Raw genomic sequence first — 225,411 nt, 5'->3', positions numbered from 1 at the left:
CCAGTTCGCGCAGGTAGAAGGCGACCTGGTGCGGGCCGAGTTCGGCCTGGGCGCGCTGCAGCACTTCCGGATAGGCGGCCAGCTTCGACAGCAGGCTGGCTTCGTGCGGCGTGGTCAAGGCGGCCAGGTCGACGTTCGCCAGCGCCGCTTCGTCGCCGCCCCAGTTGGCCAGCGCCGAGCAGATGCGCGCATGGGCGTACTGCACGTAATAGACGGGGTTTTCGTCCGAGGTTTTCAGGGCGACGTCGACGTCGAACACGAACTCGGTGTCGGCCTTGCGCGAGATGAGGAAGAAGCGCACCGCATCGCGGCCACGGGTGATGTCGCCATTGCCCGACCATTCGATCAGGTCGCGCACCGTCACGTAGGAACCGGCGCGCTTGGAGATTTTGACTTCTTCGCCGTCCTTCATGACGGTGACCATCTTGTGCAGCACATAGTCGGGATAGCCCTGCGGGATGCCGATGTTGACCGCCTGCAGGCCAGCGCGCACGCGCGCGATCGTCCCGTGGTGGTCGCTGCCCTGGATGTTGATGGCCTGGTCGAAGCCGCGGCGGAATTTTTGAACGTGGTAGGCCACGTCCGGCACGAAATACGTATAGGTGCCGTCGGACTTGCGCATCACGCGGTCCTTGTCGTCGCCGTAATCGGTGGTCTTCAGCCACAGCGCGCCGTCCTGCTCGTAGGTGACGCCGGCGTCGACCAGGGCTTGCACGGCCTGTTCGACCTTGCCGTCGGCGTACAGCGAAGACTCGAGATAGTAATTGTCGAACTTGACGCCGAACGCCTGCAAATCCTGGTCCTGCTCGTTGCGCAGGTAGGCGACCGCGAAGCGGCGGATCGATTCGATGTCGTCGGCGTTGCCGCTGGCGGTGGCCGGTTCGCCGTCGCTGGCGGACACGGTTTGTCCGGCCAGGAAGTCGGCGGCGATGTCGGCGATGTAGTCGCCGTTGTAGGCCGACTCGGGCCATTCTGCGTCGCCCGGCTTGAAGCCGCGTGCGCGCGCCTGCACCGAGTTGGCCAGCGTGGCGATCTGCACGCCGGCGTCGTTGTAGTAGAACTCGCGCGTGACTTCATGGCCCTGCGCTTCGAACAGCGACGACAAGGCGTCGCCCAGCGCCGCCTGGCGCCCGTGGCCGACGTGCAGCGGGCCGGTCGGGTTGGCCGAGACGAATTCGATGATCGCGTGGTGGCCCTTGCCGGATTCGCCGCGTCCGAACGCCGCGCCCTGTTGCAGGATGGTGCGCACCACCGATTGCTTGGCGCCGGCGGCGACGCGCAGGTTGATGAAGCCGGGACCGGCGACGTCGGCCGCTTCGACCAGGCCCGCCGCGTTCGGGTCGGCCAGCAGGGCCGCGACCAGGCGCGTGGCCAGTTCGCGCGGATTGGTCTTCAAGGGCTTGGCCAGTTGCATGGCGATATTGCAGGCGACGTCGCCGTGGCTCGGATCGCGCGGACGCTCCAGGACGATATTCGGCTTTTGCTGCGTCGGCGTCAGATCGGTACCGGCGACGATCGGCGCAAGGGCGGCCTGGAAGAGGGCGACGATCTCTTGTTTTTGTTGGGCGAGCATAGTGTAGGCGGTCAATGAGTTCGGTGAGGCGGTGGCACGGCCACGGCATATCAGAGGTTCATTATACTGGTTTGCCGCAACGCCGAATACCGCATGGCGGTTCGGCAGAGGCGCTGTTTAAGCTCGACCAAAGACAGAGTCGGTACAATGCGCTCTTTCTCCGTACCGACCCGCCATCATGACCGACAAGCGCCGCACGCTCTCCATCAAGCCCAAGGCCGCCAGCGCCCAGGCGCCCAAACCCGCGGTCCGGCCCGCCGGCAATCCAGCCGCCCAGTACGCGCGGCCGCAGGCAGCCGGGCAGCCGGCGCCGAAGCCGGCGCCGAAACCTGTAGCGAAGCCGGCGCCAAGGCCGGCCCCGGCGGCGCGCCCGGCCTACGAAGTCAAGCCCCAGTTCCAGCAAGACTTCCGCCCGGACCTGCCGGCCGACTCGCTGGCGCTGGCCATGCTGGGCGCGGCCAGCGCCGTCGCCCAGGTACGCGCCGGCACCGCGCTGCCGCAGGCGCTGGCGCAGGTGTTCGCCGCGTATGGCGTTACGCCGCAGGGCCGCGGTGCGATCCAGGATCTGGCCTACCGCACGATGCGCGGACTCGGGCGCGCCGAAACGCTGCTCGGCCTGATGACGACCAAGGCGCCGGACGTGCCGATGCTGGTCGGCCTGATCGAGTGCGCGCTGGTGCTGCTCGATCCGCCCGAAGGCGAAAGGGCGGCCTATGAACCGTTCACGGTCGTCGACCAGGCGGTCACGGCGGCGGCACACCACCCCGATTTCGCCCACGCCAAGGCGATGGTGAACGCGGTGCTGCGCCGCTTCCTGCGCGAACGCGACACGCTGGTGGCGACGGCGCTGCAGCAGCCGCTGGCGCAATGGAACTATCCGCAATGGTGGATCGACGCCACCAAAGCGGCCTACCCGCGCGACTGGGAAGCCATCCTCGCGGCCGGCAACCGCCAGCCGCCGCTGACGCTGCGCGTGAATACCCGCAAGACTTCGCTCGAGGATTACCTGCGCCTGCTGGACGAGGCCGGCATGGCGGCCGACGTGGTCGGCCCGCAAGCGCTGCGCCTGAAGCAGGCGACCAACGTGGCGCAGATCCCCGGTTTCCACGACGGCCTGGTGTCGGTGCAGGATGCCGGCGCCCAGCTGGCGGCGCCCCTGCTGGATCTGCACGACGGTCAGCGCGTGCTCGACGCCTGCGCCGCGCCGGGCGGCAAGAGCGGCCACATCCTCGAGGTGGCGCAGGTCGAGCTGACCTCGGTCGACGCCGACCCGCAGCGCCTGGCGCGCGTGGGCGACAACCTCGGCCGGCTCGGCTTCGAAGCCACCCTGGTGGCGGCCGAAGCGCAGACGCAAGGCTGGTGGGATGGCCGTCAATACGACCGCATCCTGGCCGACGTGCCGTGCACGGCCTCGGGCATCGTACGGCGCCATCCGGACATTCGCTGGCTGCGCCGCAAGACCGACACGCGCCAACTTACAACACTTTCCGGGGGGATACTCGACAATCTTTGGCAGATGCTGCGGGCCGATGGTAAATTGCTGTTTGTGACATGTTCGCTCTGGCCCCAGGAATCGGAGGCACAAGCGGCCGCGTTCGCGGCGCGCCACGATGACGCCATCCGCCTTGATGCGCCGGGGCAGCTGCTTCCCTCGAGCGGCGCCGGGCTCGATCACGACGGCCTGTTCTACGCCCTGTTCCAGAAGAGAGCGTAGACGTCCCGTACAGTGTCGTTCCCGCACAATTCGCGCAACGCATCATCGCTCAATTTACTTAGGTTCCGGCCCCTTGTGACTTCACGATTTTTCCGCCTCCTCGCCTGCCAGCTGCTGCTGGTCTTCGCGTGCGCAACGGTGCAGGCGGCCGACGGGATCGACATCACGCTGGCGCGAATCGAGGCAAGCGACGAAGGCTACCGGCTCGGCGCCAATTATTCGTTCGACCTGAACCGCGACCTGGAAGAAGCCCTGCAGCACGGCGTCAAGCTCTACTTCACGACCGAAATCGAACTGACGCGGCCACGCTGGTACTGGCGCGACGACCGCGCCGTGTCTTCCAAGCGCACGGTCAGCATCTCCTACGACGTGCTGCTGCGCCAGTACTATGTCTCGACCGGCGGCAGCGTCCAGCAAACCTTCCAGACTTTGGATGAGGCGATGTTCCAGATCCGGCGCCCGGGGCGCTGGGTGATCGCTCCGAAAAGCGCATTGAAATCCGGCGAAAGCTATGAAGTTACCCTGCGCATGTACATGAACCGCGACCTGCTGCAAAAGCCGCTGCAGGTCAATGCGCTCAGCAACTCGGACTGGAACCTCGCGTCCAACAGAAAGACCTTCACCTACCGTGCGGAGTAAGGCGTGAACCAGGCCATACGCTATGCGCTGGTCGTCGGCGGCGCGGTCGTTTCGATCCTGTTGTTCCTGCTTGCCTCGGCATCCGACAGCTCCGGCTTCCTCGGACCCTATTACACCTGGCTGCTCAACCTGAACGTGACGATCGCGTTCCTGCTGCTGGTGCTGGTCGTGGTCGCCCTCGGGCGCCTGTATTCGCGCTATAAGGCCAGGCGCTTCGGCTCGCGCCTGATGGCCAGACTGGTGCTGCTGTTCGCCGGCATCGGCATCCTGCCGGGCCTGGTCATCTTCATGGTGTCGGTGCAGTTCGCCTCGCATTCGATCGAATCCTGGTTCGACGTGAAAATCGAATCGGCCCTGCAATCGGGCCTGAACCTCGGCCACGCCGCGCTCGACGAGTCGCTGGCCGAACTGTCGGCAAAGAGCCAGACGGTGGCCGCGACCCTGTCCGGCCAGGACGACGCCGGCGCCCAGCTGGCGCTGTCGCAGCTGGTGGCGAACACCGACGGCATGCAAAGCGCGCTCCTGCTCGACGCCGGCGGCAAGCTGGTGGCCAGCGCCAGCGAAGACCGGCGCGCCGACCTGACCGCCGACCTGCCGAACCCGCAGATGGTGCGCCAGGCCGCGATGCCCGGCGGTTATGCGCGCGCCGAGGGCGGCATCGAACTCGACTTCCGCGAAAACACAGGAAACGGCACGGGTAACGGCGCCAGCTCCACCGCGCTCGACGCCGCCACCGGCCTGCGCCTGCGCGTGGTGATGGCCGTGCCCGAGCCGCCCGGCGTGGCGCCGCGCTACCTGCAACTGATGCAGACGGTGCCGGTCAACCTGGCCACGAATGCCGAGGTGCTGCGCAGCGCCTTCAGCGAATACCAGCAGCGCTCGGTGGCGCGCGAGGGCCTGAAGCGGATGTATATCGGCACCCTGATCCTGACCCTGCTGCTGGCGATCTTCGGCGCCATCGGCAGCGCAGTCCTGATCGCCGGGAACCTGGCCCAGCCGCTGCTGGTGCTGGCCGAAGGCACGCAGGCGGTGGCCGAGGGCGACCTGTCGCCGCGCCCGATCGTCGAGACCACCGACGAACTGGGCACGCTGACGCAGTCCTTCAATGCCATGACCGGCCAACTGTTCGAAGCGAGGAGCGCGGTCGAACGCAACCGCGCCGCGCTGCAAAGCGCCAAGGCCCACCTCGAATCGGTGCTGGCCAACATGTCGGCCGGCGTGCTGGTGCTGGACGCCGACGGTACCGTCGTCAATTCGAACGAGGCCGCCTGCCGCATCCTGCAGATGGAGCAGTGCAACCTGAACGGGCCGCTGTCGAAAATCGAGGGCCTGGAGAATTTCGCCGCCACCGTCACGCGCGCGTTCTCGACCCAGAGCGCGCAGTCGGCCGCCGGTACCGCGCGCCAGCGCACCCACTGGCAGCAGGAAATCGAGATCCCGCGCCGCGATCCCGGAGAGGACCACGACACCACCTTGCTGGCGCGCGGCTCGCGCCTGCCGGTAGGCGTGGGCAGCGGCTTCATCGTCGTGTTCGACGATATCTCCGACGTGATCTCGGCGCAGCGCTCGGTGGCCTGGGGCGAAGTCGCGCGGCGCCTGGCGCACGAAATCAAGAACCCGCTCACGCCGATCCAGCTGTCGGCCGAACGCCTGCAGATGAAGCTGGAAGGCAAACTGGAAGCGCTCGATGCGGCGCTGCTGGCGCGCGCCACCACCACCATCGTCAACCAGGTCGACGCCATGAAGCGCATGGTCGACGACTTCCGCGACTATGCGCGCACGCCGCCGGCGGTACTCGAACCGCTCGACCTGAACGGCCTGATCGAGGAAATCCTCACCTTGTACCTGGCCGAGGACGCCTCCGACATCATCCATGCGACGCTGGCGCCGAACCTGCCGCGCGTGATGGGCGACCCGACGCAATTGCGCCAGGTGATCCACAACCTGCTGCAGAACGCCCAGGACGCCTTGAGCGACCACGGTCCGGGCGCACAGGCGCCGCGCATCGACGTCGCCACCGAGATCATCCGCTACACCGGCGCCGACGGCACCGCGGGCGAGGCCGTGCGCCTGGCGATCCTCGACAACGGCCCCGGTTTCGCGCCCAAGATCCTGGCGCGCGCGTTCGAACCCTACGTGACCTCGAAGGCGCGCGGCACCGGCCTCGGCCTGCCGATGGTGAAAAAGATCATCGATGAACACGGTGGCCGCATCGACGTTCAGAACCGTCCGGACGGAAGTGGCGCGTCGGTATTCATTTTGCTGTTAAAGTTAGCACAAGAGGCGAACTTGGCCGAAGTGTAAAAGAGGCATAGAATCATGGCTCGATTACAACTGAAACGCACTGTTTAACGCGGGTGGAGACGGAAGGCAACGATGGCAAACATACTCGTAGTTGATGATGAAATGGGCATCCGCGAGCTGCTCTCGGAAATTCTGGGAGACGAAGGCCACGCAATCACACTGGCCGAGAACGCGCAGCAGGCACGCGAAGCACGTGCCGCCGGCGCACCCGACCTGGTCCTGCTCGATATCTGGATGCCCGATACCGACGGCGTCACCCTGCTCAAGGAGTGGCAACGCGATGGCCTGCTCACCATGCCGGTCATCATGATGTCGGGCCACGCCACCATCGATACCGCCGTCGAGGCGACCCGCATCGGCGCCCTGAATTTCCTCGAAAAGCCGATCGCCCTGCAAAAGCTGCTCAAAGCCGTGCAGCAGGGCCTGACCCGCGCCCAGGAAGTGGCGCGCGCGCCGGTGCCGCCGCCGCGTCCGCCCATGCCGGCGCCGGTGGTCGAAGCGCCGCCCGTGAGCAACCCGATGTATGCGGCCCAACCCGTGCCGGCGCCGTTGAACGGCGCGCGCGTGGGCGTGATCGGCCATGGCGAAACGCAAGGCTATACGCTCTCGTTCGACCTGCCGCTGCGCGAAGCGCGCGATGCCTTCGAACGCATGTACTTCGAACACCATCTCGGCCGCGAAGGCGGCAGCATGACGCGCGTGGCCGAAAAGACCGGCCTCGAGCGCACCCACCTGTACCGCAAACTGAAGCAGCTCGGCGTCGAGCCGGGCAAGCTCGGCAAGCGGGGCGGATGAAGGGCAGATGAGCGGTAGCGATCCGGCGGCCCGCAGGCCGGCGGACCCTGCTGGCACCTTCGCATCCGGCTCCTCTTTGCGTCATCCGATTCCTACGGTGCTTGTCACCGGACCCACTGCAACAGCGCGCGAAGCGGCCATCGCCGCCGCCATCAAGCACCCCGCTACGCCCCGTAGCGATGGGGCTGCCGTCATCCTGGAGGGCCTCCCGGACGGCAATATCATGCTGGAAGCATCCGACCAACTCGTGATTTCGCGCATCGCGCCCGGTTGCCTGTGCTGCGCAGGAAATCTGGTGATGCGTGTTACATTGAATCGTCTGCTACGTCAGCGTCCGGCCCGTCTCTTCATCGGGATTGCCGACACGACGCACCTGGACCAGTTGCGATCATGGTTGAGCAGTGCACCATACGATCAGCTGTTGGCTTTGCTGCCCGACCTGCACTCTTGAAATTGGTCGCGCGAGCCCCACCTCTTCACTAAGTTAAAGCCTGTTGCCCGCCGCCGCGCGACAGGCAATCACTCTGATTGAGAGAAGGAGTCACCATGAACATGATCTACAACAGCGAACAGTACAGCGTGGTCGAATTTGGCGTCGATCGCGACCTCGAAGCCCTGCGCTTCGGCGGTTACGAGATCGTCGACAAAGCCGGCCGCCGCGAAGCGTTCATCGGCGGCAAACTGGCGCAATCGTTCCGCCGCGACGTCAACAACCTCATTGCCAGCGAGCCCACCATGGAAGAAATCGACGACTTCCTTGGCTCCTACGACACGATGATGAACCAGCCGGTGGTGCTGCATTAAGCTCGCCCAATACGCTGGAGGATCACCTATAGACGGCCAGGGACATAACGGGATGCAGGCGCCGCACTAGCCGGCGCCGCGTCCGCCCTGGGTCTGCCCCATCCCGCGCTACACTCCGGCAACATGGTAAGCTCTTCGCCATGTGCCAACTCCTCGCAATGAACTGCAATGTCCCCACCGACATTGTGTTTTCCTTTACCGGCTTCGCCCACCGCGGCGGCCGCACCGATACCCATCACGACGGCTGGGGCATCGCCTTTTTCGAAGGCGCCGGCGTGCGCCATTTCGTCGACCACCAGGCCGCGATCGCTTCGCCGATCGCCGAACTGATCAAGCGCTATCCGATCAAGTCGACCAACGTCATCGCCCATATCCGCAAGGCCACGCAAGGGCAGGTTGCGCTCGAAAACTGTCATCCCTTCGTGCGCGAACTGTGGGGCCGCTACTGGGTCTTCGCCCATAACGGCGACCTCAAGGAATTCACGCCGCATCTCGACGGCGCCTTCCGCCCGGTCGGCACCACCGACAGCGAACAGGCCTTTTGCTTCCTGCTGCAGGAATTGCGGCGCCGTTTCGGCGACACGGCGCCGAAGCTGCCCGCCTTGCGCGCCGCGCTGGGCGAACTGGTGCGCGCGGTGTCCGCCTACGGTACCTTCAACATGCTGCTCTCCGACGGCACGGCCCTGTTCGCGCACTGCTCAACCAAGCTCAGCTACATCGTGCGCCAGCATCCGTTCGTTACCGCGCGCCTGTCCGACGAAGACTTGTCGGTCGATTTTTCGCAGGTCACCACACCCAAGGACCGGGTTGCCATCATCGTCACCGAACCGTTGACGACGGATGAGACCTGGACCACCTTCGCGCCCGGGGAGATGCTGGTATTCCTGGACGGCGCACCGATTCCGGCTGATTTGTAGCCTACGGGCATCTTTTTAACCATAAAACGATGCCCCAAAGCCACTAGTTGCCGAGAATGGAGTAGAGTGGGCGGCTTGAATCCGACTCCGCGACCGCGATGACCGATACCGCCAGCCTCGACCAGCCATCCCAGCCTTTGCAACTGCGTAATTTCTATCTGGCGCGCCAGCCGATGCTGGACCGCAACCAGGCCCTGTTCGGTTACGAACTGCTGTTCCGGCACACGGCGGACAACAGCGCCGAGATCGATTCGGACATGGCGGCCACGGCCGCCGTACTGGCCCATACGGTCCAGCTCGGCTTGCCGCGCGCGGTGGGCGACGCCGTCGCTTTCCTGAACGTCGATACCGAAGTGCTGATGAGCGATATCTTCGCCTTCCTGCCGCGCGAGCACACTGTGCTCGAACTCGTGGGTTCGGTGGAGGCGACGGAACCGGTGCTGTGGCGCCTGGCCGAACTCTCGGGCCACGGTTTCAAGTTCGCCGCCGAGGCCAGCGCCCACGGCAGCCGCCTGGGGCGCCTGCTGCCGCTGCTCGACTACGTGAAGGTCAACCTGCGCGCGATGCCGCTGGTGACGATGCTGTCGCTGGTGCCGCGCCTGCGTGGGACCGGTAAACGCCTGGTCGCCGAAAAGGTGGAGAGTCAGACCGAATACAAAACCTGCCTCGACCTCGGCTTCGACTACTTCCAGGGCTTTTATTTCGCGCGCCCGTCGGTCATCGCGGGCCGAAAACTCTCGCCCTCGCAACTGGCCATCGTCGACCTGATGAACCTGGTGACGTCGGACACCGACAACAGCGAGATCGAACGCGCGATCAAGCGCGACGTGACCCTGTCGCTGAACCTGCTGCGCATGGTGAACACACCGGCCGCCGGCCTGCGCCAGCGCATCGATTCACTGGCGCAAGCGCTGATCGTGGTAGGACGCCGCCAGCTGCAGCGCTGGCTGCAGATCATGCTGTATGCGGAGCCGGGCAACCGCGGCCATACGCAAACGCCGCTGCTGATGCTGGCCAGTACCCGTGCACGCCTGATGGAACTGCTGGCCGCACGCCTGCGCCCGGGCCAGCGTCACCTGGCCGACATGGCCTTCACGGTGGGCATCATGTCGCTGATGGATACGCTGTTCTGCGTGCCGATGGCCGACCTGGTCGAGCAGATCCCGGTGAGCGACGAAGTATCGGGCGCGCTGCTGCGCCGCAGCGGCTTCTTCGGCGACTTGCTGCGCCTGGCCGAATCGTTCGAACAGATGGAAGAGGGCGACGCCATGCTGCCGACCCTGGGCGCACTGGCCGAGGGCGGCGACGACCTGGTGGAACTGGAACTGGCCGCCTTCGAGTGGAGCGGCCAGGTTGTGCGCAGCGCGTTGTAACTAAATTTATAACTAAACGCCGGCCCACTGCTGGTGCAGGTCGGGATCGGTACGCAATTCCCAAATACCGAGCGCGACCGTGGCCAGGCCGACCACGAGCATGCTGGCGCTCATGGCCCGGTCGTGCATGACGTCGACCAGCCAGGGCGAAAAGACGACCCAGGCGCCGACGATGATGTTGAGGAACACGGCCCAGGCGAAGGTTTTGTAGAGGTCGAAAATGGCCAGCACCGCCATGATGCCGCCGGCGATGAAAGCATTGATGGCGGGCGGCGAATCGCTCGGGTAAGCCATTGCCCAGGGCGACACGATCAGCCAGATGGCGAGCAGCAGGATGACCTGGTCCTGCCAGCGCCGGGTCGAGAGATGCATTGCCATGGCTCGCTCCTGAAATACGGGAAAAGTTCTTCGTCATGATTTAGACAGCACCACAGTTTCAAGGTTCAAAGCGGCTTAGCCGCCAATCTACTTGGAGGTGTCATGGACGTGTTGTTGGAAGCATCCAATCTGGCGAAATCGTATGGCGCACGGCGCGCCGTCGACGGCGTCTCGTTCCAGGTGCGGGCCGGGCAGACGCTCGGCCTGATCGGGCCGAACGGGGCCGGCAAGTCGACCACGGTCGGCATGCTCTGCGGCCTGCTGGCGCCGGACGCGGGCAGCGTGCGCGTGCGCGGCCAGGAGGTAGGGCCAGGGGCGAACGAGGCCAAGCGCCGCATCGGCCTGGTGCCGCAAGACCTGGCGCTCTACGAGGACTTGCCGGCGTTCGAGAACCTGATGCTGTTCGGCGCCCTGTACGGCGTGCCGCGCGCCACCCGCCGCGAACGCGCCACGCGCGTGCTCGAACAGGTGAACCTGAGCGACCGCGCGCGCGACCGGCCCTCCACCTTCTCGGGCGGGATGAAGCGGCGCCTGAACATCGGCGCCGCGCTGATGCATGCGCCCGAACTGCTGGTGCTCGACGAACCCACCGTCGGCGTCGACCCGCAAAGCCGCAACGCCATCTTCGACATCCTCGAGCGTTTGAAGGGCGAAGGCTGCGCGCTGGTCTACACCAGCCACTACATGGAAGAAGTCGAGCGCCTGGCCGATCACATCGTCGTCATCGACGGCGGCAAGGTATTGGCCGACGACACTCCGCTCGGGTTGCAGCGGCGCCTGCCTTCGCAGGCCGCGCTGCAGGTCGAACTGGCCGCTGCGCCGGAGCCGTCCATGCTCGACGGCCTGCGCGCGATGGCGGGTGTGACCGCAGTGCGCCACGACGGCCTGACACTCGAGATCGGCCTGGCCCATGCGGCCGATGCCATGCCCGTGATGGGCTGGCTGGAGCGCTCGGGCTGCGCGGCGGTCGGCTTCGCCACCGCCCGTACCCGCCTCGAAGACATCTTCCTCCACCTGACCGGGCGCAGCCTGCGCGACTGACATGACCGCCTTTCTTGCCCTGGTCCGCAAGGACCTGATCCTGTTCCTGCACGACCGCCGCGCGCTCCTCATGAGCCTGGCGCTGCCGATCGTCATCGCCTCCTTCTTCGGCTTCCTGTTCGGCGGCGGCGGAGAAAAGCAGGGCAGCGCGATCGAGGTCGCGCTGGTGCTGAACGATACCAGCAAGGCTGCCAGCGACATCGCGGCCGGCCTGCAGGCCGATGCGAGCCTGGCGGTTGCGCGCATGAGCATCGACGAGGCGCGCGCAGCGGTCCGCAGCGGCAAGCGCAAGGCGGCGATCGTGCTGCCCGCCGGCTTCGGCGACGCGGCCGGCAACGCGCTGTTCGGCGCCGGTTCCAAGCCGGAGATCGGCCTGCTCTACGACCCGTCGCAGCCGGCCGTGCTGTCGATGGTGAAGGGGATGCTGACCCAGCAGGTGATGCAGGTGGTGTCGAACCAGATGTTCAACGGCGTCGAAGGACGCGCACTCAACGAACGCAACCTGCGCGCACTGGAAGCACGGCCGCAGGATGCGGAGACCGCGGCCCTGCGCACCATGCTGGAAAGCGTCGTCAAGTACCAGGCGCTGCCGGCCAAGGCGGACCAGGCCGGCGCAGCTGGTGCCGCCAAGCCGGGACTGACGATGCCGTTCAGCACCCGCGACGAAGCGCTCGCCGCCGGCAAGGCCGATGGGCCGCAGGGCTACAACCCGTTCGCGCATGCCTTTGCCGGCATGGGCGTGCAGTTCCTGCTCTTCATGGGCATCGAGATGGGCACGGCGCTGCTCCACGCCCGCAACAGCGGCGTCTGGAACCGCCTGCTGGCCGCGCCGGTCGCGCTCTCGACCCTGCTGCTGGCGCGCGCCGCATCGAGCGCCCTGATCGCCTTTGCCATCCTGTGCGTGATCTTCCTGTTCTCGGTCATCGTGTTCCAGGTTCATATTTCGAGCCTGGCCGGCTTTGCCGGCGTCGCCGTGTGCTTCGCGCTGGTCACGGCCAGCTTCGGCGTGCTGATCGCCGCCTTCGGCAAGACGCCCGAGGTGGCGCGCAAGATGGCGATGTTCGCCACGCTGCTGATGGTGATGATCGGCGGCGCCTGGGTGCCGTCCTTCATGTTCCCGGCCTGGCTGCAGCAAGCCTCGCTGGCCATGCCGACGCGCTGGGCGGTGGAAGGTTTCGATGCCATCACCTGGCGTGGGATGGATTTACATGCCGTGCTGCCGGCAATGGGCGCGCAGCTGGGGTTTGCGCTGCTGTTTGCGGCGCTGGCGGTATGGCGGTTCAGGAAGATGGAAGGGTAGCGTCGACGTAGGGTGGACGGGTCTCCCGTCCACCCTACGATTACGACAGATTCGGCGCCAGGTGGCGTTCCACCTCGGCCTTGTCCATCCCGCGGCGCGCGGCCATGTCGACTACCTGGTCATCGCCGATCTTGCCGACCACGAAATACTTCGAGTCGGGGTGGGCAAGATAAAAGCCGGACACCGCCGCGCCCGGATACATGGCGTAGGATTCGGTCAGCTGCATGCCGATCTCCTCGGCCTGCAGCGTCTCGAACAGTTCCTTCTTGACCGTGTGCTCGGGGCAGGCCGGGTAGCCCGGCGCCGGACGGATACCGGCGTATTCCTCGGCGATCAACTGGGGGTTGCTCAGGTTCTCGCCTGCGGCATAGCCCCACAAATCGGTACGCACGCGCTCGTGCAGGTATTCGGCAAAGGCTTCGGCCAGGCGGTCGGCCAGGGCTTTCAACATGATCGACGAATAGTCGTCGTGCGCATCCTCGAAGCGCTGCTCGTATTTTTCGATGCCGAGGCCCGCCGTGACGGCGAACATGCCGATGTAGTCGGCCACGCCGGATTCCTTCGGTGCGATGAAGTCGGACAGGCACTGGTTCGGGCGCTGCACGCCGTCGACCACGGGTTTCACGCCCTGCTGGCGCAGGCCGTGCCAGGTAAAGGCCACTTTCTCGCGCGTCTCGTCGGTATAGATCTCGATGTCGTCGTCGTGCACGCTGTTGGCCGGCAGCAGGGCGATCGCACCGTTCGCCGTCAGCCAGCGCCCGTCGATGATTTTCTTGAGCATGGCCTGGCCTTCCTCGTACACCTTCGAGGCCGCTTCGCCCACCACCTCGTCGGTCAGGATGGCGGGGAAGGGGCCGGCCAGGTCCCAGGTCTGAAAGAACGGACCCCAGTCGATGTAACGCGCCAGCGTGCCGAGTTCCACGTTTTTAAAGACGCGGCGTCCGATGAACTTCGGTTTCACCGGCGCGAATGCCAGTTTGGCCTTGTTGGCGCGCGCGTCCGCCAGCGACAGCATCGGCAGCGCCTTCTTGTTGGCGTGCTGTTCGCGGATGCGCTCGTAATCGGCCTTGATCTCGGCCATGTAGGCGTGGCGCGATTCCTCGGTCAGCAGCGACTGGCCGACCGAAACCGAGCGCGAAGCGTCCGGCACGTACACCACCGGGCCGTCGTAGTGCGGCGCGATTTTCACCGCCGTGTGGGCGCGGCTGGTGGTGGCGCCGCCGATCAGGAGCGGAATGCCGCGCTCGCGGAACCAGGGGTCGCGCTGCATCTCGCGCGCCACATGCGCCATCTCTTCCAGCGAGGGCGTGATCAGGCCCGACAGGCCGACGATGTCCGCGTTCTCCGCCTTGGCTTTGGCCAGGATGTCGGAGCAGGGCACCATCACGCCCATGTTCACGATCTCGAAGTTATTACATTGCAGGACCACCGAGACGATGTTCTTGCCGATGTCGTGCACGTCGCCTTTCACGGTGGCGATGACGATCTTGCCCTTCGGTTTGGCGACGATGCCGGTGCGTTGTTCTTCGCGCGCCTTTTCTTCTTCGATGAACGGAATCAGGTGGGCCACGGCCTGCTTCATGACGCGCGCCGATTTCACCACCTGCGGCAGGAACATCTTGCCCTGTCCGAACAGGTCGCCGACGATGTTCATGCCATCCATCAGCGGGCCTTCGATCACGTGGATCGGGCGGCCATTGGCAGCGGCCACGGCCTGGCGCGCTTCCTCGGTGTCTTCGACGATCCACTGCGTGATGCCATGTACCAGCGCGTGCGCCAGGCGTTTTTCAACAGGGCCGTTACGCCATTCCAGATTCTGTTCCTGCTTGCCGCCGCCGGCTTTCAAGGAGCCGGCGATCTCGATCATGCGCTCGGTCGCGTCGTCGCGGCGGTTCAGCACCACGTCTTCGACGCGCTCGCGCAGTTCAGCGGGCAGGTCGTCGTAGACGCCGACCATGCCGGCATTCACGATCCCCATCGTCATGCCGGCCTGGATCGCGTGGTACAGGAATACGGTGTGGATCGCCTCGCGTGCCGGGTCGTTGCCGCGGAAGGAGAACGAGACGTTGGAGACGCCACCCGACACCTTCGCATGCGGCAGGTTGTCGCGGATCCAGCGCGTGGCGTTGATGAAGTCGACCGCGTAGTTGTTGTGCTCTTCGATGCCGGTGGCGATCGCGAAAATGTTCGGATCGAAGATGATGTCTTCCGGCGGGAAGCCGACCTGCTCGGTCAGCACTTTATAGGCGCGGCCACAGATCTCGGTCTTGCGCTCGAAGGTGTCGGCCTGGCCCTGCTCGTCGAAGGCCATCACGATCACGGCGGCGCCGTAGCGGCGGCACAGGCGCGCCTGGCGCAGGAACTCTTCCTCGCCTTCCTTCATCGAGATCGAATTGACGATGGCTTTACCCTGCACGCACTTCAGGCCGGCCTCGATCACCGACCACTTGGAGGAGTCGATCATGATCGGCACGCGCGAGATGTCGGGTTCCGAGGCGATCAGGTTCAGGAAGCGCGTCATCGCCGCCTGCGAGTCGAGCATCGCCTCGTCCATGTTGATGTCGATGACCTGGGCGCCGTTCTCGACCTGCTGGCGCGCGACGGACAATGCCTCGTCGAACTGCTCGTTCAGGATCATGCGCGCGAATGCCTTGGAGCCGGTGACGTTGGTGCGCTCGCCGACGTTGACGAACAGCGAACTCTCGTCGACCGTGAACGGCTCCAGGCCGGACAGGCGCAGCGCGGTCGGGATCTCCGGCAGGGCGCGCGGCTTGGCGGTCGAGAGCAGTTCGGAGATCGCCGCGATGTGTTCGGGCGTGGTGCCGCAGCAGCCGCCGGCGATGTTGACGAAACCGGCGTCGGCGAATTCGCGCAGCAGGGCCGAGGTATCGGCCGGCAGCTCGTCGAAGCCGGTGTCGCTCATCGGGTTGGGCAGGCCGGCGTTCGGGTAGATGCACACGAAGGTATCGGCGATCTGCGACAGCTCTTCGGCGTAGGGGCGCATCAGCGCCGCGCCCAGCGCGCAGTTCAGGCCGATGGTGAGCGGCTTCGCGTGGCGTACCGAATTCCAGAAGGCGGGCACGGTCTGGCCCGACAGGATGCGCCCCGAGGCGTCGGTGACGGTGCCCGAGATCATGATCGGTTTGCGTACCTGGTCCGGGTGCTCATCGAAATACAGGTCGATCGCGAACAGCGCCGCCTTGCAGTTCAGGGTATCGAAAATGGTCTCGACCAGCAGCACGTCGACGCCGCCCTCGACCAGGCCGGCGACCTGTTCGTGGTAGCTCGCAACGAGCTGGTCGAAGGTGACGTTGCGCGCCGCCGGATCGTTGACGTCCGGCGAGATCGAGGCGGTCTTCGGGGTCGGGCCGAGGGCGCCGGCGACGAAACGGGGCTTGTCCGCGCTGCTGTACTTGTCGCAAGCGGCGCGCGCCAGTTTGGCCGCTTCGACGTTCATCTCGTAGGCCAGGTGGCCCATGTGGTAGTCGTCCTGGGCGACGCTGGTAGCGCCGAAGGTATTCGTTTCGATCAGGTCGGCGCCGGCCGCAAGGTAGCGCTCGTGGATTTCCTGGATGATCTGCGGCTGGGTCAGCGTCAGCAGTTCGTTATTGCCCTTGACGAAAAGTTCGCGCGCGCCAGCGTCAAGCGGCGCGGCAAAGTCGGCGAAGCGGCCCACAGGTCCGCCGCGGTAGGCGGCTTCATCGAGTTTGTATTGCTGGATGATGGTGCCCATGGCGCCATCCAGGATCATGATGCGGTTCGCCAGGATGGCGCGCAGCTGGGTTTCGATCGGGGATGGGGAGGAGGTCGGGGCAGTCATCGGTTGCTTTCTAGAGGCGTGCAGTGTGCGTAAGGAAAACGCAAGCACGATTGGGGCGGTCTGAAATTATACGTCAATGCCGCGTCTCCCCGCCCGGAGCGGACAAGGCCGGCGCAGATTGTATCGTTATGTGTTTATGCAGCGACTTGTTACAGAATGTTACAAAACCCGGCCGTTTCGCAATTTTACGGATACATACAGCGGTGACAATAAATGGGTTGGCCACGAGAACGTGGCATGGTTTAACACGGGATGGATAGCATGAACAAAGAGTACGAACCTGATTGGGACCAGCCTTCGCTGCACAGCCACATCGCGGCAGCCGAGCCAAAAGCAGCGCCATCGGGCGCGAAGCAGATCGTGACGATCCGCCTGGACGTCGACATGCTGGACTGGTTCAAAGGTGCCGGCCCGGGATATCAGACCCGCATCAACCAGGTCTTGCGCGAGCATATGGATGCCCAGCGCGCGGCGGAACTGGACGGTAATTAAGTAATTGATAGCGCGCCCGATGGGCGCGTTTTTCGTTGACCGTGTTATCGTCGAACGCATACCGGTAGGGTGGGCGGCTCTACCTGGGTCTGTGCGCCGCTGTAGCCGTATTGCCGCCCACGCGTTCAACGGCAGGACGATCTGCTGCGACGGATTTACATCTGGTTGAACGCGTGGGCGACGCACGAGCTGCGTGAATGTTCACGAACGGATGGAGCCGCCCACCCTACGTCGCCCAGCCGCCACGCCGCGATTACTCGAACGTCAGTCCCTGCAGCGGAAAACTCTTCAGGAACTCGCCCGCCGCCAGGCGCTTGCCGCCCGGCTTCTGCAATTGCAACAAACGCAGGGCGCCCGTACCGCAGGCCACCACGATGCCGCCGGCATCGGCCGCCAGCACTTGCCCGGGCTGGCCATGACCTTCAGCCAGCTCCGCACCCCAGATCTTGACCGCCGTCCCGTTCACCGTACCTTGCGCACCGGGGAAGGGATTAAAAGCACGCACCTTGCGCCACAGGTCGACGGCGGGCAGGGCGAAATCGAGCTTCGCTTCGTCCTTGCTGATCTTGGCCGCATAGGTCACGCCTTGCTCGGGCTGGGGCGTGGCCGGCAGCGTACCCTGTTCCAGGCGGCGCAGGGCGTCGACGATCATCGACGCACCGAGCGCGGCCAGTTTGTCGTGCAGGCTGCCGGTGGTGTCGGCGTCCTCGATGGCCACGCGTTCGATCAGCATCATCGGGCCGGTATCGAGTCCTTCTTCCATGCCCATGATGGTCACGCCGGTCTCGCTGTCTCCGCTTTCGATCGCGCGGTGGATCGGCGCGGCGCCGCGCCAGCGCGGCAGCAGGGAACCGTGGATGTTGATGCAGGGCGCGATGTCGAGCGTGCTGCGCGGCAGGATCAGGCCATAGGCCGCCACCACCATCACGTCGTAGTCGAGCTCCAGCAGGCGTGCATGCGCGGCCTGCGCTTCGAGCGCGCGTTGCGGATCCTTGCTGTCGGTGCGCAGCGACAACGGCTGCAATACCTCGATGCCGTGCTCCAGCGCCACCTGCTTCACGCTTGATGCTTGCAGCTGCATGCCGCGTCCGGCCGGGCGGTCGGGCTGGGTCAGCACCAGCGGAATGGTGAAGCCGGCATCGACCAGGGCGCGCAGCGCGCAGGCGGCAAACTCCGGCGTGCCGGCAAAAACGACTCGCATCGTCACCTTAGTAGCGGCGGCCGGCGGCCTTGAGGGCCGCTTCGCGCTCCAGGCCGCGCTCTTCCTTCTGCAGCTTGGCCTTAATGCGGTTGCGTTTCAAAGGCGACAGATATTCGACGAAGACCTTGCCCATCAGGTGGTCCATCTCGTGCTGGATGCACACCGCCAGCAAGCCTTCGCAGTCGAGCTCGAACGTCTCGCCCTTGGCATCCTGAGCGCGCACTTTTACGCGGGCCGGACGCTCGACGCCGTCGTAAATGCCCGGTACCGACAGGCAGCCTTCGTCGTAGACCTGCTTTTCGTCGCTGGCCCAGATGATTTCCGGGTTGACGAATACGAGCAGCTCGTCGTGCGTCTCGGAAGTGTCGATCACGACCACGCGCTCGTGCACGTCGACCTGGGTCGCGGCCAGGCCGACGCCCGGTGCGTCGTACATGGTCTCGGCCATGTCGGCCGCCAGCGTGGCCAGGCGCTCGCCAAATTCGGTGACTGGCACCGCCACCTTGTGCAGGCGGGGGTCGGGATAGCGCAGGATCTTCAGGAGGGCCATATCAGGTGTTCAATAGTAGTTATGTAAGGTTTTTGGCAGACGGTCCATATATCGGGGCGCACGAGCAGGAATGCAACACATCGCCCTGCCGGCAGGACGCGGTTTGTCTTGCTAGTTCAAGGATTTGTGTGCAGAATTTGATTCAGTTGGGCAACTCTTCCTGGCCGCTGTTGCGGTCCCGGGTACAAGCCTGCTGACTCTTCGCTGTCTTTTTGCGCCGCGGCTGGCCGGGGTGATGGAGGGCAGCCAGCAATTCCGATGTCAATGCCGCATTTTACGGACGTCTTCAATGAAAAATTTTAGCACAGTCGCGACCCGCGCTGCAGTCGCGGCGCTCGTCGCGTGTGTTGTGGCTGGCCCGGTCCAGGCCGCCGAATGCAGCTTCAAGCCAAATGCCCCGGACCAGCATCGCGTTGTCAAGGGCGATACCTTATGGGATATTTCCGGCGCCTTCCTCGCGCACCCCTGGTGCTGGCCCCAGGTGTGGGGCATGAACCGCGAGGAAATCCGCAGCCCGCACTGGATCTACCCGGGCCAGATCGTCTACTTCGACCGCGCGCGCGGCCGCCTGTCGCTGACGAAGCCCGGCAGCGGCGACGGCAGCGATGCACCAGTGCTGCGGCTGTCGCCGCAGGTGCGCAGCGAAGGCCTCGAACGCGGCGCCATCGATGCGATTCCGGCCGGCGTGATCGAGCCTTACCTGACCCAGCCGCTCGTGGTGGAAAAGGATGCACTCGCGGGCGCGCCGCGCATCGCCGCGTCCGAAGAAAATCGCCTGTACCTCGGTAGCGGCGACCGCATCTATGTGCGCGGCAACCTGGCGGGTGCGACCGAGTTCCAGGTATTCCGTCCGGGCGGTGCCTTGACAGATCCGCAGACCGGCGCCGTGCTGGCGCATGAAGCGACCTATGTCGGCACCGTCAAGCTGGTCAAGGCGGCCACGCCCGGCGTCGACGTGCACACCATGGTCGTGTCGAGCTCGGTCAGCGAGATGGGTGTCGGCGACCGCCTGATTCCGGCGCCGCCACCGGCCGTGCGCAACTATGTGCCGCATGCGCCGGCAGTGAACGTCGATGCGCGCGTGATGTCGATTTATTCCGGCGTGACCTATGCCGGCCAGAGCCAGGTCGTCACTGTCAACCGTGGTTCGATTGACGGACTCGATGTCGGCGCGGTGCTGCAGCTCTATCATTTCGGGAAGACGGTGGCCGATCCGGAAGGGCAGAAAGGCTGGTTCGGATTGCGGCGCCCGACGATGAAGCTTCCCGATGAACAATATGGCAGCCTGTTCATCTTCCGAGTGTTCGGGCGCGTGTCCTATGGCCTGATCATGCAAGTGACGGCGCCGGTGGAAGTCGGCGACGTGGCGAAATCACCGGAGTAAATCCACCGTGCAGGACACGGACCCCATCTCTGCCGACCGGCGCATTGGCCACCTTACCGACTGGCTGCGCCTGGAAGGTACGCGCGGGGTCGGGTTGCGCACCGCGCACCTGCTGCTGGCCGCCTTCGGATCGCCGCAGGCCATCTTCCAGGCCGGCCATGCGGCACTCGCCGCCCATGTCGGCCCCGCGCTGGCGCGCGCATTATGCGCGCCGCTTTCCACGGCGACCCGCACCCTGATCGACACCACGCTCGCATGGCTGCGCACGCCGTCGCACCACGTGCTGGCGCTGGGCGACGCGGCCTATCCGCAAGCGCTCGCCACCATCCCCGATCCACCCTTGCTGCTCTATATAAGAGGACGCATCGACCTGCTCGCGCGGCCGGCGCTGGCGATCGTCGGCAGCCGCAATGCCACGCTGCAGGGCAAGACGAATGCCGGCGCCTTTGCCACGGCCCTGTCGGACGCGGGCGTGTGCGTGGTGTCGGGCCTGGCACTTGGCATCGATGCGGCCGCGCACGAAGGCGCCTTGCGTGGGGCCGGGTCGACGATCGCCGTGGTCGGCACCGGCGCCGACTTGTTCTATCCCGCACGTAATCGCGCACTGGCACAGCGCATCGCCAGCGAAGGCTGCATCGTCAGCGAATACGCACTCGGCACACCGCCCACCAGTGGCAATTTTCCGCGTCGCAATCGCATCATCAGTGGCTTGTCGAGTGGCGTGCTGGTGGTCGAGGCGGCGGCGCAATCGGGCTCGCTGATTACCGCGCGCATGGCCGCCGAACAGGGGCGGGAAGTGTTCGCCTTGCCCGGTTCGATCCACGCGCCGCTGGCCAAGGGCTGTCACCAGTTGATACGCGATGGCGCGCGGCTGGTGGAAACGGTCAGTGAAGTGTTGGAGGCAATGCAGGTGGCGCCGCGCCTGTGCACACCGGCGGCAGCCATGACTTCCGCGCAGGCCTTGCCGACCGAGACCGACTGTACCGATTTGCTGGCGCGGCTCGGGCACGAACCGCGCGCTGTCGACGATCTGCTGGAACTAACCGGCGCCGATATTGGTCAATTGAGCATGGGATTATTGGCACTCGAAATGGCAGGGATGATCGAGCGTTTACCGGGCGGAAAAGTGCAGCGTGTATTCGGTTAATGCGCGTGTAATGCAGCGCTTAATGCAGCATGAATACGATATTAAAAAGAGGCATCATATCGATAATTACCGACAAGCCTGTATGAACCGATAAGGCCGAAAAACGACGAATTTCGTTCGCCGTATGTGCGCGCGCGCAGCAAGCTTGTACCTGTACGAGCTTAGCTGCTACAGTAGCGTCACTATGTTCGACATCCTAGTCTACCTCTACGAGACGTACTACCGTCCCGAAGCCTGCCCCGAGCCGGCTGCCCTGGCACGCAAACTCTCCGCCGTCGGCTTCGACGACTTCGAGATCTGCGAGGCCATCGATTGGCTCACCGGTCTGACCGAGATGGCCGGCGAGGAGCTGGCCGACGTGGTCGCTTCCACCGGCACGCGGTATTACGTGGACGAGGAATATAACGAGCTCGGCAGCGCTGCAATCGGCTTCATCCAGTTCCTCGAAAGCGCCAAGCTGCTTACGCCCTTGCAGCGCGAAATCGTCATCGAGCGTGCACTCGCCGTCGACGAATCGCCGGTCACCCTGAGCAAGCTGAAGATCATTGTGCTGATGATGATGTGGAGCCAGAACAAGGAACCGGACGCGCTGATTTTCGACGACCTGTTCGGCTCGGACGACGAACAAATTCCGCGTCAATTGCACTAAATAATTTAACTGATCGCACTGCGACCAGGACCACGTTAAAACTGCCGCACTGCGGCAGTTTTTGTTTTCGCACTATTGCCTGATGCGGGCCGGCGAAGTGAGACAGTCTGTTTCACTTCCACCCCACTGCAACCAGTGTCCCCAAGGGCCGGCTGCAGTGGTGGTCTGAATCACTCAACGCTGCGGATCGCGGTCGGTGCCTGCAGACCCTGAACCGTAGTCCGAAGCAGGCTGTTCCGGATGTCCGCGGCCACCGGCGCCCGCGTTGGCCGACTGTTGCGAACGTGGCGCCAACGCAGACTCTTTCGAGCCGGCATGCTGCTTCTCTTCGAGTCCACCGGCACCTGATTGCTGCGAAGCCCCGAGCCGGTCGGCCTCGGCCGCTGCCTGCATGCGCTGTCCCTGCTGGCGCGCGCTGCGTCCACCGGTCTGCGTGCCCGGTCCGCCGCGGGTACCGGCGCCGGTAGCCTGCATGTTGCCGGCGCCCGATCCTGCGCCCGACTGGCGGTTGCCTGGACCTGCACCCGGCGCCCGGCCTTGCTGGCTGCCTTCCGCCACCGGCACCATCTTTTCGCGGCGGACACTGCGCCCGTGCTCGTTCACCATGCCTTTGTGTTTGTCGCTCATGGTCGATCCTCCCGAAAACGGCGCGCGCGGGCGCCAACGGGCCGATCATGCGCGCACCACAGTCCCGCTCCTATCGGAATGTCGATGGCGATTATGTAGGAAAGCGCCCACCATCTGTGAGTCGTTGCGAGCGCGCCACGATGGAGCAAATGGGGGCAATCCGATGACGCGCTGCACAAGGAAGGTGCAGAGGCTACTTGCGAACAGCGCGATAACGCGCTTATCATTGGCCGCTCATTCAGGACTGTTACTACTAAGACATGAGTCCACTGCCGGTCCCGGCCTTGCAGCCAAAGCATGTATGATGCGCAGGCCAAACATCTAATATATAAGCACGACGAGAAACCCTATGACCAAAACCCTCATCATCGCCGAGAAGCCGTCTGTCGCGAACGACATCGCGAAGACGCTGGGCGGCTTCACCAAGCACGATGAGTATTTCGAAAACGACGAATACGTCCTTTCGTCCGCCGTCGGCCACCTGCTGGAAATTGCGGTGCCCGAGGAATACGACGTCAAGCGCGGCAAGTGGAGCTTTACCCACCTGCCGATGATTCCGCCCCATTTCGCGCTGAACCCGATCGCGAAGACCGAGTCGCGCCTGAAGGTGCTGAACAAGCTCATCAAACGCAAGGACGTCACCACCCTCATCAACGCATGTGACGCGGGCCGCGAAGGAGAATTGATCTTCCGCCTGATCGCGCAGCATGCGAAAGCCAAGCAGCCTGTCAAACGCCTGTGGCTGCAGTCGATGACGGCGAATGCCATCCGCGAAGGCTTCAAGCAACTGCGCAGCGACGAAGAAATGCTGCCGCTGGCCGACGCCGCGCGTTGCCGCTCTGAAGCGGACTGGCTGATCGGCATCAACGGCACCCGCGCCATGACCGCCTTCAACTCGAAAGAGGGTGGCTTCTACCTGACGACCGTGGGCCGCGTGCAGACGCCGACCCTGTCGATCGTGGTCGAGCGCGAAGAAAAAATCAAGAAATTCGTGCCGCGCGACTACTGGGAAGTGCGCGCCGAGTTCGTCTGCGCCGCCGGTGTCTACGAAGGGCGCTGGCTCGACCAGAAGTTCAAGAAGGACGAGAACGATCCGGAAAAGCGCGCCGAGCGCCTGTGGAGCAAGGCCGCCGCCGACTCGATCGCCGCCGCCTGCCGCGGCAAGCAGGGCAATGTTACCGAGGAATCGAAGCCGACCACCTCGATGGCGCCGGCCCTGTTCGACCTGACCAGCCTGCAGCGCGAAGCCAATGGCCGCTTCGGCTTCTCGGCCAAGAACACACTCGGCCTGGCCCAGGCGCTGTACGAAAAGCACAAGGTGCTGACCTACCCGCGTACCGATTCGCGCCACCTGCCGGAAGACTATATCGCCACCGTCAAGTCGACGATGGACGCGCTCGCCGACACCAATAACTACAACCAGTTCGCGAAACAGGTCACGAAAAACGGCTGGGTCAAGCCGAACAAGCGCATCTTCGATAACACCAAGATCTCGGATCACTTCGCGATCATCCCGACCGGCGTCGCCCCCAAGAACCTGACCGAGCCGGAACAAAAGCTGTATGACCTGGTGACGCGCCGCTTCCTGGCCGTCTTCTTCCCGCCGGCCGAGTTCCTGGTCACGACCCGCTTCACCGAAGTCTCGGGCCACCAGTTCAAGACCGAAGGCAAGGTCATGACCAACCCGGGCTGGCTGGCCGTCTACGGCAAGGACAGTACCGGCGACGACAAGGATGGCGCGACGCTGGTTCCGGTCGCCAAAGGTGAAAAAGTCCTCACCGACAAGATCACCGCCAACGGCCTGGTCACGAAACCGCCTGCGCGCTACAGCGAGGCGACCCTGCTGTCGGCCATGGAAGGCGCCGGCAAGCTGGTCGACTCGGACGAATTGCGCGACGCGATGGCGGGCAAGGGCCTCGGCACGCCGGCCACGCGCGCAGCCATCATCGAGGGCTTGCTGACGGAAAAATACCTGATCCGCGAAGGGCGCGAGCTGATCCCGACCGCCAAGGCATCGCAGCTGATGACCCTGCTGCGCGGCCTCGGCGTGAACGAACTCACTGCGCCGGAACTGACCGGCGAATGGGAATACAAGCTGTCGCAGATGGAGAAGGGCAAGATTTCGCGCGAAGAGTTCATGCGTGAAATCGCCCAGATGACGCAAATCATCGTCAAGCGCGCCAAGGAATACAACAACGACACGATTCCGGGCGAGTACGCGACATTGCAGGCGCCGTGCCCGAACTGCGCCGGCGTGGTCAAGGAAAACTACCGCCGCTTTGCCTGCACCAAGTGCGACTTCTCGATGAGCAAGACGCCGGGCAGCCGCCAGTTCGAGATCGCCGAGGTCGAAGAGTTGCTGGAAAAGCGCACCATCGGTCCGCTGCAGGGCTTCCGCTCGAAGATGGGGCGTCCGTTTGCCGCCATCCTGCGCATCGTGCGCGACGAAGAGATCAACAACTTCAAGCTCGAATTCGATTTCGGCCAGGACCAGGAAGGCGGCGAGGACGGCGAGGGCGTCGATTTCAGCGGCCAGACCGCGCTCGGACCCTGCCCGAAATGCTTCGGCGGCGTCTACGAGATGCCGCTGGCCTACGTCTGCGAAAAGAGCGTGGCCAAGCCGAAGACCTGCGATTTCCGCAGCGGCCGCATCATCCTGCAGCAGGAAATCCTGCCCGAACAGATGGCGAAACTGCTCAACGACGGCAAGACCGACCTGCTGCCGGGGTTTGTTTCGCAGCGCACGCGCCGCTCGTTCAAGGCCTTCCTGACGCGCGCCAAGGATGGCAAGATCAGCTTCGAGTTCGAAGAGCGCAAGGCCAAGGCGCCGGCCAAGGGCAAGGCGGCAGCGGCTGACGCGGCGGCCGAGGGCGACGATGGCGGCGCAGCCGTCACGGCCGTGGCGAAGAAGCCGGCCGCGAAAAAGGCGGCCGCCAAGCCGGCAGCGAAGAAGCCGGCCGCCAAGCCGGCAGCGAAGAAGCCGGCCGCCAAGCGCGCCACCGCGAAGAAGTAAGAACAGGGGAGCGCGCCCCCAACGAAAAAACCGCGGCCCTCGGGTCGCGGTTTTTTATTAGCCTGAACGGTCTATTCGGTTTACCCCGTTACCCGCTGCGGGTAGCGGCGAGCGCAGTTCACTCCTGCCAGTCCTGCACCGCGCGGATCGCCGCTTCGCCGTTGCGGATCGCCTTTACGCGGCGCACGACTTCGTCGCGCCAGGCCTCGTCGGCATCGGCATCGGCCAGGCCATCGATGTCTTGCAGCAGGACGCGCAGCACCTCATGCCGTTCCTCGTTATTGAGGAGCTGAATCTTTTCGCAAACTTCGGCAAGCATGGGGGACATCGATCAACCTCTATGGAAATGGTGGCTCGATCATAGCGTGAGTTTCACTGGCTGTCGACTACAACCATGTTATCCGTTGGCTTCTTGTCCATCAGCTTGTAGTCGGGGTCGATGCCGGCGCGCGCGGGCCGGCCGGCGACAAGGAAGGTGAGCTTCTGCGCGCCGCCCGTTACCCGCCGCCGTTCGCGCACCAGGGGATTGCCGGCGTCGTCGTCGACGCCGAACTCGATGTAGTCGGCCAGCGGCAGGTCCTGTTCGCCCTTGGCGCCGGCGCGTATCTTGGCGGCGCTGGCGCGCAGCACGACCTCGTACTTGCCGTCCGGGCGCAGGCGCGCGCTGGCGCTGTCGGCGCGGTTTTCGTACAGCACGACGTCGTCGAACAGGTCGCGCACCAGGTAAGCCTTGTCGGGCGGCGCGACCGCGCGCAGGGCCGCCGCCAGCGCCGCCATGGCGGCCGCATCGCTGCCGGCGCGCTCCTGCGCTACGCTGCGCAGAACGGCATTCACGCGCTCCTCTCCCAGCAGGTCCTGCAACAGGTAGAGGGCCAGCGCGCCCTTGCGCTGGCGTAGCCAGGGTGCGTCCTGGTTGTTCACCAACGGCTGTTCGCGTCCGGTCGCCACGGCACGGCCGATCAGGTAGGCGCGCTGGTTTTCGCGCAGGTAGCGCCGCACGGCGGGCGTGCCGCCGCCACCACGCAGGGCCATCAACGCGCTGTATTCGGCGAGGGTATCGGCCAGGCGGGCTCCGCCCGGCTGCCGTTGCCACCACCCGTGCGCGGTGGCCCAGGCGCCCATGTAAAAGGGGTAGTCGATGGCGCCGCGGGCGCCGCGGGTGCCATCGAAGCGGGCGATGAAGGCGTCGTCTTCGGGTACGGCCAGCATGCCGGAAAAGGCGCGCGCCGCGCCGGCGCCGCGCGGCGTCTCGACCAGGCGCAGGTCGTGCTGGCCGTAAGGGCCGAACTGGCGCGCGCCGTAGTCGAGAAAGGCGCCGGCGCCGCGCAGCAGGCGCTGGGCATTCTCGGCATGGTCAGGTTCGAAATAGGCGTCGATGGCGACGTCCTGCCAGCGCTCGTTGCGCACCGCATAGCGCGCCGAGGCGATCGCGTAGTCGCCCGGCATGGGGCCCTCGGAGCGGTAATGGAAGTGGCGCCGCTCGTTGGCGATCCACTCGCGTTCGAGCGTGCCCGGGGCCACGGCCACCTGGTCGGGCACGGTGCTGACGATGGCGCTGAAGGCAATGGGGGCAAATGCGGACGTCTCCGTGCCCGCGGCACGCGCCGGGAGGCCATGGCGGCGCCGGTCGCGCGCATCGCCCAGTTCGACCTGGGGTTGATAGCCGATGCGCGGCAGCGTCTCGTTCGTAAAATAGCTGCCGTTGGCGGCCACCGGCGTGTCGCTGCCGATGCCGAGCAGGCCGCCCGGCGCGGCGCTGAGCTCAAAAGAGAGCACGGCTTTTTCGCCTGGCGCCAGCGGTGTGTTCAGCCGGTAGTGGAAGAAGCCGCGTTCGCGGTCGGCGGTGACCAGCTGTGCCGGTGTTGACAAACGGGCGGCGAGGTCGATGCCCGGCTGTTGGTACAGCACCAGGTCGCGCAGCGGCGCGCCGCTGCGGTTGTCGAGCTGGTAGTAGCCCCGCACCGCCAGCATGCGCCCGCGCGGATACAGGTCGACACGCAGGTCGACCGCGGCCAGCCGTGGCTGCGGCAAGCGCGCGAACTGGCGGTAGCGCGTTTCGTAGTCGGCGCGGCGCGCTTCGAGGGCGTGCGCGCTGCGGTAGTTGCCGGCTACTTCCAGCTCGTACCACAGCAGGGCGCCGCTGCCCGCAAAAACCAGCAGGCCGGCACCGAACGCGCCCAGCGCCGGCAAGGTCAGGTTCTGGCGCGCCAGGCGCAGCCGGCTTCGCAGTTCCGCATTCACGCCGCGCGGCCACAGGACCATGCTGGTTACCAGCAGCATCAGCGCTGCGCCGCCCCAGTACAGCAACAGCATGCGTGCGCGCAGCAGGTGGTGGCCGTAGCCGTTCATGGTCGAATAGTCGAGGAGGGGCAGGCCCACGAAGGGCAGCAGCACGTGGTCGAGGCCCCGGCCCTGCAGGGCAAAGGCGCCCAGGCCCAGGCCCACGAAAACGGCATAGCCGAGGTATTTGCGGCCGCACAGCGCCTGCACCGCGATCGCCAGCAGCGCCAGCAGCGCATATTGCGGCAGCAGGATCGTGAACAGGGTGCGCAAATAAAGGCCGGGTTCGAGCGCGAAGTAACCGCGCAACAGCTGGCACAGCATCGCGCACAGCATGGCCAGGAACAGCAGCAAGGCCTGCACCGCCACCAGCGCCAGCGTTTTCGCGACCGGCGCCAGCCAGCCCGGCACCGGCAGCGCGTCGAACAGCTGGCTGATGCCGGCATCGCGCTCGCGCCATACCAGCTGGGCGGCATAGAAGACGGTCACCAGCGGGATGTAGACCGCAAAGCCATCCCGTACCAGTTCCAGCATCTGCCAGGTGAGCGGCCAGGTGCGCGCGCCGTGCAGCTGGCCGATGCCGAAGCTGCCGCCCACCAGCAGCACCATGCCCACCAGGGCGATCAGCGCGAAGGGCAGCGTCGCCACCGACTGGCGCAGGTGCAGCGCCGTGGCGCGCGCCAGCAGCAGAGGCAGACTGCGGCGCGCGAAGTCGGGGCGCTCGCGCGTGTTGACGGCGGTCTGCGAAAGGACCGGCGCGGCGTCTGTGGCGCCGCGTGGCTCGGTGCCGCGCGTTTCGAGCAGGCCGACCAGTTGCAGGCGCCAGTAGCCCAGCAGCAGCACCGCCAGGCCGAAGCCGCACCAGAGCAGGCGGTTGGTGAGATAAACGCCTTCGAGCAGCACCGGACGCGCATTGCGCGCCGGCGTCGGCCAGTATTCGGTCAGGTTGATCAGCGCCGTGGTGGCGAAGGGATCGATCAGCGCAGCCAGGGTTTTGTAGTCGAAGTCGCGCGCCAGCGAAGGAGCGATCGTGTAGCTCACCATCAGGATGATGCTGGCCACGTAGACCGGCAGCATGCGCCGCGTCAGCGCCGCCAGCACGAAAAAGATGGCGCCGAAAATGAACAGGTTCGGCAGCAGCGTGAACAGCCACGGCAAGATATACGTGAACGCGCCGTTCGCGCCGACCCGGTCCGCATCGATCCCCGGCAGCAGGCTGCCGGCCCAGGCGCCGAGCGGAATGGCCGCGAAGATGAAAGCGAGCGTGGCCCAGGCGCCGAGGAAGCGCCCGAAGACATAGGCGTATTTCGGGATCGGCGCGCTGAAGAAGAAGTGGTGCATGCCGTGCTCGAAGTCCTGCTGGATGGCGCGGCCCATGACGGCGGCCACCACCACCACGGCAGCGCAGCCGAGGAAGGCGCACGACAGCGCCACCTGGCGCGGCCCGTTGATCAGCACGCGCGAACCGAAGGCGACCACCGTGTCCTTGAACACGCCGCCGGCCGCGGCCGTCCACAGCAGCGCCAGCGCGGCCAGAGCCAGGAAGCAGACCCAGGTCGAGGCCTGGCCGACGCGCTGGCGCAGCTCGAAGCGGGCAATGGCGAACAGTGCGTGCATCGTCAGCCGTTCCCGGCCCGGAAGTCGTGATGCCCGGCGATGGTGGCGAAATACACGTCCTCGAGGCTGGCCTGCGTTTCCTCGAAGCCCATACCCGGGTCGCCCTCGGCATACACGTGGATCAGCGTGCGGCCGGCGCGCAGGCGCGTTGAGATCACCGTATGCTGCTTCTGGAACAGCGGCAGGTCCGCCTTGTCGATGAAGCGCGCCCAGATGTGCTCTTCGATGTCGTCGATCAGGCGCGCCGGCTCGCCGCACAGCAGCACGCGGCCCTTGTGGAGGATCGCCATGTTGGCGCACAGATCGGCCACGTCCGACACGATGTGGGTGGAGAGCAGCACCGTCTTGTCGGCGCCGATGTCCGACAGCAGGTTATGGAAGCGCACCCGTTCCTGCGGGTCGAGGCCGGCGGTGGGTTCGTCGACGATGATCAGTTGCGGGTCGCCGATCAGCGCCTGGGCCACGCCGAAGCGCTGGCGCATGCCGCCCGAAAAGGTACCGAGCTTCTGATGCCGCACTTCGAAGAGATTCGTCTGCTGCAGCAGGCCGTCGACGACTTCGCGCCGCCGCCCCTTGCCGGCGATGCCCTTCAGCTGGGCGAAATGGTCGAGCAGTTCGTAGGCCGAGACGCGAGGATAGACGCCGAAATCCTGCGGCAGGTAGCCGAGCATGCGCCGCACCTCGTCCTTTTCGTCAAGCACGTCGATGTCGCCGGCGAAGACCGAGCCGGCATCGCATTCCTGCAAGGTCGCCAGGATGCGCATCAGGGTCGACTTGCCGGCGCCGTTTGGCCCCAGCAGGCCGAACATCCCGGGCGGAATGTTCAGCGTGACCTTGTCCAGCGCCACCACGCCGTTGGCGTAGGTCTTGGACAAATTGCGGATGCGTAATTCCATGCGGACTCCAGATGAACTTTGCAGGGCGATTACTTTCATTTCCGCCAAGCCTTTTTTGACGATGCATTGTATGCCCTAATGGCTGACCCGGGCGGTCCCATGCGACGGTCGGCGCGCTGCGGCGCCCAGAGTGCATAAAAGGCGGAGCAGAAGGGGAGCTGGTGTAGCGTGGCGTGGACCAACAGCCGCGCGGCAAGGCATCCCGGCGGCGCTTATAATGTGGCGCATATAATCTGATTTCTTGCCAATCAATCACTGGATTCCTATGCGAGCGAACCGTTTCATCAGTCCACTCGACGACCTGATCGTCGGCTTCGACAAGGCGCTGCGCGTGGTCGGCGGCGTCGCCTCGGCAACGCGCGCGAACCCGGCGGCCAATACGGTCGACTGCGAGCTCGACGAGCGCGAGCAGCGCCACAGCGCCGGCCTGATGCGCGTGAACCACGTCGGCGAAGTCTGCGCCCAGGCGCTCTACGATTCGCAGGCGCGCCACGCGCAAAGCCCGGCCATGCGCGCGCAATTCGAACAGGCCGGCCGCGAGGAAGAAGACCACCTGGCCTGGACCGCCGAACGATTGACCGAACTCGGCTCGCAGCCGAGCGTGCTGAACCCGCTCTGGTATGCGGGCGCGTATGCGATGGGGACGGTGGCCGCCAAGCTGGGCGACGCGCGCAGCCTGGGTTTTGTCGTCGAGACCGAGCGCCAGGTCGAAGCGCACCTGAACGCCCACCTCGATCAACTCCCGCCCGGCGACGCCAAGTCGCGCGCGATCGTCGAGCAGATGCGCGTCGATGAAGTCACCCACGGCAATGCCGCCCAAGCGCTCGGCGCGGCCGAGATGCCGGTGCCGGTCAAGCTGGCGATGCGCGCGATGGCGAAGGTGATGACGACGACGGCGTATTATTTGTAATGCGTGGTGGCGCACGGCGGTGGGCCGGGTTTGATGGCGTCATCGCCGCGTTCGCCGGCCAACACAATGCACACATCCGCGCGGGCATGCGGTTCGCCGCCCGGCCCGCCCTACATGATGCGACGGCCATGGACTGCTGCGCACCGTAGGGCGGGCATGCCCGCGTTTTCGTACCCATCCATACCCCAACGTTCCAGTATTAACCCGCCTCGACGATCTCCACCGAGTGCGTCATCTCCACCGTCGTCGCCAGCATGATCGACGCCGAGCAGTACTTTTCGTGCGACAGCTTCACCGCGCGCTCGACCGCCGCCGGTTTCAGATTCTTCCCCGTCACCACGAAGTGGAAGTTAATCTTGGTAAACACCTTCGGGTCGGTGGAAGCGCGCTCGGCCTGCAGCGTGACGTCGCAGCCGGTGACGTTCTCGCGGCCGCGCTGCAGGATCAGGACCACGTCGTAGGCCGTGCAGCCGCCGGTGCCGACCAGCAGCATTTCCATCGGCCGCGGCGCCAGGTTGTGGCCGCCACCTTCGGGCGCGCCATCCATCGCGACCATGTGGCCGGACCCGGTCTGGGCGCGAAAACTCATGCCCGAGGGGCCGTTCCAGCTGACTTTGACTTCCATGTGCATTTCTCCGTATGTAGTGGCGCGTATTGTAAAACAGCCCTGACCGGCTCGCCGGAGAGGGCTGTTTCAGCGTCACGAGTCAGGCGTCAGGCGAGGCCGGCGTCCATTACACCGCCAGCACGTAGCGCTCGCTCTTCATGCGCCAGCCGGCAAAGGCGACGATCGCCAGCGCCGGCAGCGCCGCGCTGGCGAAGGTGAGCAGGTAGGGCAGGGCGCCCAGCTCGACGCCTTTCGACAGTTCGCGCAGCAGTGTCTGGTTCGACAGCATCGGCACCGCATACATCCACAGCGAGGTTTTCAGGTCCATCATCGAAACCACCACGCCCGGCAGCAGCGGCAGCATCAGCACGATGCTGAGCAGGCTTTGCGCTTCCTTGAACGACTTGGCATTCATGGCCAGCGCGATCTGCAGGGCCGCCGCCAGCATCGACAGCGGCAGCGCGACGATGCAGACCATGGCCACGTCGACCCAGTTGAGGCTCCAGGCCATGCCGATTTCTTCCAGCGGCAGCCAGCCCAGCACCAGGTGCGCCAGGATCAGTTCCAGCGTCAGGCCGAAGACGGCCAGCGACGCCGCCATCAGCCACTTGCCGGTGACGATTTCCCAGGCCCGCGCCGGCTGCGCCATCAGCACTTCCATCGAACGCCGCTCGCGCTCGCCGGCGGTGCTGTCGACCGCGGCCGACATGCCGCAGAAGAAAGCGGGGAAGAACAGCATGCTCAGCATGCTGCCGATCAGGCCGGCCGAGCGCGAGGCGTTGGTGCCGGTGTCGTAGCGCTGCACCTCGATCGGCGCCAGCGTGGCCGGCGACACGCCGTGCGCCAGCAGGCGCGCGCTGGCGACATTCGCGCCGTAGGCCTCGAGCACCTCCTCGACTTCGCGCCGCTGCCCGTTCTTCTCGGCGGCCGAGTCGTACCAGAGCTCGATGCGCGCCGGGCGCATGGCCGTGTAGTTGTCGCTGAATTTATCCGACAGGCGCAGCACCCCGACCACCTTGCCCTCCTGGAGCCTGGCCTGGATGGCCGGCTCGTCGAGCGGGGCGGTGTCGTGCACCGTGATGTTCTTCTGCTTGAGCTGGGCCATCAAGGTCGGCGCCTTGGCGGCGCCGATGACGGCCAGCTCGATGCCCTCGCGCTCGGTCCTGGTGGCGCGGTCGATGATCTTGTTCATCAGGATGCCGATCATGATCGGGTACATCAGCGTCACCAGCAGCAGCAGCCCGACGTTGCGCTTTTCGCGCAGCGTCTCGCGCAGCTCCTTGAGGAAGATGGTCAGGTAGGCTGGCTTCATGCGGCAATCCCTTCTTCGCCGACCAGGCTGACGAATGCGTCTTCGAGGTTTTCGATGCCGGTGCGCCGGCACAGCTCATTGGGCGATCCCTGCGCCACCGTGTGGCCCTTGGCGATGACGATGACGTCGTCGCACAGGTGCGTCACTTCCTGCATCACGTGGGTGGCCATGATCACGCAGCAGCCGTCGGCGCGCAACGCGGTCAGGGCGCGGCGCAGCGCGCGCGTGCTCATCACGTCGAGGCCGCGGCTCGGCTCGTCGAGCAGCAGGTTGCGCGGCCGGTGCAGGAGCGTGCGCGCCAGCGCCACCTTGATGCGCTGGCCCTGCGAGAAGCCCTTGGTGCGGCGCTCGAGGATGTCGTCCATCGACAGCAGTTCCGAGACTTCGTCGATGCGCGCCGTCAGCGCGGCGCCACCCAGGCCATTGAGCTCGCCGAAATACGTCAGGTATTCGCGCGTGGAAAGGCGTTCGTAGAGGCCGAACTGGTCGGTCAAAAAGCCGATATTGCGGCGCACCGCCAGCGGATCGCGTTCCGGGTCGACGCCGTCGATGGCGATGGCGCCGTGGTCGCGCTTGAGCAGGCCCACCAGGGTGCGCAGCAGCGTGGTCTTGCCGGCGCCGTTGGGCCCGAGCAGGGCCGTGATGTGGCCGTCGCGGGCGCTGAAACTGACGCCGCCGAGCGCCTTGACGTCGCCGAACTGTTTACGTACATCGCTTACTTCGATCATGAGTAGCTCGATTCAGGGTTGCGGCCCGGCGCTGCCGAGCTGGAAGGTCGGGGGCGGGATCTCGGCCAGGCAGCTGGCGTCGAGTTTGGCAGTCGGCTTGTCGAGGAATTCGCGCAGCAGGCGCGGCGCGCAGCCGAGCTGCGAGACGCCGTGGCCGGCATTGGCCACCACCACGTGGCGCGCGTTCTTCATGTGGCGCGCGGCGGCCTCGGCACGGCGCGGCGCCGTGATCGGGTCGAGCGCGCCCGACAGCAACAGGGCCGGCGCCTCGATCATGGTCGGCGCCGCCTGCGGCACCGCCGGCACCTTCATGCTCTTGCACATGGCCGGCATGCGCTGCGCCAGCGGGCGCGTGATCAGCGCGTCCTCGGCCTTCATCAGGCTCGGGGTCATGTACGGCACGTCCTCGGCGCACACCACCGCCAGGTGCAGCAGGAAGGCGGTGCCGCCTTCGCCGGCGAAGTCGCCGCTGAGGTTCTGGCGCGCGACGAACGGTTCCCAGCGGCCTTGATACGCGCTGTGGACCAGGAAGGGCAGGCGGCGCGCGTCGGCCGGCGAATACAGGATGCTGTGCACGGTGCCGGCGAAGCGCTGGCTGGACATGGTGACGGTGGTCGGCTGCGCGGTGCGCGGGTCGGCGATCGACAGTTTGACGCCGGCTTCGGTGCGCGCGGCCAGGCTGTCGAATTCGGCGCGCAGGTTGGGATAGGCCTTGTTGCAGCCGGCATCCCTGGCGCAGTGCTCGAACAGCTTGTCGAGCGCGGCCTGGCCATCGCGTCCGCCGGCGGGAATCACCTGGTCGGGGGCGGCCACGGCATCGAGGACCAGCGAGCGCACGCTGCCGGGGAACAGGCGCGCATAGGCCTGGCCGAGGCGGGTGCCATAGGAGGCGCCCCAGACATTGACCTTGCCGTAGCCGAGCGCGCGCCGCACTTGTTCGAGGTCGCGCGCGGAATTGGCGGTGGTATAGGCCGCGAACGGAACACGGCTGGTCTCGATGCAGCGGACGATCTCGGCTTCGAGTTCGGCGTCGCTCATCTTTTCGTGCTCGGGCCGCTCTTCGCAATCGAGCTTGCCCGACAAGCCGGTGCCGCGCTGGTCGATGAAGACGATGTCGCGCGTGGCGCGCACGCGCTTGAAGGCGGTCGACAGCACGCGCAGTACTTCGCTGCCGGCCTGGCCGGGGCCGCCGGCCAGCACGAACAGCGGATCGCTGCGCGCCCCCTCGCGGAAGGCCGGCGCCACCGTCACGTGGATCTTCAGGCCGCCGGCGGCGGGCTTGCCGTAGTCGAGCGGCACCGGGACAGTGAGGCAGCGCAGCGCCCCTTCGGCGCCGGGCAGGTGGCAGGTGCGTACAGCCGGTTTGGTGGATGCCGCTGTCTCGGGCGCAGCGGTCGCCGCTGCGCCGCCATTCGCCAACAGCAACGCCAGCAGGGCGGGAAGGATGGAACGTGGTTTCACGAAGACTCCTTGATTAGTTGACCAATAGTAATTTGTTATCGTTTGGATGGTCAATAAATAGTTTCGCTAGGGAATGGTTGAGCTGAGTCTAGCCCGCAACGCAAGGGTTCAGTTGCTCCACGTCATGGCATAGTCAATGGCCTGATGGAGCAGAGGGCGCGAATGCGACAGCTTCCTCGGCAGCACCTTGACCTGGGGCAGTCAAATGCAGTATCATCGCTGGCTTTCCATTTGCTCTGGAAAAGACAATAAGGATGAGTCCGCAGCGACAATTGCGGAACCGCCATTCGAGCAATTTACATATATTTAGGAAGTCAACATGAAAACTTTTTCCGCTAAGGGCCATGAAGTCCAGCGCGACTGGTTCGTGATTGACGCGACGGACTTGGTCCTCGGACGTGTTGCCAGCGAAGTGGCACTCCGACTGCGCGGCAAACACAAGCCAGAATTCACTCCTCACGTCGATACCGGTGACTACATCGTCGTCGTCAACGCAGGCAAGCTGCGCGTGACCGGCACGAAAGCCACCAACAAGACCTACTACCGTCACTCGGGCTACCCGGGCGGTATCTACGAAACCAACTTCCTGAAAATGCAACAGCGCTTCCCGGGCCGTGCCCTGGAAAAAGCTGTCAAAGGCATGCTGCCGAAGGGCCCGCTGGGCTATGCAATGATCAAGAAGCTGAAAGTGTACGCGGAAGGTTCGCACCCGCACGCAGCACAGCAACCACAAGCACTGACCCTCTAAGGAACTGACATGATCGGTAACTACAACTACGGCACCGGCCGTCGCAAGAGTGCAGTCGCTCGCGTGTTCATCAAAGCCGGCACCGGCCTGATCGTCGTGAACGGCAAGCCTGCGAACGAATACTTCTCGCGCGAAACCGGCCTGATGGTCATTCGTCAGCCGCTGGAACTGACCGGCAACGTCGAGCGTTTCGACATCAAGGTCAACGTGCACGGCGGTGGTGAGTCGGGCCAGGCTGGCGCCGTCCGTCACGGCATCACCCGCGCACTGATCGACTACGACGCAGGCCTCAAGGGCGACCTGGCACGTGCCGGTTTCGTCACCCGTGACGCCCGTGAAGTCGAGCGTAAGAAAGTCGGCCTGCGTAAAGCACGCCGCGCCAAGCAGTTCTCGAAGCGTTAATCGAGTCAGGCAGCCTTTGTGCTGCTCTGCTGGACAGGAAAGCCGCCTCTGGGCGGCTTTTTTTATGCGCGTTGCAAATACGTCGTAATCCATGTTGCAGCGCACAAGCGTTCGGTAACGCACGATCAAAACTTGGTTACCCGTTTAAGCTAACCCGCTGGAAATAACGTGGGAGCATTAAAAGTGACCATTGGAACCAAACGAATCAGCCTCGGGCTGCAGGGTGGAGGCGCCTTCGGTGCCTTCGGGTGGGGTGTGCTCGACCGCCTGCTGGCCGAAGAGCGGCTGGAAATCGCCGCCGTCAGCGGCACCAGCGCCGGCGGCGTGAATGCCGCGGTGCTGGCCGACGGCTATGCGCGCGGTGGCGGACGGGCAGGGGCCCGCGCCGCCCTCGACCGCTTCTGGCACGGCCTCAGTGCGACGGCCTCGATGGTCAGCCCGGTGCGGCCGACGCCCTTCGATTGGGCGATGGGCGGCACCAGCGTGGCGACGTCTCCCGGCTACCAGTTGATGCAACTGTTTGCCGGTCTGCTGGCGCCGCCGGCGTCGCCGCTGAGCATGAACCCGATGATTCCCGTGCTGGCCTCGCTGATCGATTTCGAGCGCGTGCGCGCCTGCGAGGAGATCGACCTGTTCATTCCCGCCACGAATATTCGCAGCGGCAAGGGACGCGTCTTCCAACGCGACGAACTCGACGCGCGCGTGATCGCGGCCTCGGCCTGCCTGCCCTATGTGTTCGCGCCGGTCGTGATCGACGGCGAATCCTACTGGGACGGCAGCTTCGTCGGCAACCCCTCGCTGTCGCCGCTGGTCAATGGCGGTCCGGCCGACATCGTCATCGTCCAGAACAATCCGGTGGCGCGTCCCGGTTTGCCGATGACGATGAGCGACGTCCAGAGCCGCACCAGCGAGATCGCCTTCAACGTCAGCTTCGTGCGCGAAGTCGCTTCCATTCGCCACCTGGGCGGGCTGCCCGATGCCGAGGACAGCAATGTCGTGCGCGCAGCGGCCGTGCGCCTGCACCTGATCAGCGGCAACGAGGTGCTGCAGCAACTGGACCTGTCGAGCAAGTTCAATACCGAGCTGCCCTTCCTGCTGCGCCTGCGTGCGCTGGGGGTGGAAACGGCCGAGCGCTGGCTCGAGCAGAACCTGGACCAGATCGGCAGGATGTCGACCATGGACCCGATACCGGTGCATGAAGCGGAGTTGCTGACCGGGACCGACGACTGATCCGGCTTACTGCAGAGCAGTGCATGGAATATTTGCAAGATAAGCGTATTGTGCAAATTTCCTTTGCATGGCGCTGACAGCCCTCGGCGGCACCCTGAATCGGCCGGACTGTTAAAATTGCAGTTCGTCTTGGCATTCACATATTCAAAGGAAAGAACATGATCAAAGTTGGCATCGTTGGCGGAACCGGATACACGGGCGTGGAATTGCTGCGGCTGCTGGCCGTGCACCCCGATGTGGAGCTGACCGCGATCACTTCGCGCAAGGAAGACGGCCTGCCGGTGGCCGACATGTTCCCGTCGCTGCGCGGGCGCGTCAATCTCGCCTTCTCGGCGCCGGACAAGGCCGACCTGACCCAGTGCGACGTGGTCTTCTTCGCCACCCCGCACGGCGTGGCCATGGCGCAGGCGCCGGCACTGCTCGCCGCTGGCGTGAAAGTCATCGACCTGGCCGCCGACTTCCGCCTGAAGGACCGCGCCAGTTTCGAAAAATGGTACAAGATCGAGCACACCGCGCCCGAGCTGATCGAGGAAGCCGTGTACGGCTTGCCGGAGCTGAACCGCGAAGCGATCAAGGGCGCGCGCCTGATCGCCAACCCGGGCTGCTACCCGACCACGATGCAGCTGGGCTTCGTGCCGCTGCTGAAAGCGGGCCTGATCGATGCCGGCAACCTGATCGCCGATGCCAAGTCGGGCGTCTCGGGCGCCGGCCGCAAGGCGGAAATCGGCACGCTGTTCTCGGAATCGAGCGACAACTTCAAAGCCTACGGCGTCGCCGGCCATCGTCACACCCCGGAAACCTCGGCTCAGCTGCAGCGTTTTACCGAAGACAAGGTCGGCCTGATCTTTACGCCGCACCTGGTGCCGATGATCCGCGGCATGCATGCCACCCTGTATGCGCGTCTGACAAAGGACGTCACCGACGCCGAACTGCAAGCCCTGTTCGAAGACGCCTACAAGGATTCGCCGTTCGTCGACGTCATGCCTTTTGGTTCGCACCCGGAAACGCGTTCGACGCGCGGCTCGAACATGCTGCGCCTGGCCGTACACCGTCCGGATGGCGGCAATACCGTCGTCCTGCTGGTGGTGCAGGACAACCTGGTCAAAGGTGCGTCGGGGCAGGCCGTGCAGTGCATGAACCTGATGTTCGGCTTCGAGGAAACGACCGGATTGCAACAGATCGCGCTGCTGCCGTAAGCATGTGTACGCTGGTGTGGTGTTTCCGGCGTGCATCAGTGAAACAGAGCTAGATCAAGGCGGCACCCGATGAGAACGGTAAATTGGCCGATGCACTGGTCGGCATTTTCCGACCGGATCATCTATCTCACAGGGGTGCCACCATGTTCGGTCGCAACGCAAAAAGCGAAATTGACAGCCTGATCGGCATTGCCGCCCGCATCGAGGGCGACCTGTGCTTCAGTGGCGGCTTGCGCATCGATGGCGAGGTCCACGGCAACGTGATCGCCAGCGAGGGCGTCGACAGCGTGCTGATCGTCTCCGAGCACGCCCGCATCGAGGGAGAAGTGCGCTGCGCCAACCTGGTGGTGAACGGGTTCATCGCCGGTTCGGTGCATTCGACGGAACTCCTTGAATTACAGCCGAAAGGCCGCATTCATGGGGATGTCCATTACAAATTGCTCGAAATGCACGGCGGCGCCCTGGTAACCGGCAAGTTGACGCATCAGCCGGCCGGCGAACCGGTATTTCACCTGGCGGCGGCGGAGGCCTCGCAGGCGTGACCGGCGCGAACAGTCTATAATGGAAGAAATCCGAATCCAATCAGGAGTTTATCCATGACTGCAGTGGCCGAAGTAGTTGACTTTGACACCATCCCGACCCCCATCGTCTTCACCGACAGCGCCGCTGAAAAAGTGGCACAACTGATCGAGGAAGAGGGCAATCCCGACCTCAAACTGCGCGTGTTCGTGCAGGGCGGCGGCTGCTCGGGCTTCCAGTACGGCTTTACCTTCGACGAAATCGTGAACGAAGACGACACCACCATGGAGAAGAACGGCGTGCAGCTGCTGATCGACTCCATGAGCTACCAGTACCTGGTGGGCGCCGAAATCGATTACAAGGACGACCTCGAAGGCGCCCAGTTCGTCATCAAGAACCCGAACGCGACCAGCACCTGCGGCTGCGGTTCGTCGTTCTCGGCGTAAGCTTTTTACGTAATCCGGCCTGGCCGGATGCCGACTCCAGATCCGGGCGCTGCCCGGATTTGTTTTTTGGGGCGGCGGTTTTGTAGGGTGGGCACTTGTGCCCACGCGGGCCACGGCCCGAGCTGCCGCGACATTATTCTTTACGCAAAGCCAGCGCTTCGACCACAAGAGGCGCTGCATCGACGCATACGTTGATCCGCGTGGGCACGAGTGCCCACCCTACAACAACGTTCAAGCCGGATACAGCGCGCCTAAAATGCGCGGACCTGCCGCCCCCGTCACTGCCGGCATATTCCCCGGCAACCGCGCATTGAACCGGTACCCCAGCCAGGCAAACGCCAGCGCCTCGACCCGGTTCGGCGCGATGCCGAGCGCTGCCGTCGATTCGACCGGCACATGGCCGCCCAGCGCAGCCGCCAGCGCGCGCAGCAGGGCGCCGTTGTAGGCGCCACCACCGCAGACGTACACCGCATCGACGGTCACGCCTTCCAGCACGATGGCGTCGGCGATCGTGCGCGCGGTGAGCATCGTCAGCGTCGCCTGCACGTCGGCGGGGTTCAGATCGGCAAAGCGCGCCAGGCGCGCATCCAGCCATTTCATGTGGAACAGGTCGCGTCCCGTGCTTTTCGGCGCCGGCAGGTGGAAATACGGTTCTTCCAATAAAGCCGCCAGCAAGGCGGCGTCGACCGTCCCGCTCGCCCCCCAGGCGCCGTCGGCGTCGTATTCCTCCCCTTGATGACGCCCGATCCAGCCGTCCAGCAACACATTGCCCGGACCCGTGTCGTAACCGCTCACGCGGCCGTCGGCGTGCAGCACGCTAATGTTGCCGATGCCGCCGATGTTGACCACCACCCGCGTCGTGCCCGGCTTGCCGAACGCGGCGGCGTGGAAGGCCGGTACCAGCGGTGCGCCCTGGCCGCCGGCGGCCACGTCGCGGCTGCGGAAATCGGCGATCACGTCGACGCCGGCGAGTTCGGCCAGCAGCGCCGGATTGTTGGTCTGGCGCGTAAAGCCGAGCTCGGGGCGATGGCGCACGGTCTGGCCATGCACGGCGACCGCGGCAACCGGACCGGCTGCGTGCGCCTTGAGGGCGCCGACGCAGGCGGCGTAGGCGCGCGCCAGGCCGTTGGCGGCAATCGCTTCGCGCTCGATCTCGTTGTGGCCATTCGCCTGCAAGGCCATCAGTTCGGCGCGCAGCGCGGCCGGAAAGGGAATGAAAGCGGCCTCCAGGGTGCGGATCGCGCCACCGGCAAAATCGGCCAGCACGCCGTCCACGCCATCGAGGCTGGTGCCCGACATCAGGCCAATGTAGAGGGAGGAAGTCATCAGGGAAGAAGTCATCATGTGCTCATCATAATCGAGGCCGCACGTAAAAACGCCTTCCGTGCATTGCTGCAGGGAAGGCGTCTTGTGAAGTGCGGTGTGCTTAGCGGGCAGCCATGGCGTTGCCGCCCGGGGTCAGCAGCGAGAAGCGGTGGTTCATTTCCGCGGCGGCCATCTTGAAGCGGGCCAGTTCGCCCTTGCCGAGCGGGGCTGCCATCAAGTCTTTCAAGCCGTTCGGATCGCGTGCGACATTGGCGACGCGGAATTCATAGTGCAGGTGCGCGCCGGTCGACCAGCCGGTCGAGCCGACGTAACCGATGATCTGGCCCTGCGCGACCTTGGCGCCCTTGCGCAAGCCGTTGATCCGGCTCATGTGGGCGTAGGCGGTGCTGTAGTTCGACCAGTGCTTGAGGACGACCATGTTGCCGTAGCCGCCCGAATTGCCGGCGAAGTCGACGGTGCCATCGCCTGCGGCGCGGATCGGGGTGCCGGTGGCGGCGGCGTAGTCGATGCCCTTGTGCGCTTTCCACTTGCCCGAGATCGGGTGCACGCGGTTGGCGAAGCCCGACGACACGCGCGAGAATTCCAGCGGCGACTTGAGGAAGGCTTTTTTCAGCGACTTGCCGTCCAGGCTGTAGTAGCCGCCTTGCTTGGTGACCGGGTCTTCGAACCACACGGCCTGGTAGCTGGCGCCGCGGTTGATGAATTCGCCTGCCAGGATGCGGCCGGTTTTCACCAGTTCGCCGTCGAGCCAGAAGGTTTCGTAGACGACGTTGAAACGGTCGCCGCGCTTGAGGTCGCCGCGGAAGTCGATGTTGGTCGAGAACATCTTGACGATTTCGCCGACGATCGAATCCGGGATCGAGCCGCCGTCGACGTTGGCGTCGGTGGCTGCGTAGAGCGAGGAGTTGACGATTTCGCGCGAACGCATTTCGACGCGGCGCTCGAGCTTGGCAGGCTCTTCGGATGCCTTGAAGCCGTCGCCGTGGCGTGCGATGGTCAGCGTCGTTGGCGCGCTATTCTTGTCGGTGAGGGTGGCGCGCAGCGACAGCAGCTGGCCGTTCTCGTCGGTCTCGGCTTGCAGGCGCTTGCCGTTTTTCAGCGACAGGATGCGGCGTGCGCGTTTGTCGGAGCGGATGAAGTTCTGTGCCTGGGCATCGTTCACGCCAAGACGGCCGAGCATGGTGCCCAGCGAGTCGCCGGCGCGGACGCGCTCTTCGTGGATGAATTCCTGCTCGTCCTGCTGGAGAGCGGCGATCTGGTCGGACAGATTGGGCAGCGCCAGCGTTTCGGCGACGGACACGACCTGGACGTCGCTGTCGTTCGCGACGACCGGAGCGGTCGCAACAGCGCCGAATGCGCACAGTGCGAGAGCGACGGCGCCGGAGGCGACGATACGGGTCTTGCGACTCGTATTGGCTAGTTTGCCAGTGATTTTATAGATAGGGTTCATGCAATCAGTTAAAATTTACCGCTTGTACTTAGCACTACTATTTTTCTTGTTGTTTTAAAAAGTTTTCTAGCGGCAAGATTGATGGGATCGAGCATTGTACCAAAATATCGCGTCCTACAACCGTTTTAGCCAAACTCCTACAAAGAATTTATGACAGACTCTTCGTCTTATAGTAATAACAACTCTATTTCCAAGAGTCAATTACCGTTGTCCGTGCCAGTGTCCGATGCGGTTCAGGAAGCGCTCGCGATCACCAAACGCGGCGTCGACGAACTGCTGATCGAAAGCGAGTTTGTACAAAAGCTGGTCCGTTCGGAAAAGTCCGGTACCCCCTTGCGCATCAAGCTGGGTCTGGACCCGACCGCCCCCGACCTGCACCTGGGCCACACCGTGGTGCTGAACAAGTTGCGCCAGTTGCAAAACCTGGGCCACCAGGTGATTTTCCTGATTGGCGACTTCACCTCGATGATTGGCGATCCGTCGGGCCGCAACGTCACGCGCCCGCCGCTGACCCGCGAGCAGGTCGAGGAAAACGCCATGACCTACTTCCGTCAGGCTTCCCTGGTACTCGACGCCGAGCGCACCGAGATGCGCTACAACTCCGAATGGTGCGACCCGCTCGGCGCGCGCGGCATGATTCAATTGGCCTCGCGCTACACCGTCGCCCGCATGATGGAACGCGACGACTTCACCAAGCGCTACAAGAGTGGGACTCCGATTGCCGTGCATGAGTTCCTCTATCCGCTGATGCAGGGCTACGATTCGGTCGCTTTGAAGTCGGACCTTGAGCTAGGTGGAACAGACCAGAAATTTAACTTGCTGGTCGGACGCGAACTGCAGAAGGATTACGGCCAGGAGCCGCAGTGCATTCTCACCATGCCGCTGCTCGAAGGCCTGGACGGCGTCGAGAAGATGTCGAAGTCGAAGAACAATTACATCGGCATCACCGAAGCGCCGAACACGATGTTCGCCAAGCTGATGAGCATTTCCGACGTCATGATGTGGCGTTATTTCGAGCTGCTGTCGTTCCGCTCGCAGGGCGAGATCGCCGCCTTGAAAGCCGCGGTCGAGGGCGGCGCCAACCCGCGCGATGCGAAAGTGGCGCTGGGCCAGGAAATCGTGACCCGCTTCCATTCGGCCCAGGCCGCCACCGATGCGCTGGCCGACTTCGTCAACCGCTCGAAGGGCGGCATTCCGGACGACGTGCCGGAAGTGGCGGTGAGCGGCGCGCCGCTCGGCGTGGCGCAATTGCTGAAAGCGGCCGGCCTGTGCGCCTCGACCTCGGAAGCCATGCGCATGGTCGACCAGGGTGGCGTGCGCATCGATGGCGACGTGGTGTCCGACAAGAATCTGAAGGTCGAAGCCGGTAGTTTCGTCATGCAAGTCGGCAAGCGCAAGTTCGCACGTGTGACGTTTAGCGCAGCATGATCGGCCTGCTGCAACGCGTCAGCCACGCCAGCGTCGTGGTTGACGGCGCCACGGTCGGCGCCATCGAGGCCGGTTTGATGGTGCTGGTCTGCGCCGAAAAGGGCGATACGGAGCGCGAGGCCGACGCCTTGCTGACCAAGCTGCTCGGCTACCGGGTGTTTTCCGACGAGGCCGGCAAGATGAACCGCAGCGTGACCGATACCGCCGGCGCGCTGTTGCTCGTACCCCAGTTCACGCTGGCGGCCGATACCCGCTCCGGCACCCGTCCTTCATTTTCGCCGGCGGCCAGCCCCGACGACGGGCGCCGCCTGTTCGATTATTTCGTGCGCCAGGCGCGGGCGCGCCATGGCAAAGTTGAAACCGGTCAATTTGGCGCAGACATGAAAGTGAGCCTGACCAACGACGGTCCGGTCACCATCTGGCTGCGTGTTGATCCCGTCGTTGTTTCGCGTTGAAACCCCTACCGCCGCGAGCGGTCAATACCTATTAGGGAGGCCCAGTGGAGTCCAAGATGAAGATCTGGAGTGATTCGTTTACCGAGGGCGGCCTGATTCCGCCCGAATGCGCGTTCGCGGTCATCGACCCGGCGTCGCACGTACGCCTGTCGAGCAACCGCAACCCCCATCTCGCCTGGGATGAAGTGCCTGCGGGTACCCAGTCGCTGGTGATCCTGTGCGTCGACGGCGACGCGCCTTCCGACGGCACCGACGTCAACAAGGAAGGGCGCAGCGTGCCCGACTCGCTCAAGCGCGCCGATTTTTATCACTGGGCGCTGGTCGACATCCCGCCCAGCCTGAAATCGATCGCCGAGGGCCAGTTTTCCGACATGGTCACGCCGGGCGGCAAGAAGGGACCAGACGTGTCCTTCCTGGTGAAAAACGGCACCGAGCACCAGCTGCGCCAGGGCGTGAACGACTACACCGGCTGGTTCGCGGCCGATCCCGACATGGCCGGCGAGTACTTTGGCTACGATGGGCCGTGCCCGCCATGGAACGACGAGCGCGTCCACACGTATGTGTTTACAATCTATGCGCTCGATATCCCGCAGTTTCCGCTCGACGGCAAATTTACTTGCGCCGAAGCGCGGCTGGCGCTGACCGGTCACATCCTCGACGAAGCACAGATTTTCGGGGTCTATTCGCTGAACCCGGAAATCGCGCCGACGCTTTCCACCTGACTCCACGCCCGCCCAGCGCGGGCTTTCGAAATACATGCATAACGACACCCCGACCCGGATCGCGTTGATCCGTCATGGCGAAACCGCCTGGAACGCCGAGCGCCGCCTGCAGGGCCACCTCGATATCGATCTGAACGAAGAAGGGCAGCGCCAGGCGCGCGCCCTGGCCGCAGCCCTGGCCGACGAACACTTCGACGTGCTCGTTTCAAGCGACCTGGCGCGCGCCAGCCAGACCGCCAAGGCGCTCGGCGACACCCGCGGCCAGCCGCTGTACATCGACGGCCGCCTGCGCGAGCGCTGCTACGGCGGCTTCGAGGGCTTGCTGTACGCCGACATCGCCGCCCGTTTCCCGCAGGAGTTCGCCGCCTGGCAAGGGCGCGACGTCGATGCCCAACTGCCGCCCGGTCAGAACCGGGGCGAAACCTTCCGCGAATTCTACGACCGGGTGACCGGCGCCGTGCTCGGCTGGGCGGCCGACAACCCGGGCAAATCGCTGGCGATCGTCGCCCATGGTGGCGTGCTCGAATGCATCTACCGCGCCGCACTCGGCTTGCCGCTGGAAACGCCGCGCGATTTCAAGGTGCTCAATGCCAGTATCAACCGGTTTATTGCGCGCGACGGCAAGCTGGAGCTGGTCAGCTGGGGCGAGGTCGATCACCTGCGGCCGGCCGTGCTCGACGATATCTGATCTTTCCGCAACTGCATTCGGTGCAGTGCCTGAATCAATCGGCAAACTTTGCCAGTCGAATGTGTAGGGTGGGCCGGGCCACGAATGGTTCTGCCCACGCGGTATGGCGGTTGCATGGAGGCCGCCTCCCTTTTGCAACGCTGCGGCGGTGCGAGCTCTGTAACCGCGTGGACTCAAGAGTCCACCCTGCGGTGCGCAGCTGACATGGGCGAGTTCATAAGTTAACCATGCATTCCCATGCCCGCTGGGTAACCCCTAAAGCATTTCCTTTCCCCCTGTCCACCCGGATTTGTCCCGTTCGCGACAGTTCTGGAAAAATATTGCCCGTAAATTGAGCAGCAGTTCAGGTAAAATAGCGGGTTCCCGTCCATTCTTTTCCCGTTCCTTCCGTGCAAATTGGTCCCTATACACTGGTAAATAACGTCTTCGTCGCCCCCATGGCCGGCGTGACCGATCGTCCGTTCCGCCAGCTGTGCAAACAGCTCGGCGCGGGCTATGCCGTGTCGGAGATGGCGGCGTCGAATCCGCGCCTGTGGGCCAGCGAAAAGACCAGCCGCCGCACCGACCACGAAGGCGAGATGGAACCGAAGGCGGTGCAGATCGCCGGTGCCGACCCGCAAGACCTAGCCGATTGCGCCCGCCACAACGTCGAGCGCGGCGCCCAGATCATCGACATCAACATGGGTTGCCCGGTCAAGAAGGTGTGCAACAGCTGGTGCGGTTCGGCCTTGCTGCAGCACGAAGACCTGGTCGAGCGCATCCTGCACGCGGTGGTCGAAGCGGTGGACGTGCCGGTCACGCTGAAATTCCGTACCGGCTGGGACCGCCAAAACAAGAATGCGCTGCGTATTGCGCGCCTGGCCGAGCAGGCCGGCATCCAGATGCTGACCCTGCACGGGCGCACGCGCGCCGACGGCTACAAGGGAGACGCCGAGTACGACACCATCCGCGCCGTGAAGGCGGCGGTCGGGATTCCGGTCGTGGCCAATGGCGACATCACCACGCCCGAAAAGGCGAAGTTCGTGCTCGACTACACGGGGGCGGACGCCGTCATGATCGGCCGCGCGGCGCAGGGGCGTCCCTGGATCTGCCGCGAGATCGACCATTACCTGCGTACCGGCGAACACTTGCCGGCGCCGCTGGTGGAAGAAGTGCGCGCCCTCATGAACGAACACTTGCCGGCGCATTACGCCTTCTATGGCGACTACATCGGCGTGCGCAGCGCGCGCAAGCACATCGGCTGGTATGTCGAGGATTTGCCCGGCGGCGAAGAATTTCGCCAGCGCATGAACCTGCTGGAATCGACTGCCGAGCAACTCGCTGCCGTCGATCATTTTTTCGAATCGCAACTGCATTTTGGGGACCGGTTACAATACCGGCCCGCTGTCGAAGCGATCGCAGCGTAGCACATTCAATAAGCACATAAAAACAAGAACGATTTGGGGACGCCGCCGACACAATCGGCGGAGCAATCACTAACCAGGACGAAGCAGCAGCTATGAGCAAAGAGAGTATCCAGGAAGTTGTCCAGAAAAGCCTCGAGGACTATTTCAATGACCTGGGCGAGCAAAAGCCGACGAATATCTACGACATGATGGTCATGACCGTGGAAAAGCCGATCCTCGAAGTGGTGATGACGCGCGCCGACGGCAACCAGTCGCACGCCGCCCAGATGCTGGGTATCAACCGCAATACCTTGCGCAAGAAACTGCAAGAGCACGGACTGCTCTAAGCTTCACCGGCACGCGTGGCCGCGTGGGCGCGGCCAATACGGCGCGCCGGAATTCCATCCGAATTCTCATCAACAGTGGCCACCCCATGATCAAACAAGCTCTCATTTCCGTCTCCGACAAGACCGGCGTGCTCGACTTTGCGCGCGCCCTGTCCGCGCTCGGCGTCAACATCCTGTCCACCGGCGGCACCGCCAAGCTGCTGCAAGACAATGGTGTGCCGGTGACGGAAGTTGCCGACTACACCGGCTTCCCGGAAATGCTCGACGGCCGCGTGAAAACCCTGCACCCGAAGGTGCACGGCGGCATCCTGGCGCGCCGCGATTTCCCCGAGCACGTAGCCAAGCTGGACGAACACGGCATCCCGCAAATCGACATGGTCGTGGTCAACCTGTATCCGTTCCAGGCCACGGTCGCCAAGGATGATTGCTCGCTGGAAGACGCGATCGAGAACATCGACATCGGCGGCCCGACCATGCTGCGTTCGGCAGCGAAGAACCACCGCGACGTGGTCGTCATTTGCGATCCGAGCGATTACGGCGTCGTGCTGGCGGAAATGAAAGGCACCGGTGCCGAAGCCGGCGCCGTGAGCTACGACACCAAGTTCCGCCTGGCCAAGAAAGTCTTTGCGCATACCGCGCAATACGACGGCGCCATCACGAATTACCTGACCAGCCTCGGCGAAGACAAGCAACACGCCTCGCGCTCGCAGTACCCGCAGACCATCAACATGGCCTTTGAAAAGGTACAGGACATGCGCTACGGCGAGAACCCGCACCAGGGCGCGGCGTTCTACCGCGATATCGCCGCGGTCGATGGCGCGCTCGCTAACTACCGCCAGTTGCAGGGCAAGGAACTGTCGTACAACAACATCGCCGATGCCGATGCGGCCTGGGAATGCGTGAAATCGCTGGGCGGCTTCCAGCATCCGGCCGGCTGCGTCATCGTCAAGCACGCCAACCCGTGCGGCGTGGCAATCGGTGCCAATGCACTGGACGCCTACACGCGTGCGCTGCAGACCGATCCGACCTCGGCCTTCGGCGGCATCATCGCCTTCAACGTGGAAGTCGACGGCCGCGCCGCCGAAGCGCTGGCGAAACTGTTCGTCGAAGTGCTGATCGCGCCGTCCTTTACGGAAGAGGCGCGCCGGATCATGGCGGCCAAGCAGAACGTGCGCCTGCTGGAAATCTCGCTCGGTAACGGTCAGAACCCGTACGACGTCAAGCGCGTCGGCGGCGGCCTGCTGGTGCAGGCGCCGGATGCGAAGAATGTCGGCATCCAGGATCTGCGCGTGGTCAGCAAGAAGCAGCCGACCCAGCAGCAGTTGCAGGACCTGATGTTCGCGTGGCGCGTTGCCAAATTCGTGAAATCGAACGCGATCGTCTTCTGCGGCAACGGCATGACGCTGGGCGTCGGGGCAGGGCAGATGAGCCGGATCGACTCGGCGCGCATCGCTTCGATCAAGGCGCAAAACGCCGGTCTGTCGCTCGCCGGTTCGGCCGTGGCCTCGGATGCCTTCTTCCCGTTCCGCGACGGCCTCGATGTCGTCGTCGACGCCGGCGCCACCTGCGTCATCCACCCGGGCGGCTCGATGCGCGACCAGGAAGTGATCGACGCGGCCGATGAGCGTGGTGTGGTGATGCTGTACACCGGGACCCGCCACTTCCGTCATTGATGTTGTAGGGTGGGCGCCCTGAGCCCACGCGTGAACGTCGCACCATGTTGGCTTCGTTTTAGGAAAGATCCAGCCAACACAGTGCAGGCGTCACGCGTGGGCACGGGGCGCCCACCCTACGTCCCTTCGGTTTACCATACGGTTGTATAAACATCAGCCAACCTGTGTTTTTACACAGTATTTTTCCCACGAACGTTGCTGGCCGGTATAACATTCGTCCATGATTATCCTCGGCATCGACCCAGGCCTGCGCACCACCGGCTTTGGGGTTATTGAAAAACACGGCAGCAAACTGCGCTACATCGCCTCCGGCACCATCAAGACCGGCCTGGAGGGCGCGCTGCCGCCGCGCCTGAAGATCATCCTCGATGGCGTGCGCGAAGTCGTGGCCACCTACAATCCGCAGTGCGCGGCCATCGAAAAAGTATTCGTCAACGTCAATCCGCAATCGACGCTGCTGCTGGGCCAGGCGCGCGGCGCCGCCATCAGCGCGCTGGTCGGCGCCGATCTCAGCGTGGCCGAATACTCGCCGACCCAGATCAAGCAATCCGTCGTCGGCAGCGGCAAGGCCGCCAAACCGCAGGTGCAGGACATGGTCTCGCGCCTGTTGATGCTGCCCGGCCTGCCCGGCAGCGACGCGGCCGATGCCCTCGGCGTCGCCATCTGCCACGCCCACAGCCACGACACGCTGGCGCTGCTCAACGTGCTCAGCCCGCAGAAGGCCACGCTGCGCATGAAGAACGGCCGTCTCGTCTAACCAACATAAGGTCAACCATGATCGGTCGCATTTCCGGAATCCTGCTCGACAAAACGCCGCCGCAATTGCTGGTCGATTGCAATGGCGTCGGCTATGAAGTCGACGTGCCGATGAGCACCTATTACAACCTGCCGCACACCGGCGAAAAGGTGGTGCTGTTCACCCACCAGGCGATCCGCGAGGATGCCCATTTGCTGTTCGGCTTCGGCAGCGCCAGCGAGCGCGCGCTGTTCCGCCAACTCATTAAAATCACCGGCGTCGGCGCCCGCACCGCGCTGGCGATTTTGTCCGGCATGACGGTGGCCGATTTGTCGCAGGCGGTCACGCTGCAGGAATCGGGCCGCCTGGTGAAAATTCCCGGCATCGGCAAGAAGACCGCCGAACGCTTGCTGCTGGAACTGAAAGGCAAGATCGGCGCCGACCTCGGCACCGTCGGCGGCGCCCCGCGCGACGATACCCAGTCCGACGTGCTCAACGCACTGCTGTCTTTGGGGTATTCTGACAAGGAAGCGCTGCTGGCCACCAAGAACCTGCCGGCCGGTTCGACCGTGTCCGACGGCATCAAGTTCGCACTGAAAGCGCTGTCAAAAGGATAAGCGCCGTTTGTAATCGAAGATAAACCATGAGCATCCAGACCGACAATTTCACCGAGCAGCGCGTGATCGATTCCGCGCCGGCCTCGCCCAACGAGGAGGCGATCGAGCGCGCCTTGCGCCCGAAGCAGCTCGACGAATACGTCGGCCAGGAAAAGATCCGCGACCAGCTCGAAATCTTCATCCACGCCGCCCGCAAGCGGCGCGAAGCGCTGGATCACACGCTGCTGTTCGGTCCGCCGGGTCTCGGTAAAACCACGCTGGCACACATCATCGCGCGCGAGATGGGTGTGAACTTGCGCCAGACTTCCGGCCCGGTGCTGGAGCGTCCCGGCGACCTGGCGGCGATCCTGACAAATCTCGAACCGAACGACGTCCTCTTCATCGACGAGATCCATCGCCTGTCGCCGGTGGTGGAAGAGATTCTGTACCCGGCGCTCGAGGATTACCAGATCGACATCGTGATCGGCGAAGGTCCGGCCGCGCGTTCGGTGAAACTCGACCTGCAGCCATTTACCCTGGTCGGCGCCACCACCCGCGCCGGCATGCTGACCAATCCGCTGCGCGACCGCTTCGGCATCGTCGCCCGCCTCGAGTTTTATAATGTCGAGGAACTGACCAAGATCGTCACCCGCAGCGCGGCGCTGCTGGAAGCGCCGATCAAGGAAGACGGCGCCCGCGAAGTCGCCATGCGTGCGCGCGGCACGCCGCGGATCGCCAACCGCCTGCTGCGCCGCGTGCGCGACTATGCGGAAGTAAAAGCCGACGGCCAGATCACGAAAAATATCGCCGACCTCGCCCTCAAGATGCTCGACGTCGACTCGGTCGGCTTCGACGTCATGGACCGCAAGCTGCTCGAAGCGGTACTCTTCAAATTCGGCGGCGGCCCGGTCGGCATCGGCAACCTGGCGGCGGCGATCGGAGAAGCGGCCGACACCATCGAAGACGTGCTCGAACCCTACCTGATCCAGCAGGGCTACCTGCAGCGCACCCCGCGCGGGCGCATCGCCACCCCGGCGGCATACCAGCACTTCGGCGTCGCCGCGCCGCGCATCAGTCCCACCGGCGACCTGTGGGACAATCTGAAGTGATGCAGATCTGGGTCGATGCCGACGCTTGTCCGGCCGTCATCAAGGACATCCTGTACCGCGTTGCCGAACGCACGCAGATCCAGGTCACGCTGGTGGCGAACCAGTTGCTGCGCGTGCCCGGTTCGAAATTCATCCGTTCGGTGCAAGTGCCCAGCGGTGCCGACGTGGCCGACGCCGAGATCGTCGAGCGCCTGGCGCCCGGCGACCTGGTCGTCACCGGCGACATCCCGCTGGCGGCGCAGGTGCTGGAGAAGGGCGGCTTCGCCCTCAATCCCCGCGGCGATTTCTATACGAAGGACACCATCGCCCAGCAGCTGACCATGCGCGCCTTCATGGAAGAACTGCGCAGCGGCGGCGTCGACACCGGCGGCCCGCCCGCCTTCAGCCAGGCCGACCGCCAGCAGTTTGCGAATGCGCTGGACCGGCACCTGGCGCGGCACCGTCCGCGCAGCTGAGCATTTTCGAGAGCGGCGTACAGACGCGTAAGGTGGCGGCTCTCTCGCTTCAGCTTGCAGACCAGGGGCGTTTGCGCCGCCCACGCGTTCAATCGACCGATGATTCTTCGCGACGTTTCAGCGTGTGCTTGAACGCGTGGGCGGCGTTCGGGTAGCGGGCAAAAATGCGCCTGGGTGTAGCCGCCCACCTTACGGGTCTGGGCATCCTTTCCTGGAAAGGACAGGACACCTTATCGCGCCACATACCCCACCGTGCGCCGTCGCGCCCGCCAATCTGTCATGATCGTCGGAAATTGTGACAGGAGCATGACGTGTGGTGGCAGCAAAGCTGGTTGACGATACAACAGGAATTTTCGGATTTGGGCGACGTGGAATCGATCACGCGGCTGGTGGTGCGCCTGCTGGTCGCCATCGTGCTCGGCGGTATCCTCGGCTATGAACGCGAATCGGTCGGCGCCTCGGCCGGCCTGCGCACCCACATGCTGGTCTCGCTCGGCTCGGCCCTGTTCGTGCTAATCCCCTTGCAGGCCGGGATGAAGGTGGAAGACCTGTCGCGCGTGCTGCAGGGCGTTACCGCCGGCATCGGTTTCCTCGGCGCCGGCGCCATCCTCAAGCAGAGCAACAAGAACGACATCCGCGGCCTGACCACCGCCGCCAGCGTCTGGCTCACCGCCGCCGTCGGCGTCGCCGCCGGCATGGGACGCGAATCGACGGCGGTGGTCAGTGCCATATTCGCGCTGGTGATCCTGGCGATCCTGCGCCCGCTGACCAAGCGCTGCGCTGCCGGCAAGCCAGCATAACGCAAGCAGGAGGAAGACGCGTCCGTGCCGGCCGACTGAGCGGATCGATGTAAAAAAACCCGCCGGTTGGCGGGTTTTTTTATGACCTCGCCCATGCTATCTGCACGGTGCGCGCCTGTATGTGATCGTGTGGATCAGATAGCGCAGATGCTGCCGGCTTTTTCGCCTTTAGGACCGGTCGAGCGCACGAACGAGACGCGCTGGTTTTCGGACAGGCTTTTAAAACCTTCCGACTGAATATCCTGGAAGTGGGCGAACAGGTCGCCGCCGCCTGCGTCAGGCGTAATAAAGCCGAAGCCTTTGGCATCATTGAACCATTTGACGGTGCCGGTTTGAGTAGTCATTGACATTTCCTTTAAATAAGCATGGGCAACAGTGCCCGAAATGCACATTCGACCAAGAGGGGGTGTAGCAGGAGGAAATCAAACGGGACCGCCGGAAAGGCGAAACGGAAGAGAAAAACCAACAAGAACAACGACTTGACGTAGTGCGAGGTGAAAGATACAGGGCTTTTCGGAAATGTCCTAATTATTTCGGATTTAATTTCACATTTCGTGCATTTGGCGGACTCGAAAATAAAAAAGAGCAATGGCTGTTAGTATGAAGAAACCGTCCGATGCGAATCTCGTGGAAGCGGGAACCGTAAAGGTCTAATGACAATCAACATATACCGGCTTGGCAGCTTCATACGAAATAATATGGAGCCGATCCTGCAAGCCTGGGAAGATTTTGCGCGCACCATCGAGCCGCCTGCACTCACCATGGACGATACCGAGTTGCGCGACCATGCGCGCCAGATGCTGCTCGTATTCGCAGCCGACCTGGAAACGCCGCAATCCGATTCCGAGCGTGCCGCCAAGTCGAAAGGCCTCGGCGAGCGCGGAGACGACGACACCGCTGCCGAAACGCATGCCGAAGCGCGCCTGCTGTCGGGCTACACTGTCGTGCAACTGGTCTCCGAATACCGGGCCTTGCGCTCGAGCGTGCTGACGCTCTGGGCGGACGGCATCGGCGACAGCCAACCCACGCACCTGGCCGACGTCACCCGCTTCAACGAAGCGGTAGACCAGGCCCTGGCGGAATCGATCGCGCGTTACGAATACATGGTCAAGCAATCCCAGAACATGTTCCTGGCAATCCTGGGCCACGACCTGCGCAATCCGCTGGGTACCGTCGTGACCGGAGCGAGCTTCATGATGCAGGCCGCCGATATCCCACCGAAGTACGTGCTGGTGGCTACGCGCATGTTCAACAGCGCCAGGCGCATGAGCAAGCTGATCAACGACCTGATCGATTTCACCCGTACCCATCTTGGACCCGGCATCCCGATCCGCGTCAGGCAGGGCAGCGTGGTGGCCTTGTGCGAAGAGGTGGTCAACGAGCTACGTACCTTCCACGCAGAACAGCTGATCGAGCTGCACCTTCCGCCCCAGCTCGACGCCATTTTCGACGAAAGCCGCCTTGCCCAGGTGCTGTCCAACCTGATCGGCAATGCGATCCAGTACGGCAGCGCGGATGCAGCCGTGACGGTGCGTGTCACGGCCGACGAGACCGATGTGGTTATCGCTGTCAACAACCATGGCCGGGTGATCGAACCCGACAAGCTGTCGAGCATTTTCGATCCCATGGTACGTATCGCCGCCAGTATCAATAGCGCCACCAGCGACTATACCGAACGCACCAGCCTCGGCATCGGCCTGTTCATTTCGCGCGAAATCGTCCATGCCCATGGCGGCAGGATCGACCTGGCGTCGACGGAGGCCGACGGCACCACCTTCACGGTGACCATGCCGCGCCTGCCGAAAGGATTCGTGTCCGACCAGACGGCGAAGGACCTACCGGTCCTCAAGGCGAACTGATGCAATCCTCCTGGCATGTGCATCGGCGTGGCGGGTCAGGTTCGCCGCCGGGCTTCGAACTGGCCGGCGGCGATACGCCTGCGCCGGGTGTGGGTGGGCCTGGCCGCATCGTGCGCCGGGTGCTGGTGGTGGACGACGAACCCGATCTGGCCGACCTTGCCGCGGCCTTGCTCGCCAGTTTCGACATGGAAGCGAAGGTTGCGTATAACGCGGTCGAGGCATTGCGGATCCTGGCCGGCGACCCAGGCATCGACGCTGTTTTTTCGGATGTCATGATGCCTGGCATGAACGGTTTGCAACTGGCAGACGCGATCGGACAGTTGTACCCGTCGATCAGGATTGTGCTGACGTCGGGCTTTACTTCGCCCGCATTAATGGAAAGCCATGGCCGTTCTTATCCCTGGGTAGCCAAACCCTACAGGATTGAAAAGGTCCTTCAGCTGTTGCGTCACTAAGTACTCACCCAAAAATAAATGTGTTTTTGGCTGCCAGAACCGGCGCATTGCTGCGTTGGCTCGTGCTTGCAGTGCCCGCACTGCGGCGCACTCGCCGCCTTGCACTGCATCCGGTTCTGTTTGCCAAAATTCCCATTTATTTCTGGTTGAGTACTTAGCGGCGCGCAGCGAGCGGCCTGTGTGCATGCATGGCCGCAAGCGCGCGCCACGTTCGTCCGCGTTTGCTAGGATGCGCAGCAAAGGGTGGATGTAGCGAGGCTATTGAATGTCAGGAAGCGCAACTGCCGACCCGCGCGCGAACACCTACCTGGCCGCGCGCGTCGAGGATGCCTTGCGGATACTCGGCACCGACGGAATGTCGCCCGCGCTCGAGTTCATGCAGCTCGTCGGGGTCCCGCGCAAGGTCGCGCTGCGGGTACTGTGTTCGCCGGCCCAGCAGCGGACGCGCGACCGGCGCCGCACGCCGCGCTGATCTTCCCTTGCAGCGTCCGATCAATGCGATTGTCAACGGAGATACGCCATGTTCAGCCTGGATGATTTCGCCAAGCTTCACTTCCTCGAAGGCCGTTGGAAAGGGCAGAGCCCCGACGGCAAGGAGTTTTACGAGCAATACGACCGGCCGGACCAGCGCACCTTCCGCTCGCGCCGCTTCGCCAACGACGCCTTCGCCGAGCACAGCGACGGCAGCACGATCACCTTCCTCGATGGCGAGGTGCTGTCCGAGTGGGGGCAATTCACCTGGCGTGCTTCTGAAATCGGCGCCACGCACGCGATCTTCGCCCCCGTGAACGCCCCCAGCCAGTTCACCTGGCGCCGTATCGACGACAGCACCCTCGAAGCGCACCAGCGCTGGAGTACCGATGGCGATGGCGAAGAACAGCAGCACACGATCCGCATGACCAAGGTGATCCAGGTCGGCTAAACCGGTTAATGCCCGACGCTCTTCGAAAACAGGTTGATCACGAGGACCCCGGCAATGATCAGCCCCAGGCCGACCAGCGCCGGCAGGTCCAGGCTCTGTTTATAGACGACCCAGCTGGCGATCGAGATCAGCACGATGCCCACGCCCGACCAGATCGCGTAGGCGATCCCGGTCGGCAGTACCCGCAAGCTGAAGGTGAGCAGATAAAACGAGGCGGCATAGCAGACGATCGTCAGCACGCTCGGCCACAGCCGCGTGAAATTGTCGGTCGCCTTCAGGGCGGTGGTGCCGATCACCTCGACCACGATGGCCAGGCCGAGAAACAGATAGCTTTGAAATAGCGTCATTGGGGGAATCAATAAAAAAGCGGCCACGCGGGCCGCTTCGTGGGAAAACTAAGAGCTTACTGCTCGCGCTGCCACACCTGCGAGCGGCCGAACATCGGCGCGCCGATATAGCCGCGCACTTCGAGGCGCTGGCCGCCGTCGCGCAGCGTCGCCTTGCTCTTGTAGACTTTGCCCTTGGCCGGATCGAGGATCTCGCCGCCGGTGAATTCGTTGCCGTCCTTTTTCAGGCCCGAGACGATCGTCATGCCGACGATCGGCTGGTTCTTGCGCGAGTCGGTGCAGGCGACGCAGGTCGGGTTCTGGTCTTCGTTCGGGCCGCGGAACAGCTTTTCGATCTTGCCTTGCAGGGCGCCGTTTTCCTCGGTGATGCGCACCAGCGCCTTGGGCTTGCCGGTTTCGTCGTCGACCGTCTTCCACAGGCCGATCGGCGAATTGTTTTGCGCGCCGGCGGCGCCGGCGAACAGCATGGTGGCCAGCAGGCTGGCCTTGATCAGAATACGCATCGTCGGGTCTCCATTGTTGTGATGTCGCTGCGCGCAGTGTAGCAAACCCCGCACGCGCGCTGGCGATAAAAAGCTTGCTGGATGTTTCAGCGTCCCCGGGTCACTCCTGCGTCTCAGTCCGTAACGCGTGGCCGACCATGATGCGGTGGCCGTCAACGGTGCGCAGGCCGAACTCGCGCATGTCCCACGGCTCGTCGGCGGGCGGCTTGACAATCACGGCGCCGGCGGCCAGTGCGCGCGCATGCTCGGCATCGGCATCGTCCACCACCAGGTAAGCGAAATACGCATGGTCGCCGGTATCGGCCGCCGGCATGGCGTCGGAACATGCGCCGGCCATGATGCGGCAGCCATCGCGCTCGAACATGCGCCAGCCCGGGTCGCCCATCTCGTGCACGGCGAAGCCGAGTGCGTCGCGGTAGAACGCCGCCGAGCGTTCGAGGTCGTGGACTGCCAATACATACATATGGTCGCGAATCATCGTCTTCCTCCCAAGCGTCAGCGCGCACTTTGAAACACATCAATATACCTGCACTGCCCATCCATATGCTGGAACCAGAAAGCAAAAATCCTTGCGCTTTCTCAATCCTAATATTGAGGGAATATCATGAAAATTTCCAGATGGATGAGACAGCTGGCCGCTGCCTGCGCGCTCATGCTTGGCGCCGGCGCCGCATCCGGCGCCATCGTGGTGGTCGACTTCGACGAGATCGACGGTATCTACATCGATTCGTACAGCGAGTCTGGCTACAGCTTCACCTCGCTCGAAACCGCACCCGGAGGCGGGCACCTGCATCCCGGCGGCGGCAATCTGTGGCTGCACAGCCAGTTCGGTTCCTCGCCCTACCAGATCCGGCGCGAGGACGGCATGAACTTCGATCTGCTCGGCTTCGAATACCTGGGCGGCGTGTCGACCTTCATCGCCGATACGGGCGCCACCTTCAACATTCCGGCCGAGGTGCCGCTGACCTATGTCGAACTGCCGGCCAGCTTCCAGAACGTCAATTACGTGAACTGGTACATGACCACGCCCGATCCGGACGACATTTATGGGGAAGACTGGGGACGCATCGACAACGTCGTGACGCGGGTGCCGCCGGTGCCGGAGCCGGCGCATGCGGGGATGCTGGGCTTGGGTGTCGCCGCGCTGCTAGCGGCGCGGCGCTCACGCAGGAAGTAGAGGTGTCGTGTTGGTCATTTGCACCGATAACCGGAGCGCACCGTAGGGCGGGCATGCCCGCCGAACCCGTCATTGACGCCATTGGCGTCAATGACCCCGTACGGTACACGGCTGTCAGCGGGAAAGCCAAACCGGTATGGCGCCTTGCACGCCATACCGCCAGCACGCTTACGCCGCCTGCAGCTTCGCCAACTGCTCACGCATCTTGTCGACCGTCGCCGAGAAGTTGGCCAGGCGTTCCTTTTCCTGGGCCACGACGGCGGCCGGCGCGCGGGCGACAAAACTTTCGCTCGACAGCTTGCCATTGGCTTTCGCGATCTCGCCTTCGACGCGGGCGATCTCTTTCGACAGGCGCTCGCGTTCGGCGGCGACGTCGATCTCGACCTTCAGCATCAGCTTGGTGGTGCCGACGATCGACACCGCGGCCGGCGATTCCGGCAGCGCGTCGACGATCTGCACTTCGGCCAGCTTGCCGAGCGATTGGATGAACGGTGCGAAGCCGGCCATGTTGGCGCGGTCCGCCTCGTTGCCCGGCTCGACGATCAGCGGCACGCGCACCGACGGCGACAGCTTCATTTCGCCGCGCAGGTTGCGGGTGGCGTTGGTCAGGTCTTTCAGCTGCGCCATCCAGGCTTCGGCCGACTCGCTGATCAGCGCTTCGTTGGCGACCGGGTAGGGCTGCAGCATGATCGAATCACCCGTTTTGCCCGCGAGCGGCGCGATCGCCTGCCACAGCGCTTCGGTCACGAACGGAATGACCGGATGCGCCAGGCGCAGGATCACTTCCAGCACGCGCAAGAGCGTGTGACGGGTGGCGCGCTGCTGCGCTTCCGACCCCTGCTGGACCGTGACCTTGGCCACTTCCAGGTACCAGTCGCAGTACTCGTCCCAGACGAATTTGTAGATGGCGCTGGCGATGTTGTCGAAGCGGTAGTCGGCGAAGCCCTTCGCCACTTCCAGCTCGGCGCGGTTCATCAGCGAGATGATCCACTTGTCGGCCGGCGACAGGTCGGCGTCATCCGGCTTGCCGCAGTCCTTGCCTTCCGTGTTCATCATCACGAAGCGGGTCGCGTTCCACAGCTTGTTGCAGAAGTTGCGGTAACCCTCGGCGCGGCCCAAATCAAAATTGATGTTGCGGCCAAGCGAAGCATAGCTGGCCATGGTGAAGCGAACGGCGTCGGTACCAAAGGCGGGGATCCCGCTCGGGAATTCCTTGCGGGTCGCCTTGGCGATCTTTTCGGCGGCGCGCGGGTCCATCAGGCCGGCGGTGCGTTTGTTCACCAGCGACTCGAGGTCGATACCGTCGATCAGGTCGATCGGGTCGAGCGTATTGCCCTTCGACTTCGACATCTTCTGGCCCTGCGAATCGCGCACCAGGCCATGCACGTAGACGGTCTCGAACGGCACCTTGCCCGTGAAGTGCGCGGTCATCATGACCATGCGCGCGACCCAGAAGAAGATGATGTCGAAGCCGGTCACCAGCACCGACGATGGCAGGAACATTTTCATATCCGGCGTTTCTTCCGGCCAGCCCATGGTCGAGAAGGGGACGAGCGCCGACGAGAACCAGGTGTCCAATACGTCTTCGTCGCGGCGCAATTCGCCGGTGATGCCCTGCGCGGCCGCCTTGGCCTTGGCTTCCTCTTCGTCGCGCGCGACGACGATGTTGCCCGCGTCGTCGAACCAGGCCGGGATGCGGTGGCCCCACCACAGCTGGCGCGAGATGCACCAGTCCTGGATGTTACCGAGCCACTGGTTGTAGGTCGTGCTCCAGTTCTCGGGCACGAACTTGATCTCGCCGCTGGCGACCTTTTCCAGCGCCACTTCGGTGATCGATTTGCCCGGATTGAAGGTGCCTTCCGGCGCCGGCTTGGTCATGGCGACGAACCACTGGTCGGTCAGCATCGGCTCGATGACGACGCCGGTCCGGTCGCCGCGCGGCACCATCAGCTTGTGCGGTTTTACTTGTTCGAGCAGGCCGAGCGCTTCCAGGTCGGCGACGATCTGCTTGCGTGCCGCGAAGCGGTCCAGGCCCTGGTACTGGGCCGGGGCGTTCTCGTTCATCCTGGCGTCGAGCGTCATCACCGTGATCGGCGCCAGGCCGGCGCGCTGGCCGACGGCGTAGTCGTTGAAATCGTGCGCCGGCGTGATCTTCACGCAGCCGGTGCCGAATTCCTTGTCGACGTAGCTGTCGGCGATGATCGGGATCTCGCGCTCCGTCAGCGGCAGCTTGAGCAGCTTGCCGACCAGGTGGACGTAGCGTTCGTCGGTCGGATCGACCGCGACGGCGACGTCGCCCAGCATCGTTTCAGGGCGGGTGGTGGCCACCGTCAGAGTGCCCGAACCGTCGGCCAGCGGGTACTGGATGTACCACATCGAACCGTCTTCCTCGACCGAGTCGACTTCCAGGTCGGAGACGGCGGTGCCCAGCTTCGGATCCCAGTTCACCAGGCGCTTGCCGCGGTAGATCAGGCCCTGTTCGTACAGGCGCACGAACACTTCGGACACCGTTTTCGAACGGGTCTCGTCCATCGTGAAGTATTCGCGGTCCCAGTCGGCCGAGGCGCCCAGGCGGCGCATCTGGCCGGTGATGGTGTTGCCGGACTGTTCCTTCCACTCCCAGACCTTCTTGATGAATTCGTCGCGGCCCAGGTCGTGGCGCGAGATCTTCTGGGCGTCGAGCTGGCGCTCGACCACGATCTGCGTGGCGATGCCGGCGTGGTCGGTGCCCGGAACCCAGGCGGTGTTATAGCCGCGCATGCGGTAGTAGCGCGTCAGGCCATCCATCACGGTCTGGTTGAACGCATGGCCCATGTGCAGCGTGCCCGTCACGTTCGGCGGCGGCAGCTGGATGCTGAACGCTGGTTTGTCGGCGTCGAGGGTGGCGGCGAAATACCCGCGGCCTTCCCACTCGGCGCGCCAGTATTGTTCGATGTCGGCTGGTTCGAAAGACTTGGCTAATTCCATGATGTGATGGCGTTTGAATGTGCGAAAAGAACCATTATAGAGGAGGCGGGCGCGGATGCGCTCTTGCCCTTGCGGCGATATTTTTGGGCAGGCAGGCGCCCCACGTCCTCCAATTAATCGCTTGTAAAGAAATCCCGGCAAGCTATAATCCACCCGCTGCCACATGGCAGCACACGCTAGGGGTCCTGTGCAGCGAAACGCTGCGCGGGTGAGAAATACCCTCTGAACCTGATCTGGATAATGCCAGCGAAGGGAAGCCTGCGAGACAACGGCCGTGCGCCCGCACGCCCGCACCTCGCGCCTCCTTTGCTGGCTCCTGCCCAAAGGAGCCACATGAATGCACCGCTGAACCCAGCACGGCAGTTCGACGCCGCCACCGCCACGGTGGACACGAACGCCATCACCCCGTTTCCGAACTCGGCCAAGGTCTTCGTCGCAGGCAGCCGCCCCGATATCCGGGTGCCGATGCGCGCCGTCTCACAGTCCGACACGCCCGCCAGCTTCGGCGGCGAGCCGAACCCGCCGCTGTTCGTCTACGACACCTCCGGCCCGTACACCGATCCCGCCGCCCGGATCGACATCCGGCGCGGGCTGCCGGCGCTGCGCCGCGGCTGGATCGCCGAACGCGGCGACACCGAGGAGCTGGCAGGTCCCAGTTCCAGCTACGGCGCACAGCGCCTGGCGGACCCCAGCCTCGACGCCCTGCGCTTCGAACTGACGCGCACCCCGCGCCGCGCCAGGGACGGCGCCAACGTCACCCAGATGCACTATGCGCGGCGCGGCATCGTCACGCCCGAGATGGAATTCGTCGCCCTGCGCGAAAACCTGCGCCGCAAGGAATACCTGGCGCAGCTGGAAGCGTCCGGCCCGCTGGGCAAGCGCACGGCCGGGCTGCTGGGCCGCCAGCATCCGGGCCAGTCGTTCGGCGCCAGCATCCCGGACGAGATCACGCCCGAGTTCGTGCGCGCGGAGGTGGCGCGCGGACGCGCCATCATCCCGGCCAACATCAACCATCCGGAAAGCGAGCCGATGATCATCGGCCGCAACTTCCTCGTCAAGATCAACGCCAACATCGGCAACTCCGCCGTGACATCCTCGATCGGCGAAGAGGTCGACAAGATGACCTGGGCCATCCGCTGGGGCGCCGACAACGTGATGGACCTCTCGACCGGCAAGCACATCCACGAAACGCGCGAATGGATCGTGCGTAACAGCCCGGTCCCGATCGGCACCGTGCCGATCTACCAGGCGCTGGAAAAGGTCAACGGCAAGGCCGAAGACCTGACCTGGGAGATCTTCCGCGACACCCTGGTCGAACAGGCCGAGCAGGGCGTCGACTATTTCACCATCCACGCCGGCGTGCGCCTCGCCTACGTGCCGATGACGGCGAAGCGCCTGACGGGCATCGTCTCGCGCGGCGGCTCGATCATGGCCAAGTGGTGCCTGGCGCATCACAAGGAATCCTTCCTGTACACGCATTTCGAGGACATCTGCGCCATCATGAAGCAGTACGACGTCGCCTTCAGCCTGGGCGACGGCTTGCGCCCCGGCTCGATCTACGACGCCAACGACGAAGCGCAACTGGCCGAACTGGCGACGCTGGGCGAACTGACGCAACTCGCCTGGAAGCACGACGTGCAGGTGATGATCGAAGGGCCCGGCCACGTGCCGCTGCACCTGATCGAGGAGAACATGCGCCTGCAGCTGGAAGGCTGCAGCGAGGCGCCGTTCTACACGCTCGGGCCGCTCACCACCGACATCGCGCCCGGCTACGACCACATCACGTCCGGCATCGGCGCCGCCCACATCGGCTGGTACGGCACCGCCATGCTGTGCTACGTGACGCCCAAGGAGCACCTCGGCCTGCCCGACAAGGCCGACGTTAAGGACGGCATCATCACTTATAAAATCGCCGCCCACGCGGCCGACCTGGCCAAGGGCCACCCGGGCGCCCAGATCCGCGACAACGCGCTCTCCAAGGCGCGCTTCGAATTTCGCTGGGAAGACCAGTTCAACCTCGGCCTCGACCCGGACAAGGCGCGCGCCTTCCACGACGAGACGCTGCCGAAAGAGTCGGCCAAGGTCGCCCATTTCTGCTCGATGTGCGGCCCCCATTTCTGTTCGATGAAGATCACCCAGGAAGTGCGCGCCTATGCCGCGGCCAGCGGCATCGGCGAGGAGGGCGCGCTGGCGCAGGGCATGCAGGAAAAGGCGGTCGAGTTCGTGCGCGGCGGTGCCCGCCTGTACCGCGAGGTGTAGGCGTGCTCGAGATCGAACTGAACGGAGAACCGTACCGCCTGCCCGAAGGCGGCACGCTCGCCGACCTGGTGCGCGCGCTCGGCATCGGCAACGCGGCGGTGGCACTGGCCGTCAACCGCCAGGTGGTGCCGCGCCAGCAGTGGAGCACCCGCCCCCTGGCGGGGCGCGACCGGGTGGACATCGTGCGCGCCATCGGCGGCGGCTGACAATAAAGGACAAATCATGAACGACGATTTACTCACCATCGCGGGCAAGGGGTACCGTTCGCGCCTGCTGGTCGGCAGCGGCAAGTACCGCGACCTGGATGAAACCCGCGCGGCGACGCTGGCCGCCGAAGCCGAGATCGTGACGGTGGCGATCCGGCGCGTGAACATCGGCCAGGACCCGGGCGCGCCGAACCTGCTCGACGTGCTGCCGCGCGAGCGCTTCACCATCCTGCCCAACACCGCCGGCTGCTACAACGCCGCCGACGCCGTCTACACGCTGCAGATGGCGCGCGAGCTGCTCGACGGGCACAAGCTGGTCAAGCTGGAAGTGCTGGGCGACGAGAAAACCCTGTTCCCGCACATGCCGCAGACGATCGTGGCGCTCGAGGCGCTGGTGCGCGACGGCTTCGACGTCATGGTGTACTGCAGCGACGACCCGGTGCAGGCGCGCATCCTGCAGGAGATCGGCGCGGTGGCGGTGATGCCGCTCGCGTCCCTGATCGGCTCGGGCATGGGCATCCTCAATCCATGGAACCTGTCGCTGATCGTCGAGCAGGCCACCGTCCCGGTGCTGGTCGATGCCGGCGTCGGCACCGCCTCGGATGCGGCGATCGCCATGGAGCTCGGCTGCGACGGCGTGCTGATGAACACGGCCATTGCCAACGCCAGGAAGCCGGTGCGCATGGCGCATGCGATGAAGCTGGCGGTGCAGGCCGGGCGCGAGGCCTATCTCGCCGGACGCATGCCGAAACGCTTCGCCGCCTCGCCCTCGTCGCCGATCGAGGGACGGATCGCATGACGGATCGCATCACGGCGGCCGACAGCGCGCCGTGCGTGCTGGTCTTCGCCGGGCTCGACCCCAGCGGCGGCGCCGGCCTGGCGGCCGACCTGCTGGCGATCGCCGCGCAAGGAGCGCACGCGCTGCCGGTGGCGACCGCGCTGACGGCGCAGGACAACGAGCGCGTGCACGCGGTGGCGCCGGTCGATGCCGCCTTCGTGCTGCACCAGGCCGAAGCGGTGGCCGCCGTGTGCGACATCGGCGCCGTCAAGATCGGCATTCCCGGCAGCCTGGAGAATGCGCGCGTCATTGCGGCCTTCCTGCGCCGCCTGCGCGCACGCGCTCCGCAATTGCCGGTCGTGCTCGACCCGGTGCTGGCCAGCGGGCATGGCGACGCCCTCGGCAATGGCAGCGCCGGCGACGCCGTCGCCGCCGTGGCCGAGTTGCTGGCGCTGGCCACCATCGCCTTGCCGAACGCACCGGAGCTGCGCCGCATCGGTGCGCCGACTTGCAATCAGCTGCTGGTCACGGGCGGCCATGACGGCGGCCGCTTCGTCACCAACCGCTGGTACCGCGACGGAGTGCTGGTGCGGCGCTGGCGCTGGCCGCGCCTGCCCGGCGCATTCCACGGCAGCGGCTGCACCCTGGCCGCCGCGCTGGCGGCGCGCCTGGCGCTGGGCGAAGACATGCCGATGGCCCTCGACGCGGCCCAGGCCTATTGCCATGCGGCGCTGGCCCGATCGTTCGCGATCGCGCCCGGACAGCGCATTCCGCGCCGTTTTTTACCATCTGAATGAAAGGATCATCATGCGTGGCTTGTACCTCGTCACCCCCAACTGGAACGACACCGACCGCCTGCTGGCCGCGACGGAGGCCGCCCTGCGCGGCGGCGCGGCGCTGGTGCAGTACCGCCACAAGGACGCCGGCGACGGCCTGCGCGTGGAGCAGGCGACGGCCCTGCTGGCCCTGTGCCGGCGCCATGGCAGGCCGCTGGTCGTCAACGACCATCTCGACCTGTGCACGCGGATCGATGCGGACGGCGTGCACCTGGGTGGCACCGACATGGGCGTCGCCGATGCGCGGCGCCTGCTCGGGTCCGGCAAGATCGTCGGCGCTTCCTGCTATGGCGACCTGGCGCTGGCGCATGCGGTCGAGGAGGCGGGCGCCAGCTACGCCGCCTTTGGCGGCTTTTATCCGTCGCCGGTAAAAAAGTACGACTTCGTGACAGAGCCTGCGCTGCTGGACCGGGCACGCGCGCAGTTGTCGCTGCCGCTGGTCGTCATCGGCGGCATGACGGCTCACAACAGCGCGCCCCTGGTCGCACGCGGGGCCGACATGGTGGCGGCGATCACCAGCGTGTATGGCGACCCTGATCCGGAGAAGGCGGCGCGCCGCATTGCGGCCTTGTTCGGATGACGCGTTGCAGCGGAGAGACAAACCGGAAGCACCGAACACACTGCTGTTTATTGCCTTGCGGCAAAAAATATATAATCCCGGTCTTCTTTCTCTCACACTCTTTATAAACCATGGACAACGCATTGATGAACGATGGCGTGCTCGAAGCGCTCGCCTTTAAACTCGGCAACGAGGAATACGGCATCAAGATCCTGAAAGTACAGGAAATCCGCGGCTATGAAGCGGTGACGCGCATCGCCAGCGCCCCGGAACACGTCAAGGGCGTGGTCAACCTGCGCGGCACCATTGTGCCGATCGTCGACATGCGCATCAAGTTCAAGCTGGGCGAGCCGACCTACAACCAGTTCACCGTCGTCATCATCCTGAACATCCAGGACCGCGTGGTGGGCATGGTGGTCGATTCGGTCTCGGACGTGATCACTCTCACGGCCGACCAGGTCAAGCCGGCGCCCGACATGGGCGGCGCCCTGAATACCGACTACCTGGTCGGGCTCGGCACCGTCGACGAGCGCATGATCATCCTGGTCGACATCGACCGCCTGATGTCGTCGGAAGAGATGGGCGTGATCGACAGCGTCTCCGCATAAGCGGAACCGGCATGCCCCGCCGAGCGTGCCGCATCGGTGCGGGCTTGTGCCTACAATAGCGCCATCGACTTCCTTCACAAAAAACCGATGCGCTTTCTTCGCCTGATCGTCCGTACGCGGCGCCACCCGTCCGCGATCCTGCTGCTGGCCCAGCTGCTGGGGATGCTGCTGTATCCCTTCCTCGAACAGACGCACTACGGCCACATCGCCTTTAACGCCTTCGGCATTGCGATCCTCACTTTTACCATCCGCATGGTGCGGCGCACGCCCGGACATACCTGGTTCAGCGTGGCGATGTCGGTGCCCATCATCGCGCTGTTGTCGGCCCAGATGTTCCTCAACCTGCCCGTGCTGCAGGCATGGGCGTCCGGCCTGGAAGCGCTGTTTTATTTCTACGCCGCCGGCAGCCTGATCGCCTACATGATGGCCGACCGCCACGTCACTACCGACGAACTGTACGCCGCCGGCGCCACGTTTACCTTGCTGGCCTGGGGCTTCACCCACCTCTACCTGGTGGTGCAGGCGCTGTCGCCCGGCTCGTTTGCCGCCGCGGTGAATGCCGACCTGCCGCGCACCTGGACCGAGCTGAATTACCTCAGCTTCGCGCTGCTGTCCTCGACCGGCATCGGCGACGTCATCCCGCTGTCCGTGCATGCGCGTGCGCTGGCCAGCATCGAGATGTTCGTCGGCCTGATGTACCTGGCCTCGGTGGTCGCGCGCCTGATCGGACTGACGATGCAGCCGTCGAAGTAGGGCAGAGGCGACGCCATTTTGCGCCCCTTGGTATCATGCCAGCCACTCCATCCACCTCACAGGAATACGCATGAAAACCAAGGCAGCGATTGCATGGAAGGCGGGTCAGCCGCTGACGATCGAAGAAGTCGAACTCGACGGCCCACGGGCCGGCGAGGTACTGGTCGAAGTCAAGGCGACCGGCATTTGCCACACCGATTACTACACCCTCTCGGGCGCCGATCCGGAAGGCCTGTTCCCGGCCATCCTCGGCCATGAAGGCGCGGGCGTCGTGGTCGACGTCGGCCCGGGCGTGACCAGCCTCAAAAAGGACGACCACGTCATTCCCCTGTACACCCCGGAATGCCGCCAGTGCAAATTCTGCCTGTCGCAAAAGACCAACCTGTGCCAGGCGATCCGCTCCACGCAAGGCCGCGGCCTGATGCCTGATGCTACTTCCCGTTTTTCGCTCGACGGCCAGCCGATCTACCACTACATGGGCACGTCGACCTTCTCGAACTACATCGTGGTGCCGGAAATCGCCCTGGCCAAGGTGCGCAGCGACGCCCCGTTCGACAAGATCTGCTACATCGGCTGCGGCGTCACCACCGGCATCGGCGCCGTGATCTTCACCGCCAAGGTGGAAGCGGGCGCCAACGTGGTCGTGTTCGGTTTAGGGGGCATCGGCCTGAACGTGATCCAGGCGGCGAAGATGGTCGGCGCCGACAAGATCATCGGCGTCGACATCAACCCGGCGCGCGAAGAAATGGCGCGCAAGTTCGGCATGACCCACTTCGTCAACCCGAAGAACGTCGAGAACGTGGTCGACACGATCGTCCAGATCACCGACGGCGGCGCCGACTATTCGTTCGAATGCATCGGCAACGTCCACACCATGCGCCAGGCGCTCGAGTGCTGCCACAAGGGCTGGGGCCAGTCGATCATCATCGGCGTGGCCGAAGCCGGCGCGGAAATCTCGACCCGTCCATTCCAGCTGGTGACCGGCCGCGAGTGGAAGGGCTCGGCCTTTGGCGGCGCGCGTGGCCGCACCGACGTGCCGAAGATCGTCGACTGGTACATGGAAAACAAGATCAACATCGACGACCTGATCACCCACCACCTGCCGCTCGAACGCATCAACGAAGGCTTCGATTTGATGAAGTCGGGCGAGTCGATCCGCTCGGTGGTCGTGTACTAAGTTCGACGTTTTGGCTGCCTGTTCCGCGAAATGCGCCGTCTGTCGCACGGCGCGGGCGGGCGGCCCGCTGTTCTCCTACAGTGGCTCCATCGTCAATCGACCTGTGGAGACCACCATGCAAGCACGCCTTCCTTTCGCCCGTACCCTGAAACACGCGCTCCTGCTGGGCGCCGTCGCTGCCGCCTGCGCCGCGCCCTTGACCAGCGCGCACGCCGCGCCTTCCGACGGCCTGCAGAAGGTGCGCGTCATCCACCGCAGCGAGGGCGGCGAACCCTATGCCCTGGTGCGCGAAGGCATGCGCATGGACCTGACCAACAAGGTCGACGATGCCGACCTGAGGGCCATCAAGCGCGGCCTGCAGGGCGATTTCTTCTGGTTCCGCAAGGACGGCAAGGACTTCGTCGTGCAGGACGCAGCCACGCTCGAGCGCATCCGCCAGGCCTGGGCGCCGATGGAAAAGACCGGCGCCGAAATGGAAAAGCACGGCGCCGAGATGGGTCGCCACGGCAAAGCCATGGGCGACTACGGCAACCAGATGGCCATGGCCGCCGTCACCCTGAACAAGACCAAAATGGAAGCCATCGGCAAGAAGATGGAAGACGCCGGCAAGCCGATGGAAGCGATCGGCAAGGAGATGGAAGTGCTCGGCGAGAAAATGGAAGCGCAGCAGAAGGAGGCGGACAAGGCGACGCGCGGGATCATCAAGGACGCCATCGTCAGCGGCACCGCGCGTCCTGCACCCCAGCGCAGCTAACATCTATCGTTGGCAATGGCGTACCGTAGGGTGGGCTCTCCGAGCCCACGCGGACGTTCGCGCTGTGTTGGCTCATGAGCGCGGCGATAACGCTATCAAACCCGACACGTCATCGCGGTGCATTCGGATACGTTTCCATTGGCGGACGGCGGGATGGAAATCCGCCAACACGACGCGGCGTTCCGCGTGGGCTCGGAGAGCCCACCCTACGATTAAATCATTTCCCCTGCGCCGGCACGAACTCCTCCATCACCGCCTTGCGCAGCAGCTTCGGCGGCACCAGCCCCTGCGCCAGTACGAAGTCGTTGAACTTCTGGCGATCAAAATTACCGCGCAGCGCCACCTCGGCCGCCTGGCGCGTCTCCATCAAGCGCTGGTAGCCATAGAAGTACGAAGTCGCCTGGCCCGGCGCGCGGAAGGTATAGCGCTGCATCTCCTGCGTCGCCATGCCCTCGGACAAACCGACGTCGCGCATCAGGAAGCTCTTGACGCCGTCCGGCGTGATCTCGCCCAGGTTCACCATCGGGTCGAGGAAGGCGCGCGCGGCGCGCATGGCGCGGGCCTGCAGCGCGAACAGCTGGCCGTCGAGCGGCTCGTAGGGCTGCATTTCCGCTTCCGCATACAGCGCCCAGCCTTCGACGTTGACGCTGTTAAAGGCGAACACGGCGCGCGCGGTCGAGACGCCGGTCTCGATCATTTTCGCGAACTGCAGCTCGTGGCCGGGACGCGCTTCGTGTGCCGTGATCGACCAGGTGCCCGACTGGTGCGTGAAATCGTCGAACACCAGGCGCTTGCCGCTGGCGTCGGGCGGCATGCCGGTGGTCAGCACGAATTCGCCGTATTCCCCCGTGTTGCCGATCAGGCGCGGAGGGCTCATGTGCGGCGCCGGCTGGGCCGCGTTTTCCGCCATCGACGCCAGCCGGATGACCGCCTTGCGCGCCGGGAGCGTGACCACGTGCTGCTCGCGCACCGCCGCCTCCAGCGCCGCCAGGCGTTCGGCGTACAGCGGCATCACCTTGTCCGTCGGGATCTGCTCCTTTTTCAGCGCCAGCATGACGGCGCGGTAGTCGGCATCCTTCAAGCCGCGTTCCTTCGCGATCAGGTTGGCCGTGATCTGCATCTGGTTGCGGATTTCCGCGAACGAGGTCAGCGCCTTGGCGATCATTTCCTGCGGCCCGATGTCGACGCCGAAATTCTTCAGGTTGTCGGCATACACTTCCGGCGGCAGCTTGTGGTCGCTGCGGGCTTTCGGCAGCATCTCGGCTTTCAAACGCGCGTTATAGGCGGTGAGCTGCTTTTCGAGCGCGTCGAAGCGGCTTTCCCAGCCTTTCAGCTCGCTCTTGGCCAGCAGTTCGCGCATGCCCTTCAACAGGGTCGGGCCGTCGTTCAGGGCCTGTTCGATCTCGCCCTTGTACGGGCCGAGCAGGTTCTTGTTCGCCTTCAGGCGTTCCTGCAGCCGTTCGTGCGCCAGCTCGGTAACCGGGCGGTAGCCCTTGGCCAGGCCTGCGTATTTGTCGAGCCGGACCAGCAGCGCCTGCTGGCGCGCTTTCGGGATGCGCGGGTCGAGCGTGCCGCGCACGACGCTGAAGATCATGCCGGTCAGGTCGTCGAAAGGCATGAAGTACTTGCGCTGCAGGGTGCTGGTCTGGATGTTGTCCTGCGCCTTGTCGATCAGGATCTGCAAGTCCTGCTTCACCTTCGAGTCGCTCTCGCCGCGCATGCGCTTTTGCAGCTCCGCGATGGCGGCGCGCAGGTCCTTGTTGTTCGCCTCGAACTGGTCGCGCGACATGTCGGTGATCTGCTCGTCGTAGCCGTCCACGCCCAGCGAGCTGGCGCTTTCGGGCGAATACTTCGCCAGCACGTTCAGCAGCACCTTGGCGTTCTCGTTGCTCTTCGTGACCCAGGCCGGTTCGGCGGCAAGGGCTGGCAGCGACAGCGCCGCGGCCAGCAGCAGGGAGAGGGCGGTTCGGGCGAGGGGACGGGAAGTCGGCATTGCATTCCTTTGTTAATGGATGGCGGATGGACATGCATAGTATCCCTGTGGAGCCGCCTGAAACAAGCCGTTACCAATTGGTGAATATCGAAATGGAGATTGACACCGGCCCCATGCGACAATTGCAGCTGACCAAACTCTGCAATTGCCACGCGACTCCCATGCCTGCCCCATACCGCTCCGCCTTGTCCCAGCCTGTCCTGCCGCGCCTGCATCCCCTGTGTGCGGTCGTCCTCGGCGCGCTGTTCGTCTCCGCAGCGGCTGCGGCGCAGCAGACAGTGCCGGCCGCGGCCGCACCGGTTGCACCGCCGGCGGCAGCGCCCGTGGCAGCACCCGCGGCGGCGCCGGCCGAGCAAAGCCAGGCCACGGCCGACACGCCCGCCACCGTCTCCGTCACCACCAAGCGCAATGCGAACCGCATCGACCGCCAGGTCTATGACGTGAAAGCCGATCCGGCCAGCTCGAACGACACGGTGGCCGATACCCTCAACAAGGTGCCGTCGGTGGCGGTCGACGCCGACGGCGCGGTGACGCTGCGCGGCAGGAGCAATGTCCAGATCTACGTCGACGGCAAGCCCTCGGCCATGATGCAGGGCGAGAACCGCGCCGCGGCCATCAATGCGCTGCCGGCCGGCGACCTCGAATCGGTCGAAGTCATCAACAACCCCGGCGCCCAGTTCGGCAACGAAGGCGGCGGCGGGCCGATCCTGAACCTGGTGATGCGGCGCGAGCGCACGCCGGGCGGCTTCGCCTCGGTGAGCGCGAACGCCGGCAGCAAGGGCCGCTTCAACGCCAACACCTTCGGCAGCTATACCACCGGGCGCATGAGCGCGCAGGGCGGCGTGTACGCGCGCCGCGACGAGCGCAATTCGACCGGCGAAACGGTGCGCGAACGGATCGACCCGGCCAGCGGCGCAGTGGCGCGCAGCGTCACCAACTCGACCAGCGACACGCGCAACAATGCCGTCGGCCTGAACGGCTCGCTCAGCTACAACCTGGGCGACAAGGACGTGATCGCGGCAACCCTGATGGCCGGCGCCAGCGACAGCGATGCCCTCTCCACCCAGCGCTACCGGGGCGCGAATTTCGCCGGCACCACCGACAGCGACTACCTGCGCACCTCGGGCCGCGATGGCAGCAACCGCAACTACAGCCTCTCGACCCGGCTCGATCACAAGGGCGACGAGCAGGGCGAAGTCTTCAAAATGGACCTGCGCCTGTCGGGCGCGAAAAACGAAGGCGACCGCTCCATCTTCACCGATTACACGGTGCGCCCGATCAATGCCCAGGCCGCACGCACGCGCCAGAACAACCTCAACGAAAACCGCATCGTCGATTTCACCGGCGACTACGAGCTGCCGGGCGAGCACGGCATCTTCAAGACGGGCTACAAGCTGGCGCAGAACCGCAGCGTATTCGACAACGGCTACTTCGACATCGACGACGGCACGCTGGCCGAACGCATCAACCCCACCCGCACCAACCGCTTCGAACTCGACGAGAAGACCGCGGCCCTGTACGCCTCCTACCAGTGGCGCATCAACCGCGACTGGGGCGTGCTGGGCGGCCTGCGCGCCGAATACACCGACCTCGACCTGTTCCAGGCGACGACGAACGTCCGCGCCAGCAACAATTACCTGGACGCGATCCCGAGCGCCTTCGTCACCTACGGCTGGTCCGACGACACCACGATCCGCCTGAGCTATGCGCACCGCATCCGCCGTCCGGGCGCGGGCGACCTGAACCCCTTCGTCATCTACGTCGACGAGTTCAACGTTTCCTCGGGCAACCCGGAATTGCGGCCGAGCGATTCCGATTCGCTCGAGCTGGGCATGGAAACCAAGCTCGGCAAGGTGGACACGAACCTGCGCCTGTACGCCCGCCGCGATACCGACCTGATCTCGGAACGCCGCTACTTCCTGGCCAATAACGTCCTGCTGACGACCCGCGAAAACGCCGGCACCAGCAACTCGGGCGGCCTCGAATTTTCCTTCGGCGGCAAGGTAACCGAGAAACTGACCTTGAACACCAGCGGCAACCTCGGCTATTCCGAGCAGACCGTCCTCGGCAGCGCCGGCAACGACAAGCGTTCGGCGACCTCGATCAGCGGCCGCGCCCGCATCGGCTACCAGCTCGACCGCGCGAACAGTTTCCAGCTGATGATCAATGCCCAGGGCAAGACCCTGCTCGGCGAAGGCTACCGCGAGCCATCGGCCACGGCCGATTTCAACTACCGCCGCCAGCTGAGCCAGGCGATGTCGCTGGTGGTCAACATCAACGACATCTTCGATTCGCAAAAATCGGACGTGATCACCGAGACCGACCGCCTGCGCCAGACCAGCATCAACCGCTTCGACGGACGTACCTTCTCGGTCGGTCTGAACTACCGCTTCGGCAGCTTCGGCAACAACGGCCAGCGTCCGGGCGGGCCGGGCATGCGCGGGCCGGGTGGTCCGGGCATGGGGCCGGGCGGGTTCGGCGGTCCGGGCCGGTAAAGGTATGTTCTGGACGCCATGTTAAACGCGCCTGTGCGAGACTGAGGGCACTGAACCCACGCCAAGGAGCACAGCATGACGAGCGAACACACCCCGCAGGACCAGCAAGACCAGAAAGAGACGCAGCCGCAACCGGCCGCGTCGTCCACCGATAGCGTCGACGGCCTGGCCAACAAGAAGCCGGAAGAGTTGACGCAGGAAGAACTGCGCCTGATGGCCGATACGATGCCGGGCGAAGGGCCGGGCGACTAAGCCATCGCTTCTACATAGAGTGTACGAAAGATCCTACTGCGACAGCAGTAGCGATCTGATTTGCGTCGCGTGGCTGCCCATCCATGATGACTGTACCTACCCCACAAGGAGATGATCGTGAAAAGATTTCAAGGCATTCTCATCGGTAGCATGACAGCATTGGCCCTGGCGGCATGCAGCAGCACGGGCACGGGCAGCGGTGACATGGGCGGCAGCGCGGCAACCGGGACGACGTCGAGCAGTTCTGGCACGAGCGGGATGACGGGCAGCAGCACGGGCAGCTCCATGGGTAGCCCGACGTCGGGCGGCGTGTCGGGCACGACCGGCGACGTCCAGAGTGGCGCCGGCAGCCCCGGCACGACGGGAGCATCGGGCCAGGGCGCCGGGGCGACCTCGACAACGCCGCCGACCACGAGCCCATCGCCTACCGGTCAGCGTTAAGTTTTTACTGTGCCATAGCGGCCCGGCTGACACCGCCGGGCCGCTACCTATGGGGCTGGCCAGGAACGCAGCAGTTGCAATACCTTGACTCCCCAGTGCGAAAAGAGCCAGCCGAGTGCGCCGCAGTTGACCAGGACAGTCAGCCAGAACACTTGGCGAAAGGATACTTTCTTCGTCTTGTGCCTGTGCACCTGTTGCGCGACCAGCGCTCCTGGCCAGCCACCGGCCAAGGACAGCATGTGCAGCGTATTTTCCGGTGTCCTGCGCTCGCCATCCTGCGCTGCGGATTTGTCGACAGCGTAGGCGATATAGGTCATCACACTCAAACAAATATACGCGCCAAACACGAGCGCAGGCACTTTACCCGCTAACACGGCAATGCCCATGAGTAGCAGGAAGCCGGCCGCTGTCATCACGGACTTGCTTCTGGGCTGGGCAGTCGCCTGGCGTGACCTTCCTGCGCGAACGAAGGCGACGTTTGCGGCGCGTGGCTGACCTTTTTCGTTGGTCGTCAGATCATACGTCACCACGTTACCGACCAGCGGACGGCTGCTGCGATCGGAAAACGACTTGATATGCACGAAAACCGCCGGACCGTCCCCATTCGGCGTAATAAATCCGAAACCCTGCTCATCCTTCCATGATGTGATTTTTCCCTGGTAGCGCGGGGTGCCCTGGACGCTCATCTTGAAGTCGATATGTTATGGAAGAGGGCAGTGTAGCTTGAATGTTTCTCTATCGCTGCGACTGCAGTATTTCAACATCGCAGCCTTCTTCGAGCTCAACCAGGACATACCGGCAATCAGCGGTCCAATGGCTCAACCAGCGCCGGAAATGACGCGATAAAGGCATCACGCGCAAGCACGCCGGCCGGAATATCCTGGGGTTGGGTTGCATCTTTCTGAATCAGGCGTGCAAAAACAAAGGTACGCTGGCCACGCGACGCCCATCCAACATACCAACCGAAACCGGACGCCGCGCCGGTTTTTCCGTTGACGTTCCAGCCCCCGGGAAGTCGCCCGAATGTAGTAATTGCAGCGGTCATGTCGTAAGCGTGCTGGCTGACACCAAGCTGGCGGTTGACGACCTTGCCCAGGAATGTCAGTTGTTCCAGCGGCGAGATTTGAAGAGAGGAACCAATCCAGGACATGGTCAAGCCGTCGTTTTCCGCGTCGCCCGACACGTCGGCATTTCCGTATTTAAATGTGCTTGCGTATGCCGCGAATCGCTCTTTCCCAAGCGACTGTGTCACCTGCTGTGAGTACCACACTACCGAGTCCTTCATCCACTTCGCTGGATCGGTCGTTTCCTTCCAATTGTCGCGCCAATCGACGTAGCCCTCGCGGAATGGCAATCGTGGCGTATGCGCATTTTTTAGAAAGCCGGAGTCGTAACCCATCAGGCTGATGGCGATCTTGAACGTGGAGGCCGGCGTAACGCGGCGGCCACAGTCACCGCGTTGTATCAGGACTTTTCCCGTGCCGGCGTCGGCGATCGCCGTGCATAGTTCAGCGGAGACTGCACTTGATATTGCGCCAATGCTTCCTACAGCCGCAATGAAAATGTGACGGTAATTCATCGATATCCTTTTGTGTCAGGTTCTAACCATGCGGCTGCAACGCAATCACCGCCATCCCCGCCAGCGCGAGCGCGGCGCCGGCCGCATCCCAGCGCGTCAGCTCGACGCCGTCGACAAAACGCAGCCACAGCAGCGCCACCGCGATGTACATGCCGCCGTAGGCGGCGTAGGTGCGGCCGGCGGCGGTCGGGTGCAGGGTCAGCAGCCAGGCAAACAGGGCCAGTGACAGGGCCGCCGGCAGCAGCAGCCACAGCGGCTTGTCCTGTTTTAGCACCAGCCAGGGCAGGTAGCAGCCGACGATTTCGGCCAGCGCGGTGAGGGCGAACAGGAGGGCGAGTAGGATGGGTTGCGGCATGGATCGGATGAGCGTTGAAGTGGGCCGATCATACTGGATTGGAGCGGCGGCAGGATTTCACTGACCGATATTGCTTTACCAATACGCGTATGTCAGCATGGACAATTCCTTATTCGGACCCGATCCCATGCACCATTTCACCCGCCTTGCCGCCGCCAGCGCGCTGGCCTGCGGCGCCGCCCTGGCCAGCGCCCAAACGATCCAAACGACCGAGCCGGAACGTCCGGCCACGACTTTCCCCTACACGCCGGGGCTGGACGTGACGGCGATGGACAGGAACGCCGACCCTTGCGTCGACTTTTACCAGTACGCCTGCGGCGGCTGGATGAAGAACAACCCGGTGCCGGCCGACCAGGCACGCTGGTCGGTCTACAGCAAGCTGGCGCAGGACAACCAGCGCTATCTGTGGGGCATTCTCGACGGCCTGGCGAAGCAGAAAGAGGGCCGCACGGCCACCCAGCAAAAGATCGGCGATTATTTTGGCGCCTGCATGGACGAGGGCGCGATCGCCAAGCGCGGCGCCGAGCCCTTGACGCCGTTCCTCGATCAGATCGACAGCATGGCCTCGACCCGCGAACTGCCGCGTGTGCTCGCCGTGCTGCAGCTGGCTTTATCCAGCGAAGATTTCTTCTTCGGTTTCAGTTCGAACCAGGACTTCGGCGACTCGACCCGCGTGATTGCCTTTGCCAGCGGCGGCGGTCTCGGTTTGCCGGACCGCGACTATTACCTGAAAACGGATAAACGCTCGAAAGAGATCCGCGCCAGGTACGAGGCGCACATCGCGACCATGTTCGGCCTGGTCGGCGAAGCCCCAGCGGCCGCCAAACGCTCGGCGGCGACCGTGCTGCGCATCGAGACGGCATTGGCGCAAGCCTCGCTGACGCGCGTCGACAAGCGCGACCCCTATAAACTCTTCAACAAGACCAGCCTGAAGGGCTTGCAGGCGATGACGCCGGGCTTCGACTGGAAAACCTATCTTGCCGCCGTCGGCCAGCCCGGCCTGGATACCTTCAACGTCACCGAGCCGAAGTTCTTCAAGGCCTTTGGCAAGCAGCTGCGCAGCAACGACCTGGCGGCCATCAAGACCTACCTGCGCTGGCATGTGCTGGAAGCCATGGCTCCGGCGTTGGCGCCGCAGTTCGACCAGCCGCATTTCGCCTTCTTCAGCCAGACCCTGCGCGGCGTCGAGAAGCAGCCGCCGCGCTGGAAGCGTTGCGTACAGCTGGTCGACCAGCAATTGGGGGAGGCGCTGGGCCAGGAATTCGTCAGCCGCGCGTTTTCTCCGGAACTGAAGGCGAAATCGCTGCACATGACGCGCCAGGTGGAGGAGGCAATGGCGAAGGATATCGAATCGCTCGACTGGATGAGTCCGGAGACGAAAAAGCGCGCCCGCGAAAAGCTCGATGCCATCGTCAACAAGATCGGCTACCCGGACACCTGGCGCGATTACTCGGCCTACCAGGTGCGCAGCGACGACTTCACCGGCAACGTGGTGCGCGGCACCGGGTTCGAGAACCGGCGCCAGTTGGCCAAGATCGGCAAGCCGCTCGACCGCAGCGAGTGGCTGATGACGCCGCCGACGGTGAATGCCTATTTCAACCCGCAGATGAACGACATCAATTTCCCGGCCGGCGTGCTGCAGCCGCCGCTGTTTGATCCGAAGATGGATGATGCGCCCGGCTATGGTAACACCGGCGGCACCATCGGCCACGAGCTGACCCATGCGTTCGACGACGAAGGCCGCCAGTTCGATGCCAAGGGCAATTTGAAGGATTGGTGGACGGAGAAGGACGGCAAGGAATTCACCGAGCGCGCCGCCTGCATCGTCGACCAGTACGCCAGGTACACGGTGGTCGACGACGTCAAGATCAACAGCAAGCTGACGCTGGGCGAGGACGTGGCCGATCTCGGCGGTTTGATCCTGGGCTGGATGGCGTGGCAGACGCAGATGGCGAGCATGCCGCAACAGGCGCAGCCACAGCCTCTGCGCGACGGGTTGACGCCCGAGCAGCGCTTCTTTGTCGGCTACGCACAATGGGCGTGCGAAAACGATCGTCCGGAAAATTTACGGGTGACGGCCGTGACCGATCCGCATTCGCCGGGCAAGTACCGGGTAAATGGCGTCGTCATCAACATGCCCGACTTCGAAAAGGCGTTCGCGTGCAAGCCGGGGCAGCCGATGGCGGCGCTGAAGCGGTGCAGGGTGTGGTAAACGGCCGTAGGGTGGACGGCTCCACCGCAGGGCATGAATGCCTGCGATGTGAATGCCGTCCACGCGTTCAGCTTGTGAACCCGTACGTCGGTTTACGCGTGCGTTGAACGCGTAGGCGGAAGATCCGCCTACCTTACGTGGCAGGGAATACCGCCGACGATCACAGGACGTCGGCAGCCGATCGATCAGTGCTGGTCGATCTTCCCACGCCATGCGCCGGTTTCAGCGCCGCGTTTTTCCAGCATTTCCTTGTAGTTCGACAGATTGGCGCGCGTTTCCATGCGCACCGCGCCGAAGGCGTCGCCGATGGCTTCGAGTGCGCCGTCCGGCTGGTAATCCATCTGCAGGGTCACGCGGGTGACGTTGTCGGAGATTTTGTGGAAGGTCACCACGCCGGCGTTCTGCACGCCGCCGATGCTGCGCCAGGCGATGCGCTTGTCCGGCACCTGCTCGGTGATTTCGGCATCCCATTCCTTGTCTTCGCCGGCGATATTCGCTTTCCAGTGCAGGCGCTTGTCGTCGAGCTGGCGAATTTCCTTTACGCTCTTCATGAATTGCGGGAAGTCTTCGAACTGGGTGAACTGGTTGTAGGCGGTACGCACAGGGACGTTGACCTCGATGGCTTCGATGATCGACGAGTCCCCATTCTGGGTGCGGTTCTTTTTCATTTGTTTCGACAGCATCATTCCGCCGACTGCAAGTGCGGCGACAGTCACGACTCGGTTCAACATAGATTTCTCCTTTTGTCAGTAAAAGCGGGCCTGCACGCCGACATCAACCAGGTGCCCGACCTGGAGCGCGCACAGGACCCGTTGGCTTGAAAATGCTCTGGTCGTCATGGGCCACGCAGTGAATTGCGTATTTGTCGTTAAGTTAAGCGAATTTCTGAACAGGTGACGCACGGGAGAGTTGCGTGCTGATACTGATGAGTTGGGTGAAGTTGCGTGATTATGCGGTATGCTTATTACTTTTAATCGAGAAATACCTGCCGGTTCGGCGACGATCGAACGGGTGGGGTTGACTTACAATTCGGGCTTGGCGCCTGGATGAAAGCACGGCAACCGCCGCGGAGATCTTGGACAGTGATGAAATAATCTTTCATCACATCGTTGTTTCTGAAATTTTATTTCGCTACTGCACAGTTTCTGCGCGAGACTGGATGGGCATACAGTAAAACCGAACGGTATAATGGCCGCATGAATCTCCTTCACAACCTCAATCCCGAACAATTGGCCGCCGTCACGCTGCCTTCCCAAAGTGCGCTCATTCTTGCCGGCGCCGGTTCGGGCAAGACCCGCGTATTGACCACCCGCATTGCCTGGCTGCTCTCGACCGGACAAGTGTCGCCGGCCGGCATCATGGCGGTGACCTTTACCAACAAGGCGGCGAAGGAGATGCTGACCCGCCTGTCGACCATGTTGCCGGTGAACACGCGCGGCATGTGGATCGGTACCTTCCACGGGCTGTGCAATCGTCTGCTGCGCACGCATTACCGCGACGCCGCGCTGCCGCAATCGTTCCAGATTCTCGATTCGCAAGACCAGCTGTCGATGATCAAGCGTCTGTTAAAGGCCGCGAATATCGACGATGAAAAATATCCGGCCAAGAACCTGATGTACTTCATCAACAATGCGAAGGACCAGGGACTGCGCGCCAGCCAGGTGGAGGCTTACGACCCGATCGAACGCAAGATGGTTGAGCTGTACGAACTGTATGACCAGCAATGCCAGAAAGAGGGCGTGGTCGATTTCGCCGAACTGCTGCTGCGCTCGTACGAGCTGCTGTCGCGCAATGGTCCGTTGCGCCAGCACTATCAGATGCGTTTTAAACACGTGCTGGTCGATGAGTTCCAGGATACCAACGACCTGCAATACAACTTGCTGAAACTGCTGGCCGGTCATGGCGAGCAGGTCGGCGGCGCGATCTTCGCCGTCGGCGACGACGACCAGAGCATCTATGCCTTCCGCGGCGCGAACGTCGGCAACATGTCGGCCTTCGAGCGCGATTTCCAGGTGAAAAACCTGATCAAGCTGGAACAGAACTACCGCTCGCACGGCAATATCCTCGACAGCGCCAACTACCTGATCGCCAACAACACCAAGCGCCTGGGTAAAAACCTGCGCACGGATGCGGGGCAGGGCGAGCCGGTGCGCATCTACGAAGCGTCGTCCGACCTGGAAGAAGCCCAGTGGATCATCGAGGAAGCGAAAAGCCTGATGGCCGAAGGCCTGGAGCGTAAGGAAATCGCGATCCTGTACCGCTCCAATGCGCAAAGCCGGGTCATCGAGCACGCGCTGTTTGCCGCCGGCATTCCGTACACCGTGTACGGCGGCCTGCGCTACTTCCAGCGCGCCGAGGTCAAGCACGCGATTGCCTATTTGCAGCTGATGGACAATCCGCACAACGATTCGGCTTTCCTGCGCGTGGTGAATTTCCCCACGCGCGGCATCGGCGTGCGCTCGATCGAACAGTTGCAGATGGCGGCCGACACCTACGGCATCTCGCTGTACGCGGCCGTGCCCTACATGACCGGCAAGGCCGGCACCTCGCTCGGCGGCTTCGTGAAACTGATCGAAGGCGCGCGCTTCGAAACCCAGCAACTGGCGTTGCCGGAAATGGTGCGCGTCGTACTCGAGCGCAGTAACTTGCTGACGCACTACGGCAACGAAAAAGAAGGCGCCGACCGCATCGAAAACCTCGAGCAGATGGTCAACGCCGCAACGCAATTCGTGCAGGAAGAAGGCTTCGGCCAGTTCGCGCCGGCGCACCTGGGGCCAGCCGCGCAGGCGCAGGCCGGCGACGCCGTCGTCTACCAGGACGGCATCGAGATCATCGAAGCCGACACGCCGTTGCCGCAAGTCATGTCGCCCTTGTCCGCCTTCCTTGCCCACGCCTCGCTGGAAGCGGGCGATGCCCAGGCCCAGGCCGGCCAGGACGCAATGCAATTGATGACGGTGCACTCTGCCAAAGGCCTGGAATTCGACGCGGTCTTCATTACCGGCCTGGAGGAGGGCCTGTTCCCGCACGAAACCAGCGCGCGCGAAGCTGACGGCGTCGACGAGGAACGGCGCCTGATGTACGTGGCGATCACGCGCGCGCGCAAGCGTTTATACATGAGCTTTACCCAGCAGCGCATGCTGCACGGCCAGACCCGTTTCAACATGAAATCGCGCTTCTTCGACGAGCTGCCGGAAGAAGCCCTGAAATGGTTGTCGCCGCGCGTGCAGAGTCACTGGTTTGCCAAGAACAAGGGGCCGAACGCCTGGGACGACGCCGCCTTCCGCAACGCCGGCAGCGACAACAAGATCGCCCAGCAAATCAAGCAAAAGTCGGCCGGCAGTTCCGGCTGGCGCGCCGGCGAATCGGTGCTGCACGCCAAGTTCGGCGAAGGCGTGATCGTCAACATCGAAGGCGGTGCCGGCGCCGCCCGCGCGCAAATCAACTTCGGTGCCGCCGGGATGAAGGTGCTGGATCTGTCGATCGCGAAGCTGGAGCGCGTCAGCCGCTGATCACGTTGCGGGGTAACGCCCGCAACGATCCGTTCACGCCGATCGGGGAGGACGTAGGGTGGACCGGGCGGCGAACCGCTCCGTCCACGCGTGAACGATGCATCATGTTGGCCGAATCTTGTTCGGCCCCGCTACCGGTTGAGATACATCGTACTTCCATCAACCTACACGGCCGGAACAACGCCAACACCTCTCATCGTTCCGCGTGGGCCCGGGGCGCCCACCCTACAACACCCCACCCTTACTTGCCGAGGTTAACGCGTCCCGCACCCGCCTCCACCGGCTTCCCGAAAATCTGCCGATACCCCGCATACATCGCGCACTGCATCAGCAGCATGAACAGGAAGAACAGCCACATGATCGCCACCCTGGCCAGCCCCGAGCCGCCCAGCAGCAAGGCGATGATGAAGCACACCCCGGTGAACAGCCCGAACCAGCTCGTCAAGAGCACGATGAACACGCGCGCGTTTTTCAGCACGGCGAAGAAACTGTAGAAGGTGGCCTTGCCCGGTCCCATCTGTTGCCAGTAGGTCAGCGGTGCGGCAAACGCGAGCGAGACCAGGACGGCGACGTCGAGGATGAAGATGCCGAACATGGCCAGCATGTCGGACGCCTGCACCTGCGGTGGATTGGCCGGGTCGACCCCCTGCGTCGACTGCGATGCCTTGGCCATCTGTTCCCAGAAGGCGGGATCGATCGCCACCCTGGTCAGCAGACTCAGCACCAGCGAGGCGGCCAGGTAGATCAGGCCGACCTTGCACAAGGGACCGAGCACGGGCTTCTTGAATCCCGTCAGCAGCACGGCCGGGGTCACGCGTTCGCCGTTCTCGATCATCAGGCAAGCCTTCATGAAGGCCATCGACAGCGAGGGGATCAGCACCACCATCAGCTTGCCGAAGAAAGGCACGGCGCTGACGAAGAGGCTGAACAGGATATTGGCGAACAGCAGCGTGGTGAGCGCGGCAGGCTGCTTGCGGAACAGGCCGGTGCCCTCCTTCAGCCAGTTCCAGCCGGTAATTGCGGGCATGTTATTCATTCGTGAGGGGCAAGGCGTGGGGCAGGCGTGGCAATGCGTTCGCGCAGGATGCGTTCGAAATGGGTGGGATCGTGCGGCGTCAGCATTTCGGCTTCGCGCGGCACGTGGAAATCGTACAGGCGCGACAGCCAGAAGCGCAGCGCCGCGGCGCGCAGCATCGGCTGCCAGGCGGCCTGTTCTTCAGGCGTGAACGGGCGCACGGCACGGTAGGCCGCCAGCAGCGCTTCCACGCGCGCGACGTCGAGTTCGCCACTGGACAGGTCGATGCACCAGTCGTTGACGGTCACGGCCAGGTCGAACAGCCAGGTGTCGACGCCGGCAAAATAAAAGTCGAAGCAGCCGCTCAGGCGTTCGCCGACGAACATCACGTTGTTGCGGAACAGGTCGGCGTGCACGGGGCCGCGCTGCAGGCGCGCATACGTGCTGCCCGCGGCAAAATCCGCCTGGAACGCGACTTCGCTTTGCAGCAGTTGCGCATTCCCGGGCGCTAGACACGGCAGCACCTGGGGCATGGTTGCCTGCCACCAGTCGAGCCCGCGCAAATTCGGCTGTCGCAGCGGAAAGTCGCGCGCGGCCAGGTGCATGCGCGCCAGCATCGCGCCGACTTCCGCGCAATGCACCGGCTGCGGGTCCATCTGCGAGCTGCCCTCGAGTTTGCTGACGATGGCGGCCGGCTTGCCGTGCAGCGCGACGACCAGTTCGCCCGATGCATTGCTGACCGGCGCCGGCACCGGGATGCCGCGCTCGGCCAGGTGGCGCATCAGCTGCACGTAGAAGGGCAGCTGGTCGAAATCAAGGTTCTCGAACACCGTCAATACATATTCTCCGCGCTCGGTGGTAAGGAAAAAATTGCTGTTTTCGATACCGGATGCGATGCCCTGGAGCGCCACTGGTTGGCCGAGGGGAAACTGCTCCATCCACTGGGTGAGCTCATCCAGTGTGACTGCGGTGAAAACTGCCATTATGCGGGAAGAAAGATGAGGGTCTGGAGATGAGCGTCTGGGCGTGCGGGCGCAAGCGCCCGCCTGGCGGGTCGATCAGCGGGTAGTGGGCAGCGGTGGCGGCGGTGGAATCTCGGCCGGCCTCAGCATGGGCGTGGTCGCTGCCGGCACCGCCGTGGGCATGGCGCCGGCGACCGGCTTGCCGGTCGCGTTCGCGGTTGCACTGGCGGTGGCCGCGGTCGGCGTGGCCGGGGCACCGGCCGCTGCCGCGGCGGCGGCCGCTTCGGCATCGGCAGCGGCCTTGCGCTTGCCGTTGAGGTCGAATTCCATCACTTGCCATTGCGGCGCGCGGATGCCGCTGCTCTGGGCGTCGCCGGGTTGGGCATTGCCCGCCGGCTGGCCCGACTTCATCGTATACCGGCTCGGGCCGCTCTGGACTTCGACGGCGGTGACCTCGCCGCGGTTGTTGCGGTTTTCCCGGATCTGGGTGCCGCGGCGCGGATCGACGTTCGTGGCCGGCGTATCGGTCTCGATACGTTCGGTCGGCGGCTGCCCGGTCGGCGTGGTCTGGGTCGTCGTCTGGGGCGTCGGCTGCGAGACTGCCGGAACCGATTGCGCGGACGTTTGCGCAAGTGCCGCGCCGGTGCAGGCGAGCAGGGCGATCGACAGGGTCAGGCGGGGGGATGTGCGCAACATGATGGTCACCTTGTATCGTTTGAACCATTGTAACAAACACAGTGACTCCCTGTGAAAAGTGTGCTGGTCATTTCAGGGTCCGCCTTCATATTGGAAGCTTGGCCGGCGCCCGCCTGTTGTGCTTTGCGTATGGCGGATTCTGCGATAATGGATGCCACTTTGGCTCTTGCCGGCTTCACCCATCATTCCTATGCAAAATACCCTGCTGCTCGTCGACGGTTCCAGTTACCTGTATCGCGCTTTCCACGCCTTGCCCGACCTGCGCGGTCCGGACGGCCACCCGACCGGCGCCATGCACGGCATGGTCAACATGCTGCGCCGCCTGCGCGCCGACTATCCGGCCGCCTACATCGCCTGCGTGTTCGATGCGAAAGGCAAAACCTTCCGCGACGACATGTACCCCGAGTACAAGGCGACCCGCGCCTCGATGCCGACCGACCTTGCCAAGCAGATCGAGCCGATCCACGAAGTGGTGCGGCTGATGGGCTGGCCGATCCTGATGGTCGAAGGGGTAGAGGCCGACGACGTCATCGGCACCCTGGCCGTGCAAGCCGCCGCCAAGGGCATGAACACCATCGTCTCGACCGGCGACAAGGACCTGGCGCAACTGGTCAACGACAAGGTCATGCTGATCAATACGATGAGCAACGAAAAGCTCGACGAAGCCGGCGTGCTGGAAAAATTCGGCGTCCCGCCGAACCGCATCATCGACTACCTGACCCTGATCGGCGACACGGTCGACAACGTGCCGGGCGTGAACAAGTGCGGCCCCAAGACGGCGCTGAAATGGCTGGCCTTGCACGGCTCGCTCGACGGCGTGATCGAAAACGCCCACGACATCAAGGGCGCGGTCGGCGAAAACCTGCGCACGGCGCTGGAATGGCTGCCGCGCGGGCGCGAACTGATCACCGTGAAAACCGACTGCAACCTGATGGGCCATGTGGTGACGATCGAGGAAAGCCTGGTCGCGCGTCCGGAAGACAAGGATGCGCTGCGCGACTTCTTCCAGCGCTATGGTTTCAAGACCATGTTGCGCGAATTGCAGTCCGGCCCCGGCATCGGCGCGCCAGCCCTGAATTCCCCGGAAGGCGCGCAAAAGTCGCTCGACGGCGCCCAGGACACGCTGCCCGGCATGCCGATCATCAAGGGCGAATACGAACTGGTCACCACCTGGGAGCAGCTCGATAAATGGCTGGCGCTGGTCGATGCCGCCGAACTGACTTCGGTCGACACCGAAACCACCTCGCTCGAGCCGATGACGGCGCAGATGGTCGGCATCTCCTTGTCCGTGGAAGCGGGCAAGGGCGCCTACATCCCGCTGGCGCACCGCTACGCCGGCGTGCCGGAGCAACTCCCGCGCGAAGAGGTGCTGGAACGCATGCGCGGCTGGCTGGAAAATCCGGCCAAGCCCAAGCTGGGCCAGAACCTGAAGTACGACATGCACATCTTTAACAACCACGGCGTGACCCTGAAAGGCATCGTGCACGACACGCTGCTGCAATCCTACGTGTTCGAATCGCATAAACCGCACGACATGGACACGATGGCGATGCGCCACCTCGGCTACACGACGATTCCTTTCGTCGACGTCTGCGGCAAGGGCGCCAACATGATCTGCTTCGACCAGGTCGAACTGACCCGCGCCACCGAATACGCGGCCGAGGATTCCGACATCACGCTGCGCCTGCACCAGACCATGCTGCCGCACGTGGAAGAAAACGCCGGCCTGACCTACATCTACAAGAATATCGAGCTGCCGACGCAGATCGTGCTGCAGAAAATCGAGCGCAACGGCGTGCTGATCGACGCGTCGAAGCTGGAAGCGCAGTCGCGCGAACTGGGCGCGCGCCTGGTCGAACTCGAAGCGAAAGCCTACGAGATGGCCGGCGGCCCGTTCAACCTGGGTTCGCCGAAGCAGATCGGCGAAATCTTCTTCGTCAAACTCGGCCTGCCGGTGATCAAGAAGACCGCCACCGGCGCGCCCTCGACCGACGAAGAAGTGCTGCAGAAACTGGCCGAGGATTTCCCGCTGCCGAAAGTGCTGCTGGAACACCGCAGCCTGTCGAAACTGAAATCGACCTATACCGACAAGCTGCCGAAAATGGTGAACCCGAACACCGGCCGCGTGCACACGAATTACGCGCAAGCCGTCGCCATCACCGGGCGCCTGGCCTCGAACGATCCGAACCTGCAAAACATCCCGGTGCGTACCGGAGAGGGGCGCCGCATCCGCGAAGCGTTCGTTGCGCCGCCGGGCAGCGTGATCGTCTCGGCCGACTATTCGCAGATCGAACTGCGCATCATGGCGCATATTTCGGGCGACGAAGCGATGCTGCGCGCCTTTGCCGAAGGCGTCGACATCCACCGCGCCACCGCCGCCGAAATCTTTGGCGTCGCACCCGACGAAGTCGATTCCGAGCAGCGCCGCTACGCCAAGGTCATCAACTTCGGCCTGATCTACGGCATGAGCGCCTTCGGCCTGGCCGCCAACCTGCAGATCGAACGCGCCGCCGCCGCCAACTACATCGACCGTTATTTCGCGCGTTTCTCGGGCGTAAAACAGTACATGGACGAAACCCGCGTCGCCGCCAAGGCGCGCGGCTATGTCGAAACCGTGTTCGGCCGCCGTCTGTGGCTGCCCGAAATCAATTCCCCCAACGGCCCCCGCCGCGCCGGCGCCGAACGGGCGGCAATCAATGCGCCGATGCAGGGCACGGCGGCCGACCTGATCAAGCTGGCGATGATCGCGGTGCAGGACTGGCTGGAGACCGACAAGCTGGCCACGCGCATGGTCATGCAGGTGCACGACGAACTGGTGCTGGAAGTGCCGGAAGCCGAGCTCGAGCTGGTCAAGGCCAGGCTGCCGGAATTGATGGCCGGCGTGGCGGAACTGAAGGTGCCGCTGGTGGCCGAGACCGGTGTGGGATTGAACTGGGAAGCGGCCCATTGATACCCACGCTCCCGCCCGCGCCTACGACACCATCGCCACCTGGTTCGACGAGCACCGTACCCGCACGCTGATCGAGCAACCCTACCTGGACGCGTTGATCGAGGCCCTGCCGCCAGGCGCCGCCATCCTCGACCTCGGCTGCGGCACCGGCGACCCCATCCTGCGCTACCTGCTCGAACGCGGGTGCGCGGTCACGGGCGTCGACGCCAGCCCCGCCATGCTTGCGATCGCGCGCACGCGTTTTCCGGACACGTGCCTGATCGAGAGCGACATGCGCACGCTGGCGCCCGGCCAATGCTTCGATGCCGTCATCGCCTGGCACAGCCTGTTCCATTTGCCACCTGCCGACCAGCGTGCCATGTTCGCGACGTTTGCGCGTCTTTTGCACCCGCATGGCATGGTAATGTTCACGTCGGGCAGCCAACAGGGCGAAACCTGGAGCGATAATGGCGGACAAATGCTGTACCACGCCTCGCTCGACAGCGCCGCATATCGGCGCCTGCTGGAAGAGCACGGTTTCCAGGTCATGCGCCACGCAGTGGACGATGCGGCCTGCGGCGGCGCCACGGTCTGGATCGCCCAGCTGCGCCAAGCCGGTGCTTTCATTGAGGACAGACCATGCGACCTCGCCGCGACTACGACACCGCCAAACTGATCGACGCCTCGATCGAGATCCTGCGCGCGCACGGCATGTACCTGGCCGCGCGCATGCTGTGCGAACGCGGCGTGCCCTTCGAGACCGCGCACCGCGTGCTGCAACAGCCGGACCGGCGCCGCAGCTATGGCGACGCCCTCATTCACTGATCAGCCGCTAACGGCCCGCACGAAGGCCGCAACATCGCCGATATCCCCGTTTTGTACGCTTCATCACGCGTTTTTTGCACTTCGTCGCACACCGCTGGAGAGGCATGGAGCGGACCGCTAAAGTACTCCCATCGACAGCCCGAACGCACAACGCGCAGGGCCTACTAACCAACCGAAGGGAGCCTGAAAATGAACGTCCTCAAGCACATGGAAGCGCTGTTCCTGGTCGCCGCACTCGCCGTCGTCGGCACCACTTACGCCAGCGCCGAAAGCTACAAGGCGCAGGTGCGCACCGATGCCATGGTCTCGGTCGGCAGCGAAAAAATGGCGGTGGTGAAGGTGGTCGGCAAGCGCCTGCCGGCCGCAACCAAGTTTGCCTGAACCACTGCCACATCCAGGAGCGCCGATGCTGGTCAATGCGGATTTCTCGCGCGTCGTCGTGATCGTCCCGCACCAGTACGCGTGGGTGGCCTCGCCGCAGCCGGGCGTCGAGCGCGTCATGCTCGACCGTATCGGCGCCGAGCAGGCGCGTGCCACCAGCATCGTGCGCTATGCACCCGGTTCGCGCTTTCCGCGCCACGCCCATCCGGATGGCGAAGAGATCCTGGTCCTGTCGGGCACCTTCTCGGACGAGCACGGCGATTTTCCCGAAGGCTGGTACCTGCGCAATCCGCCGGATTCCGCGCACCGGCCGTCGAGCCGTGACGGCGCCCTGATTTTCGTGAAGCTGCGCCAGATGGCGCCGAGCGAAACCGATCATGTGCGCATCGATACGCGCGACCGGGCGGCCTGGCAGCGGCGCGGCGACCGTGCCGTCTGCCCCTTGTTTGCCGGCGAAGGCGAGCGGGTCTGCCTGCAACGGGTGGCGCCGCATGCCGCCATCATCCCCGACGCGGTCGACAGCGCCGAGCTGCTGGTGCTGGAAGGCGAACTGCTGGTCGAGGGCCAGGCCTGCGCGCGCGGCGCCTGGATACGGCTGCCGGCCGGGCGCTATCCGGCTGTCACCGCCGGGCGCGAGGGCGCCACGTTTTATTTGAAGACCGGGCAGAGGACGTAGGGTGGGCGGCTGCACCCGATGCTCTGCATCGACGCGGCGTGAACGCCGCCCACGCGTTCAACGCACGCCGGAACAATCACGCGGCCAAGCGCAAGCCGGTTGAACGCGTGGGCGGCATTGACGCAGCGGGAACGCAAACCGCCGGGTGTAGCCGCCCACCTTACGTCCCCCCGGTACGCGATAACGGAACGCAATCAGGGTACGTCACCCATGGCCAGGTGCCGCTCCAGGAATTCCACGCACACGCGCACCTTCGCCGAGCCGGCCAGCCGCTGCGGATACACGGCCCACACGTTCGCTTCCTGCGTATAGTCGGGCAGCACCTGCACCAGCGTGCCGGCATCGAGATAGGGCTGCGCATCCCAGCGCGAGCGCAGCACGATGCCGGCGCCATCGAGCGCCCAGCGCAGCGCGATTTCTCCGTGGTTGGTCGACAGCGCGCCGGATACCTTCACCGTTTCTTCGCCGCCGCCGCGGCCGCGCAGGCGCCAGACGCCGAACGGGTGGTCGCGTTCCTTGATCGGCAGGCACTGGTGGCCGGCCAGGTCCGCCAGATTCTTCGGCGCCGGGTGGCGCGCGAGATAGGCAGGGGCGGCGCACAGGATGCGGTGGTTGGCCAGCAGGCGCCGCGCGATCAGGTGCGGCGCGATCTCGTCGCCCACGCGCACGTCGAGATCGAAGCCTTCGGCCACGGTGTCGACCAGGCGGTCGAACACTTCGAAGCGGATCTGCAGGCCGGGATAGGCGGCCACCAGCTTCGCGATCGCGGGCGCGACCAGGTTGCGGCCGAAGCCGAAGCTGCTGCAGATGCGTACCTGGCCGCTCGGTTCGCGGCGGCGCTCGGAGACTTCGTCCATCAGCTCATCCAAATTGTCGAGGATGGCCTGGGCGCGCACGTACACCTGTTCGCCGTCGCTGGTAATCACCACCCGGCGCGTGGTGCGCTGGAACAGGCGCACGCCGAGCATCTCTTCGAGGATGCCGATGCGCTTGCTCACATAGGCGGGCGACATGCCCAGCGCTTCCGCGGCGGCGGCGAAACTGCTCTTGCGCACTACGGTGACGAAGACGCGCAAGTCGTCGTTGTCCAATAGATTAGTCATAAATCGTGTTCTTTGATATCACGGTAAGAGCGATTATAAACGCCACGTATTGGTTTATGCTGACGCTATCTAATGACAGGAGCACGCCATGAAAACCCATAAAATTGCCGTGATCGCCGGCGACGGCATCGGCCAGGAAGTCATGCCCGAAGGACTGCGCGCGCTGGAAGCCGCGGCCAGGCGCTTCGACATCGGCCTCGAATTCACTACCTTCGAATGGGCCGATTGCGGCTACTACGCCAAACACGGCAAGATGATGCCGGACGACTGGAAAGAGCAACTGGACGGTTTCGAAGCTATTTTCTTCGGCGCCGTCGGCTGGCCCGACACCGTGCCCGACCACATCTCGCTGTGGGGCTCGCTCCTGAAATTCCGCCGCGAGTTCGACCAGTACGTGAACCTGCGTCCGGTGCGCCTGATGCCCGGCGTGCCGTGCCCGCTGGCGAACAAGAAGCCCGGCGACATCGATTTCTACGTGGTGCGCGAAAACACCGAAGGCGAGTATTCGTCGGTCGGCGGGCGCATGTTCGAAGGCACCGAGCGCGAACTGGTGCTGCAGGAAGCGATTTTCACGCGCCACGGCACCGACCGCATTTTGAAATACGCGTTCGAGCTGGCCCAGCGCCGCCCGAAAAAGCACCTGACCGCCGCCACCAAGTCGAACGGCATCGCGATCTCGATGCCGTATTGGGACGAGCGCGTGGCGGCGATGGGCGAACAGTATGGCGACGTCAAATGGGACAAGTACCACGTCGACATCCTGGCGGCGCGCTTCGTGCTCTCGCCGGAACGCTTCGACGTCGTGGTGGCCTCCAACCTGTTCGGCGACATCCTGTCCGACCTCGGCCCGGCCTGCGCCGGCACCATCGGCATCGCGCCGTCGGCCAACCTGAACCCGGAACGTAGCTTCCCGTCGCTGTTCGAACCGGTGCACGGCTCGGCGCCCGACATCGCCGGCAAGAACATCGCCAACCCGATCGCCATGGTCTGGTCGGGCGCGATGATGCTCGAATTCCTGGGACAGGGCGACGCCCGCTATACCGCCGCCCACGACGCCATCGTGCGCGCCATGGAAGCCTGCCTGGTGAACGGTCCGCGCACGCCGGACCTGGGCGGCACCGCCAGCACGAGCGAAGTCGGGCAGGCGATCAGCGCCTACCTGACCAGCGAAGCTTGAGGCCATTCAGGCCGCCGTTCTTGCAGTCCATCGCAAAACCGGCGACTGTGGGCGTGCTTCGCTCTACGATGGTTTCCATTCCAACGAAAGGAAACCATCATGCGCGCCACCACCATCCTCGCCTCCGTTCTTGTTCTCTCCTTCGCCGCCGGCGCCGTCCAGGCCGCCGACCAGGTGCGCACCGTCGCTCCCTTCACCTCGATCCGCGTGCAGGGTCCGATCAGCATGACCGTCGATGCCGGCGCGGCGCAGCAGTCGCTGCTGGTGCGCGGTAGCGACAAGTTCGTCAACGGACTTACCAGCGAAGTCGTCAATGGCGAACTGCGCCTGCGCATGCGCGACAAGAGCGTGACCACCACCCACGACGACCAGCGCATCGTCATCAAGCTGCCGCAGTTGCGCGCCTTTGATGCCGAAGGCGCCGGCGAAATCAAGTTGAACAACATCCGCGGCGAGCGCCTCGACGTCAACTACCGCGGCGCCGGCAGCATGGCGATCAGCGGCCAGGTCAAGACCTTCAAGATGACGGCCGAAGGCGTGGGCGAAGTCGACAGCAAGGCCTTGATTGCGAACGACGCCGACATCCGCTTCCAGGGCGTCGGTGACGTCAAGGTGTATGCGAAAGACCGGCTCGACGCCAAGGTGCAGGGGATGGGGAGCCTGAGCTATTACGGCAATCCGCGGGTCGTCAACAAGTCGGTGGCGGGGATCGGCTCCGTTACCGCGCGCGATTGAGCGGCGGCTGGTTGAACGCGTGGGCGGCATGACGGGCGCGTGAGTGCTTGCGTCCGTGTGTAGCCGCCCACGCGTTCAACGCACCGCAGAACATTCGCGAAACACCCGTCCCGGACGGCGCCGGCCACGCCAAGCGTTTATCCTCACTCCCTGACCTTTGCAACGGGAGAAAACGGATGGGCACACAGTACAGGGCGCTGGTCGTCGGCGCCAGCGGCATCATCGGCAACGCGGTGGTGCGCGAATTGAAGGGGCGCCCGGAATGGCGGGTGCGCGCCATGCCGCGCACCTTCGTCGAAGGCGTCGAGACCATCAAGGTCGATCTCACCGATGCGGAAGCCACCCGGCAGGCGCTGGAAGCCGCGCGCGATACCACCCACGTGTTCTACGCCGCGCTCAAGGGCGGCGACGGCCTGCTCGACGAAGAGCGTATCAACGGCGGCATGCTGCGCAACCTGCTCGACGGCTTGAAGAGTGTCGGCGCGCCGCTGCGGCGCGTGGTGCATTACCAGGGCGCCAAGGTGTATGGCGTGCACCTCGGGCCGACCCAGGCGCCGTTCTACGAGGACGATCCGCGCCACATGACGCCGAATTTTTATTATGCCCAGGAAGACCTGCTGCGCGAGTGCGCGGCGGCGGGCGACTTCGACTGGTCGATCCTGCGTCCGGACGTGGTGGTCGGCGACATCGCCGGCAACCCGATGAACATCGTGATGGTGATCGGGGTCTTCGCCGCGCTCAGCAAGCAGGCCGGCGTGCCGCTGCGCTTCCCGGGCACCCATAAAGTGTATTCGGGCGTGCTGGCCCAGACCACCGATTCGGCCTGGATGGCGCGCGCCAGCGTCTGGGCCGCGCTCGACCCCGCCGCCCGCAACGAGGCCTTCAACCTGGTCAACGAACCGTTTCGCTGGGAGCGCATCTGGCGCCGCGTGGCCGATGCCTTCGATATGGAAGTCGGCCCGCCGCAGCCGTTCTCGCTGGCCAGGCAGATGCCGCTGAAGGCCGACGCCTGGGCGCAGCTGGCGGCGCAGCACGGGTTACAAACGCCCGATATCGAGAAACTGGTGGGCTGGTGGTTCGGCGACTTCGTCTTCAATACCGAGTTCGACATGGTGTCGGACATGGGCAAGATCCGCCGCGCCGGCTTTACCGAGGCGATGGAGACCGAAGCGACGATCGTGTCCGCCATCGAGCGCCTGCGCGCGGCCCGGCAATTGCCTTAGACCTTGCCGGCCATGCGTGCGCCCCCATGTCGCGGTAAGATAGTCAACCTGATAACCAAGACAACGGAGGGATGCACATGAAGGATCTCGTACAAGACGGCGACAGCCTGGTTGGCGCCAGCAATTTCGACGATGGCGTCGACCGCCGTGTGTTCCTGAAGGCGGCGATCGGCACCGGCTTTGCGGCCGCGACCCTGCCGGTCGAGGCGCAAACCGTGGTCAAGACCGACGTCACGGGCCTGTCCGCCGGGGACCACATCATCGTCATCAACGGCCAGGACGTGCCGGTGTACCGCGCCCAGCCCGAAGGCAAGGCCAATCCGCCGGTGATCCTGGTGATTTCCGAGATCTTCGGCGTGCACGAGTACATCAAGGACGTGGCGCGCCGCTTCGCGAAACTGGGCTACATGGCCGTGGCGCCGGACCTGTTCGTGCGCGCCGGCGACGCCAGCAAGGTGCCGAACATCGCCGACCTGATGAAGGACATCGTCGGCAAGACGCCGGATGCGCAAGTCATGTCCGACCTCGATACCGTCGTCACCTGGGCGAAACAGCGCGGCGGCGATACCGCGAAGCTCGGCATCACCGGCTTCTGCTGGGGCGGGCGCATCACCTGGCTGTACTCGGCGCACAATCCGAACGTGAAAGCCGGCGTGGCCTGGTACGGGCGCCTGGCCGGCGACGCCACCGCCAACTCGCCGAAGCACCCGATCGACGTCGCCCAGAACCTGAAAACGCCGGTGCTCGGCCTGTACGGCGCCAAGGACACCGGCATCCCGCTCGAATCGGTCGACCGGATGCGCGCGGCGCTGGACAAGGGCAACAGCGGCTCGGCCTTCCACGTCTATCCGAATTCGGGCCACGCCTTCCACGCCGACTACCGCCCGAGTTTCAACGAGGCGGACGCGAAGGACGGCTGGCGCCGCGCCGTGGAGTGGTTCCGGACGCACGGCGTCGCTTAAGTCTCAACGCCAGCGCGGCGCGCGTACGAAAGCTGGCCGGGCACTGTACAATGCCCGGCTTGCCATGCCTGCCATGCCCTGCAAGTCCAGAACAAGAGGCTTCACATCGACCCGATTCTCACCTCCATCCTGCTGGCGACCCTGATCGCCGGCGTCGTCAGCATCTCGGCCGCGGCCCTGTTTTCGTTCACGCTGCTCTCCAAAATGGTGGAGCGGCTGGTGAGCCTGTCGGTCGGCATCATGCTGTCGACCTCGTTCCTGCATGCGCTGCCCGAAGCCTTCGAGTCCGGCGCCCAAACCTATAAACTGTTTGCGACCCTGCTGGCAGGCCTGTTCGCCTTCTTCCTGCTCGAGAAGCTGGCGCTGCTGCGCCACTCGCACCACCACGAGGGCGACGGCCACCACCACGCCCACGGCCACGATGCGCACGCGGCCGGCAAGTCGGGCTGGATGATCCTGATCGGCGACGGCATGCACAATTTCACGGACGGGATCCTGATCGCGGCCGCCTTTCTCGCCAACCCGGAACTGGGCATGGTCACCGCGCTGGCGATCGTCGCCCACGAAATCCCGACCGAGATCGGCGATTTCATCGTCCTGCTCAATGCCGGCTTCTCGCGCATGCGCGCCTATGTCTTCAACCTGCTGTGCAGCCTGTTGTCGGTGGCCGGCGGTTTGATCGGCTACTACACGCTCGACCGCGCCAGCGGCCTGATTCCCTACGTGCTGGTGTTCGCGTCGTCCGGCTTCATCTATATTGCGGTCAGCGACCTGATGCCGCAGATGCAGAGGAGGGCGACGGTGAAGGAATCGATCCCGCAGGTGCTGTTGATCGGACTTGGGGTTATCATCGTCCTGTTCCTGACCGGGCGTTAAGTCCTGCAAGCAGTCCCGGTCGTCTCGACGCGAGGGCTTGCCATGCTCACTTACCCCGTCTTTCACCGCTGGATTCCCGAGTCCGGAACCGGACTCGAACACCTGGTCGTGCACTGCCAGGATGACGCAATCGTCGCCCATGGCGTCGTCATCGGCGACGACGCGGGCGAGCGCTTCGGCGCCAGCTACACCATCGAATGCGACGCCGCCTGGCAGGTGCGCCACGCCGTCGTCGACGTCGCCGGCGGCGCGCATCTCGAACTCTTCAGCGACGGCCGCGGCCATTGGCACGACGGCGCCGGCGCCGCGCTCGATGCGCTGGCCGGCTGCATCGACGTCGACCTCACCGCCAGCTGTTTCACCAACACCCTCCCGCTGCGCCGCCTCGCCAACATGCTCGACCGGCGCCAGGCGATCGACGTCGCCTGGATCGCGGTGCCCGCGCTCAGCGTGGTGCGAGCGGCCCAGGCGTATACCCGCCTCGACAGCGGCCTGGTGCTGTTCGAGGGCATCGACATCGACTTCCAAGCCGAGCTGACGGTGGACGCCGACGGCTTCATCCTGCGTTATCCGGGCCTGTTCCGACGCTTCTCGTAGGGTGGGCACTCCGTGCCCACGCGGTACGGACGTGTCCACAGTCGTCGGCAGCAAGCGTCGCGTTCGCCAGGAAACCGTTCTTGAGCATTTAATGATAATAGCTTATCATTACCAAAGCGCGGATGGACCACGTCCGCACGCGCAGCAGCCATTCATCGACAAGGACCTCGCCCATGCCCCTCCCGACCTGCAAACCGACCCCGCTCGCGCTGGCCCTCCTGTGCGCTTTCGGCGCACCGCTCGCCCACGCTCAATCGGACAATAGCCGCCCGCACACCGATCCCGACAGCATCCCGACGGTGGTGATTTCGGCCAGCGCGCTGGGCCTGCTGGGCGACGACATGATCACGCCGGTGACCTCGCTCGGCGGCGGCGAGCTGGTGCGGGCGCGCGAGTCGACGCTGGGCGAAACCCTGAACAACCAGCCCGGCATCACCTCGAGTCACTTCGGCGCCGGCGCGAGCCGCCCGGTGATCCGCGGCATGGACGGTCCGCGCGTGAAAATCCTGTCCGACGGCGCCGAGATCCAGGATGCGTCGACGATCAGCCCCGACCACGCGATCGCCTTCGAGCCCGTGCTGGCCGAGCGCATCGAAGTGCTGCGCGGCCCGTCGGCGCTGGCCTATGGCGGCGGCGCGGTGGGCGGCGTGGTGAACGTCATCGACCGCAAGATCCCGACCGGGATGCCCGGCAAGCCGTTCGAGGGCAGCATGGAACTGCGCGCCAATTCGGCCGCGCGCGAGAAGACCGGCGCTTCGAGGCGACCGGCGCGCTGGGCAGCAATTTCGCGCTCCACGCCGAGGGCGTCAAACGCGATGCCGACGCCTACCGCGTCGGCGACGGCTGGGAAGAGGGCCGCCACGTGGGCGGCAGTTTCAAGGAATCCGAGACGGGCAGCGTCGGCCTGTCGTGGGTGGGCGAGCGCGGCTTCCTGGGCGCGGCCTACACCAAAGAGCGCACCGAATACGGCATCCCGGGCCACAACCACGAATTCGGCAGCTGCCATCCGCATGGCGACCACCTGCATTGCGGCGGGCATGACGAACACGATCACGAGGGTGAAGAACACGAGCACGAGCACGATCACGAGGCCGGTGAAGTCCCCGTCGTGAAACTCGACAGCGACCGCTGGGACGTGCGCGGCGAAATCCGCAATCCGATCGCCGGCATCACCGCGGCGCGCCTGCGCGCCTCGTTCACCGATTACCGCCACGACGAGCTGGAAGAGGGAGCGATCGCCACCAGCTTCTTCAACAAGGGCCGCGACGCCCGCGTCGAACTCGAACACGTGCCGCTGGGCGGCTGGCGCGGCGTGATCGGCGCCCAGACCTCGTACCGCGATTTCAACACCGCCGGCGAAGAAGCCTACGTGCCGCCGACGGTCACCAGGAAGCACGCCGTCTTCGTCACCGAGGAATACAAGCTGGGCGACTGGCGTTTCGAAGCCGGCGCGCGCCACGAATGGCAAAAGATCGCCGTCGACAGCGCCACCCAGCAGGATACGGACGCGCGCGGCACCTCGGTCGCGCTGGGCGCGGTCTGGAAATTCCGTCCCGACTATTCGCTGCGCGCATCCGTGGCGCGCACGCACCGCCTGGCCACGGCCGAAGAGCTGTACGCCGACGGCGCCCACCTGGCCACCAGCACCTGGGAGCTCGGCAACCCGAACCTGGACAAGGAAACCTCGAACAACCTCGACCTCACGCTACGCAAGTTCGCCGGCGCCACCACCTTCTCGCTGAGCGCCTTCCACAACAAGATGGGCAACTACATCTATGCCAACACGCTCGACAACCACGAAGGCTTCCAGCTGGTCGAATACGCCCAGCGCGACGCCACGTTCACGGGCCTGGAAGGGGAGCTGCGCCACAAGTTCTCGGCCAACCTGGATGCGACGCTGTTCGGCGACTACGTCCGTGCAAAGTTCGACGATACCGGCGCCGCGGGTAGCCGCAACATCCCGCGGATCGCCCCGCACCGCATCGGCGCGCGCGTGAACGCGCACTGGCAGGCCTGGCACGGCATGGTCGAACTGATCCGCACCGGCACCCAGGACGACGTCGGCGAGTTCGAGACGCCGACCGCCGGCTACAACATGCTCAACATCGGCACCCACTACACCACCCGCATCGGCGGCCTGCCGGCGCAGCTCTACGCGCGCATCAACAACCTGACCGACGAACTGGCGTTCAGCCATACCTCGTTCATCAAGCGCGCGGCGCCGCTGACCGGACGTAACCTGACGGCCGGCGTGCGCCTGCTGTTCTGACGATGCGAGGGTTGATCAGGTTCGCCGACTACGCCGGCATGGCGGCATCGAGCCTGTGCCTGCTGCACTGCCTGGCCATGCCGCTGCTGCTGGCGGCCTTTCCGCTGCTCGGGCTGGGCGAGGAGCACCACCACCTGCACGACCTGCTGCTGGCCGGCGTGACCGTGCCCGTGCTGCTAGCGCTGGTGCCGGGTTTCATCGCGCACCGCGACCGGCGGCCGCTGCTGCTGGGCGGCGCCGGGCTGGCGCTGTTCCTGCTGGCGGTGCTGGTGGCCGGCCCGCGGCTGGGGCAGGGCGCCGAAACGGCGCTGGCCGTCGCCAGCAGCGTGCTGCTCTTGAAGGCGCACCGGCGCAATCACGTGTTTTGCAACAGCTGCCCGGCCGATCGTTAAGCTGTAGGGTGGGCTCTCGAGCCCACGCGGTCGTGCAGCAGCGTGCCGCACAGTGTGAGAAATAACATAAACGAAGCGTTTAAGCAGTCTTCACCACCGATCAAATGGGGCATCCGCGTGGGCACGGAGTGCCCACCCTACGGTGCGCTGCCGCCAACTTTTTTACCCTTGCACGCGCTGCACAAACCGTACAAGGTCAACTCGTGCGATTCGAGCACGAAGCCCTCGGGCGTCAGCTTCTGCATGTCGCCGGGGCAGGCATGCACTTCATAGACGCGGTCGCAGGAGCGGCAGTGGAAATGGTGGTGATGGTGATGACCGGCGATCTCGTAGCGGTCGCCGCTGCCGGGCAGCGACACCGTGATGATCTCGCCCGCCTCCAGCATCGACTTGATGTTGCGGTAGACGGTGGCGAGACCGATCCCCGGCACCACGCCCTGCGCGTGTTCGAGGATTTCCTGCGGTGCCAGCGGCCGTCCGGCATCGAGGATGCATTGGTGGATGGCCGTGCGCTGTTTGGTAGTTCGTTCCATGGTGTCCTGCTCAATCTGCGCCGGTCGCCACCGGCCGTGCCGGGTCGGCACTCCACTCGCTCCACGAGCCCGGATACAGGGCCGCGCCCGGCATGCCGGCCACCTCCAACGCCAGCAGGTTGTGGCAGGCCGTCACGCCGGAGCCGCACTGCATGATGGCATTTTTCGGATCGGCGATCACGGCGCCGAATTCCGCGCGCAGCTGTTCCGGCGCTTTGAAACGGCCGTCGTTGTGCAGGTTATCCTTGAAGAAGCGGTTCTTCGCACCCGGGATATGGCCGCCGACCGGGTCGACGGTTTCGTTCTCGCCGCGGAAGCGGTCGGCCGCGCGCGCGTCGACCACGGTGCGGCCTTCGCTCTCGATATTCTCCAGCACCTCGGCCACCGTCACCGTCGGCACGAACGGCGCGCGCACGCTGAGCGTGCCGGACGTGCGTGGATCGGGCGGATCGGACGACAGCGGCTGGCCCAGCGCCTGCCAGGCCGGCAAGCCGCCGTCGAGCACCGCCGCCGCCTCGTGCCCGAGCCAGCGCAGCAGCCACCACAGGCGCGCCGCGTACATGCCGCCGTGGGCGTCGTAGGCGACCACTTGCGTGCCGTCGTTGACGCCCCAGCGGCGCAGGGTGGCGGCCAGCGCTTCCTTCTCCGGCAGCGGATGGCGGCCGCGGAAGGCGCCGTCTTCGCCGTGCTTCGCGCCCGAGAGTTCGGTTTCCATGTCGGCGAACAGCGCGTGCGGCAGGTGGCCGGCGGCATACGCTTCGCGCCCCCAGGCGAGGTTGACGAGGTCGTGGCGGCAATCGACGATCACCCAGTCCGGCGCGTCGATATGGGCGGCGAGATCAGCTGCGGAAATCAGGGTCGTGTACATGGGGCTCCTCACAGTTCGCTTGCGATCGGGTCGGTCTTTTCCAGCACGGCGCCTTTCGCCGTCTTGCGCGTATTGTAGAACGTCGCCGCCATGCCGGAGGCAAGGATCACGCCGATGCCGAGCCACACGTGCCAGCCGAAGCGGTCACCCCACAGCGCCAGGCCCCACAGGCTGGAAAACACGATGCCGGTGTACTGCAGGTTCGCCACCACCAGCACCTTGCCGACGCGGTAGGCGCGCGTCATCGCCATCTGCGCCATCAGGGCGGCCGCGCCGATGCCCGCCAGGAGCAGGGCGCCGCCCAGGGTATGGCCGTGGAAGGGCATGCCGCCCGGCGCACCATCGCCGCTCAGCACGCCGACCAGGCCGGCCACTGCCGTCGTCAGCGAAAAATAGAATACGACGCGGTATTCGGGTTCGCCCATCTGCCCCAGTTTGCGCACCTGCATGTAGGCCACCGCCGAGATCACCGACGAGGCAACGCCGGCCAGGCCGCCGAGCCACTGGTTGCTTTCCACCGCGGGCTGCAGCACCAGCGTCACGCCGAAGAAGCTGGCGCCCACGGCCAGCACCAGCGGCCATTCGACGGTGTTCGTCTTCGACCACCAGCCGGCCAGGAACAGTCCAGCCGCCATCCAGATCGGCGCCATGTAGTTCAGCGTCATGGCCGTGGCCAGCGGCAGCTTGCCGATGGCGAAGAACCACAGCCAGAGCGAAATCACGCCGACGGCGCTGCGCACCAGGTGCTCTTTCTTGAAAGGCGTACTGAAGGTGCCGCCCTGGAAGCGCACGATGGCAAACAGGGTCACGAAGCCGAACAGGCCGCGGTAGAACAGGAGTTCGGAAGTGGTGTAGAACTCGGAGGCGAGTTTCACGCCGGCGCCCATGGCGGCAAACGCGAAGCTGGCGAACAGCATCCAAAGTGATGGCATTACATTCCTGGGTGACGAACTTATTAGCGAACTTATCAGCGAAACGATACAGCAGACGGCGCAGGCGCGCTTGGCATGGCCACGGGCATGGCGCACGCGGCTGGAAAGTGCGGAGGAAGTATGCGCCGGCTTCGCGCGCTGCCGCTGGCGGCAAAGGCGAAGCCGGCGATCGAAGCCTACAGCTCGATCTTGCTGCGGTACCACTCGTGGAAGTGCTGCATCCCGTCTTCCATCGGCGACTGGTAGGGGCCGACCTCGTTGACGCCGCGCTCGTACAGGATCTTGCGGCCGGCATCCATGCGCTGGGCGATCTCGTCGTCCTCGACGCAGGTTTCCATGTAGGCGGCGCGTTCGGCCTCGACCAGCTCGCGCTCGAACAGGGCGATCTCTTCCGGATAGTAGAACTCGACCACGTTGCGCGTCTTTTGCGGCCCGAGCGGCCACAGGGTCGACACCACCAGCACGTTCGGATACCACTCGACCATGACGTTCGGGTACAGCGTCAGCCAGATCGCGCCCTGTTTCGGGGCCTGGCCGCCGTTGAACTTCAGTACCTGCTCCTGCCACTTCTTATACGTGGCCGAGCCGGCCTTTTGCAGGCCGCGGTTGACGCCCACGGTCTGCACGCTGTAGTCGCGTCCGAATTCCCAGGTCAGGTCTTCGCAGCTGACGAAGTTGCCCAGGCCCGGATGGAAGGGCTCGACGTGGTAATCCTCCAGGTAGACTTCAATAAAAGTCTTCCAGTTGTAGTCGACGTCGTGGATCTCGACGTGGTCGAACAGGTAGCCGGAAAAGTCGAGGTCCTTCGAGACCGACATCGCTTTCAGCTTGTCCATCACGTCGTAGCCGTTCTGCTCGAACAGCAGACCGTTCCAGCTTTGCAGCGGCGACTTGGCCAGGTTCAGGCAGGGCGTCTCCGCGAAATGCGGGGCGCCGATCAGCTCTCCCTTGAGGTCGTAGGTCCAGCGGTGCAGCGGGCAGACGATGGTGCTGGCGTTGCCGCGGCCATTGAACATCAGCGCCTGGCGGTGGCGGCAGACGTTGGACAGCACCTCGATGCCGTTGGCGTTGCGCACGAGCATACGGCCTTCGTTTTCGGAAGGCAGGGTCGCGAAATCGCCCGTTTCCGGCACCATCAGTTCATGGCCGACGTAGCGTGGGCCTTTCTGGAACAGTTGCTGGATCTCGCGCTGCAACAGCGCATTGTCAAAATAAACATTTACCGGAAGCTGAGCGCACGAGCGCGCCAGCTTGGCGTGGGTAGCCAGATCGGACATCCCAACCCCCCTTTATAAAAACAGCACCTCAAAGAAGAGAAAGAATCCAAAGACCAGTATTTTTTAGCAGGAAATACGGTATTTCGGACAGAACCGGAGATTATAGCAAGCAACAAGCTCTACCGTCGCGGTCCATCGCGAGATTGTGGGGCGGAAAGGCACAGATAGTGCCGGAAAGGCATGGTTTTCATGAAAATGGTAACGGCCGCGCTTTAGATGAACTTACCTATTCGGTAACCCGGCAATCGCGCAGACCACCCCAAGGGTTAGGATTGTTTTAAAATACGCGATTAGATTCCCGTGCGGCGCACCCAAGGCGCATTGACGGGATCGCCAGCCCAACAGAACAAGACACTATGGCAGAGATTACTAACGCGGGAACGACGGCTGCCCCAGCCTCCTTTGAAGAGGCGATGGCCGAGCTGGCCCAGCTCGTCACCCAGATGGAAGGCGGCCAATTGCCGCTGGAAGCCTCGGTCGCGGCCTATGCGCGCGGCTCGGAGCTGGTCAGGTATTGCGCGGCCCAGCTCGAGAAAGTCGAATCCCAGGTCAAGGTGCTCGAGGGCGACATGCTCAAGCCCTTCAGCGCCGACGGCGCCGGCGAGGGGATGCAATGACGGCGCTGCCCGAGATTTTGCCGTTCGCCGCGTGGATGAGCGGCGTGCAGGCCGAAGTCGAGGATGCCCTGTCCGACTTCCTGCCGGCGGCGCACCTGGTCCCCTTGAAGCTGCACGAAGCGATGCGCTACACGGTGCTCGGCGGCGGCAAGCGCGTGCGTCCGCTGCTGGTGTATGCCAGCGGCGCGCTGTTCGGTGCCGATGCGACGGCGCTGGCGCGTGCCGCCTGCGCGATCGAGATGATCCATGCCTATTCGCTGGTCCACGACGACATGCCCTGCATGGACGACGACGACCTGCGCCGCGGCAAGCCGACCGTCCACATCGCCTATGACGAAGCGACCGCGCTGCTGGTCGGCGACGCGCTGCAGGCGCAAGCCTTCGAGGTACTCGCGTCGAACGACACGCTGCCCCCAAGCCGCCAGATCGCCATGCTGCGCCTGCTGGCGCAAGCGGCGGGTTCGGGCGGCATGTGCGGCGGCCAGGCGATCGACCTCGCCAGCGTCGGCCTTGCCCTCAACCTGGAACAGCTCGAACGCATGCACCAACTGAAGACCGGCGCACTGCTGCGCGCGTCGGTCCTGCTCGGCGCCCTGTGCGGCAAGGAGTTGACGGAGCCCGAACTGGCCGCCTTGACGGCGTATTCGGGCGCGGTCGGCCTGGCCTTCCAGGTGGTCGACGACATCCTCGACGCCACCGCCGATTCGGCCACGCTCGGCAAGACCGCCGGCAAGGATGCGGCCGACAACAAGCCGACCTATGTGTCGATCCTCGGCCTGGAAGCGTCACAAGCCCTGGCGCAGCAATTGCGGCGCGACGCGATCGAATCGCTGGCGCCATTCGGAGAACAAGCACTGCGGCTGCGCGAACTCGCGGACCTGATCGTGCAGCGGAAGGCCTAAATGAAACTGCTAGAAACCATCAACGACCCATCCGACCTGCGCCAGCTGCCACGCACGCAGCTGACGCCGCTCGCCGACGAGCTGCGCCAGTTCCTGCTGCACTCGGTGTCGAAAACCGGCGGCCACCTGTCCTCGAACCTGGGCACGGTCGAACTGACCATCGCGCTGCACTACGTGTTCGAGACGCCGCACGACCGCATCGTCTGGGACGTGGGCCATCAAACCTATTCGCACAAGATCCTCACCGGCCGGCGCGAGCGCATGACCACGCTGCGCCAGCTGAACGGCCTGTCGGGCTTCCCGAAACGCGACGAAAGCCCGTACGACACCTTCGGCACCGCGCACTCGTCGACCTCGATCTCGGCAGCACTCGGCATGGCCGCCGCCGCCAAACTGAAGGGCGAGCAGCGCCATGCGATCGCCGTGATCGGCGACGGCTCGATGACGGCCGGGATGGCCTTCGAGGCGCTGAACAATGCCGGCGTCGAGGAAGACTGCAACCTGCTGGTGGTCCTGAACGACAACGACATGTCGATCTCGCCGCCGGTCGGCGCCCTGAACCGCTACCTGGCGCGCCTGATGAGCGGCCAGTTCTACGCCGCCGCCAAGAACGTCGGCAAGAGCGTGCTGCCGGCGCCGCTGCGCGAACTGGCCAGCCGCCTGGAAGAACACGCGAAGGGCATGGTAGTCCCGGCCACGATGTTCGAGGAATTCGGTTTCAACTACATCGGCCCGATCGACGGCCACGATCTCGATTCGCTGATCCCGACGCTGGAAAACATCAAGAAGCTCAAGGGCCCGCAGTTCCTGCACGTGGTGACGAAAAAGGGGCAGGGCTACAAGCTGGCCGAGGCGGAACCGATCCTGTACCACGGCACCGGCAAGTTCAATCCGACCGAAGGCATTATCCCGGCCACCAGCCCGAGCAAGATCACGTACACGGAAGTCTTCGGCAACTGGCTGTGCGACATGGCGGCCGCCGACAGCCGCCTGGTCGGCATCACGCCGGCGATGCGCGAGGGCTCGGGCATGGTGCGCTTCCACGCGCAGTACCCGGAACGCTATTTCGACGTCGGCATCGCCGAGCAGCACTCCGTCACTTTCGGCGCCGGCCTCGCCACCGAAGGCATGAAGCCGGTCGTCGCGATCTATTCGACCTTCCTGCAGCGCGGCTACGACCAGCTGATCCACGACGTGGCGCTGCAAAACCTGGACGTGACCTTCGCCCTCGACCGCGCCGGCCTGGTCGGCGCCGACGGCGCGACCCACGCCGGCAATTACGACCTGCCGTACCTGCGCTGCATCCCTAACATGGTCGTGATGGCGCCGTCGAACGAGAACGAGTGCCGGCAGATGCTCACCACCGCCTACCACTATCCCGGTCCGGCCGCGGTGCGCTACCCGCGCGGCGCCGGCGTCGGCACGCCGATCGTGGAAGAACTGGCGTCGATCGAGATCGGCAAGGGCGAGATCAAACGCCAGGGGGAGGACATCGCCATCCTCGCCTTCGGTTCCATGGTCGCGCCGAGCCTGGGCGCCGCCGCCGAACTGAATGCGACGGTCGCCAACATGCGCTTCGTGAAACCGCTCGACGTCGACCTGCTGAAACAGCTGGCCGCCGACCACGCCTGCCTGGTGACGGTCGAAGAGGGCGCCACCATGGGCGGCGCCGGCAGCGCCGTGGCCGAAGCGATGGCGGCGGCGGGCATCGTCAAGCCATTGCTGATTTTGGGCCTGCCCGACAAATTCATCGACCAGGGCGACCCGGCGGCCCTGCTGGCCTCCGTCGGCCTGGATGCGAAAGGCATCGCCGCATCGATCCGTGCGCGCTTCGGGGCGGCGGGGGAACCGCGGCTGGTGGTGAACAACACCTGAAGCTTCATGGGCTTCGAAGGAGAGCGGCGCTGATGCGCCGCTTTTTTTTCCGGGAACGATGATCAGGGACGTAGGGTGGGCGGAAATCAGTCCCACTGGACTGATTTCCCCTGCCCACTCTACGTCCTGTGCAAACATACGCGGCTACGGTTTTGTCTACGCGGTATCACACCCATCCAAACCACGCCATCCGTCCTCATCCCTCACCGCCTCTGCTACACTGATTCGTTCATCAAACCGCATAGCGCCCCCGATTGATCCAGACTCCCGCCCTCGATGTCCTGCCGCCCGTGCTTGCCGGTCCTGTCCTGCGCCGCCTCGCGCCCGACCGCCTGGTGCTATGGCTGGTCGGCAGCGCGCCGCTCGACCTGACCCTGGTGCTGGCGCCCAGGGAAGGCGCGCCGCGGCGCCTGGCGCTCGACGCGCGCAGCTGCCGCGTGGTGCGCGTCGGCCGCCACGCCTGCGTGCACCTGATCGACGTCGCGCTGGACGAGCCGCTGCCGCAGGATACGCTCATCGAGTACGACCTGCTGGTCGCCGGGGCCGGCATCGCCGATTGGGCGCCGCACCTGCTGCATGATGGCGCGACGCGGCCGAACCTGGTGCTGCGCAGCCGCAGCGACAACATCCTGTTCGGCTCGTGCCGCAAGCCGCATCATCCCGCGCCCGACGGCCTGGCGCGCGCCGACGCTTTATTGGCCGCGCACCACGAACACGCCGGCGAGCGCCCCGCCATGCTCATGCTGTGCGGCGACCAGGTATATGCCGACGACGTCGCCGGTCCGATGCTGGCGGCGATCCACGCGCTGATCCGGCGCCTGGGCCTGTATGGCGAAAGCCTGGACGGCGCGGTGGTCGCCGACAGCGAGGCGCTGTACCGCCACCCGGCCGGCTACTACCGGCGCGAAGCGCTGCTGCCTGCGTTCAGGTCCAACGACGCGCTGCGCGACCGCTTCTTCGGCGGCAGCGAAAAGCCGATCTTCACCACGGCGAATGCGCACAACCACCTGGTGACCCTGGCCGAGATGATGGCCATGTACCTGCTGGTCTGGTCGCCGGTGCCGTGGCAACTGGTGGCGGATGCGCCGGCGCCGCCGCTGGCGCCGAAATACGCCGAGCGCTGGCGGCGCGAGTCAAAGGCGCTGGCCGGCTTTTGCCGCGACCTGCCGCGCGCCGCGCGGCTGCTGGCGCACGTGCAGACCTTGATGATCTTCGACGACCACGACATCACCGACGACTGGAACCTGTCGGCCAAGTGGGAATCCACCGCCTATGGCCACCCGTTCTCGCGCCGCATCGTCGGCAATGCGCTGATCGCCTACATGCTGTGCCAGGGCTGGGGCAACCGTCCCGATGCGTTCGCGGCGGTGCTGGACGAGATGGCGGCGCTGGCCGCCACCGCCACGGCTGACGACCGCCTGGACGCGCCGCTGCAGGACGGGCTGGTGCGGCGCCTGCTGTCGTTCCGCCAGTGGGATTTCGTCGTGCGCACGCAGCCCACGGTCATCGTGCTCGACACCCGCACCCGGCGCTGGCGCAACCGGCGCCGCCCCGGTCATCCGTCGGGCCTGATGGATTGGGAATCGCTCACTGAATTGCAGCATGCGCTGCTCGACGAAACGGCCGCCGTCGTCGTCTCGCCGGCGCCGATGTTCGGCGTCAAATTGATCGAGGTGGTGCAACGGGTCGCCACCTATGCCGGCCTGGCCCTGACCGTCGACGCCGAGAACTGGATGGCGCATCGCGGCGCAGCCAGCAGCATGCTCAATATCTTCCGCCATTCGCGCACCCCGGCCAATTACGTCATCCTGTCGGGCGACGTGCATTATTCGTTTGCTTACGATATCGAATTGCGCGAGGCGGACCGCACGCCGCATGTCTGGCAGATCACCAGCAGCGGCATCAAGAACGAATTCCCGCCGCGCCTGCTCGAATGGCTCGACCGCCTCAACCGCTGGCTGTATTCGCCGCGCTCGCCGCTGAACTGGTTCACCCAGCGCCGCGACCTCGCCTTGACGCCGCGCCTGCCCGACCGCCGCCAGCAGGGCGAGCGCGTCTGGAACGGCGCCGGCATCGGCCAGGTGTGGCTCGACGCGCAAGGGCGGCCGACCCGCATCGTGCAGCACAACGCCGACGGCGGGCCGTCGACCCGCTTCCTGGCGCCGGAGCAGGGAGCGTCTTCAACGGCCGCGGTCGAGCAGCCTGTGCGCAAGCACTGATATGGTTGAAACTGCCGCGTTCGGTCGAAACCGGGCCGGTATCGCTGGCTGCGGGACCTGGAGCACCTCGGCGCCGATTCAGCGCCGCGACCGAAGGATTTTTCCGTTTTGCCGTTCCACAGGTATGATCCGAAAACTCAGCCTTGGGCCTCGCAGTGTCTGCGGGCGTTGGCTGCGATCAAAAACGTGTGGAAAGCAACGATGAGAAGCATTGTACGTATCTGTTCAAGACCAGGGCTGGTCGCTGCATTGGCGCTGTCTCTTGTAGCCTGCTCGACACCAAAAGTTCAGCCAACGAAAGCTGGTGGGGGCTATTACCGCAACGATGGTCCACCAAAAGGCATCACGCAGGCGCAGATCGATGCAGTCAAGGAGCCAGTACCCAGGGCAGAGCGGTTTGTCTCCGGTACGCTCAAGCCTTATGTAGCCATGGGAAAAAGCTTCCGGCCGATGAACAAGCTGACGCCCTATCAGGCGCGTGGCGTGGCAAGCTGGTACGGAACCCGTTATCACGGATTGCCGACGGCAAGTGGTGAGCTCTACGACGTGATGAAGCTCACGGCCGCGCATCCGATCCTGCCCATTCCCTCGTATGTCAGGGTGACCAACGTCGAGAACGGCCGAACGGTCGTCGTTCGCGTCAACGACCGCGGCCCGTTCCTCTCCGACAGGCTCATCGATCTGTCGTACGTGGCCGCAGCCAAGCTGGGCTATGCGGCGAAAGGCAGGGCCTTGGTTGAGATCGAAGTAATCCTGCCATAGAGGCGCTGGTGTCTTTTGAGACACGCGCCTCCTGGTCATGGTCAACGCCCGATCACAGTCTTCTTCACCCGCTCGGCGCCCCGTGTACAGAACCACACCGCCGCCCCGGTCGCCACGAATCCCGCCAGCGACAAGGCCGTCAAGGTTTCGCCCAGCAGCGCAAACGCCAGCAGCGCCATCACCCCGGGAATCAGGTAGAACAGGCTGGCCACCTTGCTCGCCTCTCCCTTGCGCATCAGGATGAACAGCAGGCTGGTGGCGGCGATCGAGTTCATGATCGACAGCCAGCCGGAGGCAAACAGCATCGTCGGCGTCCAGCGCACGTCAAAACCTTCGAGACCGAGCGACAAGGGCAGCGCCACCAGCGTGGCCACCGCCAACTGCACGAAGCTGCCGCTGCGCAAGTCCATCCCGGCGCAGTATTTTTTGTGGTACAGCGTGCCGAGCGCGATGCCGGCCAGCTCCACCGCGGCGCAGGCGTAGGCGCCCGCTTCTGCTCCCACTGCTGCCGTGCCGCTGCCCAGCTTGTGCCAGACCACCAGCAGCACACCGAGCACGCCGCCGGCCATGCCCAGCCACTGTTTCGTGCTGGTCCGCTCGCCCAGCATCAGCGCCGCGCCCAGCGCCGTGAACACCGGCATGGTGCCGACGATCAGCGCCGATTCGCCGGCCGAGACGCCCAGCTTCAGGGCCGTGTACAGCCCCGAGAATTGCAGCGCCTGGATCAGGAGGCCGACCACGACCAGGTGCCCGACTGCTTTCCAGCTCGACGGCCAGGGCGCGCGCGTTGCCAGCGCAATCAGCAGGAGCAGGGCGGCGCCGAGGCCGAAGCGCAGCGTCAGCAGGGTAAACGGCGCGGCATACGGCACCGCGAGTTTGCCCACCACATAGCCCGAACTCCACATTGCAATGAACAGCAGGGGCAGGGCCAGGCTGCCCATGCCGGTGGCTGCCGGGGCGGCAAGCCGGGTCGTCGTCGTCATCGTTTTCTCCAAGGTGAAATGTCAGGCCAGCTTATGCCGCATACTGTGGCGATACAATCCGTCAACGGTGCAACATATTGTTTCCTCAGGAGATACAATGGGCGAGATGCAGCCACGCGATTTTTCCGATGTATGGGCTTTTGTCCGGGTGGTCGAGACCGGGTCCTTTTCCGCAGCGGCGCGCCAGATGGGCACGACCAAGGCGGCGATCAGCAAGACGGTGGCGCGCCTGGAAAAGACCTTGCATGCAAAGCTGCTGAACCGCTCGACCCGCAAGCTCGGCCTGACCGAAGCCGGCGGCGCGATCTTCCAGCACGCGCTGCGCATGCTGGAAGAAGCGCGCGCATTGGAGGCCACCGCCGCCGGCCTGCAGGCGGGGCCGGGCGGCGTGCTGCGCGTGAGCGCCTCGCTCGCCTTCGGCAACACGTATCTTGCCGGCCTGCTGCCCGCTTTCATGGCGCGCTATCCGGACATCCGCGTGGTCTTGTCCATGACCGACCGCTACGTCGACCTGGTGGAAGAAAACATCGATGTCGCGCTGCGCATGGCCGACCGCATCGACACCCTGGGCGCGGTGGCGCGGCCGATCGCGCCGCTGCATTACGTGCTGGCGGCGGCGCCGGCTTACCTGGCGCAGCACGGCATGCCGGGCAGTGTCGAGGAACTGGCGACGCAGCGCTGCCTGGTGTTTGGCAGCGGCGCACCGGTGACCTGGGAATTCGAACGGGCGGGAGTAAAACAAGGCGTGAAACCGAACGGCATCCTGCATGCCAACAGCAGCCCGGCGCTGCGCCTGGCGATGCTGCACAGCGGCGGGATTGCGCTGCTGCCGGCCTTTGTCGTGGGCGAGGACATCCGCCGCGGCGACGCGCTGCGGGTGCTGCCGGACTGGACGCCGGTCGGCGCCTTTGGCGACCGGTTGTATGCGGTCTACCTGCAGAACCGCTTCCTGCCGCCGAAGGTGCGGGTGTTCATCGATTACCTGGTCGAGACGATCGGGGCAGCGCCGGAATGGGAGACATTGGCGCCTGCATGACCGTCCGCCGGCAATTCACGGGTGCGTTTCAGGGTCGACAGCAAGGCCGCGCGATAGCCCTTGTCGCTGTCGAACTGGGCCTGCTCGGCGATCTCTTCGGCGCCGCCCGGCGCCTTGCCACGCAGGCCGAGGTAGCAGTAGAAGCGCAGCTGGAGCGCGCCGGTCTCGTCTTCGTATAACTCGTTGACGATCGCGCCTTCGCGCGGACCTGCGGCCTGGAAGAAGGTGACCTTGCTTTCCGGCTCCAGGACGACGATCTCGCGTAGATCGGTGCCGGCGATGGTGGCGTCACGAACGAAGTGAGTGCTGCTTTCCTCGACGACTTCGCAGCGGGTACACAGGCCTTCCGGCAAGAACAAACGGGCGTCGCGGGCCTTGAGAACCAGGCCCTGCCATGCCTGTGCGCGGCTCAAGGGAACGGCGCCGCGTGGGTTGACGGGGACGGTGGCGGTGGAATAGATCATGGTGTGCTCCTGGTTGATAAGGGAGGGGTGGGCCCGGCGTTCAGGCCGACGCCACAGCCCGGGTGGCAAATTCGCGGTAGGCGTGCAGCGGGCGGCCCAGCAACCTGGTGAGCCGTTCGACGTCGCCCGCGTCGGGCACCATCCCATCGCTGATGAAACGTTCGCTCATCAGGCGCATGTCGAAAGCCATCCAGCCCGGCATGAACTGGCGCATGTTCTGCTCGAACGCGGCCGGGTCGTCGCCCGGATAGGCGATCTCGCGCCCGAGCACCTCGGTCCAGATCGCGGCGACGGCGCTGCCGGTCAGCGTATCCGGGCCGACCAGGTTGATGCGTTCGAGGGGCAGCGGCACGGGTGATTGCTCGCGCCGCAGGAGTTCGATCGCGGCGACTTCGGCGATGTCGCGCGTGTCGACCATCGCCAGGCCCTTGCTGCCGACCGGCATCGGGTAGACGCCATATCCGGTCACCACATCCTTGATGGCGCGGTCATTGCCCATGAAGTAGGCGGGCCGCAAGATCGTGGCATGCATGCCCATCTGCCCGATCATGCGCTCGACGCCATATTTGCCGGCAAAGTGGGGCACGTTCACATACACGTCGCTGTGGATGACCGACAGATAGACGATCCGTTCGATGCCGGCCTCGCGGGCGAGGTTGAGTGCGACCAGCGCTTGCGTGACTTCGTCGGCCACCAGGGCGTTGAGCAGGAAGAGCGTCGAGACGCCGGACAAGGCACTGCGCAGCGAGTCGATGTCGAGCAGATCGCCCTGGACGACCTCGACGCCCGCCGCAAAGCCGGCCTTGGCGGGATCGCGCACGAACGCACGGACATGGGCGCCACGCTTGGCGAGCTGTTCGACGACCTGGCGGCCGACGGTGCCGGTGGCACCGGTAACAAGAATGGTCATGATGATTCCTTTCGGGTTGGGTTGGTATGGATGAACGATAGTTCGTTCCAAGAACAAAACAAAGACGCTAAAATCAAGACACACAGGCTCGAATATGAGACAGCATGGACCTGAATGCCTTGATGGATTTCCAACTGGTGGCCGCGCACGGCGGCTTCGGACGGGCCAGTCGCGCCAGTGGCCGCTCGAAGGCGACCCTGTCGCGGCGGGTGGCTGACCTGGAAGAAGCGCTGGGCGTGCGCCTCATCGAACGGGGCGAGCGCAGCCTGAACCTGAGCGAAGCCGGCCAACTCCTGCAGGCGCGGATCGAAGGGCCGCTGCACGAAGTTGCCGAAGCGGTGGCGGCGGCGCGCGATGGAAACGCGGCGCCGCGAGGGCGCCTGCGGATTGCGGCGCCGCTGCTGTTTTCACAAGTGGCGCTGGGACGGATCGCGGCTGCGTTTCACGCGCTGTATCCCGAGGTCGAGATCGAGGTCGTGTCCGCCGACCGCCTCGCCAACCTCGTCGAAGAACATGTCGACGTCGCCATCCGCATCAATCCGGCCAGGGACAGCGCGCTGGTCGGCCGCTGCTTCGCGCGCGACCGGCTGGTCCTGGCCGCTTCTCCCGCGCTGCAGCTGCCGCAGGGGCACAAAGATGAACACGTCCGGGTGCCGGCGGTCGTGATGCCGGCCTATCGCGACGGCGACACCTGGTCCGTCGGCGATGGCGCACTCACCGTTGTACCGCAGCCGGTCCTGCGCCTGTCCTCGCTGCTGACGGTGCGCGATGCCGTCGTGGCCGGCGCCGGCGCGGCGCTGCTGCCGCATTCCATCATCGTGAAGCTGCTGGAAAAGGGCGAGCTGGTGTCATGGGGACAGGCGAGCGGGGAAACCGAACTGTGGGTGCTGCATACGTCGCGCCGCCTGCAAAGCCCGAAAGTGCGGGCGTTCGTCGAATTCATGTGCAGCCAATACCCGGGCGGCGCATTCGTCGTTTAAGTGTGCAAGGAGCGGCACCTGCTTGATGATCTCGCCCATGCGGTCGTACAGGTGCATACCGCACAGCTTCAGGGAACCTCTGATGCGCCGTGATGGAGTAATGCCGGGCTGATCTTCGGTTTCATACCGCATGGGCACAAGTGCCCATCCTACGGTGCGCGACGTTTCGCGGCGAGATCGGCAGCATAAGACCGCGATGACATCCACGCACAATCGATCGTGTGCCAGCCCGGAAAAGCCGGCGAATCGTCTAGACTGGAAGTTCTCCTTCCGGACTCACGACCATGCAAGATTCAGCGAACAAGGCCGGTATGCCGGCCGAGCAGGTCACCGCCAGGGGCTCGCTCAACTATCCGATCGTCGGCATCGGCGCTTCCGCCGGCGGGCTGGGGCCCTTGTTGCAGCTGCTCGAGCAGATGCCGGACGCCCCCGGCATGGCCTTCCTGGTCATCCTGCAGCCGGTGCCGGGACATCCGGATTCTCCCGCCGAGATATTGCAGCGCGCCACCCGCATGCCGGTCGTCGAAGTCAATGCGCGCGTGCAGATCGCGCCCGGCCACGTGTATGTGATCGGCGCCAACCAGCAGATGTCGATGATGAACGGCTTGCTGCTGGTCGACGAGCGCGAGCGTCCGCGCGGGCGCCATACCGCCATCGACCTGTTGTTCCGTACCCTGGCCGACGTGCACCGCGAACGGTCGATCGCCATCGTGCTCTCCGGTAGCGGCGCCGACGGCGCGGTCGGCCTGGCGCGGGTCAAGGAGCAGGGCGGGGTGACGCTGGCGCAGTCGCCCGCCGACGCCGGGCACGCGGGCATGCCGGTGGCCGCCATCCTCAGCGGCGCGGTCGATTTCGTGCTGCCCGCGGTCGAGATGCCGCAAAAGCTGATGGACCTGTGGAGCAATGCCCGCGCCATCGAGTTGCCGCCGGCCGGCGACGACGAACAGCCCGTGGCCCAGGTGGCCGACACGATCGATACCTCCGCCGCCGAACGCGCGCTGCAAGAGATCATCGGCAATCTTTTAAAACATACCGGCCACGATTTCCGCCACTACAAGCGCGCCACCGTGCTGCGCCGCATCGAGCGGCGCCTGCAGGTGCGGCGCGTGCCGACCTTGCCCGCCTACCGCGACCTGCTCGCGACCGACGCCACCGAACACAAGGCACTACTGGCCGACATGCTGATCGGCGTGACCAATTTCTTCCGCGACCGCGAAGCCTTCGATGCGCTCAAGCGCGAGATCGTTCCCGAGCTGTTCAGCGACAAGGGGCCGGGCGACGAAATACGCGCCTGGGTCGCGGCCTGCGCCACCGGCGAGGAAGCGTATTCGATCGCGATGCTGCTGGCCGACCACGCGGCCCTGTCGGACCGTCCGCCGGGCTTCCAGGTGTTCGCATCGGATATCGACGAGCGCGCGATCGCCAGCGCGCGCACGGGCGCCTACCCGGCGGCCATCATCGCCGATGTGGGGCCGTCGCGCCTGCGCCAGTATTTCAACAAGGAAGAAAACCGCTACCGGGTCCGCAAGACCCTGCGCGACCACATCCTGTTTGCCGCGCACAACCTGCTGCGCGATCCGCCGTTCTCGCGCCTGGACCTGATTTCCTGCCGCAACCTGCTGATCTACCTGAACCGCGAGGCCCAGCGGCACGTGCTGCAAACCTTTCATTTCGCGCTCAGGCCGGGCGGCTACCTGTTTCTCGGTTCGTCCGAGTCGGCCGAGTCGCTGGCGGAGTATTTTATTCCGGTCGACAAGAAGAACCGCATCTACCGCGCCCGCGGCGGCATCCGTACGTTGCAGTACCCGCCGTCGCACCACGCCCTGGCAGGTCTGCGCCTGGCCGAAACGGCGCGCACCCAGCCGTCCGGCAAACGCCAGGTGTCGTATGCCGACCTGCACCAGCGCGCGCTGGCCCAGTTCGCGCCGCCTTCGGCCATCGTCGACGGCGAGGGAAACATCGTGCACATGTCGGCCCAGGCCGGGCAGTTCCTGCGCATGGGCGCCGGCGAGCCCTCGAACAGCCTGCTGAACCTGGTGCTGCCGGAATTGCGTCTCGAACTGCGCTCGGCGATCTACCAGGCCACGCAGAACGCGGCCAGCGTCGAATGCCGCCCGATCGCGCTGGACGACGAGAAGACGCTCGGCACGGTGGCCATGACGGTGCGCCCATTCCGCGACGAGGATGCCGAGACCGACTTTCTGCTGGTGCTGTTCAACCGCGTCGAGCAGGCGCCGCAGCAAGGTACGCCCCTGCTGCCGAACGGCAGCCAGGACGCGGTGCTGGCCCAGCTCGAAGCCGAACTGCAGCGCAAGCGCGAGCAGCTCCAGGAAACGATCGAGAATGCGGAAATTTCCAACGAAGAATTGCGCGCGTCGAACGAAGAACTGCAAGCCATCAATGAGGAATTGCGCTCGGCCACCGAAGAACTGGAAACCAGCAAGGAAGAGCTGCAATCGGTGAACGAGGAACTCATCACCGTCAATTACGAGCTGAAGGCGAAGGTCGAGGAAACCAGCAAGGCCAACGACGACCTGAACAACCTGATCGCCTCGACCGACATCGCCACCATCTTTGTCGACAGCGGCCTGCGCATCAAGCGCTTCACGCCGCGCGCGGCCGACCTGTTCTCGATCATCCCCTCCGACATCGGCCGCTCGCTGCTCGATCTCACCCACCGCCTCGACTACGACCAGCTGGCCGAGGACGTCGGTTCCACCTTCGACACGCTGCGCCTGGTGGAACGCGAAGTGCGCAGCAGCGACGACCGCTATTACATCGTGCGCCTCTTGCCGTACCGCACCAATGACGACCGCATCGAAGGCGCGGTGATGACCTTCTTCGACATCACCGCGCGGCGCGAAGCCGAGGAGCAGGCGCGCGCCAGCGAAGCGCGCATGCAGATGGTGGCCGAGAGCGCCGACGACTACGCCATCGTCACGCTCGACGACGGCGGGCGCGTAACGAGCTGGAACCGCGGCGCCGAGTATCTGTTCGGCTACAGCGCCGCGGAAATGATTGGCCAGGTCAATGACCGCCTGTTCGTGCCGGAAGACCGCGCCGCCGGCGTGCCCGCCGACGAGCTGCGCCGCGTGCGCAGCGAGGGCCGCGCCGAAGGTGAACGCTGGCACCTGCGCAATGACGGCAGCCGCGTCTTCTGCAGCGGCGTGACCACGCCTCTGCACAACGGCAACGTCCACGGCTACGTAAAAATCGCGCGCGACGCGACCCGGCGCGAACGCCAGGGGCGCGAGCGCGAGCAAGCCTCTAACGAGCGCGAAGCGGCGGTCCGTTCGGATGCGCGCAGCGAGGCTGCCTTGAAGGACGAGTTCATGTCGGTCATGTCGCACGAGCTGCGCCATCCACTGAACATGATCAACATTAACGTCGAGCTGCTGGCGCGCATGCCGGAAATCCGCACCTCGCCGTCCTTCATGCGCGCGGCCGCCATCATCCGCAACGCCGTCATGAGCCAGGCGAAGATCATCGACGACCTGATGGACGTGTCGCGCGTCCGCACCGGCAAGCTGTCGCTGTCGATGGCGCCGGTGGCGCTGGGCGTGGTGGTGGCCGGCATCGTCGAGGTCGAGCGTGCCGATCCGGCCGCGCGCGAAATAACCATCGAGGTGATCGACGAAGCCGGCGGCCTGTACGTGCTGGCCGACGTGGTGCGCGTCGAGCAGGTGGTCATGAACCTGCTCGGCAACGCGGTCAAGTTCACGCCCGCCGGCGGACGCATCGAAGTACGCCTGCGCGGCGAGGACGGGCAGGTGCGGGTCGACGTCTGCGACAGCGGCCAGGGCATCGCGCCCGATTTCCTGCCGCACGTGTTCGGCATGTTCGGCCAGAGCATGGCGGTCACGACCCGCTCCAAGGGCGGGCTCGGCATCGGCCTGGCGCTGGTGCGCGAAATCGTCGCCCTGCAGGGCGGGCGGGTCGAGGCGTATTCGGAAGGCGTGGGCAAGGGCGCGCGCTTCACTTTCTGGCTGCCGCTGCTCGACAGCGCGGCGGCGCTGCGGGGCGGCGGCGTTACCGAGGTCCACGACAGCATGGCCGGCATGCGCATCCTGGTGGTGGACGACATGGAAGAGATGCTGATGACCTTCAAGGCCTTGCTGGAAACGAGCGGGGCCACCGTGTTCGAGGCCACCAGCGCACCGCGCGCCCTGGAGATCGTCGAGCGCGAAACGGTGGACTTGCTGATCTCGGACATCTCGATGCCGCACGTGGATGGCTACGAATTCCTGCGCCGCATCCGCGCCAACCCGAAGCTGGCCGGCCTGCCGGCCATCGCGGTGACCGGCTTGCAGCGCGAGCACGACATCGCCAGCGCGCGCGCCGCCGGTTTCTCGGCCCAGCTCGGCAAACCGGTGTCGATCGACCGCCTGTACGCGATCGTGCACGAACTGCTGCCGCGGCGCCAGAAAGCGCCCGGCGCGGCCTGATGCCGGGGGACTCATGCGTACGCCGGGAAGCGGGAGGTTTTCATATAATCAAGCATGAAAATCGGGAGGTAACATGGACGCGCTTTTGAAAACCGGCCGGCGCAACATCGTCGTGATCGGGGCATCTGCCGGAGGCGTGGACACGTTGCGGGCCCTGTTCGCGGCGCTGCCTGCCGACGCCTCCGTGAGTTATTTCGTGGTACTGCACCTGTCGGCGCAATACGACAGCCAGCTCGACCGCATCCTGCAGGCGACGACGGCGATGCCCGTGACCTTCGCCTCCAACGGCCAGTGCATCATGCCCGATACGGTGTATGTAGCCGGCCCGGACCGCCACCTGATGGTCGAGCGCGAGCGCATCCGCGTCACCCGCGGCCCCAAGGAATCGCGCGCCAGGCCGGCGATCGACGTGCTGTTCCGCTCGGCCGCGCTGGCATTCGGTGCGCGCGTGGTGGGCGTCGTGCTCTCCGGCAGCCTGGACGACGGCACTGCCGGGCTGTGGCAGGTCAAGGACCGCAAGGGCCTGGCCTTCGTCCAGGATCCGGACGAAGCCCCGTACCGTTCGATGCCCGATAGCGCAATCGAACATGTCGATGTGGATTATGTCGGAACGATCGGGGGCCTGGCCGCGCGGATCGCGCTGGCGGTCACCGAGGAGCTGACCTGCCTTCCCGCCGAGCCGCCCGGGCCCGGACTGAAGCTGGAGAATGCGATTGCCCTCGGGGAGAGCGACATGCATGCCAATGTGATGGATTTGGGAAAAGCGTCGAAGTACACCTGCCCCGAATGTGGCGGCGTGCTGGCGCAGATCGAGGAGGGGCGGGTGGTACGGTTCCGCTGCCATACCGGCCATGCGTACTCGTTCAAGGCGCTTCTTGCCGAAGTGAACGGTACAGTCGACGGCAGCTTGTGGGCGACGATCCGCGCCATCGAGGAACGGATCCTCATCCTGCAGCACATGGCCGCCCTGGCCCAGGAGGCCGGCCAGCCAGAGGAGGCGGCGCGGCTGCAGGTCAAGGCCGGGCTGGCCGAAGCGAAGTGCAAGCCGCTGCGCGAACTCGTACTCGACACCGAGTTCTTCGCCGCGGATTGACCGAGCAGGGCAGCCCGCTCAGGGCGTGCCGGGTTTGACGAGCACCGCCGCGGTCGCGATCACGTCGCGCAATGACTGCGAATGGGCCTTGGCCTGCGCGGCCTTGGCCTGGTAATCGGCGGCGGACGCGTGCTGGCCCGCCTCGAGCGCCTTTTCGCGCATCTTGTCGAACAGCCGCTCCTGCTCGTGGAGCGCGCGGATGGCTCCCCACAGCGCATCTTCGACGGCGTCGGTTTGCAGCGCTTCGAGCACGCTGGCCGTAAACGCATGGCCGGTATGGCAGCGGTAGCGCACCAGGCCGCCGATATCCATCTCCCACAGCGCACCATTGCATTCCGGACAGGTGAGCGCCGATTTCCTGCCAAGTTGCTCCAGATCTTCCATATCGCTACCCTTGCCAGTAAACCGGTTTTCGATATCGATCCAGTCCGGGGCGCTGGGCGTGGAATTCCCTTGCTGCACGCCCCCCTGCTGCGTGGTATCCACCAGTTCGACCAGTGCCTGCGCGATCGCGCCAGTGCCGAGCGTGCGGTCGACATCGACGTGCCTGAGCGCGCTGACGGGCATGTCCGGCGCCTCGGCGTCGGCCGGGTCCTGCACGATGGCGATCCCGCCGCGCGCCTTGACCGCCTGCAAGCCGACGGTGCCGTCGTCCAGGTAGCCGGTCAGGATGACGCCGATCGTGTCGGCGCCGAAGGCGGCCGCCGCGGACCGAAACAGCGGATCGATCGCGGGCCGGCAATGGTTTTCCTTCGGCCCGTGCACCAGGCGCGCATAGCTGCGCATACCGTCGCTGACGACGGTCAGGTGTTCGTCGGACGGCGCCAGCAGCACCCGTCCCGGCAGGATCGGCTCGCCGTCGATGGCATGCCGCACCGGCAGCGTCGAACTGCGCCCCAGGATTTCGGGCAGCACACTGCTGTGCGCGCCGATGTGAGTGACAATCAATATTGCTGCGGGAAAGTCCTTCGGCAAGTCTGCCAGGATGACCTTCAGCGCGTTGAGCGCGCCAAACGATCCGCCGATCACGACGATCTTGGGCATGGGAGACTCGCAAGGGGAACAATACCAGCAAGCTAGCGCGAAACGGCAAAGGGTGGCGCGGGGAGGGCATCGTGGCGAACGCGCGTGGGGACGCTAGGTCTCCCTGGATGCTTCCTCTTGCGCCTCTTCAACCACTTTCTCTTCGATACGCCGATCCGGAATCAGCCACATCACCGCCACGCCTACATACACCAGGAAACCCAGCCAGGCCGCGAACCAGGCCAGCACGATACCAAGCACATACAGTACGAGCGAGATCTTGCCCTTGCGGTCTTCGCCGACCGCTTCCGCCAGGGTCGTATTCTTGTCGCGGTGGGCAATCAGCCGGCGCACCAGCAGCGAATACGCCGCCGCGCTCATGAACAGCACGATGCCGTAGGCGACGGTTGGCCCCGTCTCGAAATGGTTTTCACCCATCCAGGCGGTAACAAAGGGAATCAGCGACAGCCAGAACAGCAGATGCAGGTTGGCCCAGAGCACGCCGCCGCCCACTTCCTCCACCGCATGGAAGAGATGATGGTGGTTGTTCCAGTAGATGCCGATGTAGATGAAGCTGAGCACGTAGCTCATGAAGACCGGCCACAGCGGCAGCAAGGTGTGAAAATCGGCCGTATGCGGCACCTTCAGTTCCAGCACCATGATCGTGATGAGGATGGCGATGACGCCGTCGCTGAAGGCTTCCAACCGGTTCTTGCCCATGCCGGACTCCTTTGGATGAATGACCAAGTATGACGGCGGCCGCTCTCAATTACCAAAGGAAACGTGCGGCTCGACCACAAATCACAATGCTAAGCTGGCTTTCCATGCCTGCCGCAGCGCCGGCCTGCCCAATAACCAGCGAAAGGACCACGATGAAAGCCGTCGTATTCCACGACATCGGGGACATCCGCCTCGATGACGTCCCCGAACCGAAGATCGAACAGCCCCTCGATGCCATCGTCCGCATCACTACCAGCGCCATCTGCGGCACCGACCTGCACTTCGTGCGCGGTACCTTCAGCGGCATGAAGCAGGGGACCATCCTCGGCCACGAGGCAGTCGGCATCGTCGAAGAAATCGGCAGCAACGTGCGCAACCTGTCCGTCGGCGACCGCGTGGTGATCCCGTCGACCATCGCCTGCGGCTATTGTTCCTACTGCCGCGCCGGCTACTACGCCCAGTGCGACAACGCCAACCCGGGCGGCCCGACCGCCGGTACCGCCTTCTTCGGCGGCCCGGAAGCGGCCGGTGGTTTCAATGGGCTGCAGGCGGAAAAGGCGCGCATTCCCTTCGCCAACGTCAACCTGGTCAAGCTGCCCGACGAAGTCACCGACGACCAGGCGATCCTGATTTCCGATATTTTCCCGACCGGTTATTTTGGCGCGGACATGGCGAACATCAAGCACGGCCATACAGTGGCCGTGTTCGGCTGCGGCCCGGTCGGCCAGTTCGCGATCGCTTCCGCCAAGCTGATGGGCGCCGGGCGCGTGCTCGCCGTCGACCACTTGCCGGACCGCCTCGCCATGGCGCGCCGCCAGGGCGCCGAGGTCATCAACTTCGACGAGGAAGACCCGGTCAAGACGATCATGGCATTGACGGGCGGCGTCGGCGTGGATTGCGCGATCGATGCGGTCGGCGTCGATGCGCAGTGTCCGCACCATGGCCCCGCGGCGCAAGAGGCGGCCGAGAAAAAGGAACAATTCCAGCAGGAAGTCGAGAAGATCGCCCCGGTGCAGCATCCCGACGGCGACAACTGGGTGCCGGGCGATGCCCCGTCCCAGGCGCTGCAGTGGGCGGTGCAGGCGCTGGCCAAGGCCGGCACGCTGTCGATCATCGGCGTCTATCCACCGGCCGACGACAGCTTCCCGATCGGCGCCGCGATGAACAAGAACCTGACCATCCGCATGGGTAACTGCAATCACCGCAAGTACGTGCCCGACCTGGTCGAACTGGTGCGCACCGGCGCCATCGACCCGACCGCGATCATCACCAAGCGCGAAGGCATGGATTCGGTAATCGACGCCTACAAGGAATTCGACCTGCGCCGCCCCGGCTGGCTGAAGGTCGAACTGATCGAATCGCGCGACGGCCGCGTCGACTGAGGAGATCATCATGGCGGAACAAGAAGACAAGCAAACGGTCGGCGAATTCATGCTCGAGCGCCTCGGCGCATGGGGCGTGAAGCGCATCTTCGGCTATCCGGGCGATGCCATCAACGGCATCCTGGCGGCGCTGCACAAGCAGGACGAGATTGCCTTCGTGCAGGCGCGCCATGAAGAGATGGCCGCCTTCATGGCTTGCGCCCACGCCAAGTTCACCGGCGAGGTCGGGGTTTGCCTGGCGACCTCCGGCCCCGGCGCCATCCACCTGCTCAACGGCTTATATGACGCCAGGCTCGACCACCAGCCGGTGGTCGCCATCGTCGGCCAGCAAAAGCGCGCCTCGCTCGGCGGCGACTACCAGCAGGAAGTCGACCTGGTCTCGCTGTTCAAGGACGTGGCCGGCGCCTACGTGCAGATGGCCAGCAGCCCGGAACAGATTCGCCACCTGATCGACCGCGCTTTCCACATCGCCAGGACCGAACGCCGCCCCACCTGCGTGATCGTGCCGAGCGACCTGCAGACGCTGGACGCGGTCCCGGTGCCGCCGCGCGAGCACGGCAGCGTGATGTCGGGCATGGGCATGGTCGGACGCAGCCTGGTGCCGCAGCCGGATGCGCTGCAGGCCGCGGCCGACATCCTGAATGCCGGCGGCAAGGTCGCGATCCTGGCCGGCGCCGGCGCCCACGGCGCGGCCGACGAGCTGATACAGGTGGCCGAGCTGCTCGGCGCCGGTGTCGCCAAGGCCCTCTTGGGCAAGATGGTGCTGCCGGACGACCTGCCTTTCGTCACCGGTTCGATCGGCGTGATCGGCACCCAGGCCACTTTCCAGATGATGAACGAGTGCGACACGCTGCTGATGGTCGGCTCCAGTTTTCCGTACTCGGAATTCCTGCCGCCGGAAGGCCAGGCGCGCGGCGTGCAGATCGACATCGACGGCAAGATGGTGAGTTTGCGCTACCCGATGGAATGCAGCCTGGTGGGCGACAGCAAGGCGACCTTGCAGGCCCTGATCCCGCTCCTGAAGCGCAAGGAGGAGCGCAGCTGGCGCGACCGGATCGAAACGGCCGTCAAGGAAAGCTGGGCCCTGCTCGAACGCAAGGCCATGAACCCGGAAGCGCCGCCGGTCAATCCGCAGCGCGTGTTCTGGGAATTGTCCGAGCGCCTGCCCGACGACGCGGTGTTGACCGTCGACTCCGGCTCGGTGGCTTCCTGGTACGCGCTCGACATCAAGGCCAAGCCCGGCATGATGGGCTCCCTGTCCGGCGGCCTGGCCACCATGGGCTCGGCCGTGCCCTATGCCTACGCCGCCAAGCTGGCCCATCCGGGCCGCCTGGTGGTGGCGCTGGCCGGCGACGGCGCCATGCAGATGAACGGCATGAACGGCCTGATCACCATGGCGCGCGACTACAAGAGCTGGGCCGACCCGCGCATCGTCGTCATCGTGCTGAACAACCGCGACCTCAGTTTCGTGAGCTGGGAACAGCGCGGCATGGCCGGCGAACCGAAGGTCGACGAATCGCAGCCGCTGCCCGATGTCGCCTACGCCGACTACGCCAAGCTGCTGGGCCTCGACGGCATGCGCGTCGAACAGCCCGACCAGATCGCCGCCGCGCTTGACGCCGCCCTGCGCGCCGACCGCCCGTTCGTGATCGACGTCATGAGCGACCCGAACATGCCGCCGCTGCCGCCGCACATCACGCGCTCGCAGGCGGAGCAGTATTTCAAGGCGATCGAGGCGGGCGATTCGGATGCGGAGGCGGTGCGCAGGGCGCTGGAGGTGCAGGGCGGGGAGTGATGCGGCGCTGATGCTCCGTACCCCAATGTGGCCTGAATGTGCATGACTTAACAAACACCACCGAACTATTCTGCGAAAGTCAGAAAAGTGGCGAACGCAGCCGGCATCCGGCACGGACACCGGCTGCGGCGCCAATCCCAACCTACGATTGACGGAGAAGATCATGGCGACAACAGCAAACGAACACCTGAACGACTGGCTGCGCGACGCGCATGCAATGGAACAGCAGGCCGAAACGATGCTCACGGCCCAGGCCGAGCGTCTCGAGCACTATCCCGAACTGCGCGCACGCATCGTGCAGCACATCGAAGAAACCCGTGGCCAGCAGAGCATCCTGAATGGCATCCTGACGCGCCGCGGCATCGAGAATTCGGTGCTCAAGGACCTGGGCGGCAAGCTCGCTGCCTTTGGCCAGGGCGTAGGCGGCATGATGACCAGCGACGAAGTGGTCAAGGGCGCGATGGCCGGTTACGTGTTCGAGAACCTTGAAATCGCGAGCTATACGTCGCTGATCGGCGCGGCCAAGGCCGTGGGCGACACCGCGACCGCAACGGCCTGCGAACAGATCCTGGTGCAAGAAAAGGCGATGGCTGCCTGGCTGCTGGAGCACCTGCCGCAGATCACGGCGGCATTCCTGGTGCGTTCGGAGACGCCTGGACTCGATGCCAAGGTCTGATCGGACCTGCATCCGGGACATGGCCCTGCGGGGCCATTTTTTTTGTCAGGCAGCGTCAGCAAAACTGGCCGGCCAAAAAAAATGCCCGCTGGAGGGCGGGCAATAATCTATTTTCTTGGAGGAAAGTAGAGGAGACAGAAGCATGATGCCGCAACGCATCATATAAATCCAATCGCATTTTATGATGTCGGATATTTGCGAAATGCATGTCTTTAAGAATAGCGTCATTCGGCGAGTTGCAGCCCGTTCTCCTCGCACCACTGCTGCAACGCGTTCCGTGTGGCTTCCTCGTGAAAGCGCTCCCATGCTTCGCCCGCGCCGCGCTCTTCCAGCAGCCGGGCGAAGCCTTCGGTGTTACGGTCGCGGAACAGGTCGCGCACCGTGTCCTGGTCGCCAGCCATGTGGGTCGCGGCAAAGCGCAGGATGAGTCCGTCGCCGATGCCGAGCGTACCTGCGGGCGGCACGGGCACATAGTCCCCGTTGCTGCCGGATGCCGCCGGCACCGGGGCCTCCTCGTCGACGTACTCGTCGTTCAAGAAATGGAGCATGCCTGTTTCTCGCGACACCATGGCGGTAACCGTGCCGCCGCCATCCTCGACCATCATGGTCGCCCCTTCGAGTTCATCCAGTTTGACGATTGACATGGCGGATCCTGTGCGAGTAGTCGGAGACAAGCAGTATGGAACGCCTGCGCGCGTCGGGTGCGCACGGTTGGCGGCACTGCCGGGCAGTGGCACCCGATCAGGGTCCGGGAAAGTCGCGCGCCTTGTCCGCTTCCGGCATCAGCCAGAGCAGCGCCAGCACTACCTGGGCTGCGGCGCCCAGCGGCGCATACCAGAGCGACAGCCAGATCGCCAGCGCGTACAGCCCGATCGAGACGCGGTTCTTGCGGCTGCCCCAGGACACCGCGTGCGCCGCATGGCCCTCGCATTCCAGGCGCCACGACAGCAGCATGAACGAGATCGAACACAGCAGCAGCACCACGCCGTACAGCGCACCCGGCACCGAATCGAGCGGATGTTCGCCGGCCCAGGCGGTCACGTAGGGAATCAGCGACATCCAGAACAGCAGGTGCAGGTTGGCCCACAACACCGCACCGTCGACCTTCGCCACCCGTGCCAGCAGCGCATGGTGGTTGACCCAGTAGATTCCAACATAGACGAAGCTGAGCGCATATCTGAACCAGCCGGGCAGCACGCCGGCCAGGTCGGCGACCTGCGTCCCGTGCGGCGGCTTCAGTTCCAGCACCATGATCGTGATGATGATTGCGATGACGCCGTCGCTGAAGGCTTCGAGCCGGCTCTTGCCCATGATTGTGTTCACTTCGGTGTTCACTTCGCCGCCTCCGGTTCGGACAGCCACAGGTGCCAGACCAGGATCGCATTCGGCACCGCCAGGGCGACGAAGCCAAAGGCGCGGTAGGCAAAGGCGGCCGCCGCGCAGCCGAGGGCAAAGGCGAGCACCGGCCAGAAGAACTTGGCGCAGCGCGCGCGGGTGGCGGCGTCGGCGGCGCCGCGCAGGCGGTCGACGGTGTCGATCACGAGCTGGGTCACGTTCCCGGTCATCATCGAGGTCGGCGCCAGGTTGGTCAGCAGCAGCTTGCTGGCGGCGCTGTGCGCACCCATGGCGGCGGCGCCCAGGAGACCGGCGGTAAAAGCGAGCGGTCCGACGTTGCGGCCGACCGGTTCACCGAGCATGCCGAACACCATGAAGCCGAGCAGCAGCACCAGTTGCAGCAGGTAGACCGGCTTTGTCGCCGGCGCGCCGCGCCGCTCGCAGCCGGCCACCAGCAGCCGCGCTGCCGCCACGCCCAGGATAAAGGCGGGGAAGGCAAGCAGTTTCAACAGGGACGGCGTCTGCGCCGGATCGGCCAGCGCCGCCGCGATCAGCACGAAGTTGCCGGTGACGTGGGCCGTGAACAGGCCAAACAGGGCAATGAAGCCGAGGGTGTCGACATAGCCGGCCATGAAGCCCATGCCCACGCCTTGCAGGCGTTGGAATTGTGGAGTCGTCATCTGCGTCCCCGGTCAGAAGGCGAAGCAGCTGCAGCCGAGGGCGCCCCAGAAGCCGCCATGGTTCGATACCGGCACCGTCGATTTACGGGCGCGGTCGTGGCTGTGGGCGTGTACGCCGCACGGACCGCTGCATTGATGGGGCAGGGCGATTGCAGGTTGTGCGTTGTGTTGTAACCCGGCACGGCGCCAGTGCCCCGGCACCTTGCTGACCGGCGACCATTCCGGCAGCACCGGAATCGGCGGCGGCCCCAGGTTGGTAAATTCGGCGGCGCCGTAGACCACGTTCCCGCCGACCACCGTCAGCACCGATTCGATCGATTTGATGGCTTCTTCGTCGACCGTAAAGAAATCCTGCGACAGCACCGCGAGGTCGGCCAGCATGCCTTCCTCGATCCTGCCCTTGCGGCCCCCCTCGTTCGAGAACCAGGCGCTGCCCGACGTCCACAGTTCCAGCGCGGTGGTGCGCGGCAGCAGGCCGTTGTCGCCGTACAGCGCCAGGCCGCCGACGGTGCGTCCCGTCACCAGCCAGTACAGCGCGGTCCACGGGTTGTAACTGGCCACGCGGGTGGCGTCGGTACCCGCGCCGACCGGCACGCCGCTTTCCAGCATCCGTTTTACGGGAGGCGTGGCGCTGGCGGCCCCCTTGCCGTAGCGGTCGACGAAATACTCTCCCTGGAAGGCCATGCGGTGCTGGATGGCGATGCCGCCGCCCAGCGCTTTGACCCGCTCGATATTGCGCTCGCTGATGGTCTCGCAATGGTCGAACATCCAGTGCAGGCCATGGAAGGGAATGTCGCGGTTGACCTTTTCGAAGACGTCGAGCATGCGCGTGATCGATTCGTCGTAGGTGGCGTGCAGGCGGAACGGCCAGCGGTTTTCCACCAGGTGGCGCACGACTTTTTCCAGTTCGTCTTCCATGCCGGCCGAAAGTATCGGGCGCGGTTCGAGGAAGTCTTCGAAGTCGGCCGCCGAGAACACCAGCATCTCGCCGGCGCCGTTGTGGCGGTAGTAATCGCTGCCTTCGCCCGGTTTCACCATGCCGGTCCAGCGCTGGAAGTCTTCCAGTTCCTGGCCCTTGTTCTGGGTGAACAGGTTGTAGGCGACGCGGATGGTCAGCTGTTTGTTGCGGTCGAGTTCTTCGATGACGGCGTAGTCGTCCGGGTAGTTCTGGAAACCGCCGCCGGCGTCGATCGCGCTGGTCAGCCCCAGGCGGTTCAGTTCGCGCATGAACTGGCGGGTCGAGTTGACTTGTAAATCGTAGGGCAGCGTCGGGCCCTTGGCCAGGGTGGCGTACAGGATCATCGCATTCGGACGGGCGATCAGCATGCCGGTCGGGTTGCCGGCGCCGTCGCGCTGGATTTCGCCGCCGGGCGGGTTTGGCGTGTCCTTGGTGTAGCCGACGGCGCGCAGGGCGGCGCGGTTGAGGAGGGCGCGGTCGTACAGGTGCAGGATGAAGACCGGCGTGTCGGGCGCGGCGGCGTTGATCTCTTCCAGCGTCGGCATGCGCTTCTCCGCGAACTGGAATTCGTTCCAGCCGCCGACCACGCGCACCCATTGCGGGTGCGGGGTGCGGTCGGCCTGGTCTTTCAGCATGCGCAGGGCGTCGGCCAGCGAAGGGACGCCTTCCCAGCGCAGCTCCAGGTTGTAGTTCAAGCCGCCGCGGATCAGGTGGATGTGCGAATCGTTCAGGCCGGGAATCACGGTGCGGCCGTTCAGGTCGATGACCTCGGTCGCGGCATCGCGGTGGCGCATCACGTGCTCGACGTCGCCGACGGCGAGGAAACGGCCATCGCGGATGGCGACGGCGCCCGCCTGCGGCTGTGCGCGGTCGAGGGTGGCGAAGTTGCCGTTGGTGAGGATGAGTGTCGCGCTCGCGTTGACCTGTGCCTGCATGGTGTGCTCCCTTGGTTATTCTGGTTCGCCTGGTGATCCGGCCTTGATAGTGGGTAGTCCGCCGATGTGGCGGACCGGGATGGCTCTGTTAGCGAACCGGTGCCGCGACGGGCGCCAGCACTTCGTTCTGCCCTTGGTTGCGCGCCGCCGCCTTGTGCACCATGGTGTAGGCGTAGTCGACACCCATGCCATAGGCGCCCGAGTGCTCGGTGACGATCTTCATGACGGCATCGTAGGTCTCGCGGTTTTTCCAGTCGCGCTGCCATTCCAGCAGCACCTGCTGCCAGGTCACCGGCACCACGCCGGCCTGCACCATGCGCTGCATGGCGAAATCGTGGGCATCCTTCGAGGTGCCGCCGGACGCATCGGCCACCATGTAGATCTCGTACTCGCCTTCGAGCATGGCGCACAGGGCGAAGGTGGTGTTGCACACTTCCGTCCACAGGCCGGCGACGATGATCTTCTTGCGGCCGTTGGCGGCGAGGGCGTCGCGCACTTTCTGGTCATCCCAGGAATTCATCGAGGTGCGCTCGAGGATCGGGTGGTCGGGGAACACGTCCAGGATTTCCGGGTAGGTTTTACCGGAGAAGGAATCGGTTTCGACGGTGGTGATGATGGTCGGGATAGCGAAGGCCTTGGCTGCCTTGGCCAGGCCGACCACGTTGTTCTTGAGGGTCTGGCGGTCGATCGACTGCACGCCGAAGGCCATTTGCGGCTGGTGGTCGATGATGATCAGCTGCGAGTTATGTGGGGTCAGCACTTCGAGTTTGGCGTTGTTCATGGTGTTCTCCTCAAGTTAAGCCGCATCAGTCGCGGCGATTGGACATCGGTTCAGTTCGGATCATCGAATGCGTCGAAGGTTCATTGTTGACTTCGCTGCGCGGCTGCCTAGGTTATTTCGATGTGATGGAGCCATTATGCGTGGCTGGTTTCGATACGAAAAACGGAATATTTGCGGATATATAATCGAAATTTTCGAATATATATTCTTGGCGCGTAAGGCTGGGGTCAGGTCTGACATTCGGACACGGCCTCTGCCGATGCTCGAGCTCCTGGCCAGCCGGAGGAAAGAGGGGGGAGGGGTTATGGCTGAGCTCGTGTCTAAATGTCAGACCTGACCCCAGCCTTATTTTCTCTGGAAGTGCTCGACGAGAAAATCGATGAAGGCGCGCGCGCGAATGGTCTGGTTGCGCCGGCTAGGGTAGTAGACGAACAGGTCGGCGGCCGGCAGGGTGAATTCGGGCAGCACGATGCGCAGGCGGCCGCTGTCGAGGTAGCGGGCCAGGTCCCATTCCGAGCGGATCAGGATGCCGTGGCCGTCCAGTGCCCAGCCCAGCACGATGTCGCCATCGTTACTCGACAACATGCCGTGTACCTTGACCACTTCCGTGTGCTCCTGGTGCATGAAGCGCCAGATGCCGTAGGCGTCGTCGTTCTGGCGGTGGATGATGCAGCGGTGCCGGGCCAGGTCGGTGAGATTGGCCGGCGCGCCATGGCGCTCGAGGTAGGCCGGCGAGGCGCACAGGAAGCGCCGGTTCGACAGGATGCGGCGCGCGTTCAGGCGTTGATCGGGCAGTTCGCCGAAGCGGATCGCCAGGTCGAAGCCGCTTTCGACCAGGTCGATGGGGCGGTCGGTCACTTCCATCTGCAGTTCCACCTCCGGATAGCGCGCGGCGAAGCTGGACACCAGCGGGGCGATCGTCGTGCGCCCGAAACCGAGGGTCGCGTTCACTCGCAACAGGCCGCGCGGGGTGGCGCGTCCTTGCGTCACTACGTCTTCCATCTCCCGGATTTCGGCCAGGATGCGCGTCGCATGGTCGAGATAGGTGGCGCCCTCGCTGGTCAGGCTGAGGCTGCGCGTGGTGCGGTTCACCAGGCGTACACCGAGCCGGGCTTCGAGTGCGGCCAGCCGTTTGGTGGCGGCCGGCGGGGTCAGGTCGAGGGCGCGCGCAGCCGCCGCCAGGCTGCCATGCTGAGCCACCAGCACGAAGAACTGCATATCAGACGCGGTTTCATTCTTCATTTGAATTCAATTCACTATTGAACTGGAGTGAATTATAGGATCGCCGCCGCAGCTTACTCTATCGCTATTCCGATACCCGCAGACTTACAGGAGACTTCCATGAAGATCGTAGAAATCCGTGAACAAACCCTTCCGATCAGCTCGCCGATCCGCAATGCCTACATCGACTTCAGCAAGATGACCCTGAGCCTGGTGGCGGTCGTCACCGACGTGATCCGCGACGGCAAGCCGGTGATCGGCTACGGCTTCAATTCGAATGGCCGCTACGGCCAGGGCAAGCTGATGCGCGAACGTTTTATTCCGCGTATCCTGGAAGCCGACCCGGATGCGCTGATCGACGCCGCCGGCACCAACCTCGACCCGCATAAAATCTGGAACTGCATGTTCACCAACGAAAAGCCGGGCGGCCATGGCGAACGTTCGGTGGCGATCGGCACCATCGACATGGCGGTGTGGGATGCGGTGGCGAAGATCGAAGGCAAACCGCTGTTCCAGCTGCTGGCCGACCGTTACGGCAACGGCCAGCCCGAGCGCAAGGTGTTCGTGTATGCCGCCGGCGGTTACTACTATCCGGGCCAGGACCACGGCAAGCTCAAGGACGAGATGCGCAGCTATATCGACCGCGGCTACACGGTGGTGAAAAAGAAGATCGGCGGCGCCTCGCTCGACGAAGACCTGCGCCGCATCGACAGCATCCTGTCGGTGCTGCAGGATGGCCAGAAGCTGGCGGTCGACGCCAACGGCCGCTTCGACCTCGACACGGCGGTCCAGTATGCAAAAGCGCTGTCGCAATACGACCTGTTCTGGTACGAGGAGCCGGGCGACCCGCTCGACTTCGAACTGCAGGCCACGCTGCGCAATTACTATAAAAACCCGATGGCGACCGGCGAAGACCTGTTCTCGATGCAGGATGCGCGCAACCTGATCCGCTACGGCGGCATGCGCGCCGACCGCGACTGGCTGCAGTTCGACTGCGCGCTGTCGTACGGCCTGGTCGAATACCTGCGCACGCTCGACATGCTGCGCGAGCACGGCTGGTCGCCCGCACGCTGCATCCCGCACGGCGGCCACCAGATGTCGCTGAATATCGCGGCCGGACTGGGGCTGGGCGGCAACGAGTCGTATCCGGACCTGTTCCAGCCGTTCGGCGGCTTCCCTGATGGGGTAAAAGTTGATCACGGTTACATCACGATGCCGGATTTGCCGGGCATCGGGTTCGAAGGCAAGGCCGACCTGTTTGCGGAGATGCAGAAACTGTCGGCTTGACGGTAATTGGCTTTATCATAAAAAATCCGGCCTGCTGCCAGGGCCTACTAATGGAGACACAGCATGAAGATCACATTCTCGGCATCGCTCGCTTCCCTGGCACTGGCGCTGGCAGCCAGCCCGCTTTCCTACGCAGCGGACTACCCGGACAAGACGATCACGATGATCGTGCCGTTTGCCGCCGGCGGACCCACCGACACCATCGCGCGCCTGCTGGCCCAGGCGATGGGCACCAACCTGAAGCAGCAGATCATCGTCGAAAACGTCGGCGGCGCCGGCGGCACGCTGGGCGCGGCGCGTGCGGCGCGGGCCACGCCGGACGGCTATACGATCTTCGTCCATCACGTTGGCCATGCCACGGCGCCGAGCCTGTATCCCAAACTCCCTTACAACAGCATCGACAGTTTCGAACCGATCGGCCTCGCGACCGACGCGGCATCGACCCTGGTCGCGCGCAAGGATTTTCCGGCGAAGGACGTGGGCGAGCTGCTCGCCTACCTGAAGGCGAACAAGGACAAGGTCACGCTGGCCAACGCCGGCGTCGGCGCGGCGTCGCACCTGTGCGGCATGCTCTTCATGAGCGCCGTCGGCGTCGAACTCACCACCGTGCCTTATAAAGGGACCGGTCCCGCGATGAACGACCTGCTGGGAGGCCAGGTCGACCTGATGTGCGACCAGGCGACCAACACGATGGGCCACATCACCAGCGGCAAGGTGAAAGCGTATGCGGTGACGTACAAGACGCCGGTCGCGAGTTTGCCCGGTTTGCCCGCGCTGGCAAGCAGCGGCCTGCCCGGATTCGAACTGTCGGTCTGGCATGGCGTATATGCGCCGAAGGGAACGCCGAAAGAGGTCATCAACAAGCTGAGCGGCGCACTGCAATACGCCGTCAGGGACCCGAACGTGAAGCAGCGCCTTGCCCAGCTGAGTACCGATCCCGTCGCTCCCAACCGCGCCACCCCGGAAGCATTGCGCGGGCACTTGAAGGCGGAAATCGACAAGTGGAGTCCGATCATCAAGAAATCGGGCAGTTATGCCGAATAAGGCCGGCGCCGCTGCACATTATGCACAATGCTTACGCAAAGGAAGTATGGATGAGTAACCAGTTGTCGATATTCTTTACATTTTTATAATTGCTGAGTGAGAGGAATGGGATAACTCGTTGATTTGCAAGGTCGTCAATACGCTGGTACGGCAGTTGCTTGAGGGTGAGTCGCTGTGCTCACCCTTGTCAACCCCGCGTTGAGGATAACGACCATGAACTTTCTGAAGAAAGCAGCTTGCGCTGCCGCTGTTGTAATGTCCCTAGCCGGCGGCGCCAACGCCGCCACCGTCATGAACAACTGGGTATTCAACCCGACCGGCGGCGGCTTCGCCACCGGACAACAAATCAACGAATACCTGGACGTGAACGGCAATGCCTTCATCGAGCTCACCAGCACCGGCGGTAACAGCTTCTCGTTCCGGGAACACGCCGTGTTCAACATTGGACAGGCAGACAGCAACGGGGACTTTTTCCCAATCAGCTATCCTGGCGGCAACATCTCGCTCATGTTCGAGGCGTTCGGAACCGGTACTTTGGGCGAATCCTTCTCGTTCAGCGGCGGTACCGTCCGCATGTTCCAGAACCCGACTGCAGGACAGTACGGCACCACGGCAGGCATCTATGGCGCCAACCTGGGCAACCTGATTGCCGAATTCGACGTCATGTCCGGCGGCGGCGGTACGGTCGATGCGAACGGTTCGCCAATCAGCAACGGGCGCGTGACCGTGCTCGCGCGGGCCGAGGCCGGGGATCTCGCCGAGGGCTACTTCTTCCGCGAAAACGGCCAGGACCTGGCGATGGAGGGGGTCATGGCCTTCGCCTTTACCAATGCGAACACGGTCGGCAATCCGACTCCCACGCTGGTCAGCGAACTGGCGTGCGAGTATGCAGGCTTTACCGGCGCGGGCTGCAATGGCACGACGTATGCCAACGCGCCCGGACAGTACATCCTCATCGGCAACAATGGTCAGATCAAGCTGGCCGAGGTGCCGGAACCGGGCACGCTGGCCTTGTTCGGCGTCGCCATGCTGGGGGCCGGTGTCGTCACGCGCAGGCGTGCAGCCAAGGTGTAAGGGCGTTCGGCGTCATGTAAAAGCGAAAAGAGCGGGCTGGCCCGCTCTTTTTTATTGGCGCTGTCACCGTTCGCTATGGATGAGGATTGAACTGCTGAGTTGTTTCACGGTCGAACCCGTATCGCCAACGATATGGATCTGCCATGAAAGCGCCAGGGTTCAAGAAGTGGTTCGCGGCATTGCCGACACTGAATCAGCCGCAGCGACTACGGGTGCTCGATGCCTTGCGGCCGGCGGCCGGATTGCAGCAACTGCTCGCACTGATCGAACAATTGCGCGGACCCGGGCGCCGTTGCCCGCATTGCCGCTGCCCCGGCTGGCACCGCCATGGCTGCGCGAACGGCCTGCAGCGCTATCGCTGCCGCGGGTGCCGGCGCACCTTCAACGACCTCACCCGCACGCCGCTGGCACGGCTGCGCCTGCGCGCCAAATGGCTCGATTACCTCGATGCGCTGCGCGCGTCGCGCCCGGTGCGCGCAGCGGCAGAGCAAGTGAAGGTGCACCGGAATACCGCATTCAGATGGCGCCACCGGTTTCTCGACCGGGTCAAGGACGACCGGCCGGTGTGCCTGAACGGCATCGTCGAGGCCGACGAAATGTTTCTACGCGAGTCGCAGAAAGGATCGCGCAAGCTCGACCGGGCGCCGCGCAAGCGCAGTGGCGCGGCGGCAAAGCGCGGCATCTCGCGCGAACTCGACTGCATCCTGGTGGCGCGCGACCGCAGCGGCCAGACCATCGACGCCGTGACCGGGCGCGGCGCCCTGAGCAAGGCGCAACTCGAGCGTCACTTGCTGCCCCACCTCGACCGGCAAGCGCTGCTGGTCACCGACGCGCATGCGGCCTACCGCGCGTTCGCGCGTGCGCACGGCATTGCGCACCAGGCCGTCAACCTGCGCGCCGGCGAACGCCTCCGCCGCGAGGCCGCGGGCGCCATCCATGTGCAGAACGTGAATGCCTGGCACCGCCGCTTTCGTGAGTGGCTGGCGCGGTTTCATGGGGTCGCGTCGCGTTATCTGCCGAATTACCTGGGCTGGCGCCGCGCGCTCGATGGTGGAAAGGTCACTTCTGCCGATCAATTGTTGCGTCTGACCGTCGGCCCCATCAACAGCGAACGGTGACAGCGCCTTTTTATTTCGCCTGCGCCTGTTCCGGCAAATGAATCGAGCGCGCCAGCAGGAGCCCCGCCAGCCAGCCGCCCACCAGGCCGCCGATGTGCGCCGCATTGTCCGTGTGCGGATACACGAAGCCCATCCACAGGCTGAACAGCAGGAACGGCACCAGCGAGGCACGCAGCTCGGTGACGACAGTCGGCGGCACCCCGGTATTCGCGCGGCTGAGAAAGGCGAGCAGGCCGCCGATGATGCCGAAGATCGCACCGGATGCGCCGACGCTGTTCACGTGCGGATTCCACAGTACGCTGGCGATGCTGCCCGAGACGCCGGCGATGAAATACAGGGCGAGAAAGCGCGTGCTGCCGAAGATGCGTTCGGTGAGCCGTCCGACTTGCCACAGCGCGATCATGTTGAACACCAGGTGCAGCAGGCTGCCGTGCAGGAACATCGAACTGACCAGGCGCCACCATTGTCCGCCGCGGGTCAGGCGGCCAACGTTCGAGCCCCATTCGACCAGCTGCTGCGCATGCAGCAGCGCCGCGGCATTCGGCTGGCGTTCGAACAGCTGGCGCAGCGGACCGATCAGCTCGGACTGGAAGTGTTTGATGGCGAGCCACATCAGCGCAAAGATGCCGATGTTCGCCGCCAGCAGGCCCCAGATCACGGGCGTCGACGGACTCCAGTAATCGATGCGGTCGTGGAAGACGGCGTTCTCCTCGTGTTCGCGCGTGAACGATTCGGTCTGGCGCGCCGGGAGGAGGGCGACGATGCTGGCCGCCGTCTCGCGGTCGGCGGCGCTGAAGCCGACGGTGATGGTCTCCTTCACGCCGATCACGTCGAACCAGACGTCCTGGCCGCTGGCATAGGCATTGACGATGTCGACGCGGCGCAGCCGGTGTTCCTCGTGCTTCGGCAGGCCGAAGGTGCGCTGGACGGTGCCGCGCACGAACACGAAATCGGTCTCGATCGCGAGCTGGCCCTGGCCGCGAAAGCGGAACGGATTGGTCGGCCACTTGACCCCGGCCGTGTAGAAACGGACGTCGAAGGGCGTACTGCCTGCCATACCGCTCCTCAGCCGCGCTGGCGTTCGTGGTTCCAGAGCACGTCGCTGCCGCCCGCGAAGCGGTTCAGCACGCGCGCCAGCACGAACATCAGGTCCGACAGGCGGTTCACGTACTGGCGCGGCTGCGGGTTGATGGTGTCCTGTTTCGACAGGGCGACGATGGCGCGCTCGGCGCGGCGGCAGACGGTGCGGCACACGTGCGCGGTGGAAGCCGCGCGCGAGCCGGCCGGCAGGATGAATTCCTTCAGGATCGGCAGGTCGGCGTTGTACTTCTCGAGCAGGCCATCCAGGCGCGCCACGTGTTCGTCCTTGATCATCTGGTAGCCGGGAATGCACAATTCGCCGCCGAGGTCGAACAGGTCGTGCTGGATCGAGACCAGTTCTTCGCGCAGGTCGCTCGGCATGTCCTCGCACAGCAGCAGGCCGACGAAGGAATTGAGTTCGTCGACTTCGCCCAGCGCGTGGATGCGCGCGCTGTCCTTGCCGGTACGGCTGCCGTCGCCGAGGCCCGTGCTGCCGTCGTCTCCGGTGCGTGTGGCGATTTTGGAAAGTCGATTACCCATGATTATGTCCAGACCCTAAAAAAGATAGCCCGAGGATACGACAAATCGATGTGATTGTGGCTACAATCGACGCCATGTCCGCCTCTCTCCACGTCTCCCCCGAGCGCCGCCAGCAAGTCGCGGCAGCCTTGCGTGCCCGGCTCCCGAATGGCGCCGTCCTGTCCGACCCGGAAGACACCCGCCCCTACGAATGCGACGGCCTGGCCGCCTACCGCCAGTTGCCGATGATCGTCACCTTGCCTGCCGACGAGGAGCAGGTGCTGGCGGTGCTGGCCGTGTGCCGCGAACTGCAGGTGCCGATCGTGCCGCGCGGCGCCGGTACCGGCCTGTCGGGCGGGGCATTGCCGATCCATGACGGCGTCGTACTCTCGACCGCGCGTTTGAACCGCATCGTGCGCGTCGACGACTACGCACGCACGGCCGTCGTGCAGCCGGGCGTGCGCAACCTCGCCATCTCGGAAGCGGCGGCGCAGTACGGCCTGTACTACGCGCCCGACCCGTCTTCGCAGATCGCCTGCACCATCGGCGGCAACGTGGCCGAGAACTCGGGCGGCGTGCACTGCCTGAAATACGGCCTCACCGTGCACAACGTGCTGCGCGTGCGCGTCGCCACCATCGACGGCGAGATCATCGAACTGGGCAGCGAAGCGCTGGACGCGCCGGGCCTGGATCTGCTGGCCGTGTTCATCGGCTCGGAAGGCATGCTCGGCATCGTGCTCGAGGTAACAGTAAAGCTGGTGCCGAAGCCGGCGGCGGCGCAGGTGATCATGGCCAGTTTCGATGACGTCGTCACCGGCGGTAACGCGGTGGCGAGCGTGATCGCGGCCGGCATCATTCCGGCCGGCCTGGAAATGATGGACCGCACTTCGGCGCGCATGGTCGAGCCTTTTGTCCACGCCGGCTACGACACCGACGCCGCCGCGATCCTGCTGTGCGAGGCGGACGGCACGCCGCTCGAAGTGGCGGAAGAGATCGAGCGCATGACGCAAGTGCTGCAAGGGGCCGGCGCCAGTGCGATCGCGGTGTCGCAGAACGAGGCGGAGCGGGCGAAATTCTGGTCCGGGCGCAAGAACGCCTTTCCGGCGGCGGGACGCATCTCGCCCGATTACTACTGCATGGACGGCACCATCCCGCGCAAGCAGCTGGCCCATGTACTGAGCAGCATCGAGGCGATGGAAGCCACCTACGGGCTGCGCTGCGCCAACGTGTTCCACGCGGGCGACGGCAACATGCATCCGCTGATCCTGTTCGATGCCAACCAGCCCGGCGAATTCGAACGCGCCGAAGCCTTTGGCGCCGCGATCCTGGCGCTGTGCGTGGAGGTGGGCGGCACCATCACCGGCGAGCATGGCGTGGGCATGGAGAAGATCAATTCGATGTGCGTGCAATTCGCGCGCGCCGAACTCGACGCCTTCTTCGCCGTGAAGCGCGCCTTCGACGTGCCGATGCTGCTCAATCCGGACAAGGCGATCCCGACCCCGCACCGCTGCGCCGAATTCGGCAAGCTGCACGTGCACGGCGGCGCCGTGCCGTTCCCCGAACTCCCGCGCTTTTAACGATGATCGAACAATTCAAAGAACAGATACGCGCGGCGGCAGCCCGGCAACGGCCGCTGCGCATTCGCGGCGGCGGCACCAAGGACTGGTATGGCGGGGCGCTCGTCGGCGAGATCCTCGATACGCGCGGCCATGCCGGCATCGTCGACTACGAGCCGACCGAACTGGTGATCACGGCGCGCTGCGGCACGCCGCTGGCAGAGATCGAGGCGACTCTCGCTGCGCAAAACCAGATGCTCGCCTTCGAGCCGCCGCATTTCGGCGATGGCGCGACCCTGGGCGGCGCGATTGCTGCGGGATTGTCGGGTCCGCGCCGCGCCAACAGCGGCGCCGTGCGCGATTTCGTGCTCGGCGCGAAGCTCATGGACGGCAAGGGCGAGGTACTGAATTTCGGCGGCCAGGTCATGAAGAACGTGGCCGGCTACGACGTCTCGCGCCTGCTGGCCGGCTCGCTGGGCACGCTCGGGCTGATGCTCGAGCTGTCCGTCAAAGTCCTGCCGCGCACGGTCGCCGAGACGACGCTGGTCTTCGAGACGGGTGAAATCGAGGCGATCCGCATGCTCAATACCTGGGGCGGCCAGCCCTTGCCCATCTCGGCCAGCTGCTGGCACGGCGGTGTGCTCGCCTTGCGCTTGTCCGGCGCGCGCGCCGCGGTGGATGCGGCAATGCGCTCGCTGGGCGGGCAAGTGATGCCGGATTGTGCGCCCTTCTGGGCCAGCCTGCGCGAACAGCGCCATGCGTACTTCGAGGGCGACCTGCCGCTGTGGCGGCTGTCGGTGCCGCCGACCACCGGCGCGATCGTCCTCGATGGCGAGCAGCTGGTGGAGTGGGGCGGCGCCCAGCGCTGGCTGCGCGCGCCCATCAGCGACGCCACCGTCATCCGCCGCAGCGCCGGCGCCATCGGTGGCCACGCGACCCTGTTCCGCGGCGGCGACAAGGCTGCCGGCGTGTTCCAGCCGCTGGCGCCAGCCGTGGCGCGCATCCACGAGCGCCTGAAAACCGCCTTCGATCCTGCCCACATTTTCAATCCCGGACGACTGTTCTAGCATGCAAACCAACCTGGCCGACTTCATCAAGGGTACCGCGGACGGCAACGAGGCCGAAGCGATCCTGCGCGCCTGCGTGCACTGCGGCTTCTGTACCGCCACCTGCCCGACCTATCAACTGCTGGGCGACGAACTCGATGGCCCGCGCGGGCGCATCTACCTGATCAAGCAGGTGCTGGAAGGGGCCGAACCGACGCGCAAGACGCAACTGCACCTGGACCGCTGCCTGACCTGCCGCAACTGCGAATCGACCTGCCCCTCGGGCGTGAAATACGGGCGCCTGGTCGACATCGGCCGCCGCGTGGTCGAGGAGCGCGTGCCGCGTCCGGCCGCCGACCGCGTCAAGCGCACCATGCTCAAGGAATTCCTGCCGAGGGCGAACCTGTTCAAGCCGGCATATGGCGTGGGCACCGCCTTGCGGCCGCTGCTGTCGAAAGAGATGCAGGACAAGGTGCAGCGTCCACGCGCCGCCGGCCACTGGCCGACGCGCACGCATGCGCGCAAGATGCTGGTGCTCGACGGCTGCGTGCAGCCGGCGATGGCGCCCAACATCAATGCCGCCACCGCGCGCGTGCTCGATGCGCTCGGCGTGCAACTGATCGTGGCGCCACGGGCCGGCTGCTGCGGCGCCGTGCGCTACCACCTGAACGACCAGGCGGCCGGGCTGGACGACATGCGCCGCAACGTCGACGCCTGGTGGCCGCTGGTCGAGCGCCAGGAAGTCGAGGCGATCGTGATGACGGCCTCGGGCTGCGGCGTCACGGTCAAGGAATACGGCCACCTGCTGGCGCACGATCCGGCTTATGCGGCCAAGGCGGGGCGCATCTCGATTCTGACGCGCGACCTGTCGGAGATCATGCCGCAATTCGAGGAACAGCTGGCGGCGCGCCTGCGCGGCAAGATCCAGGAACGCGTCGCTTTCCACCCGCCATGCACGCTGCAGCACGGCCAGCAAATCCGCGGCAAGGTCGAAGGGGTGTTGCGCGCGGCCGGCGTCGACGTCGTGCTGTGCGCCGACAGCCACCTGTGCTGCGGCTCGGCCGGCACCTATTCGGTGCTGCATCCGCAGATCGCCCACGAGCTGCGCGACCGCAAACTGGCCAGCCTGGCCGCGACCGGGGCGCAGGAAATCGTCTCGGCCAACATTGGCTGCATGACGCATTTGCAGTCGGCGACACAGACGCCGGTGACCCATTGGATCGAGCTGGTGGATCGGGCGTTGCAGGGGTGATGTAGCGGTCGGGTATTCACGAGCACGAAAAACGCGTGGGCTCGAAGAGCCCACCCTACGGTGCACCACCGCCGCGGACCGTCGTCACGGTCGCAGCGTAACGTAGGGTGGGCTCTCGAGCCCACGCGTTTTTCGTGTCCATGCCGACCCGACCGTCACCGCAGACCACGTGCTTCCGGCACCCGTGCTAGCATGCCGTCCCACCCACCCAAAAGAGCACCCAATGAGTTCCGTATTCCGCCTCGTGCGCGACGAAGGAGGTCGCGAACCCGTCGTCGTCTTCGAGGATTCCACCACGCCCGGCTTCGTCCCCTTGTGGGAAGAGGTCGGCGTCTACGACGCCCTGTACAACAGCGACGGCAAACTGGCGCGCGAAGTCTCGCGTGCGCTGGCCTATGGGCTGGACCGCATCGCCAGCGAACCGGGATTGAATCGCCTGGTCCCATCCTCGGCCTCGATCGGCGAAGCGTTGCGCTTCCTGGAAAACGTCAACCGCGGCTGCGTCATCCACGGTTCGGCGCAGGTCGAGACGCGCTGATGGCAAGGGACAGCGTCACCATCAGCGGCGAAACGCTCGACCGCCGCCGCGTCGAAGAACTGCTGGCGCAGGACGCGATGCTGGTCTTCGAAGACTGCGATTTTTCCGGCGCCGACCTCGCGCGCCTGAACCTGCAGGACACCGGCTTTCGCAATTGCGTGCTGCTCGAAACCTCGTTCTACGCCGCCAACCTGTCGCGCACGCGCTGGCAGCGCTGCCGCGCCGGCCACGCCGATTTCGAGTCGGCCGACCTGGTCGACGCCGGCTTCGCATCCTCCGACCTGAACAACACCGGCTGGCGCCGCGCCAAGCTGGCCTCCGCCGCTTTCCGCAGCTGCAAGCTCACCGGCGCCGCGTTCGAGGAAGTGAGCTACCTCGGCCTGTCGTTCGAGGATTCGCTGCTGATCGGCGCCGACCTGCGCCGCATGTCGTTTCGCAAGCTGACCCTGGTTGGCATCGATTTCGCCGACGCCGACTTGTCCGGCTGCGATTTCCGCGACGCCGTCTTCGCCGGCGGCAGTTTGCGCGACGCCCACATCAAGGACACCCGTTTCGACGGCGCCGACCTGCGCGAGGCCGACCTCGGCGGCGTCAAGCTGGTCAACGCCAAACTGTTCGCGGGTGCGACCATCTCGCCGCGCCAGGCGGCCGAGATCGTGCGGGCGATGGGGTTGAACGTCGGGTAGACAAATGCGGCGGCAGGCCGGCGCGTCACTCGGCCGTGATCTTCGCATCCTTGACGAACTTGCCCCAGTACTGCAGTTGCTTGTTCGTATGCTCCGCCAGCTGCTGCGGATTCATGTACACCGCATACGCACCCTGCGCTTCGGCCTTGCTCTTGAACTCGGCCGTTTGCATGATCTTCCTGATCTCGTTGGTCAGCCGGTCGACGATCGGCTTGGGCGTGCCGGCGGGCGCATACACGGCGAACCACGAGCTGACGTCGAGCTTGTCGAAACCCTTGATGGTCGCGGTGGTCGGCACGTTCGGCAGGCTCGGCAAGGCGACGTCGCCGGTGACGGCCAGCGGGCGCAGCTTGCCGGTCTTGATGTGGCCGAGCAGCGGCGGCGCCGTGGTAAAGGTGAGGTCAACCGTGCCGGCCAGCATATCGGTCACGGCCGGACCGGTTCCCTTGTAGGGCACGTGGGTGAGCTTGATGCCGGCGATCCCGTTGAGCATCTCGCCCGTCACGTGCTGCAGCGAGCCGTTGCCCGACGATGCGTAGCTGAGTTTCCCCGGCTGCGCCTTGGCGTAGGCGACCAGTTCGGGCAAGGTCTTGATCGGCAGGCCGGGACGCACGACCATCACCTGGGGTGCGACGATAAGATTCGCGACCGGCGCGAAGTCCTTGACCGGGTCGAACGGCGCCTTCATGACGTGCGGGGTGATCACGTGGAAGCCGGAGTACTGCACGAGCAGGGTATGACCATCCGGCTTTGCCCGCTTGACCGCCGCCGCCGCGATCACGCCGGCGCCGCCGGGCCGGTTGTCGACCACGACCGCCTTGCCCAGCGCCTTCGACAGTGGATCGGAAATCATGCGCGCGGCCAGGTCGGTGGTGCCGCCGGGCGCCGCCGATACCAGCAGCGTCACCGTTTGCGTCGGGTAGTCCTGCGCCTGCGCGCCGCTGGCCGCGAAGGCCGTGGCGAGGGCCAGCGCGCAGGTATGCAATGTCAGAAATTGAATCGACTTCATGGTGTCTCCTTGTGCATCGCGAACGATGGTTGTTGTTTTATCTTGCATGGGCGCGCTCCCGGATCGCCTCGAAATCCCTGGGTGGCCGGTGCAGGTCGAGGCGGCGCCCGGCCTTGACGATCTGGCTCGGCGTCTCGTGGCCGATCAACTCCGGCAACCGCTTCGAGGCAGCCAGCAGCCGCTCCAGGTCGACGCCGGTGTCGTACCCCATCAGCCCGAGCGCATGCACGACTTCCTCGGTACAGACATTGCCCGACGCGCCCGGCGCATAAGGGCAGCCGCCGATGCCGCCGAGCGAGGCGTCGAAACGGTCGGCGCCGGCGTCGATCCCGGCCAGCACGTTCGCCAAGCCCATGCCGCGGGTATTGTGGAAGTGCAGGCTTAACTCTATGTCCGGCCAGGCGTCACGAAAACGCCGCGTCAGCGCCGCCACCTGGGTCGGATACGCCATGCCGGTGGTGTCGCACAGGGTGATCCCGCCGGCGCCGGTTTCATCGACGAAGCGCGCGCACCAGGCCAGCACCGTCTCTTGTGCCACGTCGCCTTCCATCGGGCAGCCGAAGGAGCAGGACAGCGAGATGTTCACAGAGCGCACCGCCTGCCGGGCCAGTGCCGCCACCTCGCACAGGGCGACGAACGACTGCTCGCGCGTCATGCGCAGGTTCGACAGGTTGTGGCTCTCGCTGGCCGACATCACCAGGTTGAGTTCATCGACCCCGCTCTCGATGGCGCGCTCGGCGCCGCGCACGTTCGGCACCAGGGCGCTGTAGACCACCCCGGGAACGCGTTCGATCCCGCGCATGACGTCCTGCGCATCGGCCAGGGCCGGAATCGCTTTCGGCGAGACGAATGCCGTCACCTCGATCCTGGCCATGCCGGCGCGCGACAGGCTGTCGACCAGGGCGATTTTGTCGCTGGTCGGGACGAACGCGGATTCGGCCTGCAAGCCGTCGCGCGTGCCCACTTCCTGCATGTAGATGCGGCGGCCGCCGCCTTCCCAGGCGTTCATGCCACCACTCCCTTGCTGCGCAGGGCAGCGACGTCGTCGTCGCTCAAGCCGAGTTCGCGCAGGACGCCGTCGGTGTCGTCGCCCAGTCCCGGCGCCGACGAGCGCACGCTGCCCGGCGTGCCCATCAGCTTGGGCACCACGCCCGGCACTTCGATGTCATAGCCGTCGCGCGTGGCCTGCGACAGGATCATGTCGCGCGCGCGGTAGTGCGGGTCTTCGGCGATGTCCTTCGCGGTATAGACCTTGCCGGCCGGGACCCGTGCCGCGCCCAGGATCTCGAGCACCTCGGCGGACGCCCGGGTAGCGGTCCAGACGCCGATGGCGGCGTCGAGTTCGGCGGCGCGCGCGGCGCGGCCGGCGTTGTTGGCCAGGGCTGGATCGGACGCCAGGTCGTCGCGCCCGATCACGGCCATCAGGCGCTTGAAAATGCTGTCGCCATTGCCGGCGATGAGCACGTAACCGTCATTGCAGCGGTAAGCGTTCGAGGGCGCGATCCCCGGCAAGGCGCTGCCGGCGGCTTCGCGCACGGCGCCAAAGGCGCTGTATTCGGGGATCAGGCTTTCCATGACGTTGAAGACGGCTTCGTGCAGTGCGACGTCGATGACTTGTCCCTTGCCGCCGTTGACCTTGCGGTGGTACAGCGCAGTGAGGATGCCGATGGTGCCGTGCAGGGCGGCCAGGGTGTCGCCGATCGAGACGCCGCAGCGCACCGGCACCCGGTCCGGCTCGCCCGTCAGGTGGCGCAGGCCGCCCATCGCTTCGCCGATGGCGCCGAAGCCGGGCAGGTCGCGGTAAGGACCGGTCTGGCCATAGCCCGAGATGCGCAGCATGACCAGGCCGGGATTGATGGCGGAGAGCGCTTCATATCCCATGCCCCAGGCTTCCAGGGTGCCGGGGCGGAAATTCTCGATCAGCACATCGGCTTCGGCGATCAGCTTGCGCGCGATGTCCTGGCCCTCGGGACTGCGCAGGTCGAGCGCGATCGAACGCTTGTTGCGCGACTGGACCTGCCACCAGACCGAGGTGCCTTCCTTGATCATGCGCCAGTTGCGCAACGGGTCGCCGCTGCCGGGCGCCTCGATCTTGATGACGTCGGCGCCGAATTCGCCGAGCGTCTTGCCGGCAAACGGCCCGGCGATGAGTTGCCCCATTTCGATGACGCGCACGCCGCGCAGCGCGCCTTCGGGGATATGTTGACCTGTATTCACGATGGACCTCGAGTCGATTGGTTACTTCGTCGAGGTATTGTGATCCGCCGCCGTGGATGATAGAAGCGACAAGGGGAGAAGCCAGCTTTCGCAAAACGCGAAAGCTGGCGTACGGTGGGCATGCCCACCCTACAACTGCCCGGCCGGCGGACGCTCCAGGTGTTCCAGCAGGGAGCGCACATGGCGCGACACGGCCCGGGCGTCGCGCAAGCCGATCAGCAGGCTGCGCTCGGCCCAGGCATCGTTGAGGGCGATCTGGCGCAGGCCGAGGGAGCGCACCAGTTCCTGCACCGCGCCGGACGGCAGCACGGCGATGCCCATGCCGGCTGCCACCATCTTGCACATGGCGTCGAAGCTGCGCACGCGGATGCGCAGTTTGAGGTTGCGTCCCAGCGCCTCGGTCTCGGCCTGCAGCCGCTGCGCCAGCGAGGTGCCGGCGGCGAGGCTCACAAAATCGTAGTCGAGCACCTCCTTGAAGGAGAGGCTGCGCTTGCTCGACAAGGCGTGCGCGCGCGGCACGACCAGGCTCAGGCGGTCATCGCGGTAATGCACCAGGTCGAGGCCGTGCGCCGGCGTGCGGTCGGCAAAGATGCCCAGGTCGGCGCGGCCGTCGAGGACCGCCACCACGATTTCGCGGCTGTCGCCTTCTTCGAGCTCGATGCGGATGCCGGGGTTGGCGGCGCTGAAGGCGGCCAGGTCGTGCGGCAGGAACTGGGTGACGGCCGAGGTATTCGCCCACAGGCGCACCACGCCGACCAGGCCGGAGGCGTAATCCGACAGGTCGGCCGCGAGCAGGTCGACGTCGCTCAATATCCGCTGCGCGTGGCGATGCAGCGCCTCGCCGGCCACGGTCAGGCTGACCCCGCGCGAATGGCGCGCTAGCAGCACCGTGCCGGTCATGGTTTCCAGGTCCGAGATGCGCCGGCTGGCGGCGCCGACCGCGAGATTGGCCAATGCCGCCCCTTTGCTGATGCTGCCGGTGCGCACCACCAGGGCGAACAGCGAGAGCGAGACCAGGTCGAGGCGGTGCAGGTTCATGGCTGGCGCGGCGCCAGGCCGGCAAAGGCATCCGGCTCGCCCTTGAACCAGCGGACCAGGCGCGCAATAAAGGGTTTCAGAGACGGTTTATCCGGGGCCGCCAGGCCGTGGTTCGCGCCGGGGAATTCGAAAAACCGGAAGTCGGCCCGCGGACGCGCCGCAAAATACGCCTGCAGGCGGCGCCCCGATTCGATCGGCACGCTCTCGTCCTGCTCTCCCATCGCCGCCACGATCGGGATCTCCAGCTGGGCGTAGGTGGCGAGCGGGTCCTGGAACAGATGCGAACTCCAGTAGGCATACGGGTGCCCGAAGAAGTGTTTGTCGAGCGCCGCCGGATGCGCCCCGATGTCGGCAAAGGCGGCAGCCAGCGCCTGGTTCGCCGCCAGCTGCGCATACGGCTGCACGCCGCGCGCGGCGAACAGCAGGAACTCCTCGCTCTGCCGCATGCCGCCGGCGCCGATCACGGCCAGCCGTCCAATCTTGCGGGATTGCGCTGCCACTTGCGGGGCCACCGCGCCGCCCTCGGAAAAGCCGAGCAAGCCAAGCGAGCGCGCGCCGGCAGCTTTCAGCCGCGGTTCCCGGTCGATGAACTGGACGATGTCGGCCACGCGCCGTTCGCGGCGGTCGGCGCGCTCGAATGCGGCCGAGCAGTGCTGCGGCTGGGCGCCCGCATCGGGCGCAACGTGCGGCTTTTCGAGGAAGTACACGTGCAGGCTGCCGGCATACCCGTCGAAGAAGCCGGGCAGGCGTGGGCCGAACTTGCCGCAGCCCGAGCCGTCGATGAGGACGATCACCGGGCTGTCCGCCGTGGCGGCTTCATCGTGCAAATGGTAGTAGCGGCGGCGCTCGCCATCGATGTCGATGCTGCCCTCGTCGAGTACGCGCGCGGCAAAGGCGCCCTGGGACAAGGCGGCAAACAACAGGAAGAGGGCGGAGGCAAGCGATGAGCGCGACATGGTCATGGATCGAACGGTAGGATTGCCAGAATATCACTTCCGTGCGCGTTGCCTGAAACAGGCATTGCCGCACTTGTAAGCAAATGCCACGAATGTAAGGGAGTGTTAATCCTGTCAACAGCGCTTTACCGGCTCGCGTTGATAGACCAGTGACATGCAGGACGTGCACTGACAGACAAAGAGCAACCGAACATTTTCCAGACCTAACCCAAGGAGCTGCACCATGAAAAAAATCACCGCCACCCTGATCGCCGGCCTGTTCGCTACCGCTGCCTTCGCACAAACCCCAGCTACCCCGGCCGCCTCGACCACGCAAGCGACCGACGCGAAGACCGGCGTCCTGGTGGAGAACAAGGACCTGAAGGCCGGCGCGAAAACCGACGGCAAGGTCGTGCGCGAAGCGACCAAGGCCGACACCAAGGCTGCCAAAGCCGCCGCCAAGGACACCAAGGCCAAAACCAAGACCGATGCCAAGGACGGCAAGAGCGCAGTGAAAGCCGACGTCAAGGCGCCCGTTGAAGTGCAGGCCGGTGAACACGCCGGGACGCATAACGCGCACGGCTCGACCACCGCCCAGACCAAGTAATTCTCGCAACACCCCGCAACAGCCCGCGTCCGCGCGGGCTTTTTTCATGGACGCCTCAGCGCGGCAGCAACCCTTCGATATCGGCGATGATCGCTTCCGGCTCCGTGCGCGGCGCGTAGCGTTTCACCACGCGGCCATCGCGCCCGACCAGGAATTTGGTGAAGTTCCACTTGATGGCGCGCGTGCCGAGCAGGCCCGGCGCTTCGCTTTTGAGGTGGCGGTACAAAGGATGCGCGCCGGCGCCGTTGACCTCGATCTTCGCGAACATTGGAAAAGTGACGCCGAAGTTCTTTTCGCAAAAGGCGCCGATCTCGGCTTCGGTCCCGGGCTCCTGGCCGCGGAACTGGTTGCAGGGAAAACCAAGCACCTCGACGCCGCGGTCGCGGAACCGGCGGTACAGCGCTTCCAACCCCGCGTACTGGGGCGTGAAGCCGCAGCCGCTGGCGGTGTTGACGATCAGGAGCACCTTGCCGCGGTAGCGCGCCAGGTCGATGGAGGCGCCGTCGAGGGCGGTGGCATGGAAGTCGAAAACGTTCATGCCGGAATGATACCAAAACCGCAAGTATCGATTCGATGAAGTCTCTTTGTTTTACATCAAACGATATTCCCGGCATCGGCGAGGCGGGTCAAAAACAGCCTAAGCTCGAACGGTGCCGGTCGTCGCTCCCGATGGCTGCGCCTTACCAGTGGGGGTCATCATGGACATGCTTCCGAACGAGGAAACCGTCATCGGCAAGGACGGCAACGAGATATTCATCCGCAGCTGGCATCCAATCGAGCGGCCGCGCGCGCTGGTCGTCATCTGCCACGGCGTCAATTCGCACAGCGGCCAGTATGGCTGGACCGCCGGGCAACTGACCGCCAACGGCTTTTCGGTGTATGCGCTGGATCTGCGCGGACGCGGCAAATCCAGCGGTGAGCGCTTCTACGTCGACCATATCGAAGACTACGTCAGCGACCTGCACACCCTGGTCACCCTGGCCAAATCGCGCGAGCCGGACTTGCCGGTATTCCTGCTCGGGCATAGCGCCGGCGGCGTCGTCTCCTGTGTCTACACGCTGGAGCACCAGGCGGACATCGATGGCCTCATCTGCGAGAGCTTCGCCTTCAAGGTGCCGGCGCCGGACATCGCCCTGGCGCTCATCAAGGGACTGAGCCACGTCGCGCCGCACCTGCGGGTATTAAAACTCAGGAACGAGGATTTTTCGCGCGACCCGGAAGCGGTCGACAGCCTGAACAGCGACCCGCTGATCGCCAGCGAAGTGCAGCCGGCGAAAACCGTCGCCGCCCTGGTGCGCGCCGACGAGCGCCTGGAAAAGGAATTCCCGCTGATTACGCTGCCGGTGTTCATCATGCACGGCACGGTCGACAAGGCGACGGTGCCGGCGGGGAGCCAGTTCTTCTACGACACCGTCGGCTCGCAGGACAAGACGCTCAAGCTCTACGAGGGGCATTACCACGACCTGCTCAACGACTACGGCAAGGACGAGGTGATGGCCGATACGACGGCGTGGATCAACCGGCATTTGCCGCAGGGTGCGCCGCAGACGGCGCCGCGCATGGCTTGATTCACCCCTTTAGCAGCGGCGTACCGTAGGGTGGGCACTCGTGCCCACGCGTCATTACAAGCCGATCAGCGGCGATGTCGACCCCGGTCTGCTACCTCAGCCATGCAAATGAAAGTGCAGTGCGTATCGACACGTAACGCGTGGACTCGAGAGTCCACCCTACGAGGTTGTGAAAAAATCGCCATGGCAGCGTTGCGCCGCCTTGCCCTGACGATTTTTTCACAACCTCTACGGTGCGCGGCGGTCTGTAGCTGGAGTAGCCATGTCCGACCACGTGCCGGGACTTACACCAGCCCCAGATGCTCGGTCCCGCTCGAAAAATCGCGCTCCTTGGCATTCTTGCTGTTCAACTTGATATTCAGGCGCAGGTCGTTGACCGAATCCGCATTGCGCAGCGCATCTTCATACGAAATCGCATCGCGCTCGTACAAATCGAACAGCGCCTGGTCGAAGGTCTGCATGCCCAGCTCGCGCGACTTCTTCATGATCTCCTTGATCTCGTGGACTTCGCCCTTGAAGATGAGGTCGGAGATGAGCGGCGAGTTGAGCATGATTTCCATCGCCACCACGCGGCCCTTGTCTTCCTTTTTCGGCACCAGGCGCTGCGAGACCAGGCCGCGCAGGTTCAGCGACAGGTCCATCAGCAATTGCTGGCGGCGCTCTTCAGGGAAGAAGTTGATGATGCGATCGAGCGCCTGGTTGGCGCTGTTGGCGTGCAGCGTGGCCAGGCACAGGTGCCCGGTTTCGGCAAAGGCGATCGCGTGTTCCATCGTCTCGCGGTCGCGGATTTCTCCGATCTGGATCACGTCGGGCGCCTGGCGCAGCGAATTCTTCAGGGCCGCTTCGAAGCTGTCGGTATCGACGCCCACTTCGCGCTGGGTGATCACGCAATTGCGGTGCGGGTGGACGAATTCGACCGGGTCCTCGATCGTGATGATGTGGCCGTAACTATGTTCGTTGCGGTAGCCGACCATCGCCGCCAGCGTCGTCGATTTACCGGAGCCGGTGGCGCCGACCATGATCACCAGGCCACGCTTGGACATGATCACGTCCTTGAGCACGTTGGGCAAACCGAGGTCTTCGAACTTCGGGATCTGCGTCGTGATGGTCCGCAGCACCATGCCGACGCTGCTCATCTGGACAAAGGCCGAGACGCGGAAGCGCCCCAGGTCGCCGGGGCTGATCGCGAAGTTCGCTTCGCGCGTGGTCTCGAAGCCGGCGGTCTGCTTGTCGTTCATGATCGAGCGCGCCAGGTCCGCCGTGTGGGCGGCGGTGAGCGGCTGGCTCGAGACCGGCGTCATGCGGCCGTCGATCTTGATCGCGGGCGGGAAGCCGGCGGTGATGAAGAGATCGGAGCCGCCCTTGCTGACCATCAGGCGCAGCAGGTCGAACATGAATTTTGAGGCCTGGTCGCGTTCCATAGTCGCTTAACCCGGGAAGTTTTCGGGGATCTTGGCCGCGGAACGGGCGGCGGCGCTCGAGATCACGTTGCGGCGCACCAGCTCCGTCAGGTTCTGGTCGAGCGTCTGCATGCCGACATTGCTGCCGGTCTGGATCGACGAATACATCTGCGCGATCTTCGCTTCGCGGATCAGGTTGCGGATCGCCGGGGTGCCGAGCATGATCTCGTGCGCGGCCACGCGGCCGGAACCGTCCTTGGTTTTCAGCAGGGTCTGCGAAATCACGGCCTGCAGCGATTCCGACAGCATCGCGCGCACCATCTCTTTTTCTTCCGCCGGGAACACGTCGACGATACGGTCGATGGTCTTCGCCGCCGACGAGGTATGCAGGGTGCCGAACACCAGGTGGCCGGTTTCGGCCGCCGACAAGGCGAGACGGATGGTCTCGAGGTCGCGCAGCTCGCCGACCAGGATCGCGTCCGGGTCTTCGCGCAGCGCCGAGCGCAGCGAGTTACTGAAGGAGAGCGTGTGCGGGCCGACTTCGCGCTGGTTGATCAGGCATTTTTTCGAATCGTGCACGAACTCGATCGGGTCTTCGATCGTCAGGATATGGCCGTACTCGGTTTCGTTCAGGTGGTTGATCATCGCCGCCAGCGTGGTCGACTTGCCGGAGCCGGTCGGACCGGTCACCAGCACCAGGCCGCGCGGTTTCAATGCCAGTTCGGCGAAGATCTTCGGTGCGTTGAGTTCTTCCAGCGACAGGATCTTCGAGGGAATCGTACGCAGCACGGCGGCGGCGCCGCGCTCCTGGTTGAATGCGTTGACGCGGAAGCGCGCCAGGCCGGGAATCGCAAACGAGAAGTCGCATTCGAGCATCTCTTCGTACTGCTTGCGCTGGCCGTCGTTCATGATGTCATAGATCATGGCGTGCACGTCCTTGTGCTCGAGCGGCGGCAGGTTGATGCGGCGTACGTCGCCATGCACGCGGATCATCGGCGGCAGGCCGGCCGAGAGGTGCAGGTCGGACGCTTTGTTCTTTACCGAGAAGGCGAGTAGTTCTGAAATGTCCATTTATAATCCCTGTGCCGTGGAGAGCAGCTCCGGCAAGCCCCGAAAATTGCCCATAGAAAACAATTATGTCCACAATCGCCGCCAACTTGCAAGCTGTCGAAGCGACAATCAGTGCCGCCGCGCAGGCCGCCAACCGGCCCTCCTCAAGCGTCCAGCTGCTTGCCGTATCGAAGACGTTCCCGATGGAAGCCGTACTCGAAGCCATCGCCGCCGGCCAGCGCGCCTTTGGTGAAAACTACCTGCAGGAAGGCGTCGAAAAGATTGCCGCCGTGGCGCGCGCGCAACCCGATGCGCACATCGAGTGGCATTTCATCGGCCCGATCCAGAGCAACAAGACGCGCCCGATCGCCACCAGCTTCGCCTGGGTGCACACGGTCGAGCGCGTGAAGATCGCCCAGCGCCTGTCCGAGCAGCGCCCGCCCGAGATGGGTCCCCTGAACATCTGCCTGCAGGTGAACATCAGCGGCGAGGCCACCAAGAGCGGCGCCACGCCGGCCGAACTGCCGACGCTGGCGCGTCAGGTCGCCAGCCTGCCGAACCTGCGCCTGCGCGGGCTGATGGCGATCCCCGAAGCCCAGAGCGACCCGGCGCTGCAGCGCGCGGCGTTCGCCAAACTACGCGCGCTGGCCGACAGCCTGCGCGCCGACGGGCTGGACATCGACACGCTGTCGATGGGCATGTCGGGCGACATGGAAGCGGCGATTCTCGAAGGCGCGACCATCGTGCGCGTCGGCAGCGCGATTTTCGGTCTGCGCAATTACGATTAAAGGATGAATATGAAGATCGCGTTTATCGGCGGCGGCAACATGGCGACCGCGCTCATCGCCGGGATGGGCAAAGAGGGCGGGGACACGCAGGTACACGTGGTCGATCCGAATCCGGAGGCGCTCGCACGGCTGGCTGCGCAATATGGCGCGTCGACGTCCGGCAGCATCGACGCCGCGGTAGCGGATGCCGATGCGATCGTGCTGGCGGTGAAGCCGCAGCAGATGCGCGACGTGGCGGGCGCACTGGCGCCGCACCTGGGCAGCGGACCGCTGGTGCTGTCGATCGCGGCCGGCATCCGCGGCGCGGATTTGTCGCGCTGGCTGGGCGGCTACGGCGCCATCGTGCGCGCGATGCCGAACACGCCGGCGCTGATCGGCATGGGCGTGACCGGACTGGTGGCGCTGGCCGGCGTCAGCGACGCGCAGCGCACGCTGGCCGACAGCGTGCTGCGCGCGGTCGGGCAGACCGTGTGGCTGGACGACGAAGCGTTGATCGATCCGGTGACGGCGGTGTCGGGCAGCGGGCCGGCCTACGTGTTTTATTTTCTCGAAGCGATGGAGGCGGCGGCGGTCGAGATGGGTCTCAGCGCGGAACAGGGCAAGCAGCTGGCGCTGGCCACCTTTGCCGGCGCGACGCAACTGGCGGCGCAGTCGGATGAATCGCTCGAAGTCCTACGCCAGCGCGTGACTTCGAAGGGCGGAACGACGCATGCGGCGATTACCAGCATGGAGTCAGCGGGCGTCAAGGCGGCGATTGGCAACGCGATGAAGGCGGCGGCCGCGCGTGGGCGCGAGTTGGGGGATGAATTTGGGAAAAATTAGACCGTAGGTGGACGAATCCACCTACGAACGTTGGCGCAATCAACGACGATTGATCAGCATCCCCAGCAGCACACCCGCCACGGCGCCGATACCGACCGCCTTCCATGGATTGTCCTTGACGTAGGTATCCGTGGCCTTGGCGGCGGCTTTCGACTTTTCGACGACTTCCAGGTTGGCCAGGCCCTCTTTGGCGCCGGCGATGGCGCCTTCGAACTTGGCCTTCGCGTTCTTCAGCTCGTCGCCGGTCAGCGTGCTGCCGTGGCGCAGCCAGGCTTCGGCATCCTGGATGACGGTCTTCAGGTCGGCCAGCAGCTGGTCACGGGCGCCGGTCTGGGTCGGGATTTTTTCCATCATGGGGTGGTCCTCTTCATGTGAATGTGGGATGCGGCGTCTACACCGCAATAGAGCAGTAATTCAGGTCGTGCAATTCGGACAATATTATCCGAATGCATAGTCTAACGCGACACCGGCAAATAGTGCCGCACCCAACCAATTGTTGTGCCGGAATGCCGCAAAGCAGCGCATCCGGTCGCGGTCGCGGATCAGGGTGTAGTGATACAGCGCGATGCCGGCCGCCACCACCACGCCGCCCACGAACCACCAGCGCAGGCCCAGCAGCCAGCCGCAGACCAGGTCGATCGCCAGCGCCACGCCGTAGCACAGCATGACGGCGGCGACGTCGTAGCGGCCGAAAGTGATGGCCGAGGTGCGCATGCCGATCTTCAGGTCGTCGTCGCGGTCGACCATTGCGTATTCGGTGTCGTAGGCCACCGCCCAGAACACGTTCGCCGCCAGCAGCCACCAGGCCACGGCCGGCACCCGGTCCTGCACCGCGGCGAACGCCATCGGGATGCCGAAGCCGAAGGCGATGCCGAGATAGGCCTGGGGAATCGCAAAGAAGCGCTTGAAATACGGATAGGTGCCGGCCACGATCACGGCCAGCACGGACAACTGCTTGGTCAGCGTGTTCAGCGGCAGGATCAGCAGGAAGGAGACGATCGCCAGCACCGCGGCCACCATGACCGCTTCCCAGCTCTTGATGCGCCCGGACGTGAGCGGGCGGTCGACGGTGCGCTTGACGTGCTTGTCGAAATCGCGGTCGGCGTAATCGTTGATCGCGCAGCCGGCCGAGCGCATCAGCGCGGTGCCGAGCACGAAGATGACGACGATCGTCGGATCGGGACGGCCGCTTGATGCCATCCACAGCGCCCACAGGGTGGGCCAGAGCAGGAGGAGGATGCCGATCGGCTTGTCAGCGCGGACCAGCCGGAAGTAGAGCGCCAGCTTGTTCATGAGTCGCTTCTTGTCGCGCAAGAATTATTGTGTACAAGACAGCGATTTTACCGGATCACGCGCGTGCGGTAGAGGTTGTGAAAAAATCGTCAGGGCAAGGCGCGCCACCGAAGACAGTACGTGGGTACGGCAAGGCGGCGCAACGCCGCCATGGCGATTTTTTTACAACCTCGTAGGGTGGGCGCCCCATGCCCACGCATAAACGTCGCACGGTGTTGGCTTCGTTTTAGGAAAGACCAAGCCAACATGATGCAGGCTTCACGCGTGGGTACGGGGGCGCCCACCCTACAAATCACGCGGCTTTGTCGAGCGCCAGCATATCCACGCCCGGCAAATCGCACTGCGCCACCGCATTGCACACCGCCTCGATCGCCGCCCGCCGCGTAAAACTCTTGCGCCAGACGATCACCACGCGCCGCGACGGCGCCGGCGCCGCGAACGGCACGAAGGAGAGCAGCCCGTGCGGATCGTCCATGTCGCGCACCGAGGCGCGCGGCAAGACCGTCAGGCCGATGCCGCTGGCCACCATGTGGCGGATCGTCTCCAGCGACGAGCCCTCGAAGGTGCGCTGCATGCCGTTGCCCGGCGACGAGAAGCGCGCCATTTCCGGGCACACTTCCAGCACCTGGTCGCGGAAGCAGTGGCCGCTGCCCAGCAGCAGCATGGTTTCCGCTTTGAGATCGTCGGCCGGGATTTCGCGGCGGCGCGACCACGGGTGGGTGCGTGGGGTGGCGACGACGAAGGGTTCGTCGTAGAGGGTTTGCATCATCATGCCGTGGTCGGGCAGGGGCAGGGCCATGATGGCGGCGTCGAGTTCGCCCTGGCGCAGCAGTTCCAGCAGCTTGACCGTAAAATTTTCCTGCAACACGAGCGGCATCTGCGGCACGTTGTCGATCAGGTTTTTCACCAGCGGCGGCAGCAGATACGGCCCGATCGTGTAGATCACGCCCAGGCGCAGCGGACCGGCCAGCGGGTCCTTGTTCTGTTTCGCCAGTTCCTTGATGGCGGCGGTCTGCTCGAGCACGCGCTCGGCCTGCGCCACGATCTGGGCGCCGACCGGCGTGACCGATACTTCGGAGCCGCCGCGTTCGAACAGGGTCACGCCGAGCTCGTCTTCGAGCTTCTTGATGGCGACCGAGAGGGTGGGTTGGGCTACGAAACAGGATTCGGCGGCATGCCCGAAATGTTTGGCGCGCGCGACGGCGACGATGTATTTCAGCTCGGTGAGTGTCATAGGAAAATGGTCAGTCGAATTGCACAGATGCAATAATAAAGCTGCCATGCCCGGCGTGGTCAGCCGAGAAAAGTAAATTAACAGGAATCTTAGTCGATATAATTGCCCCGCGGGTGAGATCGATACTGAATATAATCTCCCGCCTGCTTAGAAAGGTGCGTATGTCCTCCACGTTCGGCCCGGCCGAAGCCCTGGCTTATATCCAGAAACTCCTCACCGTGATGCACCAGCAGGGCGGTTCGGATCTCTTCATTTCCGCCGATTTCCCGCCCAGCATGAAGCACCAGGGCGCGATGAAACCGATGAGCCAGCAGCGCCTGAGCGGCGAAGTCACGCGCGCGCTGGCCATGTCGCTGATGAACGAGCGCCAGCGCGCCGAGTTCGAGGCGCAGATGGAGTGCAATTTCGCGATATCGCTCCCTGGCGTCTGCCGCTTCCGCGTGAACGTCTTCGTTCAGCAGCAAAGCGTGAGCATGGTGGTGCGCACCATTGCCTCGGAAATCCCGAATTTCGAAAAGCTCGAATTGCCCGAGGTATTGAAAGACGTCGTCATGACCAAGCGCGGGCTGGTGCTGGTGGTCGGCGGCACGGGGTCGGGCAAGTCGACCACCCTGGCCGCGATGATCGATTACCGCAACAGCAATTCGGCCGGCCACATCATCACGGTGGAAGATCCGGTCGAATACGTCCACAAGAACAAGCATTGCCTGGTTACGCACCGCGAAGTCGGCGTCGATACCCATTCCTGGCACAACGCCCTGAAGAACACGCTGCGCCAGGCGCCGGACGTGATCCTGATCGGAGAGATCCGCGATACCGAGACGATGGAACACGCGATCGCCTTTGCCGAGACCGGCCACCTGTGCCTGGGCACGCTGCACGCGAACAACGCCAACCAGACCATGGACCGGATCATCAACTTCTTCCCGGAAGAGCGCCGCAACCAGCTGCTGATGGATTTATCGGCCAACCTGCGCGCGATCGTCTCGCAGCGCCTGGTGCGCACCGAGGACGGCAAGGGCCGCAAGGCGGCGATCGAAATCCTGCTGAACACGCCGACCATCGGCGAGATGATCCTGAAGGGGAATTTTCACAGCATCAAGGAGATCATGCACAAGTCGCGCGAACTGGGCATGTGCACCTTCGACCAGGCGCTGTACGAGCTCTACAACAACGGCCACATCAGCTATGACGAAGCGATCCGCAATGCCGACTCGGCCAACGGCCTGCGCCTGCAGATCAAGCTGTCGGGCGAACGGCGCGAAGCGGGCGAGGGCGCTGGCGCGGGCACACCTACGCCGCTGTCGATGATGCTGGAAGAAGAACCGCAAGACCCTGAAAAGTAAATGAATCCCATGCCGAATTTCGAATCCAAGATCTGCTCACGCGCCGAGCTCCGCGCGCGCGTCGCCACCCTCCCGAAACCCGTCGTGCTGACCAACGGCGTATTCGACATCCTGCACCGCGGCCACGTGACTTACCTGGCGCAGGCGCGTGAACTCGGCGCCTCGCTGGTGGTGGCAGCAAACACCGACGCTTCCGTAAAACGCCTGGGCAAGGGCGACGACCGGCCCCTGAACACGCTGGCCGACCGCATGGCCGTGCTGGCGGCGCTCGAATCGGTCAGCCTGGTGGTCGACTTCGACGAAGACACGGCGCTGGAAACGGTGCTCGAAGCGCGGCCCGAGATCTATGCCAAAGGCGGCGACTACGAGATGAGCGCGATCCCCGAAGGGCAGGCGGTACTCGCCTACGGCGGCCAGGCCGTCGCCATCGACTTCGAGCACGACCGCTCGACGACCAAGCTGCTGACCAAGGTCCGCGCAGGCTGACGCTGAGGATCGTAGGACCGGGCCACAAATGCAGAAAACATTGAGCATCTTCCTGCTGCTGGCCTTGGGCGCCTACGCCGCCGCCTGCCTCGCCTTGTTCCTCCTGCAACGCTCCCTCATCTACTTCCCGCCGTCGCAAGCCGCCATCCAGGCCCCGAAGATAACAACGCTGACCGTCCCCGGCGCCCTGGTAAAAGTCTCCGAACGTCCCCGTACCGGCAGCAAGGCCGTCATCTACCTCGGCGGCAACGCCGAAGATGTCAGTTTCAGCCTGCCCCAACTCGACGCCGCCTTTCCCGACCACGCCCTTTACCTGCTGCACTACCGCGGCTATACAGGCAGCAGCGGCAAGCCGACCGAAGCCGCGCTGGTGGCCGACGCCTTGTTGCTGTTCGACCGCGTCGCCGCTGCCCATACAGAGATCGTCCTGGTCGGGCGCAGCCTGGGCACCGGCATCGCCGTGCAGGTGGCAAGCCGGCGCCAGTTGCACAAGCTGGTGCTGGTCACGCCCTACGACAGCCTGGCCTCGCTCGCCGCCGGCCAGTTCCCGTATTTCCCGGTGCGCCTGCTGCTGCGCGATCGCTACAACTCCGTGCGCTACGCGCCGCAGGTCACGACGCCGACCCTGATCGTCGCGGCCGAACACGACGAAGTCATTCCGGCACACAGTACGGCGCGCCTGCTGGCGCAGTTCGCCGCGGGCGTGGCGACGCATACGGTTGTTGCAGGGGCGGGCCACAACACGATTTCGGACAGCCCGGCGTATACGCAGGCGCTGGAGTGGGCGAGAGACTAGTCTGTTCCGAGAAAGAATCCTCAGACCTGTAGGGTGGGCAGCTCCACCTCTTCATTTTGCGAACCAGCGACATTTGCGCCGCCCACGCGTTCAACCAGCCGATGATTTGTCGCGAAGTTTCATGGTGTGGTTGAACGCGTGGGCGGCATCCAGGCTAGGGCGAGGCATGCGCTCAGGTACAGCCGCCCACCCTACGAGGTTGTGAAAAAATCCCCATGGCGGCGTTGCGCCGCCTTGCCGTACCCACGTACTGTCTTCGGCGGCGCGCCTTGCCCTGACGACTTTTTACAACCTCTACGGGTCTGTGCATCTTTCTCGAAACGAACACGGCATGCATGCGCGCACCCGTCTTCCTTACCACATGGTTATCAAGCAGGCTGAACAGTTGTTGGCTGTCCACGCAAACCGCTCAAGGGACTATTGCCTAGTAGCATGAACTGTTAGACTCCTATAGTTCAGGCCTATTCAAAGATGTGTTGAAACAAGAAAGCACACAATGGGCTTGAAGCCGCGTTGTATGCGGTTTTGTCTAATCGAAAACTAGGGGAAAGCATGTCCAACCGCCAGGTTCGGTCGAACCGCACGTCGTTGGCGGTTGCCATCGCAAGTATCGTCTGGAGTACCGTCGCCGCAGCACAGGAAACGTCTGCCGACATCCAGGAAGTGCTGGTCACCGCCCAGCGCACCAGCAGCATCGAATCGAAAACGCCGGTCGCCATGTCGGTCCTTGGCGGCAAGGCGCTGGCCGAGGCTGGAATCGAGCGTCCATCCGACGTCGGCGCGCGCGTCCCGGGCGTGGCCATCGTCGGCGCCGCCGACGGCCTGAAAATCACGATCCGCGGCGTCTCGAACGCCGACGCCACCGAGAAGGGCGAACCTTCCGCCGCTTTCATGCAGGATGGCGTCTACATCGCGCGTCCGCACGGCCAGAACGGCGACTTCCTCGACGTCGAGCGCGTGGAAGTGCTGCGCGGCCCGCAAGGCACCCTGTACGGCCGCAATACCACGGCCGGCGTCGTCAACGTGATCTCGCATGCGCCGACAGGGCGTCTCGAAGGGTCCGCCGCCGCCGAGATGGGCAACCACGGCCACCGCAAGGTCGAGGCGGTGCTCAACGTGCCGGTGGGCGACGCGGTCGCCCTGCGCGCCGCCGTCTCGGAAGGCCGCCGCGACAGCCTGCTGAAGAATGGCCAGGGTACGCCGCACACGCTCGGCCAGGACCGCGACGCCAGCGCCGGCCGCCTCTCGGCCAGATTCGCGCTGGGGCAGTCGGCCTCGCTGCTGCTGCGCCTCGACCGCACGGTCCAGCGCGACAACAACGACGTCATCGTCCCCGACGCCAATTTTTACAGCGGCATCGAAAACGGCAACCCGCAACCCTACGATGCCGGCACCAGCGCGCGCCTGACCAATGGGTTCGTTGCGCCCAACAGCCTGCCCGAGCAGGGCCACAGCCGCCGCGCCAGCACGGGTCTCGGCGCCGAACTGGCCTGGGACCTCGGTCCGGCCACGCTGCATTACCTGGGTTCGCGGCGCCGCTTCGACCACGATTTCCTGGTCAATTACTATTACCGCATCATGCCCGGCTTCGCGCTCGGCGTGCGCCAGGACTTCGATGCCCGCTACGAGCAGGATTCGCACGAACTGCGCCTGGCGACGAATGGCAAGGGGCCGTTCTCGGCCCAGGGCGGCGTGTACTGGTTCCGCGAAGAGATGGACCAACTGGCCAGCTTCCGCGACCTCGAACCCATCGGCCTGCCGCCGTACTACGTGTTCCCGTCGCATCCGGTGGTCTCCACCAGCCGCGCGCTGTTCGGCCAGCTGACCTGGCACGCCACCGAGCGCCTGCGCCTGACGGCGGGCGCGCGCCGCACCGAAGACCACAAATCGCGCTACGGTTCGACCAACCTGCAGCAGGCGGCGCTGTTCAATCCGGCGACGGACATCGCGCTGCCGAACGCCGCCGAACTCGAGACCGGCAAGACCACCTGGCGCCTCGGCGTCGACGTCGACCTGGCGCCGGCGACCCTGCTGTATGCCAGCGTCTCGACCGGCTACAAGTCGGGCGGTTTCAATGACGGCTGCGTGGGCGGCACGCGCGCGCTCGGCGTCGACTGCCCGGCGGCGATCGGCGTACCCGCGTCGACCCTGGTCTACCAGCCGGAGACGCTGACCGCGTACGAACTCGGTCTGAAAACCCGCTTCTGGGCCAACCGCGCCAGCCTGAACCTCAGCGCCTACCGCTACGCCTACGACAACCTGCAATTGTCGGGCGTGGCGATGGTGCAGGGCGTGCCGCGCTTCGTGACAAGCAATGCGGGGGAAGCCAGCGTCAAGGGGCTGGAAGTCGAGGGTGTGGTGAAACCGGTCGCGAACGGTCGCTTGAGCACCACGCTGGCCCTGACCGATGCCCACTACCTGGCCTATAGCCCGGACGGCGTGCATTCCTGGGCCGGTTATCAACTCGATCGCGCGCCGCGCGCCGTGTTCACGCTCGGTTACGAGCACGCCTTCCAGCTGCGCGATGGCGTGCTGAAAGCGGGCGCGTTCACGCGTACCGGCAGCGACTGGACCATCGGCGTGCCGAGCCAGCTGCTGCGCTACCGCGTCCCGGGCCGCACCGAGACCGACCTGAGCCTGGGCTATGCGCCGTTCGGCTCGCCCTGGAGCGTGCTGCTGCGCGTGAAAAACCTCGAAGACAAGGTCGAGCCGGTGACGATCGACAGTTTCGGCATGACCGTGCCGAGCGCGCCGCGCGCGGTGGCGCTGCGGCTCAGCTATCGTTATTAACTACCGTTTTAAGAGACCAGCATGAGCGCAGACCTGATCGAGCCTTCCGCCGCCGACCCGCGCCAGCGCGCCGATCCGCTGGCTGACGAGACGGTGGCGCGCATCCTCGGCATTTGGAGCGATGGCACGCCGGCGCTGTCGCGTTGGGAGGGGCTCGCCGCCACCCAGCGCGCACTTGGCGGCTGGGACAGCAATGGCGCGATCGATGCCTGGCAAGCCGATGCCGCCACGCCGGCGCCGATCGCGCAGGCGCTGGCGGACTACCTGCGCGAGGCGCGCCGGCTGCCGCAGTGGCTCGAACCCGGCAAGATCGGCTGCGCCGAAGCGGTCTTCGCGCGCATCGGCATGCTCGCGCCGACGCTGCTGGCCTGCGCCAGCCTGCTCGAGGCCGACGTGGCGGTCGAGCCACTGGCGCAGCCCCTGGACGAGCGGGTGCGCGCGGCGGCGGCACTGCAGTGCGCCGCGCTGCTGGACGGCGGCTTGCTCGACCCGCACGGCGCCGGCGTGGCGCAGGCGTTGAAACTGCGCCTGGCGCACGCGATCGCGCGCCACCTGGTCGTGCGCGGCGATCCGGCCGAAGCATTGGCCCACGGCGCCGCCATTCCCGCGCTGCGCCCCGAAGGCGCGGACCGCTGGCGCACCCTGTTCGCGCGCGGCTGGGACCTGCGCAGCAACGGCCTGCCGCGCAACCAGGAAGAACTGGCCTATGCGCTGCTGACCCATCACTACGTGTTTCTGCGCAGCCTGCGCCGCCTCGGACAGGGCCTGAACCGGCAGGAAGAGGGGGCCTGGCTGCACACCTGGAACGTGGTCGGCCACCTGCTCGGCATCGAAGAACCACTGCTGCCGGCGACGATGAAGGAAGCGGAGGCGCTGTTCGCGCGCCTGCAGCAAAACGCCGCTACGCTGGCCGGCGCCCGCTATGCGGCCCCTGGCGTCGTGCGCTATGGCACCCGGGCCGATCCGCGTCCGGCGCTGGCCGCCGAACTGATGCGCGCGCTGGGGGACGAGATCGGTTCGCGCACCCGTCAACCCTGGCCGCTGCTGCTGGCGCGCCGCCTGTGCGGTCCCGCCACGGCGCAAACCCTCGGCCTGGACGGGCGGGCCGGGCGCACCGCGCGCCTCCTGTTCGCGCTCGTCATGGGTGCGGCGCGTGCCGTCGATACGCCGGCGCGGCTGCTGACGCCCGGTCTCTCGCTGCGGCGCCTGGGCGCGCGCATCCTCGGCTACCGCCTGGCGCAGCGCTACCTGCTTGATCCGGCACGGCCGCTTGATGTTCCCGAGGCGCTGCAGCGCCAGGTCGACGCCGCTGTGCGCGACTGGGACACCGATCCGGCGGCGCCGCGCTGGGTGAACGCCATCGAACGCCGCTTCCGGCCGCAACGCGCCCTGCGCACCGGCCATGAGGCGGCGCCATGCTGAGGGCGGCCGTCGCCTTCCTGTTTCTGTTGCTGGTCCTTGTGCCACGCGCCTTTGCGGCGCCGCTGGTGCTCGATGACCGCAGCGGCAGCATCGACGCCTGGCCGGCGCTGACGATGCTGGCGGACCCCGGCGGCAAACTGAGCATCGACGCCGTGCTGGCGGCGCCGCAGCGCTTCGCCGCGCCAACCTCCAGCCACGCGACTCTGGGCGTGCAGGACGAACCGGTCTGGCTGCGCATTCCCGTCACCGTGCCCGCGCATGCGACTGCCACCTGGATCCTCGGGATCGATTACGCGGTGCTGAACAAGGTCGAGCTGTTCGTGGTCGCGCACGGCCAGATACGGCAGCACGCGCTGGCCGGCAATCTGCAGGCAGCGGCGCAGGTTGGGCGGCGGGTGCGCACGCCCGCCATGCTGCTCGACCTGGCGCCGGGGCAGCGCTACGATCTCTACCTGCGCATCGAAAACAACGGCGCCATGGTGCTGCCGATCCACCTCGCCCAGCCGGCAGTCTTCCACGCCGACGCCGCCGACGAGCAGATGCTGCAAGGCTTGCTGCTCGGACTGGCCCTGTGCCTGCTGCTCTACAGCCTTGCCCAGGCCGTGAGCCTGCGCGAACCGCTGTTCGCCAAGTACGCGCTGATGATCCTCGGGACCACGCTGTTCTCGGCCGAGTTCTTCGGCCTCGGCAGCCAGTACCTGTGGGGCGCCGACGCCTGGATGAACATCCACGCCGGCGGCCTGTTCGCGCTGATGGGTTCGTGCGGCGCCTACCTGTTCGTCGAACAGGCGCTGGCGCGGCCCGGCATGGACCGCACCTTCAGCCGCCTGATGAAAACCGGCGCCGCGCTGTGCGCGCTCGCGGCGCTCGCCTTCGGCGCCGGCCTGATCGACGTCGGCCAGTTGGTGGCGGTGGTGAGCACGCTCGGCATCCTGCCGATGCTGCTCGGCCTGCCGGGCGCCTGGCGCCGTGCGCGTGCGGGCGACGCGGTCGGCGTCTACCTGCTGCTGGGCTGGGCGCTCAGCTTCGCCGGTTCGCTGGTGTTGAGCCAGATGATCGGCGGCCAGGTCGATGCCAATTTCTGGACCATGCACGCGCTGCAGTTCACCAACGCGCTCGACATGGTGATCTTCATGCGCGTGCTCGGCCTGCGCACGCGCGCGATCCGCACGGCCATGCTGCGCGCGCAGGAAGCCACGCGCCTGAAAACGGACTTTCTCGCCCACATGAGCCACGAGATCCGCACGCCGATGAACGCCATCATCGGCATGAGCCGCCTGGCCCTGATGGCCGAACCGGCGCCGCAGCTGCGCAACTACCTCGGCAAGATTTTAGGTGCGGGCGAACACCTGCTCGGCATCGTCAACGACATCCTCGACGTATCGAAGATCGAAGCCGGCCAGCTGACGCTGGAACGGGTCGAGTTCGACTTGAGCGACCTGTTCGACGCGCTGGCGAACCTCACCGCCGTCAAACGCGATGCGCGCCGCGTGGCGCTGGTGTTCCGGGTCGGGCCCGGCGTGCCGGCGCGCCTGGTGGGCGACCCGCTGCGCCTCGGCCAGGTGCTGATCAACCTGGCCGGCAACGCCGTCAAGTTCACCGAGCGCGGCGAGATCGCCGTCGCGGTCGACGTCGCCGCGCGCAGCGCCGGCGGCGTCACCCTGCGTTTTTGCGTCAGCGACACCGGCATGGGCATGGACGCGGCCCAGTTGGCGCGCCTGTTCCAGTCGTTCAGCCAGGGCGACGATTCGATCACGCGCAAGTATGGCGGCACCGGCCTGGGACTGTCGATCTCGAAGCAGTTGGTCGAACTGATGGGCGGGACGATTGCAGTGACCAGTACGCCTGGCGTGGGCAGCAGCTTCAGCTTCACGGTCGCGCTGGGGCAGGGCGACGGCGCTGTTGAGTTGGCCGCGCCCGGCATGGCGACAGGGCGTGCGGGATTGGCCACGCCCGACCTGGCGCGCCTGCGCGGCGCGCGCATCCTGCTGGTCGAGGACAACGCCAACAACCGCGAAGTCGCGCTCGACTTCCTGGCGGCGGCCCAGGTCGAGGTCGACGTCGCCGCCCACGGCGGCGAAGCGGTCGAGATGGTGCGGGAGGGCGGCTACGACCTGGTGCTGATGGATATCCAGATGCGCGAAGTCGATGGCTTGACCGCGACGCGCCGCATCCGCGCCATCGACGGCTTGCAGGCACTGCCGATCGTCGCCATGACCGCGCACGCGATGGCGGGCGACCGCGAACGCAGCCTGGCGGCCGGCATGAACGACCACATCGCCAAGCCGATCGATCCCGATGTGCTGTTCCGGACCCTGCTGGCGTGGATCGATCCGGCGCGCCTGGCCGGCCGTGTAGCGGCGAACCCGCAGCCGACGGCATCGGCCAGCATCGATGCGGTACTGCTGCCGCCGGTGGCGGGCGTGGACTGGGAGGCGGCGCTGGCGCGCGTGAACCACGAGCAGGCGCGCCTGGTAAAACTGGTGCGCGGTTTCGAGCGCGAGTACCGCACGGCGCCGCGCCAACTGGCCGCCGCGCTGGCGGCGCACGATCATGTGCCGCTCGAACGCCTGGCGCACAACCTCAAATCGAGCGCGGCCTATATCGGCGCGCATGCGCTGGCCGCCAGCGCGCGCCGGGTCGAAGCGGCCCTGCGCGCCGACGAGCCGCTGCAGGCGGCCGAACTGGCGCCAGGCCTGATTGCAACCCTGGATACTGTATTGGCAGGCATCGCGCCGCTGGCCGCGCCCGGCGCTGCCGCGGCGCTGTCTACTGCTACGCCGTCGCCCGATAATGTGCCGGCCTTGATCACCCGGCTGGGCGCGTACCTGGCGGCGGACGACGCCCGTGCGCGCGACACACTGGCACAATTGCAGGGATTGCTGCCGGCGCCTGATTGCGCCGCGCCGCTGGCTGCGATTGCGCACGCCGTCGACGAGCTCGAATACGCCGACGCCTTGATGCCGCTGGCGCAGCTGGAACGCCTGCTCGGGCTGAACCTGGAGGAAACCGCATGATGTCCACCGCACCGCAGAAAGTCCTGGTCGCCGACGACGACCAGATCAACCGCGACGTGCTGTGCGAACTGCTGCAGCCCGAATACACGGTGCTGCTGGCCAAGAACGGCGCCCAGGCGGTGGAGCGCGCCACCCGCCACGTGCCCGACCTGATCCTGCTCGACGTCATGATGCCGGACATGAGCGGCTTCGACGTGCTGCGGCGGCTGCGCGCGACGCCGCAGACCGAACACATCTCGGTGATCTTCATCTCCGGCCTGAACCGCCCCGAAGACGAGGCGGCCGGCCTCAAGATGGGCGCGTCCGACTACATCGCCAAGCCCTACAACGCGACGGTGGTGCTGGCGCGTGTGGCGCTGCACCTGCAACTGGTGCGCCAGCGCCGCCTGCTGGAACACCTGGCGCACGTCGACGGCCTGACCGAACTTGCCAACCGACGCCGCTTCGACGAGGTTTACGACCTCGAATGGCAGCGCGCGCGGCGTAGCGGCCAGCCGCTGTCGCTGGCCCTGCTCGACATCGACTGCTTCAAGCAGTTCAACGACGTCTACGGCCACCCGGCCGGCGACCGCGCGCTGCGCGCCGTCGCGCGCCTGGCCAGTGCCCACATGCGCCGCCCGGCCGACCTCGCCGCGCGCTACGGCGGCGAAGAGCTGGTGCTGCTGATGCCGGAAACCGATGCGGACCAGGCGGTGCGCATCGCCCAGGCCCTGCGTGAAGAGATCATGCACCTGAACATCGCCCACACCGGTTCGGTGGCCGCGTCCTGCGTCACCGCCAGCATCGGCGGCGCCACGCTCGACCCGGCGCGGCACGAGAGCTCGGCAGCGATGTTCGAGGCGGCGGACGTGCAACTGTACCGGGCCAAGCAGGGCGGCAGGAACCGGGTGATGTGGCGGATGGCGACGGACGGTTGATTCGTCGGCCGTTGCGTACCGTAGAGGATGTGAAAAAAACGTCAGGGCAAGGGATACGGCCGCCCGGCGCCGAGTCGAAGACAGTACGAATGTACGGCGAGACGAGGCAACGCAGCCATGCGATTTTTTCACATCCTCTACGCTCCGCCGGCGTAACCGTTCTGCCGCCACGCTTCGTACACCACCACCGCCACCGTATTCGACAGGTTCAGGCTGCGGTTATCCGGCATCATCGGCAAGCGAATCCGCTGCGCCGCCGGGAAGGTCTCGCGAAACGCGGGCGCCAGGCCGCGCGATTCCGGCCCGAACACGAACACGTCGCCCGGCTGGAAGGCCGCATTCGCAAACGGCGCCGAGCCGTGGGTAGTGAGCGCGAACATGCGCGCGGGGTTGGGTTGGGTGTCAGCCATGAAAGCGTCCCAGTTCTTGTGCACCTTCATCGTCGCGTAGTCGTGGTAATCGAGGCCGGCGCGGCGCATCTTGGCGTCGTCGAGGGGGAAGCCGAGCGGCTCGATCAGGTGCAGCTGCACGCCGGTGTTGGCGCACAGGCGGATGACGTTGCCGGTATTCGGCGGGATTTCCGGTTCGACTAGTACGACGTGAAACATTCAAACTCCATTCTCAGTGAGGTGGCGTGCGTGCGAACACGAGGTTCGACACGCACGCGGCGCCGGCCGCTTTTAAAGTTGCAGCCAATTCATTCAATGTGTGCCCGCTGGTCATGACGTCGTCGACGACCCCGACGTGGCGGCCTTCGACCAGCGCCGCCATCTCCGCAGCGACCTCGAAGGCGCCGCGGATGTTGCCGGCACGCTCGCGCGGCGCCACGCCCGACTGCGCCGCCGTCTCGACCGTGCGCATGACCAGGCGCGGCTGCAGCGGGACGCCGAGCATGGCGGCCAGCGGCCGGGCGATCTCGAGCGCCTGGTTGAAGCCGCGCTCGGCCAGGCGCCGCGGCCCCAGCGGGACCGGGCACAGCAGTTCCGGCAGCGGCCAGCCCGGGTGCGCCAGCACGGCATCGCGCATGCGGCCGGCAAACCATGGCGCCAGCGGCAGCCGCGCGCCGAATTTCAGGCCGAGCACGAGGCCGTCGAGCGGCGCCGCGTAGTCGCCGGCGACGATGGTGGCATCGAAGGCGGGCGGCGCGGCGATGCAGGCGGCGCAGGTTTGTCCGTCCGCTTCGCCGGCGCCAAGCGGGTTGGCGCAGCCGGGGCAGCGCGGCCCGCCGGGGCCAGCGTAGCGCAGCGTGCAGGGCGCACATACCGCCCCGTCGGCCAACTCGCCGCACAGTGCGCAGGAAGATGGCAGCAGCGCGCCAAACAGATCACGCGCCAGATCACGTACGCGGGCGCGCGGCCAGCGCAAGGCCAACGGTCTCATCTGCTCTCTCATCTGCCCGATAATCCGCAAACATGTACACTCCCGCCATTATCTCATTTGAATGCAACAGAACCATGGCTTCTCCCTCGACCCCATCGAAAATGAGCGCACCGATTGACGCCGAGCGTGTCCGTGCGTTATTCGCGGAACCGCAGCGCGTGGCGTCCGCCGACTTCCTGCGCCGCGAAATCGCCGCGCGCATGCATGAGCGGCTGAGCCTGGTAAAAATCGTGCCGCAGCGCGTGCTCGACGCCGGCTGCGGCGCCGGGGCCGACCTCGGCACGCTGCAAAAGACCTATCCGGCGGCCCAGATCGTTGGCCTCGACGCGTCCCCGGGCATGCTCGCCAGTGCCAAGGCGCCGGCGCCGGCCATGCGCTCGCTCAACCAGATGCTCAGCCGCCTGATGCCGGCCAAGGCCGGCGTCGATCTTCTGTGTGGCGACTTCGGCGCATTACCGTTCGCCCCGAACGCGGTTGACCTGGTGTGGTCGAACCTGGCGCTGCACTGGCATCCCCAGCCCGACCGCGTGTTTGCCGAATGGCGCCGCGTGCTGCGCGTCGACGGGCTATTAATGTTTTCCAATTTCGGCCCCGATACCTTCAAGGAGTTACGCAGCGCCTTTGCCGCACTCGACGAAACGCCGCATACGCTGCCCTTCGTGGACATGCACGACTTCGGCGACCAGCTGGTCGAAGCCGGCTTCTCGACGCCGGTGATGGATGCCGAGCGCATCACGGTGACCTACGGCACGGTCGAGGCGCTGCTGGCCGACGTGCGCGCCATCGGCGGCAATCCGCTGGCGACGCGCCGGCGCGGACTGATCGGACGCGCGGCCTGGGCACGCATGGTCGATGCACTCGAGGCGACGCGCGGCGCGGACGGCAAGATCCCGCTGACCTTCGAGGTGATCTACGGCCACGCATTCCGGCCGGTGCCGAAAACGACGGCGGCGGGGGAGGCGATCATCCAGTTCCGGCCGCGCAACACGTAACGTTTGTCTGCTGGCAGCCGCGTTGATGCGAAGCTTACGCGTGGACGGCGTACAGGCTGCGTGGCAGCACCTACCCGGTAGAGCCGTCCACCCTACTTATCGTCCGTCTCCTGGTCGTAGGCCTCGACCTCGGCTAGAATTGCCGCTTTACGTTCCGGTGACATTGGACGCACCGGAATTACGAGGTCCGGGTAAGGCGCAAACTTGTCGGGATATGAGTTCTGCAATATCAACAATACCCACTTCCCAATCAATGTTGCTGCCTCATCCACGCCACGATCATTTAGTGAGGCCAGCGTACCAAGGGTATCCTCGAACGCCGGCCTCTTCCGTTCGAGCCTATAACGGTCAAGCATGGTCGTATGCAGCGCATCGTCATCAGCATGGAGGCTGAAGGCGATGAATGGTAGGTCAGCTTTCATATTGTCCGCATTGATAACCTGGCATTGGAAAGGAGTGAAAAATGATGCTTTCCTCAGCAATTGCGCAGGCTGATCTGGTTCAAACGTGTGGCTGCGTACACATCGATGGCATCGCCATCTACCCTGCGCGGCTGTGCTTATCAAGTCAATTTCAGTCCCATCGGCAACAAACGCGTTAGCACGAACAGCCAACGCCAACAAGGCCCATGCGGAAACGCTCGATGCCATAACGCACGAAATAAGCCGGCCGCGGCAAGGATTTTCCTTGAATAAAAATTACCGATTTGAGTATAATCAATAACTATTTTTCCGCCGCCATGTGGCTGCCAGACGTTGAAAAACAAGGCGCAACGGTGAAGAATTAGAAAAGAAAAGCAGCATCCGCAAGTTTCGCGCCCGTCAGTGTGTTGTTGCAGTTGCTGGTGGACGAGCAATATGGTGTCAACCAGTTGCGCGTCCACAGCCGCGCCGCCGGGAACCAGCTTGCACTTGGTTTCGGAGCGGCGGCGGTTCGTTCATGGAATTGCTGACCGTTTAAAAATATTCTTATTTTGGGTGGTTGGGGACAATACATGACATATGCAAAGCGACTTCACGCCTTGATGCTCGGTCTCGCCGTATCGGCCAGCGTCCCGGCACTGGCAGCCCCGGAAATCACGGGGCGGCCGGTGGAACACCAGTTGAACATGCAAACTCCGGTGACTGGGATCGGCGCTGACATCTACAGCTTGCACAACTGGATGATGCTGATCTGCCTCATCATCTTCATCGGCGTCTTCGGCGTCATGTTCTACTCGGTGTTCAAGCACCGCAAAGCCCTCGGCCACAAGCCCGCCACCTTCCACGAATCGACCGCCGTCGAAATCGCCTGGACCATCGTTCCCTTCCTGATCGTCATCGGCATGGCGCTGCCCGCCACCAAGACGGTCGTCGCCCTGAAAGACACCTCGAACGCCGACCTCACCATCAAGGCCACCGGCATGCAGTGGAAATGGGGCTACGACTACCTGAAGGGCGAAGGCGAGGGCATCAGCTTCCTGTCGAACCTGTCGACCCCGCGCAGCCAGATCGGCGAACCGGGCGTGGCCGCGACCGAAGCGCGCGGCGAAAACTACCTGCTCGAAGTCGACAACGAAATGGTGGTCCCGGTCGGCAAGAAGGTGCGCATGGTCTTCACCGCCAACGACGTGATCCACGCCTGGACGATTCCAGCCTTCGCCATCAAGCAGGATGCGATTCCCGGCTTCGTGCGCGACGGCTGGTTCAAGGCCGACAAGGTCGGCGTCTACCGCGGCAACTGCGTCGAACTGTGCGGCAAGGACCACGCCTTCATGCCGATCGTGGTGCGCGTGGTTTCAAGCGAGGACTACACCGCCTGGGTCGCCGGCGAGAAGAAGAAAATGGCCGCGCTGGCCGACGATCCGACCAAGGTCTGGACCATCGACGAACTGAAAACCAAGGGCGAAGCCGTCTACGCCGCCAACTGCGTGGCCTGCCACCAGGCCAACGGCAAGGGCGTGCCGAACGCCTTTGCGCCGCTCGACGGTTCGCAGGTGGTGAATGGCGCCAAGGGCCACCAGATCGAGGTGCTGCTCAATGGCCAGGACACGCCGGCCTACGCCTCGGCCATGCCGGGCTGGAAGCAACTGTCGGACTCCGACATCGCCGCCGTCATCACCTATACCCGCAATACCTGGTCGAACAAGGCCGCCGAAAACATTGTCCAACCGGCTGAAGTGCTGGCTGCACGTGGCAAGTAACGTAGTACGTAGCAAGTTAATGAGTGAGTTCCCAGGATACTGACATGACTACCCGCACAATCGATACTGCACACGACGACCATCACGGCCACGGGCATGACCACGCCCATGATGATCACGCGCACGACATGCCGACCGGCGCCCGCCGCTGGCTGTTCGCCACCAACCACAAGGACATCGGCACCCTGTACCTGTGGTTCTCGTTCATCATGCTGCTCTCGGGCGGCGTGCTGGCGCTGATGATCCGCACCGAGCTGTTCCAGCCCGGCCTGCAGTTCTTCCGTCCCGAATTCTTCAACCAGCTGACCACGATGCACGGCCTGGTGATGGTGTTCGGCGCGATCATGCCGGCGTTCGTCGGCTTCGCCAACTGGATGATCCCGCTGCAGGTGGGCGCCTCCGACATGGCGTTTGCGCGTATGAACAATTTCTCGTTCTGGCTGCTGCCGCCGGCGGCGCTGCTGCTGGCCGGTTCCTTCTTCTCGCCGGGCGGCGCGACCGCCGCCGGCTGGACCCTGTATGCGCCGCTGTCGACCCAGATGGGTCCGGGCATGGACATGGCGATTTTCGCGATGCACATCATGGGCGCCTCGTCGATCATGGGTTCGATTAACATCATCGTCACCATCCTCAACATGCGCGCGCCGGGCATGACGCTGATGAAGATGCCGATGTTCTGCTGGACCTGGCTGATCACCGCCTTCCTGCTGATCGCCGTGATGCCGGTGCTCGCCGGCGCCATCACCATGACCCTGACCGACCGCCACTTCGGCACCTCGTTCTTCAACGCCGCCGGCGGCGGCGACCCGGTCATGTACCAGCACATCTTCTGGTTCTTCGGCCACCCCGAGGTCTACATCATGATCTTGCCGGCCTTCGGCATCGTCTCGCAGATCCTGCCGGCCTTTGCGCGCAAACCGCTGTTCGGCTACGCCTCGATGGTCTACGCCACCGCCTCGATCGCCGTGCTGTCGTTCATCGTCTGGGCGCACCACATGTTCACCACCGGCATGCCCGTGACCTCGCAGCTGTTCTTCATGTACGCCACCATGCTGATCGCGGTGCCGACCGGCGTGAAGGTGTTCAACTGGGTCGCCACCATGTGGAAGGGCTCGATGACCTTCGAGACGCCGATGCTGTTCGCGGTCGGCTTCATCTTCGTGTTCACGATGGGCGGCTTCACCGGCCTGATCCTGGCCGTGACGCCGATCGACATCCAGGTGCACGACACGTATTACGTGGTGGCGCACTTCCACTACGTGCTGGTGGCCGGCTCGCTGTTCGCGCTGTTCGCCGGCTTCTATTACTGGGCGCCGAAGTGGACCGGCCACATGTATCCGGAAGGCCGCGGCAAGATGCACTTCTGGCTGTCGCTGATCACCTTTAACATCACCTTCTTCCCAATGCACTTCCTCGGCCTGGCCGGCATGCCGCGCCGTTACGCCGACTACGCCGTGCAGTTCACCGACTTCAACATGATCGTCTCGGTGGGCGCCTTTGGTTTCGGCCTGTCGCAGGTGTACTTCCTGTTCGCCGTGGTGCTGCCGACCATCAAGGGCGGCCCGAAGGCGGAAGCCAAGCCATGGGAAGGCGCGGAAGGCCTGGAGTGGACCGTGCCGAGCCCGGCGCCGTTCCACACCTTCGAAAACCCACCGCTGGTGAAGTGATGAACGCGCAGAAAAAAACCAGCAATGGCAAGATCGCGCTGGTGTTGTGCGTGATCGCCGCGTTCTTCTTCGCGGCCGTCATCGTCAAGCGCATGTGGTTCATGTAAATGAGCTACACGCCAAAAGAGCGCCTGCAACTGAACCGCTCCACCCTCGGTAAGCTCGTGGTGGTGGCGGTGGCGATGTTCGGCTTCGGCTACGCGCTGGTGCCGGTCTACCGCCAGATGTGCGAGGTACTCGGCATTAACGTGCTGACCCAGCAGGACGGCACCGTCGAGCGGCCGGAAAACACGCAGGTCGACAAGACGCGCCTGATCACGGTGGAACTGGACGGCAATGCGCAGGGTCCGTGGCGCTTCCGTCCGACCACGCGGTCGATCCAGGTCCATCCGGGCGAACTGGCGACCGTCGTGTACGAAGTCGTGAACACGCAAGGGCGCGCCGTGAAAGCGCAGGCGATCCCGAGTTATGCGCCGCAGTCGGCGACGCCGCATTTTAAAAAGGTCGAGTGCTTCTGCTTCCGCGAGCAGCTCATGAAGCCGAACGAGGCGCGCCAGATGCCGGTGGTATTCTTCATCGATCCGAAGCTGCCGCAGGAAGTGAAGAACATCACGCTGTCGTACACCTTCTTCGAGATTTCCGGCGCGGTGGCGGCGAACTGATGGAACCGGACCGGGCGCCGCGCAAGGCTTCGTTCTGGTCGTCGATGAAGGCGGTGTTCTGGTCCTTCTTCGGCGTGCGCAAGCGGCGCGATTACGAGGACGACGCGGTGAACCTGAACCCGTTCCACGTGATCCTGGCGGCGCTGCTGGGGTTGGCGATGTTTATCGGCGTGCTGTTGTTGTTGGTGAAGATAGCGGTCTCGAACTAAAAACGTACCAGGCATTTCAATTCAACGCATGAGAACAACGATCCAGGAGATGAAGATGAGTGTGTCAAAGACCGCGCCGCATTATTTCGTGCCGGGCCCCTCGATGTGGCCGATGGCCGGCGGTATCTCGATGCTGGTGACCATGCTGGGCGCTTCCGGCTGGGTCAACAGCGCCTCCTGGGGGCCGGTCGTCTGCCTGGCCGGCATCGTGGCGATGCTGACCGTGCTGTATTTCTGGTTCGGCGACGCCATCAAGGAATCGGAAGCCGGCCAGTACAGCCAGCGCATCGATTCTTCCTTCCGCTGGTCGATGAGCTGGTTCATCTTCTCGGAAGTGATGTTCTTCGCCGCCTTCTTCGGCGCGCTGTTCTATGCGCGCGCGATCTCGATGCCCTGGCTGGCCGACCTCGACCACAAGGTGCTGTGGCCCGACTTCGCCGGCCACTGGGGCAATACCGGCCCGGCCGGCGTGGTCGATGCCTTCAACACCATGGGCCCGTTCCCGATCCCGACGATCAACACCGCCTTGTTGCTGCTGTCGGGCGTGACGCTGACAATCGCCCACCACGCGCTGCGCGCCGGCCACCGCCGCAACACGGCTGTGTTCCTGTTCTTCACGATCCTGCTGGGCGCGATCTTCATGGGCTTCCAGGTCTATGAATACATGCACGCCTACCAGGAACTGAACCTGAAGCTGACCTCGGGCATCTACGGTTCGACCTTCTTCATGCTGACCGGGTTCCACGGCTTCCACGTGACGATGGGCGCGATCATGCTGTCGGTGATCCTGTACCGCGTGCTGCGCGGGCACTTCACGGCGGATCACCACTTCGGTTTCGAAGGCGCGGCCTGGTACTGGCACTTCGTCGATGTGGTGTGGCTCGGCTTGTACGTAGTCGTCTACTGGCTGTAATCGAAGACGCTGGGAAAATGGCAGGGGACAGCCGCTTGGCTGTCCCTTGTCACATCAGCGGATGCCGGTTGGATGGATCCAGCCCATCTTGTAGGATGCCAGCAGGAGCAGGAACAGCGTGATCGACAGGCCGACGCGCATCGCCAGCGCCTGCACCGTGCGGTTGCTGCGGCCCTTGTCCTTCATCAGGAAGAACAGGGCCGAGGCGAGGCTGCCGATGATCAGGATGAACGCGATGGCGACGAATATTTTCATTGTTCTGGCCGGCGGGTTGGAGTAGGGGTTCATTGTAATGCGATTGGCATTCCGGTTCAGGGTAATACCGTTTGTGGCCACGTTGGCGCTGGTGGTGCTGGGGATTTTGTTGGGGAATTGGCAGACAAGGCGGGCGGAGGAGAAGTTGGGGGTGGCGGCACGGTTGGCGGAACGGTCGGCGGCGCCGGCGTTGGTGCTTGGTGATGGTGGTGGTTTTCACGAGCACGAACGCGTGGGCACAAGTGCCCACCCTACGGAGATCGAATATCGGCGGGTACGGCTGACGGGGGAGTGGGTCAGGGAGTGGCCGCTGTTTCTCGACAATCGGCCGCTGAATGGGCGGGCCGGGTTCGTTCTGGCGATGCCGTTTAAAATAGCGGGTTCGGATAGCCATGTGCTGGTGCTGCGCGGGTGGTTGCCGCGCGATGCGCAGGATTATGCGCGCGTGCCGAACTTTGCCACACCGGCGGGAACGGTGACGATCGAAGGCGTGGCCACGCTCAGCGCCGGGCATCTCATGCAGCTCGGCAGCGCGGGCGAGATCAAGCCCGGGATGCGCGTGCAGAACCTCGACCTCGGGGCGGTGGCGCAGGCCAGCGGAATGGCGATGCAGCCGTTCTTCCTGCAGCAAGCAGGCGCGGGGCAGGGCGAGGGACTGGTGCGCGCCTGGCCGGCGCCGGATCTGGGCGTCGACAAGCACCGCGGCTACGCCTTCCAGTGGTATGCATTGGCGGCGATGGCTGCCTTATTTTTCGTCATTACAGGATTTCGAAGTGGAAGAAAACAAGCTGTCTGAAGGAGCACGCAAGGCCCGCCTGCACGGGCGCCTGAAACTGATCGTGCTGCTGCTGGTGTGCGCCGCGCCGATCATCGCTTCGTACGTGACCTATTACATCATCAAGCCGGAAGGCCGCACGAATTACGGCGCCTTTATCGACCAGCAGGCGCATCCGATGCCGAAGCTGACCAGCACCACGCTCGACGGCCGTCCGGAAACGCTGGAAAATTACGCCGGCAAGTGGATCATGGTGAAGGTTGGCGGCGGCGCCTGCGACGAAGCCTGCGCTAAACAGCTGTTCGCGATGCGCCAGCTGCGCACCATGCAGGGCAAGAACATGGACCGCGTCGAGCGCGTCTGGCTGATCACCGACGACGAACCGATCGACACCATGCTGATCCGCCAATACGACGACATGCACATGCTGCGCGTGCCGCGCGCGCAGCTGTCGCACTGGCTGCCGGTCGAGATCGGAACGAAGCTCGACGACCACATCTTCCTGATCGACCCGCGCAGCAACGTCATGATGCGCTTCCCGAAAGACCCGGACCCGCGCAAGGTCCATAAAGACCTGGCCAAGCTGCTCAAGGCATCGGCAATCGGATGATGAGCAAATGAGCATGTCCGCATCGACCCTGTTCCAGCTTGCCCTGATGGGCCTGTTCGTCGCCAGTATCCCGCTGACCATGGTCTGGCTGTCGTCCGACGCCAACAAGTACCGCAAGCTGGTCTGGGTGATGGCCTTCCTCACCTTCGACCTGATCGTGTTCGGCGGCTTTACCCGGCTCACCGATTCCGGCCTGGGCTGCCCCGACTGGCCGGGCTGCTACGGCGCGGCCAATCCCTTCATCGCGCACGAGCAGATCGCCGCGGCCGAAGCACTGATGCCGACCGGGCCAGTGACCAAAGTCAAAGCCTGGATCGAGATGATCCACCGCTACCTGGCGATGGGCATTGGCGTGCTGATCATGGCGCTGATGTTCCAGTCGATCCGCCAGTGGAGGAAGACCCGCCAGCAGGCCTTCGCGCCGGCGCTGCCGGTGGCGCTGTTCCTGTTCGTCTGCGTGCAGGGCGCGTTCGGCGCCTGGACCGTGACGCTGAAACTGCAGCCGGCGATCGTCACCATCCACCTGCTGCTGGGCATGGACTTGCTGGCGATGCTGGTGTGGCTGGGCGGGCGCGAAGACTTCCTGCTGAAACCGCCGGCGCCGAGCCGCGACCTGACAGGCTTGCGCTCCCTGCGCACGCTGGCGCTGGTGGCGGCGGTGGTACTGGTGGTGCAGATCGCCCTCGGCGGGTGGGTGAGCACCAACTACGCGACGCTCGCCTGCGACGAATTCCCGCTCTGCGACGGCAAGTTCGTGCCCGAGATGGACTTCGAACACGGCTTTACCTTGTGGCGCGAACTGGGCAAGACGGCGGCCGGCCACTACCTGCAGTTCTCGGCGCTGGTGGCGATCCACTGGGTGCACCGCAACTTCGCGCTCGTCGTGACGCTGGTGCTGGGGTTGGCGGCCTGGCGTGCGGCGCGCCAGCCGGCGCTGCGCCGGACGGGCACATTGATCGCGACAGTACTGCTGGCGCAGCTGTTCACCGGCGTGGCGACGGTGTATTTCGACTTCCCGCTGGCGATTGCCGTGTTGCATAACGCCGGGGCGGCGCTCCTCGTCCTGCTGGTGACCATGTTAAACTACAAGGTCAAGCACCTGCTCGACGTGTCGCAGCGCACCCCCGCGCAAGCCCACGCTCCCGCGAATTCGTATCGATGACCACCCAGACCGCACTCCAACCGACCAGCCGTATCTCCCAATACTGGACGCTGACCAAGCCCCGGGTGACCCAGCTCGCCGTCTTTTGCGCCATCATCGGCATGTTCCTCGCCACCGACGGCTTTCCCGGCTGGCGCGTGCTGATCGCCGGTACGATCGGCATCTGGCTGCTGGCCGGCGCCGCCTTTGCGGTGAACTGCCTGATCGAAGCCGAGATCGACGCGCGCATGGCGCGCACCGCCCGCCGCGCCACCGCGCGCGGCGAACTGACGCGCAACCAGACCCTGGTCTTCTCCGGCATCATCGGCGGCCTCGGCATGCTGGTGCTGTACACGCTGGTCAATCCGCTGACGATGTGGCTGACCTTCGTCACCTTCGTCGGCTATGCCGTCATCTATACGATCTACCTGAAGCCGGCGACGCCGCAGAACATCGTCATCGGCGGCCTCTCGGGCGCGATGCCGCCGGCGCTGGGCTGGGCGGCGGTGGCCAACGAAGTGCCGATGGAAGCCTGGCTGCTGGTATTGATCATTTTCGTCTGGACCCCGCCGCATTTCTGGGCGCTGGCCATGTACCGGCGCGACGATTACGCGCGCTCGGGCTTGCCCATGCTGCCGATCACCCACGGCATGGCCTATACCGGCCAGCAGGTCTGGCTGTATTCGCTGGCCCTGTTCGCCACCACCATGCTGCCGTTCGCGGTGCGCATGAGCGGCCTGATCTACCTGGCGGCGGCGATCGTCCTGAACATTCTGTTCCTGCGCCATGCCTGGCGCGTGCACAAGCACTACAGCGACGGCAATGCGCGCAAGGCCTTCGCCTATTCGATCCTGTACCTGTCGCTGCTGTTCGCGGCGCTGCTGGTCGACCATTATTTCAAGTTCTAACCGAGGGCCGACATGAAACGACTGATCACCGTAGGCATGCTCGCGCTGGCATTGCTGAGCGCAGGCTGCGACAAGCTGGCTTCCAAGCCGGCCGCCTTCCAGAATACCGACCTGACCGGCCTCGATTATGCGAAAGGCTTTTCGCTGACCGACCATACCGGCAAGGCGCGCACCCTGGCCGACTTCAAGGGCAAGCTGGTGGTGCTGTTCTTCGGCTATACCCAGTGCCCGGACGTGTGCCCGACCACGATGGCCGAAATGGCCGCCGTGATGAAGGAACTCGGACCGTCCGCCGACGACGTGCAGGTGCTGTTCGTGACGCTCGACCCGGAGCGCGATACCCAGGAACTGCTGGCCTCCTACGTGCCCGCCTTCGACAAACGCTTCCTCGGCCTGCGCGGCACGCCCGAACAGACGGCGCAGACGGCCAAGGAATTCAAGGTGTTCGTGGCCAAGGTGCCGGGCAAGGAGCCGGGCAGCTACACAGTGGACCACACGGCCGGCAGCTACGTGTTCGACAAGGACGGGCGCGTGCGCCTGTTCCTGCGCCATGGCCAGGGTCCGGCGCCGATCGTGCACGACCTGCGCCAACTCATGTGACGACTGCGCCTGCTGTTATGATGGTGTAAATACCATTCATTACAGACCGCATGGAACCACGCGCCGGCCGCAATTACACCCGCATCGCCACGGTCGTCCTGCTGACGCTGGGCTGCCTGTTCGTCCTCAAACCCTTCCTGCCGGCGATCCTGTTCGCGGTCGCCGTCGTCATCTCTTCCTGGCCCTTGTACCTGCGCCTGCTTGGCGCCATGCACGGGCGGCGCACGCTGGCGGCGCTGACGATGACGCTGTCCTTGACCCTGCTCGTCATCATCCCGCTCGCCACCGTCGCCTACAACCTGGCCGACGACGTCGCCACTACCTTCGGCCAGATGCGCTACGCGCTCGAACACGGCGAACTGCTGCCGCCCGGCTGGATCCGCGACCTGCCGTTCGTCGGCGAGACCTTCGACAGCTACCTGCGCCAACTGGTCGCCAGCCGCGAGCAGATGCTGGCCCTGGCCCAGCGCATGGTCGAGCCGGCGCGGCGCTACCTGATGGCGGGCGGGCTGATGCTCGGCACCGGCGTCGTCCAGATGAGCCTTGCCGCCTTCGTCAGCTTCTTCGTCTACCGCGACGGCCACGCGCTGATCGTCGTCACCTCGAGCATGATGCACAAGGTGATGGGCGAGGGCGCCGAGTCGGTCACCGACATCGTCAGCCAGACCACGCGCGGCGTCATGTACGGCCTGCTCGGCACGGCCCTGGCGCAGGCGCTGGTGGCGGCCATCGGTTTCTACATGGCCGGGGTGCCGGCGGTACCGCTGCTGTCGGTGATGGTGTTCGTTACTTCGCTGGTGCCGTTCGGGCCGCCGCTGATCTGGGGCGGCGCGGCGATCTGGCTGTTCGGCCAGGGCAGCACCGGCTGGGGCGTCTTCATGGTGGTCTGGGGCACCCTCCTGATCAGCGGCGTCGACAACGTCGTGCGCCCGATGCTGATCAGCCGCGGCACCAGTTTGCCGTTCCTGCTGACCTTACTGGGCGTACTGGGCGGGGTGATTGCATTCGGCGTGGTCGGCATGTTCATCGGGCCGGTGCTGCTGGCGGTCGGGTATTCCCTGGTGAGCGATTGGACCGGGACGCGCGACCCGATCGTGAAGCAGAACAACGAAGTACCGTAGGGTGGGCCCTGCCCACGCGGTGCACCATTTGAATAGAGGCGAAAGCATTCCGGCCGCGATGGCCGCCGAAGGCACTTGCCGATGCATGCTAGACTTTTGCCTTCCTACGCATGCTGCCGCCGTTGTGGACACTCCCCGCACATCGCTCTTCGACATCGCCATCCGCTCCTACGACGTCGAGCGTGCGCCCGATCGCCATGCCTTTGCCCAGCTCGTGCTTCCCGTCGCGGGCGAGGTGCAGTTGGCCGTCGGCGGGCAGGGCCGACGCCTCGATCCGCTCCATTGCGCCCTGGTGCCTGCCGGCGCCTGGCATTCGCAATCGGGTGCGGCCAGCAACCGCTCGCTGATTCTCGACATCGACGCGGCGGCCGCGGCGCAGGAAGCTTGGCAGCGCCTGCTCGACAGGCCGGTCGCGGTCATCAATCCGGCGGCGCGCAAGCTGATCGAGTTCATGGAACTGGTCACCACGCAGAACACCGTGCAGACGGCGCTGCTCGACGGCTGGGTGCCGCTGCTGCTCGATACGCTGGCCCTGGGCGCGCCGCAACCGCGCTCGCGCCTGGCGGCGCTGCTGGTGCAGGTGGAAGTCAATCCCGGCATGCCCTGGACCACCGCATCGATGGCGCAGTGCGCGTGCATGAGCGTGAGCCGCCTGCACGCGCTGTTTCGCGAAGAGTTCGACACAACGCCGCACGCCTGGCTGCTGCAACAGCGTATCGGGTTCGCCTGCCGGGTTCTGGCCGGCACTGACCGCGCGATTGCCGAGGTGGCGCTGGCGGCCGGCTTTTCCGAGCAGAGCACGCTGACCCGGGCCATGCGCCAGGCGCTCGGCGTGACGCCGGCCGCCTATCGCAGGGGTAGCCGCAACTGCAGCCGCGAGAGCGCGTCAATCTTGCAGTAGCCCATGCCAAGACTCGCTTGCCCTGGGCGTCCAGAATGGACGCTTCGGGAGGATTCATGACCAACAATAAACACTGGCTCGGCATCGCTGCCGGCATCGCCGCCGGGGCCGTCTGGGGCCTTGTCTTTCTCGCACCGACACTGGTGCCGGGCTTCACGCCGCTGCAGTTGTCGGCCGGCCGCTACCTTGCCTATGGCCTGGTATCGGCGCTGCTGATCGCACCGATCTGGCGCCGCGTGGCGGCCCGGCTGACCCGCCAGGAATGGCTGGGCCTGGCCGGGCTGGCCTTCACCGGCAACATCATCTATTACGTGTTCCTGGCCACCGCCGTGCAGAACGGCGGCGTGGCGATGGCCTCGCTCGTGATCGGCTTCCTGCCGGTTGCCGTGACCTTGGTCGGCAGCCGTGACCGCCATGCGGTGCCCCTGCGCCGGCTGCTGCCTTCGCTCGTCCTCGGCATCGCCGGACTGCTGTGCATCGGCTGGGAATCGCTGTCGGCGCCGGGGCCGGACGCGTTGCCGGGCCTGGCCTGCGCGTTCGGGGCGCTGGTGTCGTGGACGATCTACGCGGTGGTCAACAGCCGCTGGCTGGCGCGCCTCGGGACGGTGTCGGCGCACGAGTGGAGCCTGCTCACCGGCGTGGTCACCGGCATCGAGGCGATCGTGCTGGCGGTGCCGGCCTTCCTGGTGACGCAGACCGTGCATGCGCAGGCGGACTGGCTGGCGTTTACGGGCGTGGTGACTGCCGTCGCGGTGCTGTGCTCGGTCGTCGGCAACGGTTTGTGGAATGTGGCGAGCCGCGTGTTGCCCTTGAGTTTGATGGGCCAGATGATCGTGTTCGAGACCGTGTTCGCGGCCTTGTACGGTTACCTGTGGGAGGCGCGCTGGCCGACGGCGGGGGAGGGCGTGGCGATGGTGTTGCTGCTGGCGGGAGTGGCGTCGTGTGCGTCGGTGCATCGGGCGGACAAGTCGGCGAAGGCGTTACCTGCGTGTGCGTGACACAGGTTTCAATGGTGAGCGTGTCCCAGGCCGTCGAGAAACTCCTGGGCCAAGCGCACGCACTCGGCCGGCGCGCTCATGTGCGGACAATGGCCGACGTTGCGCACTTCGCGTAGCACGCTGCCGGCCAGGTGGCGCTGGAGGTAGCGGCCGACGTCGGCGGGGGCGATCAGGTCATCGGTGCATTGCAGGACCAGGGTCGGCACGGTAGCGTGTTCCAGGTCGGCGCGGTGGTCGGCAAGAAAAGTGACGCGGCCGAAATGGCGGGCGATGGCGGGGTCGTTGCGGCAGAAGTTATTGGTCAGTTCGACGCCCAGGTGCGGCCGGTTCGGTGCACCCATGATCACCGGCGCCATGCTGGTTGACCAGCCGAGGTAGTCCGCCTCCATCGCCGCCACCAGCTTGTCGACGTCGCCGCTGCTGAAACCGCCGCGGTAGTCGCCATCGTCGACATAGCTGGGAGAAGGCGCGATCATGACCTGGGCACGGAAGCGTTCCGGCGCCTTGATGCCGGCCAGCAGGCCGATCATGGCGCTCACCGAATGGCCGACGAAGACCACCGGGCCATCGCCAACGTCGTCGATGATGGCGAGCAGGTCGTCGGCATGGGCGTGCAGGGAACCGTAGCGCGCGCGGTCATAGGCCGCCAGGTCGGATTTGCCGCTGCCGAGCAGGTCGTAGGCGACCACGCGGTAGCGGTCCTCGAAAGCGGGCGCCATGAAGCGCCACACGGCCTGGTCGCAGCCGAAGCCATGCGCGAAGACCAGGGTGACGGGGCCGCTGCCGGAAACGCTGATGTTGTGACGGGTACGGATGCTCATGCGGGGGCTCGATGTGAAGCAATTTCCGAAGAAACATTATAACCACGCAACTGCTGAGCTAACCCGCCCCTTCCAATCGTGCGCGCTCAGCTGTGGTCGTCGTCGCCCTCGCCGCGCTCCAGCCGCGGAAACACCTTGACCAGCAGGATACGCGGCCCGTTCGTCTTTTTCACCACCACGTCGAATTTCGGGAATTCGATGCGTTGCCCCTGTTTCGGGATATCGCCCAGCTTCGCCATCAACAGGCCGCCGACCGATTCGACGTCGTCCAGGCCCATCTCTTCGTTGTCGATGTCGATGCCGAGCAGGCGTTCGAGCGAGTAGATCGGTAGCGAGGCCTTGCCGATATAGGTGCCGTCCGACTGCGGCAGCCAGTCGTTTTCGTTCATGCGGAATTCGTCGCGGATCTCGCCCACCATCGCGCCCAGCAGGTTGTCGAGGGTGATGAAACCGACCGGGCGCTTGCCCTTTTCTCCGATGAGTGCGAAGTGCGGGGCGCCGGTACGGAAGCGGCGGAAGATGTCCTGCGCCGGCGTGCGCGCCGAAATCGTCTCGACCGGGCGCAGGAATTGCGTCAGGTCGGTGAGGTCCTTGCCCGCCTGCTGGGCGAAGAACAGGTCCTTCAGGTGGATCACGCCCAGCACTTCCTCGCCTTCCTCGTCGAAATACGGGTAGCGCGAGAAGCGGTTGCGGCGCACCGTATCCAAATTTTCCTCGATCGGCAAGTCTTCGTGCAGTGCGATCACCTCGTTAATCGGGCGCATCAGGTCGGACACGGCCATTTCCGAAAATTCGAGCGACTGCGCCAGGATGTGGCGCTCGTCGTGGGTGAATTTTTCTTTACCCGTGCTGGTATTGGTGCGCAGGATCAGTTTCAGTTCGTCGGTCGAATAATGGGTGTCGTGGCTGCCGCTGCCTGCCAGGCCGGCCGCGCGCAGCACGCCGTTTGCGCTCTTGTTGAGCAGCCAGATCGCCGGGTACATGGCCCAATAAAAACCGTACAGGGGCAGGGCGGTCCACAGCGCCACCGATTCGGGAATCCGGATCGCCAGCGATTTCGGCGCCAGTTCGCCGACCACGATGTGCAGGAACGAGATGACGCTGAAGGCGACCACGAACGAAACGCCGTGGATGATCTCGGGCGAGGTGACGCCGGCCATGGCGAACAGCGGTTCGAGCAGGCTGGCAAAGGCCGGCTCGCCGACCCAGCCCAGGCCCAGCGAGGCAAGAGTAATGCCGAGCTGGCAGGCCGACAGGTATTCGTCGAGCTGGCCGTGGACCTTGGCCAGGATGCGCCCGCGCAGGCCGGTGGTCTTGGCGATGGCGCGCACGCGGGTCTTGCGCAACGTGACGATACCGAATTCGGCCGCCACGAAGAAGCCGTTCAGGGCAACCAGGAACAGGGCCAGAACGACAAATAAAATATTTTCCATATAAAAAGTGAGTTACTAAAAAGACAGCTGACGGCCATTGTACAAGCTAGCCGGCCTCAAGCCCCGCCCAACTTTCCATGATGCACTGACGCCAGGATCGCCTCGACCGCCGGATGCTGGATCTTGCGCTCGTTCGAGATCGCATAAAACTGCTCGCGCACCTCGGGCACGCGCCCCACCAGCACCGCCTGCAACTGCTCGGCCAGGTCGGCCGCCAGCGCCGCCGGCGCGAAGAACAAACCCAGGCCGCGCCGGCCGAAGGTATTTAATAAGGCGTTGTCCTCGAACTCGCCCACCACGTCCGGATGCACACCCTGCAATTCGAACCACTCGTCGATCTTGCCCCGCAAGGCATTATTCCGCGTCGGCAGCAGGAAAGGCGCGCCATTCAGTCTCTTCGGGAAGTCCTGCGCATACGTTGCGGCGAGGTCGGCCGTGCCCACCACCGTCATCTCGCTTTCGAACAGCATGTGGCTGAACACGCGCAAGGTGCTGCCCGAGGGCAGGGCGCGGTCGGTCAGGACGACGTCGAGTTTATGCAAGGCGAGGTCGGCCAGCAGCGCTTCGTACTGGTCTTCCGAACAGACCAGGCGCACCGGCGTGGCCAGGCGCGTGGTCGCTTCCAGCAGGCGGTAGGCGGTCAGCTTGGGCAGTGAATCGGAAATGCCGACCGATAGCCGGGTGCGCAGGGTCGAGGTCTGGTCGAGCGCGTCCTGCATCTGCTCGCCCAGCAGAAAAATCTGGTCGGCATAGGTAAGCGCCAGGCGGCCCGCTTCGCTCAGCACCAGGCGCCGTCCCTGCTGTGTAAACAGCGATTTGCCGAGCGCCTGCTCGAGCAGGGTGATCTGGCTGCTGACGGTTTGCACGGCAAGATGTAGTCGTTCCGCAGCGCGGGTAATGCTACCCTCCTTGGCGACGACCCAGAAGTAATACAAATGGCGGAAATTCGTTCCTGCGTTTTTCATCTGTTCCGTTTTCTCGAAGTAATACTTCGATTATCTTCGCTTTTTCAATGGTCTGCATGGCAGTACACTGCGTCCTATCAATTTTTCGTTGAGGGAAATCAATATGAACAATAAAGAAAGGAAATCAACATGAAGCACTTCAGAGGGTCTTTCATCGTTACCGTCATCTGCCTTGCCCTGGCGGCCTGGTGGGGTTACGAGCATGGCGGCGTTTCCGGCGCGCTGACGGCGGTCGGTATCGCGACCATCCTGTCGGTGATGGAAGTCTCGCTCTCGTTCGACAACGCCGTGGTCAACGCTTCGGTCCTGAAGGGATGGAACGAATTCTGGCTCAAGCTGTTCCTTGGCCTGGGCATGATCATCGCCGTGTTCGGCATGCGCCTGGTATTCCCGATCGTGATCGTGGCAGTCGCGGCTGACCTGGGCATGACCGAAGTCTGGAACCTGGCACTCAACGATCCGAAAGCGTTCTCGGGCCACCTGACGGCGCACCACGCGGAAGTGGCAGCCTTTGGCGGCATGTTCCTGATGCTGGTCTTCCTGAACTTCCTGCTCGACGATGAAAAGGAAACCCACTGGCTGGGCAACTTCGAGAAGAAGCTCGGTTCGCTCGGCAAGGTGTCCTCGATCTCGGTGATGCTGTCGCTCGCGGCCCTGCTGTTCGCCTCGACCTTCGTGGCCGACGCCCAGCGCATGATCGTGCTGGTGGCCGGTATCTACGGCATCCTGGTCTACGTCGGCGTCGACATGATCAGCAGCCTGCTGGAAAAGAGCGAGTCGGATGAAAACAGCAATGTCGGCGACATGGTCAAGACCGGCGGTATCGGTGGCTTCCTGTACCTCGAAGTGCTCGATGCATCGTTCTCCTTCGACGGCGTGATCGGCGCCTTTGCGATTACCTCGGACGTCGTGATCATCATGCTGGGCCTGGCCATTGGCGCGATGTTCGTGCGTTCGATGACGGTCTTCCTGGTCAAGAAGGGCACGCTGGACGAATTCGTGTACCTGGAACACGGCGCGCACTATGCGATCGGTATCCTGGCCGTGATCATGCTGGCGAGTATGCACGTCCACGTGCCTGAGCTGATCACCGGCCTGACGGGTGTGGCGTTCATCATTGCCTCGCTGTGGTCGTCGATCCAGTACAAGAAGAAGCATGCCGCGCTCGAGGCACATGGCGCCAAAGAGCTGGCGTAAGCAGGGGAGGCGGTGGCGATGGTTGCCACCGTCTCGATGAGGACGCGTTGTACTGCGTGGGCACGAGTGCCCACCCTACGGTGCACCGCCTTTGCAGGGTGGGCTCTCGAGCCCACGCGGTACACAGCAAGAACAGAGTCACAAAATTCCGCGCAGCGCCATCAACGCTGCGCCCAACGAACCGCCCGGCGAATGGCAGAACACCAGTTCGCTGCGCGTGATAAACCCCGGTGTTCATACAAGCAGTCCATCCACTAAGGAGAACCACATCATGGCAATCAGTCTGCAAAAAGGCGGCAACGTCAACCTGTCGAAAGAAGCCCCTGGCCTGACCAACCTGAAGGTCGGCCTCGGCTGGGATACCCGCGCCACCGACGGCGCCGCCTTCGACCTCGACGGCGCAGTGTTCCTGCTCAATTCGTCCGGCAAGGTCCGCTCCGACGCCGACTTCATCTTCTACAACAACCTGAAGTCGGCCGACGGTTCCGTCGTCCACTCGGGCGACAACAAGACCGGCGAAGGCGCGGGCGACGACGAAAGCGTGTCGGTCGACCTGACCAAGGTGCCGGCCGACGTCGACAAGATCGTGCTGGCCGTGACCATCCACGACGCCGAGACCCGCCGCCAGAACTTCGGCATGGTCGGCAAGGCCTTCATCCGCTGCATCAACGCCAGCGGCGACGCGGAAATCGCCCGCTACGACCTGTCGGAAGACGGCTCGACCGAAGCGGCAATGATCTTCGGCGAGGTGTATCGTAACGGCGCCGACTGGAAATTCCGCGCCATCGGCCAGGGCTTCCAGGGCGGCCTGGGGCCACTGGCCAAGAACTACGGCGTCAACGTTTAAACAATGTGAACTAACAACCTGCGAACGGCATCCATGAATGGAAGCCGTCCGCCAAGAGGAAGCCATTTAACATGCCAACTTTTACCGTGACCGGGGACGTCGATCCCTTCCTGCACGTCTCGATGCGCCAGGGCGAAACCATCTATTGCGAATCCGACGCGATGGTGATGATGGAATCGACCCTCGACCTGAAAGGCAAGATGCGGGGCGGGCTCGGCAGCGCGCTGATGCGCACCTTCGCCAACGGCGAGTCCTTCTTCCAGCAGCACATCGAAGCCACGCGCGGCGCCGGCGACTGCCTGCTCTCGCCGACGCTGCCGGGTGCGATGCAGATCGTCGACTGCGGCCCGAACCAGTACATCCTCAGCGACGGCGCCTTTGTCGCCGCCAGCTCCGGGGTCGAACTGAAAGTGCGCACCCAGAACATCGGCAATGCGCTCTTCGCCAACAGCGGCGGCTTCTTCGTCACCGAGACCGGTGGCCAGGGCCAGGTGGTGGTGTCGGGTTTCGGGTCGATGTCGATGCTGGAAGTCGAGCCGGGCAAGGACGCGATCATCGACAACTCGCACGTCGTCTGCTGGGACAGCACGCTGCGCTACGAAATCTCGATCACGACCGGCACCAGCGGTGGCTTCCTGGGTAACCTGATCAACAGCCAGACCAGCGGCGAGGGCATGGTCCTGCGCTTTTCGGGCAAGGGCAAGGTTTACGTGTGTTCGCGTAACCGCGCCGCCTTCAAGGCGTGGATGCAAACGCCCGCCAAGTAAGCCTGCTGCTCAGTTGGATAAAGCACTACATTAAGGAGAACTACAATGACCGTCAGTCTGCAAAAAGGCCAGAAAATCTCGCTCTCGAAAGAGGGCGGCGGCGCACTCACCCGCGTGACCATGGGTCTCGGCTGGGATGCCATCAAGTCGAAGGGCTTCCTCGGCTTCGGCTCGAAAACCGAAAGCGTCGACCTCGACGCCTCGGTCGTCATGTTCGACGAATCGAACCGTCCGGTCGACACCGTCTGGTTCCGCCAGCTCAAAAGCAAGGACGGCAGCGTCGTCCACACCGGCGACAACCGCACCGGCGCCGGCGACGGCGACGACGAGCAGATCAACGTCGACCTCTCCGCCGTGCCGGGCAACGTCAAGTCGCTCGTGTTCACCGTGAACAGCTTCACCGGCCAGAACTTCTCGCAAGTGCAAAACGCCTACTGCCGCCTGCTCGACGCTTCCGGCAACAAGGAAGTGGCGCGCTACGACCTGTCGGTGCAGGGCGCCCACACCGCGCAGGTGATGGCCAAGCTGTACCGCCACAACGGCGAGTGGAAGATGCATGCCATCGGCGAAAACGCCAGCGGCCGCACCTTCGATGACCTGATGCCGTCGATTACGCCGCACCTGTAATCGTCGTTCGTATCGGTCGTCATGAAACCGGGGCTTGCCCCGGTTTTTTCGTTTGGTGTGGGAAAGCTTGCTTGGCACGGCAGCGTGTCCGCAGGTTCGGCCGTTGACTTTCCATCCGAAGAAGCCATCATCGTCGCTATGAAACCCCCTGCTGCAACCCTCACGATCGGGGATTATCCCCAGCTGACACTGCTCGCCTGGAGCCGGCAACCGGGCGACGTCATCACCGCCGAAGAGGCGTTCGGACTCTACGAGAGCAACTGGCGGTTCGTTGATGTCGACCAACTGAGCGAGCAGGAGCGCGAGCTGATCGACGGTTTGACTGAAACCTGCGGCGATGGACTGAGGAATATTTAGTCTTGACAGCCTGGGACGGTTACTGCGGCGGCTGCCCATTCGAGGCCATCAGCCCCGCATCCACCGGCAGGTTGACGCCGGTAATCAAGCGCGCATCCTCGCTGGCCAGGAAGGCCATCGCCGCCGCAACGCCCTCCGCATCCTCGGGCGCGCCAAGCGGCATGCGCTCCTGGAACTTGGCGACCAGTTCCGGATTGCTCACCATGTCCTCAGTCATCCCGGTTTTGGTAAAACTTGGATTGACCGCATTCACCCGCACCCCATCCTTCGCCGCATCCATCGCCATCGCGCGCACCATGTTGCTGACCGCGCCCTTGGACGTGTTATAGGCAAACAGATTCCAGTCGCCGCCCAGGCCCGAGACGGACGATGTCATGACGATCGATCCGCGCGTTTTCACCAGTTCGGGCATCGCCGCCTTGGCCATGTGGAAGTAGCCGGCGACATTGACCGCCATGACGCGTCCGAAGTCCTCTTCGCTCGTCTGCGTGATGTCGCCCTCGGTTGCCATGCCGGCGTTGTTGACCAGGATATGCAGCCCGCCGAAACGCTCGACCGCCGCCTTGACGGCGGCGATGGCGGTGTGCTTGTCGGCCGTATCGCCGACCTGCACGAGAATGCGGTCTTGCGGCAGTTCGGCCGCGGCCTTTTTGAGGCTGTCTGCGTCGATATCGAGCATGACGACGCGGGCGCCTTCGTCGAGGAAGCGGCGGGCGGCGGCGAGGCCGATGCCGGAAGCGGCGCCAGTGACCAGTACGGTTTTTTCGTTGAAGCGGTTCATCCGTGATCCTTTGGTTACAAAAGTCTGGATACGACGATATCACAGCCATGTAAACGCAGTTTTTCGATGCTGCGAATCACCCCAGCTTCGCCTTGAGAAACCCCACCGTCCGCCCCCACGCCAGCGTTGCCGCTGCCTCGTCGTAACGCGGCGTCGTGTCGTTGTTGAACCCGTGCTCGGCGCCTTCGTAGACGAAGTGCTGGTAATCGACCTTGTTCGCCTTGAGCGCCGCCTCGTACGCCGGCCAGCCGGCGAGGATGCGCGCGTCCTTGCCGGCGTCGTGGATCATCAAGGGCGCGCGAATTTTAGAAACGTCGGCGGCGGGCGGCTGGCTGCCGTAGAAGGGCACGGCCGCGGCCAGGTCGGGAAGCACTGTCGCCAGGTAGTTGGCGATGGCGCCGCCGTAGCAGAAGCCGACCACGCCGACCTTGCCGGTGGCCTGCGGAAGTCCTTTGAGTGCGCCCGCCGCGGCGACGAAATCGGCGCGCGATTTCGATTGATCGAGTGTCTGGAACAGCGTGCGCGCCTTGTCCTCGTCGCCCGGATAGCCGCCCAGCGGATGCAGCGCGTCGGGTGCGAAGGCAATGAAACCCTCCAGCGCCAGGCGGCGGGTCACGTCTTCGATGTGGGGATTCAGGCCGCGGTTCTCGTGGACGACCAGAAGCGCGGGCAGCTTGCCTTTGGCATGCGCGGGAACGGCCATGTAGCCGCGCAGGGTGCCGTAACCCTGGGCTGACGGGAACTCTTCGTAGCTCGTCTTCAGGCGCTTGTCGGACGCGGCCACCAGCGGTGCGGCGAAGGAGGGCGACAGTTGCGCCAGCAGGCCTGCCGCCGTCATGCCGCCGACCGCATGGCGCGACGCGCGCGCCAGGAATTCGCGGCGCGACAGGCGGCCGTGGACGTAGCCGTCGAACAGTTGCAGCACTTCGGGGTCGAAATCGTTTGCCGTCAGTCGGGTCATGTCAGGCCTCTCGGGGTAGGTCATCGTTTCGACAGCATACGCCTGATAGGCGACGTATGGATACCAGAAGTACATTGAGCATTTCTTGTTGACACCATGTAAAAAAGCGTCTACTGTATTAATTAACTAATACACTAGACGCTATGGCCACCCACACCGCCCAGCTGTTTTCGATCACCACCGGCTCTTCCGAGCCGATCTACCGCCAGCTCGTCGAGCAGGTGCGGCGCCTGGTCGCCGCCGGCCAGATGGCGCCCGGCGACGGCATGCCGTCCGTGCGCGAAGTGGCGCAGGCGCTTGCCCTGAACCCGATGACCGTCTCCAAGGCCTACGGCCTGCTCGAGATGGAAGGGCTGTTGACGCGCCAGCGCGGCATGGGCATGCGCGTCGCCGAACGCGCCGGCGCCGCGCACAGCACCGCCAGCCGCGCCGAACTGCTGCGCCCGACCCTGGAACGCGCGGCCCTGGAAGCGCGCCAGCTCGAACTCGATCCCGACACCGTCCTTTCCCTATTCACCCTCATCCTGAAGGAACAAGCATGACCACCCCGATCGTCCAGTTGTCCTCGGTCCGCAAGCAGTTCGGCAGCGCCTCCGTGCTCGCTGGCCTCGACTGGCAGGTGCTGCCGGGCCAGGTCATCGGCCTCTTGGGCCGCAACGGCGCCGGCAAGTCGACCCTGCTCGAATGCCTGCTCGGGCTGCGCGAGACGGATGCGGGATCGGTGCGCATCTACGGCGAGGACGTCGATGCCTTGTCGGACGCCACGCGTGCACGCATCGGCTACGTGCCGCAGAAGTCGGACCTGTTCGCGTGGATGACGCCGCGCCAGATGCTGGATTATTTCAAGGCGTTGTATCCGCGCTGGAACGATGGCAAAGTGAATGCGCTGCTGGTGCGCTGGGGTTTCGACAAAGGCATGCAGGGCAAGGCGATTAGTAAACTGTCGGGCGGCGAGCAGCAGCGCCTGTCGATCATCCGCGCGCTCGGCCCCGATCCGCAACTGCTGATCCTCGACGAACCCGTGTCCGCGCTCGACCCGGTCGGCCGGCGCGACTTCCTGCGCGAACTGATCGACGGCGTCATCGAGCAGGGCACGACCGTCGTGTTCTCGACCCACATCCTGTCCGACCTGGAGCGGGTAGCGCTCGACATCGCCTTTCTCAAGGATGGCAGGATCGCGCTGCAGGGCCAGCTCGACGCCTTGCTGGAAGGCGCGCGCCGCGTGGTCGGGCCAAGCGCGCTGCTCGATGGCGTGGCGCTCGCCGGTGAAGTACGGCGCCAGCGCGGTCCGGATGGCACGGTCAGCGTGGTCACGCGGGACGGCAGGGCGCTCGGGGCGGTGGGCGCGCAGAAGGGCGTGCGCATCGAGACGCTCAGCCTGGAAGACCTGTTCATCGAGGTGACGCAATGAACGCCGTCATGAAAGACTATTACCTGCTGTGGCGCATGGCGCTGAGCATCCGCCATCCGCGTGCGCACGTGTTCTTCCTCTGCGCCACCGCGATCGCGTCCCTGGGCCTCGGTGCGCTGATCCAGTTGAAGGAGGACGACCTGCTGCGCACCGCCATCCTGTCGCTGCGGGTGGCGCTGGGCTTCCTGCTGGTGGGCGCGCTGTTTTATTTCGTGCCGGGCGCGGTCAAGTTGAACACGCCAGCCACGGCGCGCCTGGTGCCGCGCATGCGGCGCCGGCTGATGGGATTGACGATCCTGGCATGGGCGGTCGCCACCGGCGCTGTCGCACTGATGGCGGGCGACACGCGCGCCGACGCGGCCCTAGTGTTCCTGGGAACCGGCAGCGGCATCGCCATGTACGGCCTGGCGCTGAGCGGCCACCGCGCGGCAGGACTCGGTCAGTTTGCCCTGTTCGGTGTAATCTTCTTCAACAGCAGCGTGCCGCCCCGTCTGCTGGAACCGCTCACGCACGGCAGCGGCTTCGCCGTCGCCACGCTGCTGATGCTGGCGCTGGGCGCCTTTGTATTGCAGGCCATGTTCATGAACGGCGGCGAGCGCCATGTGGCGGCGTGCGCGGCGCGCACCCTGCAAGCCGAGCGTCTGTCGGCGACGGGCCAGTTCAGGGAGCGCAAGGCGCGCGGGTTTGGCGCCACGCTGTACCGGCGGGTACTGGCGCGCGACAGCCGCCGGCGCGACAGCCGGCGCCTGCTCGGCCACCTGCTGGGCGCGGCCAGCCACCCGGTCCACCACGCGCTTACGCTGGCAAGCCTGGTGGCGATCGTGGCCTGCGCGCTGCTGGGAATACACCTGTTCGCGAGCGCCGATACCCAGCACATGGTCGCGAACATCGGCTGGCTGTTCGCCTCGGGGCTGTTGGTGATCCCGTTCTTCGACAGCGAACGGCGCAACGCGCGCCTGAAAGACACGGCCGCCGAGCAGGCCTTGTTCCGGCTGGCGCCGCCCCTGCCCGGCACCGCGGCGGCGTTCAACCGCTTTGTGAGCCTGGCGCTGCTGCGCGGCGCGCTGCTGGAATGGGCGATGCTGGCCGCGACCGTCCTGCTGCTGACGGCGATGACCGGCGCCTCCGCCTCACGCCTCTTCATGCAGGCTTGCCTCTGCTGCCTGACGCTGCCGCTGGTTGGCGCCAACCTGCGCGACCATGCGCGCAGCGCCGGACTGCCGGGCTGGCGCGTGCTGCTCGGCATGGTGGCGTCGCTGGGCCTGAGTGCGATCGTGGCCGTCGCGCTGCATCGGGCGCTGGGACTGCCGCTGGCGCCCGGGGCGGCGCTGGCCAGCATCGCCATCGCGGTCGCCGTCGTTGCCCGCGGCCTGGCGCGCGACAGGACGGCGCCATTTGCCTTTCCGGCGGGGCGGCTGGCTTAGTGGCGGTTAGTCAGGCCACGCTTCGCGTCGGGAACGATGCACAGACACGTAAGGTGGGCGGCTATACCCGGGTGCGTGCCGGCCCACTGCCTGAATGCCGCCCACGCGTTCAACGGCACCTTGAAACATCGCGAAAAATCATTGGCTGGTTGAACGCGTGGGCGGCGCAAACGCCGCTGGTCTGCAAACTGAAGAGGCGTAGCCGCCCACCTTACAGGTCTGTGCATCGTTAACTGGCATTGTCGCCAGCTCCAGCCTCAGTGCCCCTTGCGCTGCACCAGCGCGCTTCCTACCCCGTGACGCCGGCCCTCGCTGACCGCCGTCACGGTGCCGTCCGGATTGAACACGATCGCATTCGCCGCGCCGATCTCTTCGGGCGGCGTTTCCCATGTGTGGCCAAAGCGTTCCAGCGCCCTGGCCTGGGCGCTGCCGGCAAAACCCGGTTCGACCGAGGTGACGGCGCCGTTGCGCTCGGACAGGCGCGGGGCGTTGATCGCCGCATCCATCGGCATGCCGAAGTCGACGTAGTTCACGATCGTCTGCAGCACCGTGGTGATGATGGTCGCGCCGCCAGGGCTGCCGATGGTAAAGGCCGGCTTGCCGTTGCGCAGGGCGATGGTCGGCGCCATGCTGCTGCGCGGGCGTTTTCCCGCTTCCGGCACGTTCGGGCGCGGGCCCGAGAAATCGAAATCGGTCATCTCGTTATTCAGCAGGAAGCCGTAGCCCGGCACCACGATGCCGCTGCCGCCCCAGGATTCGATGGTGAAGGTATAGGAGACGACGTTGCCTTCCTTGTCCGACACCGTGAAGTGGGTGGTGTGGGCGCTCTCCTGTTGCAGCATCGGCGGCTCGGGACGCAGCGGTATGCTCTGGTCTTCCTGGAAGTTGAACGGGTCGCCGGCGGCGACGTTGGCAGCCGCGCGCTTCGGATTGATCTGCGCGCGGCGTTCGGCCGCGAACTCTTTCGAGAGCAGGCCGGCGACCGGCGTGTCGACGTATTCCGGATCGGCGAGATAGGCGTTGCGGTCGGCAAAGGCGAGGCGGCTCGCTTCCAGGTACAGGTGCTCCGCATCGGCGCGCGGCAGCGACTTCAAATCGTAGCCTTCGAGGATGTTCAGCGCTTCGGCCACCGTCACGCCGCCGCTGCTCGGCGGCGGCATGCCGTAGATTTCGTAGCCGCGGTAGGTGCTGACGACCGGTTGGCGGATGCGCGCTTCGTAGTTGGCGAGGTCGGCCAGCGTCATGCGGCCGGCGCGCACGCTCGCACCGCCGGCCACCGGCGGCTTGTTGACGGCGTCGACGATGGCGCGCGCCATTGGCCCCTCGTAAAAGGCGCGCTGGCCGCGCGCGGCGATTTCCTGGTAGGCCCTGGCGATATCCGGATTGCGCAGCAGGGTGCCGGGTTTGACTGCCTTGCCGTTGCGTAGGTAGAGCGCACTGGTCGGGGCGAACTGCTGAAATTTTCTTTCATTTTCTCGCGTTAAATGAGAGAAAGTTTCACTGACGACGAAGCCCTTGGTGGCGACGTCGATCGCCGGCGCCAGCACCTGCTTGAAATTCATGCTGCCGTAGCGCTCGAGCGCCTCGTGCCAGCCGCGCACCGTGCCCGGCACCCCGACCGCGGCGCCGCTGGCGATCGCTTTTTCGTAGTCGAGGGGTGCGCCCTTGTCCATGAAGACCGTTGGCGTGAACGAGGCCGGCGCCGTTTCGCGGTGGTCGATGGTGATCACGCGCTTGTCCTTGGCGAGATAAATCACCATGAAGCCGCCGCCGCCGATGCCGCAGCTGAACGGATCGGTCACGCCCAGCGTCGCCGCCGCGGCCACCGCCGCATCGATCGCATTGCCGCCCCCGTTGAGGATGGCGAGCGCCGATTCGGACGCCTTTTCGCTGATGGTGGCGACGGCGCCGCCGCTGCCGGTGGCGACCGGCGTCTTGGCGAGGACCAGCGGCGCATGCAGGATGATGGTGAAGGAAAGGACAAGGGCGGTTGCGGATCGGGTCATGGGGTGGTGGAGTCGGGCGGGTTGATGTGGAGGGTGGCGCGGTAAGTGATCGGCGTGTCGGGCGCGGGCGGCGCGGGGAGGGCGTCTTCGTCGAGGACGATGCGGCGGCCAGCCAGTGCGGCCGGCGCCGCATCCGGCTGTCCGGGCGCGAGCGTGAACGATTCGGGCGCATCGCTGCCGCGCCGGATGCTGAAGCGGTAACTCAGCTTGCCGGCCCAGACGCAGTGCACGCCCGGTGGACAGCGGCTGTCCTCGAAGGATTCGAAGGTGACGGTGACGCCCGGCGCCACCTCGGCGAACCCGCCCGGCTCGAGCGTGAACGGCCCCGCCGGACGCGGCGCGCCCGGTGCGGCGCAGGCGGCGAGCGTCAGGCAGGCGACGGGCAGGGCGAGCAAATGGCGCATCGGGCAAATGGTCGTGTGGGTGCGTCCAGCATAGCAAAAACGCCACATCGGCGGCGCATGTCGACGCGTCATACAGCCGTCATATTCGCTGGCTAGACTCTCGTCATCACTTACCCACCCTGAGCTACGACAAAATGAAAATCAAGCACATGTTCAAAACGATGATCGCCGGTGCCGCTGCCGCGATGGTGATGTCCTCTTCCTTTGCCGCCGACGTGACCGGCGCGGGCGCCACCTTCCCGTACCCGATCTACGCGAAGTGGGCGGAAATGTACAAGGCGGCCACCGGCACCGGCATGAACTACCAGTCGGTCGGCTCGGGCGCGGGCATCAAGCAGATCAAGGCGAAGACCGTCGACTTCGGCGCATCCGACATGCCCCTGAAAGCGGCCGAGCTGGACGAAGCGGGCCTGATGCAGTTCCCGGCCATCATGGGCGGCGTGGTCGCCGTGGTCAACGTCGAAGGCGTGGCCCCTGGCCAGCTGAAGCTGACCGGCCCGGTCCTGGCCGACATCTACCTCGGCAAGATCACCAAGTGGAACGCGCCTGAAATCGCCGCCCTGAACCCTGGCGTGAAGCTGCCGGGCGACGACATCACCGTCGTGCACCGCGCCGACAGTTCGGGCACCTCCTTCCTGTTCACCGACTACCTGTCGAAGACCAACCCTGAATTCCAGAGCAAGATCGGCGCCGGCACGGCCGTGAAATGGGCCACCGGCGTCGGCGGCAAGGGCAACGAAGGCGTCGCCGCCAACGTCCAGCGCATCAAGGGTTCGATCGGCTACGTCGAGTGGGCCTACGCCAAGAAGAACAAGCTGTCGCACACCCAGCTGAAGAACAAGGATGGCCAGTTCCTGCAGCCTGACGACGAGAATTTCAAGGCCGCCGCCGCCAGCGCCGAATGGACCAAGACCCCGGGCTTCGCCGTGATCCTGACCGACGCCGCCGGCAAGAACAGCTGGCCGATCACCGGCGTGTCGTACATCCTGATGCACAAGGCCCAGGCCGACGCCGCCAAGGGCAAGGAAGTCGTGAAGTTCTTCGACTACGCCTACAAGAACGGCACCGCCGCTGCCGCCGAGCTGGACTACGTGCCGATGCCGGCATCGGTCGTCAAGCTGGTGCAGGGCGCGTGGAAAGCGCAGCTGAAGGATGGCTCGGGCGCGGCGATTTATTAATGAAAGCGGACGCTGTCCGCACTAAATGCAGCAGGTAGGGTTAGCGGCGGTCTTCACAGGGACCGCCGCTTTTTTGTTATGCGTGAGTGCGCCTGCACTGGATTTACTTGCCCTCGAACTCCGGCATGACTGGATTCGTCGGCCGCCAGCGTATGCTGCCCAACAAAACGTCGAGCCGTTCCTTGCTTTGCGTGAAGGGCGGCGGATTCTGCTTCAGTTCTTCGGCGTGGACTTTGGTAAGGGTATGCAGTTCGACCAGGATATAGGGGAGCACGTCTGTGCCGAGCCAGCCGCTGTATCCGGTAAACACGCTGTAGATGTCGTAGGTTTCTGCCCCGGCGCGCGCCTGCATGACGGTGCCGCCCTGCGGCGCGGTAAGGCCGCCCAGCTTGACCATATGCGGTCCGATGCGTTGGGTGACGACTGCTTTCACTTTATCCTGCTCTTTCGCCGGCGGCGGATTCATGCTGGCGTCCGCCGCCGCCGTCAGCAGCGTCGCCTTTGGACGGCGCGGATCGACAGTGCCTGTGGCGATGGTGTACAGCACGCCGGGCGCGTCGGGGTAGCGCAGCGATTGCTTGAATTCGATCGGCGTCCTGCCGTCGTCGGGAATAAAGCCGAATGGAATGCAGACACCCGGTTCGGTGGGAATCTCGTTTAGGGCGCGCGGGCGGAATTTGGCCAGCATGGCGGAGAAATCGCGCTGGTGTTTTTCCTTGTCGGCCGGTGTATTCATGTCGACGGTGGATTCGAACACGAAGATGTGCTCGCCTCGCGTGAGGTAAGCGCGCAGGATGGATTCGCGATCGGTCTCGTCAATTGCTTGGCCTCTGCTCGTCCAGTAGCCCTGGCTGTCCGGTACGCCAAAGTTGAATGGCTGGAATTCCTTGCGGCTCTCTTCGATCGATTCTTCCCATTCGCGAATCAGCTCCTTACGTTCCTTGATTGTTTCCTGGGCCTCCTTGACGTTCTTGACAGCTTTCTTCAGCTCTTCGATGAAAGCATGATTTTCCCCGATTCTTTTCTTTAAATGAGCATCGAGTCCAGCTGGCGAATCCTTGAATATCTCTTCCTTTTCAACTCCCGCGACTGATCCGATGACCGCTATGCGCGTCGTACCGAACCGCATAGTGTCGAAGCGTGCTTCAACATGGGCGCTGAATGATCGAGCAAAGAAGCTGCTATAAGGGTCGGAGTAGAAATAGAGTGGCCATTCAGACTGCTGCCCGACCTCGAATACCAGCCGACCCAGGCACTCGGACTTAGTGCCGGCGACTTGCTTGTAGCCGGGCGCCGTGACCTTCAGCATGTCGGCAGACGTCGGCTTGCGAGAGGGTGCATTGTCATCGTCGATTTGCGCCTGCCCCGGTTTAGCATGACACCCGGAAGCCAGTACGGCGCATAGAGATAGCGTCGCCACCCGGAACCGGCGGACATTGAACGTGGAGCGCTGGGCTTGGAACAGGACGTCAAACAACAGGTTTTGCGCTTGCATTTTGGCTCCGTTCAATGGGGTCGTCGTATTCGTCGTTGCCTGCGCTTGCAAGATAGCGGCTGTCGTTTTCGGAATCACGATTGTTTGCAAGTAAGGTCAGATTCATCTTTGACGAGTTATCTTCGCCAGCCGTCCAGGACACCGGAAGAGCGACAATAAAGCCCTGGATGTTGGTCGGTACGTTCTCCTGCGCGCGCGCATTTGCTTCCCACGAAAGTGGTTCATCCATCACTTCGTCTGGACGCCAGAAGCGTTCGTTGAAAGGCATATGGCTTTTCAGGCTTCGTTTTTTCCTACTCCAGGTCGGCCAGATGGGGCTGGGCTCGCCTTCAACCTTCGCGAGAAACGGAAAAGCGTTCTGATATGCCAGGGCATTTGTATGGGCGACGCGTTGGATCGCTTTCCAAGTATCCCTGGCGGCAGGCTTGTCGACCACCGGCGCTAGGCTGGTGGCGGGGTATGTGCTGCCCATTAACCCGAAAAGCTTCTTCCATAAGCGCATACGGAGGCGATGAACGTTGGTGCTGACCGACCCTTCGTGAACGCCATCGAGCTTGACCTTCAGTGCTTCGTCGTCGCGCACGATGACGGCCAGTTCCGAGTCTCGGTCTCCTAACTGACTACGGTCATTGATGTTGGCGCTGCCGAGAATGGCGACCCGGTCATCGGCGATTAGCAATTTTGAATGTACGTAGACCTGCTCGGTAACGGGGCGCTTTTCAAGCATTTCCCAGTTGCGCAGGTTTAGCAGGGTCAGGTATTCTTTCCAATCGTCCTTGCCTTCACGAACCACCGTACCGACTGGATAATGGCCGATCACGGTCTGCGCTGCCTTGATACTCAGTTTTTCCTCTTCACAAAGCTTTTGCACCAATACCGCCCGCCTTATCCTGTTTACCAAGCTATGGCTTCCAAACACCAGCGACTGCATCGTCAGGTGCAGCTGGGTCATGATATTCAGGGTATTCAGTGCGCCTTCCGGATGGACTGGCAGCACCATGTAGACGTGAAACGGCTGCTTGTCATAAATCGCCTGTTCGATCCGGCGCGCGAGTGCCTCGCCGATCGGATTCAGGAGCCTGTCCTGCGCCTGGCCCATCGCTTGGGATGCCTTCGTAGCGGCCAAGTTGTTCAGCACCACTTTCAAGTCGCGAATAAAGGCAGCGCCCGCACCTTTTGCATCACGCTGAATGTCGTCGATTTGGGACCAGCGTATCGCGCCCGGCACCTCGTCCGGGGGAAGCTGGTAAATGCCAAGGCGCTTCGCGTACCGTTCATAGCCTGCCAGGGCCGTAGGATCGGTCAGGGTTGCCATGGGACTGGCGCCAGTGCTGCTTGACTTGTCGACCTGGTCGTCCCCATACGCCGACTGGAAAAACTGCCCTTCGATATAGATGAACTGTTGCGCACCGTGAATGGCCGTCAGCATCGCCTTCAGGCAGTTGTTCTGCGCCCGCCCCGGCGCCGCGCCCGCCTGCTCCGCATGTACCTCGTCGCGCTGCAGCGTGCGCGGCGCGCTGCGCAGTACTTGCACCCAGCTCTTTCCCGTCTTTGGCTGCGCGGTCTTCGGCGGCGGCGAGGCCAGGCGGGGCAGCTTTGGACGCGGCAAGGGCCGTACCCCGAAGATCGCGAACAGGGCCGCCACCTCTTGCTGGACGGCTGTGTTTGATTTTTCGTAGCGGCATGCGATGCCATTCCAGCGGCGTACGAAGTTCTTGCTCAGGTCACTCACCGCCGGGCCGCTGATCGCGCATTGCACGTCGTGCCAGGGCATGCGCGGTTGCGCCGGCGAGATCGTCTTGCCATTGGTCGGCAAGATCTTGCGCAGCCTGCCCAGGTTCGGGTAGCGTTCCCTGCGCCTGGCGGCGGTATGGCTCAACTGGCTCAAGGTGGCGCTCGTCAATGCTTCGATGAGCGCGATGCTGCCCGCGCGCAGCTCGGCCGGGAGCTGATCGGTGCTGGCGTTGTTGAGCCATGCCAGCAGCACGGCGGCGGCATTGGCCGCATGCGCGCTGCCGGTGGCGCGCAGACCTTCCAGTTTGCCTTGCAGTGCGTGGTCGAACCTGTGGTATGCCCAGCGCGATGCGTCTTGTGCCACATCGATCGGTATGTCCTGCCAGCGCCGCACGAAGTCAGGCAGCAAATCGCTGGTCGCCCACCAGTCGCCCACGACCTTGCGGGCATTGCGCAGCGCGTCGCTGGCCGGCTTTCCCGTGTCGCTCACATGCGCGATCGGCGCCGCCACTGCGGAAGTGGCAAACGTGCCGACACTGCCGGCAAATCCGTCGAAGCAGGCGCACAGGAGTTCGGCGCGGGTCAGGTACTGCGTCTGCTCGACCTGCGACAGCTCATGGATGGCGGGAATGCAGCTGTTATAGAGTTCGTTCCCTGCGCGGCCGTTCGCGGCCAGCGCAAAGCGGCCGTCGTCGCGCCGGCCATACGCCAGGTCGATACCGCCGACGAACGCGCGCCGGTCGTCGATCACCACCAGTTTCTGATGGTGCGAGAAGCCGATGCCGAGACCGCCCGACATGTCGCTTTGGGCGATTGCCGGCACGGCGAACGCGCGCGCGGGTGGCGGATGTCCCGCATTCAGTTGAAAAACCGCGAGCATCGTCTCGAAGTCGCCGGTGTCGACCCCGACCTTCGGCGATAGCCAGGGCATGACGAAGATGCGCAGCGTGGGATTGGCGTCGATCGCTTTTTCCAGGCATTGGAACAGCGTGCGGCCGCCCGCGAGTTCGACATCGAAATTGACCTGCCAGCCGGCGATATAGATCGACTTGGTGGCGCCGGCGATGGCGCTGGCCACGGCCTGGAAATACTCTTCTCCCGTGACGTAGAAGTCGACGTTGTTGCCGCTGCCGGGTTCGGAAAAGGGGCCGCCCCAGGACAGGTCGGGGTACTTTTCCAGCGCAACGCCGTCATGAATGAAGCATCCCGGCGCGGAGGTCGCCGCGGCGATCGCTTTGCCATCGGCGGAAACCAGTTGGGCGATGTGTTTGTTGGTCATGGGCGGTTTGATGGGTTTGGTTCAAGAAGGGAATCAGGTCTTCACCTTGGGAAAAATGCCGTCGGATGCAGGTGCCTCGAAGGCTTCTTTCGCATACCGGGTTTGCGGTAGCGCCCCGTCGCCAAACAGGGATGCGTGCAGGTCGGCGCTGAAATCGGCTGCATGCAGGGCCTGCAGCAATTTCTTCTTCTCGTCCCAGTCGGATGACTGGGTATGCACGTCCACTCGCGCGACATGCCCGGGATAGACCAGCCAGGTGCGGTCGGGCTGTTGGGCATACGCCGCCGCGAGCCGGTCTTGCTCATCCTTCGTCAGGGTAATGTTTCCCTTGTCGTCAGTGCGGCCTTGCGCGATCTGCTGTTCCTCGTCGATGGAGCCGAGGCCATAAGGCATTTCGCCATAGGCAATCACCCACGGCGTATTCGCCAGCGGGTGGCCATTCGGACCGGGCGTGTCAGCCAGGCGCATCCTGAACTCCAGGGGAACCTGTTCCAGGGTTGAGCGTGGCAATTTAGGCACGGGGTAATTCAGGCTTGCCGGCCCGATCAGGCTCTTCTTCCCGGCATGCACCTTAATTTTTCCAGGGCACTGCACCGTGATATTGCCGCCCTCGATCGTGATGTTCGCACCGCCCGCCGTCGATAAACTGATGCGCTTGGCCGCAGCCCAGTCGATGTGGGCATTCGCGCTGATGACATTGATGTCGTCGCGCGCCTGCACCTTCAGTTCATCGCTCTGCGCCTGGACGTCGATCGCCTCCCTGGCCGCGATCATTTGCAGGCCGAGGCCGCCGTCGCCGGCCTTGACTGCACCACCCAGCAGGCCAATCGCCTGCCCGGTGTGAACCCGCATTTGGCCGCCAGCGACGAACTGCGTATCGTGCCCGCTCAACAACGCGATGGTTTCGCCGTTTGCAAACTGCAGGCTTTGCCCGGCGACCGCGCCGAGCCCATCTTTTGCTGCAATAGCGATGAGCGGGTCAGCCAGGTGCGGCAACTTTGTGGCGCCGGTTGCAGTATTGCGCGCCGCCGCGTCGCCTTTTGCGCCAGCGAGGCTGCTCTGGTCGACCGCACCCGCCAGTGCCTGCGCCATGGCTGCGAGCGGCGCGGTGGTACCGTCCAGTAGGCTCGCGCCGGCCTGCGCGGCCCCTGGATGCGTGGCCAGGCCGACTGTCTGATGGGCCACGGCAGCCAGGTGGAATGACTGCGCCAGTTTCACTGCCTGTTGCAGCATCGCGGCCCCGGGCGCGTTTTCGCCGGCTGGGTCACGCCGGGACGCGCTGTGAACGCTCGCGTAGCTTGATACCAGCAGTCCCGCACCTGCGCGGATGGCGCCGTAGGCATCGGTGCGTAACTCCGCGCCGAGACCGCGAAAGCTGCCCCGGTAATTGTCGGCGGCGTGGATCAAATGGCCGAGGTTCAGTTCGCTCGATGCATGGCTGCACTTGAGTTGCACCCGTCCTTGCGCATCGGTATCGTCGAACAGCAGCTGGCTGTAGCCAGTACCGCCGAACTCCTTGCTGCGGATGCCCCATTGCGCGGCGTCGTTGCGATGGCTGGCGCTGTCGCTGGCCGCGCCATGCCAGACCGGACTATTGCCGCCGGCAAGATTGCCTTGTGCCGAAGTCGCGTGATCATGCGCACGTGCGAACACGGAGCTGTCGCCCACGGTATCGCGCCGCCCGCCCGGCGTGGGTGCAGTGCCGCCTTCGCCGCGGCCGTTGTACAGCGCGCCGACGATGATTGGCCGGTCGATATCGTTTTCAAGGAACTGGACCAGCACTTCCTGCCCGATGCGTGGCAGGAACTGGCAGCCCATCCCGCCGCCCGCGGAACGCTGCGCCACGCGCACCCAGCAGCTCGCGTCGCCGCTATCCTGCCAGTGGAAGCGGATACGTACGCGCGCCATTCGATCGCAGTAGAGTTCGTCTGCACCGCTTGGCGTATCGAGGCCGTCCTGACCGATGACGAGCGCGGTTTGCGAGCCTTGTGCCGTCGGTTTTGCATGGCTGCGGCCATCTTTGCCGGGCGCTTGCGGACGCCATGGAAATTGCACCGGTATCGCGTCGAAGCAGTTGGCATAGCCCGATTCGATGGCCTGTGCAATGGCCAGCGCCATGTCTTCCGGCTGTTCAGCGGGCATGCATTCTTGCAGCAATTCAGGGGTCGGGCCGAACAATTCGTCCAGCGCATGCCGGGCCGCAGGCGGCAGATTGTTGACGCCGATGCTGCGCACGCGCAGGATGGTAAAAGCAGCGGCTGGGCCAAGCTTTTTCAGCGGCATGCCGGTGATAGTCAGGCGTGTCCCGGCACGCAAAGTGCGCACCGTGGAACGACCACGCCACACTTGGCCGCGTACTTCAAGTCCCTCCATATGCAGGTCTGCGTGACGTGCGGCCTGCTCGCGATTGGCGAACGCATACTGCCCGGGCTGGTCGTACGCTTCGAGCGTGGGCAGTGCAAGCATGCGTTTGATGCGGGTGGGAGAGCTTGCAGCAACGGACTGCCGGGATTGATAGTCGGGGCTGAGCACGGTCGCAAGCGAGGCATGCAGGCGCCGCTGTTCGGTCAGCGCCTGTACCGTATCGTTCGCCTCGACGGCATGGGCGCCGTGGTAGCGCACGCCGGCGCCGCGCTTGCTGCTTGGGTCTTCCGGTACCGCGCTCAGCCGGTCGCTTTCGGCAAACAAGACCATGCCGGGACCGTCGGTCGTTTGTTCGAAGCGCCAGCACAGCCCCTCGTCGGCAAGTATCCTGCACAAAAAATCGAAATCGGACTCGCGGTATTGACAGCAATAGCTGCGCGGGACAGCGCGCCCCATGAACTGCCTTGCCTCGTCACTCCAGCGCCAGCGTGCCAACGGGAGGTAGGGCTGGAATACGGCGTCGACAATCTCGATGACGGTCTTGTCTTGCCATACACGGCTGTTGCGCACTTGGCCGAGGCGCCAGAGCCACGGAGAAATGCGTATCCGGTAACGGGCAAACCCGCCGTCGCTGCCCAGCATCGCCACTTCGCTAATCTCGCCGTCAAAACTGGTGCGTGTGCCATCGGCCAATCTGACAGTCAGGCTGGCCTGCTGTCCGAGCAAGGTCTCGAGCGCGACATGGGCGCTGGTGGACAAGACGATGACGTCGCGCGCACCAAGCTCCTGCACCGCATCGCTGGCGAAAAAGGCTTCGACCAACAGCTCGCCTGCACTTGGCCCCGTGCCGCTGTCCTCGACTGTCAGCGCATACCGCCTGGTGGTGCTGGAAAATTCAACCAATGCGGAAGTCAGTTGTTTCAGCAAGGCAGGCATCATGGTCAGCAGTTCCGTCGTCGCGTTAAACAATCGTGGCAGCGGTGAGCGCGTCACGATGCTGTCGAGTTTTGCGTCGTGCGCAAAAGCAAGCATCGATCAAGATAGCGCAGGGAAAACGCAAGGAGGACCTCGCGTTATGGCAATTGCGATGTATCAATAATTTGTGGGGGCCAATGACGCTGGCGCGACGGCGCAGCCTCCGCAAGTCTTGGTCACGCCGCACGCGTGGACGGAGCCCGCCGTACAGACTGTCGCCTTGTTGAGACAATTGCCACTTTTTCCGCACAGGACGCTCACACAGCAAATGCGCAATGCTATTGTTGCCAGAATAAAACTAATTCTGCCAATCCCCGTGAAACGCAAATTCCTGTACTACGTCGCCGGCGTCGCCGCGCTGGCCGGCGCCGCGGCCGGCAGCCTGATCGTTGGCACCCGCTCATTCGCTCCACCTTCGGCCCCAGCCCCGGCGCCGGCAACCCTGGCGGCCAAGCCGGCCACGGACGTCAGCGCCATCTCGGCCGACATGCAATCCCTGCTCGCCGCCTACCGCAAGATCATCGTCCTGACCCAGGATGAAGGGTCGCTGTCGAACGACGCCAGGGAGCAGGCCAACCGCGTCGGCCAGCAGCTGTTCCATGAAAACCAGGAGCGTATCGCCCGTCTCGACGGCGCGCTGGCGCGGCTGCTGGCCTCAGGCAGTCCCGCGCGTTTCGAGGCGATCGGCGGCGTGCTCGATTACGTCGAATCGGGCGCGGGCCTGTACGATGCCGACCGCCTGGCCTTCCGCGAAGTGATGCAGTCGCTGCTGGGGCAGATCGCGCAAGACTCCTCGCTGCCGGCCATCAAACTGCACAAGCGCGTGTCGGAAGACCTCGATGCCCTGGCCGAGATCGAGCGCAATTACGAAAAGGAGATCCGCGCCGTGTTCGGGCGGTTCGAGTCGCGCGCGATCACGCTCAAGCGCGAGAAGTGGGACAGTTACGTCGCCTACCTGAAAACGCTGTACCAGCGCGAGGGCATCCTGAAGGATTACGGCGTGGTGCTGCCGTACCCGTCGAAACCGGAACCGCAGGAACCTGCGCAAGCCGGCCGCGAAGAAGCGGAAATCTTCGGCCGCGCGCTGCCGAAAAAGACCATCGTGCTGACCTTCGACGACGGCCCGCACCGCCGCTACAGCGAGGAGATCGCCGCCATCCTCAAGCAGTACAACGCGCCGGCCATCTTCTTCAGCGTCGGCCGCAACATCGGTTCGCTCGATGCCCAGGGCAAGACCACCTTGAATGGCGGCGCCCAGGTCAGCCGGCGCCTGAAGCAGGCCGGCTACGTGCTGGCCAACCACAGCTTTTCGCACGCCCAGCTGTCGAAGCAGACCGGGGAGGGGCTGAAGGCCGAGATCCTGCATACCGACGCGCTGCTGAAAGCGGTCGATCCGGAGCGCTCGGCGCTGTTCCGCTTCCCCTACGGCGCGCGCAACAAGGAGGGCATGCAGGCGCTCGACAACGCGCATTTAAAGTCGGTCATGTGGAACATCGATTCGCTGGACTGGGCCGATCCGGTGCCGTCGTCGATCGCCGACCGCGTGCTGCGCACCGTCGACAAGGAAGGGCGCGGCATCATCCTGTTCCACGACATCCACGAGCGCACCGTCAAGGCGCTGCCCGCGATCCTCGACCGTTTGACGGCCGAGGGCTACCAGTTTGCCGGCTGGGATGGGCACACCTTCACCGTGGCGGGCCAGGCCGCGCCGGCAGCGGTGCCGCGCGCGGCGGCCACCGGCTACGCCAATTCGTGGGCGATCGTGGTCGGCATCGACAAGTACCAGAAATGGCCGCAGCTGCAGTACGCCGTGCGCGACGCCGAGGGTGTTGGGCAGATGCTGGTGCAGAAGTTCGGCTTCGCGCCCGAGCGCGTGCTCACCCTGAAGAACGAGCAGGCCACGCGCACCGGCATCCTCGCCGCCTTCCACGACCGCCTGGCGCACGGCAGGCTGCAGCCGAACGACCGCATCTTCGTGTTCTTCGCCGGCCACGGCGCCACGCGCAAGCTCAGTTCGGGGCGCGACCTGGGCTACATCGTCCCGGTCGACGCCGACCCGGACAAGCTGGCGACCGATGCGATCCCGATGACCGAGATCCAGAACATCGCCGAGAGCCTGCCGGCCAAGCACGCGCTGTTCGTGATGGACGCGTGCTACAGCGGCCTCGGGCTGACGCGCGGCGGCGCCAACGGCGCATTCCTGCGCGATAACGCGCGCCGCCTGGGGAGACAAATGCTGACCGCCGGCGGTACCGACCAGCTGGTGTCGGACGGCGGCCCGAACGGCCATTCGGTGTTCACCTGGACCCTGCTGCAGGCGCTTGGCGGCAAGGGCGATCTGAACGGCGACGGCCTGATCACGGGCACCGAACTGGCCGCGTACATCGCACCGGCGGTGTCGAGCGTGTCGCAGCAGACGCCGGCCTTTGGCAGCCTGCCCGGTTCCGAGGGCGGCGAATTCGTGTTCGAGCTGCCGGAAGAAAGCGAATTCCTGAATACCGCGACCACCCAGCTGTCGAACGAGGCGATCGCGCTGAACACCAGGCTCGATGCGCAGGCGTCGACCGCGGCGGCCAGCGTCGTGGTCAAGGATTTGCAGGGCGGCGAAACGCGCATCACCGCGCCGGCCGCGCTGCCGGTGTCGGAGCGCCAGAAGGCGCAGCGGGCGAACGACCAGGGGCTGCTGCTGTACAAGGAAAAGCAGTACGCGCAGGCGGAGGCGCAGTTCACCGAGGCCTTGAAATTGCGGCCGAACTTCGCACTGGCGGCCAACAACCTGGGCTTCGTTTTCTACAAGCAGGAGAAGTATGCGGAAGCGGCCAGGTGGTTCGAGAATGCGGTCAAGATGGACCCGTCGCGGGCGATTGCGTACATGAACCTGGGCGACGCGTATTTCAGGGCAGGGGACAAGGCCAAGGCGCGCGCGGCCTATAAAACCTACCTCGAGCTGACGCCGAACGGGTCGGGGGCGGGGTATGCCAGGCAGCAGATGGAGAAGACTTAAGGCTGGCCGGCGTACGTGATGATCGAGCGCCGTAGGCGGGCATGCCTGCCCTACGTTACGGATGCCCGCCTTTACCGGTCGCTACCACGCGGCCCGAGAGCATGACCGTTGGTTGCGAGATCGACGGCAAGCGATGATCGAGCGCCGTAGGCGGGCATGCCTGCCCTACATTACGCAAAGGCCAACGATATGGGTCACCGTAGGGCGGGCATGCCCGCCTTCACCCGTCGCTACCACGCGGCGCGGCATCACTGCAACGCAACGCGAATAAAAAAGCGGCCCTCGCGGGGCCGCCGTGTCTTGCTGGAGTGACTGACTGGCTTACACGTAGGCCGCCAGCGCACCTTTCATCTTCTTCAATGCTGCCGACTCGATCTGGCGAATCCGCTCGGCCGACACGCCGAACTCTTCGGCCAGCGTGTGCAGCGTGGCGCCGGAGCCGTCGTCGTTCGCCAGCCAGCGCGCTTCGACGATGCGGCGCGAGCGTGGGTCGAGTTTACCGAGCGCCGTTTCCAGGCCCTCGGACTGCAGGCGCGTGACCTGCTCGGCTTCGAGCACGCGGGTCGGCTCCTGCTGGTCCGACGACAGGTAGGCGATCGGCGAGAACTTGTCGTCTTCGTCGTCGGTCGGCGCTTCCAGGGCGATGTCGCGGCCCGAGAGGCGGGTTTCCATCTCGATCACTTCCTCGCGCTTGACGTCGAGCAGCTTGGCCAGGTCGTCGACCTGGGTCGGGGTCATCGCATCCAGGCCCACCTTGTTGCTGCGCAGGTTGAAGAACAGCTTGCGCTGGGCCTTGGTCGTGGCGACCTTGACCAGGCGCCAGTTCTTGAGGATGTACTCATGCATCTCGGCCTTGATCCAGTGCATGGCGTACGACACCAGGCGCACGCCTTGGTTCGGGTCGAAACGCTTCACGGCTTTCATCAGGCCGATATTGCCTTCCTGGATCAGGTCGGCGTGCGGCAAACCATACCCGAGGTAGCCGCGCGCGATCGACACCACCAGGCGCAGGTGCGACAGCACCAGCTTTTGCGCGGCGTCGAGATCGTTCGCATCCCGCAACCGCTTAGCCAGCGAGACCTCTTCCTCGTGGGTCAGCATCGGCAGGCGGTTGACGGCGGAAATATACGCGTCGATGTTACCGAGATTGCCAGTGAAACCGAGGTTCAGGGCACGATTGCTGGTCGGAACCAATGCGGATTGTGCGGACATCATATTTTTCCCCGTAAATAATCTTTGCTGCATCGTCTACGCCGCCGGGACATCCCGGATGCGGACTGTACACGTGTTACAGATTGTGTACAGAATGCGTTTTCAGACCTTGTATACCTTCGCTTGAGAACATATATTAGCACTCCCCATGTAGGAGTGCTAGCGACCTGCCAAAAACGGCCGGGCGTTTAAGGTTCGTCAAAGTATTTCTTGAAAGAATCGAAAAATCGCTAATTTACTGTAGAGCAGAAACTTGTAAAACTGTTGAGATTGATCAAATGCGCTGGGCTTGCGTGAGCGGTCAGGGCTCAGGTTACGGGCAGCGGATAGCCCGTTTCTGTTAGTTGGCGCACGAAAGAAGGCGATCGGCGGCCAAATGCGCCGCTGTCTGGCGTAGCGGCGGCATGCATGCCTACAAGCGGGGACGTGCGATATTGCATAAAGCCACAATATGGCCTCGAAACAAAAACGGGTGAGACGGCCTGCGCCGTATCACCCGTCGTGACGAAGAGAGAACCCCTCAGCGCATGCGCGCCAGGTGCCGTTGCACCGACAGCAAGGCGCCGATCAAGCCCAGGCCGGCGCTGATGGCCAGCAAGCCTGCCACTTCCAGCACGCCCAGCGGCGCCAATTGAAACTCCGACGCGTACAGCCGCGCGAACTCGGCAATCGCCGCATTCAGCGGGTTCAGCGCCAGCATCACCGCACCCAGGGCCACCACGCCGGCACACAGGCCGAGCAGGGCGCCCGTGTAATAGAAGGGGCGGTGGATGAAATTGTCGGTCGCGCCCAGCAGCTTGGAGACGGCGATTTCCTCGCGCTGGGTCAGCACCTGCAGGCGGATCGTGTTGAACACCACCGCGATCACGACCACGCCCAGCGTAATCGCCAACAGCAGCAGGGCCAGGCGCAGGATGCCGAGCAGGGCGGCCAGGCGCTTGACCCAGGCCGAATCGACCTGCACCGTGTCGACCTGGGGCAGGGCGCCCATCTGCTCGACGATGTTGTCGATGCGGGCGGCGTCGCGCGCGCTGGAAAAGCCGTCCAGCTTCATCACATAGCTGTCCGGCAGCGGATTGACGCCCAGCGTGTCGAGCGCGGCGGACAGGCCGCTGCGCTCTTTCAGGTCGTCGAGCGCCTGCTCGCGCGGCACGAAGTTGATTTGCGCATGGCTGCCCTGCAGGATCTGGCGCAGCTGCGGCTCCAGCGCCAGCGCTTCCTCGCGCGGCGCATCGGGCCGCATGAACAGGCTCACTTCCGGATCGACCGAGAGCTGCTCCGACATCGGACGCACGTTGTCGAGCAGGGTGATGCCGGCGAACGGCAGCGCCAGCGCCACCGCGACCACCAGCACGTTGAACAGGAAACTGCCCGGCGCCTTGCGCAGGGTCGTCAGCGCCGAGCCGAGCGCGAAGCGGTGCTCGCGGAACCACGGGCTCATGCCGCACCTCCACGGTTGGCAGCCACATGCGGCACCAGCTGGCCGTGTTCGAGCCGGATCACGCGTGCCGCGCCGTCGAGCACCTGCTCGTCGTGGGTCGAGATCAGGCAGGTCACGCCGACCGAATGAAAGGCGCGCAGGGCGTCGAGCACCTTGTCGGCCGCCACCCGGTCCAGGTTCGCGGTCGGCTCGTCGGCCAGGATGATCTGCGGCCGGTTGACGATGGCGCGCGCGATCGCCACGCGCTGCTGCTCGCCGCCGGACAGTTCGAGCGGATGCGCCTTGGCCCGCTCCAGCAGGCCGACCTTGTCGAGTGCGGCGCGTGCGCGCTGCTCGGCGCCGGCTTTCGGCGCGCCCGACACCAGCAGCGGCAGCATCGTATTGGCCAGGATGTTGCGGTCGTTGAGCAGGCGCTGGTGCTGGAAGATCAGGCCCAGTTTGCGGCGCAGGAAGGGGATGCCGGCCTTGGTCAGCTGGCCGATGTCCTGGCCGAACACGATCACGCGCCCGCTGCTCGGGCGCTCGATGGCGGCGATCATTTTCATCAGCGTCGACTTGCCGGCGCCGGACGGGCCGGCCAGGTAGACCAGCTCGCCCTTGTTGATGTTGAGGGAAACTTCACGCAGGGCAGTAGCCTCTACGGAATATTTTTTCGAGACAGAGTGGAATTCGATCATCGGCGCTTGTCTCTCAACCCAGCAGTGCTTCGACGAATTCTTCGGCATCGAACGGCTGCAGGTCGTCCAGCTTTTCGCCGACGCCGATGAAGTACACCGGCACCGGACGCGTACGCGCGATCGCGGCCAGCACGCCGCCTTTCGCCGTGCCGTCGAGCTTGGTGATCACGAGGCCGGTCAGCTGCAGCGCGTCGTCGAAGGCTTTTACCTGTGCCAGCGCGTTCTGGCCGGTGTTGCCGTCGATGACGAGCAGGACTTCGTGCGGCGCGCCCTCCATCCCCTTGCCGATCACGCGCTTGATCTTTTTCAGCTCTTCCATCAGGTGCAGCTGGGTCGGCAGGCGGCCGGCGGTATCGACCATGACGACGTCGACGCCGCGCGCCTTGCCCGACTGCACCGCGTCAAAAGCGACCGCGGCCGGGTCGCCCGAGGCTTGCGAGATGACGGTGACGTTGTTGCGCTGACCCCAGACCATCAATTGTTCGCGCGCGGCGGCGCGGAAGGTATCGCCGGCGGCCAGCAACACCGATTGATCCGAGCGCTGCATGTGCTTGGCGAGCTTGCCGATGGTGGTGGTCTTGCCGGCGCCGTTGACGCCGGCGATCATCATCACCAGCGGCTCGTGGCGGCCCAGTTCGAGCGGCTTTTGCAGCGGCGCCAGCATCTCGACCATCAGGGTTTTCAGCGCGGCTTTCACGGCGGCGGCGTCGAGCAGCTTGTCTTCCTTGACCTTGCGGCGCAGGCTGTCGAGCAGGAACTGGGTCGCGTCCATGCCGGCGTCCGACATCAGCAGGGCCGCTTCGAGTTCCTCGTACAGGTCTTCGTCGATGCGGGCGCCGACGAACAGCAGCGACAGGTTGCTCGAGGTTTTCGACAGGCCGGCCTTCAGGCGCGACATCCAGGATTTTTTCTTTTCCGCTTCGCTGACCGGGCGCTCGGCGGTCTCTTCGATGAAGAGGTCGGCTTCGGGAAGCGATGGCGGAACAGGGGTGGGTGCAGGCGACGGAATGGTTACGGGCGCGGCTGGCGCAGGCACGGCATCGCTTGGTGCCGGCGTTTCAGGGGCGGCTTTTTTTCTTTTGAAGAAACTAAACATGGGTTGAATGGTGGCGGGTGCTGCATGCACATGCCGGAAATGGAGCACCGGCACGATGAAAAGGGTCGCGCGTATTCTACCAGAGGGACGTACTGACGAATCGGCAACGAACGGGATCATGCAGGGATGCTGACGGCGTGCGCAAACGCGACAGTTCCGCTGCCGGGCACGCATGTCGTCCAACGGCCTGGAGCGCGCCAAGCGTGCGCACTGGCAGGCGTGCAGGCGCCGCTCTACAGTAAAACATCCGTCGGCCCACACAGAAAGGAGTTGCCATGAAACTGCTGCGCCAAGCCATCGTCTGGGCTTTTATCGCGCTGGTCGCGCTATTCTTCACGCATCCGACGGAGCAGCAGAGCGTTTTCGATGGACCTGTCCCGCTGCCGGCCGGACTGGAGCCACTGTTGCCGGCGCCCTGAGTTCTATTGACGATTGCGCGTCCACCAGTTGCCCTTCTTTTCCGCGGCCACCGGCGTCAGGCGCCAGGCGCCGTAGGGATTGTTGAACAGCGAGCCCGGCCCGTAGTCGAGCGCCGCGGTCCGTTCGACCCGGTACACCGGCTTGCCCGCGCTGACCGAAAACGTATGGCCGTCCTCGAACCGGGGCGCATGTTCGAGCAGGTAGCGCGTGAAAAAGCGCAGCATGTCGGCCGCTTCGGTCTTGTTGTCGGCGCTGGTGATCGCCTCGGGCAGGCCGAAGTTGTGCATGCCGCAGGAATACACGTCGGCGCCGGCCACGTAGACCACCAGTGCCCGGTGTACGGTCAAGGCCTCGAGCTGTTCGCTCATGTCGATCCAGTAGGCCGGCGCATGGGCGATCCCCGTGCTGTCGACTTTCACGCCCAGGCCGCCGGCATCGATGATGGCCGCGCCGGCGCGCATCATCGCATCGGCCGCTTCACGCGAACCGCCCGGCGCCACCAGGTAGGCGACCGTGCGGTGCATGTCGATGTCGGCCATCGCTTCGGTCCTGGCCCAATGCGGGCCGGCCTTGGCGAAATCGGCCGCCAGTGCAGGATCGGCGCGCTGCAACGCGAGTTCGCAGCTGAAACCGGTCTCGGTATCGCGCAGTACTTTTCCTTCAAGGAGATAACCGGTGCCGCTGGCGATGATTTCGTCGGCCAGGGCGCTGCTGCTGTCCCATGGGCCGGGAATGCACAAGACCACTTCTGGGGTGTTGCTCACGTGCTGTCTCTCCTTTTATTCTGCTTCCGCGCTTCTGGGGAAGCGCATGCCTGCCTGCGGACCGACGTGGCCCGCTGTCGAGCAGCATAGCCCGTTTGGCGCAAAGTTGCGTTTGGCAATCGGAGCAGGGGTGTGGAGGTATGCCGGCCGGGTAGGAGGTCCAGGCCGTGATGGTGGCGTTGCCAGGACTTGCAGGGTGGTCGGCTCCACCTCACGCGTGATTGACACGCGGCCTGAACGCCGCCCACGCGTAACGCATGCATGGTGCCTGCAGGGCCGCGGGCCGTTCATACGTAACGGGTGGGCGGCTTTACCGTTGCAGGCTGTTCATCCGGGCGGGTGGAGCCGACCACCCTACATCAGCCCGCCTTGGCCGCCTGCGCCGCCTGGCGCATGGCATCCAGGGTCGCATTCGGCGTGATCAGGTTACCGTCGTAGCGCAGTTCGATCAGCGCCGGCAACCCCTTGCCGTTGGCATGTTCCAGCGCCCGCGCCAGCGCCGGCGCGAAGTCGGCCGTGCGTTCGACGATTTCGCCATGCCCGCCATAGGCGTGCGCCAGCGCCGCGAAGTCAGGGTTGTGCAGGGTGGTGCCCGACACGCGGCCCGGATAGGTCTTTTCCTGGTGCATGCGGATGGTGCCGAACATGCTGTTGTTGAAGACGATGATGATGACGCCGGCGCCGTACTGCACCGCGGTGGCCAGTTCCTGGCCGGTCATCATGAATTCGCCGTCGCCGGCAAAGGTGACGACCGTGCGCCGCGGGTCGACGATCTTGGCCGCCACGCCGGCCGGCACGGCGTAGCCCATGGCGCCATTGGTCGGCGCCAGTTGCGTGCGCATGCCGCCGTAGCGGTAGAAGCGGTGCGCCCAGGACGCGTAGTTGCCGGCGCCATTGGTGACGATGGTATCGTGCGGCAGGGTGGCCATCATGTCCTGCACCACTTGCCACAGGTCGAGCGGGGCAGTGCCGTCCTTGAAGATCGGCGGCTGCTCTTGGTACGCGGCCAGTTCGGCACGGGCTTCGGCCACCGTGTGGCGCCAGGCGCCCGCGTCGACCGGTTCCATCGCTGCCAGCATGCTTGTCACCTGCGGCGCGCCGCTGGCGATCATCAGGTCGGCCTGGTAGACGCTGCCCAGTTCTTCGGGATCGTTGTGGATGTGGACCAGGCGCTGGGTCGGAACGGGAGACGCGAGCAGGGTGTAGCCGCCGGTGGTCATCTCTCCCAGGCGCGGGCCGATGGCGATGATCAGGTCCGCCTCCTTCACGCGCGCGGCCAGCTTCGGGTTGATGCCGATGCCGACGTCGCCGATGTAGTGCGGGTGCGCGTTGTCGAGCAGGTCCTGGAAGCGGAAGGTGCAGGCCACCGGCAGCGCGTTGGCTTCGGCAAAGGCTTGCAGGTCGGCGCAGGCTTGCGCGTTCCAGGTGCCGCCGCCCAGCAGCACGATCGGGCGCCGGCTTTCCGCCAGCATGGCGCGCAAGGTGTCGATCTGGGCGCGCGAAGGCGCGGCCTGCACCGGCTGGTAGCGACGCGTGTCCGCCACCCGCGCGGTCTCGACCAGCATGTCTTCCGGCAGCGCCAGCACCACCGGACCGGGACGGCCGCTGGTCGCGATCTGGAACGCGCGCGCGATGTATTCGGGGATGCGGTCGGCGCGGTCGATCTGCGCCACCCATTTCGCCATTTGCCCGTACATGCGGCGGTAGTCGATTTCCTGGAAGGCTTCGCGGTCGATGAAGTCGTTGCCGACCTGGCCGATGAACAGGATCATCGGCGTGGAGTCCTGGTAGGCCGTGTGCACGCCGATCGAGGCATTGGTGGCGCCCGGACCGCGCGTGACGAAACAGATGCCGGGCTTGCCGGTCATCTTGCCGTAAGCCTCGGCCATGAAGGCGGCGCCCCCTTCCTGGCGGTTGATGACGAAGCGGATCTGCGAGTCGTGGAGCGCGTCGAGCACGTCGAGATAGCTTTCGCCGGGCACGCCGAAGGCGGTATCGACGCCGTGGACGTGCAGTGCATCGACCAGGATCTGGCCGCCGGTGCGGGAAGGGTGCGTCATGTGTCGGTCATCCTTGTTGGTTCCCCGGCCGCGCCGGGCATCGTGGCATTCTATGCAATCGATGCGCGCCGGGCTTTTCAAATGGCGACACCGATTTTCAGAAATGGCGGCGCGTATGTGCATCGGTTACAATGCACCCCGTGAAGCAGGCCAGACAGCCGCTGGCTGGTGCCGCAAGGTACCGGCGGGAGGAAGGTCCGGACTCCACAGAGCGGGGTGACGGTTAACGGCCGTCCGCCGAAAGCCGCTGGCGCAAGCCGGTGGTATAAGGCGAGGAACAGGGCCACAGAGACGAGCGTATTCAGTTACGGTGAAACGCGGTAACCTCCACTCGGAGCAATTCCAAATAGGCACGCGTTGATGTTGCTCGCGGAGCGTGCGGGTAGGAAGCTTGAGCGCCGGAGTAATTCGGCGCCTAGAGGAATGGCTGTCATAGGGGCGTCCCGCAAGGGAGACCACTACACAGAATCCGGCCTATCGGCCTGCTTTACACTGAATTTCAGCGGAGGACGCGTGCCGCAACAATATATCCTTGCCCTCGACCAGGGAACGACCAGTTCCCGCGCCATCCTGTTCGACCGCCAGGGGCAGGTTGTCGCCTGCGCCCAGCAGGAATATCCCCAGCATTTCCCGCAGCCCGGCTGGGTCGAGCACGACGCGCTCGATATCTGGAACAGCCAGCTCGCCTGCGCGCGCAAGGTGCTGGCGGACAGCGGCGTGTCCGCCGCCCAAATCGCCGCCGTCGGCATCGCCAACCAGCGCGAGACCACCGTCGTCTGGGACCGGGCCACGGGCGAACCGATCGCGCGCGCCATCGTCTGGCAGGACCGCCGTACCGCCGGCGCCTGTGACCGCCTGCGCGAGGCGGGCCACGCACGCGCGATCGCGCGCAGCACCGGCCTCGAACTGGACGCCTATTTTTCCGCCACCAAGCTGCAATGGCTGCTCGAGCACGTGCCGGGCGCACGCGCACGCGCCGAACGCGGCGAACTGTGTTTCGGCACGGTCGACAGCTGGCTCGCCTATCAGTTGTGCGGGCGCCACGTCACCGACGTCAGCAATGCTTCGCGCACGATGCTCTACAACATCCACACGATGCGCTGGGACCCGGCGCTGCTCGACCTGTTCGGGGTGCCGGAGGCGATGCTGCCGGAGGTGGTGCGCAGTTCGGGCCAGGTCGGCAAGGTGCGTGAAGAATGGTTCGGCGCGCCGGTCCCGCTGTCCGGCATCGCCGGCGACCAGCAGGCGGCCACTTTCGGCCAGGCCTGCTACGACAAGGGGATGGTGAAAAACACCTATGGCACCGGCTGCTTCATGCTGATGCACGCGGGTTACGTGCCGCCGGTGTCGCGCAACCGCCTGCTGGCGACCATCGGCTGGAAGGTCGACGGCCGCACCGACTACATGCTCGAGGGTAGCGTCTTCATGGGCGGCGCCACCGTGCAATGGTTGCGCGACGGCCTCGGCATCATCAAGGAATCGAACGAGGTCGAAGCGCTGGCGACCTCTGTGCCCGATAGTGGCGGGGTGATGCTGGTGCCGGCCTTTGTCGGCCTCGGCGCGCCGCACTGGGACGCGTATGCGCGCGGCACCATCGTCGGCATGACGCGTGGGACGACCGGGGCGCACATTGCGCGCGCGGCGGTCGAGGCGATCGCCTACCAGAGCGCGGAACTGCTGGCGGCGATGCAGAAGGATGCGGCCTGCCCGGTGATGGAAGTGCGCGCCGACGGCGGCGCCGCGCGCAACGATTTATTAATGCAGTTCCAGGCCGATCTACTGGGCGTGCCGGTGGTGCGTCCACTGGTGACCGAGACCACGGCGCTGGGCGCGGCCTACCTGGCCGGCCTGGCCGAGGGTTTCTGGAACTCGCGCGAGGAAATCCAGGCCCTGTGGTGCGCCGAGCGCCGCTTCGAACCCGCCATGCCGCCCGAGCGCCGCGCCGAACTGCGGGGCCGCTGGGCGCGCGCGGTCGAGCATGCCAAGGGCTGGGTCGAGCATTGATGGCGTTCGAGATTGCCGCGGTCGACCGCCGGGTGTACTGGGCGCTGTTCATCATTGCGCTGGTGGTCGTCGCCACGCCGCTGCTGGTGCTGCGCCGCGACGGCCCGGCCCGTACCCTGCGCAACGTAGTGCGCGCCGCGCTCTTGATCGTGCCGCTGACGACGGCGCTGGGCTACACGATGTCGGACAGCGCGCTGCATATCGAGGACGGCAAGATCGTCGTGCACGCCGCGCATTTCTTCCAGGAGGAGCGTCTGATCGGCGAGTTCGACCTGGCGCAGGCGCGCGCCGGCACGTATGGATCGATGCCCGAGGCCCGGCTGGGCGTGCGCAGCACCGGCATCCGGCTGCCGGGCTATGTGGCGGGACGTTTTGCCCGCCAGGGCGGCGGCGCGATGTTTGCGTTGCTGACGGACCGTAGCCGGGTAGTGTACCTGCCGGCGCGGAGCGGGCCGTCGCTGCTGATCAGCGTCGAAGAGCCGGAGCAATTCCTGGCGGCGCTGCGTAGGGTGGGCTCTTGAGCCCACGCGGAACGATGCACCGCGTTGACGCCATGAATGCCGCTGACACGACGTATGCTTCACGCGTGGGCGGAGCCCACCCTACGTCACGACTTTTCGACGATTTCCAGGTCGAATTCATCGACCCCCGCCACCTCGCCATGCACCCGGTCGCCCGGCTGCAAGGCGCCGACGCCGCCCGGCGTGCCGGTGAAGATCAGGTCTCCCGGCGCCAGCGTCACCATGCGCGACAGGTGGCTGATGATGTCGGCGATCGGCCAGATCATCTCGTTCAGGCAGCCGTCCTGGCGCACTTCGCCATTCACCAGGATGCGGATGCAGGCGTCCTCGGTCGGATGGCCAAAGGCGCTGACCGGACGCAGCGGGGTGCAGGGCGCCGAGGCATCGAAGCCCTTGGCCATGTCCCACGGCCGGCCGGTGTCCTTGGCCGCGGCCTGCATGTCGCGCCGGGTCAGGTCGATGCCGACGCCGTAGCCCCACACTTTGCTCAATGCCTCGTCGGCCGGAATGTCGGCGCCGCCGGCGCGCAGGGCGACCACCAGCTCGATCTCGTGGTGCAGCTCGCTCGTCGCCGGCGGATAGGGCAGGGCGCCTTCGGCGGGCACGACGGCGTCGGCCGGCTTGGTGAAGAAGAACGGCGGCTCGCGGTTCGGATCGCTGCCCATTTCGCGCGCGTGGGTCGCGTAGTTGCGGCCGACGCAGAAGACGCGGCGGATCGGGAAGCGGGCGCTGCTGCCGAAAACGGCGAGCGAAGGCGTGGCGGGTGGCGTGAAGGCGAACTCGGACATGGGGCTCTCTGGTTGACGGTATGGCCTCATTCTAGCGCCGCCTGCCGTCTCGTGGAGAGAAGCTGCGAACCGGATGCGATTTTCAGAATCCGATCCGGCCCCGTCCCGGCGCCACGCGCAGGCGCACGTCCTCCACCGCCACGTGCCCGCGCCCGCCGGCCACCGCATAGCCCAGGCTGTCGAGCAGGGTCTTGCGCAAGTCGCGCGGCGCGATTGGCGCCAGCCGCTCGAGCACCGCATCGGGCAGGCGGGCGTCGAAGCCGGGCAGGTTCAATTCGACCAGCAGGTCGGCGTACATGCGCTGGGCGATGCCGGCCGACTGTTCCGGTGTCGGCGCCGGCACCTCGTAGACCGCCATCCGGTTCAAGAGCGGCGCCGGGATGCCTTCGGTCGAGTTGGCGGTCAATACCCAGAAGATCTGGCTGGCGTCGATCTCGACGTCGATGAATTCGTCGCGGAAGGCTTGCGCCGTTTCCGGTTCCAGCAACTGGTAGAGGGCTGCCAGCGGATCGGATTGCGAAGAGCCGCTCGCCTTTTCCACTTCGTCGAGCACGACCACCGGGTTGGCGTACTGGCCGCGCACCAGGCGCTCGGCGACCTTGCCGCACTTGGCGCCGCGCCAGCTGGCGGAGCTGCCGGTGATGACGAAGCCGGCCGACAGCGCGTTCATGCTGATCAGTTCGCAATCGGTACCCAGCGCGCGCGCCAGGCGTTTGGCGAAATGGGTCTTACCCACACCCGGTCCGCCCAGCAGCAGGATCGGCATCACGTTGAACCCCTTGTTGCCGGCGTGGGCCAGGCGCAGGTAGCGCGCCAGGTCGTCGAGCACGGCGTCGAAGTTCGGGCACTCTTCCAGTAACGGGGACAGGGCGTCGGTCGAGGATGGGGTGGTGATGAAGCGCTCGGGGCCGGCGCCCAGCATGCGCTCATAAAAGGCGTCGAGTTCGGGCGAGCGGCCGCGGCTGCGGTCGAGAGCATCCTGCACGTCGAGCAGGTCGTAGACGGCACGGGTTCGCGCGATGGTCAGACTCACAGATCACTCCTTGCCAACGAGTAATTCCAAGCCCGTTTTTCGAACTGCCGGGCGATAAGAAATCCTAACCCGTCCGGCATGAATCTGCAATTTTTGCGCCCTCGGGAGCGGCGCGATTCCTGTGACTGGAATACAAGGCGTCTTTACAGAAATATGTTCCTAATAGCAACAATGTGACCCACCTGTCTAGATGAGGTAAGACATTCACTCTTTACGCTAAGTGCTTAATTTACTGAGATATTTTCTCTTGAGACTACTTCAGCGTTGCGCGCTAAGTCCTTCATTTCATTGGCAAAATTCGGGTTTTTCCTACTGGAATTCGCTTGACCAGTAACAACGCTTCCTCTAAAGTGGGAAACGGTGTGAAAAAGTGCAGTTTTGTGGGAGGAAATAGACTCTCCCGGCGCCCAGAACAACTAAACTGATAAATCTTCAAAGCTAGGTAAAACGTGTTTCAAGGCGCGTCAGCGATCAATCTCGATGCGAAAGGCCGGATGTCGATTCCGGCAAAGCATCGTGACGCCCTCGCGCTGCAATGCGAAGGCCGCCTCACGCTGACCCGCCACCCGCACGGCTGCCTGTTGTTTTTCCCGCGTCCCGTGTGGGAAACCCACCGCGACCAGATCGCCGCCTGGCCCATGTCGGCGCGCGCCTGGCAGCGCATTTTCCTCGGTAACGCCAGCGATGTCGAGATGGACAGCGCCGGCCGTGTGCTGATTTCTCCCGAACTGCGTGCCGCTGTCGGCCTGGAAAAAGAAGTGATGATGCTCGGCATGGGCAGCCACTTCGAGATCTGGGATGCCGCCAGGCTGGCCGAAGATGAAGCATCCGCCGTTGCCGGCGGCATGCCCGATGTACTCTCCAATTTCTCTTTCTGAGGCACGGATGACGATTGACACTCCGGTGCCCGAACTGCTGCATCGCACGGTACTGCTTGACGAAGCGGTTGACGCGCTCAACCTCGAAGAAGGCCGGCGCAAGGACGGCCTGTATATAGACGGCACCTTCGGCCGCGGCGGCCACAGCCGCCTGCTGCTGTCGCGCCTGGGGCCAAGCGGCCGCCTGGTCGCCTTCGACAAGGACCCGATGGCGATCGCCACCGCGCAGCAGATCGCCGATCCACGCTTCTCGATCGTCCACGACAGCTTCGCCACGATGGGCACGGCACTCGCCGCGCAGGGCGTGGCATACGTGGACGGCATCCTGCTCGATCTCGGTATCTCATCGCCCCAGGTCGACGACGCCACGCGCGGCTTCAGCTTCCGCAACGATGGCCCGCTCGACATGCGGATGGACACGACACGCGGACTCTCGGCCGCCGAATGGGTAGCCACGGCGACCGAACAACAACTGGAAAAGGTTATACGTGATTATGGGGAAGAACGGTTTGCTTTTCAGATTGCAAAGGCGATTGTTGCTCGCCGGGCAGTCGAGCCAATTTCAAGCACACGCCAGCTTGCCGCAATCGTGGCAGACGCGGTCAAGACCCGGGAAAAAGGCAAGGATCCGGCCACCCGCACCTTTCAGGCTATCCGGATTTTCGTCAATAAAGAGCTTGAGGACCTCGAGGCAGGGCTGACGGCTGCCTACGCCATGCTCGCGCCCGGCTCGCGCATGTCGGTGATCAGCTTCCACTCGCTCGAAGACCGCATGGTCAAGCAGTTTTTCGCCAGCAAGGCCAAGGTGGCGCAACCGGACCGGCGTCTGCCGATCCGCGCCGTCGACCTGCCGCAGCCGCAGATGAAGCTGATCGCCAAGATCAAGCCGTCGGACGAGGAGGTTGCCGCCAACCCGCGCGCCCGTTCGGCGGTGCTGCGCGTGGCCGAGCGCCTCGAAGACGTGCCAAAGGGTTCGGCTAAATGAGCAACAAGCTCAACATCGTGCTGGCTGCCGGCCTGATCGCCTGCGGCCTGACCCTTGTCAACGCGCGCTACCAGGCGCGCCATTTATTCGTCGAGCTCGAGCGCCTGCAGCAGACCGGCCGCCAGCTCGACATCGACTGGGCCCAGCTGCAGCTGGACCAGTCCACGCTCGGCAAGAACGAGCGCATCGAACAGATCGCCCGCACCAACCTGAACATGACACCGCTGACCCCGGCCCGCACCCAGTACCTGACGACGGAGGGCGTGCAATGAAGCGCGACAAGCCGTTCACCACCGGGCGCGTCGCCGCCGCCAAGGGCATGGCCTTTTCCAAAAGCCCGGTGCTGGCCGTGCGCCTGCCCGACTGGCGCTCGCGCGTGGTGCTGTTCGTGCTGTTCGCGGCCTTCGCCGCGCTCGGCCTGCGCGCGCTCTGGCTGCAGGGCATGTCGACCCAGTTCCTGCAAAAGCAGGGCAAGAGCCGCTACGAGCGCACGCTCGAACTGCCGGCCACGCGCGGCAAGATCATGGACCGCAACGGCGAGGTGCTCGCTTCCTCGCTGCCGGTGAAAGCCGTGTGGGCGATCCCCGAAGATGTGCTGGCCTCGCCGCCCGAGAAGCTGGCCGCACTGGCTGGCCTGCTCGACATGCCGGAAGCGGAACTGCGCAAGAAACTCGACTCGGACCGCACCTTCGTCTACCTGAAACGCCAGGTCGAGATGGACGTCATCGCCAGGATCGAAAAGCTGAAAATCACCGGCCTCGACACGCGCAAGGAATACAAGCGTTTCTATCCGCAGGGCGAAGTCATGACCCACATGGTCGGCTTCACCAACGTCGAAGACGTCGGCCAGGAAGGCATGGAGCTGGCGCAGCAAAAGTCGCTGGTCGGCGCGCCCGGCAGCCGCCGCGTGATCAAGGACCGCCTGGGCCGCATTGTCGAAGACCTGGGCTATTCGCGCGAGCCGCACGACGGCAAGGACCTGACGCTGTCGGTCGATTCCAAGCTCCAGTACATCGCTTTCACCAGCGTCAAGAACGCGGTCGAGAAGTTCAATGCCCAGGCCGGCGGCGCCGTCGTGCTCGACGTGCAGACCGGCGAAGTGCTGGCCATGGCCAACTACCCGAGCTACAACCCGAACGACCGCCGCAACCTCACCGGCGCCCAGCTGCGCAACCGCGTCATCACCGACACCTTCGAGCCCGGCTCGACGATCAAGCCGGTGACCGTGGCGCTCGGCCTGGAAACCAAACGCATCACGCCGAACACCGTGTTCGACACCTCGCCCGGCTTCATGATGGTGACCGGCAAACGCATCCGCGATACCCATAACTACGGCGTGCGCACGGTCGGCGGCATCATCCAGAAGTCGTCGAACATCGGCGTCGTCAAAATCTCGCAGATGATCCCGGCGCAGGAAATGTGGGAGATGTACACCAAGCTCGGTTACGGCCAGGCGCCGCGTTTCGGCTTCCCCGGCCCGACCGCCGGCCGCGTGCGTCCATGGAAGTCGTGGAAGCCGATCGAATACGCCAACATGGCCTTCGGCCACGGCCTGTCGGTGTCGCTGCTGCAGATGGCGCGCTCGTACATGATCTTCGCGCGCAACGGCGACATCATTCCGCTCTCGTTCGTGAAGGTAAACGAAGAGCCGGTCGGCCAGCAGGTGATTTCGCCGAAGACCGCGGCGCAGGTGCGCACCATGCTCGAATCGGTGGTCGGCCCGGAAGGCACGGCCTCGAAGGCGCAGGTGCCCGGCTACCGCGTGGGCGGCAAGACCGGCACCGCCGAGAAGATCGTCAACGGCCGTTACTCGCGCACCGACAACATCGGCTATTTCGTCGGCATCGCGCCGATGTCCAAGCCGCGCTTCATCATCGCCGTCATGATCGACAACCCGCGCGGCGCGCTGCGCACCGGCGGCAGCGTCGCGGCGCCGACCGCCGCCGACCTGGCGGCCAACGCGCTGCGGGCCGCCAACATCGCGCCCGATTCGTCGGTGACCGACATCATCATTCCGGAAGAACCACTCGAGGAGAGTTTGTGATGGCGCTTAGCCAGCTCGAAAGCCGCCAGCGCGATGCCGCACGCTGGATCGTTGCCGCCGCACCGGGCGGCAGACTCGTTTCCGACTCGCGCCAGGTGACGCCGGGCGACGTCTTCTTTGCCTATCCCGGCGAAACCGCCGACGGCCGCCGCTTCATCGCGCAGGCGGTGGCCAATGGCGCCGTCGCCGTCGTCCATGAAGAACGCGATTTCGCCTGGGACGACGCCATCGCGGTGCCGCACCTGGCCGTACCGAACCTGAAACTGCAGGCCGGTTTGATCGCGCATGCCGTGCTCGGCCAGCCCGACGCCGACATGTTCACCGTCGGCGTCACCGGCACCAACGGCAAGACCTCATGCGCTGTCTGGCTCGGCCAGGCCTTTGCGCGCCTGGGCGAGACCGCCGCCGTCATCGGCACGCTGGGCGTGGCCATGTACAAGGGCCGCGGCGAACCGGAATTCGACGTCACCGGCTACACCACGCCGGACGCCGTGCTGCTCGCCAGCCGCCTGGCGGCCGTGCGCGAAGCGCGGGCGCGTTCGCTGGCGATCGAAGTGTCCTCGATTGGCCTGGTCGAAGGGCGCCTCGCCGGCCTGCATTTCGACGTCGCGATTTTTACCAACCTGACGCGCGACCACCTCGACTACCACGGCGACATGGCGACCTACGAGGCGGCCAAGATCAAGCTGTTCGAATGGCCGGACTTGCAGACCGCCGTCGTCAACCTCGACGATCCGGCCGGCCAGCGCCTGGTGGCGCACCTGCGCGCGACCAATCCCGCACTGGCGATCACCGGTTACACGCTGCACGACGCCACTACCCAGCCGCCGATCGACGGCGTGAACATCCTGCGCGCGTCGAACAAGCGCAGCCGCCCGGCGGGCAGCGAATTCCAGCTCGAGGCGCAGGGTGAGCAAACTGCGGGCTCCCTGCTGGTGAAAACCCAGCTGGTCGGCCACTTCAACATCAGCAATGCGCTGGCGGTACTGGGCGCGCTGCTGGCCAAGGGCGTGGAACTGAAAAACGCGGTCGAGGCGATCGAAGCCTTGCTGCCGGCCCCAGGCCGCATGCAGCAGGTCGGCGGCCAGGATGCGCCGCTGGTCGTGATCGACTACGCGCACACGCCGGACGCGCTGGAAAAAACGCTGGCCGCGCTGCGCCAGGTCGCGACTGAACGCGGCGGCCAGTTATGGTGCGTGTTCGGCTGCGGCGGCGACCGCGATCCGGGCAAACGTCCGCAGATGGGCGCGATCGCGCAAGCTGCCGACCAGGTGGTCGTCACCAGCGACAATCCGCGCAGCGAAGAACCGAACGCGATCATCGCGCAGATCGTGGCCGGCATGGACGCGGCGGGTGCGCCGCACCAGGCGGTCGAAGACCGGGCGACTGCCATCCTGGCCGCCGTCAAGCAGGCAAATAAACAGGACGTGATCCTGCTGGCCGGGAAGGGCCACGAACCCTACCAGGAAATCAAGGGCAAGAAGCTGCCGTTTTCCGACGCCGACCACGCCGCGCTGGCCTTGAGTGCGCGGCTCACCATGATGAGGACAAATTAAACTATGCGCGGTACGCTCGCCCAATTGATCGCGTCGATGCCCGGCTCGCAGATGACTGCCGATGCCAGCTTCGACAAGGTCTCGACCGACAGCCGCACGGCGAATGCCGGCGCGCTGTTCGTCGCATTGCGCGGCGAGACGTTCGACGCCCACGACTTCCTGCCGCAAGTGGCCGCCAACGGCGCCGCGGCGGT

At 64.8% G+C, this 225,411-nt stretch carries 211 protein-coding genes, 1 other RNA gene, 1 pseudogene and 1 riboswitch (2 of these 214 cut by a window edge); of the genes and pseudogenes, 133 read left to right on the top strand and 80 right to left on the bottom strand.

The window, feature by feature from the left end:
• Positions 1-1,573 carry the 5' portion of an arginine--tRNA ligase gene (gene argS, locus AC56LG_RS04735; protein ID WP_497164958.1) on the bottom strand. Its footprint begins 206 nt before the window's first position, so only the first 1,573 of its 1,779 coding nucleotides appear in the window; its start codon is at positions 1,571-1,573; the stop codon falls past the left edge of the window.
• A gap of 178 nt (positions 1,574-1,751) precedes the next feature.
• Here argS and rsmB point away from each other — a divergent pair, with 178 nt between their 5' ends.
• The 8 genes from rsmB (at position 1,752) to AC56LG_RS04695 (ending at position 10,119) form a co-directional block, all read left to right on the top strand.
• Positions 1,752-3,287, top strand: coding sequence for a 16S rRNA (cytosine(967)-C(5))-methyltransferase RsmB (rsmB, locus tag AC56LG_RS04730; protein WP_497164957.1), 1,536 nt, complete (start codon positions 1,752-1,754; stop codon positions 3,285-3,287).
• A 75-nt stretch (positions 3,288-3,362) separates the two neighbouring features.
• Complete coding sequence (locus AC56LG_RS04725) at positions 3,363-3,926, top strand: DUF4390 domain-containing protein (RefSeq protein ID WP_497164956.1); 564 nt, start codon at positions 3,363-3,365, stop codon at positions 3,924-3,926.
• 3 nt (positions 3,927-3,929) lie between these two features.
• On the top strand, positions 3,930-6,230 hold the full coding sequence (locus AC56LG_RS04720) for a sensor histidine kinase (protein ID WP_497164955.1): 2,301 nt from the start codon (positions 3,930-3,932) through the stop codon (positions 6,228-6,230).
• A 72-nt stretch (positions 6,231-6,302) separates the two neighbouring features.
• Positions 6,303-7,025 (top strand): response regulator, encoded by a 723-nt coding sequence (locus AC56LG_RS04715; protein WP_497164954.1) that lies wholly within the window; start codon positions 6,303-6,305, stop codon positions 7,023-7,025.
• A gap of 7 nt (positions 7,026-7,032) precedes the next feature.
• Positions 7,033-7,476: a GTPase gene (locus AC56LG_RS04710; RefSeq protein WP_497164953.1), complete on the top strand. Its 444-nt coding sequence runs from the start codon at positions 7,033-7,035 to the stop codon at positions 7,474-7,476.
• A gap of 95 nt (positions 7,477-7,571) precedes the next feature.
• Positions 7,572-7,829, top strand: coding sequence for a BTH_I0359 family protein (locus AC56LG_RS04705; RefSeq protein ID WP_192053224.1), 258 nt, complete (start codon positions 7,572-7,574; stop codon positions 7,827-7,829).
• 140 nt (positions 7,830-7,969) lie between these two features.
• A complete protein-coding gene (locus AC56LG_RS04700) occupies positions 7,970-8,746 on the top strand; it encodes a class II glutamine amidotransferase (protein ID WP_497164952.1) in 777 nt (258 codons plus the stop codon).
• 98 nt (positions 8,747-8,844) lie between these two features.
• Positions 8,845-10,119 (top strand): EAL and HDOD domain-containing protein, encoded by a 1,275-nt coding sequence (locus AC56LG_RS04695; protein ID WP_497164951.1) that lies wholly within the window; start codon positions 8,845-8,847, stop codon positions 10,117-10,119.
• Positions 10,120-10,131: 12 nt separating this feature from the next.
• Here the strand turns inward: AC56LG_RS04695 and AC56LG_RS04690 are convergent, their stop codons facing one another.
• Positions 10,132-10,497, bottom strand: coding sequence for an SPW repeat protein (locus AC56LG_RS04690; RefSeq protein WP_497164950.1), 366 nt, complete (start codon positions 10,495-10,497; stop codon positions 10,132-10,134).
• Positions 10,498-10,599: 102 nt separating this feature from the next.
• On the opposite strand from AC56LG_RS04690, the gene AC56LG_RS04685 reads away from it, so the two are divergent.
• Entirely contained in the window at positions 10,600-11,538 is a 939-nt protein-coding gene (locus AC56LG_RS04685) for an ABC transporter ATP-binding protein (protein WP_497164949.1), read from the top strand.
• Position 11,539: 1 nt separating this feature from the next.
• The gene (locus tag AC56LG_RS04680; RefSeq protein ID WP_497164948.1) at positions 11,540-12,838 is read left to right on the top strand and encodes an ABC transporter permease; all 1,299 of its coding nucleotides are present in this window, start codon (positions 11,540-11,542) and stop codon (positions 12,836-12,838) included.
• Between the two features lie 40 nt (positions 12,839-12,878).
• Here AC56LG_RS04680 and metH read toward each other — a convergent pair whose 3' ends face one another.
• Positions 12,879-16,658 (bottom strand): methionine synthase, encoded by a 3,780-nt coding sequence (gene metH / locus AC56LG_RS04675; RefSeq protein ID WP_497164947.1) that lies wholly within the window; start codon positions 16,656-16,658, stop codon positions 12,879-12,881.
• Positions 16,659-16,919: 261 nt separating this feature from the next.
• Between metH and AC56LG_RS04670 the strand changes: the two genes are divergently transcribed.
• Positions 16,920-17,150, top strand: coding sequence for a BrnA antitoxin family protein (locus AC56LG_RS04670; protein ID WP_497164946.1), 231 nt, complete (start codon positions 16,920-16,922; stop codon positions 17,148-17,150).
• 253 nt (positions 17,151-17,403) lie between these two features.
• On the opposite strand, the gene fmt is transcribed toward AC56LG_RS04670, so the two are convergent.
• Together fmt and def are read right to left on the bottom strand one after the other, a co-directional pair.
• The gene (gene fmt, locus AC56LG_RS04665) at positions 17,404-18,351 is read right to left on the bottom strand and encodes a methionyl-tRNA formyltransferase (protein WP_497164945.1); all 948 of its coding nucleotides are present in this window, start codon (positions 18,349-18,351) and stop codon (positions 17,404-17,406) included.
• A 7-nt stretch (positions 18,352-18,358) separates the two neighbouring features.
• Positions 18,359-18,901: a peptide deformylase gene (def, locus tag AC56LG_RS04660; protein WP_497164944.1), complete on the bottom strand. Its 543-nt coding sequence runs from the start codon at positions 18,899-18,901 to the stop codon at positions 18,359-18,361.
• 289 nt (positions 18,902-19,190) lie between these two features.
• Between def and AC56LG_RS04655 the strand changes: the two genes are divergently transcribed.
• The 3 genes from AC56LG_RS04655 (at position 19,191) to AC56LG_RS04645 (ending at position 22,081) form a co-directional block, all read left to right on the top strand.
• Positions 19,191-20,285 carry a LysM peptidoglycan-binding domain-containing protein gene (locus AC56LG_RS04655; protein ID WP_497164943.1) on the top strand — a complete coding sequence of 365 codons (1,095 nt, stop codon included), beginning with the start codon at positions 19,191-19,193 and terminating at the stop codon, positions 20,283-20,285.
• Between the two features lie 7 nt (positions 20,286-20,292).
• Positions 20,293-21,432, top strand: coding sequence for a DNA-processing protein DprA (gene dprA, locus AC56LG_RS04650; protein ID WP_497164942.1), 1,140 nt, complete (start codon positions 20,293-20,295; stop codon positions 21,430-21,432).
• A gap of 184 nt (positions 21,433-21,616) precedes the next feature.
• Positions 21,617-22,081 (top strand): Smg family protein, encoded by a 465-nt coding sequence (locus tag AC56LG_RS04645; protein ID WP_136223162.1) that lies wholly within the window; start codon positions 21,617-21,619, stop codon positions 22,079-22,081.
• A 174-nt stretch (positions 22,082-22,255) separates the two neighbouring features.
• Here AC56LG_RS04645 and AC56LG_RS04640 read toward each other — a convergent pair whose 3' ends face one another.
• Positions 22,256-22,708, bottom strand: coding sequence for a hypothetical protein (locus AC56LG_RS04640; RefSeq protein ID WP_497164941.1), 453 nt, complete (start codon positions 22,706-22,708; stop codon positions 22,256-22,258).
• Between the two features lie 349 nt (positions 22,709-23,057).
• Here AC56LG_RS04640 and AC56LG_RS04635 point away from each other — a divergent pair, with 349 nt between their 5' ends.
• On the top strand, positions 23,058-25,721 hold the full coding sequence (locus tag AC56LG_RS04635) for a DNA topoisomerase III (protein WP_497164940.1): 2,664 nt from the start codon (positions 23,058-23,060) through the stop codon (positions 25,719-25,721).
• Positions 25,722-25,839: 118 nt separating this feature from the next.
• Here AC56LG_RS04635 and AC56LG_RS04630 read toward each other — a convergent pair whose 3' ends face one another.
• The 3 genes from AC56LG_RS04630 to AC56LG_RS04620 are packed head-to-tail and all read right to left on the bottom strand — an operon-like array spanning position 25,840 to position 30,514.
• Positions 25,840-26,040: an addiction module protein gene (locus tag AC56LG_RS04630; RefSeq protein ID WP_497164939.1), complete on the bottom strand. Its 201-nt coding sequence runs from the start codon at positions 26,038-26,040 to the stop codon at positions 25,840-25,842.
• A 53-nt stretch (positions 26,041-26,093) separates the two neighbouring features.
• Positions 26,094-29,618, bottom strand: coding sequence for an ABC transporter permease (locus tag AC56LG_RS04625; protein ID WP_497164938.1), 3,525 nt, complete (start codon positions 29,616-29,618; stop codon positions 26,094-26,096).
• Positions 29,619-29,620: 2 nt separating this feature from the next.
• Positions 29,621-30,514, bottom strand: coding sequence for an ABC transporter ATP-binding protein (locus tag AC56LG_RS04620; RefSeq protein ID WP_497164937.1), 894 nt, complete (start codon positions 30,512-30,514; stop codon positions 29,621-29,623).
• Between the two features lie 265 nt (positions 30,515-30,779).
• Here AC56LG_RS04620 and coq7 point away from each other — a divergent pair, with 265 nt between their 5' ends.
• A complete protein-coding gene (gene coq7 / locus AC56LG_RS04615; protein ID WP_497164936.1) occupies positions 30,780-31,424 on the top strand; it encodes a 2-polyprenyl-3-methyl-6-methoxy-1,4-benzoquinone monooxygenase in 645 nt (214 codons plus the stop codon).
• Positions 31,425-31,623: 199 nt separating this feature from the next.
• Here the strand turns inward: coq7 and AC56LG_RS04610 are convergent, their stop codons facing one another.
• The 4 genes from AC56LG_RS04610 to AC56LG_RS04595 all read right to left on the bottom strand — a co-directional run bounded on the left by AC56LG_RS04610 (position 31,624) and on the right by AC56LG_RS04595 (position 35,532).
• Complete coding sequence (locus AC56LG_RS04610) at positions 31,624-32,049, bottom strand: OsmC family protein (RefSeq protein ID WP_497164935.1); 426 nt, start codon at positions 32,047-32,049, stop codon at positions 31,624-31,626.
• Positions 32,050-32,158: 109 nt separating this feature from the next.
• Positions 32,159-33,343, bottom strand: a complete 1,185-nt coding sequence (locus AC56LG_RS04605) for an ABC transporter permease (protein ID WP_497164934.1) — start codon at positions 33,341-33,343, stop codon at positions 32,159-32,161.
• Positions 33,340-34,071 (bottom strand): ABC transporter ATP-binding protein, encoded by a 732-nt coding sequence (locus tag AC56LG_RS04600; protein WP_497164933.1) that lies wholly within the window; start codon positions 34,069-34,071, stop codon positions 33,340-33,342. Before AC56LG_RS04600 ends, AC56LG_RS04605 begins: the two co-directional genes overlap by 4 nt.
• Before the next feature lie 12 nt (positions 34,072-34,083).
• Positions 34,084-35,532: an alpha/beta hydrolase gene (locus tag AC56LG_RS04595; protein WP_497164932.1), complete on the bottom strand. Its 1,449-nt coding sequence runs from the start codon at positions 35,530-35,532 to the stop codon at positions 34,084-34,086.
• A gap of 319 nt (positions 35,533-35,851) precedes the next feature.
• On the opposite strand from AC56LG_RS04595, the gene rplM reads away from it, so the two are divergent.
• From rplM to erpA, 6 genes are all read left to right on the top strand, one after another.
• Positions 35,852-36,280, top strand: coding sequence for a 50S ribosomal protein L13 (gene rplM / locus AC56LG_RS04590; protein ID WP_192053289.1), 429 nt, complete (start codon positions 35,852-35,854; stop codon positions 36,278-36,280).
• A 9-nt stretch (positions 36,281-36,289) separates the two neighbouring features.
• Positions 36,290-36,682 (top strand): 30S ribosomal protein S9, encoded by a 393-nt coding sequence (gene rpsI / locus AC56LG_RS04585; RefSeq protein ID WP_027865814.1) that lies wholly within the window; start codon positions 36,290-36,292, stop codon positions 36,680-36,682.
• A 183-nt stretch (positions 36,683-36,865) separates the two neighbouring features.
• Positions 36,866-37,912, top strand: a complete 1,047-nt coding sequence (locus AC56LG_RS04580; RefSeq protein ID WP_497164931.1) for a patatin-like phospholipase family protein — start codon at positions 36,866-36,868, stop codon at positions 37,910-37,912.
• A 158-nt stretch (positions 37,913-38,070) separates the two neighbouring features.
• The gene (argC, locus tag AC56LG_RS04575) at positions 38,071-39,108 is read left to right on the top strand and encodes an N-acetyl-gamma-glutamyl-phosphate reductase (protein WP_497164930.1); all 1,038 of its coding nucleotides are present in this window, start codon (positions 38,071-38,073) and stop codon (positions 39,106-39,108) included.
• A gap of 143 nt (positions 39,109-39,251) precedes the next feature.
• Positions 39,252-39,650, top strand: a complete 399-nt coding sequence (locus tag AC56LG_RS04570; protein ID WP_192053293.1) for a bactofilin family protein — start codon at positions 39,252-39,254, stop codon at positions 39,648-39,650.
• A 54-nt stretch (positions 39,651-39,704) separates the two neighbouring features.
• A complete protein-coding gene (erpA, locus tag AC56LG_RS04565) occupies positions 39,705-40,073 on the top strand; it encodes an iron-sulfur cluster insertion protein ErpA (RefSeq protein ID WP_136220584.1) in 369 nt (122 codons plus the stop codon).
• 231 nt (positions 40,074-40,304) lie between these two features.
• Here erpA and AC56LG_RS04560 read toward each other — a convergent pair whose 3' ends face one another.
• Positions 40,305-41,417, bottom strand: a complete 1,113-nt coding sequence (locus AC56LG_RS04560; RefSeq protein WP_497164929.1) for an anhydro-N-acetylmuramic acid kinase — start codon at positions 41,415-41,417, stop codon at positions 40,305-40,307.
• An 82-nt stretch (positions 41,418-41,499) separates the two neighbouring features.
• Entirely contained in the window at positions 41,500-42,849 is a 1,350-nt protein-coding gene (locus tag AC56LG_RS04555; protein WP_497164928.1) for a M23 family metallopeptidase, read from the bottom strand.
• Between the two features lie 219 nt (positions 42,850-43,068).
• Here AC56LG_RS04555 and tyrS point away from each other — a divergent pair, with 219 nt between their 5' ends.
• The 12 genes from tyrS (at position 43,069) to AC56LG_RS04495 (ending at position 53,243) form a co-directional block, all read left to right on the top strand.
• Complete coding sequence (gene tyrS / locus AC56LG_RS04550; RefSeq protein WP_497164927.1) at positions 43,069-44,277, top strand: tyrosine--tRNA ligase; 1,209 nt, start codon at positions 43,069-43,071, stop codon at positions 44,275-44,277.
• Entirely contained in the window at positions 44,274-44,732 is a 459-nt protein-coding gene (gene dtd, locus AC56LG_RS04545) for a D-aminoacyl-tRNA deacylase (protein WP_497164926.1), read from the top strand. Before tyrS ends, dtd begins: the two co-directional genes overlap by 4 nt.
• A 56-nt stretch (positions 44,733-44,788) precedes the next feature.
• On the top strand, positions 44,789-45,454 hold the full coding sequence (locus tag AC56LG_RS04540) for a YbhB/YbcL family Raf kinase inhibitor-like protein (RefSeq protein WP_497164925.1): 666 nt from the start codon (positions 44,789-44,791) through the stop codon (positions 45,452-45,454).
• Between the two features lie 34 nt (positions 45,455-45,488).
• Entirely contained in the window at positions 45,489-46,142 is a 654-nt protein-coding gene (locus AC56LG_RS04535) for a histidine phosphatase family protein (RefSeq protein WP_497164924.1), read from the top strand.
• A 389-nt stretch (positions 46,143-46,531) separates the two neighbouring features.
• Positions 46,532-47,548 carry a tRNA dihydrouridine synthase DusB gene (gene dusB, locus AC56LG_RS04530; RefSeq protein WP_497164923.1) on the top strand — a complete coding sequence of 339 codons (1,017 nt, stop codon included), beginning with the start codon at positions 46,532-46,534 and terminating at the stop codon, positions 47,546-47,548.
• Between the two features lie 92 nt (positions 47,549-47,640).
• Positions 47,641-47,874 (top strand): helix-turn-helix domain-containing protein, encoded by a 234-nt coding sequence (locus AC56LG_RS04525; protein WP_056338842.1) that lies wholly within the window; start codon positions 47,641-47,643, stop codon positions 47,872-47,874.
• Positions 47,875-47,960: 86 nt separating this feature from the next.
• Positions 47,961-49,547 (top strand): bifunctional phosphoribosylaminoimidazolecarboxamide formyltransferase/IMP cyclohydrolase, encoded by a 1,587-nt coding sequence (purH, locus tag AC56LG_RS04520; RefSeq protein WP_497164922.1) that lies wholly within the window; start codon positions 47,961-47,963, stop codon positions 49,545-49,547.
• 220 nt (positions 49,548-49,767) lie between these two features.
• Positions 49,768-50,304 carry a crossover junction endodeoxyribonuclease RuvC gene (gene ruvC / locus AC56LG_RS04515; protein ID WP_497164921.1) on the top strand — a complete coding sequence of 179 codons (537 nt, stop codon included), beginning with the start codon at positions 49,768-49,770 and terminating at the stop codon, positions 50,302-50,304.
• Between the two features lie 17 nt (positions 50,305-50,321).
• Complete coding sequence (gene ruvA, locus AC56LG_RS04510; protein ID WP_192053312.1) at positions 50,322-50,900, top strand: Holliday junction branch migration protein RuvA; 579 nt, start codon at positions 50,322-50,324, stop codon at positions 50,898-50,900.
• A gap of 26 nt (positions 50,901-50,926) precedes the next feature.
• A complete protein-coding gene (ruvB, locus tag AC56LG_RS04505) occupies positions 50,927-51,988 on the top strand; it encodes a Holliday junction branch migration DNA helicase RuvB (RefSeq protein WP_497164920.1) in 1,062 nt (353 codons plus the stop codon).
• Positions 51,988-52,443, top strand: a complete 456-nt coding sequence (locus AC56LG_RS04500) for a YaiI/YqxD family protein (protein WP_497165023.1) — start codon at positions 51,988-51,990, stop codon at positions 52,441-52,443. The genes ruvB and AC56LG_RS04500 overlap by 1 nt, the downstream gene beginning before the upstream one ends.
• A 332-nt stretch (positions 52,444-52,775) precedes the next feature.
• The gene (locus AC56LG_RS04495; protein ID WP_497164919.1) at positions 52,776-53,243 is read left to right on the top strand and encodes an MgtC/SapB family protein; all 468 of its coding nucleotides are present in this window, start codon (positions 52,776-52,778) and stop codon (positions 53,241-53,243) included.
• A gap of 134 nt (positions 53,244-53,377) precedes the next feature.
• On the opposite strand, the gene AC56LG_RS04490 is transcribed toward AC56LG_RS04495, so the two are convergent.
• Positions 53,378-53,587, bottom strand: coding sequence for a cold-shock protein (locus AC56LG_RS04490; protein WP_056338825.1), 210 nt, complete (start codon positions 53,585-53,587; stop codon positions 53,378-53,380).
• 354 nt (positions 53,588-53,941) lie between these two features.
• Here AC56LG_RS04490 and AC56LG_RS04485 point away from each other — a divergent pair, with 354 nt between their 5' ends.
• The 4 genes from AC56LG_RS04485 (at position 53,942) to AC56LG_RS04470 (ending at position 56,479) form a co-directional block, all read left to right on the top strand.
• Positions 53,942-55,102 (top strand): sensor histidine kinase, encoded by a 1,161-nt coding sequence (locus AC56LG_RS04485; RefSeq protein ID WP_497164918.1) that lies wholly within the window; start codon positions 53,942-53,944, stop codon positions 55,100-55,102.
• On the top strand, positions 55,102-55,557 hold the full coding sequence (locus AC56LG_RS04480; protein WP_497164917.1) for a response regulator: 456 nt from the start codon (positions 55,102-55,104) through the stop codon (positions 55,555-55,557). The genes AC56LG_RS04485 and AC56LG_RS04480 overlap by 1 nt, the downstream gene beginning before the upstream one ends.
• A gap of 265 nt (positions 55,558-55,822) precedes the next feature.
• Complete coding sequence (locus tag AC56LG_RS04475) at positions 55,823-56,029, top strand: hypothetical protein (protein ID WP_497164916.1); 207 nt, start codon at positions 55,823-55,825, stop codon at positions 56,027-56,029.
• 48 nt (positions 56,030-56,077) lie between these two features.
• Positions 56,078-56,479 carry a hypothetical protein gene (locus tag AC56LG_RS04470; RefSeq protein WP_497164915.1) on the top strand — a complete coding sequence of 134 codons (402 nt, stop codon included), beginning with the start codon at positions 56,078-56,080 and terminating at the stop codon, positions 56,477-56,479.
• Between the two features lie 5 nt (positions 56,480-56,484).
• On the opposite strand, the gene AC56LG_RS04465 is transcribed toward AC56LG_RS04470, so the two are convergent.
• The 3 genes from AC56LG_RS04465 to AC56LG_RS04455 form a co-directional block, all read right to left on the bottom strand.
• A complete protein-coding gene (locus tag AC56LG_RS04465; protein ID WP_497164914.1) occupies positions 56,485-56,826 on the bottom strand; it encodes an SMR family transporter in 342 nt (113 codons plus the stop codon).
• A 56-nt stretch (positions 56,827-56,882) separates the two neighbouring features.
• Positions 56,883-57,329 carry a DUF2147 domain-containing protein gene (locus tag AC56LG_RS04460; protein ID WP_497164913.1) on the bottom strand — a complete coding sequence of 149 codons (447 nt, stop codon included), beginning with the start codon at positions 57,327-57,329 and terminating at the stop codon, positions 56,883-56,885.
• Positions 57,330-57,429: 100 nt separating this feature from the next.
• Positions 57,430-57,807: a VOC family protein gene (locus AC56LG_RS04455; protein ID WP_497164912.1), complete on the bottom strand. Its 378-nt coding sequence runs from the start codon at positions 57,805-57,807 to the stop codon at positions 57,430-57,432.
• Between the two features lie 126 nt (positions 57,808-57,933).
• Between AC56LG_RS04455 and AC56LG_RS04450 the strand changes: the two genes are divergently transcribed.
• Complete coding sequence (locus AC56LG_RS04450; protein ID WP_497164911.1) at positions 57,934-58,506, top strand: PEP-CTERM sorting domain-containing protein; 573 nt, start codon at positions 57,934-57,936, stop codon at positions 58,504-58,506.
• 168 nt (positions 58,507-58,674) lie between these two features.
• Here the strand turns inward: AC56LG_RS04450 and AC56LG_RS04445 are convergent, their stop codons facing one another.
• Positions 58,675-61,473 (bottom strand): valine--tRNA ligase, encoded by a 2,799-nt coding sequence (locus AC56LG_RS04445; RefSeq protein ID WP_497164910.1) that lies wholly within the window; start codon positions 61,471-61,473, stop codon positions 58,675-58,677.
• Between the two features lie 168 nt (positions 61,474-61,641).
• A riboswitch (TPP riboswitch) is annotated at positions 61,642-61,745 on the top strand.
• 61 nt (positions 61,746-61,806) lie between these two features.
• On the opposite strand from AC56LG_RS04445, the gene thiC reads away from it, so the two are divergent.
• From thiC to AC56LG_RS04400, 9 genes are all read left to right on the top strand, one after another.
• The gene (gene thiC, locus AC56LG_RS04440) at positions 61,807-63,732 is read left to right on the top strand and encodes a phosphomethylpyrimidine synthase ThiC (RefSeq protein WP_497164909.1); all 1,926 of its coding nucleotides are present in this window, start codon (positions 61,807-61,809) and stop codon (positions 63,730-63,732) included.
• A 2-nt stretch (positions 63,733-63,734) separates the two neighbouring features.
• A complete protein-coding gene (thiS, locus tag AC56LG_RS04435) occupies positions 63,735-63,938 on the top strand; it encodes a sulfur carrier protein ThiS (protein ID WP_497164908.1) in 204 nt (67 codons plus the stop codon).
• A 16-nt stretch (positions 63,939-63,954) separates the two neighbouring features.
• Positions 63,955-64,737, top strand: coding sequence for a thiazole synthase (locus AC56LG_RS04430; protein WP_497164907.1), 783 nt, complete (start codon positions 63,955-63,957; stop codon positions 64,735-64,737).
• Positions 64,734-65,513: a bifunctional hydroxymethylpyrimidine kinase/phosphomethylpyrimidine kinase gene (locus AC56LG_RS04425; protein ID WP_497164906.1), complete on the top strand. Its 780-nt coding sequence runs from the start codon at positions 64,734-64,736 to the stop codon at positions 65,511-65,513. The genes AC56LG_RS04430 and AC56LG_RS04425 overlap by 4 nt, the downstream gene beginning before the upstream one ends.
• Before the next feature lie 10 nt (positions 65,514-65,523).
• Complete coding sequence (gene thiE, locus AC56LG_RS04420) at positions 65,524-66,132, top strand: thiamine phosphate synthase (protein ID WP_497164905.1); 609 nt, start codon at positions 65,524-65,526, stop codon at positions 66,130-66,132.
• A gap of 110 nt (positions 66,133-66,242) precedes the next feature.
• A complete protein-coding gene (locus AC56LG_RS04415; RefSeq protein WP_497164904.1) occupies positions 66,243-66,719 on the top strand; it encodes a chemotaxis protein CheW in 477 nt (158 codons plus the stop codon).
• An 87-nt stretch (positions 66,720-66,806) separates the two neighbouring features.
• Positions 66,807-67,472, top strand: a complete 666-nt coding sequence (locus AC56LG_RS04410) for an ion channel (protein ID WP_497164903.1) — start codon at positions 66,807-66,809, stop codon at positions 67,470-67,472.
• 70 nt (positions 67,473-67,542) lie between these two features.
• Entirely contained in the window at positions 67,543-68,649 is a 1,107-nt protein-coding gene (locus AC56LG_RS04405) for an S-(hydroxymethyl)glutathione dehydrogenase/class III alcohol dehydrogenase (RefSeq protein WP_497164902.1), read from the top strand.
• Positions 68,650-68,764: 115 nt separating this feature from the next.
• Entirely contained in the window at positions 68,765-69,403 is a 639-nt protein-coding gene (locus tag AC56LG_RS04400; RefSeq protein ID WP_497164901.1) for a hypothetical protein, read from the top strand.
• A gap of 217 nt (positions 69,404-69,620) precedes the next feature.
• Here AC56LG_RS04400 and AC56LG_RS04395 read toward each other — a convergent pair whose 3' ends face one another.
• Positions 69,621-71,396, bottom strand: a complete 1,776-nt coding sequence (locus tag AC56LG_RS04395) for a DUF885 domain-containing protein (protein WP_497164900.1) — start codon at positions 71,394-71,396, stop codon at positions 69,621-69,623.
• Positions 71,397-71,557: 161 nt separating this feature from the next.
• Here AC56LG_RS04395 and AC56LG_RS04390 point away from each other — a divergent pair, with 161 nt between their 5' ends.
• Together AC56LG_RS04390 and AC56LG_RS04385 are read left to right on the top strand one after the other, a co-directional pair.
• Positions 71,558-73,891 (top strand): TonB-dependent receptor domain-containing protein, encoded by a 2,334-nt coding sequence (locus tag AC56LG_RS04390; protein ID WP_497164899.1) that lies wholly within the window; start codon positions 71,558-71,560, stop codon positions 73,889-73,891.
• A gap of 75 nt (positions 73,892-73,966) precedes the next feature.
• Positions 73,967-74,143, top strand: coding sequence for a hypothetical protein (locus tag AC56LG_RS04385; RefSeq protein WP_497164898.1), 177 nt, complete (start codon positions 73,967-73,969; stop codon positions 74,141-74,143).
• Between the two features lie 128 nt (positions 74,144-74,271).
• On the opposite strand, the gene AC56LG_RS04380 is transcribed toward AC56LG_RS04385, so the two are convergent.
• Positions 74,272-74,418, bottom strand: coding sequence for a hypothetical protein (locus tag AC56LG_RS04380; RefSeq protein WP_497164897.1), 147 nt, complete (start codon positions 74,416-74,418; stop codon positions 74,272-74,274).
• 10 nt (positions 74,419-74,428) lie between these two features.
• Here AC56LG_RS04380 and AC56LG_RS04375 point away from each other — a divergent pair, with 10 nt between their 5' ends.
• Positions 74,429-74,584, top strand: coding sequence for a hypothetical protein (locus AC56LG_RS04375; RefSeq protein WP_497164896.1), 156 nt, complete (start codon positions 74,429-74,431; stop codon positions 74,582-74,584).
• Between the two features lie 47 nt (positions 74,585-74,631).
• On the opposite strand, the gene AC56LG_RS04370 is transcribed toward AC56LG_RS04375, so the two are convergent.
• The 3 genes from AC56LG_RS04370 to AC56LG_RS04360 form a co-directional block, all read right to left on the bottom strand.
• Positions 74,632-75,270 (bottom strand): DUF1294 domain-containing protein, encoded by a 639-nt coding sequence (locus AC56LG_RS04370; RefSeq protein WP_497164895.1) that lies wholly within the window; start codon positions 75,268-75,270, stop codon positions 74,632-74,634.
• Between the two features lie 116 nt (positions 75,271-75,386).
• A complete protein-coding gene (gene blaOXA, locus AC56LG_RS04365) occupies positions 75,387-76,163 on the bottom strand; it encodes a class D beta-lactamase (protein WP_497164894.1) in 777 nt (258 codons plus the stop codon).
• Between the two features lie 22 nt (positions 76,164-76,185).
• Positions 76,186-76,518 carry a YnfA family protein gene (locus tag AC56LG_RS04360; protein ID WP_497164893.1) on the bottom strand — a complete coding sequence of 111 codons (333 nt, stop codon included), beginning with the start codon at positions 76,516-76,518 and terminating at the stop codon, positions 76,186-76,188.
• Between the two features lie 127 nt (positions 76,519-76,645).
• Here AC56LG_RS04360 and AC56LG_RS04355 point away from each other — a divergent pair, with 127 nt between their 5' ends.
• A complete protein-coding gene (locus AC56LG_RS04355) occupies positions 76,646-78,730 on the top strand; it encodes a M13 family metallopeptidase (RefSeq protein WP_497164892.1) in 2,085 nt (694 codons plus the stop codon).
• A gap of 185 nt (positions 78,731-78,915) precedes the next feature.
• Here AC56LG_RS04355 and AC56LG_RS04350 read toward each other — a convergent pair whose 3' ends face one another.
• Positions 78,916-79,461: an SRPBCC family protein gene (locus AC56LG_RS04350; RefSeq protein WP_497164891.1), complete on the bottom strand. Its 546-nt coding sequence runs from the start codon at positions 79,459-79,461 to the stop codon at positions 78,916-78,918.
• A 465-nt stretch (positions 79,462-79,926) separates the two neighbouring features.
• Here AC56LG_RS04350 and AC56LG_RS04345 point away from each other — a divergent pair, with 465 nt between their 5' ends.
• Positions 79,927-82,239 (top strand): UvrD-helicase domain-containing protein, encoded by a 2,313-nt coding sequence (locus AC56LG_RS04345; protein WP_497164890.1) that lies wholly within the window; start codon positions 79,927-79,929, stop codon positions 82,237-82,239.
• A 241-nt stretch (positions 82,240-82,480) separates the two neighbouring features.
• Here the strand turns inward: AC56LG_RS04345 and AC56LG_RS04340 are convergent, their stop codons facing one another.
• From AC56LG_RS04340 to AC56LG_RS04330, 3 genes are all read right to left on the bottom strand, one after another.
• A complete protein-coding gene (locus tag AC56LG_RS04340) occupies positions 82,481-83,266 on the bottom strand; it encodes a BPSS1780 family membrane protein (RefSeq protein WP_497164889.1) in 786 nt (261 codons plus the stop codon).
• A 5-nt stretch (positions 83,267-83,271) separates the two neighbouring features.
• Positions 83,272-84,237: a homoserine kinase gene (locus AC56LG_RS04335; RefSeq protein WP_497164888.1), complete on the bottom strand. Its 966-nt coding sequence runs from the start codon at positions 84,235-84,237 to the stop codon at positions 83,272-83,274.
• A gap of 75 nt (positions 84,238-84,312) precedes the next feature.
• Positions 84,313-84,912 (bottom strand): hypothetical protein, encoded by a 600-nt coding sequence (locus AC56LG_RS04330; RefSeq protein ID WP_497164887.1) that lies wholly within the window; start codon positions 84,910-84,912, stop codon positions 84,313-84,315.
• A gap of 190 nt (positions 84,913-85,102) precedes the next feature.
• Here AC56LG_RS04330 and polA point away from each other — a divergent pair, with 190 nt between their 5' ends.
• From polA to AC56LG_RS04305, 5 genes are all read left to right on the top strand, one after another.
• Positions 85,103-87,862, top strand: a complete 2,760-nt coding sequence (gene polA, locus AC56LG_RS04325; protein ID WP_497164886.1) for a DNA polymerase I — start codon at positions 85,103-85,105, stop codon at positions 87,860-87,862.
• Positions 87,858-88,517, top strand: a complete 660-nt coding sequence (locus tag AC56LG_RS04320) for a class I SAM-dependent DNA methyltransferase (protein ID WP_497165022.1) — start codon at positions 87,858-87,860, stop codon at positions 88,515-88,517. Before polA ends, AC56LG_RS04320 begins: the two co-directional genes overlap by 5 nt.
• Positions 88,481-88,666, top strand: a complete 186-nt coding sequence (locus AC56LG_RS04315; RefSeq protein ID WP_497164885.1) for a hypothetical protein — start codon at positions 88,481-88,483, stop codon at positions 88,664-88,666. Before AC56LG_RS04320 ends, AC56LG_RS04315 begins: the two co-directional genes overlap by 37 nt.
• 189 nt (positions 88,667-88,855) lie before the next feature.
• A complete protein-coding gene (locus AC56LG_RS04310; protein ID WP_497164884.1) occupies positions 88,856-89,047 on the top strand; it encodes a hypothetical protein in 192 nt (63 codons plus the stop codon).
• Between the two features lie 25 nt (positions 89,048-89,072).
• The gene (locus AC56LG_RS04305; RefSeq protein WP_497164883.1) at positions 89,073-89,723 is read left to right on the top strand and encodes a cupin domain-containing protein; all 651 of its coding nucleotides are present in this window, start codon (positions 89,073-89,075) and stop codon (positions 89,721-89,723) included.
• Between the two features lie 194 nt (positions 89,724-89,917).
• On the opposite strand, the gene AC56LG_RS04300 is transcribed toward AC56LG_RS04305, so the two are convergent.
• A complete protein-coding gene (locus AC56LG_RS04300; RefSeq protein WP_497164882.1) occupies positions 89,918-90,826 on the bottom strand; it encodes a LysR substrate-binding domain-containing protein in 909 nt (302 codons plus the stop codon).
• A gap of 88 nt (positions 90,827-90,914) precedes the next feature.
• On the opposite strand from AC56LG_RS04300, the gene AC56LG_RS04295 reads away from it, so the two are divergent.
• The 8 genes and pseudogenes from AC56LG_RS04295 (at position 90,915) to AC56LG_RS04260 (ending at position 99,057) form a co-directional block, all read left to right on the top strand.
• The gene (locus tag AC56LG_RS04295) at positions 90,915-92,003 is read left to right on the top strand and encodes a tartrate dehydrogenase (RefSeq protein ID WP_497164881.1); all 1,089 of its coding nucleotides are present in this window, start codon (positions 90,915-90,917) and stop codon (positions 92,001-92,003) included.
• Between the two features lie 99 nt (positions 92,004-92,102).
• Positions 92,103-92,738 carry a GIN domain-containing protein gene (locus tag AC56LG_RS04290; protein ID WP_497164880.1) on the top strand — a complete coding sequence of 212 codons (636 nt, stop codon included), beginning with the start codon at positions 92,103-92,105 and terminating at the stop codon, positions 92,736-92,738.
• A gap of 176 nt (positions 92,739-92,914) precedes the next feature.
• A complete protein-coding gene (locus AC56LG_RS04285) occupies positions 92,915-93,961 on the top strand; it encodes an SDR family oxidoreductase (RefSeq protein ID WP_497164879.1) in 1,047 nt (348 codons plus the stop codon).
• A gap of 77 nt (positions 93,962-94,038) precedes the next feature.
• A complete protein-coding gene (locus tag AC56LG_RS04280) occupies positions 94,039-94,923 on the top strand; it encodes a dienelactone hydrolase family protein (RefSeq protein ID WP_497164878.1) in 885 nt (294 codons plus the stop codon).
• 177 nt (positions 94,924-95,100) lie between these two features.
• Positions 95,101-95,799 carry a ZIP family metal transporter gene (locus AC56LG_RS04275; RefSeq protein ID WP_497165021.1) on the top strand — a complete coding sequence of 233 codons (699 nt, stop codon included), beginning with the start codon at positions 95,101-95,103 and terminating at the stop codon, positions 95,797-95,799.
• A gap of 42 nt (positions 95,800-95,841) precedes the next feature.
• Entirely contained in the window at positions 95,842-96,396 is a 555-nt protein-coding gene (locus AC56LG_RS04270; RefSeq protein WP_497164877.1) for a putative glycolipid-binding domain-containing protein, read from the top strand.
• Between the two features lie 173 nt (positions 96,397-96,569).
• Positions 96,570-98,665: pseudogene (locus AC56LG_RS04265) on the top strand (TonB-dependent receptor domain-containing protein).
• 2 nt (positions 98,666-98,667) lie between these two features.
• Positions 98,668-99,057, top strand: coding sequence for a MerC family mercury resistance protein (locus tag AC56LG_RS04260; RefSeq protein ID WP_497164876.1), 390 nt, complete (start codon positions 98,668-98,670; stop codon positions 99,055-99,057).
• Positions 99,058-99,194: 137 nt separating this feature from the next.
• On the opposite strand, the gene AC56LG_RS04255 is transcribed toward AC56LG_RS04260, so the two are convergent.
• From AC56LG_RS04255 to AC56LG_RS04240, 4 genes are all read right to left on the bottom strand, one after another.
• On the bottom strand, positions 99,195-99,590 hold the full coding sequence (locus AC56LG_RS04255) for a Fur family transcriptional regulator (protein ID WP_497164875.1): 396 nt from the start codon (positions 99,588-99,590) through the stop codon (positions 99,195-99,197).
• Positions 99,591-99,600: 10 nt separating this feature from the next.
• Positions 99,601-100,458, bottom strand: a complete 858-nt coding sequence (locus AC56LG_RS04250; protein ID WP_497164874.1) for a sulfurtransferase — start codon at positions 100,456-100,458, stop codon at positions 99,601-99,603.
• Between the two features lie 8 nt (positions 100,459-100,466).
• A complete protein-coding gene (locus tag AC56LG_RS04245) occupies positions 100,467-101,390 on the bottom strand; it encodes a DMT family transporter (RefSeq protein WP_497164873.1) in 924 nt (307 codons plus the stop codon).
• A gap of 176 nt (positions 101,391-101,566) precedes the next feature.
• On the bottom strand, positions 101,567-102,667 hold the full coding sequence (locus tag AC56LG_RS04240) for an aromatic ring-hydroxylating oxygenase subunit alpha (RefSeq protein ID WP_497164872.1): 1,101 nt from the start codon (positions 102,665-102,667) through the stop codon (positions 101,567-101,569).
• 356 nt (positions 102,668-103,023) lie between these two features.
• Between AC56LG_RS04240 and AC56LG_RS04235 the strand changes: the two genes are divergently transcribed.
• From AC56LG_RS04235 to AC56LG_RS04215, 5 genes are all read left to right on the top strand, one after another.
• Positions 103,024-103,284, top strand: a complete 261-nt coding sequence (locus tag AC56LG_RS04235) for an exodeoxyribonuclease VII small subunit (RefSeq protein WP_497164871.1) — start codon at positions 103,024-103,026, stop codon at positions 103,282-103,284.
• Positions 103,281-104,186, top strand: a complete 906-nt coding sequence (locus AC56LG_RS04230) for a polyprenyl synthetase family protein (protein ID WP_497164870.1) — start codon at positions 103,281-103,283, stop codon at positions 104,184-104,186. Before AC56LG_RS04235 ends, AC56LG_RS04230 begins: the two co-directional genes overlap by 4 nt.
• Positions 104,187-106,061 carry a 1-deoxy-D-xylulose-5-phosphate synthase gene (dxs, locus tag AC56LG_RS04225; protein WP_497164869.1) on the top strand — a complete coding sequence of 625 codons (1,875 nt, stop codon included), beginning with the start codon at positions 104,187-104,189 and terminating at the stop codon, positions 106,059-106,061.
• 290 nt (positions 106,062-106,351) lie between these two features.
• Complete coding sequence (locus tag AC56LG_RS04220; protein ID WP_497165020.1) at positions 106,352-108,280, top strand: metallophosphoesterase family protein; 1,929 nt, start codon at positions 106,352-106,354, stop codon at positions 108,278-108,280.
• A 201-nt stretch (positions 108,281-108,481) separates the two neighbouring features.
• Positions 108,482-109,042: a septal ring lytic transglycosylase RlpA family protein gene (locus tag AC56LG_RS04215; RefSeq protein ID WP_497164868.1), complete on the top strand. Its 561-nt coding sequence runs from the start codon at positions 108,482-108,484 to the stop codon at positions 109,040-109,042.
• 41 nt (positions 109,043-109,083) lie between these two features.
• Here the strand turns inward: AC56LG_RS04215 and AC56LG_RS04210 are convergent, their stop codons facing one another.
• Positions 109,084-110,025 carry a DMT family transporter gene (locus tag AC56LG_RS04210; protein ID WP_497164867.1) on the bottom strand — a complete coding sequence of 314 codons (942 nt, stop codon included), beginning with the start codon at positions 110,023-110,025 and terminating at the stop codon, positions 109,084-109,086.
• Between the two features lie 97 nt (positions 110,026-110,122).
• Here AC56LG_RS04210 and AC56LG_RS04205 point away from each other — a divergent pair, with 97 nt between their 5' ends.
• Positions 110,123-111,061 (top strand): LysR family transcriptional regulator, encoded by a 939-nt coding sequence (locus tag AC56LG_RS04205; RefSeq protein WP_497164866.1) that lies wholly within the window; start codon positions 110,123-110,125, stop codon positions 111,059-111,061.
• Here AC56LG_RS04205 and AC56LG_RS04200 read toward each other — a convergent pair.
• A complete protein-coding gene (locus tag AC56LG_RS04200) occupies positions 111,004-111,525 on the bottom strand; it encodes an SRPBCC family protein (RefSeq protein ID WP_497164865.1) in 522 nt (173 codons plus the stop codon). The genes AC56LG_RS04205 and AC56LG_RS04200 overlap by 58 nt on opposite strands.
• A gap of 40 nt (positions 111,526-111,565) precedes the next feature.
• Positions 111,566-112,435 carry an SDR family oxidoreductase gene (locus AC56LG_RS04195; protein ID WP_497164864.1) on the bottom strand — a complete coding sequence of 290 codons (870 nt, stop codon included), beginning with the start codon at positions 112,433-112,435 and terminating at the stop codon, positions 111,566-111,568.
• Positions 112,436-112,539: 104 nt separating this feature from the next.
• Between AC56LG_RS04195 and AC56LG_RS04190 the strand changes: the two genes are divergently transcribed.
• The 3 genes from AC56LG_RS04190 (at position 112,540) to AC56LG_RS04180 (ending at position 118,953) form a co-directional block, all read left to right on the top strand.
• Positions 112,540-113,415 carry a LysR family transcriptional regulator gene (locus tag AC56LG_RS04190; RefSeq protein ID WP_497164863.1) on the top strand — a complete coding sequence of 292 codons (876 nt, stop codon included), beginning with the start codon at positions 112,540-112,542 and terminating at the stop codon, positions 113,413-113,415.
• Between the two features lie 311 nt (positions 113,416-113,726).
• Positions 113,727-117,860, top strand: coding sequence for a CheR family methyltransferase (locus tag AC56LG_RS04185; RefSeq protein ID WP_497165019.1), 4,134 nt, complete (start codon positions 113,727-113,729; stop codon positions 117,858-117,860).
• A 73-nt stretch (positions 117,861-117,933) separates the two neighbouring features.
• Positions 117,934-118,953, top strand: a complete 1,020-nt coding sequence (locus AC56LG_RS04180; protein WP_497164862.1) for a chemotaxis protein CheB — start codon at positions 117,934-117,936, stop codon at positions 118,951-118,953.
• An 18-nt stretch (positions 118,954-118,971) separates the two neighbouring features.
• On the opposite strand, the gene AC56LG_RS04175 is transcribed toward AC56LG_RS04180, so the two are convergent.
• Positions 118,972-119,997 carry a chemotaxis protein CheB gene (locus tag AC56LG_RS04175; RefSeq protein ID WP_497164861.1) on the bottom strand — a complete coding sequence of 342 codons (1,026 nt, stop codon included), beginning with the start codon at positions 119,995-119,997 and terminating at the stop codon, positions 118,972-118,974.
• A gap of 93 nt (positions 119,998-120,090) precedes the next feature.
• Positions 120,091-120,696, bottom strand: a complete 606-nt coding sequence (locus AC56LG_RS04170; RefSeq protein ID WP_497164860.1) for a TMEM175 family protein — start codon at positions 120,694-120,696, stop codon at positions 120,091-120,093.
• 152 nt (positions 120,697-120,848) lie between these two features.
• Here AC56LG_RS04170 and AC56LG_RS04165 point away from each other — a divergent pair, with 152 nt between their 5' ends.
• From AC56LG_RS04165 to AC56LG_RS04155, 3 genes are all read left to right on the top strand, one after another.
• Entirely contained in the window at positions 120,849-122,078 is a 1,230-nt protein-coding gene (locus AC56LG_RS04165) for a zinc-dependent alcohol dehydrogenase (protein WP_497164859.1), read from the top strand.
• Between the two features lie 10 nt (positions 122,079-122,088).
• Positions 122,089-123,873: a thiamine pyrophosphate-requiring protein gene (locus AC56LG_RS04160; protein ID WP_497164858.1), complete on the top strand. Its 1,785-nt coding sequence runs from the start codon at positions 122,089-122,091 to the stop codon at positions 123,871-123,873.
• A gap of 163 nt (positions 123,874-124,036) precedes the next feature.
• Positions 124,037-124,549: a ferritin-like domain-containing protein gene (locus AC56LG_RS04155; protein ID WP_497164857.1), complete on the top strand. Its 513-nt coding sequence runs from the start codon at positions 124,037-124,039 to the stop codon at positions 124,547-124,549.
• Between the two features lie 224 nt (positions 124,550-124,773).
• Here AC56LG_RS04155 and AC56LG_RS04150 read toward each other — a convergent pair whose 3' ends face one another.
• The 6 genes from AC56LG_RS04150 to AC56LG_RS04125 all read right to left on the bottom strand — a co-directional run bounded on the left by AC56LG_RS04150 (position 124,774) and on the right by AC56LG_RS04125 (position 130,480).
• Entirely contained in the window at positions 124,774-125,193 is a 420-nt protein-coding gene (locus tag AC56LG_RS04150) for a hypothetical protein (RefSeq protein ID WP_497164856.1), read from the bottom strand.
• Positions 125,194-125,290: 97 nt separating this feature from the next.
• Positions 125,291-125,872 (bottom strand): TMEM175 family protein, encoded by a 582-nt coding sequence (locus AC56LG_RS04145; RefSeq protein ID WP_497164855.1) that lies wholly within the window; start codon positions 125,870-125,872, stop codon positions 125,291-125,293.
• An 8-nt stretch (positions 125,873-125,880) separates the two neighbouring features.
• On the bottom strand, positions 125,881-126,564 hold the full coding sequence (locus tag AC56LG_RS04140) for a YoaK family protein (RefSeq protein ID WP_229511154.1): 684 nt from the start codon (positions 126,562-126,564) through the stop codon (positions 125,881-125,883).
• Between the two features lie 12 nt (positions 126,565-126,576).
• Positions 126,577-128,457: an amidohydrolase gene (locus AC56LG_RS04135; protein WP_497164854.1), complete on the bottom strand. Its 1,881-nt coding sequence runs from the start codon at positions 128,455-128,457 to the stop codon at positions 126,577-126,579.
• 88 nt (positions 128,458-128,545) lie between these two features.
• The gene (locus tag AC56LG_RS04130) at positions 128,546-129,238 is read right to left on the bottom strand and encodes a hydrolase (RefSeq protein ID WP_497164853.1); all 693 of its coding nucleotides are present in this window, start codon (positions 129,236-129,238) and stop codon (positions 128,546-128,548) included.
• Between the two features lie 345 nt (positions 129,239-129,583).
• Positions 129,584-130,480, bottom strand: a complete 897-nt coding sequence (locus AC56LG_RS04125; protein ID WP_497164852.1) for a LysR family transcriptional regulator — start codon at positions 130,478-130,480, stop codon at positions 129,584-129,586.
• A gap of 99 nt (positions 130,481-130,579) precedes the next feature.
• On the opposite strand from AC56LG_RS04125, the gene AC56LG_RS04120 reads away from it, so the two are divergent.
• The 4 genes from AC56LG_RS04120 to AC56LG_RS04105 all read left to right on the top strand — a co-directional run bounded on the left by AC56LG_RS04120 (position 130,580) and on the right by AC56LG_RS04105 (position 134,982).
• Positions 130,580-131,746 (top strand): mandelate racemase/muconate lactonizing enzyme family protein, encoded by a 1,167-nt coding sequence (locus tag AC56LG_RS04120; protein WP_497164851.1) that lies wholly within the window; start codon positions 130,580-130,582, stop codon positions 131,744-131,746.
• 63 nt (positions 131,747-131,809) lie between these two features.
• Complete coding sequence (locus AC56LG_RS04115) at positions 131,810-132,790, top strand: tripartite tricarboxylate transporter substrate-binding protein (protein WP_497164850.1); 981 nt, start codon at positions 131,810-131,812, stop codon at positions 132,788-132,790.
• Between the two features lie 174 nt (positions 132,791-132,964).
• Positions 132,965-133,864 carry a flocculation-associated PEP-CTERM protein PepA gene (gene pepA / locus AC56LG_RS04110; protein WP_497164849.1) on the top strand — a complete coding sequence of 300 codons (900 nt, stop codon included), beginning with the start codon at positions 132,965-132,967 and terminating at the stop codon, positions 133,862-133,864.
• A 143-nt stretch (positions 133,865-134,007) separates the two neighbouring features.
• The gene (locus AC56LG_RS04105) at positions 134,008-134,982 is read left to right on the top strand and encodes an IS1595 family transposase (RefSeq protein ID WP_497164848.1); all 975 of its coding nucleotides are present in this window, start codon (positions 134,008-134,010) and stop codon (positions 134,980-134,982) included.
• Between the two features lie 10 nt (positions 134,983-134,992).
• Here AC56LG_RS04105 and AC56LG_RS04100 read toward each other — a convergent pair whose 3' ends face one another.
• Entirely contained in the window at positions 134,993-136,039 is a 1,047-nt protein-coding gene (locus tag AC56LG_RS04100) for a rhomboid family intramembrane serine protease (protein ID WP_497164847.1), read from the bottom strand.
• 8 nt (positions 136,040-136,047) lie between these two features.
• On the bottom strand, positions 136,048-136,602 hold the full coding sequence (locus AC56LG_RS04095; protein ID WP_497164846.1) for a cob(I)yrinic acid a,c-diamide adenosyltransferase: 555 nt from the start codon (positions 136,600-136,602) through the stop codon (positions 136,048-136,050).
• Between the two features lie 74 nt (positions 136,603-136,676).
• On the opposite strand from AC56LG_RS04095, the gene AC56LG_RS04090 reads away from it, so the two are divergent.
• The 5 genes from AC56LG_RS04090 to AC56LG_RS04070 all read left to right on the top strand — a co-directional run bounded on the left by AC56LG_RS04090 (position 136,677) and on the right by AC56LG_RS04070 (position 141,659).
• A complete protein-coding gene (locus AC56LG_RS04090) occupies positions 136,677-138,158 on the top strand; it encodes an FAD-linked oxidase C-terminal domain-containing protein (RefSeq protein WP_497164845.1) in 1,482 nt (493 codons plus the stop codon).
• 2 nt (positions 138,159-138,160) lie between these two features.
• Positions 138,161-139,204, top strand: coding sequence for a glycolate oxidase subunit GlcE (glcE, locus tag AC56LG_RS04085; RefSeq protein WP_497164844.1), 1,044 nt, complete (start codon positions 138,161-138,163; stop codon positions 139,202-139,204).
• 1 nt (position 139,205) lies between these two features.
• Positions 139,206-140,435 (top strand): glycolate oxidase subunit GlcF, encoded by a 1,230-nt coding sequence (gene glcF / locus AC56LG_RS04080; RefSeq protein ID WP_497164843.1) that lies wholly within the window; start codon positions 139,206-139,208, stop codon positions 140,433-140,435.
• Positions 140,436-140,658: 223 nt separating this feature from the next.
• Complete coding sequence (locus AC56LG_RS04075) at positions 140,659-140,973, top strand: hypothetical protein (protein ID WP_497164842.1); 315 nt, start codon at positions 140,659-140,661, stop codon at positions 140,971-140,973.
• Positions 140,973-141,659: a pentapeptide repeat-containing protein gene (locus AC56LG_RS04070; protein WP_497164841.1), complete on the top strand. Its 687-nt coding sequence runs from the start codon at positions 140,973-140,975 to the stop codon at positions 141,657-141,659. The genes AC56LG_RS04075 and AC56LG_RS04070 overlap by 1 nt, the downstream gene beginning before the upstream one ends.
• Before the next feature lie 25 nt (positions 141,660-141,684).
• Here the strand turns inward: AC56LG_RS04070 and AC56LG_RS04065 are convergent, their stop codons facing one another.
• From AC56LG_RS04065 to AC56LG_RS04045, 5 genes are all read right to left on the bottom strand, one after another.
• Positions 141,685-142,668 (bottom strand): Bug family tripartite tricarboxylate transporter substrate binding protein, encoded by a 984-nt coding sequence (locus tag AC56LG_RS04065; RefSeq protein ID WP_497164840.1) that lies wholly within the window; start codon positions 142,666-142,668, stop codon positions 141,685-141,687.
• Between the two features lie 37 nt (positions 142,669-142,705).
• Positions 142,706-143,677, bottom strand: coding sequence for a hydroxymethylglutaryl-CoA lyase (locus AC56LG_RS04060; RefSeq protein ID WP_497164839.1), 972 nt, complete (start codon positions 143,675-143,677; stop codon positions 142,706-142,708).
• Complete coding sequence (locus AC56LG_RS04055) at positions 143,674-144,885, bottom strand: CaiB/BaiF CoA transferase family protein (protein WP_497164838.1); 1,212 nt, start codon at positions 144,883-144,885, stop codon at positions 143,674-143,676. The genes AC56LG_RS04060 and AC56LG_RS04055 overlap by 4 nt, the downstream gene beginning before the upstream one ends.
• Positions 144,886-145,014: 129 nt before the next feature.
• Complete coding sequence (locus tag AC56LG_RS04050) at positions 145,015-145,923, bottom strand: LysR substrate-binding domain-containing protein (RefSeq protein WP_497164837.1); 909 nt, start codon at positions 145,921-145,923, stop codon at positions 145,015-145,017.
• Positions 145,920-146,879 carry an alpha/beta fold hydrolase gene (locus tag AC56LG_RS04045; RefSeq protein WP_497164836.1) on the bottom strand — a complete coding sequence of 320 codons (960 nt, stop codon included), beginning with the start codon at positions 146,877-146,879 and terminating at the stop codon, positions 145,920-145,922. Before AC56LG_RS04045 ends, AC56LG_RS04050 begins: the two co-directional genes overlap by 4 nt.
• Positions 146,880-147,102: 223 nt before the next feature.
• Between AC56LG_RS04045 and AC56LG_RS04040 the strand changes: the two genes are divergently transcribed.
• Entirely contained in the window at positions 147,103-147,465 is a 363-nt protein-coding gene (locus AC56LG_RS04040) for a hypothetical protein (protein ID WP_497164835.1), read from the top strand.
• A 55-nt stretch (positions 147,466-147,520) separates the two neighbouring features.
• Here AC56LG_RS04040 and AC56LG_RS04035 read toward each other — a convergent pair whose 3' ends face one another.
• A complete protein-coding gene (locus AC56LG_RS04035) occupies positions 147,521-148,003 on the bottom strand; it encodes a glutathione peroxidase (protein WP_497164834.1) in 483 nt (160 codons plus the stop codon).
• 160 nt (positions 148,004-148,163) lie between these two features.
• Between AC56LG_RS04035 and AC56LG_RS04030 the strand changes: the two genes are divergently transcribed.
• Positions 148,164-149,033 (top strand): alpha/beta hydrolase, encoded by an 870-nt coding sequence (locus AC56LG_RS04030; protein WP_497164833.1) that lies wholly within the window; start codon positions 148,164-148,166, stop codon positions 149,031-149,033.
• Positions 149,034-149,317: 284 nt separating this feature from the next.
• Here the strand turns inward: AC56LG_RS04030 and AC56LG_RS04025 are convergent, their stop codons facing one another.
• The gene (locus AC56LG_RS04025) at positions 149,318-150,454 is read right to left on the bottom strand and encodes a PilT/PilU family type 4a pilus ATPase (protein WP_497164832.1); all 1,137 of its coding nucleotides are present in this window, start codon (positions 150,452-150,454) and stop codon (positions 149,318-149,320) included.
• A gap of 6 nt (positions 150,455-150,460) precedes the next feature.
• Entirely contained in the window at positions 150,461-151,504 is a 1,044-nt protein-coding gene (locus tag AC56LG_RS04020) for a type IV pilus twitching motility protein PilT (RefSeq protein WP_497164831.1), read from the bottom strand.
• A 65-nt stretch (positions 151,505-151,569) separates the two neighbouring features.
• Between AC56LG_RS04020 and AC56LG_RS04015 the strand changes: the two genes are divergently transcribed.
• On the top strand, positions 151,570-152,271 hold the full coding sequence (locus AC56LG_RS04015; protein WP_497164830.1) for a YggS family pyridoxal phosphate-dependent enzyme: 702 nt from the start codon (positions 151,570-151,572) through the stop codon (positions 152,269-152,271).
• A 9-nt stretch (positions 152,272-152,280) separates the two neighbouring features.
• Complete coding sequence (gene proC, locus AC56LG_RS04010) at positions 152,281-153,093, top strand: pyrroline-5-carboxylate reductase (RefSeq protein ID WP_497165018.1); 813 nt, start codon at positions 152,281-152,283, stop codon at positions 153,091-153,093.
• Positions 153,094-153,132: 39 nt separating this feature from the next.
• Here the strand turns inward: proC and AC56LG_RS04005 are convergent, their stop codons facing one another.
• The 3 genes from AC56LG_RS04005 to AC56LG_RS03995 form a co-directional block, all read right to left on the bottom strand.
• Positions 153,133-153,447: an ElaB/YgaM/YqjD family protein gene (locus tag AC56LG_RS04005; RefSeq protein WP_192049955.1), complete on the bottom strand. Its 315-nt coding sequence runs from the start codon at positions 153,445-153,447 to the stop codon at positions 153,133-153,135.
• A gap of 84 nt (positions 153,448-153,531) precedes the next feature.
• The gene (ubiA, locus tag AC56LG_RS04000) at positions 153,532-154,386 is read right to left on the bottom strand and encodes a 4-hydroxybenzoate octaprenyltransferase (protein WP_497164829.1); all 855 of its coding nucleotides are present in this window, start codon (positions 154,384-154,386) and stop codon (positions 153,532-153,534) included.
• Between the two features lie 292 nt (positions 154,387-154,678).
• The gene (locus AC56LG_RS03995) at positions 154,679-155,620 is read right to left on the bottom strand and encodes a hydrogen peroxide-inducible genes activator (RefSeq protein WP_192049951.1); all 942 of its coding nucleotides are present in this window, start codon (positions 155,618-155,620) and stop codon (positions 154,679-154,681) included.
• 161 nt (positions 155,621-155,781) lie between these two features.
• On the opposite strand from AC56LG_RS03995, the gene AC56LG_RS03990 reads away from it, so the two are divergent.
• The 7 genes from AC56LG_RS03990 to AC56LG_RS03960 all read left to right on the top strand — a co-directional run bounded on the left by AC56LG_RS03990 (position 155,782) and on the right by AC56LG_RS03960 (position 166,394).
• Positions 155,782-156,966 carry a PilT/PilU family type 4a pilus ATPase gene (locus tag AC56LG_RS03990; protein ID WP_497164828.1) on the top strand — a complete coding sequence of 395 codons (1,185 nt, stop codon included), beginning with the start codon at positions 155,782-155,784 and terminating at the stop codon, positions 156,964-156,966.
• A gap of 9 nt (positions 156,967-156,975) precedes the next feature.
• A complete protein-coding gene (locus AC56LG_RS03985) occupies positions 156,976-157,452 on the top strand; it encodes an adenylyltransferase/cytidyltransferase family protein (protein ID WP_497165017.1) in 477 nt (158 codons plus the stop codon).
• A gap of 28 nt (positions 157,453-157,480) precedes the next feature.
• Positions 157,481-158,248 (top strand): alpha/beta hydrolase, encoded by a 768-nt coding sequence (locus tag AC56LG_RS03980; protein ID WP_497164827.1) that lies wholly within the window; start codon positions 157,481-157,483, stop codon positions 158,246-158,248.
• Positions 158,249-158,800: 552 nt separating this feature from the next.
• Positions 158,801-161,038 (top strand): TonB-dependent receptor, encoded by a 2,238-nt coding sequence (locus AC56LG_RS03975; RefSeq protein ID WP_497164826.1) that lies wholly within the window; start codon positions 158,801-158,803, stop codon positions 161,036-161,038.
• Between the two features lie 21 nt (positions 161,039-161,059).
• Entirely contained in the window at positions 161,060-162,460 is a 1,401-nt protein-coding gene (locus AC56LG_RS03970) for an oxygenase MpaB family protein (protein ID WP_497164825.1), read from the top strand.
• Complete coding sequence (locus tag AC56LG_RS03965; protein ID WP_497164824.1) at positions 162,454-165,477, top strand: hybrid sensor histidine kinase/response regulator family protein; 3,024 nt, start codon at positions 162,454-162,456, stop codon at positions 165,475-165,477. Before AC56LG_RS03970 ends, AC56LG_RS03965 begins: the two co-directional genes overlap by 7 nt.
• On the top strand, positions 165,474-166,394 hold the full coding sequence (locus tag AC56LG_RS03960; RefSeq protein ID WP_497164823.1) for a diguanylate cyclase: 921 nt from the start codon (positions 165,474-165,476) through the stop codon (positions 166,392-166,394). Before AC56LG_RS03965 ends, AC56LG_RS03960 begins: the two co-directional genes overlap by 4 nt.
• Positions 166,395-166,531: 137 nt before the next feature.
• On the opposite strand, the gene trmL is transcribed toward AC56LG_RS03960, so the two are convergent.
• Entirely contained in the window at positions 166,532-167,002 is a 471-nt protein-coding gene (trmL, locus tag AC56LG_RS03955; protein ID WP_497164822.1) for a tRNA (uridine(34)/cytosine(34)/5-carboxymethylaminomethyluridine(34)-2'-O)-methyltransferase TrmL, read from the bottom strand.
• Positions 167,003-167,015: 13 nt separating this feature from the next.
• Positions 167,016-167,774, bottom strand: coding sequence for a ComF family protein (locus AC56LG_RS03950; protein ID WP_497164821.1), 759 nt, complete (start codon positions 167,772-167,774; stop codon positions 167,016-167,018).
• A gap of 101 nt (positions 167,775-167,875) precedes the next feature.
• On the opposite strand from AC56LG_RS03950, the gene AC56LG_RS03945 reads away from it, so the two are divergent.
• Positions 167,876-168,766, top strand: a complete 891-nt coding sequence (locus AC56LG_RS03945; protein ID WP_497164820.1) for a methyltransferase domain-containing protein — start codon at positions 167,876-167,878, stop codon at positions 168,764-168,766.
• A 92-nt stretch (positions 168,767-168,858) separates the two neighbouring features.
• Here AC56LG_RS03945 and AC56LG_RS03940 read toward each other — a convergent pair whose 3' ends face one another.
• Positions 168,859-169,188 carry a hypothetical protein gene (locus AC56LG_RS03940; RefSeq protein ID WP_497164819.1) on the bottom strand — a complete coding sequence of 110 codons (330 nt, stop codon included), beginning with the start codon at positions 169,186-169,188 and terminating at the stop codon, positions 168,859-168,861.
• A gap of 572 nt (positions 169,189-169,760) precedes the next feature.
• On the opposite strand from AC56LG_RS03940, the gene coxB reads away from it, so the two are divergent.
• The 6 genes from coxB to AC56LG_RS03910 are packed head-to-tail and all read left to right on the top strand — an operon-like array spanning position 169,761 to position 174,399.
• Positions 169,761-170,948, top strand: a complete 1,188-nt coding sequence (gene coxB / locus AC56LG_RS03935; protein WP_497164818.1) for a cytochrome c oxidase subunit II — start codon at positions 169,761-169,763, stop codon at positions 170,946-170,948.
• 44 nt (positions 170,949-170,992) lie between these two features.
• Positions 170,993-172,615: a cytochrome c oxidase subunit I gene (ctaD, locus tag AC56LG_RS03930; RefSeq protein ID WP_497164817.1), complete on the top strand. Its 1,623-nt coding sequence runs from the start codon at positions 170,993-170,995 to the stop codon at positions 172,613-172,615.
• Positions 172,615-172,722 (top strand): cytochrome oxidase small assembly protein, encoded by a 108-nt coding sequence (locus tag AC56LG_RS03925; RefSeq protein WP_497164816.1) that lies wholly within the window; start codon positions 172,615-172,617, stop codon positions 172,720-172,722. The genes ctaD and AC56LG_RS03925 overlap by 1 nt, the downstream gene beginning before the upstream one ends.
• A complete protein-coding gene (locus tag AC56LG_RS03920) occupies positions 172,723-173,277 on the top strand; it encodes a cytochrome c oxidase assembly protein (protein ID WP_497164815.1) in 555 nt (184 codons plus the stop codon). It abuts the gene before it with no gap.
• Positions 173,277-173,486 (top strand): DUF2970 domain-containing protein, encoded by a 210-nt coding sequence (locus tag AC56LG_RS03915; protein ID WP_497164814.1) that lies wholly within the window; start codon positions 173,277-173,279, stop codon positions 173,484-173,486. Before AC56LG_RS03920 ends, AC56LG_RS03915 begins: the two co-directional genes overlap by 1 nt.
• A gap of 55 nt (positions 173,487-173,541) precedes the next feature.
• Positions 173,542-174,399, top strand: a complete 858-nt coding sequence (locus AC56LG_RS03910) for a cytochrome c oxidase subunit 3 (RefSeq protein WP_497164813.1) — start codon at positions 173,542-173,544, stop codon at positions 174,397-174,399.
• A gap of 54 nt (positions 174,400-174,453) precedes the next feature.
• Here the strand turns inward: AC56LG_RS03910 and AC56LG_RS03905 are convergent, their stop codons facing one another.
• Positions 174,454-174,654 (bottom strand): twin transmembrane helix small protein, encoded by a 201-nt coding sequence (locus AC56LG_RS03905; RefSeq protein WP_497164812.1) that lies wholly within the window; start codon positions 174,652-174,654, stop codon positions 174,454-174,456.
• Between the two features lie 37 nt (positions 174,655-174,691).
• On the opposite strand from AC56LG_RS03905, the gene AC56LG_RS03900 reads away from it, so the two are divergent.
• The 8 genes from AC56LG_RS03900 to AC56LG_RS03865 all read left to right on the top strand — a co-directional run bounded on the left by AC56LG_RS03900 (position 174,692) and on the right by AC56LG_RS03865 (position 181,708).
• Complete coding sequence (locus AC56LG_RS03900; protein ID WP_497164811.1) at positions 174,692-175,450, top strand: SURF1 family protein; 759 nt, start codon at positions 174,692-174,694, stop codon at positions 175,448-175,450.
• Positions 175,428-176,039 (top strand): SCO family protein, encoded by a 612-nt coding sequence (locus AC56LG_RS03895; protein WP_497164810.1) that lies wholly within the window; start codon positions 175,428-175,430, stop codon positions 176,037-176,039. Before AC56LG_RS03900 ends, AC56LG_RS03895 begins: the two co-directional genes overlap by 23 nt.
• Before the next feature lie 13 nt (positions 176,040-176,052).
• Positions 176,053-177,201 (top strand): COX15/CtaA family protein, encoded by a 1,149-nt coding sequence (locus AC56LG_RS03890; protein WP_497164809.1) that lies wholly within the window; start codon positions 176,053-176,055, stop codon positions 177,199-177,201.
• Positions 177,198-178,088: a heme o synthase gene (cyoE, locus tag AC56LG_RS03885; protein WP_497164808.1), complete on the top strand. Its 891-nt coding sequence runs from the start codon at positions 177,198-177,200 to the stop codon at positions 178,086-178,088. The genes AC56LG_RS03890 and cyoE overlap by 4 nt, the downstream gene beginning before the upstream one ends.
• 12 nt (positions 178,089-178,100) lie before the next feature.
• Complete coding sequence (locus AC56LG_RS03880) at positions 178,101-178,688, top strand: SCO family protein (RefSeq protein ID WP_497164807.1); 588 nt, start codon at positions 178,101-178,103, stop codon at positions 178,686-178,688.
• Between the two features lie 50 nt (positions 178,689-178,738).
• On the top strand, positions 178,739-179,809 hold the full coding sequence (locus AC56LG_RS03875) for an AI-2E family transporter (protein ID WP_497164806.1): 1,071 nt from the start codon (positions 178,739-178,741) through the stop codon (positions 179,807-179,809).
• A 124-nt stretch (positions 179,810-179,933) separates the two neighbouring features.
• Positions 179,934-180,710 carry a helix-turn-helix transcriptional regulator gene (locus AC56LG_RS03870; RefSeq protein WP_497164805.1) on the top strand — a complete coding sequence of 259 codons (777 nt, stop codon included), beginning with the start codon at positions 179,934-179,936 and terminating at the stop codon, positions 180,708-180,710.
• A gap of 56 nt (positions 180,711-180,766) precedes the next feature.
• The gene (locus tag AC56LG_RS03865; protein ID WP_497164804.1) at positions 180,767-181,708 is read left to right on the top strand and encodes a DMT family transporter; all 942 of its coding nucleotides are present in this window, start codon (positions 180,767-180,769) and stop codon (positions 181,706-181,708) included.
• A gap of 8 nt (positions 181,709-181,716) precedes the next feature.
• On the opposite strand, the gene AC56LG_RS03860 is transcribed toward AC56LG_RS03865, so the two are convergent.
• From AC56LG_RS03860 to nhaR, 3 genes are all read right to left on the bottom strand, one after another.
• Positions 181,717-182,529 (bottom strand): alpha/beta fold hydrolase, encoded by an 813-nt coding sequence (locus AC56LG_RS03860; protein WP_497164803.1) that lies wholly within the window; start codon positions 182,527-182,529, stop codon positions 181,717-181,719.
• An 86-nt stretch (positions 182,530-182,615) separates the two neighbouring features.
• On the bottom strand, positions 182,616-183,962 hold the full coding sequence (locus AC56LG_RS03855; RefSeq protein ID WP_497164802.1) for a hemolysin family protein: 1,347 nt from the start codon (positions 183,960-183,962) through the stop codon (positions 182,616-182,618).
• Positions 183,963-184,018: 56 nt separating this feature from the next.
• Positions 184,019-184,927 (bottom strand): transcriptional activator NhaR, encoded by a 909-nt coding sequence (gene nhaR / locus AC56LG_RS03850; protein ID WP_497164801.1) that lies wholly within the window; start codon positions 184,925-184,927, stop codon positions 184,019-184,021.
• A gap of 129 nt (positions 184,928-185,056) precedes the next feature.
• Here nhaR and AC56LG_RS03845 point away from each other — a divergent pair, with 129 nt between their 5' ends.
• The 5 genes from AC56LG_RS03845 to AC56LG_RS03825 all read left to right on the top strand — a co-directional run bounded on the left by AC56LG_RS03845 (position 185,057) and on the right by AC56LG_RS03825 (position 188,722).
• The gene (locus tag AC56LG_RS03845) at positions 185,057-186,124 is read left to right on the top strand and encodes a DUF475 domain-containing protein (RefSeq protein ID WP_192049901.1); all 1,068 of its coding nucleotides are present in this window, start codon (positions 185,057-185,059) and stop codon (positions 186,122-186,124) included.
• A gap of 271 nt (positions 186,125-186,395) precedes the next feature.
• Positions 186,396-186,971, top strand: coding sequence for a TerD family protein (locus AC56LG_RS03840; protein WP_497164800.1), 576 nt, complete (start codon positions 186,396-186,398; stop codon positions 186,969-186,971).
• A 71-nt stretch (positions 186,972-187,042) separates the two neighbouring features.
• Positions 187,043-187,738 (top strand): TIGR00266 family protein, encoded by a 696-nt coding sequence (locus AC56LG_RS03835; protein WP_497164799.1) that lies wholly within the window; start codon positions 187,043-187,045, stop codon positions 187,736-187,738.
• A gap of 45 nt (positions 187,739-187,783) precedes the next feature.
• On the top strand, positions 187,784-188,365 hold the full coding sequence (locus AC56LG_RS03830) for a TerD family protein (protein ID WP_192049895.1): 582 nt from the start codon (positions 187,784-187,786) through the stop codon (positions 188,363-188,365).
• A gap of 21 nt (positions 188,366-188,386) precedes the next feature.
• Positions 188,387-188,722: a hypothetical protein gene (locus AC56LG_RS03825; protein WP_497164798.1), complete on the top strand. Its 336-nt coding sequence runs from the start codon at positions 188,387-188,389 to the stop codon at positions 188,720-188,722.
• A gap of 19 nt (positions 188,723-188,741) precedes the next feature.
• Here the strand turns inward: AC56LG_RS03825 and budC are convergent, their stop codons facing one another.
• Together budC and AC56LG_RS03815 are read right to left on the bottom strand one after the other, a co-directional pair.
• Positions 188,742-189,503 carry a meso-2,3-butanediol dehydrogenase gene (gene budC / locus AC56LG_RS03820; protein ID WP_497164797.1) on the bottom strand — a complete coding sequence of 254 codons (762 nt, stop codon included), beginning with the start codon at positions 189,501-189,503 and terminating at the stop codon, positions 188,742-188,744.
• 76 nt (positions 189,504-189,579) lie between these two features.
• Positions 189,580-190,464, bottom strand: coding sequence for a dienelactone hydrolase family protein (locus tag AC56LG_RS03815; RefSeq protein ID WP_497164796.1), 885 nt, complete (start codon positions 190,462-190,464; stop codon positions 189,580-189,582).
• 143 nt (positions 190,465-190,607) lie between these two features.
• Between AC56LG_RS03815 and AC56LG_RS03810 the strand changes: the two genes are divergently transcribed.
• Genes AC56LG_RS03810 through AC56LG_RS03800 form a run of 3 tightly spaced genes read left to right on the top strand, consistent with a single transcriptional unit; the run spans position 190,608 to position 193,299 of the window.
• On the top strand, positions 190,608-191,006 hold the full coding sequence (locus tag AC56LG_RS03810) for a GntR family transcriptional regulator (protein WP_497164795.1): 399 nt from the start codon (positions 190,608-190,610) through the stop codon (positions 191,004-191,006).
• The gene (locus AC56LG_RS03805) at positions 191,003-191,875 is read left to right on the top strand and encodes an ABC transporter ATP-binding protein (RefSeq protein WP_497164794.1); all 873 of its coding nucleotides are present in this window, start codon (positions 191,003-191,005) and stop codon (positions 191,873-191,875) included. Before AC56LG_RS03810 ends, AC56LG_RS03805 begins: the two co-directional genes overlap by 4 nt.
• The gene (locus AC56LG_RS03800) at positions 191,872-193,299 is read left to right on the top strand and encodes a hypothetical protein (protein ID WP_497164793.1); all 1,428 of its coding nucleotides are present in this window, start codon (positions 191,872-191,874) and stop codon (positions 193,297-193,299) included. The genes AC56LG_RS03805 and AC56LG_RS03800 overlap by 4 nt, the downstream gene beginning before the upstream one ends.
• 257 nt (positions 193,300-193,556) lie before the next feature.
• Here the strand turns inward: AC56LG_RS03800 and ggt are convergent, their stop codons facing one another.
• Both ggt and AC56LG_RS03790 read right to left on the bottom strand, forming a co-directional pair.
• Positions 193,557-195,305 (bottom strand): gamma-glutamyltransferase, encoded by a 1,749-nt coding sequence (gene ggt, locus AC56LG_RS03795; protein WP_497164792.1) that lies wholly within the window; start codon positions 195,303-195,305, stop codon positions 193,557-193,559.
• Positions 195,302-195,781 carry a hypothetical protein gene (locus AC56LG_RS03790; protein ID WP_497164791.1) on the bottom strand — a complete coding sequence of 160 codons (480 nt, stop codon included), beginning with the start codon at positions 195,779-195,781 and terminating at the stop codon, positions 195,302-195,304. The genes ggt and AC56LG_RS03790 overlap by 4 nt, the downstream gene beginning before the upstream one ends.
• 62 nt (positions 195,782-195,843) lie before the next feature.
• Between AC56LG_RS03790 and pstS the strand changes: the two genes are divergently transcribed.
• Positions 195,844-196,887 carry a phosphate ABC transporter substrate-binding protein PstS gene (gene pstS, locus AC56LG_RS03785; protein ID WP_497164790.1) on the top strand — a complete coding sequence of 348 codons (1,044 nt, stop codon included), beginning with the start codon at positions 195,844-195,846 and terminating at the stop codon, positions 196,885-196,887.
• 103 nt (positions 196,888-196,990) lie between these two features.
• Here pstS and AC56LG_RS03780 read toward each other — a convergent pair whose 3' ends face one another.
• From AC56LG_RS03780 to AC56LG_RS03770, 3 genes are read right to left on the bottom strand one after another with little or no spacing between them, the layout of a single operon-like run.
• A complete protein-coding gene (locus AC56LG_RS03780; RefSeq protein ID WP_497164789.1) occupies positions 196,991-198,382 on the bottom strand; it encodes a T6SS immunity protein Tli4 family protein in 1,392 nt (463 codons plus the stop codon).
• Positions 198,357-201,395 carry a phospholipase D-like domain-containing protein gene (locus AC56LG_RS03775; RefSeq protein WP_497164788.1) on the bottom strand — a complete coding sequence of 1,013 codons (3,039 nt, stop codon included), beginning with the start codon at positions 201,393-201,395 and terminating at the stop codon, positions 198,357-198,359. The genes AC56LG_RS03780 and AC56LG_RS03775 overlap by 26 nt, the downstream gene beginning before the upstream one ends.
• 33 nt (positions 201,396-201,428) lie before the next feature.
• Entirely contained in the window at positions 201,429-204,698 is a 3,270-nt protein-coding gene (locus tag AC56LG_RS03770) for a type VI secretion system Vgr family protein (RefSeq protein ID WP_497165016.1), read from the bottom strand.
• A gap of 352 nt (positions 204,699-205,050) precedes the next feature.
• Here AC56LG_RS03770 and AC56LG_RS03765 point away from each other — a divergent pair, with 352 nt between their 5' ends.
• The gene (locus AC56LG_RS03765; RefSeq protein WP_497164787.1) at positions 205,051-207,738 is read left to right on the top strand and encodes a polysaccharide deacetylase family protein; all 2,688 of its coding nucleotides are present in this window, start codon (positions 205,051-205,053) and stop codon (positions 207,736-207,738) included.
• Positions 207,739-208,059: 321 nt separating this feature from the next.
• Here AC56LG_RS03765 and rpoH read toward each other — a convergent pair whose 3' ends face one another.
• From rpoH to ftsY, 4 genes are all read right to left on the bottom strand, one after another.
• Complete coding sequence (gene rpoH, locus AC56LG_RS03760; protein ID WP_192049850.1) at positions 208,060-208,953, bottom strand: RNA polymerase sigma factor RpoH; 894 nt, start codon at positions 208,951-208,953, stop codon at positions 208,060-208,062.
• A gap of 517 nt (positions 208,954-209,470) precedes the next feature.
• Positions 209,471-210,391 carry a permease-like cell division protein FtsX gene (ftsX, locus tag AC56LG_RS03755; protein WP_497164786.1) on the bottom strand — a complete coding sequence of 307 codons (921 nt, stop codon included), beginning with the start codon at positions 210,389-210,391 and terminating at the stop codon, positions 209,471-209,473.
• Complete coding sequence (locus AC56LG_RS03750; RefSeq protein WP_497164785.1) at positions 210,388-211,068, bottom strand: cell division ATP-binding protein FtsE; 681 nt, start codon at positions 211,066-211,068, stop codon at positions 210,388-210,390. Before AC56LG_RS03750 ends, ftsX begins: the two co-directional genes overlap by 4 nt.
• Positions 211,069-211,081: 13 nt before the next feature.
• Entirely contained in the window at positions 211,082-212,164 is a 1,083-nt protein-coding gene (ftsY, locus tag AC56LG_RS03745) for a signal recognition particle-docking protein FtsY (protein ID WP_497164784.1), read from the bottom strand.
• Positions 212,165-212,439: 275 nt separating this feature from the next.
• Here ftsY and AC56LG_RS03740 point away from each other — a divergent pair, with 275 nt between their 5' ends.
• Positions 212,440-212,583, top strand: coding sequence for a hypothetical protein (locus AC56LG_RS03740; protein ID WP_497164783.1), 144 nt, complete (start codon positions 212,440-212,442; stop codon positions 212,581-212,583).
• A gap of 3 nt (positions 212,584-212,586) precedes the next feature.
• On the opposite strand, the gene AC56LG_RS03735 is transcribed toward AC56LG_RS03740, so the two are convergent.
• The gene (locus AC56LG_RS03735) at positions 212,587-213,348 is read right to left on the bottom strand and encodes a DUF4261 domain-containing protein (protein WP_497164782.1); all 762 of its coding nucleotides are present in this window, start codon (positions 213,346-213,348) and stop codon (positions 212,587-212,589) included.
• 359 nt (positions 213,349-213,707) lie between these two features.
• Positions 213,708-215,408: a thiamine pyrophosphate-binding protein gene (locus AC56LG_RS03730; protein WP_497164781.1), complete on the bottom strand. Its 1,701-nt coding sequence runs from the start codon at positions 215,406-215,408 to the stop codon at positions 213,708-213,710.
• 142 nt (positions 215,409-215,550) lie between these two features.
• Here AC56LG_RS03730 and rnpB point away from each other — a divergent pair.
• The 3 genes from rnpB to AC56LG_RS03715 all read left to right on the top strand — a co-directional run bounded on the left by rnpB (position 215,551) and on the right by AC56LG_RS03715 (position 217,933).
• Positions 215,551-215,901, top strand: an RNA gene (gene rnpB, locus AC56LG_RS03725) — RNase P RNA component class A.
• A 20-nt stretch (positions 215,902-215,921) separates the two neighbouring features.
• Positions 215,922-217,412 (top strand): glycerol kinase GlpK, encoded by a 1,491-nt coding sequence (glpK, locus tag AC56LG_RS03720; RefSeq protein ID WP_497164780.1) that lies wholly within the window; start codon positions 215,922-215,924, stop codon positions 217,410-217,412.
• Positions 217,412-217,933 (top strand): PH domain-containing protein, encoded by a 522-nt coding sequence (locus AC56LG_RS03715; RefSeq protein WP_497164779.1) that lies wholly within the window; start codon positions 217,412-217,414, stop codon positions 217,931-217,933. The genes glpK and AC56LG_RS03715 overlap by 1 nt, the downstream gene beginning before the upstream one ends.
• 86 nt (positions 217,934-218,019) lie before the next feature.
• Here AC56LG_RS03715 and AC56LG_RS03710 read toward each other — a convergent pair whose 3' ends face one another.
• The gene (locus AC56LG_RS03710; RefSeq protein WP_497164778.1) at positions 218,020-218,721 is read right to left on the bottom strand and encodes a fumarylacetoacetate hydrolase family protein; all 702 of its coding nucleotides are present in this window, start codon (positions 218,719-218,721) and stop codon (positions 218,020-218,022) included.
• Between the two features lie 82 nt (positions 218,722-218,803).
• The gene (locus AC56LG_RS03705; RefSeq protein WP_497164777.1) at positions 218,804-219,754 is read right to left on the bottom strand and encodes an AAA family ATPase; all 951 of its coding nucleotides are present in this window, start codon (positions 219,752-219,754) and stop codon (positions 218,804-218,806) included.
• 449 nt (positions 219,755-220,203) lie between these two features.
• Here AC56LG_RS03705 and mraZ point away from each other — a divergent pair, with 449 nt between their 5' ends.
• The 6 genes in view from mraZ to AC56LG_RS03675 are tightly spaced (at most 7 nt apart) and all read left to right on the top strand, a layout consistent with a single transcriptional unit that may run on beyond the window.
• Positions 220,204-220,632, top strand: coding sequence for a division/cell wall cluster transcriptional repressor MraZ (gene mraZ, locus AC56LG_RS03700; RefSeq protein ID WP_497164776.1), 429 nt, complete (start codon positions 220,204-220,206; stop codon positions 220,630-220,632).
• Positions 220,633-220,639: 7 nt separating this feature from the next.
• Complete coding sequence (gene rsmH, locus AC56LG_RS03695; RefSeq protein ID WP_497164775.1) at positions 220,640-221,617, top strand: 16S rRNA (cytosine(1402)-N(4))-methyltransferase RsmH; 978 nt, start codon at positions 220,640-220,642, stop codon at positions 221,615-221,617.
• Positions 221,614-221,889 (top strand): cell division protein FtsL, encoded by a 276-nt coding sequence (gene ftsL / locus AC56LG_RS03690; protein WP_497164774.1) that lies wholly within the window; start codon positions 221,614-221,616, stop codon positions 221,887-221,889. The genes rsmH and ftsL overlap by 4 nt, the downstream gene beginning before the upstream one ends.
• Positions 221,886-223,661 (top strand): peptidoglycan D,D-transpeptidase FtsI family protein, encoded by a 1,776-nt coding sequence (locus AC56LG_RS03685; protein ID WP_497164773.1) that lies wholly within the window; start codon positions 221,886-221,888, stop codon positions 223,659-223,661. The genes ftsL and AC56LG_RS03685 overlap by 4 nt, the downstream gene beginning before the upstream one ends.
• Positions 223,661-225,217, top strand: coding sequence for a UDP-N-acetylmuramoyl-L-alanyl-D-glutamate--2,6-diaminopimelate ligase (locus tag AC56LG_RS03680; RefSeq protein WP_497165015.1), 1,557 nt, complete (start codon positions 223,661-223,663; stop codon positions 225,215-225,217). The genes AC56LG_RS03685 and AC56LG_RS03680 overlap by 1 nt, the downstream gene beginning before the upstream one ends.
• A 3-nt stretch (positions 225,218-225,220) precedes the next feature.
• Positions 225,221-225,411, top strand: the start of a protein-coding gene (locus AC56LG_RS03675; RefSeq protein ID WP_497164772.1) for a UDP-N-acetylmuramoyl-tripeptide--D-alanyl-D-alanine ligase. Its footprint extends 1,180 nt past the window's final position; 191 of the gene's 1,371 nt are visible here — the first part of the coding sequence; it begins with the start codon at positions 225,221-225,223; its stop codon lies beyond the right edge, outside the window.

The organism is Telluria sp. ZB2R32, from assembly GCF_059685715.1.
This window is presented reverse-complemented; position numbering and strand designations above follow the sequence as displayed.

Bases quoted from the DNA above. Each gene is read 5' to 3' on its own strand.
- rsmB (WP_497164957.1), top strand. From the start codon at position 1,752: ATGACCGACAAGCGCCGCACGCTCTCCATCAAGCCCAAGGCCGCCAGC.
- AC56LG_RS04715 (WP_497164954.1), top strand. From the start codon at position 6,303: ATGGCAAACATACTCGTAGTTGATGATGAAATGGGCATCCGCGAGCTG.
- AC56LG_RS04710 (WP_497164953.1), top strand. From the start codon at position 7,033: ATGAGCGGTAGCGATCCGGCGGCCCGCAGGCCGGCGGACCCTGCTGGC.
- AC56LG_RS04705 (WP_192053224.1), top strand. From the start codon at position 7,572: ATGAACATGATCTACAACAGCGAACAGTACAGCGTGGTCGAATTTGGC.
- AC56LG_RS04700 (WP_497164952.1), top strand. From the start codon at position 7,970: ATGTGCCAACTCCTCGCAATGAACTGCAATGTCCCCACCGACATTGTG.
- AC56LG_RS04695 (WP_497164951.1), top strand. From the start codon at position 8,845: ATGACCGATACCGCCAGCCTCGACCAGCCATCCCAGCCTTTGCAACTG.
- AC56LG_RS04690 (WP_497164950.1), bottom strand. From the start codon at position 10,497: ATGGCAATGCATCTCTCGACCCGGCGCTGGCAGGACCAGGTCATCCTG.
- AC56LG_RS04685 (WP_497164949.1), top strand. From the start codon at position 10,600: ATGGACGTGTTGTTGGAAGCATCCAATCTGGCGAAATCGTATGGCGCA.
- AC56LG_RS04680 (WP_497164948.1), top strand. From the start codon at position 11,540: ATGACCGCCTTTCTTGCCCTGGTCCGCAAGGACCTGATCCTGTTCCTG.
- metH (WP_497164947.1), bottom strand. From the start codon at position 16,658: ATGACTGCCCCGACCTCCTCCCCATCCCCGATCGAAACCCAGCTGCGC.
- AC56LG_RS04670 (WP_497164946.1), top strand. From the start codon at position 16,920: ATGAACAAAGAGTACGAACCTGATTGGGACCAGCCTTCGCTGCACAGC.
- fmt (WP_497164945.1), bottom strand. From the start codon at position 18,351: ATGCGAGTCGTTTTTGCCGGCACGCCGGAGTTTGCCGCCTGCGCGCTG.
- def (WP_497164944.1), bottom strand. From the start codon at position 18,901: ATGGCCCTCCTGAAGATCCTGCGCTATCCCGACCCCCGCCTGCACAAG.
- AC56LG_RS04655 (WP_497164943.1), top strand. From the start codon at position 19,191: ATGAAAAATTTTAGCACAGTCGCGACCCGCGCTGCAGTCGCGGCGCTC.
- AC56LG_RS04645 (WP_136223162.1), top strand. From the start codon at position 21,617: ATGTTCGACATCCTAGTCTACCTCTACGAGACGTACTACCGTCCCGAA.
- AC56LG_RS04640 (WP_497164941.1), bottom strand. From the start codon at position 22,708: ATGAGCGACAAACACAAAGGCATGGTGAACGAGCACGGGCGCAGTGTC.
- AC56LG_RS04635 (WP_497164940.1), top strand. From the start codon at position 23,058: ATGACCAAAACCCTCATCATCGCCGAGAAGCCGTCTGTCGCGAACGAC.
- AC56LG_RS04630 (WP_497164939.1), bottom strand. From the start codon at position 26,040: ATGCTTGCCGAAGTTTGCGAAAAGATTCAGCTCCTCAATAACGAGGAA.
- AC56LG_RS04625 (WP_497164938.1), bottom strand. From the start codon at position 29,618: ATGCACGCACTGTTCGCCATTGCCCGCTTCGAGCTGCGCCAGCGCGTC.
- AC56LG_RS04620 (WP_497164937.1), bottom strand. From the start codon at position 30,514: ATGGAATTACGCATCCGCAATTTGTCCAAGACCTACGCCAACGGCGTG.
- coq7 (WP_497164936.1), top strand. From the start codon at position 30,780: ATGCGAGCGAACCGTTTCATCAGTCCACTCGACGACCTGATCGTCGGC.
- AC56LG_RS04610 (WP_497164935.1), bottom strand. From the start codon at position 32,049: ATGGAAGTCAAAGTCAGCTGGAACGGCCCCTCGGGCATGAGTTTTCGC.
- AC56LG_RS04605 (WP_497164934.1), bottom strand. From the start codon at position 33,343: ATGAAGCCAGCCTACCTGACCATCTTCCTCAAGGAGCTGCGCGAGACG.
- AC56LG_RS04600 (WP_497164933.1), bottom strand. From the start codon at position 34,071: ATGATCGAAGTAAGCGATGTACGTAAACAGTTCGGCGACGTCAAGGCG.
- rplM (WP_192053289.1), top strand. From the start codon at position 35,852: ATGAAAACTTTTTCCGCTAAGGGCCATGAAGTCCAGCGCGACTGGTTC.
- rpsI (WP_027865814.1), top strand. From the start codon at position 36,290: ATGATCGGTAACTACAACTACGGCACCGGCCGTCGCAAGAGTGCAGTC.
- argC (WP_497164930.1), top strand. From the start codon at position 38,071: ATGATCAAAGTTGGCATCGTTGGCGGAACCGGATACACGGGCGTGGAA.
- AC56LG_RS04570 (WP_192053293.1), top strand. From the start codon at position 39,252: ATGTTCGGTCGCAACGCAAAAAGCGAAATTGACAGCCTGATCGGCATT.
- erpA (WP_136220584.1), top strand. From the start codon at position 39,705: ATGACTGCAGTGGCCGAAGTAGTTGACTTTGACACCATCCCGACCCCC.
- AC56LG_RS04560 (WP_497164929.1), bottom strand. From the start codon at position 41,417: ATGATGACTTCTTCCCTGATGACTTCCTCCCTCTACATTGGCCTGATG.
- AC56LG_RS04555 (WP_497164928.1), bottom strand. From the start codon at position 42,849: ATGAACCCTATCTATAAAATCACTGGCAAACTAGCCAATACGAGTCGC.
- dtd (WP_497164926.1), top strand. From the start codon at position 44,274: ATGATCGGCCTGCTGCAACGCGTCAGCCACGCCAGCGTCGTGGTTGAC.
- AC56LG_RS04540 (WP_497164925.1), top strand. From the start codon at position 44,789: ATGAAGATCTGGAGTGATTCGTTTACCGAGGGCGGCCTGATTCCGCCC.
- AC56LG_RS04535 (WP_497164924.1), top strand. From the start codon at position 45,489: ATGCATAACGACACCCCGACCCGGATCGCGTTGATCCGTCATGGCGAA.
- AC56LG_RS04525 (WP_056338842.1), top strand. From the start codon at position 47,641: ATGAGCAAAGAGAGTATCCAGGAAGTTGTCCAGAAAAGCCTCGAGGAC.
- purH (WP_497164922.1), top strand. From the start codon at position 47,961: ATGATCAAACAAGCTCTCATTTCCGTCTCCGACAAGACCGGCGTGCTC.
- ruvC (WP_497164921.1), top strand. From the start codon at position 49,768: ATGATTATCCTCGGCATCGACCCAGGCCTGCGCACCACCGGCTTTGGG.
- ruvA (WP_192053312.1), top strand. From the start codon at position 50,322: ATGATCGGTCGCATTTCCGGAATCCTGCTCGACAAAACGCCGCCGCAA.
- ruvB (WP_497164920.1), top strand. From the start codon at position 50,927: ATGAGCATCCAGACCGACAATTTCACCGAGCAGCGCGTGATCGATTCC.
- AC56LG_RS04500 (WP_497165023.1), top strand. From the start codon at position 51,988: ATGCAGATCTGGGTCGATGCCGACGCTTGTCCGGCCGTCATCAAGGAC.
- AC56LG_RS04490 (WP_056338825.1), bottom strand. From the start codon at position 53,587: ATGACTACTCAAACCGGCACCGTCAAATGGTTCAATGATGCCAAAGGC.
- AC56LG_RS04485 (WP_497164918.1), top strand. From the start codon at position 53,942: ATGGAGCCGATCCTGCAAGCCTGGGAAGATTTTGCGCGCACCATCGAG.
- AC56LG_RS04480 (WP_497164917.1), top strand. From the start codon at position 55,102: ATGCAATCCTCCTGGCATGTGCATCGGCGTGGCGGGTCAGGTTCGCCG.
- AC56LG_RS04475 (WP_497164916.1), top strand. From the start codon at position 55,823: ATGTCAGGAAGCGCAACTGCCGACCCGCGCGCGAACACCTACCTGGCC.
- AC56LG_RS04470 (WP_497164915.1), top strand. From the start codon at position 56,078: ATGTTCAGCCTGGATGATTTCGCCAAGCTTCACTTCCTCGAAGGCCGT.
- AC56LG_RS04465 (WP_497164914.1), bottom strand. From the start codon at position 56,826: ATGACGCTATTTCAAAGCTATCTGTTTCTCGGCCTGGCCATCGTGGTC.
- AC56LG_RS04460 (WP_497164913.1), bottom strand. From the start codon at position 57,329: ATGCGTATTCTGATCAAGGCCAGCCTGCTGGCCACCATGCTGTTCGCC.
- AC56LG_RS04455 (WP_497164912.1), bottom strand. From the start codon at position 57,807: ATGATTCGCGACCATATGTATGTATTGGCAGTCCACGACCTCGAACGC.
- AC56LG_RS04450 (WP_497164911.1), top strand. From the start codon at position 57,934: ATGAAAATTTCCAGATGGATGAGACAGCTGGCCGCTGCCTGCGCGCTC.
- AC56LG_RS04445 (WP_497164910.1), bottom strand. From the start codon at position 61,473: ATGGAATTAGCCAAGTCTTTCGAACCAGCCGACATCGAACAATACTGG.
- thiC (WP_497164909.1), top strand. From the start codon at position 61,807: ATGAATGCACCGCTGAACCCAGCACGGCAGTTCGACGCCGCCACCGCC.
- AC56LG_RS04430 (WP_497164907.1), top strand. From the start codon at position 63,955: ATGAACGACGATTTACTCACCATCGCGGGCAAGGGGTACCGTTCGCGC.
- AC56LG_RS04425 (WP_497164906.1), top strand. From the start codon at position 64,734: ATGACGGATCGCATCACGGCGGCCGACAGCGCGCCGTGCGTGCTGGTC.
- thiE (WP_497164905.1), top strand. From the start codon at position 65,524: ATGCGTGGCTTGTACCTCGTCACCCCCAACTGGAACGACACCGACCGC.
- AC56LG_RS04415 (WP_497164904.1), top strand. From the start codon at position 66,243: ATGGACAACGCATTGATGAACGATGGCGTGCTCGAAGCGCTCGCCTTT.
- AC56LG_RS04410 (WP_497164903.1), top strand. From the start codon at position 66,807: ATGCGCTTTCTTCGCCTGATCGTCCGTACGCGGCGCCACCCGTCCGCG.
- AC56LG_RS04405 (WP_497164902.1), top strand. From the start codon at position 67,543: ATGAAAACCAAGGCAGCGATTGCATGGAAGGCGGGTCAGCCGCTGACG.
- AC56LG_RS04400 (WP_497164901.1), top strand. From the start codon at position 68,765: ATGCAAGCACGCCTTCCTTTCGCCCGTACCCTGAAACACGCGCTCCTG.
- AC56LG_RS04395 (WP_497164900.1), bottom strand. From the start codon at position 71,396: ATGCCGACTTCCCGTCCCCTCGCCCGAACCGCCCTCTCCCTGCTGCTG.
- AC56LG_RS04390 (WP_497164899.1), top strand. From the start codon at position 71,558: ATGCCTGCCCCATACCGCTCCGCCTTGTCCCAGCCTGTCCTGCCGCGC.
- AC56LG_RS04385 (WP_497164898.1), top strand. From the start codon at position 73,967: ATGACGAGCGAACACACCCCGCAGGACCAGCAAGACCAGAAAGAGACG.
- AC56LG_RS04375 (WP_497164896.1), top strand. From the start codon at position 74,429: ATGGGTAGCCCGACGTCGGGCGGCGTGTCGGGCACGACCGGCGACGTC.
- AC56LG_RS04370 (WP_497164895.1), bottom strand. From the start codon at position 75,270: ATGAGCGTCCAGGGCACCCCGCGCTACCAGGGAAAAATCACATCATGG.
- blaOXA (WP_497164894.1), bottom strand. From the start codon at position 76,163: ATGAATTACCGTCACATTTTCATTGCGGCTGTAGGAAGCATTGGCGCA.
- AC56LG_RS04360 (WP_497164893.1), bottom strand. From the start codon at position 76,518: ATGCCGCAACCCATCCTACTCGCCCTCCTGTTCGCCCTCACCGCGCTG.
- AC56LG_RS04355 (WP_497164892.1), top strand. From the start codon at position 76,646: ATGCACCATTTCACCCGCCTTGCCGCCGCCAGCGCGCTGGCCTGCGGC.
- AC56LG_RS04350 (WP_497164891.1), bottom strand. From the start codon at position 79,461: ATGTTGAACCGAGTCGTGACTGTCGCCGCACTTGCAGTCGGCGGAATG.
- AC56LG_RS04345 (WP_497164890.1), top strand. From the start codon at position 79,927: ATGAATCTCCTTCACAACCTCAATCCCGAACAATTGGCCGCCGTCACG.
- AC56LG_RS04340 (WP_497164889.1), bottom strand. From the start codon at position 83,266: ATGCCCGCAATTACCGGCTGGAACTGGCTGAAGGAGGGCACCGGCCTG.
- AC56LG_RS04335 (WP_497164888.1), bottom strand. From the start codon at position 84,237: ATGGCAGTTTTCACCGCAGTCACACTGGATGAGCTCACCCAGTGGATG.
- AC56LG_RS04330 (WP_497164887.1), bottom strand. From the start codon at position 84,912: ATGTTGCGCACATCCCCCCGCCTGACCCTGTCGATCGCCCTGCTCGCC.
- polA (WP_497164886.1), top strand. From the start codon at position 85,103: ATGCAAAATACCCTGCTGCTCGTCGACGGTTCCAGTTACCTGTATCGC.
- AC56LG_RS04315 (WP_497164885.1), top strand. From the start codon at position 88,481: ATGCGACCTCGCCGCGACTACGACACCGCCAAACTGATCGACGCCTCG.
- AC56LG_RS04310 (WP_497164884.1), top strand. From the start codon at position 88,856: ATGAACGTCCTCAAGCACATGGAAGCGCTGTTCCTGGTCGCCGCACTC.
- AC56LG_RS04305 (WP_497164883.1), top strand. From the start codon at position 89,073: ATGCTGGTCAATGCGGATTTCTCGCGCGTCGTCGTGATCGTCCCGCAC.
- AC56LG_RS04300 (WP_497164882.1), bottom strand. From the start codon at position 90,826: ATGACTAATCTATTGGACAACGACGACTTGCGCGTCTTCGTCACCGTA.
- AC56LG_RS04295 (WP_497164881.1), top strand. From the start codon at position 90,915: ATGAAAACCCATAAAATTGCCGTGATCGCCGGCGACGGCATCGGCCAG.
- AC56LG_RS04290 (WP_497164880.1), top strand. From the start codon at position 92,103: ATGCGCGCCACCACCATCCTCGCCTCCGTTCTTGTTCTCTCCTTCGCC.
- AC56LG_RS04285 (WP_497164879.1), top strand. From the start codon at position 92,915: ATGGGCACACAGTACAGGGCGCTGGTCGTCGGCGCCAGCGGCATCATC.
- AC56LG_RS04280 (WP_497164878.1), top strand. From the start codon at position 94,039: ATGAAGGATCTCGTACAAGACGGCGACAGCCTGGTTGGCGCCAGCAAT.
- AC56LG_RS04270 (WP_497164877.1), top strand. From the start codon at position 95,842: ATGCTCACTTACCCCGTCTTTCACCGCTGGATTCCCGAGTCCGGAACC.
- AC56LG_RS04260 (WP_497164876.1), top strand. From the start codon at position 98,668: ATGCGAGGGTTGATCAGGTTCGCCGACTACGCCGGCATGGCGGCATCG.
- AC56LG_RS04255 (WP_497164875.1), bottom strand. From the start codon at position 99,590: ATGGAACGAACTACCAAACAGCGCACGGCCATCCACCAATGCATCCTC.
- AC56LG_RS04250 (WP_497164874.1), bottom strand. From the start codon at position 100,458: ATGTACACGACCCTGATTTCCGCAGCTGATCTCGCCGCCCATATCGAC.
- AC56LG_RS04245 (WP_497164873.1), bottom strand. From the start codon at position 101,390: ATGCCATCACTTTGGATGCTGTTCGCCAGCTTCGCGTTTGCCGCCATG.
- AC56LG_RS04240 (WP_497164872.1), bottom strand. From the start codon at position 102,667: ATGTCCGATCTGGCTACCCACGCCAAGCTGGCGCGCTCGTGCGCTCAG.
- AC56LG_RS04235 (WP_497164871.1), top strand. From the start codon at position 103,024: ATGGCAGAGATTACTAACGCGGGAACGACGGCTGCCCCAGCCTCCTTT.
- AC56LG_RS04230 (WP_497164870.1), top strand. From the start codon at position 103,281: ATGACGGCGCTGCCCGAGATTTTGCCGTTCGCCGCGTGGATGAGCGGC.
- dxs (WP_497164869.1), top strand. From the start codon at position 104,187: ATGAAACTGCTAGAAACCATCAACGACCCATCCGACCTGCGCCAGCTG.
- AC56LG_RS04215 (WP_497164868.1), top strand. From the start codon at position 108,482: ATGAGAAGCATTGTACGTATCTGTTCAAGACCAGGGCTGGTCGCTGCA.
- AC56LG_RS04210 (WP_497164867.1), bottom strand. From the start codon at position 110,025: ATGACGACGACGACCCGGCTTGCCGCCCCGGCAGCCACCGGCATGGGC.
- AC56LG_RS04205 (WP_497164866.1), top strand. From the start codon at position 110,123: ATGGGCGAGATGCAGCCACGCGATTTTTCCGATGTATGGGCTTTTGTC.
- AC56LG_RS04200 (WP_497164865.1), bottom strand. From the start codon at position 111,525: ATGATCTATTCCACCGCCACCGTCCCCGTCAACCCACGCGGCGCCGTT.
- AC56LG_RS04195 (WP_497164864.1), bottom strand. From the start codon at position 112,435: ATGACCATTCTTGTTACCGGTGCCACCGGCACCGTCGGCCGCCAGGTC.
- AC56LG_RS04190 (WP_497164863.1), top strand. From the start codon at position 112,540: ATGGACCTGAATGCCTTGATGGATTTCCAACTGGTGGCCGCGCACGGC.
- AC56LG_RS04185 (WP_497165019.1), top strand. From the start codon at position 113,727: ATGCCGGCCGAGCAGGTCACCGCCAGGGGCTCGCTCAACTATCCGATC.
- AC56LG_RS04180 (WP_497164862.1), top strand. From the start codon at position 117,934: ATGGACGCGCTTTTGAAAACCGGCCGGCGCAACATCGTCGTGATCGGG.
- AC56LG_RS04175 (WP_497164861.1), bottom strand. From the start codon at position 119,997: ATGCCCAAGATCGTCGTGATCGGCGGATCGTTTGGCGCGCTCAACGCG.
- AC56LG_RS04170 (WP_497164860.1), bottom strand. From the start codon at position 120,696: ATGGGCAAGAACCGGTTGGAAGCCTTCAGCGACGGCGTCATCGCCATC.
- AC56LG_RS04165 (WP_497164859.1), top strand. From the start codon at position 120,849: ATGAAAGCCGTCGTATTCCACGACATCGGGGACATCCGCCTCGATGAC.
- AC56LG_RS04160 (WP_497164858.1), top strand. From the start codon at position 122,089: ATGGCGGAACAAGAAGACAAGCAAACGGTCGGCGAATTCATGCTCGAG.
- AC56LG_RS04155 (WP_497164857.1), top strand. From the start codon at position 124,037: ATGGCGACAACAGCAAACGAACACCTGAACGACTGGCTGCGCGACGCG.
- AC56LG_RS04150 (WP_497164856.1), bottom strand. From the start codon at position 125,193: ATGTCAATCGTCAAACTGGATGAACTCGAAGGGGCGACCATGATGGTC.
- AC56LG_RS04140 (WP_229511154.1), bottom strand. From the start codon at position 126,564: ATGACGACTCCACAATTCCAACGCCTGCAAGGCGTGGGCATGGGCTTC.
- AC56LG_RS04135 (WP_497164854.1), bottom strand. From the start codon at position 128,457: ATGCAGGCACAGGTCAACGCGAGCGCGACACTCATCCTCACCAACGGC.
- AC56LG_RS04130 (WP_497164853.1), bottom strand. From the start codon at position 129,238: ATGAACAACGCCAAACTCGAAGTGCTGACCCCACATAACTCGCAGCTG.
- AC56LG_RS04125 (WP_497164852.1), bottom strand. From the start codon at position 130,480: ATGAAGAATGAAACCGCGTCTGATATGCAGTTCTTCGTGCTGGTGGCT.
- AC56LG_RS04120 (WP_497164851.1), top strand. From the start codon at position 130,580: ATGAAGATCGTAGAAATCCGTGAACAAACCCTTCCGATCAGCTCGCCG.
- AC56LG_RS04115 (WP_497164850.1), top strand. From the start codon at position 131,810: ATGAAGATCACATTCTCGGCATCGCTCGCTTCCCTGGCACTGGCGCTG.
- AC56LG_RS04105 (WP_497164848.1), top strand. From the start codon at position 134,008: ATGAAAGCGCCAGGGTTCAAGAAGTGGTTCGCGGCATTGCCGACACTG.
- AC56LG_RS04100 (WP_497164847.1), bottom strand. From the start codon at position 136,039: ATGGCAGGCAGTACGCCCTTCGACGTCCGTTTCTACACGGCCGGGGTC.
- AC56LG_RS04095 (WP_497164846.1), bottom strand. From the start codon at position 136,602: ATGGGTAATCGACTTTCCAAAATCGCCACACGCACCGGAGACGACGGC.
- AC56LG_RS04090 (WP_497164845.1), top strand. From the start codon at position 136,677: ATGTCCGCCTCTCTCCACGTCTCCCCCGAGCGCCGCCAGCAAGTCGCG.
- glcE (WP_497164844.1), top strand. From the start codon at position 138,161: ATGATCGAACAATTCAAAGAACAGATACGCGCGGCGGCAGCCCGGCAA.
- glcF (WP_497164843.1), top strand. From the start codon at position 139,206: ATGCAAACCAACCTGGCCGACTTCATCAAGGGTACCGCGGACGGCAAC.
- AC56LG_RS04075 (WP_497164842.1), top strand. From the start codon at position 140,659: ATGAGTTCCGTATTCCGCCTCGTGCGCGACGAAGGAGGTCGCGAACCC.
- AC56LG_RS04070 (WP_497164841.1), top strand. From the start codon at position 140,973: ATGGCAAGGGACAGCGTCACCATCAGCGGCGAAACGCTCGACCGCCGC.
- AC56LG_RS04065 (WP_497164840.1), bottom strand. From the start codon at position 142,668: ATGAAGTCGATTCAATTTCTGACATTGCATACCTGCGCGCTGGCCCTC.
- AC56LG_RS04060 (WP_497164839.1), bottom strand. From the start codon at position 143,677: ATGAACGCCTGGGAAGGCGGCGGCCGCCGCATCTACATGCAGGAAGTG.
- AC56LG_RS04050 (WP_497164837.1), bottom strand. From the start codon at position 145,923: ATGAACCTGCACCGCCTCGACCTGGTCTCGCTCTCGCTGTTCGCCCTG.
- AC56LG_RS04045 (WP_497164836.1), bottom strand. From the start codon at position 146,879: ATGTCGCGCTCATCGCTTGCCTCCGCCCTCTTCCTGTTGTTTGCCGCC.
- AC56LG_RS04040 (WP_497164835.1), top strand. From the start codon at position 147,103: ATGAAAAAAATCACCGCCACCCTGATCGCCGGCCTGTTCGCTACCGCT.
- AC56LG_RS04035 (WP_497164834.1), bottom strand. From the start codon at position 148,003: ATGAACGTTTTCGACTTCCATGCCACCGCCCTCGACGGCGCCTCCATC.
- AC56LG_RS04030 (WP_497164833.1), top strand. From the start codon at position 148,164: ATGGACATGCTTCCGAACGAGGAAACCGTCATCGGCAAGGACGGCAAC.
- AC56LG_RS04025 (WP_497164832.1), bottom strand. From the start codon at position 150,454: ATGGAACGCGACCAGGCCTCAAAATTCATGTTCGACCTGCTGCGCCTG.
- AC56LG_RS04020 (WP_497164831.1), bottom strand. From the start codon at position 151,504: ATGGACATTTCAGAACTACTCGCCTTCTCGGTAAAGAACAAAGCGTCC.
- AC56LG_RS04015 (WP_497164830.1), top strand. From the start codon at position 151,570: ATGTCCACAATCGCCGCCAACTTGCAAGCTGTCGAAGCGACAATCAGT.
- proC (WP_497165018.1), top strand. From the start codon at position 152,281: ATGAAGATCGCGTTTATCGGCGGCGGCAACATGGCGACCGCGCTCATC.
- AC56LG_RS04005 (WP_192049955.1), bottom strand. From the start codon at position 153,447: ATGATGGAAAAAATCCCGACCCAGACCGGCGCCCGTGACCAGCTGCTG.
- ubiA (WP_497164829.1), bottom strand. From the start codon at position 154,386: ATGAACAAGCTGGCGCTCTACTTCCGGCTGGTCCGCGCTGACAAGCCG.
- AC56LG_RS03995 (WP_192049951.1), bottom strand. From the start codon at position 155,620: ATGACACTCACCGAGCTGAAATACATCGTCGCCGTCGCGCGCGCCAAA.
- AC56LG_RS03990 (WP_497164828.1), top strand. From the start codon at position 155,782: ATGTCCTCCACGTTCGGCCCGGCCGAAGCCCTGGCTTATATCCAGAAA.
- AC56LG_RS03985 (WP_497165017.1), top strand. From the start codon at position 156,976: ATGCCGAATTTCGAATCCAAGATCTGCTCACGCGCCGAGCTCCGCGCG.
- AC56LG_RS03980 (WP_497164827.1), top strand. From the start codon at position 157,481: ATGCAGAAAACATTGAGCATCTTCCTGCTGCTGGCCTTGGGCGCCTAC.
- AC56LG_RS03975 (WP_497164826.1), top strand. From the start codon at position 158,801: ATGTCCAACCGCCAGGTTCGGTCGAACCGCACGTCGTTGGCGGTTGCC.
- AC56LG_RS03970 (WP_497164825.1), top strand. From the start codon at position 161,060: ATGAGCGCAGACCTGATCGAGCCTTCCGCCGCCGACCCGCGCCAGCGC.
- AC56LG_RS03965 (WP_497164824.1), top strand. From the start codon at position 162,454: ATGCTGAGGGCGGCCGTCGCCTTCCTGTTTCTGTTGCTGGTCCTTGTG.
- AC56LG_RS03960 (WP_497164823.1), top strand. From the start codon at position 165,474: ATGATGTCCACCGCACCGCAGAAAGTCCTGGTCGCCGACGACGACCAG.
- trmL (WP_497164822.1), bottom strand. From the start codon at position 167,002: ATGTTTCACGTCGTACTAGTCGAACCGGAAATCCCGCCGAATACCGGC.
- AC56LG_RS03950 (WP_497164821.1), bottom strand. From the start codon at position 167,774: ATGAGACCGTTGGCCTTGCGCTGGCCGCGCGCCCGCGTACGTGATCTG.
- AC56LG_RS03945 (WP_497164820.1), top strand. From the start codon at position 167,876: ATGAGCGCACCGATTGACGCCGAGCGTGTCCGTGCGTTATTCGCGGAA.
- AC56LG_RS03940 (WP_497164819.1), bottom strand. From the start codon at position 169,188: ATGAAAGCTGACCTACCATTCATCGCCTTCAGCCTCCATGCTGATGAC.
- coxB (WP_497164818.1), top strand. From the start codon at position 169,761: ATGACATATGCAAAGCGACTTCACGCCTTGATGCTCGGTCTCGCCGTA.
- ctaD (WP_497164817.1), top strand. From the start codon at position 170,993: ATGACTACCCGCACAATCGATACTGCACACGACGACCATCACGGCCAC.
- AC56LG_RS03925 (WP_497164816.1), top strand. From the start codon at position 172,615: ATGAACGCGCAGAAAAAAACCAGCAATGGCAAGATCGCGCTGGTGTTG.
- AC56LG_RS03920 (WP_497164815.1), top strand. From the start codon at position 172,723: ATGAGCTACACGCCAAAAGAGCGCCTGCAACTGAACCGCTCCACCCTC.
- AC56LG_RS03915 (WP_497164814.1), top strand. From the start codon at position 173,277: ATGGAACCGGACCGGGCGCCGCGCAAGGCTTCGTTCTGGTCGTCGATG.
- AC56LG_RS03910 (WP_497164813.1), top strand. From the start codon at position 173,542: ATGAGTGTGTCAAAGACCGCGCCGCATTATTTCGTGCCGGGCCCCTCG.
- AC56LG_RS03905 (WP_497164812.1), bottom strand. From the start codon at position 174,654: ATGAAAATATTCGTCGCCATCGCGTTCATCCTGATCATCGGCAGCCTC.
- AC56LG_RS03900 (WP_497164811.1), top strand. From the start codon at position 174,692: ATGCGATTGGCATTCCGGTTCAGGGTAATACCGTTTGTGGCCACGTTG.
- AC56LG_RS03890 (WP_497164809.1), top strand. From the start codon at position 176,053: ATGTCCGCATCGACCCTGTTCCAGCTTGCCCTGATGGGCCTGTTCGTC.
- cyoE (WP_497164808.1), top strand. From the start codon at position 177,198: ATGACCACCCAGACCGCACTCCAACCGACCAGCCGTATCTCCCAATAC.
- AC56LG_RS03880 (WP_497164807.1), top strand. From the start codon at position 178,101: ATGAAACGACTGATCACCGTAGGCATGCTCGCGCTGGCATTGCTGAGC.
- AC56LG_RS03875 (WP_497164806.1), top strand. From the start codon at position 178,739: ATGGAACCACGCGCCGGCCGCAATTACACCCGCATCGCCACGGTCGTC.
- AC56LG_RS03865 (WP_497164804.1), top strand. From the start codon at position 180,767: ATGACCAACAATAAACACTGGCTCGGCATCGCTGCCGGCATCGCCGCC.
- AC56LG_RS03860 (WP_497164803.1), bottom strand. From the start codon at position 182,529: ATGAGCATCCGTACCCGTCACAACATCAGCGTTTCCGGCAGCGGCCCC.
- AC56LG_RS03855 (WP_497164802.1), bottom strand. From the start codon at position 183,962: ATGGAAAATATTTTATTTGTCGTTCTGGCCCTGTTCCTGGTTGCCCTG.
- nhaR (WP_497164801.1), bottom strand. From the start codon at position 184,927: ATGAAAAACGCAGGAACGAATTTCCGCCATTTGTATTACTTCTGGGTC.
- AC56LG_RS03845 (WP_192049901.1), top strand. From the start codon at position 185,057: ATGAAGCACTTCAGAGGGTCTTTCATCGTTACCGTCATCTGCCTTGCC.
- AC56LG_RS03840 (WP_497164800.1), top strand. From the start codon at position 186,396: ATGGCAATCAGTCTGCAAAAAGGCGGCAACGTCAACCTGTCGAAAGAA.
- AC56LG_RS03835 (WP_497164799.1), top strand. From the start codon at position 187,043: ATGCCAACTTTTACCGTGACCGGGGACGTCGATCCCTTCCTGCACGTC.
- AC56LG_RS03830 (WP_192049895.1), top strand. From the start codon at position 187,784: ATGACCGTCAGTCTGCAAAAAGGCCAGAAAATCTCGCTCTCGAAAGAG.
- AC56LG_RS03825 (WP_497164798.1), top strand. From the start codon at position 188,387: ATGAAACCGGGGCTTGCCCCGGTTTTTTCGTTTGGTGTGGGAAAGCTT.
- budC (WP_497164797.1), bottom strand. From the start codon at position 189,503: ATGAACCGCTTCAACGAAAAAACCGTACTGGTCACTGGCGCCGCTTCC.
- AC56LG_RS03815 (WP_497164796.1), bottom strand. From the start codon at position 190,464: ATGACCCGACTGACGGCAAACGATTTCGACCCCGAAGTGCTGCAACTG.
- AC56LG_RS03810 (WP_497164795.1), top strand. From the start codon at position 190,608: ATGGCCACCCACACCGCCCAGCTGTTTTCGATCACCACCGGCTCTTCC.
- AC56LG_RS03805 (WP_497164794.1), top strand. From the start codon at position 191,003: ATGACCACCCCGATCGTCCAGTTGTCCTCGGTCCGCAAGCAGTTCGGC.
- AC56LG_RS03800 (WP_497164793.1), top strand. From the start codon at position 191,872: ATGAACGCCGTCATGAAAGACTATTACCTGCTGTGGCGCATGGCGCTG.
- ggt (WP_497164792.1), bottom strand. From the start codon at position 195,305: ATGACCCGATCCGCAACCGCCCTTGTCCTTTCCTTCACCATCATCCTG.
- AC56LG_RS03790 (WP_497164791.1), bottom strand. From the start codon at position 195,781: ATGACGCGTCGACATGCGCCGCCGATGTGGCGTTTTTGCTATGCTGGA.
- pstS (WP_497164790.1), top strand. From the start codon at position 195,844: ATGAAAATCAAGCACATGTTCAAAACGATGATCGCCGGTGCCGCTGCC.
- AC56LG_RS03780 (WP_497164789.1), bottom strand. From the start codon at position 198,382: ATGCAAGCGCAAAACCTGTTGTTTGACGTCCTGTTCCAAGCCCAGCGC.
- AC56LG_RS03775 (WP_497164788.1), bottom strand. From the start codon at position 201,395: ATGACCAACAAACACATCGCCCAACTGGTTTCCGCCGATGGCAAAGCG.
- AC56LG_RS03770 (WP_497165016.1), bottom strand. From the start codon at position 204,698: ATGATGCCTGCCTTGCTGAAACAACTGACTTCCGCATTGGTTGAATTT.
- rpoH (WP_192049850.1), bottom strand. From the start codon at position 208,953: ATGATGTCCGCACAATCCGCATTGGTTCCGACCAGCAATCGTGCCCTG.
- ftsX (WP_497164786.1), bottom strand. From the start codon at position 210,391: ATGAGCCCGTGGTTCCGCGAGCACCGCTTCGCGCTCGGCTCGGCGCTG.
- AC56LG_RS03750 (WP_497164785.1), bottom strand. From the start codon at position 211,068: ATGATCGAATTCCACTCTGTCTCGAAAAAATATTCCGTAGAGGCTACT.
- ftsY (WP_497164784.1), bottom strand. From the start codon at position 212,164: ATGTTTAGTTTCTTCAAAAGAAAAAAAGCCGCCCCTGAAACGCCGGCA.
- AC56LG_RS03740 (WP_497164783.1), top strand. From the start codon at position 212,440: ATGAAACTGCTGCGCCAAGCCATCGTCTGGGCTTTTATCGCGCTGGTC.
- AC56LG_RS03730 (WP_497164781.1), bottom strand. From the start codon at position 215,408: ATGACGCACCCTTCCCGCACCGGCGGCCAGATCCTGGTCGATGCACTG.
- AC56LG_RS03715 (WP_497164779.1), top strand. From the start codon at position 217,412: ATGGCGTTCGAGATTGCCGCGGTCGACCGCCGGGTGTACTGGGCGCTG.
- AC56LG_RS03710 (WP_497164778.1), bottom strand. From the start codon at position 218,721: ATGTCCGAGTTCGCCTTCACGCCACCCGCCACGCCTTCGCTCGCCGTT.
- rsmH (WP_497164775.1), top strand. From the start codon at position 220,640: ATGACGATTGACACTCCGGTGCCCGAACTGCTGCATCGCACGGTACTG.
- ftsL (WP_497164774.1), top strand. From the start codon at position 221,614: ATGAGCAACAAGCTCAACATCGTGCTGGCTGCCGGCCTGATCGCCTGC.
- AC56LG_RS03685 (WP_497164773.1), top strand. From the start codon at position 221,886: ATGAAGCGCGACAAGCCGTTCACCACCGGGCGCGTCGCCGCCGCCAAG.
- AC56LG_RS03680 (WP_497165015.1), top strand. From the start codon at position 223,661: ATGGCGCTTAGCCAGCTCGAAAGCCGCCAGCGCGATGCCGCACGCTGG.